The organism is Brevundimonas sp. NPDC055812, assembly GCF_053616535.1.
Genome location: NZ_JBSHDX010000001.1, coordinates 331146 through 507903 on the forward strand (window position 1 = coordinate 331146; position 176758 = coordinate 507903).

At 66.8% G+C, this 176758-nt stretch carries 161 protein-coding genes, 1 tRNA gene and 1 riboswitch (1 of these 163 running past the window's edge); of the genes, 89 read left to right on the plus strand and 73 right to left on the minus strand.

The annotated features are described in order from the left end of the window. The 4 genes from ACWGL1_RS01570 to gltB form a co-directional block, all read left to right on the plus strand. Nucleotides 1-419 carry the 3' end of a sensor histidine kinase gene (locus ACWGL1_RS01570; RefSeq protein ID WP_346485984.1) on the plus strand. It extends 1339 nt beyond the left edge of the window, so the window shows 419 of its 1758 coding nt (coding positions 1340-1758); the start codon falls outside the window, past its left edge; its stop codon occupies nucleotides 417-419. Then, a complete protein-coding gene (locus tag ACWGL1_RS01575; protein WP_452110995.1) occupies nucleotides 416-1750 on the plus strand; it encodes a sigma-54-dependent transcriptional regulator in 1335 nt (444 codons plus the stop codon). Before ACWGL1_RS01570 ends, ACWGL1_RS01575 begins: the two co-directional genes overlap by 4 nt. A 217-nt stretch (nucleotides 1751-1967) precedes the next feature. Further along, complete coding sequence (locus ACWGL1_RS01580; protein ID WP_452110996.1) at nucleotides 1968-3401, plus strand: NAD(P)-dependent oxidoreductase; 1434 nt, start codon at nucleotides 1968-1970, stop codon at nucleotides 3399-3401. Then, nucleotides 3398-7924: a glutamate synthase large subunit gene (gene gltB, locus ACWGL1_RS01585; RefSeq protein WP_452110997.1), complete on the plus strand. Its 4527-nt coding sequence runs from the start codon at nucleotides 3398-3400 to the stop codon at nucleotides 7922-7924. Before ACWGL1_RS01580 ends, gltB begins: the two co-directional genes overlap by 4 nt. Before the next feature lie 18 nt (nucleotides 7925-7942). Here gltB and ACWGL1_RS01590 read toward each other — a convergent pair whose 3' ends face one another. Further along, complete coding sequence (locus ACWGL1_RS01590) at nucleotides 7943-8692, minus strand: SDR family NAD(P)-dependent oxidoreductase (RefSeq protein ID WP_452110998.1); 750 nt, start codon at nucleotides 8690-8692, stop codon at nucleotides 7943-7945. 37 nt (nucleotides 8693-8729) lie between these two features. After that, entirely contained in the window at nucleotides 8730-9488 is a 759-nt protein-coding gene (locus tag ACWGL1_RS01595) for a 3-oxoacyl-ACP reductase (protein ID WP_346520066.1), read from the minus strand. A gap of 117 nt (nucleotides 9489-9605) precedes the next feature. Between ACWGL1_RS01595 and ACWGL1_RS01600 the strand changes: the two genes are divergently transcribed. Genes ACWGL1_RS01600 through ACWGL1_RS01610 form a run of 3 tightly spaced genes read left to right on the plus strand, consistent with a single transcriptional unit; the run spans nucleotide 9606 to nucleotide 11517 of the window. After that, on the plus strand, nucleotides 9606-9890 hold the full coding sequence (locus tag ACWGL1_RS01600) for a metalloregulator ArsR/SmtB family transcription factor (RefSeq protein WP_338576705.1): 285 nt from the start codon (nucleotides 9606-9608) through the stop codon (nucleotides 9888-9890). After that, nucleotides 9887-10558, plus strand: a complete 672-nt coding sequence (locus ACWGL1_RS01605; RefSeq protein ID WP_452110999.1) for an SdpI family protein — start codon at nucleotides 9887-9889, stop codon at nucleotides 10556-10558. Before ACWGL1_RS01600 ends, ACWGL1_RS01605 begins: the two co-directional genes overlap by 4 nt. Before the next feature lie 29 nt (nucleotides 10559-10587). Further along, nucleotides 10588-11517 (plus strand): alpha/beta hydrolase, encoded by a 930-nt coding sequence (locus tag ACWGL1_RS01610; RefSeq protein ID WP_452111000.1) that lies wholly within the window; start codon nucleotides 10588-10590, stop codon nucleotides 11515-11517. 152 nt (nucleotides 11518-11669) lie between these two features. On the opposite strand, the gene ACWGL1_RS01615 is transcribed toward ACWGL1_RS01610, so the two are convergent. The 3 genes from ACWGL1_RS01615 to ACWGL1_RS01625 form a co-directional block, all read right to left on the minus strand. After that, nucleotides 11670-12404 (minus strand): prephenate dehydrogenase, encoded by a 735-nt coding sequence (locus tag ACWGL1_RS01615; protein WP_291777389.1) that lies wholly within the window; start codon nucleotides 12402-12404, stop codon nucleotides 11670-11672. Then, a complete protein-coding gene (locus ACWGL1_RS01620) occupies nucleotides 12401-13738 on the minus strand; it encodes a dihydroorotase (RefSeq protein WP_452111001.1) in 1338 nt (445 codons plus the stop codon). Before ACWGL1_RS01620 ends, ACWGL1_RS01615 begins: the two co-directional genes overlap by 4 nt. A 68-nt stretch (nucleotides 13739-13806) precedes the next feature. Then, complete coding sequence (locus ACWGL1_RS01625) at nucleotides 13807-14763, minus strand: glycosyltransferase family 9 protein (protein ID WP_338576717.1); 957 nt, start codon at nucleotides 14761-14763, stop codon at nucleotides 13807-13809. A 530-nt stretch (nucleotides 14764-15293) separates the two neighbouring features. Between ACWGL1_RS01625 and ACWGL1_RS01630 the strand changes: the two genes are divergently transcribed. Further along, nucleotides 15294-16670, plus strand: a complete 1377-nt coding sequence (locus ACWGL1_RS01630; RefSeq protein ID WP_452111002.1) for a flavin-containing monooxygenase — start codon at nucleotides 15294-15296, stop codon at nucleotides 16668-16670. A 60-nt stretch (nucleotides 16671-16730) separates the two neighbouring features. On the opposite strand, the gene pelA is transcribed toward ACWGL1_RS01630, so the two are convergent. Next, a complete protein-coding gene (pelA, locus tag ACWGL1_RS01635; protein ID WP_452111003.1) occupies nucleotides 16731-17945 on the minus strand; it encodes a pectate lyase in 1215 nt (404 codons plus the stop codon). Between the two features lie 267 nt (nucleotides 17946-18212). On the opposite strand from pelA, the gene ACWGL1_RS01640 reads away from it, so the two are divergent. Further along, nucleotides 18213-18758 carry a hypothetical protein gene (locus ACWGL1_RS01640; protein WP_452111004.1) on the plus strand — a complete coding sequence of 182 codons (546 nt, stop codon included), beginning with the start codon at nucleotides 18213-18215 and terminating at the stop codon, nucleotides 18756-18758. Here the strand turns inward: ACWGL1_RS01640 and ACWGL1_RS01645 are convergent. From ACWGL1_RS01645 to ACWGL1_RS01655, 3 genes are all read right to left on the minus strand, one after another. Next, nucleotides 18743-19324, minus strand: coding sequence for a nucleotidyltransferase family protein (locus ACWGL1_RS01645; protein WP_452111005.1), 582 nt, complete (start codon nucleotides 19322-19324; stop codon nucleotides 18743-18745). The two genes, ACWGL1_RS01640 and ACWGL1_RS01645, sit on opposite strands and share 16 nt — an antisense overlap. Before the next feature lie 41 nt (nucleotides 19325-19365). Next, a complete protein-coding gene (gene thiD / locus ACWGL1_RS01650) occupies nucleotides 19366-20145 on the minus strand; it encodes a bifunctional hydroxymethylpyrimidine kinase/phosphomethylpyrimidine kinase (RefSeq protein ID WP_452111006.1) in 780 nt (259 codons plus the stop codon). 110 nt (nucleotides 20146-20255) lie between these two features. Then, nucleotides 20256-20600: a DMT family transporter gene (locus ACWGL1_RS01655; protein ID WP_291777365.1), complete on the minus strand. Its 345-nt coding sequence runs from the start codon at nucleotides 20598-20600 to the stop codon at nucleotides 20256-20258. A gap of 126 nt (nucleotides 20601-20726) precedes the next feature. Here ACWGL1_RS01655 and ACWGL1_RS01660 point away from each other — a divergent pair, with 126 nt between their 5' ends. Then, nucleotides 20727-21194 carry an SRPBCC domain-containing protein gene (locus ACWGL1_RS01660; protein WP_452111007.1) on the plus strand — a complete coding sequence of 156 codons (468 nt, stop codon included), beginning with the start codon at nucleotides 20727-20729 and terminating at the stop codon, nucleotides 21192-21194. Here the strand turns inward: ACWGL1_RS01660 and folP are convergent. After that, a complete protein-coding gene (folP, locus tag ACWGL1_RS01665; protein WP_452111008.1) occupies nucleotides 21191-22021 on the minus strand; it encodes a dihydropteroate synthase in 831 nt (276 codons plus the stop codon). The genes ACWGL1_RS01660 and folP overlap by 4 nt on opposite strands. A gap of 259 nt (nucleotides 22022-22280) precedes the next feature. Between folP and ACWGL1_RS01670 the strand changes: the two genes are divergently transcribed. Together ACWGL1_RS01670 and rnk are read left to right on the plus strand one after the other, a co-directional pair. Next, nucleotides 22281-22454 carry a hypothetical protein gene (locus ACWGL1_RS01670; protein WP_452111009.1) on the plus strand — a complete coding sequence of 58 codons (174 nt, stop codon included), beginning with the start codon at nucleotides 22281-22283 and terminating at the stop codon, nucleotides 22452-22454. A 30-nt stretch (nucleotides 22455-22484) separates the two neighbouring features. Further along, nucleotides 22485-22892, plus strand: coding sequence for a nucleoside diphosphate kinase regulator (gene rnk, locus ACWGL1_RS01675; RefSeq protein WP_291777357.1), 408 nt, complete (start codon nucleotides 22485-22487; stop codon nucleotides 22890-22892). A gap of 79 nt (nucleotides 22893-22971) precedes the next feature. On the opposite strand, the gene ftsH is transcribed toward rnk, so the two are convergent. The 12 genes from ftsH to ACWGL1_RS01735 form a co-directional block, all read right to left on the minus strand. After that, nucleotides 22972-24924 carry an ATP-dependent zinc metalloprotease FtsH gene (ftsH, locus tag ACWGL1_RS01680; protein ID WP_452111010.1) on the minus strand — a complete coding sequence of 651 codons (1953 nt, stop codon included), beginning with the start codon at nucleotides 24922-24924 and terminating at the stop codon, nucleotides 22972-22974. 42 nt (nucleotides 24925-24966) lie between these two features. After that, entirely contained in the window at nucleotides 24967-26259 is a 1293-nt protein-coding gene (tilS, locus tag ACWGL1_RS01685; RefSeq protein WP_452111011.1) for a tRNA lysidine(34) synthetase TilS, read from the minus strand. Then, nucleotides 26259-27107: a tol-pal system YbgF family protein gene (locus ACWGL1_RS01690; RefSeq protein ID WP_338576740.1), complete on the minus strand. Its 849-nt coding sequence runs from the start codon at nucleotides 27105-27107 to the stop codon at nucleotides 26259-26261. The genes tilS and ACWGL1_RS01690 overlap by 1 nt, the downstream gene beginning before the upstream one ends. Nucleotides 27108-27150: 43 nt before the next feature. Then, nucleotides 27151-28299, minus strand: a complete 1149-nt coding sequence (locus ACWGL1_RS01695; protein WP_452111012.1) for a DUF3667 domain-containing protein — start codon at nucleotides 28297-28299, stop codon at nucleotides 27151-27153. Between the two features lie 106 nt (nucleotides 28300-28405). Then, nucleotides 28406-28960 (minus strand): peptidoglycan-associated lipoprotein Pal, encoded by a 555-nt coding sequence (pal, locus tag ACWGL1_RS01700; protein ID WP_291777342.1) that lies wholly within the window; start codon nucleotides 28958-28960, stop codon nucleotides 28406-28408. Between the two features lie 152 nt (nucleotides 28961-29112). Beyond that, entirely contained in the window at nucleotides 29113-30486 is a 1374-nt protein-coding gene (gene tolB / locus ACWGL1_RS01705) for a Tol-Pal system beta propeller repeat protein TolB (protein ID WP_291777339.1), read from the minus strand. A 297-nt stretch (nucleotides 30487-30783) separates the two neighbouring features. Further along, nucleotides 30784-31605, minus strand: a complete 822-nt coding sequence (locus ACWGL1_RS01710; RefSeq protein ID WP_346520043.1) for a hypothetical protein — start codon at nucleotides 31603-31605, stop codon at nucleotides 30784-30786. 6 nt (nucleotides 31606-31611) lie between these two features. Beyond that, nucleotides 31612-32073, minus strand: coding sequence for an ExbD/TolR family protein (locus tag ACWGL1_RS01715; protein ID WP_291777333.1), 462 nt, complete (start codon nucleotides 32071-32073; stop codon nucleotides 31612-31614). A gap of 3 nt (nucleotides 32074-32076) precedes the next feature. Further along, nucleotides 32077-32829, minus strand: a complete 753-nt coding sequence (tolQ, locus tag ACWGL1_RS01720) for a protein TolQ (protein ID WP_291777331.1) — start codon at nucleotides 32827-32829, stop codon at nucleotides 32077-32079. 124 nt (nucleotides 32830-32953) lie between these two features. Beyond that, entirely contained in the window at nucleotides 32954-33409 is a 456-nt protein-coding gene (gene ybgC / locus ACWGL1_RS01725; protein ID WP_452111013.1) for a tol-pal system-associated acyl-CoA thioesterase, read from the minus strand. A 3-nt stretch (nucleotides 33410-33412) separates the two neighbouring features. Beyond that, the gene (locus ACWGL1_RS01730) at nucleotides 33413-33769 is read right to left on the minus strand and encodes a hypothetical protein (protein ID WP_291777324.1); all 357 of its coding nucleotides are present in this window, start codon (nucleotides 33767-33769) and stop codon (nucleotides 33413-33415) included. A 164-nt stretch (nucleotides 33770-33933) separates the two neighbouring features. Beyond that, nucleotides 33934-34143, minus strand: coding sequence for a hypothetical protein (locus ACWGL1_RS01735; protein ID WP_291777321.1), 210 nt, complete (start codon nucleotides 34141-34143; stop codon nucleotides 33934-33936). 127 nt (nucleotides 34144-34270) lie between these two features. On the opposite strand from ACWGL1_RS01735, the gene ACWGL1_RS01740 reads away from it, so the two are divergent. From ACWGL1_RS01740 to ruvB, 8 genes are all read left to right on the plus strand, one after another. Beyond that, entirely contained in the window at nucleotides 34271-35044 is a 774-nt protein-coding gene (locus tag ACWGL1_RS01740; RefSeq protein WP_291777318.1) for a YebC/PmpR family DNA-binding transcriptional regulator, read from the plus strand. Between the two features lie 123 nt (nucleotides 35045-35167). Beyond that, nucleotides 35168-35686 carry a hemerythrin domain-containing protein gene (locus ACWGL1_RS01745; RefSeq protein WP_452111014.1) on the plus strand — a complete coding sequence of 173 codons (519 nt, stop codon included), beginning with the start codon at nucleotides 35168-35170 and terminating at the stop codon, nucleotides 35684-35686. Next, a complete protein-coding gene (locus ACWGL1_RS01750) occupies nucleotides 35679-36380 on the plus strand; it encodes an MgtC/SapB family protein (protein ID WP_291777311.1) in 702 nt (233 codons plus the stop codon). The genes ACWGL1_RS01745 and ACWGL1_RS01750 overlap by 8 nt, the downstream gene beginning before the upstream one ends. 59 nt (nucleotides 36381-36439) lie before the next feature. Further along, nucleotides 36440-37162, plus strand: a complete 723-nt coding sequence (locus ACWGL1_RS01755; RefSeq protein ID WP_291777307.1) for an MgtC/SapB family protein — start codon at nucleotides 36440-36442, stop codon at nucleotides 37160-37162. 1 nt (nucleotide 37163) lies between these two features. Then, nucleotides 37164-37409: a hypothetical protein gene (locus ACWGL1_RS01760; protein ID WP_291777302.1), complete on the plus strand. Its 246-nt coding sequence runs from the start codon at nucleotides 37164-37166 to the stop codon at nucleotides 37407-37409. A 71-nt stretch (nucleotides 37410-37480) separates the two neighbouring features. Further along, on the plus strand, nucleotides 37481-37993 hold the full coding sequence (gene ruvC / locus ACWGL1_RS01765) for a crossover junction endodeoxyribonuclease RuvC (RefSeq protein ID WP_291777299.1): 513 nt from the start codon (nucleotides 37481-37483) through the stop codon (nucleotides 37991-37993). Further along, entirely contained in the window at nucleotides 37990-38616 is a 627-nt protein-coding gene (ruvA, locus tag ACWGL1_RS01770; protein WP_452111015.1) for a Holliday junction branch migration protein RuvA, read from the plus strand. Before ruvC ends, ruvA begins: the two co-directional genes overlap by 4 nt. Nucleotides 38617-38629: 13 nt before the next feature. Then, the gene (gene ruvB / locus ACWGL1_RS01775) at nucleotides 38630-39661 is read left to right on the plus strand and encodes a Holliday junction branch migration DNA helicase RuvB (RefSeq protein WP_291777293.1); all 1032 of its coding nucleotides are present in this window, start codon (nucleotides 38630-38632) and stop codon (nucleotides 39659-39661) included. A gap of 6 nt (nucleotides 39662-39667) precedes the next feature. On the opposite strand, the gene ACWGL1_RS01780 is transcribed toward ruvB, so the two are convergent. Both ACWGL1_RS01780 and ACWGL1_RS01785 read right to left on the minus strand, forming a co-directional pair. Beyond that, nucleotides 39668-40513 carry a ribokinase gene (locus tag ACWGL1_RS01780; protein ID WP_341023373.1) on the minus strand — a complete coding sequence of 282 codons (846 nt, stop codon included), beginning with the start codon at nucleotides 40511-40513 and terminating at the stop codon, nucleotides 39668-39670. Then, nucleotides 40510-41445, minus strand: coding sequence for a nucleoside hydrolase (locus ACWGL1_RS01785; protein ID WP_452111016.1), 936 nt, complete (start codon nucleotides 41443-41445; stop codon nucleotides 40510-40512). Before ACWGL1_RS01785 ends, ACWGL1_RS01780 begins: the two co-directional genes overlap by 4 nt. 113 nt (nucleotides 41446-41558) lie before the next feature. Here ACWGL1_RS01785 and ACWGL1_RS01790 point away from each other — a divergent pair, with 113 nt between their 5' ends. Then, entirely contained in the window at nucleotides 41559-42230 is a 672-nt protein-coding gene (locus tag ACWGL1_RS01790) for a DsbA family oxidoreductase (RefSeq protein ID WP_452111017.1), read from the plus strand. Nucleotides 42231-42360: 130 nt separating this feature from the next. On the opposite strand, the gene ACWGL1_RS01795 is transcribed toward ACWGL1_RS01790, so the two are convergent. Next, entirely contained in the window at nucleotides 42361-43200 is an 840-nt protein-coding gene (locus tag ACWGL1_RS01795; protein ID WP_452111018.1) for a hypothetical protein, read from the minus strand. Between the two features lie 690 nt (nucleotides 43201-43890). On the opposite strand from ACWGL1_RS01795, the gene ACWGL1_RS01800 reads away from it, so the two are divergent. Further along, a complete protein-coding gene (locus ACWGL1_RS01800; RefSeq protein ID WP_452111019.1) occupies nucleotides 43891-45096 on the plus strand; it encodes a reverse transcriptase domain-containing protein in 1206 nt (401 codons plus the stop codon). Between the two features lie 131 nt (nucleotides 45097-45227). On the opposite strand, the gene thiC is transcribed toward ACWGL1_RS01800, so the two are convergent. Further along, complete coding sequence (gene thiC, locus ACWGL1_RS01805; RefSeq protein WP_452111020.1) at nucleotides 45228-47135, minus strand: phosphomethylpyrimidine synthase ThiC; 1908 nt, start codon at nucleotides 47133-47135, stop codon at nucleotides 45228-45230. A gap of 68 nt (nucleotides 47136-47203) precedes the next feature. Then, nucleotides 47204-47313, minus strand: a riboswitch (TPP riboswitch). 273 nt (nucleotides 47314-47586) lie between these two features. Here thiC and ACWGL1_RS01810 point away from each other — a divergent pair. Then, nucleotides 47587-48249 (plus strand): cysteate racemase, encoded by a 663-nt coding sequence (locus tag ACWGL1_RS01810; RefSeq protein WP_338576780.1) that lies wholly within the window; start codon nucleotides 47587-47589, stop codon nucleotides 48247-48249. A gap of 13 nt (nucleotides 48250-48262) precedes the next feature. Here the strand turns inward: ACWGL1_RS01810 and ACWGL1_RS01815 are convergent, their stop codons facing one another. Further along, nucleotides 48263-48547, minus strand: a complete 285-nt coding sequence (locus ACWGL1_RS01815; protein ID WP_291777266.1) for a hypothetical protein — start codon at nucleotides 48545-48547, stop codon at nucleotides 48263-48265. Between the two features lie 93 nt (nucleotides 48548-48640). Here ACWGL1_RS01815 and ACWGL1_RS01820 point away from each other — a divergent pair, with 93 nt between their 5' ends. Genes ACWGL1_RS01820 through ACWGL1_RS01830 form a run of 3 tightly spaced genes read left to right on the plus strand, consistent with a single transcriptional unit; the run spans nucleotide 48641 to nucleotide 50647 of the window. Continuing rightward, nucleotides 48641-49423, plus strand: coding sequence for a ribonuclease T2 family protein (locus ACWGL1_RS01820; protein ID WP_452111021.1), 783 nt, complete (start codon nucleotides 48641-48643; stop codon nucleotides 49421-49423). A 46-nt stretch (nucleotides 49424-49469) separates the two neighbouring features. After that, nucleotides 49470-49847 (plus strand): hypothetical protein, encoded by a 378-nt coding sequence (locus ACWGL1_RS01825; RefSeq protein ID WP_346486038.1) that lies wholly within the window; start codon nucleotides 49470-49472, stop codon nucleotides 49845-49847. A gap of 17 nt (nucleotides 49848-49864) precedes the next feature. Then, complete coding sequence (locus ACWGL1_RS01830; protein ID WP_452111022.1) at nucleotides 49865-50647, plus strand: hypothetical protein; 783 nt, start codon at nucleotides 49865-49867, stop codon at nucleotides 50645-50647. Between the two features lie 15 nt (nucleotides 50648-50662). Here the strand turns inward: ACWGL1_RS01830 and ACWGL1_RS01835 are convergent, their stop codons facing one another. The 3 genes from ACWGL1_RS01835 to ACWGL1_RS01845 form a co-directional block, all read right to left on the minus strand. After that, nucleotides 50663-51784 carry a hypothetical protein gene (locus ACWGL1_RS01835; RefSeq protein ID WP_452111023.1) on the minus strand — a complete coding sequence of 374 codons (1122 nt, stop codon included), beginning with the start codon at nucleotides 51782-51784 and terminating at the stop codon, nucleotides 50663-50665. A 92-nt stretch (nucleotides 51785-51876) separates the two neighbouring features. Then, on the minus strand, nucleotides 51877-52644 hold the full coding sequence (locus ACWGL1_RS01840) for an ABC transporter permease (protein WP_291777252.1): 768 nt from the start codon (nucleotides 52642-52644) through the stop codon (nucleotides 51877-51879). Further along, the gene (locus tag ACWGL1_RS01845) at nucleotides 52644-53579 is read right to left on the minus strand and encodes an ABC transporter ATP-binding protein (protein ID WP_291777249.1); all 936 of its coding nucleotides are present in this window, start codon (nucleotides 53577-53579) and stop codon (nucleotides 52644-52646) included. The genes ACWGL1_RS01840 and ACWGL1_RS01845 overlap by 1 nt, the downstream gene beginning before the upstream one ends. Before the next feature lie 109 nt (nucleotides 53580-53688). On the opposite strand from ACWGL1_RS01845, the gene ACWGL1_RS01850 reads away from it, so the two are divergent. The 9 genes from ACWGL1_RS01850 to ACWGL1_RS01890 all read left to right on the plus strand — a co-directional run bounded on the left by ACWGL1_RS01850 (nucleotide 53689) and on the right by ACWGL1_RS01890 (nucleotide 66003). Continuing rightward, nucleotides 53689-55020: a PQQ-dependent sugar dehydrogenase gene (locus tag ACWGL1_RS01850; RefSeq protein WP_452111024.1), complete on the plus strand. Its 1332-nt coding sequence runs from the start codon at nucleotides 53689-53691 to the stop codon at nucleotides 55018-55020. Nucleotides 55021-55277: 257 nt separating this feature from the next. Further along, nucleotides 55278-57077 carry a long-chain-acyl-CoA synthetase gene (locus tag ACWGL1_RS01855; protein WP_452111025.1) on the plus strand — a complete coding sequence of 600 codons (1800 nt, stop codon included), beginning with the start codon at nucleotides 55278-55280 and terminating at the stop codon, nucleotides 57075-57077. A 294-nt stretch (nucleotides 57078-57371) separates the two neighbouring features. After that, entirely contained in the window at nucleotides 57372-58241 is an 870-nt protein-coding gene (gene motA / locus ACWGL1_RS01860) for a flagellar motor stator protein MotA (protein ID WP_291777239.1), read from the plus strand. A 91-nt stretch (nucleotides 58242-58332) separates the two neighbouring features. After that, complete coding sequence (locus tag ACWGL1_RS01865) at nucleotides 58333-58659, plus strand: hypothetical protein (protein WP_452111026.1); 327 nt, start codon at nucleotides 58333-58335, stop codon at nucleotides 58657-58659. Between the two features lie 173 nt (nucleotides 58660-58832). After that, on the plus strand, nucleotides 58833-59108 hold the full coding sequence (locus ACWGL1_RS01870) for a hypothetical protein (protein WP_291777233.1): 276 nt from the start codon (nucleotides 58833-58835) through the stop codon (nucleotides 59106-59108). A 136-nt stretch (nucleotides 59109-59244) separates the two neighbouring features. Further along, nucleotides 59245-61116, plus strand: a complete 1872-nt coding sequence (gene mnmD, locus ACWGL1_RS01875; RefSeq protein ID WP_452111027.1) for a tRNA (5-methylaminomethyl-2-thiouridine)(34)-methyltransferase MnmD — start codon at nucleotides 59245-59247, stop codon at nucleotides 61114-61116. Between the two features lie 44 nt (nucleotides 61117-61160). Further along, nucleotides 61161-61574 carry a DUF6491 family protein gene (locus ACWGL1_RS01880; RefSeq protein WP_291777227.1) on the plus strand — a complete coding sequence of 138 codons (414 nt, stop codon included), beginning with the start codon at nucleotides 61161-61163 and terminating at the stop codon, nucleotides 61572-61574. A gap of 169 nt (nucleotides 61575-61743) precedes the next feature. Continuing rightward, entirely contained in the window at nucleotides 61744-62904 is a 1161-nt protein-coding gene (locus ACWGL1_RS01885) for an efflux RND transporter periplasmic adaptor subunit (protein WP_452111028.1), read from the plus strand. 9 nt (nucleotides 62905-62913) lie between these two features. Beyond that, a complete protein-coding gene (locus tag ACWGL1_RS01890) occupies nucleotides 62914-66003 on the plus strand; it encodes an efflux RND transporter permease subunit (protein ID WP_338576813.1) in 3090 nt (1029 codons plus the stop codon). Between the two features lie 81 nt (nucleotides 66004-66084). Here ACWGL1_RS01890 and ACWGL1_RS01895 read toward each other — a convergent pair whose 3' ends face one another. From ACWGL1_RS01895 to nhaA, 3 genes are all read right to left on the minus strand, one after another. Beyond that, nucleotides 66085-66660, minus strand: coding sequence for a hypothetical protein (locus tag ACWGL1_RS01895; protein ID WP_338576816.1), 576 nt, complete (start codon nucleotides 66658-66660; stop codon nucleotides 66085-66087). A gap of 116 nt (nucleotides 66661-66776) precedes the next feature. Next, nucleotides 66777-69371, minus strand: a complete 2595-nt coding sequence (locus tag ACWGL1_RS01900) for a TonB-dependent receptor (protein WP_338576818.1) — start codon at nucleotides 69369-69371, stop codon at nucleotides 66777-66779. 232 nt (nucleotides 69372-69603) lie between these two features. Continuing rightward, entirely contained in the window at nucleotides 69604-70815 is a 1212-nt protein-coding gene (nhaA, locus tag ACWGL1_RS01905) for a Na+/H+ antiporter NhaA (RefSeq protein WP_452111029.1), read from the minus strand. A gap of 222 nt (nucleotides 70816-71037) precedes the next feature. Here nhaA and ACWGL1_RS01910 point away from each other — a divergent pair, with 222 nt between their 5' ends. The 9 genes from ACWGL1_RS01910 to ACWGL1_RS01950 all read left to right on the plus strand — a co-directional run bounded on the left by ACWGL1_RS01910 (nucleotide 71038) and on the right by ACWGL1_RS01950 (nucleotide 81247). Further along, nucleotides 71038-72498: a protein adenylyltransferase SelO family protein gene (locus ACWGL1_RS01910; protein ID WP_452111030.1), complete on the plus strand. Its 1461-nt coding sequence runs from the start codon at nucleotides 71038-71040 to the stop codon at nucleotides 72496-72498. 363 nt (nucleotides 72499-72861) lie between these two features. Beyond that, nucleotides 72862-73275, plus strand: a complete 414-nt coding sequence (locus ACWGL1_RS01915) for a DoxX family protein (RefSeq protein ID WP_291777211.1) — start codon at nucleotides 72862-72864, stop codon at nucleotides 73273-73275. A 179-nt stretch (nucleotides 73276-73454) separates the two neighbouring features. Next, nucleotides 73455-73943 (plus strand): MerR family transcriptional regulator, encoded by a 489-nt coding sequence (locus ACWGL1_RS01920; RefSeq protein ID WP_291777208.1) that lies wholly within the window; start codon nucleotides 73455-73457, stop codon nucleotides 73941-73943. Between the two features lie 4 nt (nucleotides 73944-73947). Continuing rightward, a complete protein-coding gene (locus tag ACWGL1_RS01925) occupies nucleotides 73948-75729 on the plus strand; it encodes an acyl-CoA dehydrogenase C-terminal domain-containing protein (protein WP_452111031.1) in 1782 nt (593 codons plus the stop codon). A gap of 100 nt (nucleotides 75730-75829) precedes the next feature. After that, entirely contained in the window at nucleotides 75830-76993 is a 1164-nt protein-coding gene (locus tag ACWGL1_RS01930) for an acyl-CoA dehydrogenase family protein (protein ID WP_452111032.1), read from the plus strand. A gap of 73 nt (nucleotides 76994-77066) precedes the next feature. Next, nucleotides 77067-77351, plus strand: a complete 285-nt coding sequence (locus ACWGL1_RS01935) for a GIY-YIG nuclease family protein (protein WP_434735066.1) — start codon at nucleotides 77067-77069, stop codon at nucleotides 77349-77351. 43 nt (nucleotides 77352-77394) lie between these two features. Beyond that, nucleotides 77395-78114 carry a 16S rRNA (uracil(1498)-N(3))-methyltransferase gene (locus ACWGL1_RS01940; protein ID WP_343830486.1) on the plus strand — a complete coding sequence of 240 codons (720 nt, stop codon included), beginning with the start codon at nucleotides 77395-77397 and terminating at the stop codon, nucleotides 78112-78114. Nucleotides 78115-78183: 69 nt separating this feature from the next. Further along, nucleotides 78184-79545, plus strand: coding sequence for a glutamate--cysteine ligase (locus ACWGL1_RS01945; RefSeq protein ID WP_452111033.1), 1362 nt, complete (start codon nucleotides 78184-78186; stop codon nucleotides 79543-79545). Between the two features lie 94 nt (nucleotides 79546-79639). Continuing rightward, the gene (locus ACWGL1_RS01950) at nucleotides 79640-81247 is read left to right on the plus strand and encodes an ATP-binding protein (RefSeq protein ID WP_452111034.1); all 1608 of its coding nucleotides are present in this window, start codon (nucleotides 79640-79642) and stop codon (nucleotides 81245-81247) included. A gap of 59 nt (nucleotides 81248-81306) precedes the next feature. On the opposite strand, the gene ACWGL1_RS01955 is transcribed toward ACWGL1_RS01950, so the two are convergent. The 3 genes from ACWGL1_RS01955 to ACWGL1_RS01965 form a co-directional block, all read right to left on the minus strand. Further along, a complete protein-coding gene (locus tag ACWGL1_RS01955) occupies nucleotides 81307-82098 on the minus strand; it encodes a TSUP family transporter (RefSeq protein ID WP_291777195.1) in 792 nt (263 codons plus the stop codon). 159 nt (nucleotides 82099-82257) lie between these two features. Beyond that, complete coding sequence (locus tag ACWGL1_RS01960) at nucleotides 82258-82740, minus strand: hypothetical protein (protein WP_452111035.1); 483 nt, start codon at nucleotides 82738-82740, stop codon at nucleotides 82258-82260. 294 nt (nucleotides 82741-83034) lie between these two features. Then, the gene (locus tag ACWGL1_RS01965) at nucleotides 83035-83442 is read right to left on the minus strand and encodes a hypothetical protein (protein WP_452111036.1); all 408 of its coding nucleotides are present in this window, start codon (nucleotides 83440-83442) and stop codon (nucleotides 83035-83037) included. Between the two features lie 259 nt (nucleotides 83443-83701). Here ACWGL1_RS01965 and ACWGL1_RS01970 point away from each other — a divergent pair, with 259 nt between their 5' ends. From ACWGL1_RS01970 to ACWGL1_RS01990, 5 genes are all read left to right on the plus strand, one after another. After that, the gene (locus ACWGL1_RS01970) at nucleotides 83702-84454 is read left to right on the plus strand and encodes a DUF72 domain-containing protein (protein WP_452111037.1); all 753 of its coding nucleotides are present in this window, start codon (nucleotides 83702-83704) and stop codon (nucleotides 84452-84454) included. Nucleotides 84455-84458: 4 nt separating this feature from the next. Then, nucleotides 84459-85529: an NAD(P)-dependent alcohol dehydrogenase gene (locus ACWGL1_RS01975; RefSeq protein ID WP_338576843.1), complete on the plus strand. Its 1071-nt coding sequence runs from the start codon at nucleotides 84459-84461 to the stop codon at nucleotides 85527-85529. Nucleotides 85530-85629: 100 nt separating this feature from the next. Then, entirely contained in the window at nucleotides 85630-86355 is a 726-nt protein-coding gene (phbB, locus tag ACWGL1_RS01980) for an acetoacetyl-CoA reductase (RefSeq protein ID WP_312218264.1), read from the plus strand. Between the two features lie 48 nt (nucleotides 86356-86403). Further along, entirely contained in the window at nucleotides 86404-87237 is an 834-nt protein-coding gene (locus ACWGL1_RS01985; protein ID WP_452111038.1) for a DUF4908 domain-containing protein, read from the plus strand. A gap of 53 nt (nucleotides 87238-87290) precedes the next feature. Continuing rightward, complete coding sequence (locus ACWGL1_RS01990; RefSeq protein ID WP_338576850.1) at nucleotides 87291-88313, plus strand: isopenicillin N synthase family dioxygenase; 1023 nt, start codon at nucleotides 87291-87293, stop codon at nucleotides 88311-88313. Nucleotides 88314-88388: 75 nt separating this feature from the next. On the opposite strand, the gene ACWGL1_RS01995 is transcribed toward ACWGL1_RS01990, so the two are convergent. From ACWGL1_RS01995 to ACWGL1_RS02005, 3 genes are all read right to left on the minus strand, one after another. Beyond that, nucleotides 88389-90347 carry a ubiquitin-activating E1 FCCH domain-containing protein gene (locus tag ACWGL1_RS01995; protein ID WP_452111039.1) on the minus strand — a complete coding sequence of 653 codons (1959 nt, stop codon included), beginning with the start codon at nucleotides 90345-90347 and terminating at the stop codon, nucleotides 88389-88391. A 65-nt stretch (nucleotides 90348-90412) separates the two neighbouring features. Further along, nucleotides 90413-91120 carry a monofunctional biosynthetic peptidoglycan transglycosylase gene (gene mtgA, locus ACWGL1_RS02000; RefSeq protein WP_452111040.1) on the minus strand — a complete coding sequence of 236 codons (708 nt, stop codon included), beginning with the start codon at nucleotides 91118-91120 and terminating at the stop codon, nucleotides 90413-90415. A 176-nt stretch (nucleotides 91121-91296) separates the two neighbouring features. After that, nucleotides 91297-92262 (minus strand): WD40 repeat domain-containing protein, encoded by a 966-nt coding sequence (locus ACWGL1_RS02005; RefSeq protein WP_452111041.1) that lies wholly within the window; start codon nucleotides 92260-92262, stop codon nucleotides 91297-91299. Nucleotides 92263-92350: 88 nt separating this feature from the next. Here ACWGL1_RS02005 and ACWGL1_RS02010 point away from each other — a divergent pair, with 88 nt between their 5' ends. Then, on the plus strand, nucleotides 92351-93037 hold the full coding sequence (locus tag ACWGL1_RS02010; protein ID WP_452111042.1) for an alpha/beta fold hydrolase: 687 nt from the start codon (nucleotides 92351-92353) through the stop codon (nucleotides 93035-93037). A gap of 193 nt (nucleotides 93038-93230) precedes the next feature. Here ACWGL1_RS02010 and ACWGL1_RS02015 read toward each other — a convergent pair whose 3' ends face one another. From ACWGL1_RS02015 to ACWGL1_RS02030, 4 genes are all read right to left on the minus strand, one after another. Then, a complete protein-coding gene (locus ACWGL1_RS02015) occupies nucleotides 93231-93428 on the minus strand; it encodes a DUF2093 domain-containing protein (protein WP_452111043.1) in 198 nt (65 codons plus the stop codon). Beyond that, nucleotides 93425-94504 (minus strand): CobW family GTP-binding protein, encoded by a 1080-nt coding sequence (locus ACWGL1_RS02020; protein WP_291777167.1) that lies wholly within the window; start codon nucleotides 94502-94504, stop codon nucleotides 93425-93427. The genes ACWGL1_RS02015 and ACWGL1_RS02020 overlap by 4 nt, the downstream gene beginning before the upstream one ends. Before the next feature lie 49 nt (nucleotides 94505-94553). Further along, the gene (locus ACWGL1_RS02025; RefSeq protein WP_452111044.1) at nucleotides 94554-95549 is read right to left on the minus strand and encodes a cation diffusion facilitator family transporter; all 996 of its coding nucleotides are present in this window, start codon (nucleotides 95547-95549) and stop codon (nucleotides 94554-94556) included. An 85-nt stretch (nucleotides 95550-95634) separates the two neighbouring features. After that, complete coding sequence (locus tag ACWGL1_RS02030) at nucleotides 95635-96294, minus strand: hypothetical protein (protein ID WP_291777162.1); 660 nt, start codon at nucleotides 96292-96294, stop codon at nucleotides 95635-95637. A gap of 293 nt (nucleotides 96295-96587) precedes the next feature. On the opposite strand from ACWGL1_RS02030, the gene rplU reads away from it, so the two are divergent. The 11 genes from rplU (at nucleotide 96588) to ACWGL1_RS02085 (ending at nucleotide 104041) form a co-directional block, all read left to right on the plus strand. After that, entirely contained in the window at nucleotides 96588-97082 is a 495-nt protein-coding gene (gene rplU, locus ACWGL1_RS02035) for a 50S ribosomal protein L21 (RefSeq protein ID WP_291777160.1), read from the plus strand. Between the two features lie 97 nt (nucleotides 97083-97179). Then, complete coding sequence (gene rpmA / locus ACWGL1_RS02040; RefSeq protein WP_040344569.1) at nucleotides 97180-97464, plus strand: 50S ribosomal protein L27; 285 nt, start codon at nucleotides 97180-97182, stop codon at nucleotides 97462-97464. Between the two features lie 177 nt (nucleotides 97465-97641). Beyond that, nucleotides 97642-98175: a GNAT family N-acetyltransferase gene (locus tag ACWGL1_RS02045; RefSeq protein ID WP_452111045.1), complete on the plus strand. Its 534-nt coding sequence runs from the start codon at nucleotides 97642-97644 to the stop codon at nucleotides 98173-98175. A 124-nt stretch (nucleotides 98176-98299) separates the two neighbouring features. Next, nucleotides 98300-98386, plus strand: a tRNA-Leu gene (locus tag ACWGL1_RS02050). A 161-nt stretch (nucleotides 98387-98547) separates the two neighbouring features. After that, nucleotides 98548-99162: a ribonuclease D gene (locus tag ACWGL1_RS02055; protein ID WP_291777145.1), complete on the plus strand. Its 615-nt coding sequence runs from the start codon at nucleotides 98548-98550 to the stop codon at nucleotides 99160-99162. A gap of 20 nt (nucleotides 99163-99182) precedes the next feature. Continuing rightward, nucleotides 99183-99845, plus strand: coding sequence for an LPS export ABC transporter periplasmic protein LptC (lptC, locus tag ACWGL1_RS02060; protein WP_291777142.1), 663 nt, complete (start codon nucleotides 99183-99185; stop codon nucleotides 99843-99845). Beyond that, on the plus strand, nucleotides 99842-100342 hold the full coding sequence (locus tag ACWGL1_RS02065) for an LptA/OstA family protein (RefSeq protein ID WP_291777138.1): 501 nt from the start codon (nucleotides 99842-99844) through the stop codon (nucleotides 100340-100342). The genes lptC and ACWGL1_RS02065 overlap by 4 nt, the downstream gene beginning before the upstream one ends. Nucleotides 100343-100348: 6 nt before the next feature. Beyond that, the gene (lptB, locus tag ACWGL1_RS02070) at nucleotides 100349-101146 is read left to right on the plus strand and encodes an LPS export ABC transporter ATP-binding protein (RefSeq protein WP_291777135.1); all 798 of its coding nucleotides are present in this window, start codon (nucleotides 100349-100351) and stop codon (nucleotides 101144-101146) included. 107 nt (nucleotides 101147-101253) lie between these two features. After that, nucleotides 101254-102777 carry an RNA polymerase factor sigma-54 gene (gene rpoN / locus ACWGL1_RS02075; RefSeq protein ID WP_452111046.1) on the plus strand — a complete coding sequence of 508 codons (1524 nt, stop codon included), beginning with the start codon at nucleotides 101254-101256 and terminating at the stop codon, nucleotides 102775-102777. Between the two features lie 71 nt (nucleotides 102778-102848). After that, nucleotides 102849-103499, plus strand: coding sequence for a ribosome hibernation-promoting factor, HPF/YfiA family (gene hpf, locus ACWGL1_RS02080; protein ID WP_291777129.1), 651 nt, complete (start codon nucleotides 102849-102851; stop codon nucleotides 103497-103499). A 77-nt stretch (nucleotides 103500-103576) separates the two neighbouring features. Continuing rightward, nucleotides 103577-104041, plus strand: a complete 465-nt coding sequence (locus tag ACWGL1_RS02085; protein ID WP_291777126.1) for a PTS sugar transporter subunit IIA — start codon at nucleotides 103577-103579, stop codon at nucleotides 104039-104041. Between the two features lie 83 nt (nucleotides 104042-104124). Here ACWGL1_RS02085 and ACWGL1_RS02090 read toward each other — a convergent pair whose 3' ends face one another. Both ACWGL1_RS02090 and ACWGL1_RS02095 read right to left on the minus strand, forming a co-directional pair. After that, the gene (locus tag ACWGL1_RS02090; RefSeq protein WP_452111047.1) at nucleotides 104125-104394 is read right to left on the minus strand and encodes a DUF1150 family protein; all 270 of its coding nucleotides are present in this window, start codon (nucleotides 104392-104394) and stop codon (nucleotides 104125-104127) included. A 60-nt stretch (nucleotides 104395-104454) separates the two neighbouring features. Continuing rightward, on the minus strand, nucleotides 104455-104874 hold the full coding sequence (locus tag ACWGL1_RS02095; RefSeq protein WP_291777120.1) for an Hsp20 family protein: 420 nt from the start codon (nucleotides 104872-104874) through the stop codon (nucleotides 104455-104457). A gap of 194 nt (nucleotides 104875-105068) precedes the next feature. Here ACWGL1_RS02095 and ACWGL1_RS02100 point away from each other — a divergent pair, with 194 nt between their 5' ends. Beyond that, nucleotides 105069-105743: an OmpA family protein gene (locus tag ACWGL1_RS02100; RefSeq protein WP_291777117.1), complete on the plus strand. Its 675-nt coding sequence runs from the start codon at nucleotides 105069-105071 to the stop codon at nucleotides 105741-105743. A 276-nt stretch (nucleotides 105744-106019) separates the two neighbouring features. Here the strand turns inward: ACWGL1_RS02100 and ACWGL1_RS02105 are convergent, their stop codons facing one another. The 3 genes from ACWGL1_RS02105 to ACWGL1_RS02115 form a co-directional block, all read right to left on the minus strand. Next, nucleotides 106020-107336: a UDP-glucose dehydrogenase family protein gene (locus tag ACWGL1_RS02105; protein ID WP_291777114.1), complete on the minus strand. Its 1317-nt coding sequence runs from the start codon at nucleotides 107334-107336 to the stop codon at nucleotides 106020-106022. A gap of 185 nt (nucleotides 107337-107521) precedes the next feature. Next, the gene (locus ACWGL1_RS02110) at nucleotides 107522-108685 is read right to left on the minus strand and encodes an OmpA family protein (RefSeq protein WP_338576884.1); all 1164 of its coding nucleotides are present in this window, start codon (nucleotides 108683-108685) and stop codon (nucleotides 107522-107524) included. Between the two features lie 167 nt (nucleotides 108686-108852). Next, nucleotides 108853-110886, minus strand: a complete 2034-nt coding sequence (locus tag ACWGL1_RS02115; protein ID WP_452111048.1) for a mannose-1-phosphate guanylyltransferase — start codon at nucleotides 110884-110886, stop codon at nucleotides 108853-108855. 116 nt (nucleotides 110887-111002) lie between these two features. Here ACWGL1_RS02115 and argB point away from each other — a divergent pair, with 116 nt between their 5' ends. The 4 genes from argB (at nucleotide 111003) to ACWGL1_RS02135 (ending at nucleotide 114531) form a co-directional block, all read left to right on the plus strand. After that, nucleotides 111003-111932, plus strand: coding sequence for an acetylglutamate kinase (gene argB / locus ACWGL1_RS02120; protein WP_291783229.1), 930 nt, complete (start codon nucleotides 111003-111005; stop codon nucleotides 111930-111932). Then, on the plus strand, nucleotides 111929-112657 hold the full coding sequence (locus tag ACWGL1_RS02125) for a pyrimidine 5'-nucleotidase (protein WP_452111049.1): 729 nt from the start codon (nucleotides 111929-111931) through the stop codon (nucleotides 112655-112657). Before argB ends, ACWGL1_RS02125 begins: the two co-directional genes overlap by 4 nt. Continuing rightward, a complete protein-coding gene (gene dapD, locus ACWGL1_RS02130) occupies nucleotides 112654-113523 on the plus strand; it encodes a 2,3,4,5-tetrahydropyridine-2,6-dicarboxylate N-succinyltransferase (protein ID WP_343829872.1) in 870 nt (289 codons plus the stop codon). The genes ACWGL1_RS02125 and dapD overlap by 4 nt, the downstream gene beginning before the upstream one ends. Before the next feature lie 252 nt (nucleotides 113524-113775). Beyond that, nucleotides 113776-114531, plus strand: coding sequence for a nucleotidyltransferase family protein (locus ACWGL1_RS02135; RefSeq protein ID WP_291783238.1), 756 nt, complete (start codon nucleotides 113776-113778; stop codon nucleotides 114529-114531). A gap of 63 nt (nucleotides 114532-114594) precedes the next feature. On the opposite strand, the gene ACWGL1_RS02140 is transcribed toward ACWGL1_RS02135, so the two are convergent. Together ACWGL1_RS02140 and ACWGL1_RS02145 are read right to left on the minus strand one after the other, a co-directional pair. Continuing rightward, entirely contained in the window at nucleotides 114595-117165 is a 2571-nt protein-coding gene (locus ACWGL1_RS02140; RefSeq protein WP_452111050.1) for a hypothetical protein, read from the minus strand. After that, nucleotides 117162-118235 (minus strand): capsular polysaccharide export protein, LipB/KpsS family, encoded by a 1074-nt coding sequence (locus ACWGL1_RS02145; protein ID WP_338576899.1) that lies wholly within the window; start codon nucleotides 118233-118235, stop codon nucleotides 117162-117164. The genes ACWGL1_RS02140 and ACWGL1_RS02145 overlap by 4 nt, the downstream gene beginning before the upstream one ends. Before the next feature lie 128 nt (nucleotides 118236-118363). On the opposite strand from ACWGL1_RS02145, the gene ACWGL1_RS02150 reads away from it, so the two are divergent. From ACWGL1_RS02150 to ACWGL1_RS02160, 3 genes are read left to right on the plus strand one after another with little or no spacing between them, the layout of a single operon-like run. Beyond that, entirely contained in the window at nucleotides 118364-119983 is a 1620-nt protein-coding gene (locus ACWGL1_RS02150; protein WP_291783248.1) for an AMP-binding protein, read from the plus strand. Beyond that, nucleotides 119980-120228 (plus strand): acyl carrier protein, encoded by a 249-nt coding sequence (locus tag ACWGL1_RS02155; protein ID WP_291783252.1) that lies wholly within the window; start codon nucleotides 119980-119982, stop codon nucleotides 120226-120228. The genes ACWGL1_RS02150 and ACWGL1_RS02155 overlap by 4 nt, the downstream gene beginning before the upstream one ends. Further along, complete coding sequence (locus tag ACWGL1_RS02160) at nucleotides 120225-122465, plus strand: SDR family oxidoreductase (protein WP_291783255.1); 2241 nt, start codon at nucleotides 120225-120227, stop codon at nucleotides 122463-122465. Before ACWGL1_RS02155 ends, ACWGL1_RS02160 begins: the two co-directional genes overlap by 4 nt. A 13-nt stretch (nucleotides 122466-122478) precedes the next feature. On the opposite strand, the gene ACWGL1_RS02165 is transcribed toward ACWGL1_RS02160, so the two are convergent. Genes ACWGL1_RS02165 through ACWGL1_RS02180 form a run of 4 tightly spaced genes read right to left on the minus strand, consistent with a single transcriptional unit; the run spans nucleotide 122479 to nucleotide 127281 of the window. Beyond that, complete coding sequence (locus tag ACWGL1_RS02165; RefSeq protein ID WP_452111051.1) at nucleotides 122479-123594, minus strand: class I SAM-dependent methyltransferase; 1116 nt, start codon at nucleotides 123592-123594, stop codon at nucleotides 122479-122481. A gap of 44 nt (nucleotides 123595-123638) precedes the next feature. Beyond that, complete coding sequence (locus ACWGL1_RS02170; RefSeq protein ID WP_291783261.1) at nucleotides 123639-124553, minus strand: Gfo/Idh/MocA family oxidoreductase; 915 nt, start codon at nucleotides 124551-124553, stop codon at nucleotides 123639-123641. Further along, a complete protein-coding gene (locus ACWGL1_RS02175) occupies nucleotides 124550-125263 on the minus strand; it encodes an acylneuraminate cytidylyltransferase family protein (RefSeq protein WP_291783264.1) in 714 nt (237 codons plus the stop codon). Before ACWGL1_RS02175 ends, ACWGL1_RS02170 begins: the two co-directional genes overlap by 4 nt. A gap of 47 nt (nucleotides 125264-125310) precedes the next feature. Next, nucleotides 125311-127281: a hypothetical protein gene (locus ACWGL1_RS02180; protein WP_452111052.1), complete on the minus strand. Its 1971-nt coding sequence runs from the start codon at nucleotides 127279-127281 to the stop codon at nucleotides 125311-125313. 68 nt (nucleotides 127282-127349) lie between these two features. On the opposite strand from ACWGL1_RS02180, the gene ACWGL1_RS02185 reads away from it, so the two are divergent. The 3 genes from ACWGL1_RS02185 to ACWGL1_RS02195 all read left to right on the plus strand — a co-directional run bounded on the left by ACWGL1_RS02185 (nucleotide 127350) and on the right by ACWGL1_RS02195 (nucleotide 132573). Further along, complete coding sequence (locus ACWGL1_RS02185) at nucleotides 127350-129509, plus strand: hypothetical protein (protein ID WP_452111053.1); 2160 nt, start codon at nucleotides 127350-127352, stop codon at nucleotides 129507-129509. A gap of 212 nt (nucleotides 129510-129721) precedes the next feature. Next, nucleotides 129722-131533: a hypothetical protein gene (locus tag ACWGL1_RS02190; RefSeq protein ID WP_452111054.1), complete on the plus strand. Its 1812-nt coding sequence runs from the start codon at nucleotides 129722-129724 to the stop codon at nucleotides 131531-131533. Beyond that, complete coding sequence (locus ACWGL1_RS02195; RefSeq protein WP_291783275.1) at nucleotides 131530-132573, plus strand: ABC transporter permease; 1044 nt, start codon at nucleotides 131530-131532, stop codon at nucleotides 132571-132573. The genes ACWGL1_RS02190 and ACWGL1_RS02195 overlap by 4 nt, the downstream gene beginning before the upstream one ends. A gap of 5 nt (nucleotides 132574-132578) precedes the next feature. Here the strand turns inward: ACWGL1_RS02195 and ACWGL1_RS02200 are convergent, their stop codons facing one another. Next, a complete protein-coding gene (locus ACWGL1_RS02200; RefSeq protein ID WP_291783278.1) occupies nucleotides 132579-133544 on the minus strand; it encodes a Gfo/Idh/MocA family oxidoreductase in 966 nt (321 codons plus the stop codon). A 161-nt stretch (nucleotides 133545-133705) separates the two neighbouring features. Here ACWGL1_RS02200 and ACWGL1_RS02205 point away from each other — a divergent pair, with 161 nt between their 5' ends. Both ACWGL1_RS02205 and ACWGL1_RS02210 read left to right on the plus strand, forming a co-directional pair. Next, nucleotides 133706-134701 (plus strand): SDR family NAD(P)-dependent oxidoreductase, encoded by a 996-nt coding sequence (locus ACWGL1_RS02205; RefSeq protein WP_338576920.1) that lies wholly within the window; start codon nucleotides 133706-133708, stop codon nucleotides 134699-134701. Between the two features lies 1 nt (nucleotide 134702). Next, entirely contained in the window at nucleotides 134703-135875 is a 1173-nt protein-coding gene (locus ACWGL1_RS02210) for a LegC family aminotransferase (protein ID WP_291783283.1), read from the plus strand. A gap of 96 nt (nucleotides 135876-135971) precedes the next feature. Here ACWGL1_RS02210 and ACWGL1_RS02215 read toward each other — a convergent pair whose 3' ends face one another. From ACWGL1_RS02215 to ACWGL1_RS02225, 3 genes are read right to left on the minus strand one after another with little or no spacing between them, the layout of a single operon-like run. Beyond that, nucleotides 135972-137111 carry a hypothetical protein gene (locus tag ACWGL1_RS02215; RefSeq protein ID WP_452111055.1) on the minus strand — a complete coding sequence of 380 codons (1140 nt, stop codon included), beginning with the start codon at nucleotides 137109-137111 and terminating at the stop codon, nucleotides 135972-135974. Beyond that, nucleotides 137095-137796: a P-loop NTPase family protein gene (locus ACWGL1_RS02220; protein ID WP_291783289.1), complete on the minus strand. Its 702-nt coding sequence runs from the start codon at nucleotides 137794-137796 to the stop codon at nucleotides 137095-137097. The genes ACWGL1_RS02215 and ACWGL1_RS02220 overlap by 17 nt, the downstream gene beginning before the upstream one ends. A gap of 28 nt (nucleotides 137797-137824) precedes the next feature. Continuing rightward, nucleotides 137825-138904, minus strand: a complete 1080-nt coding sequence (locus tag ACWGL1_RS02225) for a polysaccharide biosynthesis/export family protein (RefSeq protein WP_291783291.1) — start codon at nucleotides 138902-138904, stop codon at nucleotides 137825-137827. Nucleotides 138905-139223: 319 nt separating this feature from the next. Between ACWGL1_RS02225 and ACWGL1_RS02230 the strand changes: the two genes are divergently transcribed. Next, nucleotides 139224-140180: a Gfo/Idh/MocA family oxidoreductase gene (locus ACWGL1_RS02230; protein WP_291783295.1), complete on the plus strand. Its 957-nt coding sequence runs from the start codon at nucleotides 139224-139226 to the stop codon at nucleotides 140178-140180. On the opposite strand, the gene neuC is transcribed toward ACWGL1_RS02230, so the two are convergent. Genes neuC through ACWGL1_RS02250 form a run of 4 tightly spaced genes read right to left on the minus strand, consistent with a single transcriptional unit; the run spans nucleotide 140177 to nucleotide 143926 of the window. Beyond that, on the minus strand, nucleotides 140177-141337 hold the full coding sequence (neuC, locus tag ACWGL1_RS02235) for a UDP-N-acetylglucosamine 2-epimerase (protein WP_291783298.1): 1161 nt from the start codon (nucleotides 141335-141337) through the stop codon (nucleotides 140177-140179). The two genes, ACWGL1_RS02230 and neuC, sit on opposite strands and share 4 nt — an antisense overlap. Continuing rightward, nucleotides 141334-141954: an LbetaH domain-containing protein gene (locus ACWGL1_RS02240; protein ID WP_291783302.1), complete on the minus strand. Its 621-nt coding sequence runs from the start codon at nucleotides 141952-141954 to the stop codon at nucleotides 141334-141336. Before ACWGL1_RS02240 ends, neuC begins: the two co-directional genes overlap by 4 nt. After that, nucleotides 141951-143054 (minus strand): N-acetylneuraminate synthase, encoded by a 1104-nt coding sequence (gene neuB / locus ACWGL1_RS02245; RefSeq protein ID WP_291783304.1) that lies wholly within the window; start codon nucleotides 143052-143054, stop codon nucleotides 141951-141953. The genes ACWGL1_RS02240 and neuB overlap by 4 nt, the downstream gene beginning before the upstream one ends. After that, nucleotides 143039-143926: an SDR family oxidoreductase gene (locus tag ACWGL1_RS02250; RefSeq protein WP_291783307.1), complete on the minus strand. Its 888-nt coding sequence runs from the start codon at nucleotides 143924-143926 to the stop codon at nucleotides 143039-143041. The genes neuB and ACWGL1_RS02250 overlap by 16 nt, the downstream gene beginning before the upstream one ends. A 390-nt stretch (nucleotides 143927-144316) precedes the next feature. Between ACWGL1_RS02250 and ACWGL1_RS02255 the strand changes: the two genes are divergently transcribed. Continuing rightward, nucleotides 144317-146332, plus strand: coding sequence for a S8 family peptidase (locus ACWGL1_RS02255; RefSeq protein ID WP_452111056.1), 2016 nt, complete (start codon nucleotides 144317-144319; stop codon nucleotides 146330-146332). A gap of 228 nt (nucleotides 146333-146560) precedes the next feature. On the opposite strand, the gene ACWGL1_RS02260 is transcribed toward ACWGL1_RS02255, so the two are convergent. Further along, the gene (locus ACWGL1_RS02260) at nucleotides 146561-147733 is read right to left on the minus strand and encodes an acetyl-CoA C-acetyltransferase (RefSeq protein ID WP_452111057.1); all 1173 of its coding nucleotides are present in this window, start codon (nucleotides 147731-147733) and stop codon (nucleotides 146561-146563) included. 183 nt (nucleotides 147734-147916) lie between these two features. Between ACWGL1_RS02260 and trhA the strand changes: the two genes are divergently transcribed. The 3 genes from trhA to ACWGL1_RS02275 all read left to right on the plus strand — a co-directional run bounded on the left by trhA (nucleotide 147917) and on the right by ACWGL1_RS02275 (nucleotide 149689). Then, entirely contained in the window at nucleotides 147917-148612 is a 696-nt protein-coding gene (gene trhA, locus ACWGL1_RS02265; protein WP_452111058.1) for a PAQR family membrane homeostasis protein TrhA, read from the plus strand. A gap of 118 nt (nucleotides 148613-148730) precedes the next feature. Beyond that, on the plus strand, nucleotides 148731-149315 hold the full coding sequence (phaR, locus tag ACWGL1_RS02270; RefSeq protein WP_291783382.1) for a polyhydroxyalkanoate synthesis repressor PhaR: 585 nt from the start codon (nucleotides 148731-148733) through the stop codon (nucleotides 149313-149315). Nucleotides 149316-149323: 8 nt separating this feature from the next. Further along, nucleotides 149324-149689: a hypothetical protein gene (locus ACWGL1_RS02275; protein ID WP_452111059.1), complete on the plus strand. Its 366-nt coding sequence runs from the start codon at nucleotides 149324-149326 to the stop codon at nucleotides 149687-149689. A 271-nt stretch (nucleotides 149690-149960) separates the two neighbouring features. Here ACWGL1_RS02275 and ACWGL1_RS02280 read toward each other — a convergent pair whose 3' ends face one another. Continuing rightward, nucleotides 149961-150698 (minus strand): glycosyltransferase family 2 protein, encoded by a 738-nt coding sequence (locus ACWGL1_RS02280; protein WP_452111060.1) that lies wholly within the window; start codon nucleotides 150696-150698, stop codon nucleotides 149961-149963. Between the two features lie 104 nt (nucleotides 150699-150802). On the opposite strand from ACWGL1_RS02280, the gene ACWGL1_RS02285 reads away from it, so the two are divergent. Then, the gene (locus ACWGL1_RS02285; protein ID WP_452111061.1) at nucleotides 150803-152479 is read left to right on the plus strand and encodes a phospholipid carrier-dependent glycosyltransferase; all 1677 of its coding nucleotides are present in this window, start codon (nucleotides 150803-150805) and stop codon (nucleotides 152477-152479) included. Further along, nucleotides 152476-153402: a hydroxymethylglutaryl-CoA lyase gene (locus ACWGL1_RS02290; protein ID WP_452111062.1), complete on the plus strand. Its 927-nt coding sequence runs from the start codon at nucleotides 152476-152478 to the stop codon at nucleotides 153400-153402. Before ACWGL1_RS02285 ends, ACWGL1_RS02290 begins: the two co-directional genes overlap by 4 nt. A 52-nt stretch (nucleotides 153403-153454) precedes the next feature. Here ACWGL1_RS02290 and putA read toward each other — a convergent pair whose 3' ends face one another. Further along, entirely contained in the window at nucleotides 153455-156565 is a 3111-nt protein-coding gene (gene putA / locus ACWGL1_RS02295) for a bifunctional proline dehydrogenase/L-glutamate gamma-semialdehyde dehydrogenase PutA (RefSeq protein ID WP_452111063.1), read from the minus strand. Nucleotides 156566-156829: 264 nt separating this feature from the next. Between putA and ACWGL1_RS02300 the strand changes: the two genes are divergently transcribed. Beyond that, nucleotides 156830-157915 (plus strand): glycosyltransferase family 4 protein, encoded by a 1086-nt coding sequence (locus tag ACWGL1_RS02300; protein ID WP_313417432.1) that lies wholly within the window; start codon nucleotides 156830-156832, stop codon nucleotides 157913-157915. Between the two features lie 66 nt (nucleotides 157916-157981). Here the strand turns inward: ACWGL1_RS02300 and ACWGL1_RS02305 are convergent, their stop codons facing one another. From ACWGL1_RS02305 to phnC, 4 genes are all read right to left on the minus strand, one after another. Further along, nucleotides 157982-159055: a substrate-binding domain-containing protein gene (locus tag ACWGL1_RS02305; protein WP_452111064.1), complete on the minus strand. Its 1074-nt coding sequence runs from the start codon at nucleotides 159053-159055 to the stop codon at nucleotides 157982-157984. A 105-nt stretch (nucleotides 159056-159160) separates the two neighbouring features. Beyond that, the gene (gene phnE / locus ACWGL1_RS02310) at nucleotides 159161-159904 is read right to left on the minus strand and encodes a phosphonate ABC transporter, permease protein PhnE (RefSeq protein WP_291783384.1); all 744 of its coding nucleotides are present in this window, start codon (nucleotides 159902-159904) and stop codon (nucleotides 159161-159163) included. A 71-nt stretch (nucleotides 159905-159975) separates the two neighbouring features. Further along, nucleotides 159976-160980 carry a phosphate/phosphite/phosphonate ABC transporter substrate-binding protein gene (gene phnD / locus ACWGL1_RS02315; RefSeq protein ID WP_452111065.1) on the minus strand — a complete coding sequence of 335 codons (1005 nt, stop codon included), beginning with the start codon at nucleotides 160978-160980 and terminating at the stop codon, nucleotides 159976-159978. Then, the gene (gene phnC / locus ACWGL1_RS02320; RefSeq protein ID WP_291783344.1) at nucleotides 160977-161771 is read right to left on the minus strand and encodes a phosphonate ABC transporter ATP-binding protein; all 795 of its coding nucleotides are present in this window, start codon (nucleotides 161769-161771) and stop codon (nucleotides 160977-160979) included. Before phnC ends, phnD begins: the two co-directional genes overlap by 4 nt. A 274-nt stretch (nucleotides 161772-162045) precedes the next feature. Between phnC and ACWGL1_RS02325 the strand changes: the two genes are divergently transcribed. The 7 genes from ACWGL1_RS02325 (at nucleotide 162046) to ACWGL1_RS02355 (ending at nucleotide 170505) form a co-directional block, all read left to right on the plus strand. Beyond that, entirely contained in the window at nucleotides 162046-163308 is a 1263-nt protein-coding gene (locus tag ACWGL1_RS02325) for a type III PLP-dependent enzyme (protein ID WP_343829851.1), read from the plus strand. Between the two features lie 126 nt (nucleotides 163309-163434). After that, the gene (locus ACWGL1_RS02330; RefSeq protein ID WP_291783350.1) at nucleotides 163435-164487 is read left to right on the plus strand and encodes a 1,9-bis(guanidino)-5-aza-nonane synthase; all 1053 of its coding nucleotides are present in this window, start codon (nucleotides 163435-163437) and stop codon (nucleotides 164485-164487) included. Between the two features lie 134 nt (nucleotides 164488-164621). After that, on the plus strand, nucleotides 164622-164942 hold the full coding sequence (locus tag ACWGL1_RS02335) for a ribonuclease (protein WP_291783352.1): 321 nt from the start codon (nucleotides 164622-164624) through the stop codon (nucleotides 164940-164942). A 70-nt stretch (nucleotides 164943-165012) separates the two neighbouring features. Further along, complete coding sequence (locus ACWGL1_RS02340) at nucleotides 165013-165510, plus strand: hypothetical protein (protein ID WP_338576960.1); 498 nt, start codon at nucleotides 165013-165015, stop codon at nucleotides 165508-165510. Beyond that, on the plus strand, nucleotides 165507-166325 hold the full coding sequence (locus ACWGL1_RS02345) for a phosphatase PAP2 family protein (protein ID WP_452111066.1): 819 nt from the start codon (nucleotides 165507-165509) through the stop codon (nucleotides 166323-166325). The genes ACWGL1_RS02340 and ACWGL1_RS02345 overlap by 4 nt, the downstream gene beginning before the upstream one ends. Next, complete coding sequence (locus tag ACWGL1_RS02350; RefSeq protein ID WP_452111067.1) at nucleotides 166325-167296, plus strand: right-handed parallel beta-helix repeat-containing protein; 972 nt, start codon at nucleotides 166325-166327, stop codon at nucleotides 167294-167296. The genes ACWGL1_RS02345 and ACWGL1_RS02350 overlap by 1 nt, the downstream gene beginning before the upstream one ends. Nucleotides 167297-167511: 215 nt before the next feature. Further along, on the plus strand, nucleotides 167512-170505 hold the full coding sequence (locus ACWGL1_RS02355) for a TonB-dependent receptor domain-containing protein (RefSeq protein WP_452111068.1): 2994 nt from the start codon (nucleotides 167512-167514) through the stop codon (nucleotides 170503-170505). A gap of 88 nt (nucleotides 170506-170593) precedes the next feature. Here ACWGL1_RS02355 and aguB read toward each other — a convergent pair whose 3' ends face one another. From aguB to ACWGL1_RS02375, 4 genes are all read right to left on the minus strand, one after another. Next, the gene (gene aguB, locus ACWGL1_RS02360; protein WP_291783370.1) at nucleotides 170594-171460 is read right to left on the minus strand and encodes an N-carbamoylputrescine amidase; all 867 of its coding nucleotides are present in this window, start codon (nucleotides 171458-171460) and stop codon (nucleotides 170594-170596) included. After that, on the minus strand, nucleotides 171460-172461 hold the full coding sequence (locus ACWGL1_RS02365) for an agmatine deiminase family protein (RefSeq protein WP_338576972.1): 1002 nt from the start codon (nucleotides 172459-172461) through the stop codon (nucleotides 171460-171462). The genes aguB and ACWGL1_RS02365 overlap by 1 nt, the downstream gene beginning before the upstream one ends. A 183-nt stretch (nucleotides 172462-172644) precedes the next feature. Continuing rightward, nucleotides 172645-175095, minus strand: coding sequence for a TonB-dependent receptor (locus tag ACWGL1_RS02370; RefSeq protein ID WP_452111069.1), 2451 nt, complete (start codon nucleotides 175093-175095; stop codon nucleotides 172645-172647). A 176-nt stretch (nucleotides 175096-175271) separates the two neighbouring features. Beyond that, on the minus strand, nucleotides 175272-176435 hold the full coding sequence (locus tag ACWGL1_RS02375; protein ID WP_452111070.1) for a capsular polysaccharide export protein, LipB/KpsS family: 1164 nt from the start codon (nucleotides 176433-176435) through the stop codon (nucleotides 175272-175274). Nucleotides 176436-176758: the final 323 nt, after the last annotated feature.

The following is a 176758-nucleotide window of genomic DNA, read 5'->3' on the forward strand; positions in this document are numbered from 1 at the left end:
TGGACGGCGCCCTGCTGCTGATCGGCGACCGTTTACGCACGGCCGGCGTTCGCCTGGACTGGACCCCGCCTGTGGAGACTCTGCGAGTCTGCGCCGACAAGATGCGGCTGGAGCAGATCTTCATTAACCTGATCCAGAATGCGACCGACGCCTTGCAGGGTCGGCCCGACCCGACCATCGCCGTCGTCATGGAGATCGGCGAAGAGGATGTTTCCATTGTCATCGCCGACAACGGTCCAGGCGTCTCTCCCGAGCTGGCGGGGTCCCTCTTCACGCCTTTCGTCACCAGCAAGCCGACTGGATTGGGCCTCGGCCTCGGCATCGCCCGAGACATCGCCCGTGAGTTCGGCGGCTCCCTTTCCCTGGCGGCCTCGCCCTTGGGCGGCGCTGCGTTTCGTGTTCGATTGAGACGCGCATGACGACTCCGGAAACTCCCCCCTCGGTTCTGTTCATCGAGGATGACGCCGAGTTGCGGCGCGCGATCGTCGACGCGCTGGATCTTGAATCCATCGCCGTTCAGGCCCTGCCTGACGCCGCCCAGGCCCTGGCCGCCCTGACGCCTCAGTTCCGCGGCGTGGTGGTGTCCGACATCCGCATGCCGGGCATGGACGGACTGGAGCTGTTCTCACGCATTCGCGAACTGGATTCGCAGATTCCCGTCATTCTGATCAGCGGGCACGCCGATGTTCCGATGGCGGTTCAGGCGCTGCAGGACGGCGCCTTCGATTTCCTGACCAAACCCTTCGCCATGGATCGGCTGATCAACGCCGTGAATCAGGCGCAGGACTATCGGACCCGCGCCCTGGCGCATCGCGCGCTCCGCGCGGCGACGGAAGCCGCCGCCCACGCCAACGCCCTGCTGATCGGCGAAAGCGCCGCCATGGTCGCCCTGCGCGAGGCCATCGCCCGCATCGCCGCATCGGATCTGGACGTTCTGGTCGAAGGGGAAACCGGCACCGGCAAGGAGCTCGCGGCCCTGACCCTCCACCGCCTCAGCAAGCGACGCGGCAAGAGCTTCATACCGGTCAACTGCGGCGCCATCCCCGATCACTTCGCCGAGGTCGAGCTGTTCGGCCAGACGCTGGACGGCTCCGGCTATCGTCGCACCGCCCAGGTCGGCCGGATCGAGGCGGCGGACAAGGGCACGCTGTTCCTTGACGAGATCGACAGCATGAGCCCCGGCGTCCAGGTCAAGCTGTTGCGCGTCCTCGAGGAACGCACCCTGACGCCGGGCGGCGAGCCCTATCCTGTCGATATCCGGGTCATCGCCGCTTCGAAACGGGATCTGGAAGGCGCGGCTCGAGAGGGCGCTTTCCGATCCGATCTGTTCTATCGCTTGAACGTCGTGCGTTTGCGGATGCCCCCGCTGCGCGAACGACGAGAGGATATCCTTCCGCTGTTCGCGCATTTCCTGGCGGACCGAAAGCAGGGGACGGAGATGGACGCCTACGCCGTATCCGACCCCATTCGCCGACACCTGATGGAGCATAGCTGGCCCGGCAATGTGCGGGAGTTGCGCAATTTCGCCCTCAGCACCCTGGTCAACGCCCCGGACGTCGAACCCGCCGCGACGCCGTCGCCTCAAAGTCTCACGGATCGGGTGGACGCCTTCGAGGCCGCTCTGATCCGCGAAGCCTTGCAGGCCGCCAGGGGCAACGTCTCCGAGGTCATCGCCCGCCTGGCGACGCCCAGGAAGACGCTTTACGGCAAGTTCAAGCGCCTCAACATCGATCCGGCGGACTATCGCTAGCCCGACTTTCGCGACCGCTTCGTGGGATACGCTCCGGCGAGACGCGTTGCGCGCCCTGAGCGACGCTCACAAAACCCACTGCATCGCACACCACAGAAAGGCCCATTGCTGCCAGAAAATAACAAACTAGAGAAAAAATCTTCCGGTCGATTACATTTTTGGCCAGATTGAGAAAAAATATTTTGTCAGCCGCCTCGCCACACCGTTTAATGAGCGGATGCAAAAAGGCGGACGATCCAACCCAGGCGGTTTCCTGATTGAACAGCGGCGGCTTGAGAAACAGCCGGCCGAGCAGCGCGTACGCGCCTTCACGGAGATCACGCTCAAACCGACCGCCGAGCGCGGGACGGTCCAGGCGTCGCGCTGCACCGACTGCGGCGTGCCCTTCTGCCAGAACGCCTGCCCGCTGCAGAACAACATCCCCGACTGGCTGGCCCTGTCCGCCGACGGCGACCTGCGCGAGGCCTGGCGCGTCGCCTCGGCCACCTCGACCATGCCGGAAATCTGCGGCCGCATCTGTCCGCAGGACCGTCTGTGCGAGGGCGCCTGCACCCTGCAGCAGTCCGGCTGGGACGGCGTCACCATCGGTTCGGTCGAGGCCTGGATCGCCGATGCGGCCTTCGACAACGGCTGGGTCGAGCCCATCCGTCCCCTGGCCGAACGCGGCCAGAGCGTCGCCGTCGTCGGCTCCGGCCCGGCCGGTCTGGCCGCCGCCGATCGCCTGCGCAGCGAAGGCTATGCCGTCGTCGTCTATGACCGCCACGACCGCGCCGGCGGCCTGCTGACCTACGGCATCCCCGGCTTCAAGCTGGAGAAGCGCATCGTCCAGCGCCGCGTCGACCGCCTGATCGAAAGCGGGGTCGAGTTCGCGCTGAACACCAATGTCGGCGTCGATGTGACGATGGACGAGCTGCGCGCGCGCCACGACGCCGTCCTTCTGGCCATGGGCGTCTATCAGGCCCGCACCCTGAGCGTTCCAGGTCGCGGTCCGAACGACACCGTCGCCGCGCTCGACTTCCTGATCGCCCAGAACCGCGTCGACTGCGGCGACGCCGCCGATGCCTCTGCGCCCCACGCGGCCGGTCGCGACGTCGTCGTCGTCGGCGGCGGCGATACGGCCATGGACTGCGTCCGCACCGCCGTCCGTCAGGGCGCGAACAGCGTCGTCTGCCTGTATCGCCGCGACCGCGACAACATGCCGGGTTCCGCCCGCGAGGTGCAGAACGCCGAGGAGGAAGGCGTCCGCTTCGAATGGCTGGGCGCGCCCAAGGCCCTGATGTCCAAGGGGGAGGCCGTCGTCGCCGTCCGCGCCCACCGCATGGCCCTGACCGAAGCCGCCCCCAGCGGCCGTCGCGACATCGCCCCCCTGGCCGGCTCCGACTTCGATCTGCCCGCCGATCTGGTGATCGAGGCCCTCGGCTTCGAGCCCGAGGCCTTCGCCGAGCAGCTCGACGCCGGGCTCGGCCTGACCAAATGGAACACCCTGCAGGTGGCGCGCGGCGGTTTCGCCACCACCCTGCCCGGCGTGTTCGCCGCCGGGGACGCCGTGCGCGGCGCCTCCCTCGTCGTCTGGGCCGTGCGCGACGGCCAGGACGCTGCTGCCGAAATCGACCGTTACCTGCGCGCGCGCACCGAGGAAGCCGCCGCATGACCGACGCACAGCAACAAAACTGGCTGGCCCACTACGAAGAAAACCGCGCCCGACTGATCGAAGCCGGCGCCTATGATCCGTCCTCGGAACGCGACGCCTGCGGCGTGGGTCTGGTCTGCGCCATCGACGGCAAGCCGCGCCGCGAGATCGTCGAGATGGCCATCAAGTCGCTGAAGGCCGTGGCCCACCGAGGCGCGGTCGACGCCGACGGCCTGTCCGGCGACGGCGCCGGGGTCATGATCGAACTGCCCCAGGCCTTCTTCGCGGCCCAGGTGCGCGCCGTCGGCCAGACCCTGCGCCCCGGCCCCATCGCCGTCGGCCAGGTCTTCCTGCCGCGCACCGACCTGGGCGCCCAGGACCACGCTCGCGCCATCGTCGAAGCCGAGGCCATCCGCTCGGGCTTCTACATCTACGGCTGGCGTCAGACGCCGATGGACCTGTCGGTCGTGGGCGTCCGCGCCGACGCCACCCGACCCGAGATCGAGCAGATCATGCTGGCCGCGCCGGAAGGCATGGAGATCGAGGAGCTGGAGCGCGAGCTCTTCCTGTGCCGCCGTCGCATCGAAAAGGCGGTCCAGTCGTCGGGCCTGAACGGCTTCTACCTGTGCTCCCTGTCGGCCCGCTCCATCGTCTACAAGGGCATGGTCCGCGCCGAGCTGCTGGGCCAGCTGTATCATGACCTGAACGACCCCACGGTCGAGGCCGGCTACGCCGTCTTCCACCAGCGCTACTCGACCAACACCTTCCCCGAATGGAAGCTGGCCCAGCCCTTCCGCATGCTGGCCCACAACGGCGAGATCAACACCCTCCAGGGCAATCTGAACTGGATGCGCAGCCACGAGATCCGCATGGCGGCCTCGGCCTTCGGCGACCGCGACCAGGAGGTCAAGCCGGTGGTCCAGCCGGGCGGCTCGGACTCGGCGGCCCTGGACAATGTCTTCGAGGTTCTGGTCCGCGCCGGGCGCCCCGCCCCCCTGGCCAAGGCCCTGCTGGTCCCCGAAGCCTGGTCCTCGGACGACGTGGTGATGAAGCCTGAACACCGCGCCCTCTACGCCTATTGCAATGCGGTCATGGAGCCGTGGGACGGCCCCGCCGCCCTGTGCGCCGTCGACGGCCGCTGGGTCGTGGCGGGCAAGGACCGCAACGGCCTGCGCCCCCTGCGCGCCGTCGAGACCGTGGACGGCCTGCTGCTGGCGGGCTCCGAGGCTGGTCTGATTCCCCTGCCCGAGGGCCGCATCAGGCGCCGCCTGCATATCGGCCCCGGCAAGCTGATCGCCGTCGACCTGAAGCACGGCCGCCTCTACGACGAACATGAGGCCGTCGACGCCCTGGCCGCCGCCCAGCCCTATTCGGACTGGCTGGACAATATGGTCGATCTGGAGCCGATCATCGGCCCCGGGCCGGAGCCGCGCGCCGCCACCGGCGAGGCCCTGATCCGTCGCCAGATCGCCGCCGGTTTCAGCCGCGAGGACCTGGACCTGCTGCTGGACGCCCTGGTCCGCGACGGCAAGGAGGCCGTGGGGTCCATGGGCGACGACGCCCCGCCCGCCGTCCTGTCCAGCCTGCCGCGCCCGCTGGCGCACTATTTCCGCCAGAACTTCAGCCAGGTCACCAACCCGCCCATCGACCCCCTGCGCGAAGCCGGGGCCATGAGCCTGAAGACCCGCTTCAAGAACCTGGGCAACATCCTGGCGCAGGACGAGGCCCAGACCGAGGTCTTCGTGCTGGACAGCCCGGTCCTGACCACCGGCATGTACCAGCGCCTGCTGGGCGTCGTCGCCGACGGCTCGACCACGGTGATCGACTGCACCTATCCCGTTCCGGCAGAAGGCGACCGCCCCGGCGCCGGCCTGCGTCAGGCGCTCGACCGCATCCGCGACGAGGCCGAGGCCGCCGCGCGCGCGGGCGCCACCCTGATCGTCCTGACCGACGAGCACGCCTCGGCCGAGCGTCTGGCCGCGCCCATGATCCTGGCCACCGCCGGCACCCACGGCCGCCTGATCGAAGCCGGCCTGCGGACCTATTGCTCGCTGGTGGTGCGCTCCGCCGAGACCCTGGACCCCCACGCCTTCGCCGTTCTGGTCGGGGTCGGGGCCACCGCCGTCAATCCGTGGCTGGCGCAGGAGCTGTTCCAGGAGCGTCTGGATCGCGGCGCCTATCCGGGACTGACGCTCCACGACGCCTGCCTCAACTACAAGCACGGCATAGAGGCCGGTCTGCTGAAGGTGCTGGCGCGCAAGGGCATCAGCATCATCTCCGCCTATCGCGGCGGCTGCGAATTCGAGGTCCTGGGCCTGTCGCGGGCCCTAGCCGCCGAGTTCTTCCCCGGCGCGCCGTCGCGCATCTCCGGCATCGGTCTGGCCGGTCTGGAGCAGGCGGCGCTGAAGCGTCACAGCGCAGCCTTCGGCGCGGCGGTTCCCTCCCCGTCCATGGGCGGTTTCTTCCGCATCCGCGCGGGCGGCGAGGCCCACGCCCACGACGCCAAGACCATCCACCTGTTGCAGGACGCGGTGAACCGCGGCGACTACAAGCGCTTCAAGCAGTATTCCGAGGCCGTTCGCGAGCAGCCGGATCTTTCCTTACGCGACCTGCTGGACTTCAAGGACGGTCTGACCCCGGTCCAGTTGCACGAGGTCGAAAGCGTTTCGGACATCCGCCGCCGCTTCCTGTCCCAGGCCATGTCGCTGGGCGCCCTGTCGCCCGAGGCCCATGAGACCCTGAACATCGCCATGAACCGGATGGGCGCGCGCGCCGTCTCCGGCGAGGGCGGCGAGGACCCGGCGCGCTACGTCCCGCGCCCCAACGGCGACAACGCCAACTCGGCGGTCAAGCAGGTGGCCTCGGGGCGCTTCGGCGTCACCGCCGAATATCTGAACCAGTGCCGCGAGATCGAGATCAAGGTGGCCCAGGGCGCCAAGCCCGGCGAGGGCGGCCAGTTGCCTGGCTTCAAGGTCACCGAGTTCATCGGCCGGATGCGCCACGCCGTGCCCGGCACGACCCTGATCAGTCCGCCGCCGCACCACGACATCTATTCGATCGAGGATCTGGCCCAGCTGATCTACGACCTAAAGGCGATCAATCCCGACGCCAAGGTCACGGTCAAGCTGGTCTCGGCCACCGGCATCGGCGCCATTGCGTCCGGGGTCGCCAAGGCCAAAGCCGACGCGATCCTGATCGCCGGCCACAACGGCGGCACGGGCGCCTCGCCCCAGACCTCGGTCAAGCATGCCGGAATGCCGTGGGAGATCGGTCTGGCCGAAGCCCATCAGGTGCTCAGCCTGAACCACCTGCGCTCCTCCGTCAGCTTGCGCGCCGACGGCGGCATCCGCACCGGCCGCGACGTGGTCCTGGCCGCCCTCCTGGGGGCCGAGGAATACGGCATCGGCACCTCGGGCCTGATCGCCATGGGCTGTCTGATGGTGCGCCAGTGCCACTCCAACACCTGCCCGGTCGGCGTCTGCTCGCAGGATGAGCGGCTGCGCGCCAAGTTCACCGGCACGCCGGAGAAGGTGGTCAACCTGTTCACCTTCATCGCCGAGGAGGTCCGCGAGATCCTGGCCTCCATCGGCGCGCGCACGATCGACGAGATCGTCGGCCGCACCGACCTGCTGCGTCAGACACGGCGCGGCGGTTCGCACCTCGACGACCTGGACCTCAATCCGCTGCTGATGAAGGTCGACGTCGACCGGCCCGGCCGCTGGGCCGACAAGGCGCGCCAGCCCGTCCCCGAGAGCCTAGACGCCCAGGTGCTGAAGGACGCGGGCGCCTTCCTGGAGCGCGGCCAGACGCTGGAGCTGTCCTATCCGCTGAACAACACCCAGCGCACGGCCGGCGCCGGGGTGTCCTCGGCCATCGTCCGCAAGTTCGGCCCGGAGGGCCCGCAAGGCCGTCTGAAGCTGAAGCTGGAAGGCATCGCCGGTCAGAGCTTCGGCGCCTTTGGCGCGCGCGGGCTGATCCTCGACGTCACCGGCGAGGTCAACGACTACGTCGGCAAGGGCCTGTCCGGCGCCGACATCCACGTCCGCCCCCATGAGTGGCGCGAGAACCAGCAGGTCTGCGGCAACACCACCCTGTATGGCGCAACGTCAGGCCGTCTGTTCGTGGCGGGCGCGGCGGGCGAACGCTTCGCCGTCCGTAACTCCGGCGCCGAGGCCGTGGTCGAGGGCCTGGGCGCGCACGGCTGCGAATACATGACCGGCGGCCGGGTGGTGGTGCTCGGCGCGGTCGGCTGGAACATGGCCGCGGGCATGAGCGGCGGCGAACTGTTCGTGCTCGATGTCGACGGTCGCGCCGCCCAGGCCCTGAACGGCGACCTGGCCGGGATCGGCCGCATCGATGCTGAAGCCGAATCCCGGCTGAAGACCCTGATCGAGGCCCACGCCAGCGCCACCGCCTCGCCCCTGGCCCGGCGCATCCTGGCGGACTGGCCGAAGTACGCGCCCCGCTTCGTGCGGATCGCGCCGAAAACCGTCCTCGCCGCCGAAGCCGCTGAGACCGACGTCAGGCTGGCCCAACCCGCCTGACGTCATTCCCCCGTCGCGTCAGGCGCGCGCCACCTGGAAGCCGGCGAAGGACTGGCTGACCGGCATCAGCTCCAGCGCATTGATGTTCAGGTGCGCCGGCAGGGTCGCGACCCAGAACAGGGTCTCGGCGATGTCCTCGCCGGTCATGGGCTGAGCGCCGCCATAGAGGGCGTCGGACGCCGCCTGGTCGCCGCCGGTGCGGACCAGGGTGAACTCCGTCTCGGCCATGCCCGGCTCGATGGAGGTGACGCGCACCCCCGTCCCGTGCAGGTCCGATCGCAGGCCTAGCGAGAACTGGCGCACGAAGGCCTTGGTCCCGCCGTAGGCGTTGCCGCCCTTGTACGGATAGGTCGCGGCCACCGAACTGATGTTCAGGATCGCCCCCTTGCGCGCGATCAGGCGCGGCAGCAGGCGGTGGGTCAGCGTCACCAGACCGGTGATGTTGGTGTCGATCATCTGGCGCCACTGGGCCAGATCAGCCTCCTGCGCCGTCGCCGTGCCCAGCGCCAGACCGGCGTTGTTGATCAGCACGTCGATGTTGTGGAAGCCTTCGGGAAGTGCATCCAGCGCCGCGTCGATGGCGGCTTCGTCCCGCATGTCGAAGGCGGCGGCGTGAACCCGATCCGCGCCCAGTTCGGCGACCAGTTCGTCCAGACGTTCCTGACGGCGGCCGGTGGCGATCACCTTCCAGCCCGCACCGGCGAAACGGCGCGCCGCCGCCCGGCCAATGCCCGAGGTGGCTCCGGTGATCAGAATGACGCCGCTCATGATATCCGTCCTGGCTGAGGCTCTGCTGTGGGGTGACTTAATCCCGCACCAGGCCGCCGTCGACCACCAGATTCTGTCCCGTCACCGCCCGGCTCCACGGCGAGGCGAAGAAGAGGGCGGCGTCGGCGAACTCTTCCGGCGTGGTGACCGAGCGCAACGGCGTCATGCTCGCGATCAGGTCGAACACCGCTTCCGGCGTCGCCGCGCTGGCGTCGGTGGTGCGCAGCAGGCCGCCCGAGATCATGTTGACGGTGATGCCCGACGGCCCCAGGTCGCCCGCCGCCGTCCGCGTCAGGCTGAGCAGGGCGGCCTTGGCGGCGGTATAGTCATGATAGGGCACGACCGGATTCTGGAACAGGTTGGTGCCGATGTTGATGACCCGGCCGAAGCCTTGCGTCCCCATGCCGGGCGCCGTGGCCTGGATGACGTTCAGGGCGCCGCGGATCACGGTCGCGAACTGACGCTCCATGTCCGCCCACGGGATATCGGCCATCTGGGCGCGGGCGTCGCCGTTGAAGCTGTAGTCCAGCGCATTGTTGACCACTGTGCTGACCGGTCCGCCGAAATGCGCCTCGACCCCGGCGACCATGGCGTCAACGCCTGCACGATCCGTCACGTCGGCCTGAACGGCGAGCGCGCGCTCGCCCAGCTCCGTCGCCAGCGCCTCGGCCTGTTCGCCGCTGCTGCGCCAGTTGATCGCCACCCGCGCGCCCTGCCCGGCGAAGGCCCGCGCCGCCGCCGCGCCCACGCCGCGCGCGCCGCCGGTGATGAGAACGATCTGATCGCGGATTTCCATGAGAACAACTCGCAGCTTCTGAACCGACCTCAGCCATAGGCCGCGCCTGCCGTGAACGCCAGCACGCCTCGCCGAACACGGGTTGTATTTAGGATATTTCCTAAGTACGATTTTCTCATGAACAGCCTGTTCAAGGCCCTGTCCCATCCGGTGCGGCGGCGCATCATCGCCATGCTGCGCAAGGGGCCGCTGGCGTCCGGCGACATCGCCGCCGCCTTCGACATGAGTTGGCCGACCATCACCGGCCACCTCAACGCGCTCAAGGAGGCCGGTCTGGTCAGCCCCGAGCGCGAAGGGCAGTCGATCCGTTATCGGCTGGAGATTTCGGCGGTCGAGGAGGCCCTGGCCTTCCTGATGGATCTGAGCGGGACGGGCGCAGCAAAAGGAGGAGGACCGTCATGACTAGAGTGAAACCGGACGCCCTGGATCTGGCCTCGATCGTTCTGATCGTCGCCGTCGCCTCCCTGGCGATCTGGGTCGGAACCGCAGGCCCGACGACGCCGATCCCCATCCATTTCAACCTGGCGGGAGAAGCCGACGGCTGGGCCCCGCGCGGCCAGGTCGCGTGGATGATCGGCGGCCTCGGCGTCGTCGCCGCCGCGACCGTCGGCGGGTGCAGCCTTTACGCGCGGCGAGCACAGGCCGATCCCGCGCGCCGGCGCAGCCTCAAGAGCGCTCAGTTGGTCAGCCTGCTGGCCTTCGCCGGCTGCATCGGCCTGATCGCCTTTCCCTTGTTCAGCGCCATCCCGCCCAGCCAGGGCGCGCACATGGCCCTGACCGCCCTGCTGTTGCTGGCGGTCGGCGCCTTCCTCGGCCGCGTCGGGCCCAACGTCGCCGTCGGGGTGCGCACCCCGTGGAACTACAAGAGCAAGCTGGCGTGGGAACGCTCCAACCGCCTGGCCGGACGGCTGATGTTCGGCCTGGGTCTGGCCGGACTGGTCGCCGCGCCGATCGCGCCCCAGCCTCTGGGGTTCAGCGCCCTGATCATCGGCGTCCTGATCGCCACCGCCTGGTCGGTGTTCGAGAGCTGGCGCGTGTGGCGCGCCGATCCGGACCGACAACCCTTCTGACCCCTGCTCATCTGACGCCGGAGACGACCATGCTGACCCTCGCCGCCGCCCTGCTCCTCTCACCGGTTTCGACGCCGGTCGAGTCGCCGTCCAACCCTGCACCCCTGCACGGAACCCTGCTGACGCCCGAAGGCGAGACGCGCGCCGCCGCCGTCATCATTCCCGGCTCGGGACCGACGGATCGCGACGGGAACAGCCCGCAGTTCGGCATTCAGGCCGCGACCTATCGCCTGCTGGCCGAAGGTCTGGCCGAACGCGGCGTCGCCACTGTCCGCATCGACAAGCGCGGCATCGGCGAGAGCGCCGCCGCCGGTCCCTCCGAAGCCGACCTGCGCTTCTCAACCTATGCCGAGGACGCCCGCACGTGGGCGGCCGAGGCGGCGGCGAAGACGGGCCGCCCCTGCGCCTGGCTGATCGGCCACAGCGAGGGCGCGCTGGTCGCCCTGGCCGCTGTCGCCGCCAAACCCGACGGAGAGGGCGACAAGGTCTGCGGCCTAGTGCTGCTGTCCGGCGCCGGTCGCCCGGCGGGCGTCGTGCTGCGTGAACAGCTGAACGCCCTGCCCGAACCGTTGAAGACTGAAGCCTATGCCGCCGTCGACGAACTGGAAGCGGGCCGCACGGTCGCCGATCCGCCCGCGCCGCTGGCCGCGCTGTTCCGGCCCTCGGTCCAGCCCTACCTCATCTCCTGGCTGAGGCTGGACCCGGCCAAGCTGGCGGCCGCCTATGACGGCCCGATCTTCATCGGTCAGGGGACGACGGACATTCAGGTGACGGTCGCCGACGCCGAGGCGCTGAAGATCGCCCAGCCGCGCGCCGAACTGGCGATCTGGGACGGAGTGAACCATGTCCTGAAGGTCGCGCCCGCCGAGCGCGCCGTCAATATCGCGACCTATATGGACCCCGCCCTGCCGTTGGCGCCCGGCGTGGTCGAGGCGGTGGCGGATTTCATTCTGAAATAAACCCCTTCTCCCCTTGCGGGAGAAGGTGGCCCGTCAGGGCCGGATGAGGAGTTTCACGACAGCAGCCGCAGCCCTTCATCTTACCTTGGAGAGACCCCTCATCCGTCAGGCTCCGCCTGCCACCTTCTCCCGCATGGGGAGAAGGAAAGCGGTCACCCGTCCAGTTCCGCCCGCGCCTGTTCGGCCAGGTCGAAGAAGCGGCGGCGGACCTCGGCGGCGAAGGGGTTGTCGTGTTCGATAGCGCGGAACACCGCCGCGCTGTCGTGGCGAACCATGTCGACGCCCTGCACGACGCGTTCGAAACTGGTCGTGGTCATCCGCGTCGGCAGCGGCTCCATGGCCAGCAGCACCTTGGCGATCAGATGGGTCAGGCCCTGCACCGTCGCCGCCTCGCGGTCGTGATCCTCTGGCGTGACGACGAAGACCTTGAGCCCCAGCGCCTTCCTGCAGAAGGCGGCGACGCGCCACGCCGCCTTGTCGCCGCGCACCGGACAGACGGCGATCCTCAGACCGGCGATGCCGTCCTTGCCGCTCTGAGGACCGAACAGGGGGTGGGTGCCGACGATGGCGACGCCTTCGGGCAGGCCGTCCAGCATCACCTCGGCCGGCTTCACCTTCACCGAGCCGACATCGAGGACCAGCGCGCCCGGCGCCAGATGCGGCGCGATCGCCGCGACCGTCTCGGCCAGGACGCCCACCGGCACGGCCAGCACCACCGTCGGACAGGCGGCCGCCTCCTCCAGCCTCGTCATTCGGGCGAGCCCCTCGCCGTCGCTGACCGCCGGATCATGGGCGAGGATGTCGAACCCCGGCGACAGATGCTTCGCGGTCAGGCGCCCGAAGGCGCCGAAGCCGATCAGGCCGAGCTTTGGCTTGAGGGCGCTCACCCCGCCAGCGTCTCCTGGAACCGCACCGGGCGGCCGTGGGCCTGACCGATCAGTTCGCCGTCCTTCATCACCACGCGGCCGCGCACGACGGTCGCCACCGGCCAGCCGGTGGCCTCGAAGCCGTCGAAGGGGGTCCAGCCGCAGCGGCTGGCCTGCTGGTCATGGGTGATGGTCTTCTTCGCCTTCAGGTCGACGATGGTCAGATCGGCGTCATAGCTGACGGCCATCCGGCCCTTGTCAGCCGTGCCGAACACGCGCTGCGCCCCGCCCGAGGTCAGGTCGATGAAGCGCTCCAGCGACAGGCGGCCGCTCGCGACGTGCGTCAGCATCAGCGGCACCAGGGTCTGCACCCCCGGCATCCCCGACGGCGAGGCCGGATAGGGCTTGGATTTTTCTTCCTTCGTATGCGGCGCGTGGTCCGAGCCCAGCACATCGGCCACGCCCTGCTGCATCCCCCACAGCCACAGGGCGTCGACGTGCTCCTGCGACCGGATCGGCGGGTTCATCTGGGCGTAGGCGCCGAGCCGCTGATAGGCCTCCGGCGCAACCAGCGTCAGGTGCTGGGGCGTGATCTCGACCGTGGCGACGTCCTTGTGGAAGCGCAAATACTCCATCTCGTCGCGGGTCGTGACATGCAGGACGTGGATGCGGGCGCCGGTCTCCTTGGCCAGTCCGACCAGACGGCGGGTGGACATGATGGCGCTTTCGGCGTCGCGGACTTCCGGGTGGCTGGTCCAGTCGCCGGTGCGGGCCAGATTGCGGCGCTCGACCAGGCGGTATTCGTCCTCGGAGTGGAAGGTGGCCCGGCGGCGCACGTTCGACAGAACCTTGCGCACCCCTTCGTCGTCGGCGATCAGCAGGTCGCCGGTCGAGGCGCCCATGAAGACCTTGACCCCGCAGCAGCCCGGCAGGCGCTCCAGCTCAGCCAGATGGTCGGCGTTCTCATGCGTGCCGCCGATGTAGAAAGCGTGGTCGGTCCACATCCGGTCGCGCGCCCGCGCCAGTTTGTCCTCCAGCGTGGTCGGATCGGTCGTATTGGGGTTGGTGTTCGGCATCTCGAACACGGCGACGACGCCGCCCAGGGCCGCCGCGCGGCTGCCGGTCTCCAGGTCTTCCTTCCATTCCAGCCCCGGCTCGCGGAAGTGGACCTGGGTGTCGATGACGCCGGGCAGGACGGTCAGGCCCGTCGCGTCGAACACCTCGCCCGCCGAGGCCTGGCTCAGGTCGCCGATGAAGGCGATGCGGCCGTCGATGACGCCGACGTCGGCCTTGCCCCGCCCGGCGTGGTTGGCCACCTCGCCGCCCCGAACGATCAGGTCATAGGTCTGGGTCATCGCGCGCATCTCCTGAAACTTCGGCGCTTATGCGCGCCGAACAGCCGGGGGCGCAAGCCGAGCGGCGATCAGGCCGCCCGTTCCGCCAGCAGCTTTTTCGTCGCCTTCAGCACCCGCTCATAGGGCAGGTCCATCATGTGCTGAATGTGCTGGTTCAGGCGCGGGTCCAGGTCCTGAAATTCCTGAAGCGTGCGCGGGCCGCGTACGGCGACGCCGGTCCAGGGGCGCTTCAGCGTCTCATCCGAAGGGCCGAAGACCGCCACCGCCGGAACGCCCGCCGCCACGGCCAGCTGGGTCCACAGGGAGTCGCCGCCCAGATAGAGGGTCGCGTGCGACAGGGCGGCCGCCGTCTGCAGCCGCGTCAGCCGTCCCTGCAGTTCGATCACCCGGTCGCGCTTGACCGCCGAGCGGACGGTCTGGGCCGCGTCGCGGTCCGCCTCCTCGCCCACGATCATCAGCCGCCCGCCGGCCAGCGGCCCGCCCTCGCCCAGCAGGGAGATGGCGATCTTGGCGTAGCGATCGGCCGGCCAGCGCTTGCCGATCCAGTCGGCGCCCGGTCCGATCGCCAGGATCGGACCGTCGCCCGGCGGGATCAGGGCGTCGGCGGCCTCCTGCGTATCGCGCCCGATGAACAGGCGGGGAGCGGGAATTTCGTCCAGTTGCAGGGTCCGCGCCGCCTGTTCGACCAGGTGGACGCCCGGCAGGGGCTTGCCCTTCACCGCCCGCCGCTGGCGCCGCAGCTTGCCCGACAGGGTCGAGCCGCGCATGTCGACCACCAGGCCCCAGTTGGTCTCGCGCACCTGGTTCCACAGGGCGATCCAGTCCCAGCGCCCGTCGCGATCAAGCGTGATCAGTCGCTGCAGGCGCGGCAGATCGGCGAACAGCGGTGCGCTGGCCGGCGAGCCGACGACGGTGAAGGTCGCCTGGGGGACAGCCTCGACCAGTTGGGCCAGCGCCCCCGACGACAGGACCGCCTCCTCGGCGTCCGCCTCGGCGATGTAGAGGATCGGAAAACGACCATGCATGAGGTGAGTCTAGCCGGATTCCCTTCGGAATTCAGCGGGAAGATGGCGCGGGCCTTCATCACCTCGCTCCAAGGCCCTGCGCCGCAGCCCGGCCATCGTCCTCCGGCCCGCGCAGCGGGCTGGGGAAGCTCGACGCTCTCGCGACTCGACCGGCGTCGCTCCTTGCACGGAACAGCCTCACCTTCACAGTGATGTGAGGTCAGAAACTTGCCTTATGCCCAGCAAATAGGCATATGTCCCATATTGATATGACAATATGCAGCCTCTGCAGCGACTATCCTTGAGATATCGTTTAGATCGCAGTTTGCTTGATCATTGTCAGTTTTCGACAAAGTGGAACGACCAATCATGACGCCTCGTGCGCATGAACTCTAATGTATTGAAATGATTTTCATCACCATCGCCGACCACCGAATTACAGCTCAATCATTACCCGTTCCGGTGGTTCGGCCCTCCTGCAGTCCCATGGGTTTTTCGGCCGCCGCGCCGCCCTGCGCCCGGGACTTCTCCCCCATCAGACCAAGGTGAATATGCCCAAGCAAAAACGTATCGCCGTCATCGGCGCCGGCCCGTCCGGCCTGGCCCTGTTGCGCGCCTTCCAATCCGCCCAGGACAAGGGCGCGGACATCCCCGAAATCGTCTGCTACGAGAAGCAGAAGGACTGGGGCGGCATGTGGAACTACAGCTGGCGCACCGGCATCGATGAGAACGGCGAGCCCGTTCACGGCAGCATGTACCGTTATCTGTGGTCGAACGGCCCCAAGGAATGCCTTGAGTTCGCCGACTACACCTTCGACGAGCATTTCAAGAAGACGATCTCCTCCTATCCCCCGCGTGAAGTCCTGTGGGACTACATCCAGGGCCGCGTGAAGAAGGCGAACATCCGCAGGTACATCCGCTTCAACACGGCGGTGAAGGACGTGGCCTTCGACCAGGCGTCGGGCCAGTTCACCGTGACGGCCCAGGACTATTCCGCCGGTCGCCGCACCTCGCAGACGTTCGACCATGTGATCGTCGCCACCGGCCACTTCTCGACGCCGAACGCCCCGTCCTATCCGGGCTTCGACCTGTTCCCCGGCCGTATCCTGCACGCCCACGACTTCCGCGACGCGGCCGAGTTCAAGGGCAAGGATGTCCTGCTGATCGGCTCCAGCTATTCGGCCGAGGACATCGGCTCACAGTGCTACAAGTACGGCGCGAAGTCGGTCACCACCAGCTATCGCAGCCAGCCGATGGGCTATGACTGGCCCAAGGGGTGGGAGGAGAAACCCTGCCTGACGCGCGTGGACGGCAAGACCGCCCACTTCAGCGACGGCACGCGCCGCGACGTCGACGCCATCATCCTGTGCACCGGCTACAAGCACCACTTCCCCTTCCTGCCGGATGCGCTGCGGCTGAAGACCAGCAACCGCCTGTGGCCGCTGAACCTGTACGAAGGGGTGGTCTTCACGCCCAATCCCAAGCTGTTCTACCTGGGGATGCAGGACCTCTGGTACAGCTTCAACATGTTCGACGCCCAGGCCTGGCTGACGCGCGACATCATCATGGAGCGCATCCAGTTGCCCTCGCGCGCCGACATGGAGGCCGCCAACGACCTCTGGCGCGAAAAGGAAGTTGAGATCCGCACGGATGAGCAGGCCTTTGAATATCAGGGCGACTACATCAAGCGCCTGATCGCCCAGACCGACTATCCGGATCTTGATGTCGACAACATCAACCGGATCTTCCTGCAGTGGAAGAAGGACAAGAAGGCCGACATCATGGGCTATCGCGACAAATGCTACCGGTCGGTCCTGACCGGCACCCTGGCGGCGCGTCACCATGTGCCGTGGATGAAGGCGTTCGACGACTCGCTCGAGGCCTATCTGCGCCTGCCCTCGACCCGCAGCCAGGCCGCGCGCGCCTGATGCAACATCCCCTCCGAACGACGAGCGTTCGGAGGGGACTATGCTCATGTCCGGCCCGGATCAGGGATTGGCCGCAGCCCAGGCCGCATAGGCGTCCAGCGCCCGCTGAGGCGAACCGATCCACCAGGAATAGCCGTTGCGGCGACCGATCGAGATGCCGTTGACGTCGTCGTGGATCGTCTGATCCTTGTCGCCGAAGATGGGCTGCCCCGTGACCAGGTCATAGTTGCGCGACCAGATCGGTCCCGCGCCGGGCTTGTCGATCAGCTTGCGGCCGTCGTCGGTCATCTCGAACGACTTGTCATAGACGCGCACCGACTCCAGCCAGGCCACGGCCCCGCGGATCGCCGCCTTGACCTCCGGCGACGGGTTCGGCTCGGCCATCAGGAACTCGAGCACGTCGGTCGTCTCGCCGCTGGCGATCGAACGCGGCTCATAGTTGCGGGCGCTGGTGGGCACCAAGCGCATCGGTTCGACCTGCTGCGGCCAGCCCTGAAGCTGATCGCCCTTTCGAACCTGGGCGGCCAGGGTGACGTCGATGGCCTTCTTCACCGCCTCGGCGGCGCGCGCCTCCAGGTCGGCGGGGACGAAGTCGAAGCCTTCCGTGCCCTGGGCCACGTCGCGCAACACCATGGCCGCATTGGCCACGGCGTTGTCGTTGAAGGTGATGGAATCGTGGAAGCCGCCTTCCAGCGGCCAGTTCTGCGGCCAGCCGCCGTTCGGATACTGGGCGTTCAACAGATAGTGGACGCCCCGGATCACGCTGGCGCGCCAGGCGTCGCCCTCGGGGCCGGGTGCCTGGGCCGCGACCTTGGCCAGATAGCGCATCTCGGTCCAGGTGGAGTCATTGTCCAGCGTGCCGACGAAGGTCCAGAAGCGGTCCGCCGGAGCGTCGAAATTGGCCGGATTCTGCTCCATGGTTTCGGCGTCGTTGGAGAAACGCTGCCCCGGCAGTCGGACGATGCTGCGGTCCTGGTTCTTGCTCCAGCCGCCCGCCGGGGTCTGGAAGCTGACGACCGCGTCGGCGACGGCGCGGGCCTCGGCCCCGGCGTACCATTCAGCCGGCCGATCCAGCGGCATGTGAGAGCTGTTGCCGCGGATGGCCAACGGCGGCGGCGGCGGCGTCGCGCCGGCTGGCAGCTCGGCGGCCAGGGCCGCACGGTCCGCCTTCATCTGGGCCTGCGACCGCTCCAGATAGGCCTGCCACGCCGGGCGCTCGTCGTCCGGCAGGGCGCCGATGCGGTCGAAGGTCAGTCCGAGCGCCGGCGTATTCATCCGAAGAACTTCGGCGTGCGCGCCGTCAGCGCCGGGAGCCGCCGCAACGGCCAAGGCTAACAAGGAAAAGGCGAGGGCGTGTTTCACTGAGGCGTTTCCCGACTGCGTTCGTTCCGAACATCATTCCATTATGTAGTCCATCATTTTGCATGGTGACATTCGATGGGCAAGCACCCAGACGGCCGCCGGCGCGGTTTTGTGCGCCGCCCCGGACGCGCGGCGTCGTCCCCTCTCCGCTTCCCGGCCGCGATGCGCTAGACCCCGGCCATGTCCCTGCCCCTTCTTCCCGATCGGACCTGCGGCGGCTGCGTCGAATGCTGCCGCGTGATCCCGCTCGACCTGCCGGAACTGGCCAAGCCGACCGGCGAACTGTGCGCCTACTGCGTCGACGGCGCGGGTTGTTCGGTGCATCAGATCCGCCCCCAGACCTGTCGCATCTGGTTCTGCCTGTGGCGCGCGGTGGAGCTGTCGGACGACTGGCGGCCGGACCGCAGCGGCGTGATCGTGCGGCCCGACGGGGTCGAGGACGGCGTCATCACCCTCTATGTCCTGCGCCGCTCGGACTTCCTGGTCGGGATCGACTTCTTCGCCACCGTGGCGGGCTGGATCGCCGAAGGCATTGAAGTGGCGCTCAGCGTCCCCGGCCCGGTCGGAACCTATCCGGCCCGCGCCGTCGTCACCGACTGGCTGCGGCCCGCCATCGAGGAGGGCGATCCCGACGCCTTCGCCGCACGCGTCCTCGCCTCGCTGGACCGACTGGCGCAACATGACTTCCAGCCGGACGGGATCACGGCGCGCTACGCCGTCGCCTGAGGCTCCACGACCGTGATCTCGGGCCAGCGGCCGCGGGCGTTGGCGATCACGCGCTCCCAGCCCCTGGCCAAGCCGCGCGTGGGATTGGGGCGAATGACCATGTCGAACACGTCCTCCAGCCCGAAGGGCGCGATCACGCTGATCGCGTCGTCAGCCTCCAGCCGCACCCCGACGGCGAAGGCCGGGGCGACGAAGCGGGCCGGAGCGTCGTCGGTGCAGGTCAGGGGCGTGTAGGGTTCGCCGAACTTGCCCTCGAACCATATGTGAACCCGCGCCTGGTTGCGCACCTCGACCTGATCGCGCACCGGCGGCGCGAAGGCGGCGGCGACGCGCTTGATGACGCCGTCCTCGGCGTCCCAGGAGGTGTCGGCGTCAAAATAGCCGATGTCGTAGTCCTTGATTCCATAGCCGATCGGACGGCCCGTCTGGACGTTCCACACCGCCTGATAGACGGCTCCCGAGAACAGCCACCAGTCAGGCAGGTTCAGGTCCCGCATCACGGTCAGCACATGCATCAGGCCCGCGTCGGCGCGGACGATCTCGGTCAGGCGGGTTTCCAGGGTCATGCCGTCCTGTGAGGGCGATTCCGCCGGCTGGCCAAGCGGCCTCAGCCCCGCACCGGCCAGGCGTGATCCAGCGGGCCGTGGCCCTGACCCAGGCCCGGCGCGCGACGGATGGCCTCGGCCACATAGGCCCAGCCTTCCGCGACGGCGACCGGCAGGGGCAGCCCCTTGGCGATCCCCGCCGCACAGGCGCTGGCCAGGGTGCAGCCGGTGCCGTGGGTGTGGCGCGTCTCGACCCGCTCGCTCTCCAGCACCGTCTCGCCGTCAGCGGTCAGCAGCAGGTCCACGACCGTCGCGCCCGGCACATGGCCGCCCTTCATGAGGACGGCGCGCGCGCCCATCTTCAGCAGCGCCTCGCCCGCCCGACGCTGGCCGTCCAGATCAGCGACCGCCAGTCCGGTCAGAGCCTCGGCCTCGGGCGCATTGGGGGTCAGCAGAAAGGCGCGGGGAACCATAAGGCGACGCACCGCCTCCACCGCTGTTTCGGCCAGCAGGGGCGAGCCGCCCTTGGCGATCATCACCGGATCGACCACCGCCGGAACACCCGCCGCATAGTCGATCAGACCCGCCACGGTCTCGACCACCTCGACCGAGCCCAACATGCCGGTCTTCAGGGCGTCGGCGCCGATGTCGTCCAGCACGGCCCTGGCCTGGGCCTCGATGACGTCGAGCGGCAGGGGATGGACGCCGTGGACGCCCAGGGTGTTCTGAACGGTGACGGCGGTGATGGCCGTGGCGGCGAACCCGCCCAGCATGGTCACGGCCTTGATGTCGGCCTGAATCCCCGCCCCGCCCCCGGAGTCGGAGCCGGCCAGGATCAGCACCCGGCCTTTTTTGTTTCCCCTATCGTCTCCGGCGCGACCGGAGAGAGGGGGATTGGCGCCCTTCTTCTCTCCGGCGCGGCCGGAGACGGCTTGAGGGGATTGGGCCCGGCTCATGCCGTCACGCCCGAAAATAGCTTCAGCCCGACGATGCCCGCGACAATCAGCAGGATGCAGACCGCCCGCACCGCCGTCGCCGGCTCGCCATAGACGGCGACCCCGATCACCGCCGCGCCCACGGCGCCGATGCCGGTCCAGACGGCGTAGGCCGTGCCGACCGGCAGGCGCTGCGTCGCCGCCCACAGGCCGATCATGCTGGCGGCCAGCGCCAAGGCCACCCCCAGGGAGATCAGCGGACGCTGCACCCCGACGTATTTCACGCCGGACGCCCAGCCCACTTCGAACAGCCCCGCCACGACGAGAACCAGCCAGGGATTGAGAGACAGAAGCCAAGACATGGCGGCTGAATGGCGGATGGCGCGCCTCCAGACAAGAGCCCTCGCCTGCTGCTCGGCGCCCGTCTCGAGAAACAAATTGGAGACGGCGTGCGTTGCCGCCTCAGTCGCTGAAGAGGTCGGGATCGAATGCGCGCCCCTGAAGTCCGCACCGGAATGCTGATCCGCCGCCCGGTCGATGAGGTCTACCAGGCCTTCACCGAGCCCGCCGTGACCTCGTGGTTCTGGTTCACTCACGGCGACCGGCGTCTGTCGCCGGGCGCCAGGGCGACGTGGACCTGGGGGATGTACGGCGTGTCCACCCGCGTCGTCGTCAAGGACGCCCAGGTCAACAGCCGCATCCTCATCGACTGGAATCTGGACGATCAGCCGACCGAGGTCGAATGGCGTTTCCAGGCGCGCGACCGGACGACCTGGGTCGAGATCTTCAACCGAGGCTTCGCCGCGACGGATGAAGGCGTGGCGGCGGCTCTGGACGCCATGGAGGGGTTCACCCTGGTGCTGGCCGGCGCCAAGCTGTGGCTGGAGCGGGCGATCGAACCGGCCTTCATCGTCGACCGCTTCCCCGATCAGGTGTCGCCGGACTGGAAACGCTAGGGCCGGGCCGCCGCCGCGACCGCCGCCTGAATCTTCAACGCCTGAACCGTCTCGCGCACGTCGTGAACCCGCACCATTCGGGCGCCGCGTCGCGCCCCCTCCAGCGCCAGGGCCAGCGAGCCGCCCAGGCGGTCGGCCGCCTCCGTCGCCGTTTCGTCCACGCCCTGGATGAGGCGCTTGCGGCTGGCGGCGTAGAGCACCGGAAAGCCCTGATCGACCAGCGCGTCCAGACGCGCCGTCAGCGCCAGATTATGCGCCGTCGTCTTGGCGAAGCCGACGCCGGGGTCCAGCCATATCTTCTCGCGCGCGACCCCCGCCGCCACAGCCGCCTCGGCGCGTTCCGCCAGAAACCCGGCGACCTCGGCCACGACGTCGTCATAGTGCGGGTCGTCCTGCATCGTCTTGGGCGCCCCCTTCATATGCATCAGCACCACCTCGCAGCCCAGTTGGGCGGCGGTCGCCAGACTGTCGGGCGCGTGGCGAAGCGCGGTCACGTCGTTCCATATCGTCGCGCCGGCGGCGACGGCGACGCGGGCCACGGCGGGCTTCATGGTGTCGATGCTGATCGCCCCGCCCCACCGCGCGCGAAGGGCGGCGATCAACGGGACGACGCGGGCGATCTCCTCCGCCTCGCCGACCGGGTCCGAGCCCGGACGCGTGCTTTCGCCGCCCACGTCCAGCACGTCGGCGCCCTGATCGATCAGCCTCAGGGCGTGGGCCAGGGCGGCCTCATGGGTGGCGAGCCGCCCCCCGTCGGAAAAGCTGTCCGGCGTGACGTTGACGATCCCCATGACGAGCGGGGGCTTCACGAGGGATTGATGGGTCATGCGACAGAGGCTCCGAAGAGGGCGGTTTGACTTTCACCGCGCCTGGGTCCAGCCTCTAACGGCAATGGAACGCTTCGTCAGCCAGGCTCGACGCCTCACCCACGCGGGACGCCGCGTCGAAGGCCTTTAACCCGTAGCGGTCCCGCCGTGCGCCCTGCGCCGGGCGCCCGCTACGGGACCCAGTTGCTTAAAGTTCTACTTCCACCTCTTCATTCTGCAGGACCGCGCCGGCCTGGGGCCGTTCGCGAAGATTTGCGCCATGACACGCCGCCCAGACACCACGGACGAGAGCCGCACCGGCGAAGCGCCGCGCGGCGCCGATATCATCCCGTTTCGAAGGCCGATCACGCCCGCCGCGCCGCCCGCGTCGCCCGCCGATCACGAAACGACCGATCCAGAACATCCCGACGATGACGGCCCCTCAGCCGCCTGACGTCGCCCGAATTTCCAGAAAGTTTTCTTCATGACCACCCCTCGCAAGGGCGCCCTACCCGCCATCACGCTTCGCAGCGACGACTTCGACGCCCTGGACCGCCTGGTCGGCGACCTGCCCGGCACGGGCCCCGCCGGCCTGCTGCAACAGGAACTCGACCGCGCCAAGGTGTGCGAGCCCAAGGCCATGCCCAAGAACGTCGTCACCCTGAACCGCTGGCTGCACTACTCCGACGACCACAGCCCCGAGGTGCGCCGCGTGCAGCTGGTCCTGCCCAAGGACGCCGACATCGACGCGGGCCGCGTCTCCATCCTGTCCTTTGTCGGCGCCGGCCTGATCGGCCTGAAGGAAGGCCAATCGATCGCCTGGCCGGACACCTCCGGCGCCGTGCGCAAGCTGACCCTGGTCAAGCTCGAGGAGCCCGAAGCGACGAACTGAGCCTCATCGCATCAGGACAAAAAAGAAGGGGCGCGCCCGGCGGGCGCGCCCCTTTTCATATCCGTCGTCCCGATCGCCCTCAGGCGCTCGGCGCGGGCTGGGCGGCGGCCTGAGGCTCCGCCGCCGGTTCGTCTTCCGGCGTGGCCGGAACCGACAGGGACGGGCCGACGACCGTGTCGTTGTCGTCGTCGCGCCTGGGCGGCTGGCCGTTCTCCAGCAGGTCCCTGATCTCGTCGCCCGACAGGGTCTCGTACTCCAGCAGGGCCTGGGACAGCTTCTCGTGGTCGCCCGCCTTCTCCGTCAGGATGCGGCGCGCCTCTTCCCAGCCTTCGGTGACGATGCGGCGGACCTCTTCGTCGATGATGCGGGCCGTCTCTTCCGAGACGTTCTGGCTGCGCGACACCGAGTGGCCCAGGAAGACCTCCTCCTGGTTCTCGCCATAAGCCACCGTGCCCAGCTTCTCGGAGAAGCCCCAGCGCGTGACCATGGCCCGCGCCAGCTTGGTCGCCTGTTCGATGTCCGAGCTGGCGCCCGAGGTGATGCTCTCAGGCCCGAAGATCAGCTCCTCGGCGACGCGGCCGCCCGCCATGATGGCGATGCGGTCGATCATCTGCTGGAACTTCATCGAATAGCGGTCGCCTTCCGGCAGCTGCATCACCATGCCCAGAGCCCGGCCGCGCGGGACGATGGTCGCCTTGTGCACCGGGTCGGCCATCTTGACGTTGATGGCGACGATGGCGTGACCGGCCTCGTGATAGGCGGTCAGGCGGCGCTCTTCCTCGTTCATGGCCATGGACTTCCGTTCGGAGCCCATCATGACCTTGTCCTTGGCGTCCTCGAAGTCGCGATGCGTGACCATGCGACGGTCCTTGCGGGCCGCCATCAGGGCCGCCTCGTTGACCAGGTTGGCCAGGTCCGCGCCCGAGAAGCCCGGCGTGCCGCGCGCCAGGGTCTTGACGTTGACGTCGGCGGCCAGCGGCACGTCCTTCATGTGGACGCGCAGGATGCGCTCGCGGCCCGAGACGTCGGGGTTCGGCACCACGACCTGACGGTCGAAGCGGCCGGGACGCAGCAGGGCCGGGTCCAGCACGTCGGGACGGTTGGTCGCGGCGATCAGGATGATGTTCTCGGACGCCTCAAAGCCGTCCATCTCGACCAGCAGCTGGTTCAGCGTCTGCTCGCGCTCGTCGTTGCCGCCGCCCAGGCCCGCGCCACGGTGACGACCGACGGCGTCGATTTCATCGATGAAGATGATGCACGGCGCATTTTTCTTCGCTTGCTCGAACATGTCGCGGACACGGCTGGCGCCGACGCCGACGAACATCTCGACGAAGTCCGAACCCGAGATCGAGAAGAAGGGCACGCCCGCCTCGCCCGCCACCGCGCGCGCCAGCAGGGTCTTACCCGTACCCGGAGGGCCGACCAGCAGGGCGCCCTTGGGAATCTTGCCGCCCAGACGCTGGAACTTGGCCGGGTCCTTCAGGAAGTCGACGACCTCCTGCAACTCGTCCTTGGCCTCGTCCACGCCGGCGACGTCGTCGAAGGTCTTGCGGCCCTTGTGCTCGGTCAGCAGCTTGGCCTTGGACTTGCCGAAGCCCATGGCGCCCTTCGCCCCGCCCTGCATCCGGTTCATGATGAACAGCCAGAAGCCGATGATCAGCGCCACCGGCAGCAGCAGGCCCAGCAGGCCCGACCACCACGGCTGACGCGTGCTCTTGGTTTCGACCTCGACGCCGGACTTGCGAATCTGCTCGACCAGCTCGGCGTTGGGCACCGGCGTCACGGCGGTGAATTTGCTGTCGTTCTTGAAGACGCCGGTGATCGTCTCGCCGCGCGCGACGATCGACTTGATCTCCTGACGCTCCACGGCGGTCATCAGCTGGGAATAGGTGATGGGCTCGGGACGGCCGGCGGCCGCCGCGCCCTTGGCGCCGGGCATGGCGGGCGCGCCGCCGTTCTGGCTGATCGCGGCGTAGACCGTCACCAGTCCCAGAAGGATGACGCCCCAGATGGCGAAATTGCGCAGGTTCATTCGGTCCTCGGTTCCTCGACGGGGCCGCGCTCGGCCCGTCGATCAGCAGTCTTCGTCTGAAAATAGGTCAGACGGCGGCGTTTCGCCATGAAGGGTTTGAAAGAGTCCGTCTTCCTGCGTCGTTTCGCCCCCGAAACCCGCCAGGGCGAGCGCCAAACGACGCCCGCCCAGCGCCCGGACATCCGCCGCACGCCAGGCCAGGACAGGGCGCCCTTCGCCCTCGATGAGCACAGGCGCGGCGGCCCGCGCGGCGGGCGGAAGCGGCGCCAGAGCCGCGCGGTCCCGCTCCGACAACTGCGCCAGCCGTCCAGCCGCCGCTGCGACACGCAGACCCGGCTGTTCAGTCTTGATCTCGAAACGCCCGTCCCAGACGGCCGGCCACCCCGGCGTCAGGGCCAGAGAGGCAGGCGGACGGCGCTTCCACTCACCCGGTTCGCGCATCGCCTGAACGCGCGCTCCTGACGCCTCGACGCGAGCGCCGCACAGGACGGCGGTGAAATCCGCTCCGGACGCCAGCCGCGCCCGAAGCGCCGTCAGCCGGTCGCCTCTCGGGGGCGTCGCGCCGCCGCCCGCGCACAGTAACACGGCGGCCAGCGTCGATGCCGACAGGTCGCGCGACAGAAGCAGAACCCCGGCCCAAGCCTGATCGCCCGGGTCATACGCCGCGCCCGCATCGGCCGCCGACGCCGAGCGCTCGACAGGGCTTTCACCCTGCGCCAGCGCCGCGCGCGCCCTGCCTCGTCCGAAACGCAGGTCGGCGTTGGCGGGATCTTCCAGCCATATCAGGCCGCGCGCGCGCAGATGGTCCCGCAGCGCCTCGCGCCGCTCCTCCAGCACCGGGCGCAGCAGCATCTGTCCGCGCCCCTCGGGCCAGGCCGGCGACGGCGACCAGTCGCGCACACGGCCCAGAGTGGCGCCGTCCGCCCGCATCCAGTCGCCCTCGGCGACGTCATCGGCGGTGTGGCCGGTCAGGATGACGCGCGCGCCGGCCTCCCTCGCCGCCTCGGCCAGCAGGGCGTGGCGCGCCGCCCGCGCCCGCGCCGGAACGCCCGGCCCGCCGCGCGCGCCCTCCCACACAAGCCCCCGCCAGTCAGCGCCCGCCGCGCGCGCGGCTTCGGCGGCGAAACGGGTCCAGTCCGCGCTGTCAGGGTTGAGATTGTGATCGACCGTCAGGGCCAGCAGGCGCCGCCCCCTCGCCTTGGCCCATTCGGCAGAGAGGTCCAGCAGGGCCAGGGAGTCGCCTCCGCCCGACAGAGCCAGGGCGACCGGCTCAGGTCCGGCATGGTTCAGGCGCGCGTCCAGCCGGGTGAAGACCCGGCCGGCCAGGTCGCTCATCAGTTGCAGCTGGCGCGCGTCCGCAGCTGGGTCGCGCGGGTCTTCTGCGCCGCCGTGGCCGCCTCGGCGTAGCGGCGGCCGAACTCGGTCAGGGCGCCGCAGGCCTGGGTCGCGCGGTCGGTGGCGCGCAGGGCCTCGGCCAGCTTCAGCGTCGTCTCGGGCGCCCACGGCGTGCGCGGCCAGCCGTTCAGGGCGGCGGCGTAGGCCTGGACCGCCGAGGCGTTGTCGCGCGCGGCGACGTGCAGATCGCCCAGACGGCTGTTGGCCTCGCGCGCCTGGGGCGTGTTCGGCCAGGTGACGATGACGGTCTCCAGCGCGCGCCCGCCGCGCGCGGCGTCCTCGCCGGCCAGGCGCATGGCCGCCTGAAGATCCTGCGCCGCATCGCCGGTGGGCGAGTTGGCGACGATCGGCCCGTTCAGTTCGGCGGCTTCCTCGGCGGCCTTTTCGGCGCGCTCGACGCGGCCTTCAAGGTCGCGCAGGCGGCGGCTGAGCTGCGTATTCTCGCGCGTCGCCTCGTCCAGCTGGAAGGTCAGGCGTTCAGTGTCGGCGTTCATGCGCTGGAAGGTCTGCTCCACGTCACCCAGGCGGCGCTCCATGATGGAGACCTGCCCCTGCAGGGCGACGACCTCGGGATCCGGCTCGACCAGAACGGGCTGACCGGCGGCGTTGCGCTGGGTCAGGGCGCGCTCCAGGCGACGAACGTTGCGGTCCAGTTGGTCCAGGCGGCGCTTGTCCCACTGGACCGGCTCCATCGGCTGGACCTGGGCGATGACCGCGCCCCCGATCAGGGTCAGGCCGATCGCCGTCAGGACGGCGGGTTTGGTGAGGCGGAATGGCGTCTTCAGCATGGTCCTGTCGTCCCATCGATTTGCGGCGACGGCAAGGCCCCGATCAATGTCCGAGGCCCAGATAGATGATGGAGACGATGAACAGCGTCGCCGCGATCTCGCAGAAGATCAGCAAGGCGATCGTCCGCCACAGGGTCGAAAAGACCTTCAGGCTGTAGGCGCCCTTCAGCTGGGCGAACATGTGCGCCGGCACGATCATGACCGCGATCGTCCCGGCCGCCGCGCCCGCGCCCTTCAGCGTCGTGGCGACCAGCACCACCGCCATCAGCAACAGCGACATGAAGGTCAGGGAATAGAGGACGAAGACCCCGTGATCGTACAGGGTGAAGCCCCGCTTCCACAGGAACATCAGGGCCACAAACGGGATCGACAGCGGCACCAGCAGGAAGGCGAATTTGTAGATGGTCTGCTGCAGCTTGTAGAGCGCCAGGTCGGGGTTCTTCAGCTTCTTGGCGACCGTCTTCGTCAGGCCGTTGGTCTGGCCGTCCGTGCCGAGGCTGGCGGCGACGTCCGCCACCTGCGCCTGCCAGCTGCCGGACGTCAGGCCGTCCTTGCGGCCCTCGATCGCATCCTTCTGCAGACGCTCCAGCTTGGCCTTCTCACCGATCAGGGCCGCCTCGGCCCCGGCCAGGACGCCGGCCGCGACGCCTGCGCGGGCGCCGCTGTCCACCGGCGGGGGCGAGCCATCGGCAGGGCTGACGGCGGCCTCTGTCGCGGCGACCTCCTGTCTGGCGGCGGCGACCACCTGCTCCGCCTCGGCGATCGCCGTCTTCTGCGCCTCGATCTGCTGCGGCAGGGACGGCAGGGTCACCGCCTGATGCGGCATGAAGCTGAGGGCGAAGAACATGACGAAGAGGGTGAACAGGAACATCGCCAACGGGGAGACGTAGCGGGTCCGCCTGCCCTGCACCCATTCACGCGTCAGCCGCCCCGGATTCGTGATCAGCAGAGGCAGGGTGCGCCACAGCCGTCCATCGAAATGCATGACCCCGTGCAGCAGCTCTTCGCCCAGATGCAACAGGGTGCGGTGGACATGGGCCGCCTGGCCGCAGTTGGAGCAGAAATTGCCCGTGACCTCGGCCCCGCAGTCGGCGCAGGCGCCGTGAGGCTCGCCTGCACGGCCGCCCGGTTTCTCGATCGCCCCGGCGATGACGCCCGCCGTCACCGCTCCGCCTGCCGCTTCCAGATCCATGCCGTCCCTCCCGGATTCGCGGCGGACTTTGACGGCGGCAGGGCGCAAAGAAAAGAGGCGCCGGCTTGCGCCGACGCCTCCATCCGTCGCTTTTTCGCCGTACGGCTTAGCGCGGCGCGCCCGACACGATGGCGGTGTGGGCGTTGCGGTTCTGGGCCCAGGCCGACTCGTTCGAACCTTCCGCGATCGGACGTTCCTTGCCGAAGCTGATGGTGTCGATGCGGGCGGCGGGCACGCCGCGGCTGATCAGATAGGAGCGCACGGCCTCGGCGCGGCGGGCGCCCAGGGCCAGGTTGTATTCGCGCGTGCCGCGTTCGTCGGCGTTGCCTTCGATGCGGACCGTGACCTGCGGATAGCGGGCCAGCCAGGCGGCCTGGGCGTCCAGACGCGGCTGGGCCTCGGTGCGGACCGAATAGGAGTCGAGGTCGAAATAGACGCGGTCGCCGACGTTGACGACGAAGTCCTGCTCCGAGCCAGGCGCGGGAGCGCCGACGTTGCCGCCGCTGACGGGGCCGGTCGGGGCGGTCGGGTACTGCGGGCCGGCAGGCGGCGCCGGCTCGACCGGCACGGCCGGTTCGACCTTGGGCTTGGGAGCGCAGGCGGCCATCGCCGCCACGGCCGCGCCCACGGCGGCGAGCCTGAACATATGGGAGGTCTTCATAAGGTCGTCTCCTTGATTGGGGTCCGAGAACAGCGGCCTGAAGCTTGGCCTTACACGGCCTGCTAGCCCGTCGCGAAGGCCCGCGCCAGCAGCGATAACGCACAGTTTACGCAAACGGCTCCGCTGGTCGATGTCACGAAAACGTAACCGCGTTACGCCGGGCAGGAATCCGGCCCCTGGCCGATGCCCAGATTGACCGGCGGGGCGTCCAGCAGACCCGACCAGGCGGGGTCCGAACCGCGTCCGTCATAGCCCGCCTGAGACACGACGCGGCCCGACAGGTCCACCGTCCACAGCCGCGTGTCGCCGCCGGGGCTCTGACGCGCGAAGGCGATGTAGCGGCCGTTCGGCGCCCAGGACGGGCCTTCCTCGAAATAGGAGGACGACAGGATGCGCTCGCCCGTGCCGTCGGACTTCATCACGCCGATGTGGAAGCGGCCGCCCTGCTGCTTGGTGAAGGCGATCAGGTCGCCGCGCGGGCTCCAGGCCGGAGCGGTGTAGAGGCCGCCGCCGCGGCTGATCGGGCGCTGGCCCGAGCCGTCGGCCCGCATGGTGTAGAGGCGCGCCGAACCCGAACGGTCCGAGGTGAAGACGATCTGATTGCCGTCGGGGCTGAACGAGGGCGAGGTGTCGATGCCGGGGTCGGTCGTCAGACGCGACAACTGACGGCTGCGCAGGTTCATAACATAGACGTCGGTGTTGCCGCCCCGGATGATCGAGAAGGCCATCTTGGACCCGTCGTTCGAGAAACGCGGCGCCAGCACCTGGCCGTCGAACTCGCCCAGGCTTTCGCGGCGGCCGGTCGACAGATTGTAGAGGTATATGCGGCTGTAATCCTTGCCCAGCGCCACATAGGTCACTTCGTCAGGGTTCGAGGCCGAGAAGCGCGGCGACATGATCACCTCGTCGCCCTGGGTCAGGAAGACGGGGTTGTAGCCGTCCTGGTCGACGATGGTCAGGCGCGACAGCTTGTTCAGCTGAGTGCCGCTTTCAGAGACGAACAGCACGCGCGAATCGAAGAAGCCCGCCTCGCCGGTCAGGCGCTGATAGACGACGTCCGAAATCTTGTGGGCGATGCGGCGCCACTGCTCGGAGGTGGCGGTGAACTGGTAGGAGACCAGCTGGCACTGGCGATAGGGATCGTACAGGCGGAAGCCCACGTCGATCCGCCCGTCCGCGCGCGGCGTCACCCCGCCGTAAAGCACCGCCTGGGCGCCGATGGAGGTCCACTGCGGGAAGTTCGGCGCATTGGCCAGGGTCAGGCCGGTCTCGATGAAGCTGGCCGGGTTCAGCGGATCGAAGAAGCCCGAGCGCTTGAGGTTGCCGCTGATGACGCCCGAGATCTGCGACCCGTTCTGACCGGTGAAGGGCACGACCGCGATCTGAAGCGGGCGCAGCACGCCCTGGTCGATCTCGACCTCGACCGGACCCGACTGCTGCGGCGCGGCGGCAGGTTGCGTCTGGGCCGTCGCCGGGCCCGCCATGAGGACCGCGGCGGCCGAGGCGAGGAGAAGGTGCAGACGCATAGGGGGCTCCCTGAAGTTGGACGGCTCGTCGGTCCTTATCGCCAGACCGTATGACAAAAACCAGATTGCGAAAAACAAGCTTGCCCCGGAATGGGGCGACTTTCAGACTTTGGCGACGTCCCGCCCGCCTCATTCCGTCATCCTCCGGCGAGCGGAGCGAGACCGGGGGACCCAGCGGCGCCGAAGGCGATCTTCACAGCGGGCGCCGCGCAGGGCTCTTTCGCCCTGACGGGCGCCGCTGGGTCCCCCGGTCAGCGCCGCTTCGCGGCTTGCCGGAGGATGACGGCGTTCAAAACCCTACCGATTGGCGCAGGCGCGTTCGGTGTTGAAGGTCGGGCGATAGGCGCCGCCGGGGAAGCCCGCCGGAACATCGAAGGGCGCGGTCTGGCGAAGCGCCCGCAAGGCGCCGTCCGCCGCTGCGCGATAGACCGCGCTGGACTGAGGATTCACCAGGGTCGGCCCCCGAGTGATCCGCCCGTCGGCCGACAGGGTGAGATCGACCTGGATGCGGAGCTCGTTCGCACCGGGGATATCACAGGGCAGAATCCAGTTCGGATAGACCTGATTGAAGATCGCCGTGATCTGCGGCCCGGTGGCCTGAGACGCCTGTCCTGTCCCCTGCTGCCCCGTCGCCGGCCGGCCGCGGTTCTGGGTCGGGCGCGGCGGGCCGGCCAGGGCGTCGAGGTCCAGCCCCGGCGCCGGACGGGCGGGCGCCTTCTTTTCAGGCGGGGTCGGCGTCGGCCGGGGCGCCGGCGCCTTTTTCTCGGGCGGCGCAGGCGTGGGACGCGGCGTCGGCGCCTTCTTCTCCGGCGGCGCGGGGGTCGGTCGCGGCGTCGGGCGCGGTTGCGGCTGGGGCGTCGGCGGCGTGGGTTCCGGCTCGGGCGGAGTCGGCTCGGGCGGGGTCTCGACCGGGGCCGTCTCGCCGTCTTCCAGCGAAGGCTCCTCCTGCGGATTGTCGGCCGGAGCGGCGGCGATCTCGACGTCGGAGACGATCGAGACCGGCACCGAATTCACCAGCGGCTTCATCTCGTCCTTCGACGACCACGACACGAAGGCGAGCGCCACCACCCCCGCGTGCAGGGCGATGGAGCCGAGGATGGCGGGACTGGGGCGGCGCAAGGTCCGTCAGCCCTCCGTCGGCTCGTCGGCGGCGGTGTCGGTGATCAGGTTCAGCTTGGTGAAGCCCGAGGCGGACAGGCGCGCCATCACGCGCGCCACGGCCTGATAGGGGGCGCGGCCGTCTGCGCGGATGAAGATGGCCTTGTCGCGCGCGTTCTCGCCGCCCTCTTCGGCCACCCGCAGGGCCAGCTGCTCCCAGCGGACCTCGCTCTCGCCGATGAAGATGGCGCCGTTCTGGTCGATCGAGACCGTGACCGGCTTGTCGGTCGTCTCGACCGCGCTGGCCTCGGTCTTGGGCAGCTCGACCGGCACCCCGACCGTCAGCAGCGGCGCCGAGATCATGAAGATGATCAGCAGCACCAGCATGACGTCCACCAGCGGCGTGACGTTGATCTCGCTCAGCGGCCGCTTGCGCGCGCGGCGACGGCCACGACCGCCGCTGGAGCCTCCTGCACCACCCATGGCCATGGATCAGGCGCCCCGGCGCAGGTTCAGATCGGAAGACGGCGGCGGAGGCGGCGGCGGGGTCGCCGGCGCGCCCAGGCGTCGCGCGATGGCGGCCTGCAGGTCGTCGGCGAAGGCCTCCAGACGCCCAGTGAACTTGCCCGCCGACACCGAGAAAGCGTTGAAGGCGATATAGGCCGGGATGGCGGCCGCCAGACCGATGGCCGTGGCGAACAGGGCTTCGGCGATGGCCGGGGCCACGGTCGTCAGATTGGTGTTGCCCGCCGCCGCGATGCTGTCGAAGGCGTTCATGATGCCCCAGACCGTGCCGAACAGGCCGATGAAGGGCGAGGCGGTGGCGACCACCGACAGCACGCCCAGGCCGTTCTCGATCTTCTGGCTCTCACGGGCGATGACCGAATCCAGCGCCCGGTCGATACGGGCGATCAGCATGGAGCCTTGCGTATCCGTCATCGCGCCGCGCGCGCGGGCCTCGCGCCAGTCCTGCAGGGTCAGGACCAGCATGCGCGGCAAGGGGTCGGCGGGCTGGGGCCCGGCCTGGGCGGCGACCTCCTCCAGGGAGCGGCCGCTCTCGACCTGCTTTTCGAACTCGGTCGCGCGAGCGTTCATGCGCGAGAAGCGCACCGCCTTGTCGATGATGATGGTCCAGGACCAGACCGAGGCCGCGGCCAGGCCGATCATCACCGTCTTGACCACCCAATCGGCGGTCATGAACAGCTCGATGGGATTCAGCAGGGAGGCGTCGACGGGCGGAGTCATGCGTGGTCCTTGGCGAAGAGTCCGTTTATTCCGCCAGTTGCACCGGGCGGTCGTGGCGGTTTCATGGCGGCGGGTCTAACGGGCGTCGCGGCCCGCGTCATCAGCCTTGAGGCTGACAACCTCGTTATTGCGAGACTTCGCCGGACAGCCAAGGCGTCACCAGTTCGACCAGCCGCCTCGTCGGGCGGCGCGGACGCCCGTCCAGATGGATGCAGACGGCGGTGACATCGGCCCGACACAGCACCTCGCCGCCGCGCTCGACCGTCTGGCGGATGATCAGGCGCGGCCCCTTGATCGCCTCATAGCGGGTGCGCACCACCAGGGCGTCGTCGATCCGCGCGGGCTTCAGGTATTTGATCGCCAGGTCCGACACCACGAAGGCCAGCGGCTCATCCTGCTCCAGCAGGTCGACGTGTCCGACGCCGGCCAGACGCAGGAAGTCCGATCGTCCCCGCTCGAAGTAGCGGACATAGTTGGCGTGATAGACGAGGCCGGTGAAGTCCGTGTCCTCATAATAGACCCTCACGGGCAACAGGTGATCGCAGCCGTCGAAGCGGCCGGCGCTGGGTTGGTCGGTCATGGTTCAGCTCTTGCCGGAGACGGCGGCGGGCGCGGGGGCGTCGAAGCCCGGACAATAACGCGATTTGAGCGTCGCGAACTCGCCCTTCAGGGGGTCATGGCTCATCAGGATGCGATTGGGGCGCGAGACGAAGGCCACGGCCTCCCTGCTGCCCTTCAACCCCGCATAGCCGCAGGCCGCGCGGCCGCGTCCCGCCTCGACATGCCGCACCTCAGCCTGGGGCCCCATCTGCTCGCGCACCTGGGTCAGGGCGCGTTCGGCCGCCGTCGCCTGGCGCGGTCCGAAGCGCGCGCCCTGGGTCAGGGCGTAGAGGCTGAACCCGCCCAACACGAGGACCGCCACGCCGAGCACGGCGATCATTCGCTCCATCCTGCGGGGATGCGCCAAGGGCGGCCTCCTTACTCGGACAGGAAGAATGACCGGCTTCGCCGGGCAGGTGAAGCCTTTTTTGCGAAAGAGTCGCGGTTCTCCCTCGCCTCTTCGGTCAGGCGGACGGGGGTTGTTCAGTCCGAACCGATAACGGCCTAGTCCCGATCGTAGAGGCGCAGCACCGCCAGGGCGCCGATGGTGGTCAGCACGCCCAGCGCAAACGCGCCGACCAGCGAACCCGTGGCCGCCGCGGTCGACACCGTGACAGGCCGCTTGGCGTACCACTGGACGATCTCGCCGGCGTGGGCGTGGTCGATGCCCTCGTCATAAGCGTCGTCCAGATAGGTGTCGTCGGCGGCGGCCATCGGCGTCTCCAATTCTTGCCTGCGCATAATCCCCGGCGCGTTCGGGCGGTTCCCCCTCTCGTGACAGAGGAAGCGGCATCCAGTAAAGGGCGCCCTCCAGCATATTTGACTTCGGGCGAGCGACTCCATGGCCGGCCATTCCAAATTCAAGAACATCATGCACCGCAAGGGCCGCGCCGACGCGGTCCGCTCCAAGCTCTTTTCGCGCCTGTCACGGGAAATCACCGTGGCGGCCAAGTCGGGGATGCCCGACCCGGCGATGAACCCGCGCCTGCGTCTGGCGGTGAACAACGCCAAGGCCGAATCGATGCCGAAGGACAACATCGAGCGCGCCATCAAGAAGGCCTCCGGCGGCGAAGTCGATGCGATGGAGGAGATCCGCTATGAGGGCCGCGGCCCCGGCGGCGTCCAGATCATCGTCGAAGTCCTGACCGACAACCGCAACCGCGCCGCCTCGGGCGTGCGCTCGGCCTTCGCCAAGAACGGCGGCGCCCTGGGCGAAAGCGGCTCGGTCACCTTCATGTGGGACCGGGTCGGCAAGATCGACTACCCGGCCGAGGCGGGCACCGAGGACGCCGTCATGGAGGCCGCGATCGAGGCGGGCGCCCAGGACGTCGAGAGCGATCTGGTCAAGCCCGACATCTATGAAGACGCGCCGGGCCACACCATCTGGACCGCCTTCGAGGACCTGAACGAGGTGGCCGAGGCCATGTCCAAGGTGCTGGGCGATCCCAAGTCGACCGCCATCGTGTGGAAGCCGCAGTCGGAGATCGACCTGACCGGCGACCCCGTCGGCGTCCTGTTCAAGCTGCTCGACGCGCTGGACGCCGAGGATGACGTGCAGCAGGTCTATTCCAACGAAAACGTCTCGGACGAGGACGCGGCCAAGTTCGCGGGCTGATCCGCACGCAATGATCCTGACCTCGACGCCCTTCCCCTGCGGGAGCGCGTCGAGGGATCAGGAACCGGACCCGAGTCCGGAGGCTTCTAGCAGCTCAAGCCTTGCTGCAAGGAGCCCGTGCTCATGGACATCACCCAACTGATCCTGGACGACCACGCCGAACAGCGAAGACTCTTCTCCCTGATCGAGGAGATCGACGCGAGCGACGTCGAGGCGCTGGAGGCGGTCTGGGGGCGGCTGTCGGCCTTTCTGGACGCCCACGCGGAAGCCGAGGAACGGCATTTCTATCCCGAACTGCTGAAGCTGGGCGAAGGCGCCAACGACGCCGAGGACGGCACGGTCGAGGGCGAGACCGAGGACGCCATCGAAGACCACAACAAGCTGCGCGACGCGGTCAAGGCGGTGGCGGCGCACAAGGCGGGCGAAAAGGCCTGGTTCGATGCGATCGGCGAGGCCAACGTCATCAACTCCAAGCACATGGGCGAGGAGGAGCGGCAGGGGCTGACCGACTTCCGCCTGAACGCCGATCTGCAGACGCGGCACGACCTGGGCGTGCGCTTCGCCGCCTTTCAGGCCCGCCACATCACCGGGGTGAAGCCGGTCAACAAGGACCCGGAAGGCTACGTCGAGAAACATGGCTGACGCCGCCTGGCTTGAGGGCGTCGTCCTGCCCATCGCCGGGGCGCTGATCGCCGGCGGGATGATCGGCTTCGAGCGCGAGTGGCGCGGACGGCCGGCGGGATTCCGCACCCACATCCTGGTCAGCCTGGCGTCCTGCCTGCTGATGCTGGCGGCCATGACCCAGGCCGACTGGGCCTTCCGCGCCCTGCCGGACGAGAACATCGTCACCGACCCGACCCGCATGGCCCACGGGGTGTTGACGGGGATCGGCTTCCTGTGCGCCGGCGTGATCTTCCGCACCGGCTTCTCCATCCACGGCCTGACGACGGCGGCCTCGCTGTGGATCACCTCGGCCATCGGCCTGCTGTTCGGGGCGGGGCTGTTCGCCCTGGGGACGGCGGGGACGGTGATCACCGGCCTGATCCTGGTCGCGCTGAGACTGGTCAGCGCGCGCCTGCCCGACCGCACCCTGACCGACGTCGAGGTGCGCTGGCGCCGGGACGCTCCCTCGCCCGAGGTCGAGGTCGAAGCCGCCCTGCGCGCCGTCGATCCGGCGCCCGCGCATGATCGTTTCGAACTGATCGACGACGGCGCCGTGGTGCGCCGCAGCTGGCGCGTCCGCGCCGAGGGCGAGGCGGCGCTGAAGACCCTGGCGGCGCGGCTGGCCGCCCTGCCCTCCGTCTGCGGCTACGTGCTGGACCCGCGCGACGACTGACGGCTTGCCGGGCGCCCCGGCGCGGTCCAACCTGAGCGGTCGTTGGGAGCGTTTGGACCATGGCGATCGACTGGGGCGTGACGCATTGGGGCGTCGAGGAGCTGAGCCTGATGGCGCCGGTGGCTTCGGCCATGGTCACGGGCGGGCTGATCGGCATCGAGCGGACCTATCACGGCCATCCGGCGGGATTCCGCACCCACATCCTGGTCTGCATGACCTCCTGCGTCCTGATGCTGGCGGCCATGCATCAGGCCAGCTGGGCCTTCGTCGCCCTGCCCGAGCAGCGGCTGGTGATCGACCCGACGCGGATGGCGCACGGCATACTGACCGGCATCGGCTTCCTGTGCGCCGGAGTGATCTTCCGCGAGCGCTTCTCGGTCCACGGCCTGACCACGGCGGCGTCGCTGTGGACCACCTCGGCCATCGGGGTGATGTTCGGCGTCGGGCTGTGGAAGCTGGGGCTGATCGCGGCGGGCGCGACCCTGCTGGTGCTGGCCATCCTGCGCTTTCTCGACGCACGCCTGCCCCATGTCGGCGTGATGGACGTCACCCTGCGCTGGACGCGCGGCGCGGCGCCGGCCGAGAAGGTCCTGCGCGCCCTTCTGGCCGAGAACGGCCTCAAGCCCACGCGCATCGGCCACGTCGTCAGCCCCGACGGCCAGATCCACGAACACCACGTCAAGGCGCGCGGCCCCATGCCGCTGAAGGTCGACGCCCTGTCCCACGCCCTGGGCGAACAGGCGGGGCTGGCGGGCTTTTCGGTGATGCCCAGAGATGACTGAAATGCACGATAAGGCTCCACCATGGCGCAAGTTCAAGCAGGACGCCCGGGCAGGGCTTTTCCTTCCCATGCTGGGCGGAATCTTCATCGGCAGCGTGAGCGGAATTTTGAATTTCGGTGAAGCAATCCTGACCCGTTCATTTCCTGAAGGCTTCTGGATAGGGACGCTGTTCACCATAATCGCTTTTACGATCAGTGGCCTGATGTGGCTGATACGCCGCGCGATAGCTCGCAATCTCAGATCCTGACTCGATCATTCTATAGACTGACCAAGCACCCGGTCATTGTTCGCTAACCCTCTTTGGGGCAAGAGGAACGGATGGCGAACGAAACGACTCGGATCCTAGGGCTGGACCCCGGCCTGCGCCGCACCGGCTGGGGCGTCATCGAAAGCGAAGGCAGCCGTCTGCGCTGGGTCGCGCACGGCGTCGTCGCGCCCAATGAGAAGGCGCCCTTCTCCGAGCGGCTGCTGCATCTGCTGGAGCAGGTGGGCGAGGTCTGCGCCGCCTATGGTTGCGACGAGGCGGCCATCGAAGAGGTCTTCGTCAACGTCAATCCGGCCTCGACGCTGAAGCTGGGCCATGCGCGGGCGGCCGTCATGCTGGCCCCGGCGCGGGCGGGCCTTTCCGTCGCCGAATACGCCCCGAGCCTGATCAAGAAGGCCGTGGTGGGGGCCGGTCAGGCCGACAAGAGCCAGATCGCCTTCATGGTCAAACGCCTGCTGCCCGCTTCGGGCGATGTGAAGGCCGACGCCGCCGATGCGCTGGCCGTGGCCGTCACCCACGCCCATCATCGCCGATTCAAGGCGGTCGCGGTGCGAGGCGCGGCATGATCGGCCGTCTGCGTGGAATTCTGGCCGAGGTCGGCGAGGCGGAATGCCTGATCGACTGCGGCGGGGTGGGCTATATCGCCACCTGCGGGGCGCGGACGCTGGGCCGTCTGCCCGCGCCGGGCGACGAGACCACCCTGTTCATTCACAGCCAGTGGAGCCAGGATCAGGGGCCGCGCCTCTATGGCTTCCTGACCCGCGACGAGCGCAAGGTCTTCACCCTGCTCCAGACCATTCAGGGGGTGGGACCGAAGGCGGCGCTGGGGGTGCTGGACATCCTGCCGCCTGCCGAACTGGCCGCCGCCGTTGCGCGCGAGGACAAGGCCGCCGTGGGCCGCGCCAACGGCGTGGGGCCCAAGCTGGCCCTGCGCATCGTCACCGAACTGAAGGGCAAGAGCCTGAGCGACGGCGTCTTCGCCCCGACCGCGCCAGGCGTCCACGCCGAAGCCGCCGTCATCGCCCCGCCGCCGCCCAGCGTCACGGGCGAGGCGGTCGCCGCCCTGCTGGGTCTGGGCATCGCCGAGGTCAACGCCCGCCGCGCCGTGGATCATGCGCTGACGAAGCTGGGCGAAGACGCCGAACTGCCGCTGGTCATCCGCACGGCCCTGCAGGAGCTGGGACGATGAGCGAGGTCGCTGCATGACCGACGACCGCATCATCTCGCCTGCGCCCGCGCCCGGCGAGCAGCACGACCGCGCCCTGCGGCCCCAGACCCTGTCCGAGTTCGTCGGCCAGTCGGCGGCCAAGGGCAATCTGAAGGTCTTCATCGACGCCGCCCGCGCGCGGTCCGAGGCGCTGGACCACGTCCTGCTGTTCGGCCCTCCGGGACTGGGCAAGACGACGCTGGCGCAGATCGTGGCGCGGGAACTGGGCGTGGGTTTCCGCGCCACCTCCGGCCCCATCCTGGCCAAGGCGGGCGACCTCGCGGCCATCCTGACCAACCTCGAACCGCGCGACGTCCTGTTCATCGACGAAATCCACCGCATGGCCCCGCAGGTGGAGGAAATCCTCTATCCGGCGATGGAGGATCATGTGCTGGACCTGATCATCGGCGAGGGGCCGTCGGCGCGCAGCGTGCGCATCGACCTGGCGCCCTTCACCCTGGTCGGGGCGACGACGCGGGCGGGCCTGCTGGCCACGCCGCTGCGCGATCGCTTCGGCATTCCCCTGCGGCTGGAGTTCTATACGCCCGAGGAGCTGACGGCGGTGATCCGCGGCGCGGCGCGCAAGATGGGCGCCGCCATCACCGAGGACGGGGCCATGGAGATCGCCCGCCGCGCGCGCGGCACCCCGCGCATCGCCGGGCGCCTGCTGCGGCGGGTGCGGGACTTCGCGGACGCGGAAGGAACCGCCATCGACCGGCTGGCGGCGGCGCGGGCGCTGGCGCGGCTGGAGGTGGACGAGGCCGGGCTGGACAGCCTGGATCGCCGCTTCCTCAAGGCCCTGATCGAGAACTACGGCGGCGGGCCGGTCGGCATGGACACCCTGGCCGCCGCCATCGCCGAGGCGCGCGACGCGGTCGAGGACGTGATCGAGCCCTATCTGCTGCAGCAGGGCTTCATCCAGCGCACGCCGCGCGGCCGCATGGCCTGCGCCCGGGCCTATGAACATCTGGGGCTGGAGACGCCGCAGGCGCCGCCCGCCGCCGCGCCGGACCTGTTCGGGAAGTAGAAGGCCCTACCCCGCCATCAGGGCCTCGACCTCGGCGCGATCGCCCAGCGACGGCTGCGCCCCCGGCCGGGTCGCCGCCAGCGCCCCGGCGGCGCAGGCGAAGTGAAGCGCGGCGTCCGGCTCCATGCCTTCCAGAAGGGCCACGGCGATCGCCCCGACGAAGGCGTCGCCCGCCCCCACCGCGTCCACAGCCGTGATGCGCGGCGGCGTGGCCCAGGCCATCGCCACCCCGCGCCGATACATGACCGCTCCGCGCGCGCCCTTGGTCACGACCACCAGCCCGCCGCCGACGTGCAGGGCGTCGCCGTAGAAGGCGGCCTCCGTCTCATTGACCACCAGCAGGTCGGCGCGGCGCAGCAGGGCCTCCGACACCGGCGCGGCGGGCGCCAGGTTGACGCAGACGAAGTCCGTCGCCCGGCCCACTGCCGCCTCCACCGTCTCGATCGGCAGCTCAAGCTGGGCGATCAGCGGCGTCTCGATCCGGGCGGGCAGTTGCTCCGGCGTGACGAAGTGGTTGGCGCCGGCGGCCACGGTGATCTGGTTCTCGCCGGTCGGATCGACCGTGATCAGGGCCACGCCGGTCGGGGCGGCGAGGTCCGTCTCCACCCCCGACAGGTCGACGCCGTGGGCCAGCATCAGGGCCACCGCCGCGCCCGACATCTCATCATCGCCGACCCGGCCGATCAGGCTGACCTCGGCGCCCAACCGACGCGCGGCCAGCGCCTGATTGGCGCCCTTGCCGCCGGGATGGCGCGACAGGGTCGCCCCCGTCACCGTCTCGCCCGGCGCAGGCAGGGACGGCGCCGCCGCCACCATATCCAGATTGATCGAGCCGACGACGGTGATCCTCATGCGCCTTCTCCCAGCCTCTGCGTGATCAGGGCGAAGATCCCGGCCGCGTCGGCCTTGGTCGCCCAGAAATGGTTCGCCCCGGCCGCATCGACGCGGAACTCGACCGCCGTGTGGCCTCGGGTCAGGTCGCTGTCCGTCTCCACCGCGATGCCGCACGGGGCCAACTCGAACAACTCCGGCTTCAGCAGCCAGGCCACGGTGCAGGGGTCGTGCAGCGGCCCTGCATCCCAGCCGACCACCTGCCGCTCCACCCGCTGGGAGAAGCGCAGCATGGCCGCCGCCGTGCGGGCCGAGGCCGTAGGCAAGGCTTCGATCGCCGCGATCCGTTCCTCGGTTGCCCGCACCTGATGGGTGGCGTCCAGCCCCATGACGATCATGCGGCAGCCTGAAGCGAAGACCTCGGCCGCAGCGTCCGGGTCGGCCCAGATGTTGAACTCGGCCGAGGCGGTGATGTTGCCGCCCTCGGACCGCGCCCCGCCCATGACCACGACCGGCCCCAGATGCGCCGCCAGCGCCGGTTCAGCCCGCATGGCCAGCGCCAGATTGGTCATCGGCCCCATGACGGCCAGCGCCACGGAACCCGCAGGCCGCGCCATCACCAGCCGCACGATGGCCTGCGCCGCCGCGCCCTCAGCCGCAGGCGCGGCGGGCTCGAACGGGATCAAGTCGCCCAGCCCCTCAGGCCCGTGGAACTCGCCCGCCCCGGCCGGGTCGCGGCGCAGGGGGCGGTCGGCGCCCGCAAACACCGGCACGTCCTCGCGCCCGGCGATCTGGCGCAGGATGCGGGCGTTGCGCGCGGTCCTTTCGGCGCTGACATTGCCCCCGACCGTGGTCACGGCCAGCAGGTCCAGGTCAGCAGAGGCGAAGGCGGTCAGCAGCCCCGTGGCGTCGTCCACGCCGGGGTCGCAATCAATGATCAGGCTCTGTTTCACCGATCCGGTGTGCCGGTTGGCAGGCCGTGAATCAATGCCCGGCGCGCCTTGCCTCCTTCCGCCGCGCGCCCATATGCTTCGTCACACACGCTGTTCCAGAAAGCCCCGCCGCCATGACCGACGCCGCCCCGCTCAAGCCGCTGAAGATCGAGTTTGTCTCCGACGTCATGTGCCCGTGGTGCGCCGTGGGGCTGGGCGGGCTCGAACAAGCTTTGGAGCGTCTGGAAGGCGAAGGGATCGCCGCCGACATCGCCTTCCAGCCGTTCGAGTTGAACCCCGACATCGCGCCCGAGGGCGAGAACATGGGCGAGCACCTAGCCCGCAAATACGGCTCCACCCCCGAACAGTCGGCCGCCAACCGCGCCGCCATCACCGCCCGCGCCGCCGAGGTCGGGGTCGAAATGAACTTCCGCGACGACAGCCGCATGTGGAACACCTTCGACGCCCACCGCCTGCTGCACTGGGCCGGTCTGACGGCGCCGGACAAGCAGGCGGCGCTGAAGCACGCCCTGTTCGGCGCCCACTTCACGCAGGGCCGCAACGTCTCGGACGCGGGCGTCCTGACCGAGGCGGCCGAGGCCGCCGGGCTGGACCGCGCCGAGGCCGCCGAGGTGCTGGCGTCCGGCCGCTATATGCAGGAGGTCCGCACCGCGCAGGCCCTGTGGCGCGCGCGGGGCATCACCTCGGTCCCCGCCGTGGTGGTGGAGGACAAATATCTGATCTCCGGCGGCCAGCCGACGCAGGTGTTCGTCGACGCCCTGCGCGAGATCGCGGGCAAGGCGTAGTTTCCTTCTCCCCTTGTGGGAGAAGGTAGACGGCGAAGCCGGACGGATGAGGGGTGTGAGCGCCCCGTTTTCCAATCAGCCCGAGGGAGAGAAGGCGCTTCATGTCGCGCCGACACCCCTCATCCGGCCCTCACGGGCCACCTTCTCCCACAAGGGGAGAAGGATCGGGAAAAACAGAGTCCAATTCGTCTGAATCGTCTGAAATCGCCCCCTCTCCTTCCGGCGGGAGACGGGCGCTGAGGGCGTTGATGCGGGCCTCGACAGCGCGGCGGCCGAGCAGATCGTCGGGGGCCAGACGGGCGGCGTCGCGGGCGACGGCGGCGACCGCCTTCATGTCGGCTTCCAGCGTGTCGAGCGGATCGGGCCGGGGCGCCGGGCTGGGCGCGGGCGGCGGGCTTTCCGGCTCGGCGGCGGCCAGCAGGGCCGGATCGGTCAGCGCCCGCCAGGTGCGCAGCCACGACGCCGCCTCGGCCGCCCGGCCGCGCCGCACCGCCCGGTTCAGCCGCATCAGGGCCTGAGCCGCCATCGCCGCCAGATCGGGGGCGTCCGCCGCCTCATCCTCAACCGGATCGTCCTCGTCGGGCCACAGATCCGGGTCGCCCGCGTCGCAGCGGCGCCAGCCCTCGCGCGCAGCGCGGGACCGCAGCGTCCCCAGCTTCAACCCATAGCGGTCGCAGACCGCCTCGGCCGTATCCCCGGCCAGATAGTCGCGCCGCGCCGCCGCCCAGACCGCCTCGGAGCGGACGCGATAGCCGTCCCGCGGCGCCGGGTCTTCGTAGTAGTGGCCGCGCCCCGCGTCAGCCGTCTCGGCCCGCTCGGCGGTCGAGGGCCGCACATGGTCGGGGATGTAGGTGGTGTCGCCGTACTCGTCCTGCTCCCACCGCCCGGAGGCGATGATGCGCGGCGCCTCCTCATGCCAAGCCTGCTCGGGCCAGTCCTTCTCCCGCCCGCCCGAAGCCTGATCGTCCATCGCGCCGCCTCCTGCCTGAAAGGCGGAGGATGGAGGACGGGTGCGTCAGGATCGGACGGGTGATCGCGGAGAAACAGGCTTGTCAGAGGGCTTGAAGGGTCCTCGACGGAGAAATCGCCATAGTCTTGACACCCACTGTAGCGCTTCCCATTTCAGGACTGGTCCGAAGCGAGTTCCTGCCGAGGCCCCTTGTCACCTTCGATTGCGTCGCTTGTCGCGTGCGAGAGCACTGTGGCGGGAGGCGCGAACGTCGTCACGGATACCTCGTCGCCCCGCGCGTCAGGTTCCGGGTCGATCTGCAACGGAGGATGCGAGATGCTTGGAAGCTTAAATCAGAGCCGAGCCATCTGCTTAGACGACCAGGGCGCGCGAAACGGGTCCGCGATTCGCGCTAGGATTGAATTACGTTCACGATTTGTTCTTAGCGAGCGAGTCGGGGGGTGGTTGAAATCTGCGATGGCAATCCCCATCCTCTTGGGGATCACGGTGACGCTGGGTCTCCAAATCGATTTCCGATTGGACCTCGCGAGCTGTAACATCGGGAAGGCGTCGCTTGTCGCGTGCGAGAGCACTGTGGCGGGAGGCGCGAACGTCGTCACGGATACCTCGTCGCCCCGCGCGTCAGGTTCCGGGTCGATCTGCAACCCAGCGAGCCCCTAAGGTGCTATCTGAGCCTTAGGGGGGAGTGCAATGGGCGGTCGACGGCTACCAAATTCACTGAGTGAGGCTTCACTTAAGGCTGTCTGGAATGACAGTCGGGACAGTCGCGTCTCTAGAGCGGGCGCACCTGGCGTTGATGGTGTCTCGGCCTCAGATTTTTCTAGGCGATTGGCACCAAATCTCCATCAAACAAGAGAGGCTCTGCGAAAGGGGCACTTCTCGTTCAGCCCTCTCCGAGTTTGCACTGTCCCCAAGAAGAACGGGGCAAAGAGGATCATTGCGGTCCCCACGATTCGTGATCGTCTCGTTCAGCGAGCGATCTGCCTTCACCTTGAGAATGACAAACGCTTCCCCAAAACGCCTTCAGTTGCCTATGGGTTCGTAAAAGGTCGATCGCTTGCGGACGCGCATCGCAAGGCTCTAGAATATAGAAGATTATCGCCTTGGGTGCTTCAAACGGACATTGTCAGCTTTTTCGATCAGATTGATCGGGCCGATGTTCTGAACGCAATAAAAAGAAGCGTAAGATCTAAAATAATCGCTGATCTTATTGTCAAAACGGCCAACACTGAACTCGACTACTCTGATCCTTTGACGAGCATTTTGACGAAAAGCGCTGGGATCAAAAAAGGTCGAGGGCTCCGGCAGGGTATGCCCTTATCTCCGGTGCTCTCAAATGTGGTTATGAGGGATGTTGACCAAGGCATTGATAGGGCAAAACTCAAAGCCATAAGGTATGCAGATGACATCGCTGTTTTCTGCGATTCTCAGGAAGAGTGCGAAGCTGCATTGGAACTGATCAAAGGCTTGCTTAAACCTTTGGGCTTGAAAATTCCGCCTCTCGATAACTCAGGAAAAACGACAATCACTCCAGCACGGAAGGCGTGCGAGGTGCTCGGAGTTGAGCTTCGCTTCGTCGGAGAGCGTTATGAGATGTATGCGCCTCGAACTCGACTGAGCGCCATAGAAGCAAATTTCGACGAAATCGCTACCGCTGAATATTGCATTGAGAACAAGCTAAATCTGGCCCGCATGCTTGCGCATTTTGATGCGGTAGCGCGAGGTCACAAACATTCTGTCGAAGGTCTAGGTAATGCTGACGATTTTCGAGCGCGGGTCGATGCTCTGCATCGAAAAGCAGTCGCCAACCTGCTCAAATCACTGGTGGGAGAAAAGGCATTTGCCGAACTCACCGATCAAAAATTGGCAGTCCTAGGTGTAAACGCTTTTCCTTGAACTGCTGAGCACTGGCTTCCGGGTCGATGGAGGACTTCATTGTCAGCGCCCCTACGCGAGCATCGGACGCGAAGTTAGCTTGAAGCCGCCTCGCGTCCATAGTCCTACTTTCGGCGTGACCGGGGCGCTGGCTACACCTTCACCTCAATCTCCCCGCCCCCGGCCCTGAACTTGGCGCTCATCTCGGCCATGCCCGCCTCGGCGTCCGTCAGGCTGGCGCCCGCGTCGTTCTGGGCCTTGGCGGCGTCGCGGATGTCCTGGCTGATCTTCATGCTGCAGAACTTGGGGCCGCACATGGAGCAGAAGTGGGCGGTCTTGTGGGCCTCCTTCGGCAGGGTCTCGTCGTGGAATTTGCGGGCGGTCTCGGGGTCCAGGGAGAGGTTGAACTGGTCCTCCCAGCGGAACTCGAAGCGGGCTCTGGAGAGGGCGTCGTCGTGGGCGCGGGCGCCGGGGTGGCCCTTGGCCAGGTCGGCGGCGTGGGCGGCGATCTTGTAGGTGATGACGCCGTCCTTGACGTCCTGACGGTCGGGCAGGCCCAGATGCTCCTTGGGCGTGACGTAGCAGAGCATGGCCGTGCCGAACCAGCCGATCATGGCCGCGCCGATGGCCGAGGTGATGTGGTCATAGCCGGGGGCGATGTCGGTGGTCAGCGGCCCGAGCGTATAGAAGGGCGCCTCGTGGCAGTGCTTGAGCTGCTCGTCCATGTTGGCCTTGATCTTGTGCATCGGCACGTGGCCGGGGCCTTCGATCATGACCTGGCAGCCCTTGGCCCAGGCGATCCTGGTCAGTTCGCCGAGGGTGCGCAGTTCGGCGAACTGGGCCTCGTCGTTGGCGTCGGCGATCGAGCCGGGGCGCAGGCCGTCGCCGAGCGAGAAGCTGACATCATAGGCGCGCATGATGTCGCAGATGTCCTCGAAATGCTCGTAGAGGAAGCTCTCCTTGTGGTGAGACAGGCACCACTTGGCCATGATGGAGCCGCCGCGCGAGACGATGCCCGTCACCCGCTTGGCCGTCATCGGCACGAAGGGCAGGCGCACGCCTGCGTGGATGGTGAAGTAGTCCACGCCCTGTTCCGCCTGTTCGATCAGGGTGTCGCGGAACACCTCCCAGGTCAGGTCCTCGGCGACGCCGTTCACCTTCTCCAGCGCCTGATAGATGGGCACGGTGCCGATGGGGACGGACGAGTTGCGGATGATCCAGTCGCGGATGTTGTGGATGTTGCGGCCCGTCGACAGGTCCATGACGTTGTCGGCGCCCCAGCGGGTGGCCCAGACCAGCTTGTCGACCTCGTCATCGACGCTGGAGAGGACGGCGGAGTTGCCGATGTTGGCGTTGATCTTCACCAGGAAGTTGCGGCCGATGATCATCGGCTCGACTTCGGGGTGGTTGATGTTGTGCGGGATAATGGCGCGGCCGCGCGCGATTTCCTGACGCACGAACTCGGGCGTGACGAAGTCGGGGATGGCGGCGCCGAAGTCTTCGCCGTCGCGGATGCAGGGGGCGGTCTGTTCGCGGCGCAGGTTCTCGCGGATGGCGACGTATTCCATCTCGGGCGTGATGATCCCGGCCTTGGCGTATTCGTACTGGGTGACGGGGCGACCCTCGACGCCCTTGAACACGCGGTGGTTGGAGACGTCGAAGCGGGGGGCGAGGTGGCGGCCAGCGGCGTGGCCGTTGTCCTCGGGCTTGACCTCGCGCGGGTTCAGGACGGGTGCGATGTCGCCACGATCCAGTTGCCACGACGACTTCACGCGCGGCAGGCCCTTCTTGATGTCGATGGTGACGGACGGGTCGGTGTAGGGGCCGGAGCTGTCATACATCGTCACCGGCGGCTCGTTGGCGCTGGGGTGGACGGCGACCTCGCGGAAGGGGACGCGGATGTCGGGGAAGAGCTCGCCCGCGACATAGACCTTCTGGCTGCCCGCGCGGGGGCCGGTGGGGATGGTGCCGTGCTCGGCAGCGACCTGCTTGCGGGCGTCGGCCAGGGCGACATCGACCTGCGGCTCGTGCGGTTGTTCGTTGGAAACGTGGATATTCATTTGGCGGCCTCCTGCGAGAAGAGGTCCGCCGGCGCGGTTTGAGCGCCCTCTACGCCGGACTTCGGGCGTCGAAAGCGGTGAACTCGTCCCTTCGCCGGCATGACCCGGATCAGGTTCGACGGGTCAGAGGAGAAACCTCAATCTCAGCCGCTCGATTGCGACCCCCCGGAGAACGCGACAAGCCTAGCCCGTTTGCGGGGCGGGTCAAGCGAAGCGATGTGGGGAAGAGAGGGGGCGGCCCGGCTTCTCAGTCGGGGGGGCGTTAAGGCCGGGCCGCCGCAGACTTCGTCGGGGTTGGGGGGGCGTCCGACGTGTCCGATTGCACAATCCCCGGCCGCGCGGTTGGTTCCGCCCGTTTCAGCGTGTTAACGCTCTTTGTCGAACAATAATCATTTTTCCCTCTGCGCCTGTTTTACTTGGGGTCGCAGGGGTTCAGCAGGACAGTAGAAGCATGGCGCGCGTTCTGGGCGTTCTGGGCGGCATGGGGCCGGCGGCGACGACAGCCTTTCTGGCGCGGGTGCAGGCCCTGACCCCGGCGACGGGCGACGAGGACCACATCCGCATCATCGCCGACATCAACCCCCAGGTGCCCAATCGCCATACTCAGCCCGAGGCGGCGGGCCGGACGCTGGGCCAGATGGCGCGGGCGCTGAAGACGGCGGGCGCGCAGGTGCTGGCCATGCCGTGCAACACGGCCCACGCCCATGCCGACGCCATCCGCGCGGCGGGCCTGCCCTTCATCGACATGATCGCCGAGACCGCGAAGGCGGCGGGCGCGACCGGAGCGCGACGGGTCGGGGTGCTGGCCACGCCGGGCGCCTCGCGCCTCTACGCCGAGGCCCTGGCCGCCCAGGGGCTGGAGAGGGTCGCCCCCTCCCCGGCCGAGGGCGAGCGCTTCATGCAGGTGGTGTTCGGGGTCAAGGCCGGCGACGTCGGCGCAGACCAGCGCGCAGCCATGCGCGACCTGGCGAAGGCGCTGATCGCGGCGGGGGCCGAGGCGGTGATCGGCGGCTGCACCGAGGTGCCGCTGCTGCTGGATCAGGGCGATGTCGAGGCGCCGCTGATCGACTCGGCCGAAGTGCTGGCGCAGGCGTGCGTCGCGGCGTGTCGCTGAGAGGATCAGAGACCTAGTCCTCCGCCTTCCTGCCCATCAGGGGCGACAACAGGCTGTTGACCTCGTCCATCTGGCCGTGGCCGACGGCGGCGCGTTTCTCCAGGGCGGCGGCGCGCACCGCCAGGGCGCGAGCCTTCTCGGCGCGGGGATCGTGCTCCGGCGCCGAGGCCAGGGTCGGCAGACGCGCCTGCAACTCCGCCAGAAGGTCGTCGAAGCGCGCCTGGTTCATGGTCTCGCCCTGCTCGAACAGGGCGATGGCTTCCTCGAGGGCGGCTTCGAAGGCGGCTTGATCGGGCATGGACTCATCCTCTTATGCTTACGCTTATCAATGAGCGGGGCCGGGCGCCGGTTCCGCCTTGGCCGTCGATCACGCAGGGTTTACGAGACCGCCATGCGCCCTCTTTTCGTCTCCGCCGCCCTGATGGTCCTGCTGACCGCCTGCACCGCCTCGCAGGAGGCGACGCCGGAGCGGACCGAGGCCGCAGGCGCCGTCTGCGACGTGCCGGACGACCTGCGCCCCGCCCGCCCCTATCGCATCCCGCAGGGCGAGGCAGCGCCGGACGTGCCGGTCGCCTTCAACATGCTGGCGGTCAGCTGGTCGCCTCAGGCGTGCCGCAGCGGCAAGGACTATCCCGACGAACGCTATCAGTGCGCCGGCAACCAGTTCGGCCTGACCCTGCACGGGCTGTGGCCCAACGGCGCCGACAACAGGCACCCGCGCTACTGCGCCGCGCCCGGTCCGGCCATTCCGGTCGAGACGGTGCGGCGGCATTTCTGCATGACGCCCTCGCCCAGCCTGCAGCAGCACGAGTGGGCCGCGCACGGGACCTGCGGCTGGGACAGCCCCGAGGCCTATTTCGCCCAGGCGGCGAGGATGTGGGACGGACTGAACAAGCCGGACCTGGAAGTCATCCCGGCCCAGCGCCTGACCGCCGGCGCGATCCGCGACGCCTTCGTCGCCGCCAATCCCGGCTTCCCGCGCGACGGGGTCTTCATCGCCACCACGGACGGCTGGTTTCGCGAGGCGCGGCTCTGCTATTCCAAGGACTATCGGCCGATGCGCTGCCCGCGCGGCCTGGGCGCGCCGGATCGCGAGCGGCTGAAGCTGGCCCCCAGAGGCGTCCAGACCGGCGCCCAGACCGGCCTCCGGCAAGGCGCGCAAACGGGCGGTTAACCAAAGCAGGGTCAGGCTGCGGCTTGCTGTTTCGCTCGAGGCCGTCATGTCGACCATGCTGACCCAGTCCCGCCGTCGTTCCAGCGACCATTTCCAGCCCGAGGACATGGAGCCGCAGGAGCAGCGCCGCCTGCGCGGCCTGCTGGAGCAGATCGACTACGCCGCCTATGTCGCCAACCGCGAACTGATCGGCCACGCCCTGGCCCAGGTCGACGTCGCCGCCTTTCAGAAACTGGCGGTGCTGACGGCCCAGGCGCGGGCGCGCTGGGGCGCCGAGGCCATCCGCCTGGCCGAATCCGGCGCGCCGGCCACCCCCGATCAGGTCGCCCGCCTGACCGCCGCCCGCACCGCCTATGACGAACTGAGCGAGGCCTTCGACGCCCTGCGCCGGATGGTGGAGCGGGGCTATCTGCCGCTGAAATAGCCAAGAAGGCCGACCCGATGCGCGCGATCATCCTGCTCGCCCTGCCCCTGCTGCTCGCCGGGGCGCCCGCCCAGGCGCAGGCGACGGATGGCTGGGATATGGCCCAGACCGACAAAGGGCCGAGCGCCAGCATCAGCTATGAAGGCGGACAAAGCCTCATCCTGCGCTGCTTCAACAACAGACTGGAGGCCCTGCTGGTCGGCTTTCCTGTCGAAGCCGCTCCCGGCCTGCGGCCCCTGACCTGGACGCAGAACGGCCAGGAGGAGCGTCAGACCTGGATCAACATCCCCGGACAGGCCGTCATGGCCGCCATCCGGCCGGGCCGCGTCGCCCGATTGTTCCACCAAGGCGGCGACCTGATCATTCATCCTTCATCCACGACCCCGGTCGAGCCGGGACGGCCCCGAGAGCGCCTCCGACTGCCTCTGCCTTCCGACAACAGCGCCATTGGCGCGGTCCGGGACGCTTGCGGGACAGACCCGGACTCAGCGCGTGACGGCCTGCTGGAGACCGAGCCTTCGTTCTCTCGTCCAGCCAGTCTGGGGGAGATTTGGGCCTCCGCTCCTGCGCCCGCCTATCCATCCCGAGCCATGCGACTGAGCCATGGGGAAGTCATCTATAGCTGCATCGTCGCCGCGCAGGGCGCTCTGGAAGACTGTTGCATCGAAACGGAAAATCCCGCGAATGCGGGCTTCGGAGCCGAAGCCCTTAAAGCCTTGCATAGAGCGCGCCTGCGGCTGGGACATGGCGTGGAGCCGGGGCGACTGACGGTCAGCCGCCTAGCCTTCTCCTTACGCTAGGGCTTCGTTTGTCGATCAGTCCAGTCGCTGGGGCCGGGTGACGATCGGGGCGTTGGGATCGGTCTGGGCCGGTCGGGCCTGGGTCGGCGGCGGGCCGTCGGCCTGGACCGGGACGTCGGGCTGAGACGCAGCGGGGGGCTGGGGCGCGCCGGGAGGCGTGACCACCACCACCGGCGCGGGCGTCGCGACGGCCGGGGCCTGAGCGGCGGGGGCCGGAGTCGCGGAGGTCGAGGTCGCGGAGGTCGGTGCCGGAACCGGAACCGGTCGGGATGGAGCGGGCGTCGGGCGCGCGGGCGCAGGCGACGCGGCTGCGGTTCGCGGCGAAGGCGCGCGCGCGACGGGCGCGGCGGCGGGCGTCTCGACGACGGTCGGGGCGGGTTGCGGCGTCGGCGCCGACGTTTCGACAGGGATCGCGGGGGTCTCGACCGCAGGTTCCGTCATGGCGGCAGGCGGCGGTGGCGCGGCGTCGTCCGCGCCCGAACGGGCCAGCAGCCACACCGCCACAGGAACCAGGACGGCGGCGGCCGCTGCGCCGGCGTAAAGCGGCCGGCGCGAGCGAGGCCTGGGCGCCAGGGAGGTCGCTGGGGAGGCCGCCATGGCGGCCGGCGGCGCGCCGACGGGCGCGGGCTCGGCCTGGACGAACGACGCCGAAGCGGCTTCCGCCACAGGCGCGGCCGTCGCGGCCGCGACGACAGGCGCGGACTGAGGCGCAGCGTCCGGCAGCGGCCGCGGCGTCAGGTCTGCGGCGGGCGCGGTGGCGGGGGCGGCCTGCGGCGCCGGCGGAGCGGCGGGTTGCGGAGCCGAAGCGGTCGGCGCGGGCTGGCGGCGCGGCACCATGGAGCCGCCGAAGACGCCGGAGGGACGACCCGCGGGCGCGGCCGGGCGAGCGGCGGCAGGCTGAGCCGCCTGCGGGCGCGGCTGCGCAGGCTGGGTCTGGGCGGGCCTGGCCTGCGACGGCTTCGGATGGGGCGGCATGGCGGTCAGGCGGGCCAGACCCTCGTCGCGCGGCAGCGGGCCGACGTGGAAGGCGGCCTGGGGCGGGCGGCCCCAGGTGATCTGGCCCCGGCGGAAGGGTTCGGGCTGCGTTTGCGGCGCCGGATTATCGGTCGTCTGGGGCTTGTCGTCGGCGTCGGACATTCGGTCTCCGGCGCTCAGGCGAGCGCGCATCAGGTCGAAAAGGCGTTAGAGGGCCACGACGGTGAGCGCCGAGTTCGGCGCTTTCGTGGCCTTCAGTTCTTCAGACGATAGCCCGTCTTGAAGATCCAGCCCACCACCGCCAGACAGGCGAAGAAGAAGCCCAGCGTGGCCAGAAGGCTGACCTGAACGCTGACGTCGCCCACGCCGTAGAAGGCCCAGCGGAAGCCCGAGATCAGATAGACCACCGGGTTGAACAGGGCGAGCGTGCGCCAGCCCTCGGGCAGCATCTCGATCGAATAGAAGGCGCCGCCCAGGAAGGTCAGGGGCGTGACGATCAGCATGGGAATGAACTGGAGCTGCTCGAAATTCTGCGCCCAAACCCCGATGATGAAGCCGAACAGGGCGAAGGTGGTCGAGATCAGGATGAGGAAGGCCAGCATCCAGAAGGGATGCAGGATCTCCAGCGGCACGAAGAAGGCCGCCGTGGCCAGGATGATCAGGCCCAGGATCGCCGACTTGGTCGCCGCCGCCCCGACATAGGCCAGGACGATCTCCAGCGGCGAGACGGGGGCGGACAGGATCTCGTAGATCGTCCCGGTGAACTTGGGGAAGTAGATGCCGAAGGAGGCGTTGAAGATCGACTGGGTGAACAGGCTGAGCATGATCAGCCCCGGCACGATGAAGGCGCCGTAGGGGACGCCGTCCACCTCGGTCATGCGGCTGCCGATGGCGCCGCCGAAGACGACGAAGTAGAGTGACGTCGTGATGACCGGCGTCACCAGCGACTGCCACAGCGTGCGCAAGGCCCGCGCCATCTCGAAGCGGTAGATGGCCCAGACGCCATATCCGTTGAAGCTCATCACGCGGCCTCCCGATCCTGATGGACCAGGCCGACGAAGATGTCCTCGAGCGAGCTCTGGCGGGTGCTGAGATCCTTGAAGCCGATGCCGAGGTCCGACAGGCGGCGCATCAGGGACGGGACGCCGGTGCGCTCGGCGTTGGAGTCGAAGACGTATTCGATCTCGCCGCCGTCATTCTTGAGCTCCAGCGGCCACTCGGCCAGTTCGGGCGGCAGGGCGGCCAGCGGCTCCTGCAGGTTCAGTGTCAGGGTCTTGCGGCCCAGCTTCTGCATCAGGTCGGCGGTCTTCTCGACCAGGATCAGCTCGCCCTTGAGGATGACGCCGACGCGGTCGGCCATCTCCTCGGCTTCCTCGATGTAGTGGGTGGTCAGGATGATGGTCACGCCGCGATCGCGCAGGCGGCGCACCAGGGCCCACATGTCGCGGCGCAGTTCGACGTCCACGCCCGCCGTAGGCTCGTCCAGGAAGAGGATTTCCGGTTCGTGGCTCAGGGCCTTGGCGATCATGACGCGGCGCTTCATCCCGCCCGACAGGGTCATGATCTTGGCGTCCTTCTTGTCCCACAAGGAAAGGTCGCGAAGGATCTGTTCGACATAGGCCGGGTTCGGCGCCTTGCCGAACAGGCCCCGGCTGAAGGCGACAGTGGCCCAGACGGTCTCGAAGGCGTCGGTCGTCAGCTCCTGCGGGACCAGGCCGATGCGGGTGCGGGCGGCGCGGTAGTCGGACTGAATGTCGTGACCGTCGGCGATGATGGTTCCGCTGGACGGGGTGACGATGCCGCAGACGATGGAGATCATCGTCGTCTTGCCCGCCCCGTTCGGACCCAGCAGGGCGAAGATCTCGCCCTTCTCGATCTCCAGATCGACGCGCTTCAGGGCCTGATGGCCGGACTTGTAGGTCTTGGTCAGACCTTCGATGGAAATGACGGCTGGCATGGAGCCCCTCCCGGCTTCGGGGATGGCAGATAGGCAGGGCGCCCCGCCCGCTCAAGGGGGAGGCCCCTTCTCGCGCGAAACGGCGTATGATGAAGGGCAATCGTTCAGGATGTCCGTCATGTCTGTTCGCCCCCTCTTCCTCGCCCTGCCCCTCGTCGCCGCACTCGGTCTGGCGGCCTGCGAGACCGAAAGCGTGCTGCCGGAAACGGACGGGTTCGGCGCCGCGCCCAACCTGCCGGCGCCGCAGCCGCAGCGAGTCCCCATGGTGAAGATCGCCCCCGCCGTCGGCTGGCCGGAAGGCCGGACGCCGATCCCAGCGGCGGGGCTGGCGGTGAACGCCTTTGCGACAGGGCTGGACCATCCGCGCTGGCTCTACGTCCTGCCCAACGGCGACGTGCTGGTCGCCGAGTCCCAGGCGCCCGCCAGGCCGAAGGAGAAGAAGGGGGGCCTGCGCGGCTGGATCGAGGGATTGGTGATGGCGCGCGCCGGGTCGGGCGAACGGCCCAGCGCCGACCGCATCAGCCTGCTGCGCGACGCCGACGGCGACGGGACGGCGGAGACGAAGACCGTCTTCCTGGGCGGCCTGACCTCGCCCTTCGGCATGGCCCTGGTCGGCGAGCGGCTGTACGTCGCCAACGCCGACGCCGTGGTCATGGTCCCCTATCAGACAGGCCAGACGCGCATCGACGCGGCGCCGGTCAAGGTCGCGGACCTGCCGGCCGGGCGCAATCACCACTGGACCAAGAGCCTGGTCGCCTCGGCCGACGGGACCAAGCTCTATGTCGGCGTCGGCTCCAACTCCAACATCGGCGAGAACGGGCTGGACGAGGAGGTCGACCGCGCCGCGATCCTGGAGATCGACGCGGCGACGGGCGCGCGGCGCGTCTTCGCCTCGGGGCTGAGAAACCCCGTCGGCCTGGCCTGGAACCCGCAGGACGGCCGCCTGTGGACCTCGGTCAATGAGCGCGACGCCCTGGGGAACGATCTGGTCCCCGACTATATGACCTCGGTCACGCCGGGCGCCTTCTACGGCTGGCCGTGGAGCTATTACGGCCAGAACGTCGACGAGCGGGTGCAGCCCGCCCGGCCCGACATGGTCGCCAGGGCGATCAAGCCCGACTACGCCCTGGGGCCGCACACGGCGTCGCTGGGCCTGACCTTCTATACGGGGGCGCTGCTGCCGCAGTGGCGAAACGGGGCGATCATCGGCCAGCACGGCTCGTGGAACCGCAATCCGCCGTCCGGCTACAAGGTCATCTTCGTGCCCTTCCGCGACGGGCGGCCGGACGGGCCGCCGCAGGACGTGCTGACCGGCTTCCGCAATGACAAGGGCGAGGCCATGGGGCGGCCGGTCGGGGTGGCGGTCGACGGGCGCGGCGCCCTGCTGGTCGCCGACGACGTGGGCGACGCGATCTGGCGCGTGGCGCCCGCCGCGCGCTGAGATGCGGCGGCGGCGTCATCAGTCATGACGACGTTCGTCTGATTTCCTCTGTAGACGACCCAGTGTGAACGCCGCCGTCATCCCAGCATCAGGTTGACGTTGCGTCGGCCTTCGACTTGACCTTACGTCATTGAAAAGCACGCGAAAGCTTGTCTTTTTTCAGAATGACCCAGCCTGCGTCCCCGCCGCCGGTTGACCCGCCGCCCCTCGCCGTCCATCACCGTGGCAAGGGCAAATCGGGAAGAGGCGGCGCACCCATGGGACTGGCGGCAAACATCCGGCGTGACATCAAGTTCGCGAGCGGGCTGTTCCGGCTTCTGAAGCGCATCAAGCCCATCACCCTCGACAGCGACGTGCTGGCCTGTGACGACATCGAGGAGGCGGTCGACAAGTTCGGCCCCAACATCGCCGTCGAGGACGAGACCCGCAAGCTGACCTATCGCGAGTTCGAGGCCCTGGCGAACCGCTACGCCAACTGGGCCAAGAGCCGCAACCTGAAGCGCAGCGACGTCATCGCCCTCGTGATGCACAACCGCGTGGAATACGTCGCGGCCTGGTTCGGCTTCTCCAAGGTCGGGGTGGCCACCGCCCTGATCAACAACAATCTGACCGGCGCGGCCCTGGCCCACTGCCTGACCATTTCGACCGCCTTCAACGTGGTGACGGACGAGGACTGCTGGCAGGCGGTCGAGGACGCGCGCGCCCTGGTCGACCGCAACCTAATGATCTGGGTCCACGGCCTGGGCGAGGAGAATGAGACCAATACGCGCCGCGACCTGGACAACGCCGTGCGCAGCGCCTCCTCGGTTCGGCCCGACCGTTCGCTGCGCCAGGGCATGACCAACCGCGACACGGCCCTCTACATCTACACCTCGGGCACGACGGGCCTGCCGAAGGCGGCGCGGATGCCGCATTCGCGGGTGCGGACCTATATGCGCGCCTTCGCCGGCGCCACGGCCTCGACGCCCAAGGACGTGCTGTTCAACGTCCTGCCGCTGTATCACTCGACCGGCGGTCTGGTCGGGGTCGGCTCGGTGCTGCTGAACGGCGGACGGATGGTGACGCGGCGACGTTTCTCGGCCACCCATTTCTGGCCGGACGTCAAGGCGACGGGCGCGACCCTGTTCGTCTATATCGGCGAGCTGTGCCGCTATCTGGTCAACAGCCCGGAACACCCGGACGAGAAGGGCCACAAGCTGCGGCTGGCCTTCGGCAACGGCCTGCGCCCCGACGTCTGGCCCGAGTTCCAGAGCCGCTTCGGCATCAAGGACATCCTTGAGTTCTACGGCTCGACCGAGGGCAACGTCTCCCTGTTCAACTTTGACGGCAAGGCGGGCGCCATCGGTCGGGTGCCGGGCTATCTGAAGTCGCAGATCAACATCCGTCTGATCGCGCTGGACCCCGAGACGGGCGAGCCCCTGCGCGGATCGAACGGTCTGTGCGTCCCGGTCTCCATCGGCGAGACCGGCGAGGCCATCGGCCAGATCGGCAGCGACATCCGCCACGACTTCTCGGGCTACGCCGACAAGAAGGCGTCGGAGAAGAAGATCCTGACCGACGTGTTCAAGAAGGGCGACCGCTGGTTCCGCACCGGCGACCTGATGCGCCAGGACCGCGAGGGCTACCTCTACTTCATGGACCGGCTGGGCGACACCTTCCGCTGGAAGGGCGAGAACGTCTCGACCGCCGAGGTCGAACAGCGCCTGTCCGAGGCGCCGGGCGTGCAGGAGGTCATCGCCTATGGCGTCGAGGTGCCGGGCCAGGAGGGCAAGGCGGGCATGGTCGGCCTGGTGCTGGACGGCAAGTTCGACGCCGCGAGCTTCGCCGCCTGGGCTGACGAGCAACTGCCGACCTACGCCCGACCGGTGTTCGTGCGGATGCTGAAGTCGGCCGACACCACCGGCACCTTCAAATACCGCAAGGTCGACCTAGTCGCCGACGGCTTCGACCCGGAGAAGGTCGACGGAGCCGTCTATGTGCGCGGCGGCAAGGCCGGCTATCAGAAGCTGACCGCCAAGGCGCGCGAGAACATCCTCAGCGGCGCGACGCGGCTTTAAATTTCTCCCTCCCCTTTATGGGGAGGGTGGCTGAGGCGAAGCCGAAGACGGGTGGGGGCGGCAGGTCTGGACAAGCGCCGAAGGCCGGAAGGACAACCAAGTCTGTGGAACCTTGCGCCCAGGATCACCAAGCCGTCCCCACCCGGTCGCTACGCGACCACCCTCCCCATGAAGGGGAGGGAGAAGGGTCTCTGTTCTTTTTGTCCCGAACCGGGATTCGCGAAACGCGCCCTTAAGCATTAACGGCGATAACGGCCTCCCGACCCTTTCGGCTCCAGGACGCCTGCTCGCCTCATGTTCCAGATCATCGGCATCGTCATGCTGTTCGCCATGGTGTTCGGCAGCTTCCTGCTGCACGGCGGCAAGATGGCGACGATCCTCTATTCGCTGCCCTATGAGCTGATGGCCATCTTCGGGGCGGGGATCGCGGCCTTCCTGATCTCCAACAGCCTGCCGGTCATCAAGGCCACCCTCGGCGGCCTGGGCAAGTGCTTCGCCGGGCCGAAGTGGAAGAAGCAGGACTACAAGGACCTGCTCAGCCTGCTGTTCCAGCTGACCAAGACGATGAAGTCCAAGGGCGTGATCGCCCTGGAGAACCACATCGAGAAGCCCGCCGAGAGCGCCATCTTCCAGAAGTATCCCAAGGTGCTGAAGGACCACTTCGCCACCGACTTCATCTGCGACACCCTGCGGATGATGACCATGAACCTCGAGGATCCGCACCAGATCGAGGACGCCATGGAGAAACAGCTGGAGAAGCACCACCACGAGGCCCTGGCCCCGGCCCACGCGCTGCAGACCCTGGCCGACGGCCTGCCGGCGCTCGGCATCGTCGCCGCCGTGCTGGGCATCATCAAGACCATGGGATCGATCACCGAGCCGCCGGAAATTCTGGGCAGCATGATCGGCGGCGCCCTGGTCGGCACCTTCCTGGGCGTCTTCCTGGCCTATGGGCTGGTGGGGCCGTTCGCCTCGCGCCTGAACGCCATCGTCGAGGAGGAAGGCGCCTACTACAAGATCATCCAGTCGGTGCTGGTGGCCCACCTGCACGGCAATGCGGCCCAGATCTCGGTCGAAATCGGACGCGGCGACATCCCCTCGACCGCCCAGCCGTCCTTCACCGAGATGGAAGAGGCCCTAGCCGCCGCGCCGATGGACGCCTGACGCCTTTCCGGCGTTTTCGGAACACGGAGCGTTCACGACGGTTCTCTCAGGATCACGGCCGCGTGCGCGGCCCTACGCCTGGAGCCGTCCCATGCCTGCGCGTCCCTCACCCCGCCCTTCCCGCCTCGGCCGTTGCGCGGCCACGCTCGGCGGCCTGTCGATTCTGACCCTCGTCGCCGCCTGCAACGAGCGGGCGCCCGAGCCGCCCGCTCCCGTGACGGACGCCGCGCCTGCAGCGGCCGCGCCGCCCGTCAGCCCCGTACCCGCGCCCGATTCGACCGGAACGGCGACCCCGCCGCCGGGAGAGGCCGCGCCGGTCCCCTCGCCGCCGACCCTGCCGCCGGACCCGAACGAAACGACGCCGCCCGATCCCATGGACCCGACCGCGCCGCGCCCGGTCCCGCCCGACGGGGCCTGAGCTCTGGCCTGAACTCTGGCCTGAACTCTGGCCTGAACTGCCGGTCGAAGCCCTGCGGCCTCACCCGCCTTCACGAACGCGTGAGAAATCGCTTGCGCTCCTCCTCACGAAGCCGTTATCACTCCCTCAGCGAGGTTCATGGTCTCGCTTTTACCTTCTGAAGGAAGAAACCTATGCGCATCACCGCTCTGATCGCCGCTTCGGCCGCCGCTCTGGCCCTGGCTGCTTGCCAACCGGCCGCCACCGACAAGGCTGAAGACGCCGCTGCCGACGCCACCGCCGCCGCCGACACCGCTGCCGACGCCGCTGCTACGGCTGACGCCGCCGCCACCGACGCTGCCGCCGCTGCTGGCGAAGCCGCTGGCGAAGCCGCCAAGGCCGCCGACGCTGCTCCGGCCGCTGACGCCGCCGCCGCTCCGGCCGCTGCTCCGGCTGCCCCGGCTGCCTAAGACTTCACAGTCTTAAATCGCGGTCCTGCGGACCGTGATGGAGAAAGGGATCGTCTTCGGACGGTCCCTTTTTTCATGCGCGCCTGCCGGGTCGATGGCGCTTCCGTCCCGCCGCCAGGGTCGATAGACGGCTGTCATGACCCGCTCCCCCGACATCACCGCCCCGCCGATGGACGACGACGCCTCGCCTCAACTGCTGTGGGCGGACGACGGTTCGCCTCGTTCGGGTCGGTTCGGCGATGTGTATTTTTCCAAGGACGACGGCCTGGCGGAGACCCGCGCGGTCTTTCTGCAGGGCTGCGGCCTGCCCGAAGCCTGGGCCGGGCGCTCCGCCTTCACCGTGGCCGAACTGGGCTTCGGCACCGGGCTGAACATCGTCGCCCTGCTGGACCTGTGGCGGCGCGAGCGGCCCGAAGGCGGGCGCCTCAAGGTCTTCTCCGTCGAGGGCTTCCCCCTGACGCGCGAAGAGGCCGCGCGCGCCCTGGCCGCCTGGCCGGAACTGGCCGAGACGGCCGCCGCGGTGCTGGCGGTCTGGCCTGCCGGGACGCCGGGTTTTCACCGACTGGACCTGCCGCAGTGGGGCGCGACGATCGACCTGGCCGTCGGCGACGCCCGATGGGCGCTGGAGCAATGGTCGGGACCGGCCGACGCCTGGTTCCTGGACGGTTTCTCGCCCGCGCTGAACCCCGGCATGTGGTCGCCCGAGATCCTGGCCCTGGTCGCGGCGCGCTCTGGCTCCGGCGCCCGGCTGGCCACCTTCACCGTCGCCGGAGCGGTGCGGCGCGGCCTGGCCGATCACGGCTTCACGGTCGAGAAGAAGCCGGGCCACGGCAGGAAGCGCGAGCGGCTCGAAGCGCGCATGGCGGGCCCCGGTTCTGACCCCAGCCCTGACCCCAGTCCTCTCCACGTCGCCGTCTTCGGCGCCGGAATCGCCGGAGCCGCCGTCACGCGCGCCCTGATCGCCGAGGGCGTCCGCGTCACCGTCATCGAGGCCGAGCGGGCGGGCGCCGGGGCCTCGGGCTTTCCGGCCTCCCTGGTCACGCCGCGCCTGGACGCGGGCGACGCCCTGATCGCGGGCCTCCACGCCCAGGCGCTGGAACGCGCGGGCGCGCTTTATCGCGCCCTGCCCGGCGCCGTCGTCGCCGAAGGGGTGCTGCAGCTGGAACAGGCGCCGCGCGACGCCGCCCGCTTCGACAAGATCGCCGCCCAGACCCTGTGGCCCGACGACGCCATGCAGCGGCTGGACGCAGCCGCCTGTTCCGCGCGCCTGGGCGAGCCTGTCACGCGCGGCGGGCTGATGATGAAGACGGCGCTGACGGTGCGGTCCGACGCCATACTGGAGCCGTGGCTGGCGGGCGCCGAGCGGATCGAGGCCAGGGCTGAGCGGCTGGAGGCTGTGACGGAGGGCTGGCGCGTGCGGGGCGCGGACGACGCCGTCCTGGTCGAGGCGGACGCCGTGGTTTTGGCCGCCGGCTGGGGCTCGGCGCGACTGGCGCCCGAGTCGCCGCTCTCGCCCGTGGCCGGGCAGGCGGACTGGATCGAGGGCGCGACGACGGCGCCGCCCGTCGCCTGGGGCGGTTACGCCGCGCCGACGGGGCGGGGGATGCTGTACGGCGCCACCCACGAGCGGGGGATCGACGCGCCCGAGGCCTCGGATGCGGCCAGCGCCCGCAACCGCGCGACCCTGGCCGCCGCCCTGCCTGAACGCGCTGCAGGCGTGGAGCAAGCGCCCGTCCACGGCCGCCGCGTCGCCGTGCGCGCGACGACGCCGGATCGCCTGCCCTTGTGCGGCGCATGGGAGGACAGGCTTCATGTCCTTACCGGCCTGGGGTCGCGCGGCTTCTGCGTCGCGCCCCTTCTGGGCGAGCATCTGGCGGCCCTGCTGCTGGGGCGGCCCTCGCCCCTGCCGGCCGAGGCGGCCGGGCGGCTGGATCCCCGACGCCATGAAGCGCAACCCGCGACGACGGCGCGCGTTGACAGCCAAGGTTCATCTCCAGACGCTATCTGACGCTGACCGAGCCCCTCGGACTCGCCCAATCATGGAGCAACGCCATGTCCGCCCGCCTCGCCTTTTCCGTCTTCCTGTGCGCCCTAGGCGCCTTGGCGGCCTGCGCCCCCGTCTCGACCTCCGCCGATGGGACGACGGCCACGGCTGCAAACGCACGCAAATGCTTCTTCCAGGACGACGTTCGCAGCTTCCGGGCCTCGGCCGACGGGCGAAACGTCTATGTGCGCGAATTGGACAAGACCATCTATCGGCTTGAGGCGGCGGGCGCCTGCCCGGAGCTGAGCGACGCCCTGGCCATCGGTTTCGCGCCCATGGGCGGGATGAACAGCCTGTGCACCGGCGACTACACCCGACTGGTCGTCGGCGGCTCGCCCTCGTCCATGCCGTGCAGCGTGCGCATGGCCGGCGCCCTGACCGAAGCCGAGGTCGCCGCCCTGCCCGCGCGCGACCGGCCCTGACCGCGCTCGATCCATGCTCGCGCCGGTTGCAGATTACTTCTCTGTAATTGCGAATGAGTCGTTTGAGCGCGGGTCGCTGAACGGGTAAACAGCCTTGCTATGCCCGCGACGCCGGACAGAAGGTTGGCGCGCGCCTGACTGAACGCTCAATCTCCCAGGATATCCGCACGTGGCGACCTCTCGACGCTTTTCGGCCCGACTGACCTCCGCCATGGCCGTGGCTTTCGCCGCGAGCCTGACCCTGGCCGCCTGCGGCGGACACGGCGACGCCCCCAAGGAAAAGGAAGGCGGGGCCTCGCGCCAGACGGTCAGCGCCACGACGGCGATCTCGGTCGCCCTGCCCCGCACCGTGGTCGCCTCGGGCACCGTCTCGGCCTGGGAGGAGGTGCCGGTCGGCGCCGAGACCGGCGGGCTGACGGCGACGACCCTCTATGTCGATGAAGGCTCCTACGTCCGCCAGGGCCAGCCCCTGGTGCAGATGAACGACGTCCTGCTGAAGGCCCAGGTGCGCCAGCAGCAGGCGGCGGTGCAGACGGCCGAGGCCAACGCCGCCCGCGACGACGCCGCCCTGGCCCGCGCGCAGGAACTGAAGGAGCGCGGCTTCCTCAGCCAGGCCTCGTTGGACACGGCCCTGGCCAACCAGCGCGCCTCGGCGGCCAATCTGGCCTCGGCGCTGGCCGCCCTGTCCGAGACCCAGACCCGCCTGTCCCAGGCCACCATCCGCGCGCCGGTCAGCGGCCTGATCATCAGCCGCAGCGTCACCAAGGGCCAGATCATCGCCGCCGGGACCGAGCTGTTCCGCATGGTGCGCGACGGCCGCCTGGAGCTGGACGCCCAGGTGCCCGAGACCGAACTGCCGCTGATCCAGGCCGGTCAGAGCGCGGCCGTCACCTCCAGCCAGGCCGGATCGACCACCGGCACGGTCCGCATCGTCACGCCCGAAGTCGATCCGCAGACTCGCCTCGGCCTGGCCCGCATCAGCCTGGCCCCCGGCAGCGCGCTGAAGCCCGGCATGTTCGCCCGCGCCGCCATCGAGGCCGGCGCCCGCCCGGCCACGGTCGTGCCGACCGATGCGGTCCTGTATCGCAGCAACAGGTCAGGGGTGTTCGTGCTGAACGCCGATTCCTCGGTGCGCTTCACCCCGGTGACGGTGCTGTCGCGGCGCGACGACCAGACCTCGGTGGACGGCGTGGACGCCGGGGCGCGGGTCGTGGTGGCCGGCGCCGGCTTCCTGAACGACGGCGACAAGGTGACGGTGGCCGCGCCTCGCGCCGCCGCGACCGCCGCTCCGGCCGCCGCCCCCGCCGCCCAAGCGCCCGCCAAGAAGTAAGGCCCGGCCATGAACCAGATTTCCGCCTGGGCGATCAAAAACCCCATCCCCATCATCCTGCTGTTCCTGCTGCTGACGCTGGGCGGCGTGACCGGCTTCGCCGGGATGCGGATCAACAACAACCCCGACATCGACTTCCCCCTGGTCGCGGTCACGGCCGCGCGCCCCGGCGCCGCCCCGACCGAGATGGAGGTGCAGGTCACGCGGGTGATCGAGGATTCGATCGCCGGCCTGTCGGGCGTGCGCCACATCTATTCCAACGTCTCGGACGGGGTGTCCTCGACCACCATCGAGTTCGAACTGGGCACCGACACCGAGCGCGCCACCAACGACGTCCGCAACGCCATGAGCGGGGTGCGCGCCAGCCTGCCCCAGGACATGCAGGAGCCGACGGTTCAGCGCATCGACATCACCGGGGACGCCCTGATCACCTATGTCGTGCGCTCGGAGACGATGACGCCCGAGCAGATCAGCTGGTTCATCGACAATGAGATGAGCCGCGCCCTGCTGGCGCTGGGCGGCGTCGGCGAGGTCAACCGCTCCGGCGGTGTGGACCGCGAAATCCGCGTCGAACTCGATCCGCAACGCCTCAGCGCCTACGGCGTGACAGCGGCCCAGGTCAGCCAGGCCCTGACCAACGTCAACAACAACCTGCCGGGCGGGCGCGTCACCATCGCGGGTTCGGAGCGCGCCGTGCGCACCCTGGGCGCCGCCGGCTCGGTCGAACAACTGCGCGAGACCCTGGTGCCCGTCGGCGACGGCAAGAACGTGCGCCTGGGCGATCTGGGCGCGGTGGTCGACAAGTGGAGCGAGCCGCGCCGCCTGGCCCGCTACAACGGCCAGGAGGCCGTGACCTTCAACTTCCTGCGCTCGCGCGAGGCCAGCGAGGTCAAGGTCTCGGAAAAGGTCCGCGCCGAGGTCGAGAAGATCGACGAGGCCCATCCCGAACTGACCATCGAACAGGTCACCTCGAGCGTGAAGTACATCGAGGAATCCTACCTCGCCTCGCTGGAGGCGCTGATCCTGGGCGCGGTCCTGGCGGTCATCGTGGTGTGGATCTTCCTGCGCGACTGGCGGGCGACCCTGATCGCGGCGACGGCCATGCCGATGTCGCTGATCCCGACCTTCGCCATCCTGGGGCCGATGGACCAGTCGCTGAACGTGGTGACCCTGCTGGCTCTGTCGCTGACCATCGGCATCCTAGTCGACGACGCCATCGTCGAGATCGAGAACATCGTCCGCCACATGCGCGACGGCAAGCCGCCCTATGACGCCGCCTTCGAGGCGGCCGACGAGATCGGCCTGGCGGTCGTGGCGACGACCGGCACCATCATCGCCGTGTTCGCGCCCGTGGGCTTCATGCCCGGCATCATCGGCCAGTTCTTCAAGGCCTTCGCCCTGGCCGCCTGCATCAGCGTCTTCTTCTCCCTGGTGGTGGCGCGTCTTCTGACGCCGCTGATGGCGGCCTATCTGCTCAAGCACACCCATCATGAGGACAAGGATCCCTTCTGGATGGGCGGCTATCTGCGCTCGCTGAGATGGTGCCTGAAGCACCGCTGGATCGTCTTCGTCATGGGCGGCGTCTTCCTGTTCGGCTCCATCGGCCTGTCGATCGCGGCCAAGATGTCGTTCGAGTTCATGTCGCCCGCCGACGAGGGCCGCGCCGCCTTCCAGGTCGAGCTGCCGCCGGGCGCCACTCTGCGCCAGACCGACGCCGTGGTGCAGCAGGTGACCCAGAAGCTGAACGCCCGGCCGGAGGTCACCTCGGTCTACGCCGCCATCGGCGGCCAGTCCGTCAACCAGGCCAACGTCTACGCCGACATGGTGCCCAAGGGTAAGCGCGAGCTGAGCCAGCAGGCCTTCGCCCGCGTCATGGTCGATGAGCTGAAGCAGATCCCCGGCGCCCGCATCCGCGCTGGTATCGCCCAGCAGGGCGGCGGCCCCGGCGACGGCACCAGCTACACCTTCTCCATCCTGGGCGACGACCCGGCGACGCTGGAGGCGGCGGCCCGCAAGGTCGAGGACGAGATGCGCGGGGTCCAGGGCCTGGCCAACATCGTCAACACCGCGGCCATCGCCCGACCGGAAATCCTGGTCACGCCGCGACCGGACGAGGCGGCGTTGCTGGGCGTCTCGGCGGGCGCCATCTCCCAGGCCGTGCGCGTCGCCACCATCGGCGACATCGATCAGAACCTGCCCAAATACAATCTGGGCGATCGACAGATCCCGATCCGCCTTCAGCTGACCGAGGAAGCGCGCGAGGACCTGAACGTGCTGGAGACCCTGCGCGTCCCGACCGCCTCGGGCGCCGCCGTGCCTCTGAGCGCCGTGGCCGACATCGAGTTCGGCGCCGGCCCGGCCACGGTCAGCCGTCAGGACCGCTCGCGCATCGCCTCCATCTCGGCCGAGCTCGACGGCCTGACCACCGGCGCGGCGGGCCAGGCGGTCAATCGCCTGCCGGCGGCGAAGAACCTGCCGAACGGCGTGCGTCAGGTGCCTGCCGGGGACGCCGAGTTCATCCAGGAGATGCTGGTGGGCTTCGGCATCGCCTTCCTGTCGGGCATCCTGCTGATGTACGCGGTTCTGACCCTGCTGTTCAAAAGCTTCGCCTATCCGGTCACCATCATGGCGGCCCTGCCCCTGGCCATCGGCGGAGCCTTCATCGCCCTGGTGATCGCGGGCAAGAGCTTCTCCATGTCCGCCCTGATCGGGGTGCTGATGCTGATGGGGATCGCGGCTAAGAACTCCATCCTGCTGGTCGACTACATCATCATGGCCGAGAAGAGCGGCCTGAGCCGTTTCGACGCCATCATGGACGCCGCCCACAAACGGGCCCGGCCGATCCTGATGACCACCTTCGCCATGGGGGCGGGCATGGTGCCCATCGCCATCGGCTGGGGCGCCGACGTGGAGTTCCGCTCGCCCATGGCCGTGGCCGTGGTGGGGGGGCTGATCTCCTCGACCTTCCTGTCCCTGCTCTACATCCCGGCGGTGTTCACCATCGTCGACGACATCGCCGGCTTCGGACGGCGGCTGCTGCACCGGATGTTCGCCGGACAGCGGAGGCTGGCGGGAGAAGACCGCACGCCGGCGGAGTGAGGCGACAGGCTCGCGAATGAATGAGGAAAGCCCCCGGTCCATGCGACCGGGGGCTTTTTCGTGGGGCCGCAGAGGACGTGTTCACAAGCGCGTGGCGGCGATCTCCTCGGCGAGCGCCTGAATCCTCGGGAACTTGTCGTCGATTTCCGAACGCGAGAAATAGGGCTGACTTCGCAAACGATTATAGTCGCTCAGAAAAGCCTCGGCCGTGTTCAGACAGGCCCCCATCCGCGCGAACGCCTCAGCCGCCGCATCAGAGCCCGTGTCCGCCACAAGGTGGGGCTGCAGCATGCTGCGATAGGGTTCGACCTCCCATGCCACGGAATCCGGCGGCCAGGTCGTCGTCTTATGGACGGCGGAACGCAATTTGACGCCCAGATGCGCCACGCCCTCGGCGCAGGCCTTGAGCGCATAGGTTGACTGACGGCGCGCCTTACGCGCCGACGCCCGATCGGCCAATGTGGGCGCCAGCCAGACCCCCGCCGCCGCGACGCCGACCCCCAGCACCGTGCCGAGCGCGGACACCCAGGCCGCCGCCGTCGGCGTTCCCAGATCCAGACGCTCCCACAGGGGGCCGCTCCAGAATAGCGCCAGCCCCACGATCAGGAGGACGGCGTAGGCCGTCACCAGCACAACGTCGCCTAGCGGACGCCGCATGACACCCTCCCGTATGGCGATGAACAAGGCGGCATGGCTAGACCTTGCAAAAAGGGCGGTCCGACCAAGATCGAACCGCCCCAGAAGGATCAGAGCGCCGGCTGGCCGGCGCGAGATCAGTAGCGGACGCGCAGGGTCATGCCGTAGGTGCGCGGCTGGCCCATGAAGGCGTTGTAGGTCTGGGTGTCCAGCGCCGGGTTGTAGAAGGTGCCGTTCGGCTGGACCGTGGTCTGGAAGGCCGAGCCCTGCAGAGGGGCGTTGATCGCCACCTGCATGTATTCCTCGTCCGTCAGATTCTGGCCCCAGATGTCCAGCGCCCAGGTCTCGTCCTCGGCGCCCAGGGTGATGCGGCCGTTCACCAGGGTCATGGCGTCCTGCATCTTGTAGGGCAGCAGGTCGGAGCCGGTGTTGAACTCGGTCGAGTATTTGGCCGACAGGTTCAGGCCCAGCTTCAGCCCCGCGCCGATCGAGCGGTCGAAGGCCATGGAGGCCGTCGCCGACCATTCCGGCGCGAACGAGGCGCGGGCGCCCGGCAGCAGGGACAGCTGCGGGAAGTTGCCGGGGTTGGTCAGGTCGGCGGCGGTGAAGTCGCCGTACTTGGTGTCGGCGTAGGTCACGCCGCCCGAGAAGGACAGCCCCTCGACCGGGGTGAACCAGACGAAGTCGGCGTCGACGCCTTCCGAGGTCAGCTCAGGGATGGATTCGACCACGAAGGCCGTGCCCAGGAAGGTGTTGAGCTGGAAGTCCTCGAACTTCTGATTGAAGTAGGTGATGTTGAACAACACCGAGCGATTGAAGAGCGTATTCTTCAGCCCGATTTCGTAGCTGTCCACGGTCTCCGAGGGGAACAGCAGGGAGCTGTTCGGCGTCACGCCGGTCTGCACCCGGTCCATGTTGTAGCCGAACGACTTGTAGCCGCGCGCATAGGAGGCGTAGGCCATCACGCTGTCATTGAAGCGATAGCTGCCCTTGATGGTGCCGCTCAGCTCTCCGTCGTCGTGGTTCTCGGAGATGCTGCGATTGTCATACAGCGGGTTCGCCCACGGCAGACAGATGGTGCCGACCAGGGTCGAGGCCAGGGCCTGGATTTCCGCCGGCGTCAGCAAGGGGTTGGCCAGGCCGATGGCCCCGCCGATGGCCCCGGCGTTGCCCAAGGCGCCGCCGCAGGCCGCGCCGTTCGTGCCCCGATTGTCCTGAAGGCCCAGCAGACGCTTGTCATCCAAGGTGTAGCGCAGGCCCAGGGTGACGTCGAACTGGTCGGTGACGCGCCAGGTGTTGTTGGTGAAGACGGCGAAGGACTGGGTCTTCTGGCTGTAATGGTCCTGCACGCCATGGCCGAGACCGAAGCCCGGCCCGGTAGGCGTCGTCGCCCCCGTCAGACAGCCGACGATGCCCATCGGCGTCGCCCCCGCCCCGGTCACGCAGTTCACCGCCGTGGGGTTGGTCAGGCCCAGACGCGAACCCAGCAGCAGCGACATATAGGGGGTGTAGCCGGCGCCGTACCAGTAGCTGTCGGCGCGGGCGATGTTCTCCTGGGTCGCGAAGACGCCGACCAGCCAGTCGAGGCGATCGGTGGCGCCCGCCAGGCGGAACTCCTGGGTCAGGTTCTCAAGCTCGAAGCCGTAGCCGCCGTCGTCCTGGCGATAGAGCAGGTCGGCGGTGGTGTAGTCGAGGTCCATGCCGTTGACGCCCGACCAGTTCCGCCACGAGGTCAGCGAGGTGAAGGTGGCGTTCCACGACGGAATGTCGATGTTGGCCTCGGCCGAAAAGCCCATGTCTTCCATGGTCTGGCCCGTGCCGCGGTTGGCGTAGGCCGTGCGCGAGAAGGGCAGAGCGCCGAAGCCCGGCGCCGGGGCCGCCTGCTGGCCGCCGATGGCGGTGATGATGCCGTAGGTCGGGCCGGTGCGGACCTGGGTCGAGACGCAGCAGTATTCGTCGCGCTTGGAGTAGTCGGCGATCAGGCGGATCGAGACGTCGTCCGAGGGCAGGATCAGCAACTGGCCGCGGGCGGTCCAGAAGTCCTGGTTCTGATCGTCGGTCTCCTGGCGCGGGCCGGGGCCGGTGACGACGTCGTAGAAGCCGTCGCGCTGACGCTTGGCCATGTAGAGGCGGCCGGCGACCTTGTCCGTGATCGGGCCGGTGATCGACCCGGCCAGACCCCAGGCGTTGAAGTTGCCGTAGGTGGCCTCGGCGCTGAAGCCCGGCGTGAAGGACGGGGCCTCGGTGATGATGTTGATGACGCCGGCCGAGGTGTTCTTGCCGAACAGGGTGCCCTGCGGCCCCTTCAGCACCTCGATGCGGCTCAGTTCGCCCAGGTCGCCGAAGCCGACGCCGTTGCGGGAACGATAGACGCCGTCGATGACCACGCCGACCGAGCTTTCCAGACCGGGGTTGTCGCCGACGGTGCCGACGCCGCGGATGCGGGCGGTGGTGGCGGTTTCCGACTGGGTCGAGGTGACGGTCATGCCCGGCGTCAGGATCTGCAGATCCTTGATGTCGCGGACCCCGGCGCCGTCCAGCGCCTCCTGCGACAGGGTCGTGACCACGATCGGCACGTCCTGCAGGCTCTGTTCACGCTTCTGGGCGGTGACGATGATGTCGTCGACCGTGGTGGGCCCCTCCTGGGCGGCGGCGGCCCCGGCGAAGCCGAAGGCCGCGACGCCGACGACGGCGACCGAAGCGGTGCAGCGAAGGATGTGGTTCAAACGCATAAGGCGGCTCCCCGACTCTATGGGCCCGGCCGCGTTTCGCGGCCGTGCGCGATTCCTGTCCCTGATGACTCGCGCTCATTGAACGACGCGAGTTCTCACTCAAAAGGGGTAGTCCATGGTCGAGTCACCGACAAGGAAAGGCCGCCTGGAGAACGATAATTTCACCCAAGCCCGCCCCACCTGTGGCGATAAAGAGACAAATATACTGACGTTAGGTCAATGTTATCAGCGATCACTCAGCCGAAGCGACTGATTTTTCATCGCGTCTTTTCTTTCGACCGGCCTCGGCCAGGGCGAGAATCATCGCCGCTGTCAGGGCCGACAGCACCGAACCGCCGATGACGCCCAGCTTGACCTCGATCTGTTCCGGCGAGTCCACGGCGCCGGGGAAGGCCAGGACGCCGATGAACAGGCTCATGGTGAAGCCGATGCCGCAAAGCAGGCTGACGCCGTAGAGCTGCATCCAGCCCGCGCCCGAGGGCTTGTCGCCCAGACCCAGCTTCACCGCCAGCCAGGCCACGCCGAAGACGCCCGCCTGCTTGCCGAGGAAGAGGCCCAGGGCGATGGCGATAACGAGGGGAGCGAAGGCCTGCTCCAGCGACAGGCCGGCGAAGGAGACCCCCGCCTTGGCGAAGGCGAACAGGGGCAGGACCAGATAGGCCACATAGGGGTGCAGGTCGTGCATGGCGTCCTTGAGCGGGCTCTGCGACGTCTCGCGGCGGGGATCGACCGGCACGATCAGGGCGAAGGCCACGGCGGTCAGGGAGGTCGACAGGCCCGACTGCACCGTCAGATACCAGACAGCGGCGAAGCCCAGCACCCAGAAGGCGGCGGCCATGCGACGGCGGCCCAGAACGGCGAAGACGGCGATGACGCCCAGCGCCGCCAGGAGCGGAATCCACTGCACCCCCTGGCTGAACAGGATGGCGATGAGCGCGATGGCGCCCAGGTCGTCGACGATGGCCAGCGTCAGCAGGAAGACGCGCAGGGAGGACGGCAGACTGCGCCCCACCACGGCGAAGACGGCCAGGGCGAAAGCGATGTCGGTGGCCAGGGGAATGGGCCACCCCTGGTGCGGGCCGCCCAGCGCCCCGGCGATCGCCAGATAGACCAGACCCGGAACCGCCATGCCGCCGAGCGCGGCCAGGATGGGCAGGGCCAGCTTCTTGGGATTACTGAGCTCGCCCTTGAGTATCTCGTATTTGATCTCCAGGCCGACGACGAGGAAGAAGACGGCCATCAGGCCTTCCTTGATCCAGTCGGAGATCGTCTCCTCCAGCCGCAGCGGGCCGATCTGAACGGCGTGGACGCTCTTGAGCCACGCGAAATAGTCGGCCGACCAGGGCGAGTTGGCGACGATCAGGGCGGCGACGGCGGCGAGGCCGAGGACGGCGCCGGAACCGGCCTCGGTCTTGAGGAAGGCGAGGGTGAATTTTCTGGCCACGAAGGTCTCCGAAACACTGAGAGGGTCTGTCGTGGCGTCAGGTTATCGACGGACGCCGGACCGGATTCGCGCGCAGGGCGGCGCCGGCCTGGCCTCGGGATCGGATCGCACGAGGCCTGATGTCTGCGGGTGAAAATACGGATCGGCCGCGAAGGTTCAACCCCGATCCGCCCCTTCCGCGCCGCAGTTGCGAAATGCGCGGCGAAGGGGCATCTGCCGCCCATGCCCGTCTCCCCCGCCTATCGCCCCGAACCCCGCTTCTTCGACCTGGGCGCCGACTACGGCGACGCCGTACAGCCCGCGGACTTTCCGCAGACTATCTTGCGCCTGCGCAACAACCGGGCGGCGGCCGAGGTCGGGCTGGAGACGCTGAGCGACGCCGAATGGATCGCCCACTTCGGCCGGTTCGAGCCCCTGCCCGGCCAGCCCGGCCCCGTGGCCATGCGCTACCACGGCCACCAGTTCCGCGTTTACAATCCCGAGATCGGCGACGGGCGCGGCTTTCTGGCGGCGCAGATGCGGGAAGTCCCTCAAGCCGATAAGGACACCGGCCTCCCTCAAGCAGCGAGCGATAGTGCTCTTCCAGGTCGCCTTCTCGACCTGGGAACAAAGGGCTCGGGCCAGACCCCCTGGTCGCGCCATGCGGACGGGCGGCTGACGCTGAAGGGCGGGGTGCGCGAGGCGCTGGCGGCGGCCATGCTGGACAGTCTGGGCGTGCCCACCTGCCGCATCCTGTCGCTGATCGAGACGGGCGAAGACCTTGAGCGGCACGACGAGCCGTCGCCCACGCGGTCGGCGGTCATGGTGCGGCTGTCGCACAGCCACATCCGGTTCGGGACCTTCCAGCGCGCCGCCTACTACGGGCGCAAGGACCAGATCGACGTGCTGATGGAGCACGCGCGCAGCCTGTATCATCCGACGGTCGCGCCGGGCGACGCGGCGGGCTTCCTGGCCGCCGTGGTCGAGGCCTCGGCCCGGCTGACCGCGAAGTGGATCGCGGCGGGCTTCGTCCACGGGGTGCTGAACTCAGACAATCTGAACGTCACGGGCGAGAGTTTCGACTACGGCCCCTGGCGCTTCCTGCCCCACTATGAGCCGGGCTTCACCGCCGCCTATTTCGACCAGAACGGCCTCTACGCCTTCGCGCGCCAGCCCGAGGCGGTGTTCTGGAACCTGACGCAACTGGCAGGCTGTCTGAAGCTGATCGCCGAGCCGGAGCCGCTGGCTGCGGCGCTGAATGCGTTCGGCCCGGCCTATATCCGCCATCTGCGAGCGGCCTTCCTGAACCGGCTGGGCGTGCAGAGCCTGGGCGAGGCGGCGGACCAGCGGCTGCTGGACGCCACGCTGGCGCTGGCGCGCGAGAAGAAGGAGGCCCTGCGCTGGGAGCCGCTCTTCTTCGACTGGTTCGGCGGGTTCAGCTCGGCGGCGCGGGCGCTGGGCGGTCCGCGCGGCAAGACCTATCAGGGCGAGGCCTTCGACGCCTTCCGCTTCGCCCTGATGGAGCATGAGCCGGACCGGCCCGACCGGCTGGAGCATCCGATGTTCGCCGCCCCCGAGCCCGAAGAGATGCTGATCGACGAGGTCGAGGCCCTGTGGAGCGCCATCGACACGGCCGACGACTGGGCGCCGCTGAAGGCCAAACTGACCCGGCTGGAGGCCGCGAAGGCCGCCTGGGACTTGTGAGTCTCCCGCTCATCCCCGCGGAGGCGGGGACCCAGTGAGAACGCCGCGCGCGCCCGACGACCGTACCCCGAGCCCACGCTCAGACCTCGCGCCTCGGGGCCAAAGACCTGGGTCCCCGCCTCCGCGGGGATGAGCGGATATTGCGAGGAGCCGCGCCAAGTCATCAATTGATGTCATCGGTCGTTGACTCGAAATCCGCCCGGGCGTAGAGGCGGATGATCCCGGCTGGGTTACGAGGAATTGTGGTTTCGGCCCTGCTGTCGCCACGTCCCTTCCCGACCGTGATCACAGATTGTTTCCGCCGCTTGCAAACGGGATCACAGGAACTGATCTTGTGACTGTTGCGAATTAACGGTTACGGCCATGACGACGACCACCTTGACCCCTCACCAGGCGCGCGCCCGCGCCGACTATCTGAACATCACGCTTTGGACCTTCCAGGGCTGGATCGCCATGTTCTTCATCGCCGCCGGCTACGCCAAGCTGACCGAGTCGATGGAGAATCTGATCGTCCTGATGCAGTGGCCCGCCATGACCGGCGAGGCCTTCGTGCGCGGCCTGGGCGTCGCCGAGATCGTGCTGGCCGTCATGGTTCTGACGCCGCTGGTCTCGTGGCGGTTCGGCCGCCCCCTGCTGCTGACGGCGGCGGCGGGTCTGCTGGCCCTGGAGACGATCGCCCTGGGCGTCCACGCCTTCGGCCTGGATCTGGGGTTGAGCCTGACCAACGTCTTTCTGATCGCCATCACGGCGCCGGTGCTGTGGCTGCGTCGCCGATGAGCGGCGCGTCTTCCTGACCCGATTTGCAGGCTCGCTTCTCCCCCTCCCCCTGAGGGCCTGCGAATACGAAGGCCGCGACCCGTCCCCGGTCGCGGCCTTTTCTTTTGAGCCGTTCACAACTTCGTAGCCCGGCGCGCGAAAAGCTTCCCTTTACGTCCGCGTCAAGTTATGAAGACGTCATGCCGATTGCTGACGACCACCGCACCTATTCGATCCGGCAGCTGTGCCGGGAGTTCGGCGCCACGGCGCGGGCCCTGCGCTTCTATGAGGACAAGGGCCTGCTGACGCCGTCGCGCAAAGGGCAGACGCGGGTCTACGGCCCGCGCGACCGCGCCCGGCTGAAGCTGATCATGCGCGGACGGCGCATCGGCTTCACCCTAGTCGAGATCCAGGAGATGCTGGATCTGTATGACCAGAAGGACCACAACGTCCATCAGATGGCCATCGCCCTGCCGCGCCACCGCGCCCGCATCCAGGCGCTGAAACAGCAGCTCGAGGACATCGAAGGCGCGATCGAGACAGCCGAGGCCGCCTGCGCCTGGATGGAGTCCAAGCTGTCGGAACACCGTCCCGATCTTCTGCCGGGCGCCGAGGCCTACGCCAGCCTGCTGAGCGAACGCCTCAACGACCCCGACGACCACTTCCAGACCTTCAAAGCGAGAGCGTGATCCCATGGCCTACAAGGCGCCTGTCCGCGACCTGTCCTTCGTCCTGCACGACGTGCTGCAGGTCGAGAATTTCGGCAATCTGCTGCCCGACGCCGACCTGTCGCGCGACCTGATCGACCAGATCGTCGAGGAAGGCGGCAAGTTCGCCGAAGAGGTCATCGCCCCGATCAACCGCACCGGCGATCAGGAAGGCTGTCACATCGAGGGCGACGTGGTGACGACGCCCAAGGGCTGGAAGGAAGCCTATCACCAGATGATCGAGGCGGGCTGGCCCTCGCTGGGCTTCAGCACCGAGTTCGGCGGACAGGGGATGCCTTCGGTGGTGTCGAGCGCTGTGGGCCAATTCACCGCCGGCGCCAGCGCCGCCTTCTCCATGTATCCGGGCCTGACCAGCGGCGCCTTCCACGGCATCGAGGCCAGCGCCTCGGACGAGATCAAGCAGAAGTACCTGCCGAAGATGGCGTCGGGCGAATGGACCGGCACCATGAACCTGACCGAGCCGCAGTGCGGCACCGACCTGGGCATGGTCCGCACCAAGGCTGTGCCCAACGGCGACGGCTCCTATTCGATCACCGGCCAGAAGATCTGGATCTCGGCGGGCGAGCACGACTTCGCCGACAACATCATCCACACGGTGCTGGCCCGCGTCGAAGGCGCGGTTGCGGGCATCAAGGGCCTGTCCCTGTTCGTCGTGCCGAAGTTCCTGGTGAACGAGGACGGTTCGCTGGGCGAGCGCAACGGCGTGGCCTGCGCGGGCCTTGAGCACAAGATGGGCATCCACGGCAACGCCACCGCCGTCATGGCCTATGAGAACGCCAAGGGCTGGCTGATCGGCGAAGAAGGCCGCGGCATGAACAACATGTTCGTGGTCATGAACGAGGCCCGTCTGGGCACCGGCCTGCAGGGCCTGGCCATCGGCGACGCCGCCTATCAGGCCGCCGTCGAGTTCGCCAACGACCGCCTGCAGGGCCGCAGCCTGACCGGACCGAAGAACCCGGACGGCCCGGCCGACCCGATCATGGTCCACCCGGACGTGCGCCGGATGCTGCTGGAATCGAAGGCCTATGTCGAAGGCGGCCGCGCCTTCATCCTGTGGACCGCGCTGCAGGCCGATCTGCAGAAGGCCGCCGACGAAGCCGTCGCCACCAAGGCCAAGGACTACATGGGCCTGATCACGCCGGTGCTGAAGGCCTATCTGACCGACAAGGGCTTCCACGTCGCCTCGCTGGCGATGCAGGTCCACGGCGGTTCGGGCTACACCGAACACTTCCCCGCTTCGCAGTATCTGCGCGATGCGCGGATCACCATGATCTATGAAGGCACCAACGGCATTCAGGCGCTGGATCTGGTCGGCCGCAAGCTGCCCGCCAACGGCGGCCGCGCGATCATGAGCTGGTTCGCCGACATCGACGCCTTCGTCAGCGAGAACGGCGAGGATGAGGCCATCAAGCCCTTCGTCGACGGCCTGGCCGACGCCAAGAAGAAGCTGCAGGAGGCCACCATGTGGCTGATGCAGAACGGCATGGCCAACCCGGACAACGCCGCCGCGGCCTCGACCGACTATCTGCACATCTTCGGCCTGACCGCCTACGCCTTCCTGTGGGCCCAGATGGCCAAGGCGGCACAAGGCCGCATCGCGGGCGGAGACGCCGATCCCTACTACGCCAACAAGCTGATGACCGGCCGCTACTTCGTCGAGCGCATCCTGCCCGACGCCGGGGCGCACCTGAAGAAGCTGAAGTCCGGCGCCGAAGTGCTGATGCAGATGCCCGCCGAGGCGTTCTGATCCGCTTCTGATCCAGGGGCCTCTCTCGCCACGGCGGGAGAGGCCTTTTCTTTATTGCAGAAGGGCGGCGCAGACCGCCCGCGTCAGCAGGAAACACCCCATGAACGTCCTTGGCAGCCCCGAACCCGACTTCATGCAGGAAGAGGAGATCGTCCTCTTCTCCGACTCCGTCGCCAAATGGATCGACGAGCACGCCCCGCAGGAGAAGTTCCAGCAGTGGATCGCCGCCTCCTCGGTGCCGCGCGGGCTGTGGAACGCGGCGGGAGATGCGGGCCTGCTGGGCCTGTCGCTGCCGGAAGAGGACGGCGGCTTCGGCGGCGATTACCGGCACGAAGTCGTGCTGATGCGCCAGCTGGGCTGGAAGGGCGCGGACCACTTCGGCATCTCGCTGCACAACGCCATCGTCATGCCCTACATCTGGCACTACGGCACGGCCGAGCAGAAGGCGCGCTGGCTGCCGCGCCTGCAGTCGGGCGAACTGGTCGGCGCCATCGCCATGACCGAGCCGGGCGCAGGGTCCGACCTGCAAGGGGTCAAGACCACCGCCGTGAAGCAGGGCGACCACTATGTCCTGAACGGCTCCAAGACCTTCATCACCAACGGTCAACTGGCCAACTTCATCATCGTCGTCGCCAAGACCGACCCGGCCGAAGGCGCCAAGGGCACCAGCCTGATCTGCCTTGAGACGGACGGGGCCGAAGGGTTCGAGCGCGGCCGCAATCTGCACAAGATCGGCATGGAGGCGAACGACACCTCCGAGCTGTTCTTCAACGACGTGAAGGTTCCGCTGGAGAACGCCATCGGCGGGACCGAGGGCATGGGCTTCGTCCAACTGATGCAGCAACTGCCGCAGGAGCGTCTGAACATCGCCGTTCAGGGCGTGGCCGCCGCCGAGCGCGGGCTGGAAGCGACCCTGGCCTACGTCAAGGAACGCAAGGCGTTCGGCAAGCGGGTCATCGACTTCCAGAACACCCAGTTCAAACTGGCCGAGATCAAGACCAAGCTGACCGTGGCCAAGGTCTTCGTCGACCACTGCATCGGTCTGCATCTGAAGGGTCAGCTGGACGCCGCCACGGCCTCAATGGCCAAATACTGGGTCACGGACATCCAGGGCGAGACCATCGACGAGATGCTCCAGCTCTTCGGCGGCTACGGCTACATGACCGAATATCCTATCGCCCAGCTGTACAAGGACGCCCGCGTCCAGCGCATCTACGGCGGCACGAACGAGATCATGAAGCTCTTGATCGCGCGGACGCTCTAACTCGAACAAGCTGAGCTATACTGCCCGCTCATCCCCGCGAAAGCGGGGACCCAGAGCTTTTGTGGGGCAGGCTGTGGCCTTCTACACCTACATCGTCGCCAACAAACGAAACGGCACGCTCTACACGGGCTCGACCGACTCGATCATCGATCGCACGTCCCAGCACCGCGAAAAGGTGTTCAGAGGGTTTTCCGCAAAGTATGGGTGCGCTTGTCTGGTCTGGTACGAGCTTCACCCGACCCGGCACGACGCCTTCATTCGCGAACGCCAGATCAAGAAATGGAACCGCGTCTGGAAGCTGGAACTGATCGAGCAGTCCAATCCAGGCTGGCGCGATCTGTTTGACGATCTGTTCTGAAGCTCTCACTGGGTCCCCGCTTCCGCGGGGATGAGCGGGTAAGATGATACGCTTGCATATTCAGGGCGACCTCGCCCCCGGCGGCGCCGTGGCGCCCACGCTCGACCAGTCGCGCTATCTGACGCAGGTGATGCGGTTGAAGGCGGGCGACGAGCTTTTGGTCTTCAACGGCCGCGACGGCGAATGGCGCGTCAGCGTCGCCGAGGTGCTGAAGAAGGGCGTGATCCTGCGCGCCGAGGAGCAGACGCGGCCGCAGGCCTACGGCCCCGATCTGGAGCTGATCGTCGCCGTGGTGAAGAAGGCCCGCGTCGAGACCATCGTCGAGAAGGCCGCCGAACTGGGCGCCAAGCGGGTGCGGCTGGTCCTGACTCACCGCACCAACGCCGACCGCCTGCGTCTCGATCGGCTGGACGCCATCGCCGAGGAGGCGGCCGAGCAGACCGGCCGCCTGGACGTGCCGGCGGTGGATGATCCGGTGAAGCTGGACGCCCTGCTGGACGGCTGGGAGGACGGGCGTCGGCTGATGTTCTGCGACGAGACGGGCGGCGCGCCCGCCGTATCGGCGTTGACCGCCGCAGGCGACGGCAGGTGGGCCATACTGATCGGGCCGGAGGGCGGGTTCTCGCCCGAGGAGGGCGAGCGGCTGCGGTCCCTGCCCTTCACCACCGCCGTCTCGCTGGGGCCGCGCATCCTGCGGGCCGACACCGCCGCCATCGCCGCCATGACGCTGTGGCAGGCGGCGGTCGGCGACTGGGAACGCTAGAAGATTCCGCCCAGCCCCTTGAGCCCGGCCGCCGGCTGGCCCATCTAGCCGCGACAGCAGAGGTTACAGATGTCCGACACGGCGCCCCTTTCCAGAGACCAGCTGATCCACGCCATGTCGAAGGGCGAGAAACCCCGCGACCAGTGGCGTATCGGCGCAGAGCACGAGAAGTTCGGCTTCGACAAGTCGACCTTGCGCCGCCCGGCCTATGACGGTCCCGGCGGCATCAAGGCCATGCTGGACGGGCTGACGCGCTTCGGCTGGACGCCGGTGGAGGAAGCGGGCCACGTCATCGCCCTGGAGCGCAGGAACGCCGAGGGCTTCAACGCCTCGATCAGTCTGGAGCCGGGCGGACAGTTCGAACTGTCGGGCGCTCCGCTGAAGGACATTCACGACATCTGCAACGAGACCGGCCAGCACCTGATGGAGGTCAAGCAGGTCGCGGACCAGCTGAACCTGGGCTTCCTGGGCCTGGGCTTCGACCCGATGTGGCGGCGTGAGGACATCCCCGTCATGCCCAAGGGCCGCTATGACGTCATGCGCGCCTATATGCCCAAGAAGGGCAGGCTGGGCCTGGACATGATGCTGCGCACCTGCACCATCCAGGCGAACCTCGACTTCGACAGCGAAGCCGACATGGTGATGAAATTCCGCACGTCGCTGGCGCTGCAGCCCATCGCCACCGCCCTGTTCGCCAACAGCCCCTTCACCGAAGGCAAACCGAACGGCTTCCTGTCGGCGCGCGCCAACGTCTGGACCGACACCGACCCGGACCGCACCGGGATGCTGGACTTCGTCTTCGAGGACGGCTTCGGCTATGAGCGCTACGCCGACTATGCGCTGGACGCGCCGATGTATTTCGCCAAGCGCGGCGAGACCTATGTCGACCTGTCGGGCCAGTCGTTCCGCGCCTTCATGGACGGAAGGCTGGACGCCCTGCCGGGCGACCGGGCGACGGCGCAGGACTGGGCCGACCACCTGACCACCCTGTTTCCCGAAGTGCGTCTGAAACAGTATCTGGAGATGCGCGGCGCCGACGGCGGGCCGTGGAGCCGCATCTGCGCCCTGCCCGCCCTGTGGGCCGGAATCCTGTACGACGCCCCGTCGCTCGCGGCGGCGTGGGACCTGTGCAAGGACTGGGACATCGCCGACCACGAGCGCCTGCGCCGCGACGTGACGCGGCTGGGCCTGAAGGCCGAGGTCAACGGCCGCAGCGTGCGCGACATCGCCGTCGACATGGTCAACATCGCCAAGCAGGGTCTGAAGAACCGCGCCCGCTTCTCGGGCGGCATGGTGGACGAGCGCGGCTACATCACCGAACTGGAAGACATCGCCGACAGCGGCGTGACCTCGGCCGACCGCCTGCTGGAGCTGTACAACGGCGAATGGGGCGGCGACATCAGCCGCGTCTATCGCGATTGCGCCTACTGAAGCTCTCCTGAGACGCGAGCCGCAAGGCGCCCTTAACCGGCAGGCGCTAGGATAGGGTCCAGCCTGCCTTCAGGACCGCGCCTCAGGACCGCCCATGCCCTTCACTCCGGCCGCCGCCCCTTCATCGACGGGACAGCCGCAGCCGCCTCCTGACGCCGTGGTCGATCTGGCGACCTTCTTCGACGTCTCCCTGGACCTGCTGGTGATCCGCGACCTGGAAGGGCGGATCGTGCGGGTCAGCGCCTCCTGGGCCTCGACCTTGGGCTATCAGCCCCAGGAGCTGGTCGGCCTGGCCATACTGACCCTGGTCCACCCGGACGATCTGCCCGGCACCCTGGACAGCGTGACCGAGGTCGAGACGCGCCGCCCCGGCGATCCGGTGCTGGGCCACGTCAACCGCTATCGCCACAAGGACGGCGGCTACGTCACCCTGGAATGGCGAGCGCAGAAGTTCGGCGACCGCATCTACGCCGTGGCCCGCGACGTGACGGCCAAGGCGGCGGCGGAGCGCGCCCTGATCGAGGCCAAGGCGGCGGCCGAGGCCGCCAGCCGCGCCAAGTCCGATTTCCTGGCCAATATGAGCCATGAGATCCGCACGCCGCTGAACGGGGTCATCGGCGTCATCGACGCCCTGGCGCGCACGCCGTTGTCGCCGCAGCAGGCCGAAATGGTCGAACTGGTCCGCAGTTCCGGCGTGACCCTGGAGCGGCTGGTTACGGACATCCTGGACGTGTCGCGCGTCGAATCCGGGCGAATGACGCTGGAGGTCCGTCCCTTCGACCTGGACGACGCCCTGATCCCGACCATCGCCCCCCTGCGCCGCCTGGCCGAGGAGAAGGGCCTGATCTTCCGCATCGAGCGCGCCGAGAGCGCGTGCGGCGTCTTCAACGGCGACGTGGTGCGGATCCGCCAGATCCTGGGCAATCTGCTGTCCAACGCCGTCAAATTCACCGCACAGGGCCAGGTTTCAGCCCATATCGACCTGCTGGACAGGGGCGACGACGCCGCCCTGCTGACGCTGGAGGTGCGCGACACCGGCATCGGCTTCGGCCCCGACCATGCGGCGCAGCTGTTCCAGCGGTTCAGCCAGGCCGACGCCTCCATCACCCGGCGGTTCGGCGGCGCCGGGCTGGGCCTGTCCATCTGCCACGCCCTGACGGAGATGATGGGCGGACGCATCGAGGCCGAGTCGGCCCTGGGCGAAGGCAGCCGTTTCCGGGTCGAACTGCCGCTGACGCGCATCCCCGTCCCCGCGCCGTTCGAGACGGCCGGCGGCGAAGAGGCGGCGTCAGACCTATCGCCTTCCCGCGCCCGCCCCCGCGTCCTGCTGGCCGAGGATCACCCGATCAACCAGCGGGTGGTGCAGCTGATCCTGGGCGACAGCGTCGAGCTGACCCTGGTCGAAAACGGAGAGCAGGCGGTGGCCGTCTTCGCCGCTGAGAGGTTCGACCTGGTGCTGATGGACATGCAGATGCCGGCGATGGACGGGCTGAGCGCCACGCGCGCCCTGCGCGAGATCGAGGCCGCCGATCCGGCGCGTCCGCGCGCGCCGGTCATCATGCTGAGCGCCAATGCCATGGCCGAGCATCAGGAACAGGCCGCCCAGGCTGGCGCCGACCTTCACCTGGCCAAGCCGGTCACGGCCGAGGCCCTGACCGGCGCCGTCCGCAAGGCCCTGACCCTGGGCGGCCGCACGGCCTAGAGCGAAATCGGTTCACATGCGATCGCATGTGAACCTAGATATTCGCTCAAGTGAATGGTCTAGCCCAGCCAGCCGGCGATCATGGCCCGCAGCGGGTTGGCCGGATCGGACAGCAGCCGCGCCGTCATGGCCAGGGAGATGACCACCAGCAGGGGCCGGATCAGCCGCGGCCCGAAGCGCATGGCCGCGTGGGAGCCCAGGCGGCCGCCGATGAACTGGCCCACCGCCATGATCCCGGCCAGCACCCAGACAATGTGGCCGCCGACCGCCAGGACGACGATGCCGACGACATTGCTCATCAGGTTCAGCGCCTTGGTGTGCGCCGTCGCCCGCGTCAGCCCCATGCCCAGCAGCATGACGAGGCTCAGCGCGAAGAAGGACCCCGTCCCCGGCCCGAAGAAGCCGTCGTAGAAGCCGATCCCGCCCGCCACGACGGCATAGGCCAGAGGCGTCAGCCGGGCGTGGGCGTCCTCGTCGGCCGCCTTGGGGCCGAGCAGGAAATACAGGGCGATGCCGACCAGCAGCACGGGCAGCAGGATCATCAGCCAGCGCGTGTCCACCAGGGTGACGGCGAAGGCCCCCAGCCCCGCCCCGATCGCCGTCAACAGCATCGGCCAGCGGATCAGGCGAAAATCCACCCGCCCCTTGCGCCAGAAATTCCACAGGGCCGAGGCCGTGCCGACGCTGCCCTGAACCTTGTTGGTGGCGATGGCGGCGACCGGGTTCAGCCCCACCGACAGCAGGGCCGGCAAGGAGATCAGCCCCCCGCCCCCGGCGATGGCGTCGATGAAGCCGGCGATCACCGACGCGACGCCCAACAGGGCGATGATCTCAGGCGTCAGTTCAAACACGCGCGCAGCACTCCGGTCAGGCTGGCGCTATAGACCCGCGCGTTGCGGACCGCCACCGCGTCGAGGTGAAGATGGACGCACGAGCTCAAGCCGATGTTTCGCGTTAAGGCGACGGAGACGGCGCCGCATCATCCTCGACTGTGAGCGGCAGTCTATCAATTATGCCAGTTCACAGGGTCCGCGGATGTTCTCAATCGCTTCGCTTATCGAGCTCAGCACCTGAGGGAGCCGTGGCAGATTGCTGGCGTCAAGCTGCACTGAAGACTTATACTGTTCATCCAGCGAGACGATCTGGCACCAGATGAGTGGAATTTCAGGCCCATAGTCCCGGCATTGCGTGAGCTTCCGACCATCTACATAACCATATGGATAGGATTCTGAACTGATCTTCACAGCCCAAAGCGTCGGCGTTCCAATAGTGGGTGGTGTCGGAGTTTTGCGGATTGAGGCGCCCACCGCTGCAGGAGGTCCAACGACCCACGATTCCAAATAGTCTTTGTCGGGATTGGACCAGCCGACAACAGAAACCCAGACCCGTCCGTCCTGCGGGCGCCCATACCAGTCCTCATTGCGACCCGGCACCTCGTAGGGTGAAATTCCTACCGCGTCGCCATCCGCAGCAATGAGAAGAGCGGGATTCAACGGGTCTATCGGATGGAGGGTCGCAGTCGCCCACGGGCGCGACACTCGCTTGCTGTCTAGGCACGTTCCGTCGCGCAACTTGATGGCAGTTGGGCTAAAAGCTTGGGTATTCAACTTTGCCCAAGCCGTGATCTCCGGCCCAATATCATCGGCTGTTCCAGCCGGACGTTCCGAGCACGCCCCTGCCACAAGGAAGAGCGACGCGAATGCACTTTGGGCTAGCCGTGGGAACATGGGCTCACAATGCCCGAGCCAATGTCCGCTAACCACCCTAAGCGGACGCGCAGCCAGCCTTTAATCGCACCGCACGTTGGTAGGCAGCCCCATCGCTTCGATAACGCTCTGCAGCTTTGCACCAAACTCAATCTGTATGTCCCCCACCCCGGTCGGGACCGGCCCGACCATATCAGGCTTCGCCGACACGCCATCACAACAGAAGCAGATGGCGATCTCCCCGACCTGTTGACCGGCCCGGTCGTAATATCGAAGGAAGTGATGGGGAACAAAACACGCCGCCACTGCGTGGGGTGCTCGGTCATAACCGACAACGGTCAGAGCTTCCTCGAACACCTTACGTTGCTGTTCCGATAGCCTGCGTCCAGCTGGTTCGATGAACTCTTTATCAGGATCGTTGAAGTCCCCGACATGGACGAAGAGCCGAGCCGAAGCCGCCTCTGGCGGCGGGACAATGGCGCGGCGCAAGACTTCGCGACGTGGGGCAGTATCTGGGGCTGGCGATTGCGGCGCATACCGCTCCTGCCCTTGTGGAGGCCGCTCGCAGCTTCCCAGTAGCAGCGCCCCCATTATGGCCACCCCGGACCAATGCAGCGTAGGCATTGCGATCCCTGCCGATTTTCGCAGCCTATATTAACTTGCTGGGATGGGAACCTACCGTCCGCTTCCCATAGCGACGGCCGGGGATTTCTGCGATCAAGGCGGCCTGCATTCAGGAGGCGCAGCCATGACAGGGTCCATCCATATCGGCGTCGGCGGCTGGACCTTCGAGCCGTGGCGCGGGGTCTTCTATCCTGAAGGGTTGGTGCAGAAGCGGGAGCTGGAGTTCGCCAGCCGGGCGCTGACCTCCATTGAGATCAACGGCACCTACTATTCGACCTTCAAGCCCGACAGCTGGGCGAAGTGGCGCGACGAGACGCCCGACGGCTTCGTCTTTGCGGTCAAGGCCAGTCGCTACTGCACCAATAGAAAGGTTCTGTCCGACGGCGCCGAGAGTTTCGAGCGGTTCCTGTCGCAGGGGCTGACGGTGCTGGGCGACAAGCTGGGGCCGATCAACTGGCAGTTCATGGGGACGAAGAAGTTCGAGCCCGAGGATTTCGAAGGCTTCCTGAAGCTGTTGCCCAAGGAGAAGGACGGGGTGCGGCTGCGCCACGCGCTGGAAGTGCGCAATCCAACCTTCGCCACCGAACAGTTCTATGATCTGGCGCGCAAATACGGCGCGGCCGTCGTCTATGCGGTCGACGACGAGGAGCCGACCTGGCCCCAGATCGACGAGGCGACGGCGGACTTTACCTATGCGCGGCTGATGTCCAGCCGCGAAGACGAGCCGACGGGCATGACCTCAGGAGAGTTGGACGCCGTGGCGAAACAGGCGCGCGGCTGGGCCGAGCGCGGCGACGTCTTCGCCTACTTCATCTCGGGGGCCAAGATGCGGAACCCGGCGGCGGCCCAGGCGCTGATCGCCAAGCTGAAGGACTGAACCCATGCCCATCGCCACGCGCGCCTTCGCCGCGACCGCCGCCGACCAGCCGCTGAGCCCCTACAGCTTCGAGCGCCGCGATCCCGGCCCGGACGACGTGGCCATCGAGATCAAATACTGCGGCGTCTGCCACTCGGACCTGCATGTGGTGAAGAACGACCTGGGCGGGACGCGCTATCCCATCGTGCCGGGCCATGAGATCGCCGGGGTGGTGACGGCGGTCGGCGCGAACGTCACCCGGTTCAAGGAAGGCGACCGCGTCGGCGTCGGCTGCATGGTCGACAGCTGCCGGACCTGTTCGGCCTGCCGCGAGGGGCTGGAGCAGTATTGCGAGCCGGGCATGACCCAGACCTACGGCTCGCGCGATCCCAAGGGCGCCGGCGTCGGCCAGACCATCACCCAGGGCGGCTATTCCGACCGCATCACGGTGGACCAGGCCTTCGTGCTGAAGATTCCCGACAGCCTGCCGCTGGATGCGGCGGCGCCGCTGCTGTGCGCGGGCGTCACCACCTGGTCGCCGCTGAAGACCTGGGGCGTGGGGCCGGGGTCGAAGGTGGCGGTGATCGGCCTGGGCGGCCTGGGCCATATGGCGGTCAAGCTGGCCGCCGCCCTGGGCGCCGAGGTGACGGTGCTGTCGACCTCGGACCGCAAGAAGGCCGACGCCGAGCGGATGGGCGCCCGGCATTTCCTGATCAACTCGGACGCCGAGGCCATGAAGGCGGCGGCCGAGCAGTTCGACCTGATCATCAACACCGTCTCGGCCACGCATGAGATCGCCAGCCACGTCAATCTGCTGGCGCGCGACGGGACCATGGTCATGCTGGGCCTGACGACCGAGGGGCTGCCGGTCTTCGCCATGCCCCTGCTGTGGCGGCGTCGCCGCATCGCCGGCTCGCTGATTGGCGGCATCCGCGAGACGCAGGAGATGCTCGACTTCTGCGGCGAACACGGGATCGTGTGCGATATTGAGGTGATCGCCCCCGATCAGATCAACGAGGCTTATGAACGGATGGAGCGGTCGGACGTGCGCTACCGCTTCGTCATCGACATGGGCCGCATGACCGCAACGGCGTAACCCCGTCTTCTCGTTCGTCTCCAGCCGCGCTAAGGCTGTCGGCAAGGGAGGCGGACGGCGTCGCGACCACGACGGCCGCCGCACAGGACAGGGAGAGGTCATGACGCGTACCGCATTCGTCACCGGGGGCACCCGGGGCATCGGCAAGGCGATCGTTCAACGACTGAAGGAAGACGGGCTGCAGGTCGCGGCCGGTTATTCCGGCAACACCGAGGCCGCAGAGGCCACCGCCCGCGAACTGGGCGTCATGGTGGTGAAGGGCAACGTCGGCTCTTTCGACGACTGCGCCCGGGCGGTGCAGGAAGTCGAGGCGCAGTTCGGTCCCATCGACGTTCTGGTGAACAATGCGGGCATCACCCGCGACGGCTTCTTCCACAAGATGAGCGCGGACCAGTGGTCCGACGTGATCCGCGTCAACATGGACAGCGTGTTCAACATGACGCGCCAGGTGATCAACGGGATGCGCGACCGGGGCTTCGGCCGCATCGTCAACATCTCCTCGATCAACGGCCAGAAGGGCCAGATCGGCCAGACCAACTATTCCGCCGCCAAGGCCGGGATGATCGGCTTCACCAAGGCGCTGGCGCTGGAGAACGCGCGCAAGGGCGTGACCGTCAACTGCATCGCGCCGGGCTACATCGACACCGAAATGGTCGGCGCCATGGACCAGAAGGTGCTGGACAGCATCGTGGCCCAGATTCCGGTCGGCCGCCTGGGCAAGGGCGAGGAGATCGCCGACATGGTGTCCTGGCTGTCGGGCGAGCGTGCCGGATATGTCACAGGCTGCACCCTGTCGCTTAACGGCGGGCAGTACCTGGTTGGATAAGCCGCGTTCGCCCAAAATCCGCCGTTCGGGCGTATCACCTCTTAAATCATGAGGATTGCGGTCGAAGCCGTGGCGGAGAAGCCGCCTCTCTTCGCCGTCGCCGCGCCCAGCGCTGCGACGGGCGCCGGTCTGCGCCTGCTCTGCATCACGGGACTGGCGATGGCCGTCGCGGGTCTGGCGGGCGCCGTCAGGGCCGAGGCCCAGACCCGCTCCAACGTCCAGGCTGAACAGAGCCGCGTCATCCGCGACCAGTCGGTGACCCGCACCACCCCGCCGCCGGGACGCTATGTCTCCGAGGCGGGGCAGGCCTTCATCCTGGACCGGGCGGGGTCGCTGACCCTGCTGCGGTTCGAGCGCTCGACCGAGACCTGGGCCCTGCGTCCTTCCTCGGCCCCCCGCGGCGACACCATCTATCGCAACGACGCGGGCGATCAGGTGCTGCGCGTCACCGCCGGCGGCGGCGTCACCGTCTATACGACGCGCACGCCCGGCGGCTCGCCGGTCTCCCTGGCCGGGCCGCCGGTCAGCCTGGAGCCGCCCTCGCTCGGCCCGGTGCAGATGTTCAACCTGATGACCCGGCGCAGCAGTCTGGTCTCGGAAGCCATGGGCCGGCTGGTCCGCATCAACGTCTTCGGCGAGGAATCCGAGGCCCTGTGCATCGAGGCGCTGATCGTCACCACCGACGCCGTGGTCCGCATCGCCCGCTCGCCCAGCGCCCGCCCCTTCCTGGACCGGCTGCGCAGCATCACCGTGGTCGAGGGCCAGCGCGCGAGCGTGACCTATTCCAGCGGCGACCTGCGCGTCGTGGTCGATCCCCGGCGCGGCATCGCCGGTCGTCCGTCGTCGGCGCGCGTGATCCGGGCCGTCATCCCGCAGGACTGACGTGGACCAAAGGCCCAGGCCGCCCCATCTGCCCTTTCGCGCCCATTGGGCGTATGAGGGCCGCCATATTCACCATCAGAGAGGCTGATTTCACAGTGACCTCTTCCCTCACCGCCGTTTCCGCCGAGGACAAGGCCAGGACCCGCGCCATCGTCCCCGTGTCGATGAAGGGCTATGACGCCGACTTCCAGGCCTTCGCCGACGCCCTGGGCGCCTCGTTCGCCCGCTACGGCTTCGCCGTCATCGCCGACCACGGCCTGGACCAGGGCCTGATCGACGCCGCCGTGACCGACGCCAAGAGCTTCTTCGCCCTGCCCGAGGACGTGAAGCGTCAGTATCACCAGCCAGGCACCGGCGGCGCGCGCGGCCTGACGCCGTTCGGCGTCGAGGCGGCCAAGGGCGCCAAGGCCGTCGATCTGAAGGAGTTCTGGCACACGGGCCGCGAACTGCCGGAGGGCCATCCCTATCGACGGTACATGCGCGACAACATCTGGCCGACCGAGGTCGCGGGCTTCCGCGAGCACGTCTACGGCCTGTACGACGGTCTGGACACGCTGGGCCGCCGCATCCTGAAGGCCATCGCCCGCTATCTGAAGCTGGACGACGCCTATTTCGAGGACAAGGTCCAGCTGGGCAACAGCGTGCTGCGCCTGCTGCACTATCCGCCGATCCCGGCCGACGCCGAGGGCGTGCGCGCGGGCGCCCATGAGGACATCAACGTCATCACCCTGCTGCTGGGCGCCGAGGAGGCCGGGCTGCAGCTGAAGGACTCGGACGGCGAATGGCTGGACATCGCCCCGCCGCCGGGCGCCCTGGTGGTCAACATCGGCGACATGCTGCAGCGACTGGTCAACCACGTCCTGCCGTCGACGACCCACCGCGTGGTCAACCCGGCGCCCGAGCGTCGCGGCTTCGCCCGCTATTCGACGCCCTTCTTCCTGCACTTCAACCCGGACTTCCCGATCGAGACCCTGCCGTCGACGATCACCCCGGACAACCCGGACCGCTATGCGGGCAAGACCATCCTGGCCGAGGACTTCCTGACCGAGCGGCTGAAGGAGATCCGCCTGATCTGACCGGGCGGGACGACTGAAAGCATGAAGGGCCGACGGAGCGATCCGCCGGCCCTTTTGCTTGCAGCGGAGCCGGCGTCAGCGCGCGATGCGCAGGCGGGTGATGTCGCGGCCGATGGCGCGGAAGGCGTCACGCAGATCCGTGCCGCTGTCGGCCTTGAAGAAATGGGTGTCTTCGTTTGTGGCGCAGGCGCGCATGACGTCCAGGGCGGTATCGACGACGCCGACTCGTCCTGTGGCGTTCCCAAGGTTGAAGCCCACCGTGTAAACGACGATGTTCTGAGCCTTCATCCCTTCGCACAGCTTCACCGACTGCTGGAAGGGGTCCCCGTTGGTGGCCGCGCAATAGATGCGGCTTGTCGAACGCCCGCCCGTATTGGCGGCGACGTCCTCGCAATAGGGCGCATTGAACTCACCGTCCGTCATCAGGACCACGGCCTTGAGAGTCCTGGACGTATCATAGGGAGCCGGCTGGCCGTCGCCCGTGAAGATCGACCCGAAAGTGGGCGACACCAGATACCAACCCCAGGCGATGCCGATCTGTCCGGCGGTGTTGCCCGCAGCCCCGAGCGAATTGATACGGTCTTCGAGATCCCCGCGAACGCTGGTCAACGGCAGGATCGGCTGCGAGTTGCAGTTGGTCGCATAGACCCGCCCCACAGGAGCCAAGCCAGGCGCAGTATCCTTGTAAGCATCCTCGCCGGTCCGCTCGCTCACGCAATTGGTTGCGGGCAGGCTGGACATGGAGCCTGCGGAATTCCTGAAGACGAAGTATTCACAGCCCCGCAGGGTGCAATAGGCCTGACCGTCAGCGGTTTTCACAGGATCGTAGTTCGGGCCGAAACGATCGATGACGAAACGATCTGCGTCGAGAATTTCGATCGGAGCGAAGTTGCCGTTGATGTGCGGCGCGTTGTTGGTGCGTCGTTTCAGGCCGGAAACGCCGTCGATGTGAACATAGTCATTGCCTGCCAGACCGTGCCCTGCGGAGGTCACGACGAGGTTGCAGTCCGCCCTGAGGCATTTCGAAAACGCGCCGCCGGACCCGTTTCTGGAGTATCTGGACGTGTCAGAGCCGTTCAGACTGAAGGTATTCGTATTGATAACGGTGACGCTGAACGCGCTGTCGTTGATGTTGGTGGTGTTGGACACCCCCGAGATCGCCACCCGATCCCCCGTTTTCAGGCCGTGATTCGTCGAGGTCGTCACCCGAGCGGGACTTGCGCGCGAGACTGACGAGACAGCCCCCGCAACGTCATAATAACGTATGTCGGTGATCGCGGTCGGACCGCGCAGGTCGCCGCGAGCCGCCTTGGCCAGCGTCCCCGGCAGGGTGGCGCTGGCGTCCAGCTTCACCGCCCAGTCGTAGGGGGCCACGGCCGCGCGGGAATAGAAGGGCGACTGCTGGTCCTGCACGACGATCTTGACCAATTCCTTGGCCGCTTCGCGCAGGTCGCCGATGCTGCCGCTCATCGATCCCGTGGTGTCCAGCACCATGGCCACCTCGACGTTGCGCGACGCGCGCAGGACTTCGGAGCGGGTGCTGACCGGGAGGTAGTCGTCCAGCAGCTTGCCGTAGGGGGGCAGGACGATGTTGGCGACCAGAACCTTGACGTTGACCCTGGCGTCGCCGGTGACGCGGTTGTTGAGCAGGACGAAGTTGGCCGTGTCGCCCGAGGTCTCGCCGAAATAGCCGGGCATGTTGGCCTTGAGCGCCGCCAGGCCGACTTTGTTGATGTTGACGTCGTCCGTGAAGGTCGAACGGGCGGCGGCCAGGGCGGCGGCATCCAGCGCGTCCTGAAGCTGGGCCTTCACCTTGGAGGCCTGGTGGATGTCGATGGCGCCCAGGGTGATCATCAGCAGCACCGGCAGGGCCAGGGCGAACATCATCGCCACATTGCCCTGGGTCTGGCGCAGAAAGCGCGCGGTCAGTCGCTTCAGCCCGGCGGCGGCGCGGGCGCGTGTCAATCGGTCCATCGTGTCGCCAACCCCGGCTGCCCTGGCGCGGACGCTGGGGTCCGCCGTCGTCCCCAGCATGACGCGGGTCCGTTAAAGCTTGGCCCCAAGCTCACGGTTAACAGCGGGTTGCGAAACCTGCGTCCTCAGCGGCGGTCGACGCAGGCGTCCAGCCCCTGTTGGCGCACCGTGCCCATGGCCGCCTGGATGCGGGCGGCGCGGCGGCGGACATAGGGGCCGGAGTTGGCCGCCTTGTAGCGGCGCGGGCTGGGCAGGATGGCGGCCAGGCGGGCGGCCTCCTGCGCGGTCAGCTTGTCGGCGCTCTTGTCAAACCAGTGGCGCGAGGCGGCCTCGGCGCCATAGACGCCCGGCGCCCATTCGGCGACGTTCAGATACATCTCCATGATCCGCCGCTTGCCCCAGCCGATCTCGATCAGGCCGGTGTAACCGACTTCCAGCCCCTTCCTGACCCAGTCGCGGCCGGGCCACAGGAAGACGTTCTTGGCGGTCTGCTGGCTGATGGTCGAAGCGCCGCGCCTCTTGTCCGAGCCGCGCTGTTCGGCGCGTTCGTTGGCCTCCATCGCCTTCTGGATCGCTTCGACGTCGAAGCCGTGGTGCCGGCAGAAGCGGGCGTCCTCGGCGGCGATCACCGCTTCGACCAGACGCGGCGAGATGCGGTCCAGCGAGCGCCAGCGATAGTCCATGCCATGCCCGGCCGCCGCCTGCTGGACCATCAGGATCGTGGCGAGAGGCGGCAGGAAGCGATGCACCGCCACTCCGGCCAGCGGGAACAGAGCCAGGATCACGAGCAGGGTCAGGATCGGCCGCCGCCTGCGGCCCTTTGCGCGGGTCATGGGGTGAGGATGACTCAGGAAGGTTGAGAAATCACGGCGACGCTTGCCAAACCGCCGTCATTCTCGGGCTTGACCCGAGAATCCAGGAGCGCCGGCACCTGAACGAGGATCGCAGAACCGTCGAGGGGCTGGATCCTCGGGTCAAGCCCGAGGATGACGGCGTGGAGGGATACGGATCAGAGCGCAGCCACGCCCGCCTGGCCGTCCTCGTCGGCCCAGGCGATGCGGGCGGCGCCGGAACTCATGGCCAGGGCGGTGATGGGGGCGCCCTTGTCCGGCTTGACGAACTGAAGGCCGCGCCCGGCCGGATCGGCCCACCAGACGCGCCCGTCTTCCAGCCCCGCCGCCAGACGGCCATGGGCGGGGGCGGCGGCGACCTGGGCGATCAGGGTCGTCTCGTCATAGCCGATCTCGGTCGCCTCGCGGCCCATCGGCCCGTTGGAGCCGACGAAGGGCCACAGCACCACGCCCTGCGCGCCCGAGGTGGCCAGAAGCTGCCCCTTGGCCATGAAGGCGAAGCTCTTGATCTTGGACGGATAGCCGCCCATCCGCATGTTCTTCTGATCCTTCAGGCGCCAGCCGTGCAGTTGGTTGTCCTGCATCGAGGTGACGACAAAGGCGCCGTCGGTCGAGAAGCCGACCGCCAGGTGCGATCCGGCCCAGGCCAGCTTCGTCGGCTGCTGCTGCTCGATGCGGGCGTACCACAGCCAGGCGCCGCCATAGGTCGAGGCGGCGATGCGGCGGCCCTTGGGGTCGAAGGCCACGCCCGAGACGGTGCGCTCGTGCTGGAAGTCGCGGCGGAAGTGCGGGTCCTTGACGTCCAGCACGCTCAGGGTGCGGCCCGAGGAGAAGGCGATCAGCCCCGACTCGGGCGAAGCGGCGACGGCGTCGATCCATTGGCCCTTGGTCTGGGCCAGCAGGACGGCCTCGCCCTCGCGGCTCCAGACCAGTTTGCCGTCGTCGCCGCCGGTGACGATCCCCTCGCCCGAGGGGTGGACGCAGGCGCACAGGACGGCGCCGTCATGGACCTCGCTGCGGGCGCCGCTCTCGAACCGCACCGAGCCGTCGCCCAGGGCGAAGATCGCGCCGGTCTTGTCGAACAGGGCGGCGGTGACCTGGGCGTCGAAGGAGAAGGTCGTCATGTCGGCTCACGCAGGGCGAAAAAGAAGTCGGATGCGCCTCATAACCTCCCCCGTCGCGTCTGTCGCGTGGCGGGTCTATGAGGGGGCCATGACCCTGCTGCTCATTCCCGGCTTCATGGCCGATGCGACCCTGTGGGACGCCCTGAAAGACGATCTGGCCCCGTTCGGGCCGCTGGTCGCCACCGACCTCAGCCGGGGCGAGGATATAGAGAGCATGGCGGCGGCGATCCTGAGCGACGCGCCCGAACGGTTCGTCCCCGTGGGCTTCTCCATGGGCGGCTATGTGGCGCGCGAACTGGCGCGGATCGCGCCGCAGCGGGTGGAAGCCCTGATCCTGATCGCCACCTCGGCGCGGGGAGATACCGACGAACTGATCCGCCAACGGCGCTCGGCCCTGAAGGCGCCGCCGAAGGCCTTCAAGGGGTTGAGCCGACCGGCCATCGTCTCGTCCCTGCACCCCGATCTGGCGGACGACGAGGCGATGATCACGCGGGTGCGCGACATGGGCTTGCGGCTGGGCGGCGAGGTGTTTCACCGTCAGTCGGCGATGGCGCGGGCGGGCGATCTGGAGCGGCTGGGAGAGATCGCTCAGCCAACGCTGATCGTGGCGGCGGATGCGGATCGGCTGCGCAGCGCTGAGGAGGCGGAGGAACTGCACCGCGGGATCGCAGGCTCGACGCTGGAGACGGTGACGCACACCGGCCACATGATCCCGCTGGAACAGCCGAAGGCGCTGGCGCGGGTGATGACGGAATGGCTCGCGTCCCTCTCCTGATGGGAGAGGGCTTGAGGCTCGGAGAGCCAAAGGCGAACCGCAAGCCGAAAAGGTGAGGGTTCGCGGGTGACGTCGGCCAAAGGCCGTGGCGCGACGGCTGACGCCGATTGACGGGACAAGCCCCTCACCCTTTCGCGCAAGAACGATCGCTCCGCTCTCGTGCGCTCAAGCCCTCTCCCGCCGGGAGAGGGTGTTAGCTGTGCGTCTCGACCCAGCGCTTCGTCATCAGTTCGCCGGACGCATAGGCCTCCTGAAGCTCGACGCTCCAGTAGTTGAGGGCCTCCAGCGGGATCGGCGCGCCCGAGACGGCGCAGCGGACGAAGTCGCCGCGCTGCAGGATCTCGAAATCGGGCGTGCCGTAGATCAGTCTGGCTTCCACACGCCCCGTCATGCCGCGCAGGCCTCGAACCCGGCCTTCAGGGCCGCTTCGTCCAGATCACGGCCGATGAAGACGGCGCGGCTCCAGCGGCGCTCCTTTTCGCCCCAGGGCTTCTGGAGGTCGCCTTCGAGGATCATGTGCACGGCCTGGAAGACCAGGCGGCGGTCCTCGCCGGCCACGTCGATGATGCCCTTGGCGCGCAGGATGTTCTGGCCCTGCTCGCCCAGAAGCTTGTCCAGCCACGCCGTGAAGCGGGCGCCGTCCAGCGGGCGATCCAGCGTTAGGGAAATCCCCTTGATGTCATCCTCGTGCGCGTGGCCGCGCGGGCCGTGGTCATGCCCATCGTGATGGTCATGATCGTGCGCGTGGTCATGGTGGTGGTGATCATGGCCGCAATGCTCGTCGTGGACATGGCCCTCGGCGCCGTGGGGCGGGTTCACGAAGTCCGGCTTGACCTCGAGGATGCGGTCCAGGTCGAAGGCGTGCAGGCCCAACACCTGATCCAGCGGCACGTTCGAGCGTTCGGCGCGCACGATGGGGGCCAGCGGGTTCAGCGCGCGCAGGCGGGCCTCGACGGCCGCAAGTTGGGCTTCGTCCACCAGATCGATCTTGTTCAGGATGATGCGGTCGGCGAAGGCGACCTGTTCGCGCGCCTCCTTGGAGTCGTCCAGACGCGCCATGACGTGCTTGGCGTCGACCAGGGCGGTGACGCTGTCCAGCTGGGTCTTGGCCTTGACCTCGTCGTCGACGAAGAAGGTCTGGGCCACCGGGCCGGGGTCGGCCAGGCCGGTCGTCTCGACGATGATGGCGTCGAAGGCGGGCTTGCCGGGGCGCTGGCGCTTCATCAGGCCGTTGACCACGCGGATCAGGTCGCCGCGCACCGTGCAGCAGACGCAGCCGTTGTTCATCTCGAACACGTCCTCGTCGGCGCCGACCACCAGGTCGTTGTCGATGCCGATCTCGCCGAACTCGTTGACGATGACGGCGTAGCGCTTGCCGTGGTCCTCGGTGAGGATGCGGTTCAGCAGGGTGGTCTTGCCGGCGCCGAGGTAGCCGGTGAGGACGGTCACGGGTGTCTTCTGGGTCATGGCTCGCTAGATGGCGGCTGAGGGCCGCCTTGGGAAGAGGCGAAACCGCTCAGCAGGTCGGACAATCCGGCAGGACCGCCGTTTCCAGCTGAAGGGTCGTGTGGCTGATGTCGAATCGACCGCGCGCCAGGCCTTGCGCCTCGGCCAGAAGGGCGTCGCCGTCGGGACCCTGGTGGACGATATGGGCGGTCAGGGCCGCGTCCGTGGTCGACAGGCCCCAGACGTGCAGGTCGTGCACCGCCGTCACCCCCGGCAGGGCCAGGAAGGCGGCGCGAATCTCGCCCACGTCCAACCCGTTCGGCGCGGCGTCCAGCGCCAGGTTCACCGAATCCTTCAGCAGGCCCCAGGTGCCGATCATGATGACGGCGACGATGAGCAGGCTGACGATCCCGTCGATCATCGACCAGCCGGTCAACAGGATGACCGCCCCGGCGACGACCACGCCCAGCGACACGGCGGCGTCGGCCATCATGTGCAGATAGGCGCCGCGCACGTTCAGGTCCTTGTGCTGGTCCTTCATGAACAGCAGGGCGGTGCCCAGGTTGATGACGAAGCCGATCCCCGCCACGGCGATGATGACGCCCGAGGCCACCGGCGCGGGCTCGGCCAGGCGGCGCACCGCCTCGAAGGCGATGGCCCCACAGGCGAAGATCAGCAGAAGGGCGTTGCCCAGGGCCGCCAGGACCGTCGCCTTGCCATAGCCGTAGGTGCGCTTCGGCCCCGCCGCGCGCCGCGCCAGCCAGGCCGCCCCGCCCGCCATGGCCAGGCCCAGCACATCCGACAGATTGTGGCCCGCATCCGCCATCAGGGCGGTGGAATCGGCGATGAATCCGGCCGTGAACTCGGCGGCGACAAAGGCCAGGTTGACGATCAGGCCGACGGCGTAGCGCCAGTCGCCCGTGTCGGTCGGGCCATGATGGTGATGATGCCCGCCCAGACCATGGGAATGGCCATGGGAATGGCCGTGCGAATGCCCGTGAGCATGGCTGTGGGAATGATCGTGATGATCGTGGCCGTCATGGCCGTGTGCGTGATCGTGCGCCATGTCCGTTCAGCTAGATCCTCCCTCGCGGGAAGGTCAAGACCCGCCAGGATAAGTCCTTGAATGTAAATAGATAACCTATCGAAACTCAGTGCTGGTGCGTCAGCACCAGGAAGCCGATCAGGATCAGGGCTCCACCCAGGATGGCCCCCTCGTAGCGCGCCCACCGCTCCAGCCGCAGGATGGAGTAGCCTGCGGTCGCCAGGGCCGCCAGCAGGGTCATGCCCAGCACCGTTCCGGCCGTGAAGGCCAGAGTCAGAAGGGCCAGCGCCCCCACGCCCTCGGTCGCCGAGGACAGGTAGATGGGCAGCAGCACCTCGCCCGGCGTCACGGCCATCATCAGCACCAAGCCCCAGAAGGCGGCGCGATCCGACACCGCCGGCTCGGCCAGTTCGGTCGCGGGCCCGCCTGCGGTCGCCGGGCGCCTCAGCGAGGCCCTGGCCAGGTAGAAGGCGCCGAACAGGAACAAAAGGGCCGCCGACAGGTGGGGCAGCAGCCCCTCCACCCAGCGGTTCAACGCCAGACCGGCCGCCACGATCAGCGAGCCGACCACCGCGGTCGACACGATATGCGCCAGACCGGCCGTGACCACGGCCGTCATCACCCGCGCCACGCTCCAGCGCTGGGCGCGGCCGACGAGGACGAAAGGCAGCCAGTGGGTCGGCAGGGCCGCGTGCAGGAAGGCCGCGACGAAGCCGCCGCCCAGAAGCGACAGCAGCACCGGCTCGGCGAGATCGGGAGAAGACATGGCCGCTCCCTTAGAATGTTATCTTATAACAGTCGAGAAGAATCGGCGAAGAATCTTCATGCGCGGCGTCACGCCGCGCTCTCTATATATGCCCCTATGCGCGCCTATCGGCTTGCGTGGTCCGTGCGATCCGGCCACAGAGTCCGCCAGGAACCGGTTTCATGCGGGTTTTGGCCCGGCAGGCGTCCGTTTCACGTTGACTCTTCCGTGACCATCCGTATATGTCGCCGCTCTTCGCCCGCAGGGTCTCCTGGCGGGCGCATCCATTTTTGCGTTCACGCTGAGGCTTCCTAATGTACGCGGTGATCAAGACCGGCGGAAAGCAGTACCGGGTTCAACCGGGCGATGTGATTGTTGTCGAGAAGATCGACGGCGACGCTGGCGCTGCCGTCAATTTCGGTGAAGTCCTCATGCTGGGCGGCGACAAGGGTGTTACGGTCGGCGCTCCGCTGATCGACGGCGCCGCTGTCGCAGCCACGCTGATCGAGACCCGCAAGGGCGAGAAGATCAAGATCTTCAAGAAGATCCGTCGTCAGGGCTATCGCCGCACGAACGGCCATCGCCAGATGGAATCGGTCCTGCGCATCACCGGCATCGAAGGCGCCGGCGAGAAGGCCAAGTGGGACGGCAAGGTCGAGCTGATCACCAAGGCGGAAATCAACGCCCGCGCCCGTGGCCTGGCCCCGCGCGTCGAGGCTGTCGAAGCCGAGGCTCCGAAGGCCAAGAAGGCTCCGGCCAAGAAGGCCGCCGCCAAGAAGGCTGACGCCGCCGAAGGCGCCGAAGCCTAAGAGTTTCACCGGCGCTGGATCAGCGCCAGTCCAGATCGTGAGGGTGCGCTCAAGCAGGCCGAATGGCCGATAGCGCCCCAAGAAGAGGAGCAGCAAGATGGCTCACAAGAAATCCGGCGGTTCGTCGCGCAACGGTCGCGACTCCGAGTCGAAGCGCCTTGGCGTGAAGAAGTTCGGCGGCGAGCGCGTGCTGGCCGGCAACATCCTCGTGCGTCAGCGCGGCACCAAATTCCACCCGGGCGCCAACGTCGGCCTGGGCCGCGACCACACCCTGTTCGCCACGGCGACCGGCGCGGTGCAGTTCACCACCAAACGTGGCGGCCGTTGTTACGTGTCGATTCTCCCGGCCAACGACGACGCCCAGGCGATGGCCGCCGAGTAACGCGAAGCCAGGACAGTATTTCCCCGGATCGCGTTGCTCTCGACAGCAGCCCGATCCGGACCAAGGGAAAATTTTCCGCGGGGAGTCTGGATCACCAGGCTCCCCGTTTGCGTTTCCCCGCCTCGAAGCCGCCCGAGCCCTCCAAGGAGGCGGCGCCGAAGACATCGAGGCCGAACCATGTGCGTGATCGAAACCTCTCCCGTCGTCGAGACGCGGCGCCTGCTGCTGCGCGCCCCCGGCGCCCAGGACGTGTCGCGGATCGCGACCCTGGCCAATGACCACGACATCGCCCGCATGACCAAGCGGATGCCCCACCCCTTCGGCGTCGACCACGCCGAGGACTTCGTGCTGCAGGTGGCGTCCCAGGATCCGAAGAAGGCCAACACCTTCCTGATCGAGCATGAGGATCACGGCCCTGTGGGCGTCATCGGCATGTTCCACGACGCCGACGCCGTGCCCGAAGCGGGCTATTGGATCGGACGGGAGTTCTGGGGTCGCGGCTATGCGACCGAGGCGCTGCAAGGCGCCCTGGTCTGGGCCTCGACGCGGTGGAAGCGCCGCGCCCTGATGGCCGGCTACTTCGCCGACAACCCCGCCTCGGGCCGAGTGCTGGAGAAGGCGGGCTTCCTCTACACCGGCGAGACCCGTCCGGCCTTCAGCCGCGCCCGGGGCGAAAGCGCCGATACGCGGATGATGGTCTGGCTGGCCTGATAGGGTGCGGAAATCGCGGGGCTTTCGGTCAGCGACGCAGTTTTTTCACGAAAGCGGAAAAAGGCTGTTGACCGCCCCGAGGGTCCCCCCTATTAGTCCGCGCCTCGGCGGGGCGACCCACCGGGCCCAGGTGGCGGAATTGGTAGACGCGCTGGCTTCAGGTGCCAGTGGCTTAACGGTCGTGGAAGTTCGAGTCTTCTCCTGGGCACCATTTCTCAAGCGGCGCTGTATCCGATAGGATGCGGCGCCGTTTGTCATTTCGGCCCCGACCTCCCCTTCCCTGCGCCGCGACAGCAAAGGTCGAGCCTGCGTTCTGGCGATAGCGCGCGGTTCGTCTATGTTACGGCCTGAACGACTGACGAGTTTGCGCGCATGACGGTTTATTTCCACGAGGGCGACCTGCCCGACGGCCTCGACCTGGGTCCCGAGGTCGCGATCGATTCCGAGACGATGGGCCTGCGCTTCCGTCGCGACCCGCTGTGCGTGGTGCAGCTGTCGTCCGGCGACGGGAACGCCCACGTCGTGCGCCTGAACCGCCCCGCCTATGACTGCCCCAACCTCAAGCGGCTGCTGACCGATCCGAAGGTGCTGAAGATCTTCCACTTCGGCCGCTTCGACATCGGCATGTTCGAACTGCACCTGGGCGTCGAGACGCGGCCGGTCTACTGCACCAAGATCGCCTCCAAGCTGGCGCGCACCTATACCGACCGGCACGGCCTGAAGGACGTGGCGCGCGAACTGGCCGGGGTCGACATGTCCAAGGCGCAGCAGAGCTCGGACTGGGGGGCGGCCGAACTGAGCCAGGCGCAGATGGATTACGCCGCCTCGGACGTTCTCTACCTGCACGCCATCAAGGACCGGCTGAACGAGATGCTGGTCCGCGAGGGCCGCATGGAGCTGGCCCAGGCCTGCTTCGACTTCCTGCCCATGCGCTCGCGCCTCGACCTGGCCGGTTGGGACGAGATCGACATCTTCGCCCACGCCTGAAGGACGGACCTGAAACGCCGATGAGCGAACAGCACGCCCAGGACGAGCAGAAGCGCGCCGACGAGGCGCGCGTCGCCCGCGCCGGCGAACGCTGGCGCACGCGCTCGCGGCGGGTGAAGCTGTATCGGCGCGTCCTGCCCATCGTCATCCTGATGCTGGCGGGGGGCGCCCTGACCTGGACCGTGTTCCGCACCGTCATGTCGGGGGTGGAGCGCAAGGCCAGCGAGAGCCGCGAGATCCGCCTGGACAACCCCATGTTCCACGGCCAGGACGCGCAGGGGCGCTCCTTCGTCATCGGCGCCCAGGGCGCGGTGCGCGACCCGGCGACCGGCCATTTCCGCCTGATCGGCCCCCTGCTGCGGTTGAACCTGGGCGCGCGAAAGACGACGGAGCTGAGCGCCGACGGCGGCACCTATATCGAGACGCAGCGCAAGGTCGTCATCGGCCCGAACGTCAAGATCTCCGACGGCGGCACGGGCTGGGAGCTGACCACGCCGGAAGCCGTGGTCGACACGGACACCGGCGTCGTCACCGGCGACAAGGGGGTGCAGGGTCGCGGCCCCCTTGGAAGCATCGATGCTTCGTCTTATGCGATCTATGATCAGGGCCAGCGGGTCGTCTTCAACGGCCAGGGCGAAAACAAGGTGCGCGGGACCATCAATCCCGCCGGAGCCGACAGATGAACATGTCCAAGTCCAAACTGACGCTCGCGGGCGTCGCCCTGCTGACCGCCCTGGCCCTGCCCGCCGTTTCGGGCGCCCAGAACGCATCAGCCAACCGCGCCGACGCCAGCCGCCAGCCGGTCCAGTACGGCGCCGACGCCGGCGAGTACACGCCCGACGGCTTCTCCCTGCGGGGCCGGGCCGAGGTGACGCAGGGGTCGAACCGCCTGCGCGCCGACGCCATCCGCGGCTTCACCGCCAACGGCGACCTGACCCGCATCGAGGCGAGCGGCGGCGTCTACTTCGTCACCCCGGACCAGAGCATGAAGGGCGACCGCGCCGTCTATACGCTGAACGACGGCAACGTCGTGGTGACCGGCGACGTGATCCTGACCCAGGGCAAGAGCGTCCTGACCGGCAACCGCCTCGTCTACAACGTCCGCACCGAGACGGCCCGCATCGAGGGCGGGGGCGCCAACGGCCGCGTCCAGGGCGTCTTCTATCCGCAAGGGAACTGACCCCGCGTGGCGCGCAAGGAACTCTCCGCCCTCAACCGGGACGCCCCCGCCGCCGCAGAGACGACGGCGCTTGAGGAGGCGCGTCCCACCGGGCTGCGCGTCGAGCACATCGCCCGCAGCTTCGGCCAGCGTCAGGTGGTGCGCGACGTCTCCCTGAACGTCCAGCGCGGCGAGGTCTGCGGCCTGCTGGGTCCCAACGGGGCGGGCAAGACGACCTGCTTCTACATGATCACCGGCCTGATCCCCGCCGACAGCGGCTCGATCTGGCTGGACAATGAGGACATCACCCAACAGCCCATGTACCAGCGCGCGCGCATGGGCCTGGGCTATCTGGCGCAGGAAGCCTCCATCTTCCGCGGCATGACGGTCGAGCAGAACGTCAAGGCCGTGGTCGAACTGCGCGAGACGACGGCCGCCGGCGTGCGCGACGAGACCACCCGCCTGCTGGAGGAGCTGCGCATCGACCATCTGCGCCACGCCCCGGCCACCGGCCTGTCCGGCGGCGAGCGCCGGCGCGTCGAGATCGCCCGCGCCTTGGCCGCCCGGCCCAGCTTCATGCTGCTGGACGAACCCTTCGCCGGCATCGATCCGCTGGCGATCGCCGACATCCGCCAGGTGATCCGCTATCTGTCGGGTCAGGGCATCGGCGTGCTGATCACCGACCACAATGTGCGCGAGACCCTGGACATCATCGACCGCGTCTCGATCATCTCGTCCGGCTCCGTCCTGTTCGAGGGCACAGCCGACGAGGCGGTGGCCGACGCCGAGGTGCGCCGCGTCTACCTGGGCGAGATGTACGCCTGACGTCGAAAGGCGCACGACGAAAGCGCCGTTCGCCTGACGTTAACAGCTTCGGATCATGATCCCAGCAAGAAGCGGGCCAACAGCGCCTGCGTGCGGGGTGGAACGACGTGATCGGGCAAAGGCTGCAGGTCAGACAGGGGCAGGGGCTGGTCATCACGCCCCAGCTGCAGCAGGCGATCAAGCTGCTGCAACTGTCGAACCTTGAGCTGGAAGCCTTCGTCGAGGGCGAACTGGAGCGCAATCCCCTGCTGCAACGGGACGAGGGCGAACCCGGCGTCGACACCGCGCCCGAGGCTTCCCAGGACGCCCCAACCGCCGACGGCGGCGACGAGGGCGAACTGCGCTTCGTCGAAGGCTCGGACGCCCACGCCCAGACCCTGGACGCCGGCGCCGACGACCTCTACGGCGACGCCGCCCCCGGCGAACGCGTCGGCGACCGACAGGGCGACCAGGCGACCGACCAGCCCGGCCTGACCGACTGGTCCCGCGCAGGCTCGGGCGGCGGCCTGGCCGACGGCGAGGAGCGCGAGCGGCCCGACCATCGGGACGAGACCCTGTGGGAGCATCTGCAGGCCCAGGCCTCGGCCGCCGGGTTCGGCCCGGCCGACCACGCCATCGCCCTGACCCTGATCGACGCCACGGACGAGGGCGGCTATCTGCGCGCCGACCTCGACGAGATCGCCGAACGGCTGGGCGTCGATGCGGCGCGCATCGAGACGGTGCTGGCCGTCTGCCACGGCTTCGAGCCGACGGGCGTCATGGCCCGCTCCATTCCCGAATGCCTGAAGCTGCAGTTGATCGAGCGCAACCGCTTCGACCCGGCCATGGGCGCCCTGCTGGACAATCTTGAGCTGCTGGCGCGACGCGACCTGACCGCCCTGCGCAAGGTCTGCGGCGTCGACGGCGAGGATCTGGCCGAGATGATCGCCGAGCTGAAGGCCCTGACGCCGCGCCCCGGCGCAGGCTTCGGCGGCGAACCGGCCCAGACGGTCGTGCCCGACGTCCATGTGCGTCCCGATCCGGCCGGCGGCTGGCGGGTCGAGCTGAACACCGACACCCTGCCCCGCCTGCTGGTCGACAAACGCTATCACGCCGTGGTGGCGGCGGGCGCCCGCTCGGACGTCGAGAAGACCTTCGTCGCCGACTGCGCGGCCCAGGCCAGTTGGCTGGTCAAGTCGCTGGACCAGCGCGCCCGCACCATCATGAAGGTCGCATCCGAGATCGTGCGCCAGCAGGACGCCTTCCTGGCCTTCGGCGTCGAGTTCCTGCGCCCCCTGACGCTGAAGACGGTGGCCGAAGCCATCGAGATGCACGAATCGACGGTCAGCCGCGTCACCTCGAACAAATACGTGGCCACCCCGCGCGGGGTGTTCGAGCTGAAGTTCTTCTTCACCGCCGCCATCCAGTCCAGCGACGGCGGCGCGGCCCACTCGGCCGAGGCCGTACGCCAGAGAATCAAGACCATGATCGACGGCGAATCCGGCGACGGCGACGTGCTGAGCGACGACCGCATCGTCGAGATCCTGAACGAGGCGGGAATCGACATCGCCCGGCGCACTGTGGCGAAATATCGCGAAGCCCTGCGCATTCCCTCGTCGATCCAGCGCCGCCGCCTGATGAAGGCCGGCTGACTGCGACCAAGCGTCACCACAAATCGGTGATCGCCATTGACACCAAAGCCGGTCAGTCGCGTTCTAGGGACATGAAGATCCAAGTCAGCGGCAAGCAAGTGGATGTCGGCGAAGCGCTAAGCTCGCGCATCTCCCAGGAACTCGAAGAGGGAGTCGGCAAATATTTCGCCCGCGGCGCTCAAGACGCCGAGGTCGTGGTGTCCAAGGATCGACACGGCTTCCGGGTCGATTGCTGGGTGCGTCTGGCCTCGGGCCAGTCCCTGGTGACGACGGGTTTCGGCGGCGACGCCCAGGCCGCCTTCTCGGACAGCCTGGACAAGCTGGAAAAACGGGTGCGCCGCTACAAGCGCCGCCTGAAGGACCACCATATCGGTCCCAAGGGCCTGTCGCCCGAGAAGACCGAGAACGCGGCGCGTGAAGTCGCCGCCATGACCATCTTCCGCGACCCCGACACGGTCGAGGACGAGGCCTTCGGCGACGCCGGCCTGCCTGGCGAACCGCCGCCTGTCGGCATGGTCATCGCCGAGACCGAGTCGGAGATCCGCACCCTGACCGTAGGACGCGCCGTGGCGGAACTGGACATGACCGGCTATCCGCTGGTGATGTTCCGCAACGCCGCCCACGGCGGTCTGGCCGTGGTCTATCGCCGGCCCGACGGCAACGTCGGCTGGATCGATCCGCAACGCACGACCAAGGGCGCGGCGGCGCAAGCCGTCGGCTGAGGCTTCCTCAGGAAGGGCGAAGAGGCTAAAGAGCACTCGCCCTTCCGCCAATGTCGGGTTCGATTTTCGGGGTAAGCATGGACATCGCTGATTTGCTGTCGTCGGACGGGATCGTCCTGCGGGGCGGCGCGTCATCCAAACGTCAGGCCCTTCACGCCGTGGCCGAAGCCTTCGGCGCCGCCTTCGACATGGACGCCGACAAGGCGTTCGAGGCGCTGCAGGAGCGCGAGGCCCTGGGTTCGACGGGCCTGGGCTCTGGCGTCGCCGTGCCGCACGCCCGCATCCAGGGACTGGACCGCGTCTGCGCCGTCTTCGTGCGGCTGGACACGCCGGTGGCCTATGAGTCGCTGGACGATCGTCCGGTCGACCTGCTGTTCGCCCTGTTCGCGCCGCTGGAGGCCGGGGCCGAACACCTGCGCGCCCTGGCGGCCGTGTCGCGCGCCCTGCGCTCGCCGGAACTGCGCGAACAACTGCGTCAGGCGCGGACGGTCGACGCCATCCGGGCCCTGTTCGTTAAGGACGTGTCAAAGACCGCCGCCTGAGCGGTCTTCCCTTTACAGGAAGGGCGAGCGTCCGCCGCCTGGAGCGAATATCGGAGCTCGGATCGATTCCATCCGAACCGAGCCTAGTGAACCGACATCGGCTCCAGGTCATGGGCGACGGCGGCGGCGAAGGCGGTTTCGCGATCCAGCATGACCGCCAGACGTTCGCCGTCAGCGCCATGCACGGCGTAGAGAATCTGATCGGGATCGATCTCCAGTTCGGACGAGGTCTCGACGCGAGCGTCGGCCAGAACGTCGGAGGCGCGGATGGCGCGCACATAGACCAGGTCCGGGGCGCCGAAATCGGCGAAGTCGGGGATCTTCGTATTGGGCATCTTCATGGTGGGCGTCATAAGACCGCCTCCTTACGCTTGACTGAACGCCTGCAGAGCCAGGCGGTTCGACGGCTGGGCTCAGCCCGTCGTGATGGGAATGCGCCGCACGCTGCGTTCCTGCTCCGGGCGGATCAGGTCCACGTGCAGCAGACCGTGCTCCAGCCGGGCGCCCGCGATCTCCAGTCCATCGGCCAGGACGAAGCTGCGGACAAAGCCCCGCGCCGCGATGCCGCGATGCAGGAAGGCCTGAGGGTCGCGCCCGGCGTCCTCTCGTTTGCCGGTGATGGTCAGCTGCCGTCCCTCGACGGTGACGGACAGCTCGTCCGGCGTGAACCCCGCCACAGCCAGGGTGATGCGCACGGCGGCGTCGCCGAGCTGCTCCACATTATAAGGCGGGTAGGATTCGGCCGCCGCCTTGGCGGCCCGGTCGATCAGGGCTCGGGTATGATCGAAGCCCAACAGGAAGGGGCTGTCGAACAGCAGGGTGCGTGCAGTCATGGGGCCCTCTAACGAAGCGACCTCGGCCGTCCGATCTTCCCCGACGTCGGCAGAAGATCCGGCCTGAAGGATAGATGGGAAGATGGGGCCTTCGGGTCAACGCCGGACCTTCGTTCACCCCGCATACAGGTTGGAACCTTCACCATATGCTTCGCGTTTTTCGCGAAGATCGCGACCATCGAAAGGAATTCCCCATGAGCGCCAAGCTCGCCGTCGTCGGCGTCAGCATCGCCGCCCTGCTGGGCGCCGCCGCCTGCACCACGACCGATCCCTACAGCTCCGCCCCGCGCCGCAACAACACGGGAACCGGCGCCATCGCCGGGGCCGTGGGCGGCGCCCTGCTCGGCTATCTGACCAACACCTCGAGCGGCGAACAGGGCCGCAAGAACGCTCTGATCGGCGCGGGCATCGGCGCCCTGGCCGGCGCCGGCGTCGGTCAGTACATGGACCGTCAGCAGCGCGCCCTGGAAGCCGAACTGTCGGGCACCGGCGTCGGCGTGGCCCGTCAGGGCGACAACCTGGTGCTGCGCATGCCCTCCGACGTGACCTTCGCCACCAACCAGTCGTCGCTGGACGCCCGCTTCCTGCCGGTGCTGGACGACGTGGCCCGCGTGCTGAACGAATACGACCGGTCCATGGTCGATGTGGTCGGCCACACCGACTCCTCGGGCGGCGACGCCATCAACCAGCCGCTGTCCGAACGCCGCGCCTCCTCGGTCGCCTCCTATCTGATCGACCGGGGCGTGATGCGCGAACGCATCTATGTGGCCGGCATGAGCGCCCGCAACCCCATCGCCTCCAACGACACGGTCGAGGGCAAGGCTCAGAACCGTCGCGTCGAGATCCTGATCCGTCCCTTCACGGGCTGATCGGCCGGAACGGCCTGAAACAGGAAGGGGCGGCCCGTTCGGCGCCGCCCCTTTTTCATGTCTGGCCGTCAGTCCGGCGGCCGGGACGAAAGAAACGGCCTAGCTTGACCTCTATCCCCTTGCCTTGGCCGGTTCACTGTCGGCTTGCTGTCCCGGCAGGAGATTCCGATGGACGGCGACGAGCTGGGCAGGACGATAAGGCTGATCGGCATCGCGGCGGCGACCGCCGTCGTGGTCGCCGCCGCGGTCATCGCGATCGGCCGCCTGCTTCTCTAGCTAGGCCGCGTCGAGGGGGCGGCCGATGGAGAAGTAGCGGAAACCGCGCGCCCGCATGTCCTCCGGACGGTAGACGTTGCGCAGATCGACCATGACCGGCTGTTTCAACAGCAGCTTGATCCGGTCCAGGTCCAGGGCGCGGAACTGGTTCCATTCGGTCATGATGACGGCGGCGTCCGCGCCCGCCAGGGCGTCATAGGGACCGTCCGTGAAGACCACGCCGTCCAGAAGTTTGGCCGCCTCCTCCATGCCCTCCGGGTCGAAGGCCTGAACCCGCGCGCCGCGCGCGATCAGGGCCGGGGCCACGTCCAGAGAGGGGGCGTCGCGCATGTCGTCGGTGTTCGGCTTGAACGTCAGGCCCAGCAGGGCGACCGTCTTGCCCTTCAGCTCGCCGCCCAGGGCCTCGGCGACGCGGTCGGCCATGGCCTTCTTGCGCGCGTCGTTGATGGCCACCGTGGTCTCGATCAGCTTCAGCGGCGAACCGGCGTCGGTCGCCGTGCGCACCAGGGCCAGGGTGTCCTTCGGGAAGCAGGAGCCGCCGTAACCCGGCCCCGCGTGGAGGAATTTGGAGCCGATGCGGTTGTCCAGGCCGATGCCGCGCGCGACTTGTTGCACGTCGGCGCCGACCGCCTCGCACAGGTCTGCGACCTCGTTGATGAAGGTGATCTTCATGGCCAGGAAGGCGTTGGCCGCATATTTGATCAACTCGGACGTGCGCCGGCCGGTGAACATGATCGGCGTCTCATTGAGGTTCAGCGGCCGGTAAAGCTCGGCCATGACGGCGCGGGCGCGCTCGTCGTTCGTTCCGACCACCACCCGGTCAGGGCGCTTGAAGTCGCCGATGGCGGCGCCTTCGCGCAGGAACTCCGGGTTGGAGACGACGGCGAAGTCCGCGTCGGGACGGCGCTGGCGAATGATGCGCTCGATCTCGTCGCCGGTGCCGACGGGGACGGTCGACTTGGTCACCACGACGGTGAAGCCGTCCATCAGGTCGGCGATCTCTTCGGCCGCGGCATAGACGTAGGACAGGTCCGCATGACCGTCGCCGCGCCGCGAAGGCGTGCCCACGGCGATGAAGACGGCGTCCGCCGTCCGAATCGCCTCAGCTCCGTCGACGGCGAAGGCCAGCCGCCCGTCGCGGACGTTGCTGGCGACCAGATCATCCAACCCCGGCTCGTAGATGGGCATGATGTTCTGGTGCAGACGCTCGATCTTGGAGGCGTCCTTGTCGACGCAGGTCACCGTGTGGCCGAAGTCGGCGAAACAGGCGCCCGACACCAGGCCGACATAGCCGGTTCCGATCATGGCGACGCGCATGGGTGGCTCCTCTCATCAACCGTCTCTGCCGCAATAGCCCCGGTCGAGGCGCTTCGCCAGCGTCCCGCCGACGCAGGTCGAAGAAAGCCAAAGAAAAAGGACGGCCGACCCGATGGATCGACCGTCCTTGATGTCTTTCAACCTGGAAGCCTTCGGGGGCCGATCGAGACCGGCCCCCTCAGGGCTTAGAAGTTGATGTCGACGGTGGCGCGACGGTTCAGCGGCTCGCGCACGCCGTCGGCGGTCGGCTTGGCCAGCTGGGTCTCGCCCTTGCCGTCCAGCGAGATCACGCCGCCGTTGACGCCTTGAGCGACCAGGGCGTCAGCCACGGTGCGCGCACGGCGGTTCGACAGGCCCATGTTGTAGGCCGCGTTGCCCGAGGTGTCGGTGTGGCCGACCACCAGCACGCGCGTCGGAGCGCCCGACTTGGCGTAGTTGGCGGCTTGCGTCACCACCGAGCGGGCTTCCGCCGTCAGGTCCGAACGGTCGAAGTCGAAGTAGACCACGAACTGACGCGCAGCCGGCTTGGCCGGAGGCGGCGGAGGCGGCGGCGGGGGCGGCGGGGGAGGCGGCGGGGGCGGCGGCGGCGGCGGGGGCGGCGGCGGGGGGGCCACCGGCTCGGCGCCGAACGCATAGCGCAGGCCCAGCGTCACGGTGTGCGACTGGTCGTAGTCGCCCGACAGGGTCCCGACCGGATTGGCGCCCGAACCCGACGTCACGGCGTCGAATTCCATGTCGCCCGTCAGGTAACGGTACGTCAGGTCGATGTTGGCGCGGTCCGACACGGCCCAGGCCAGACCGGCGATCGCCTGAGCGGCGAACTTGGTCGAACTGTCATCGGCGGCGAAGGCGACGCCGCGGTTGCCGCGCACGAAGCCGGTCGTGTCGGTGTTGACGCGGTTCACGCCCACGCCCAGGCCGACGAACGGACGAATGGTCCAGTCCGGCGAACCGAAGTCGTAAAGGACGTTGGCCATCAGGGTCGTCGCCGTGATGTCGCCTTCCGGCGAGTGGCACGGGCCGGCAGCCGGGGTCGCATTGCAAAGGCCGCTCACGTTCCCAGGAGCGCGTACGCGACCGATGTCGCCCGAGCGGTAGCCGCCCTCGAGTTCAACGCGCCAGTTCGGGTTGAAGCGGTAGCCCAGGCGAGCAAACGCCGCCCAGCCGTCGTTGACTTCCCAGTTCCAGTGTTGGCCGGTCGCCGACGCTTCGGTGTTGATGTCGTCGATGATGTGGTAGCCGGCGTCGATCGCGCCGTACCAGCCATCGGGCTCCGCCGATGCAGCGCCGGCGGACAGGGCCAGGGCGGCCGCCGCGCTCGACGCCAGGATCAAACTCTTGACACGCATAGTGATGCGGCCCTCCGAGATCTGTTTCAAATGGACGACGCGGAGCATCGCCTATCGCCTGCATAACAGCGCTGCCTTATCCGGTCGAGCAGGAAACTAAGCTATTGCGTCCTGTTGCAACACCACCGTGGCCCTGAGGCTACACAAGGTAAGATTTTGTTAAGAGCTCACCGAAGCATAGCCCTCATCTCGACTTCGGAATTAAGAATTCCCGATCCTGCCAAATGCTCAAAGGCGCCTAGCAGATTATATAAGGCCAGAGCATTTGCAGAGTCATCGATAAACTCGCCGCCTTCTAGTCGGTTGTCGCGCCACAGGCCTTCAGGCGTCAGATAAAGCCAGACGGCTCGCAAAGCCGCCGCCGCTTCATCCGCGAAGAACTTGCGCGATCGCGGCTCGTCCGCTTCCGCCAGCGCCGTCGCAGCCTTCAATCTCGCGATCTGCGCCTCGAAACGGGCGCGCGGGGGCCGGCCCGGACCGCCCTCGACGGCTCCGTCCAGAATAACGAGACCCAGGGCGTCCTTTTCGGAGACGCCTCTGGAGTAGAGGCCGCGAATCAGAGCCGACTTGGCCGTATCGCAGCCCGAACGGGCGAGAAGGCCCGCCGCTTCCAGCATCATGCCGGGGCACGACGCCCCGGCGCCCCTCCCGCCGTCGAGCGCGGCCTCGACCGAGGCCGCCAAAAGCCGCACCGCTTCACGCCATGCCGGATCGGTCGTCGCTTCCGACCAGTCGAGACAGGCCTTCAACACGTCCAGCCGCCCCCCGATGCGATCGGACAGGGTCGCTTCTCGGATCACATCCTCGCGCAGGGCCGCCGCCCGCTCCTGCATGATCAAAGGCTCCAGCCCCGCCTTCGCCGCAACAGCCCAGGCCGACAGCGCCGCCGCCCCGCCCTCCAGGCGATCCAGCGATCCCGTGACGAGAGCGCGCCACGGCCCTTCCCAGCCCAACCGCCCCGCCAAGGCGAAGGCCGCCGCCTGACAGGCCTGCACCTGCGGATTCAGCAGCGCCGGAATCCGCCGCCCCTCGAGGCTGATCAGTTCACAGAAGGCGCCGTCCTCAGTGCGCCCCACCGTCGCCCAGAGCGGCAGCGCCCGAAGGCGAAGCCAGCCACGCAGGCGCGAAAAGCCGTAACGCAGGTCCTCTTCCGGCGGATGATGAAAGTCCATGTGCCGCGGCGAGGAGAGCCGAATGCGCTCCACGATCTTCTTCACCTCCTGGGTCCGGCTCAGGTCACAGACGAGCACCGCGTCCCGCTCCGCGACGATGGCCAGGTTTCTGACCCCCAGCGCCGCCACGATCATGCCGTCAGGCGCGCGCGCCATACAGCCTTCGGCGTCCTCGAAAATATGGCCGCCAATCTCTCCCTCGCCGCTGGCCGCGATCGCGTCCCATGCCCCCAGGTCGGACCATTTGAAATCGACCGCCAACACCGAGGCGAGATCCGTCCGTTCCATGACCGCATAGTCGATGGAGATTCTCGGCGCATCCCGGAAGGCCGCGCCAAGCAGGATGTCCGCGCCCTCAACCACCGACTGCAGCGCCGTCCGGGCCGCCGCTTCGACCCCCGGAGCGAACCGTTTCAGCTCTGCCGCAAGCACTTCGGCGCGTGCGATGAAATTGCCGCTGTTCCAGAGGAATCCCTGGTCGATGTAGCGCTCGGCCAGGTCGCGACTTGGCTTTTCGATGAACGCCTCGACGGGAGACAATCCGGCCGTCAGGGGCTTGATGTAGCCGTAGGCTTCGGAGGGTTCAGTCGGCCGTACGCCGAGGGTGACGATCCGTCCGGCCTCCGCAGCCTTCACCGCCTTGAGCACGGCCGCGCGGAAAGCGGCATGATCCGGCACGTGATGGTCCGAGGCCAGGAAGACGTTCACCGCCGCCGGCTCCTGCATCAAGGTCCAATGCGCCGCCGCCGCCATCGCCGCAGCCGAGTCCCGGCTTTCAGGCTCCAGCAGCACCGCCGCATCAACGTCGATCTCCAAAAGCTGTTCGAGTATGGTCTGGCGGTGGAGTGCGCCGCCGATGACGACGATCCGCCCGTTCTCGGCCACTAGAGGCGCCACCCGTGTGACGGCCTCCTGGAAGGGCGATCGATTGCCTGCCAGGCGCATGAATTGCTTCGGCCGCGAAAGTCGTGACGCCGGCCAGAGGCGCGTCCCAGAACCACCGCACATGATCACCGGAAAAAGGCGCATCCTTTCTGGATATCGCAGTTATCGATAAAAACCAGCCGCAGGACGCAAATGCTTCATCGCATCGTCCGCCCTTCGGGCGTGACTCCCGCGCCCTTGGCCGCTATCGAGCGCGCACGATGATAGAGACTGATCGGCAATCCGAGGAACGCGGCTGGGAGACGGCGAAGACGCTCGCCGAAGCCCTGCCCTATATCCAAGTTTATGACCGCGAGACCGTGGTCATCAAATACGGCGGCCACGCCATGGGCGAGAGCGCGGTAGCGAAGCAGTTCGCCGCGGACGTCGTGCTGCTGAAGCTGATGGGGGTGAACCCCGTGGTCGTTCACGGCGGCGGCCCGCAGATCAGCGCCATGCTGGACAAGGCGGGGGTGAAGTCGGCCTTCGTCGACGGCCTGCGCGTGACGGACAGGGACACCATGACGGTGGCCGAGATGGTCCTGTCCGGCGCCGTGAACAAAGAGATCGCCCACTGGATCACCGTCGCCGGCAAGGAAGCCGACGTGCGCGGCGTCGGCCTGTCGGGCAAGGATGCGGGCCTGCTGACCGTCGAGAAGACGCGCCGCACCAAGCGCGACCCCGACAGCATGATCGAGCATGAGGTCGATCTGGGCTTCGTCGGCGAACCGACCAAGGTCGATCCCAAACTGATCAAGGGGCTGATCGCCTCGGAGACCGAGGACTGGGTGCCGGTCATCGCTCCCATCGGCGTGGCCGAGGACGGCCAGACCTATAACGTCAACGCCGACACCGTGGCCGGGGCCGTCGCGGGCGCCCTGCACGCCAAGCGGATGCTGCTGCTGACCGACGTGCCGGGGGTCAAGGGCGCCGACGGCGAGATCATCCGCCAGATGACGCTGGACGAGGCGCAAGGCCTGATCGACGCGGGCGTCGCCACCGGCGGCATGATCCCCAAGCTGGAGACGGCCATGGCCGCCGTCCGCGCGGGCGTCGAGGCCGTGGTCATCCTGGACGGGCGCCGGCCGCACGCCATGCTGGTCGAACTGTTCACCGAGCACGGCGCCGGCACCCTGGTCAAAAGGAAGTGACGGGTTCGGCGTCGAAGACGGCGCCCGAAACCGCCCGGCCGGACTCCGCCTCGACGGAGATCGCCGCAGACCTGCGTCATGTCCGGTCCTGGGTCTTCGACCTAGACAACACCCTGTATCCGCCCGAGACGCAGTTCCTGCGTCAGGTGGAGCAGCGCATCAATCAGTACGTCGTGCGGACGTCCGGTCTGGAATCGGCCGAGGCCCTGTCGGTGCAGCGCGGCTATCTGCATGACTACGGCACCTCCCTGGCCGGGCTGATGATGCACTATGAGATCGACCCGCATCACTTCCTGGCCGAGGTCCACGACGTGCCGCTGGACGTGCTGGCGCCCGATCCCGGCCTGCACGCGGCGCTGGCGCGGTTGAACGGCCCGCGTCTGATCTTCACCAACGGCTCGGCCGGTCACGCCAGAAGGGTGATGGAGAAGCTGGAGCTGACGCCCTTCTTCGACGGGGTGTTCGCGCTTGAGGACGCCGAGCTGATCCCCAAGCCGGACCCGCGCACCTTCCACAAGATGCTGACGCGCTTCGGCGTCGATCCGGCGACCGCCTGCTTCTTCGAGGACACGCCCAAGAACCTGGAGCCGGCGCGCGACCTGGGCATGACCACCGTGCTGGTCGGCCCCAAGGCCTTCACCGCCGAGGGCGACCACATCCAACACCGGGCCGCCTCCCTCGGCCCCTTCCTGACCACCGCCATGCTGGACGGAGATCCGCAATGACCGACCTGACCCACCTGGAATCCGTCATCGAGGCCGCCTGGGAAGCCCGCGCCGAGGTCTCGCCCGCCACGCGCGGCGAGGTGCGCGACGCCGTCGACACCGCCCTGGCCCTGCTGGACTCCGGTCAGGCCCGCGTCGCCTCGCGCAGCGAGGACGGCGTGTGGAGCACGCACCAGTGGCTGAAGAAGGCGGTGCTGCTGTCCTTCCGCCTGAACGACAACGTCATCATGCGCGCCGGCCACGCGCCGACCCTGCCGCTTTCGGCCGATCACCCGGCGGGAATCGGCCCCTTCTGGGACAAGGTGCCCAACAAGTTCGGCGACTGGAGCGCCGCCGATTATCAGGCCGCCGGCTTCCGCTCGGTGCCGGGCGCCGTCGTCCGTCGCGGCGCCTATGTCGGCAAGAACGTGGTGCTGATGCCGTCGTTCGTGAACATCGGCGCCTATGTCGATGAAGGCTCGATGGTCGACGCCTGGGCCACGGTCGGTTCGTGCGCCCAAATCGGCAAGAACGTCCACCTGTCGGGCGGCGCCGGCATCGGCGGCGTGCTGGAGCCGCTGCAGGCCAATCCGACCATCATCGAAGACGGCTGCTTCATCGGCGCCCGCGCCGAGGTGGCCGAGGGCGTCATCGTGCGCGAGGGCGCGGTCCTGGCCATGGGCGTCTATCTGTCGGCCTCGACCAAGATCGTCGACCGGGCGACCGGAGAAATCTTCCGCGGCGAGGTTCCGGCCTATTCGGTCGTGGTGCCGGGCGCCCTGCCCGACCCGAACGGCGGCCCCAGCCTGTATTGCGCCGTCATCGTCAAGCGCGTCGACGCCCAAACCCGCGCCAAGACCGGCGTGAATGAACTCTTGCGTGACTAAGGCGTTATCGCCAGAGGTGGGGTGCCGGGTCGGGAGTCTTTTCGGCTGGGAGGCAAATTTGGGTCAGTGTTTCATTGAAGTCACAGCATGTTCGCAATGCTCCTGCATAATGCAGCCTTCCCTAGCTCGAAATCTCTCGAACTAGTCCGCAAGGACAACGACCCACATTCCCCCCTCCTCCCTCAAAGCGCGGACATACTCATGCAGTTCAAGTCCGCATTGAAGCGTAACGTTCACTGAACTGGACCTTTCATGCAGGCAGAGATTTACAATCTGGCTCAGCAAACCTCCCGAGCGCGGCGACGCAATACGACTGTGTTGATGGCCGGAGGTTTCGGCAGCCGACTAGGCGAGCTCACTCGACAAGTTCCCAAGCCGCTCATTCCCGTCGCCGGTCAACCGATGCTGGAACGAATCATCCATCGGATGCGCGGCTTCGGCCTGCACAACTACGTGCTCACAACCCACTACCTGCCTGAAAAGATCCACGCCCATTGCGGCGATGGCTCTGACTGGGGCGTTCATATCCGTTACGCGCATGAAGCAGCGCCGCTGGGAACAGCGGGCGGCCTGTCGCTGATCGGCCCCGTCACCGACGCTCCGGTTCTGGTATGCAACGCGGATATCTTGACGGAAATCGACTTCCCAACCCTCCTTGAGGCCCATGACAGCATGGACGCGGACTTCACGGTCGTGACCGTCCCTCACCATGTGGCAGTGCCCTACGGCGTGATCGAAACCGAACCCTGCGGCGAGATTCGCAGCGTGGAGGAAAAGCCGACCTATTCCTATCGCGTCAGCGCCGGCACCTATGTCATCAACCCGCACTTGTTTTCATTGATCCGCCCCAATGAGCGCATCGACATGCCGCAACTGATGGACCGGGCGAAGGCGACAGGGTTCCGCGTCTGCGCCTATGAATACGATGGCTACTGGATCGATGTAGGCCGCCCTGCAGATCTGAAGAAGGCCTGCGAATATTTGGAGCCAAGCGAACTTACCGGCTGAGCCAGCCGGCGCAGGATTCCGCCCTCTGCCAGCCGGAATCCTGCGCAGCCGGAAGCGGGCGGTTCAAGCGACGTATCGCAAGCCTTCGCCCGTGCTAGAGCCCCTGAGCCAGGACATCTGTTTGTCGATGAGGGCCCGGGTCACCAAGCTTTGGAGCGCCCAACGCAGCGCGGCCCTTCTTGGTCCGCGGGTAAGAGGCGCCACAGCTTCGCACGCAGCGATCTGCGCCATCTGGGCCGCCCATCGTCCATCGAAATCGAGATGGCTGGTCCAGGGAGAATCGCCTTCGTCTCTTGTTCGGCTTCCCAGGCCAGCGATGAAATACTCGTAGCTGGCCGTCACATGCGCCTGTCGACGCAACCCGAGTGTCGTCTTGGTCGGTTCCTGGCCGTCGAGCGCAAAGCGCAGGCGCGCCACGCGCGCGGCAGACGCCCCGACCCCCACGAAAGAAGGAGTGGCTCGCTGACAAACCATCAGTGCCAGAACATCGTCTAGTCTGTCGATTCCGAGGCCGATCAACGGCGACGTCTGAGACGCGGGCGCAGAACGAAGCGCCTGATCGAAAGCCTGAAGATGTTCGCGTAACGACTGAGCGAGCGCGGCGTCTTGCAAAGCGGGAGCGAGCGGTATCCCACAGACATCTGCGGAAGCCTTGATCGAAGCGGCCGCCAGGGCCGCCGCCTTGTAGACGACCGAACCTCGACTTGCCTTGGCTTGACCCCAGCTCAACTCGGTCAAGCTGTGGTCGGCCAGGCCCGGCAGGGCCGCCAGCCAGCGTCCTGTCGATTCATCCGTCACCATGATGTCTGCGGACTTCGACGGAGCTGAATCCGAAACATGCGCACGCGCGAGGCGGAAGAAGACGCCGCCTTTGTAACTGTCCGTGCTGCCAGCCAAGGTGATCCGCTTATTAGAGCGCCCCTTGATCGCCAGAAGCAGAGCCGCCGCGCAGGCCCGATCTCCCTGTTCTGCGCCACGCTCAATCAAAGAAGGGACGAGCTTGGAATCGCCGCATCGTGAGATGATGAGCCCGAGCTTGTCGATCTGGCGATCCACGGATCCTACGACCTTGTTGGCCGCGACGAGATCTTCGAGCGCGAGTTCAGTGGCGATCAGCGTATCATGAAGCGCTGCCGCAGCAGCCATCCAGACGAGATCGGCACGATCAACGACACGCAGTCGACGTAACGTCGGCCCAAGCATCGCATTCGCTTCGGCCGTCCGTCCTGCACGGATAAGCCAGCGCATGTCTCGAGCCAGACCAGCCGGATCATAGATTTCCGGCGGACGCTTGCCGCGGCCAGGCGGGTCCATGAGGAAGGTCGGCCGATCATGGCCGCTGTCCTTGAGGTAACGGCCAGCACCCTGCGCCTTGTCAGCAGCCTGAGGGCTCCAGAAATCGACGATGGCGTCGAACTCTATCGTCTTCTTGGATTGCGACCCCAGGATGACAGGTTGATCCTGATGCTCCAGTAATAGGGTCGCCTGGCGAAGTCGCAGCACCTGCCCCTCTTCGCTGATCAGCCCGTTTCGGTTGATCTGCGCGAGCAGAGTTTCCGTTTCCTCTGCTTCGACAAGATAGGCGTCGCCAAAAGGCAGCGCAGCCAAGGCGGCGCGACGGCCGCGAAGCGCATCAACCTGTTCGCTCCACTCGCTCAGCAGGCCAGCGAAGAAGACCGCTCTCTCGGACTGCAGGTTTTCGTACCGCTCCAACATAGGCGACAGGATGGACAGGGTCTTGTCGGCCTGGGCCTCGGCCGCGGTCAGGATCTTGAGCAAGCCTTCCGTTTGGACTGTGATCGTCATCGCGTCGGCGTCGGCCGAAAGCAGCCGCAACTTCTTAACGGCGAGCTGCATCTGCGTAGCGGGGTTGTTAAGGCCCGCGCTGGTACGTTTGCCGAGGATAGGTTTGCCTGTCGATCCTCCGCCGAATGCGGGTCGATCATGGGCTTCAACCAGCCGCTCGATCTGCCGCAACAAGGCCCTCTGCCCTACATCGTTGAACACGCCCTGGTCGAACAACCGCGTGACCGTCGGCTGTGACAGAAGCAACGCCTCCAACCGGGAGTTGGTTAGAGTCGATCCAGGAACCCGCAGCCGCCGAAGTTGATCGAGATCTGAACGCCACCCTTCCACGAGCGATACGAGGAAGCGCCCACGCTCGGAGTCCATATCCGTGAACCGGCTGCTGAAAGGTTCGACCTTAGCCAGCAGGAGTTCGGTACGGACATTGACCATATCGAGCATGCGCTCCACACGAGCAACCACGGCGTTCGCCGCGAGAGAGGTAGCCGGATCACCTTCATTTTCCAGCAAGATAGCGGCTTCGCCGATCTCGGCGGCCAGCATCGCCACTAGGGACAAGTCTTGGCGGGGTCCGTGCTCCATTCGAAACGCAGCCAACGCTTCGCCCGCTTGAGACAGAGTAGAGATATCCACCACCGGCAGATCGAGAGAGGCCCCCGCCACACTAAGGCGATCCGCTTCAGCCGTGCGTCCGCTGATGCGAAGGGCATGATCCAGAACAGCCCGATGGCCCGCCAGCGTGAGCTCGATCCCAGAGGTCGAGGCGCTGACGGCCTGAGACTGAAGGAAGGCGAGCCATTCCGGCATCGAAAGCTTTTGGGGCGTCACTTTGCCGGCTCCGCATCTACCCCGGATACAGCTGAAACAAGAGAACCCGACCGAAGGAATCTTCCGTAGAGCACCAAAACGCCGGCAGCCAGCGCGCTGAGGCTTAGGGAACGCTGACGTCGCGGAACGGGGCGCCTGTCGTCGGTCAGCCCCCAGCCCGCGTAGAACGGCCCGCCCAGGGTGGTGACGGGCACGCCTCCCAACAAGGCGTGGAAGCCCAGATTGGCGGAGGCGACGTAGACGCGGCTTGCGCGCGTCAAAAGTTCCGGCACGGCTTCGGGCGGCGCCACGGTGCCGAGTTTTTCCAGTTCCTCGCGATGTTTGACCAGTGCCCCGCCCAAGGGGCACACTTGGACGAGCACGATTTCACTGCGAGGGTTCTCGTCCTTGGCCATCTCGACCAACGCCTTAACGTCGGGATGAGTAGCACCGGCGAACAGAGCGGGCGGATCTGATCGATGTTGGCAGACAACCACGACGGGCCCGCTCAGAGCGCTTTTGGGAAATCGGGTGCGGATCAAGGTCGTCGTGGCGGCCAGAAGCTCAGGGTGATCAATGAAGGGAAACCCGTTCAAAATCGTCTCGAGATCGCTTGCCCGACGTGAATTGCAATACAACCCCGTCCAATCCAGCACATAGCCGCTCAGATGTTCCGCCTCATTGATGAGGTCGATCGGCGCACGATCCACATACAGCACCGGATGGTCTTTGATCCCTCGAGATTGAAGTTTGGCGAGTTGCGGCCCAGCCGCGACGCCCCAAGCCAGGATTGCCGTCCCCGGGTGCCGGACCAACTCGTCATACATTCGACCCGTCTTGACCCGCTTGGCGACAAAGAGCTTCCTAAACTCGGGGAAGGCGCGATCAATGGCGTCGTGTTCCTCGCGCGGCGCGCCGAGAACCAGCGCGCGCCATGGAGCTGCGGCGCCGGCGGCGGCGCCAAAGCGCATGCCCCCGTCCATGAAGGAGAGCAGATGCGTCCGCCGCCCAACCGCGCGTAACGTGGGATTACGAGCCAGAAAATCACCAATTGCGACGATCTTCTTCCTTGCCGCCAACAATCGCGTCATACCCGCTCTTTGCTCAGACCAACTCGAAACCACTAGTTATGATGCCCCGCAAAGCGCAAGCTACATTTTCAGAATCTCTGTGCGGTCAAAGATGTATCGCTTGGCCGTTTCGCTGGGCCCGCGCCTAAATGTTTCTGGGACACGTTGAACGTCACGCGCGTGAGCGAGCCGCTCAAGTCGCCTTACGCTGGAGCCAGACAGGAGCTGAACTAACATACAGCGAACTGTGGGCGAGAACGGGCGAACGAGCTCAGCGCCTCGCCACCCTCGGCTTGGAGGGCGCGCCGCTTCTAATCTTCGGCGCGAATAATCCCGATGCGGTAATCAGCTTCATTGCGGCGATGCGCGCCGGATTTGCTCCCTCCTTCATGCCGCTGCCTGCGGCGCGCTTCGACGATCAGGCTTTCTGGAGCGGTCACGCAGCCCTGTTCGCCCACTTGGGCCAAGGCGCAGTGCTTGCCCCCCAAATCGCCGTGGATGCTATTCGCCTAGAATGCCCAACCATTGGCCTGACGCTTATAGCGAGCGAGGAAATCGATGGTTTGGCTGCATCGCCCTTGCCGGCACGTCCTCCAGCCTCGGCTGTCGCACTTCTGCAACACAGCTCAGGCACAACCGGTGTGAAGAAGGGCGTGCCGCTTAGCTACCGCGCCATTGATGTTCAGCTACGGGCTTATGCGGAAGCCGTCGAATTCGACTCCGATAGCATCATAGCCTCCTGGCTGCCTCTCTACCACGACATGGGCCTGATCGCCTGCCTGCTCCTGCCGCTGACCTTCGGCGCAGAGGTCGACTTCATTGATCCGTTTTATTGGACAGCCCACCCACAGTCCCTGTTCGAGGTCGTCGAGCAACGCCGCGCCACCCATGTCTGGCTGCCCAATTTCGCCTTTCGACACCTCGAACGCGCCGTTCGCCGCACTGATCGCATCTGGGCGCTCGGCAGCGTCAAGGCGTGGGTCAACTGCTCCGAACCTTGCAAGCCCGAAACCTTTGCCGCCTTCCTGGCGCGTTATGCCGATCACGGCGTGACCGCGAGTAGCCTGACGTGCTGCTACGCCATGGCGGAAACCGTCTTCGCGGTAACGCAAAGTCCTCCTGGAACACCCGTTACGATCCAGCATGTCGCGGCGATCGGGTTCGGCGAAATCGGTGAAGCCGTCGTGCCGTGCTCGCCCAGCGAAGCCGCCGTCTCCATTCTCGGCTGCGGTCGCACCATCCCCGGCTGCCGGGTTCGCATTCGCGACGCTGGCGGCCAGGATAGAATCTACGGAGAAATTGAAGTCGCGGCCGAGTTCCTGTTCGACGGCTATTTCCAGGCGGCTGAACGAACGGCCATGGCCCTGCAAGACGGCTGGTATCGGACAGGGGACATCGGCTTCATCGATTCCGCCGAACTCTTCGTCTGCGGCCGGCTCGACGACCGGATCATCGTCGGCGGCCGCAATCTGTATGCCCACCAGATCGAGCAACTGATCGCGGGCGTGCCTGGCGTAGCACCGGGGCGGGTCGCCGCCATAGGCGTCTATCATCCCGATTCCGGCAGCGAGCGGCTCATCATCGCAGCCGAGATTTCAGGCGAGTCCGAAGCCATATCAAAGATGATCATCCAGACCCTGAACACCAGCCTGGGTTTGCGTCCCGCCGACGTTCGACTTTTCTCCGATCGTCGAATAATCAAGACCACCAGCGGGAAAGTCGACCGCAAGCGAAACCGCGAACGCTATCTGTCAGGAGGTTTCGCATGACTATGAACGACAGCATTATGGAGCGTTTGGCGGATGTCATCACCGACCATTTCAGCTGCCCCGAAAAAACAATCGGCCGCTCAACAAACGCGAACGACATCGTCGGCTGGGATTCCCTAGCGCACACCATGGTGCTGATGCGGGTCGAAGACGTATTCGCCATCGAACTGCCGATGGAGCACGCTTTCACCGTCCTGAACGTGGGCGAATTGGCCGACTTGGTCCAGGCCCAGTTGTCGGCATGATCGCGGGCGTCGTGGAAGGCAGCGAGCGTCCCATCATTGCGTGCTTGGGAAACTGCCAAAGCGGGGCCATACGCGCCTTCCTGATGACCGTGCCTGAGATCAGCCGCGACCACGATGTCGTCCTAGTCTACCAGCCGACCAAGTCCTTCGAAGCGCTGCGCCCGCGAGTGCGGGCCGTGATCCAGCAGGTCACGCACGGCTGGGACGATTTCCGTCTCACCAAAGACGATCTTCCGCCTGACGCGGTCATGATCCGCTACCCCGCGATGCTGCAGAATTATCTGTGGCCGCAGATTCCCTTCCAGAAGCGGCGTATCGCCGGGGATTCAGCGACGAAGACGAAGCTGTTTCCCTACACGATATGCGACGATCTGGTACTTCGCTTAGTGGGAGATGGCGTTTCCAAGGATCAGTTGCTCGAGAGCTATTTCGCCGTCGACATTCTAAAAAAGTACCCCCTAGATCGCCTCCAAGCGATTAATGCCGCCAAGGCGCGACAGCTCGACGACATGTCGGATTTCCGTCTGTGGGACCAGATGGAGACTGGCGGGCCCACGATGCGCACCGCCAACCACCCCGGAGGGAGGCTGATGGCCCATGTGCTGGAGCAAATCGTCGAGCGCCTGCCTCTGGAAGATCGCGACTACGCCCTGAAGCTGGCGCGGGCGCGGGCCGATGGAATCGGCATCCAGAATCTGGATGCCCCCATTCATCCGGCTATCGCGGCTCACTTCGGACTGGATTGGGCCAAGGACCGGCGCTGGTCCTTCTGGCATGAAGGCGACTTCACCTTCGAGCAGCATCTGCTTCGGCTGTACGACTACAGCCACAACACCACCTACTGGGCGGCACGTGAAGCCCTCAAGCGCAAGGAAGACGCGACGGCCCTTCTGGCGCAGGCGGTTGAAGAACTGCCTGAAAGCGTCGAGGTGCTGAAAGCCTACATCGCAGAACTTTCACGGGCCAAGAGGCCAGCCGAAGTCGCGGAGGCGACGAGGCGGCTTCACAATCTCTCCCCCACCCCAAGCCACGCCGTCAGACTTGCCGGCGCCCTGAGGCGGGTGGGGGAAAACGAGGAAGCCAATCGCCTTCTCAGCGCGCTCGATTCTACCGATCCCAACATCCTCATGGCTCTGGCCCAGGGCCTGGCCGAAGGCGCGCCCCAACGCATCGAGATCGAGCACAAGGCCGCCAAAGCGGACCCGGACAATCTTCAGGTGCTTCTGGCCCAGGCCAAGATCCACGAAGACAAGGGCGAACTGGCGCAGGCCTTGGCCACGCTCGACCGTGCCGCCTACGTCAGCAACTGGGCCGCAAGCGTGAGAAAGCGCCAAGACATCCTAAAGGCGCGCATGACCACGGTCGCCGAGAATGCGCTCTCAACCGCCCCACCAGCAAGACATGAGGCTCCCGCGATGACATCCGCTCCCAGCCCGGCGATGAAGACCGTTCAGCAACTCGGAGATTTGACGGGCCGCGTCTGTGTCGTCACGGGCGGCGCCGGCCATATCGGACGCGCCATCGCCGAAGCCTATCTGGAAAGCGGCGCTGCGGTTGTGTTGCTCGACCGCGCATTGGACGGCGCCGCCGACCTACTGGCCAATAGCGCCTGGGCCGGACGCCTGTCGGTCCAGTCCTGCGACCTGTCTGACGACACCAGCATCCATGCATCGGCACAAGAGATTCTCAAACGACATCCGACCGTCGATGTGCTGGTTCACAATGCAGGTTTTGTCGGCACTTCGGCCTCGGACGGCTGGGTGACGCCCTTCGAGACCCAGTCGCCGGCCCTCTTCCGGGCGGCGACCGAGATCAATCTCGTGGCCCCATTCGTCCTGACGCAGGCATTGCTGCCGGGCCTGCAGCGCTCGGCAGCAGCCTCAGTCATCAATGTGGGTTCGATCTACGGTTTGGTGGGGCCCGACTGGGGGCTCTATGAGGGCACGGCCTCAGGCAATCCGGCCGGCTACGCCGCCTCGAAGGGCGGACTGATGCAACTGACCCGTTGGATGGCGACCAGCCTTGGGCCACGCATTCGGGTCAACGCTCTGTGCCCTGGCGGCGTGGAACGCGGCCAAGACGAACGGTTTCAGTCACGCTATGTCGCCAAGACTCCCTTGGCACGCATGGCCACGCCTGAGGATTTCAAAGGTGTGGCCCTGTTTCTGGGATCAGATTTGTCCGCTTATGTCACCGGCCAGGTGCTCGCCGTGGACGGAGGGTGGACAGCCTGGTGATCGCTGCGTGGGATCAAGCTTTCGGCTTGCGGAAGATGAACTCGCCCTCGGGATTGAACGCCGTACCTTCCGGGATCGGCAGACGCTCGAAATCAGCAAACATTTCATCGACCCAGGAACGAGGAATGGGCGCGAAAACGCGACGCAATCCTGCATCCTTGATCATCACGCCGAGCCGGCGCGGCGACAGGAGTTCGGCCGTCAGCAGGTTGAAATAGACTAGGCCTCCGGGCCTGCAGACGCGGATCATCTCGTTAAAATAGCTGACCAGCTTCATCGGCGGAACAAAGTAGAAAACCCCGCTCGAGAAGACCAGGTCCATGCTCCCGTCGGCGACCCCGGTCAGGGTCTCGCCATCACACGGGAGAGACTTGAGGCCGAGTTCGATCTCCATCTGGCGCGCAAGATCGGGGTCGATCTCAAAATTATAGAACTCTTCCGGCGCGAAACGATCCGTAATCGACAGCGTAGAACCGCCCCATGCGGCCCCGATCTCACAAACCCTCTTGGGCGGACCGTCGATGAAGATCGAATCCGGCAGGACGATATCCATGTGAGTCCGCGCTTCGCGATAGCGAGGCGACTCCGCATCGATCATCGGCTTGCCGGAGCGAACAGCCCGTAGAACATCCGTCTTACCTCTCAAGAAGAAGGTCGCCGTGTTCTTGGTCGGAAGATGGAAGAAGGTGCCCCGGGACATTTCAAATGCAAAGAGGGTCTTGAGAATGGCGAGTTGAACGGACTGCTCCTGCAGATCGACCTTGTCGCCTAGGCTGGCCTGCGTGCTCGCCGGTAGTCGAATGTGGCCTGAGTTATAGAGGCGAAGCAGAGACAGTTCGTCCAGATTTCCGGGAATGCCCAGCTTCTGAAGCGCAGTCACAAAGATTTCCATGACGTCCGGGGAATCGGGCGCGTCCAAAGCCAGAAGCGGGAGTACGTCCCGCCAGCGGTTCCGGCTTTTCAACGTCAGGACATGAGCATCATAAGCCTCGCGATCTGTTTCGCGTAGGGCGATCAGGGCGGTCAGCGTCTCGGAAGACAAGGGGCCCCGGCCGAGGTCGATTACGGAAGCCTCGGCATTTTTGTCAACGGCCGGCCTGGATGGTCCGGCGCTCTCTTCTTCGGTCATGAACAACGCGCCCCCAGGCATTGCGATTGGTAAAAAGATACGGGTTAAGGGCGCACGAGAACTTCTGCTCCCCCGGGCTCGGCCTCAACCCCTGAGATCAGCGTCCTGATTACCAGCAAGGTATCCTCGGGATCGATCATCGGCTTACCCGTTCGTACCAAATCTACGAAGTTGATGATCGTCCGACGGAACGCCGTAAAGTTATCACGTATCTTCACCTCGGCATTACCGATTGTTCCAAATACCTGCAAGGAAAAGGGTGTCGGCGTCGCACCCAAGGCGTCGATTAGCAAAAGACTATGGTCTTCCAACCGAACGGCGACACTGCCGTGTGCGACCGCGTGTCGCTGCACCGCAACAGGCCGCACACCGAGAGCCCCCATGGCGCACTCCAGCATGTGAACCCCATACCGGGGCCAGTCGACAGGAACGGAAGCCCGGATCAGCCGCAGTTCACCAAACTGTTCCGGCGCCTGTCTCCAGCCGTCCGTTTCGCCAGCGTATCTGAGCCCTGAAGTGGACATCAGCTGTCCGGACCGCAGATAGGGCTCAAACAGGTCAAGCTCATCCCGGCGAACACACAGAGGTTTGTCGATGAAGACCGGCAGCCCGGCCTTGAGGAAGGGCTCAGCAAGCAACCAATGACTGTCGGCGTCATCCCGCAGGATCATGACAGCATCGACGGCGCCGATCATTTCCTCGGGCGTTTCGCAAACCGCGTCGATCTGACAGGCCAGAGCCAAGGCTTGAGCCATCTTGAGATCCGGCATCCAGCACCGGGTGACGCGTACGTCGCCGACGCCGAACTCGTCCGCCTTCCGCGCGCGCAGATAGGCGTGAATGCCGTCCCAGCCGACGCGAGCGAAGGCTGCATCGTCATAGCCGTTGACGATCGCACCGAACGAAAAGGGGTGACCATTGCCTTCAGAGAAACCGAGGATACCGAGCCGCAACGTCATCCCAACGGCACCTTGCCCGCAGCGAGCAGGGCATTAGCGACGGCGAAGTCCTGTGCGTCATCGATATCGAAGGAACGTTCACGATCCATCATGACGGCGCCGGTCCGTCCGAACAGAATTGAGGGCGTATGGGATTTCAGCGCATCAATCACGAAGGCGTACACCGCGCCGTTCAACTGATAGGCGCGCGGCAGAGCCTGCCGTGGAAGCCAGGGAATAGCGCCTTCGATAAACGGCGTTGGCGCGCCGTTGCCATCCAGGCGCCAAGCTCGGTGCGGATTTAGATGCGCATCCATGAAGGTTGCGATGGAATCCAGTCCTTCAGCGTGAAGACGCCGGAGGCATTCGGTCACGTCACGCGGCAATCGGAACGGGGCCGTGCACTCGAGCAAGGTCAAGTAACGCGCCGTCTCTCCCTGCGCGCGCAACTCCCCGATCAGGTGACGCAGAACATCGGCGACGATAGCAGTATCAGACGCTAGTTCTTCGGGGCGCCAGGATACTTCCGCCCCGAGCTTCTCCGCCAGATCCGCGATCATCTCGTGGTCAGTGGACACTATCACGCGATCGATCTCCGGGGTAGCGAGCGCTACCTCGATCGGCCATTGCAGCAAGGGCTTGCCGCCTAGGTCATGCAGGTTTTTGAGCTTGACGCTCTTGGACCCCCCGCGCGCGGGGATAACGGCGATGCACCGTTCAGAACCGATCATTTTCTCGATCTCAGATTTCGAGGAGGAAGGAAGAGCCGGCCGTAGACCTACTCGATGATTTCATAATCCAGAGTAGCAGCTAGGGTGTCGTCATATAAATTCCGAGCGCGGACCCATGCGATATTTTCCGGTTCGCCGCCATTACCCCGAACCTTGGGGTTGACAATTGCTCGCCTCACGACCTCTGCCGCACGTTCAGCGGATCTGCCGTCTTGAAGGTAGTACTTCTCGTTATTGCGTGGCTCTACTAGCCCTATGGCCACCTCCCGGGCCAAGGTCTCAGCATCCCGGCATTCGATGGCGACACCCAGCTTGACGAGGTCGTAAGGCAGCGGCTCGGTCAACGGATTGATGGCGAAGACCGGCTTGCCGAGTGCAAACGCCTCCAACCCCGCGGTGCTACAATAGGTTACGACGGCATCCGAAACCTTGAGCAGGGGATAGGTGCTCGAGGACCGATCGATCCGAACGTTCAATACACCCATTTCGTCGATAACGTTCTGGTACAGGTCATAGAAGGCCTGATGTTCACGCGGGTGGGGCTTGATCAGCCACAGCGCGTCCCCTCCCATCACCTTGGCGGCTTGCACCAGCGTGCGAATGATGGGCTCAAGCATCGCCAGTGCGATCGGCTGGGACATGAAGGAGATAATCTTGCGGTGCGCCGGCAAGTCCATCTCCTTGCGCATCCGCTTTTCCGACTTGGCCTTCAACGGCGCGAGATGGTGGTCCAGTCGCGGCGAGCCGACCACATAGGTCTGCTCAGGTGGATAGCCGTGATACCCGTTCAATACCTCGGCGCTGAACTCGTCGATCGCGATCAGATTTTCGGCAGTAGGTGCGAAGAATTTCTTGGTCGGGCTTATGGTGCCTGACTGAAGGTCGAACGTCGGTCGCCCCAACATCTTCAGCGTTTCACAGGCGACCAGTGATTCTAAAATGCGTCCGGGGCAGAAGATACCACCAACAAAAAGATCTCCGTTTTCTTCTATAAAAGCGCTCATCTCGAACGCTGACATGTACGTGAGAATGAAGCTGTTCATCATCATCTCAAGAACTGCTTCTCGAGAGGCCAACTTCAGCGGCGTCATATCCGTGCTAAACAATTCCTCAGTGTATGACATCGTATGCTGATACGCCTGGACCAAAACGTGATCCGGAGGAAGCCGGAACTTTGTTATGCCACGATTAATCTTTCTCCATGCCCAGAAAATCTTGGATTCCGCGTCGTCGATGCCGTAACTCTCGAAGCTCCACCAAGGATCATCGACGTAAATCTGCTGATCGTAGAGGAAAACATTAAAATCTTTCGTGAGCTCGCGCACGACAGGCATGACCGCCGAAACGAACATGTCGTCACGCAGTCTGCTTGAAATAAAGATCGTCTGCTCGCCGATCCAAAGATCCTTATGGGCCTGAATCTGACTGGAAGGATATCGCCCCGCCAGTCGAGGCACGCGCACCAGTGCCTCCATGGCCGCAGTCTCTTCAGTCTCGGCGACCTTGTGATCCTCAAGGTGGCCGGTCACGATCGTGGCCGAAAGGCCTCGCGCCAGAAAGCCCGCACGGATCACCCACGCTCGGCGCGGCGATCGTTCGGCAATAAAGACCTCCTCCACCGCGTCATCGATGAACTGGTTGGAATAGGTCAGGGCTCGACAGGCCGAGTATAGGTGATCGCCGACGTTGATGGCGATCGCCCTTTGCAAATGCGGCCGCCAGACTGAGCGGTCATCTCCAACGAGGTCAGTCATCTTTCTGGCGAAGACGTCCACCATTTGCGCCGCCAGCCGACGCGTCTCTTCGTAGATGGGCGGATCATTGACGGAATCTAGACTGGTGTAATTCGTGACCTCCACATCCGGGTATCGTTCCTTGGCGATGTCCAGAAATTCGCCGCGTTCCAGCGTGTTGACGACGTAGAAGCGCGCCCTGCGCATCTGGTCGTCCGTCAACGAATCGATCAGCCGACGAAAATCAATGTTCGGCCCAACCCAAAAGAACAATGAAACTTTCATTCGGTCCTGCACTGCCATTGAAGACAATCTCTAGACCATTTTGCGGGCGCCATGTAAGTGGCTTTGGCATGGGCGACACTAAGCACAGGCCGGATAAAAAAATGCAGGCCAAGGCTTCGATTTCCTCAGAAAAATCCACAGCCTTGGGGTTGCTCTTCTCTGCCGACGAAGCAGCAGCCAAGGCCTTCCTCGACCGGTGCGAGGCTGAAGGGCTGACTGGAATCCTGGTCAGAGCTAGCTACGAAGTCCGCATGCCCGCGAAACTGGCTGGCGCGACCGTCCGCCAGCCCATGGACTATCTTTCACCAGAGGCTTGCGACGCGCTTCACGAAAAGGTCCTGGCTTGGCAAGAGAAGTTGCCGTCCGTTCGTCTCGGGTCCGGCGTGCGCCTTGCGGATTGGAGCGCCGGTGACAATCATCCCGCGCCTCTTTGGGCATGGATCGCTACTCTGACCCCCTATGTGCAGGTCACGATGAGGGCCGTGCTGCTGTTTGCCGCAATCGCAGATCAGGAAAAGCCGGCAGCGTTTGACTGCCTAGGCGTCTCAGGCGACGCAGCTTGGCTTGCTCCCCTGGCCGTCAAGGTCTTCGAGCAGGCGAACATCGAACCCCGTTTCTGGGGACAGCCGCCCGCCCGTCCGGCCCGCGTACTGCCGTGGCCGCGAATTCGTACGCCCAAGATCGACTATCGCCCCGTTCGCCGCCGTGCTTCCTACCTACGGGTTATCGCGGCGCTGGAGGCCCACGAGCGGCAGGCCCGCAGCCTCGGCCTCGGCGGCTTCAAGGGCCACGCCGTCCTGATCATGCGCGGCGCCAAAGGCGTCGAATGGCTTGTCAGTCCTCAAACGGGACGCCCCGCCTTCCTCGACGAGTATAGCGAAGGCCTGCCCGAGGCTCTGGCCCAAGCGTGTCGAGATCGCCATTGGCGGTTGACGATCATCTACGAGGGGCCCAAGCCAGTCGCGGACGGCTATCGTTCCCTGGCCGAGACTCATCCGTCGTTCATCTCCGAACTAGCGGGACCGACCTTTGGCGGACTGGCCTCTCAACTTCGCGTACCGGCCCGCGAACAATATGAACCGGCAGTCGCCCGGCTGATCGCTGATCGTGCGTTCCGCAAGGCGTTCGTCTTCGACGGCGTCGATATGTTCGATCAGTTCTCGGATTATCTAGCGCGCTCTATCCTGAATCTGTCGGTGCTCATGACGTCGCAGTCGGAGACCTGGGAAAAAACCTTCGAGATCCTCAAGCCGAACCTGGTTCTCGGCGGGCGATTGGAAGCGAAACCCTGGATCAATCTGGCGGCGTCGCGAACAGGGGCTCGAACGGTCTCGATCAAACTGGGTATCGGAGACGAGATGACGCCGTCCATTCTGGCGCGTCGTCCCGATGGGTCACACGAGACGGAATCCCAGCCCGACGCCCTAGCCGTATGGGGTGAGCACCAGGTCGAACATCTTCGCCGGCGAGCACCGACTTATGGCGGCGACATCAAAGCCCTGGGCCGGACCCGATCCGACACCTTCGTGCGAGCGACGAACGCCCTAGATCACGCGCGCATTCGTGAAAAGCTGGGCCTAGCTCCAAGCAGCCCTGTCATCGTCTGGGCGGCGACCTGCAGAACCCGATGGGGCCTGTGGCCCAACCAAACCGCCGGTAGCGCGGTGCTATCGCCGGATTCCTGGGAAACGGCCTTCAAGGCCCTGGTCAAGCTCGCCGTACGCCGAGACGCCCAGATCGTGGTGCGCCCACACCCCGTTGACGACATGGCCTTCATCGCCGATCAGATCAAGCGACACGGGAAAGGCAGAGCTATTTTCTCAGCCGGTCGTCAGGGTACGCCCAACATCGAACTTCTGTCCGTTTCCGACATCCTAGTTTCCGGCGTGTCTTCGATGTTCGCCGAAGCGATCCTGTCGAACTGCGTCGCCGTCAACCTATGGTCGCCTGAAATCAGCCTCATCTACGAAACCTCTCGTTTTGATCACTATTCGGAAATTTCGGAAGCGGTCAGATCCGCCCGCGAGATGGAACAGCGGATCGACGCCTTGCTAGACAGCCCCGAAAACTATGCGGCGGCGCTTGAGCGCGCGCGCGCCAACTTGCCGAGATACTTCGGCGGGATCGAGGGCGACAACGCCTCGAACACAGCTGTCTGGGCCTTGGAAACAACGCCGATCAAGGCGCCCCAGGAAACAGAGCCCGCCGCCGCCGAGGCGCTCGCATGACGCATGCGGAATCTTCCGCCGGCAGTGACGACAAGGCCGACGCCTGCATAAGGCGGATCATAAATTGTCCCGTCGCCTCCACTCTTCGGACACGGCGCCGTCGTCTGACCGATATCTTGTTCGTCCCGCGTCTGCCGTCCGGTTCGCGAAAACTGCGATCAGGCCGCCAAACGGTCGAAACCTTCCTTGCAACCTCAGGCCCTGGCCTTTGCGTGATCGGTCCGAACGTCGATGCTGATGTGGCCGCCTGGTTTCCTGAGGACCGATCGAACGGCCTGCTTGATTTCTCAGGCCTCGGCCTGGGCGCGCCCAGCCAAGATCCGCGCCGCCGATCTCTCAATGAAACCTGGTACACAACCGCCAAGGCCGGAGCTGAACTTGCACTGGACGTCATGCAGACGGCGGCGCCGCCGCCTTGGAATGCCCTGATCCGCACCCACCGCAACGCCCTAATGCTCAGGCTCAAGCCGGAACTCGCCCTGAGACTGCGTCGGCTGGAGATCGCGGATGACGCCGCCCGGACCAGGGATGCACGCGTTGTCCATCTGATCGAGGGCGACGACCCCCTTGACGACCTGGAGGCGCACTTTCATGCCTCCGGGATTGCAGTCACGCACGACCTGGGCCCGACCGACAGACGGGGAGCCGCCCGTTTTGTCGCCAGAAGAGACAGTCCGGCCGATGTTCGCGCCGAGGACGCCTGGGCCGCATTTGCTGCAGTGGTGGAAGAGTGGAAACCTGGACGGCTCGACGTCGGCGACAAAGCTGTGATCGTGGGCGACTTGCGCCGGAAGATTGAATTTCGACACAGTCAGACCGTACGGGCGCTACTGGCCGCTGCTGCCGCCCACGGATCGGTTCTGATCCAACCCTTCACGCGGCGCACCAGCAACGTCGTCCGAGCGACCGGCGTGGCCGCCTCATTGGGTTCCACCACGATCCTTGTCCGGCAACCGCAATCCTCGCGACCCCGCACTCCGCTGGCCGGGATCCGCACCCTGCTGCTGAGGCAGATCGACCAAGCTCTGGAATCCGAGTTTACGACGGGCCAGCGAGCCGCAATTCTTGAGGGGTGCGGAGCATTCGTGGCGTCGAGTCTGGCGCCAAGCTTGGCCTTGACGTCAGAACTCAGCCGTCAATTTGCGCGGCGACCTCCTCGCTTCGTCGCCTCAGCTCCCCTTGGCTCGCCTTTCGGAGGGCTGATCGTATCGGCCGCACGCGCGGCCGAGGTGCCCACTGTCGAGTTACAAACCCTAATGATCGGCACCTCGGACCGCGATCCCGTTCCCGTGGCAGAACGGGTCGGCGTTCTGGACGACTCGCAACGCAATATCTTCCAGACGCGCTTCGGCGTTGCGCCCGAGCAATTCATCCTCGCTGGTCACGTCGATATCGGTCAGCTTCATGGCCGCGCTGTCCGCGCCGCGTCCCCCCGCAGCGTCATATTCGCCTCCCAGCCGTTGGATGACGTCTCGACCGCCGCTCTCGAAATGACGGTCGCCGCCTGCAGCGTTCTTGGGGACATCACCCTATCGGTGTCGCCCCATCCTGATGAAACAGCCTCCGACATTTCAAAGTCTCGCGCCATCCTCGAGCGCTGGCCCCATGTCGCCAGTAAGATTCTACCTGCCGGTGGGACGCATTCGGCATTGATGGATCATGCCGTGCTGTGCACAGTCGTCAGCAACGTCGCCATGCGGGCGGCCCAGCACGGGATGCCGGTCCTGATCATAAATCCGGGGATCGATGTGCCTGTCGATTTTGCCCGCTTGGGCATCGCGCTAACAGCCCGATCAACAGAAGACGCTCAGAGAATTCTTAGCGATTTTTTTGCACAGGGTCCTAGACTGCAGAGACTGAAGGCGACACGAGAGGCCTATTTCCAGCAGAACCCCCAGTTACTGGATCATGGCGCGGCGGATCGGGTCATCGCCGCTATGGCGCCGGAGGACCCCTACTGGCGCGGAAAGGCGCTCAGGCAGTTTGCGCGGAGTGAGACGCTCTGGATGGGGGTATCGGCATGAGTGAATACGACACCGTTCGACGCGCCGTTGAAGCGTCGGGAGCCAGAACCGGCAAGGAACGCGCCGTCGTCTATCAAGGTTTGCGCACGCAGCGACGCACCAGCTTGCGCAAGCTGCCGTCTCGCGTCGCCGCTAGCGCCAAGAACACCGTCCGCAGCCTCAACGACGCGATCCGTTCCTATGAGCTGGACCTGGTAGCGGGCAGGGTCCGCGACTGGTCCGAAGAGCTTCCTGCGGCGCAGATCGACCCCTCGCTTGATACAGTGACAAACGCAGCGCCGCCTGCACCTCCACTGAGTCGACTGCGGACTCTGGCGCCTCTGACGTTGCGGACGCTATTGCTGCTGCGTCGCGCAGGCCCCGCTGCATCCGTCTGGATCGTGATCGAGCCCTTGATGCAGATCGGCATCATCCTGGCTATCTATCTCGCGCTTGGCTACACTAACATCGTCGACATGGACCCCCTGCCATTCGCCGTCGTCGGCACCTCGGCCTGGTTCATGTTCCGCATGACCTACATCCGCTGCGCCGTGGGCCCCGTGGACGAGTCCCTGATCCTGATCCCGCGCATCCGAGCCGTCGATATTCTGGCTTGCCGCGCCCTCGCCTATGGTGTGATCTACACTCTTGCTGGCATTGCGATCCTGACGTTCCTAGGTCTGCTTGGCTTGGGCGCCCCAGTCGAGCGGCCAGTGGATGTGTTCTTCACCTGGTGCGTTATCTTGGTGATGGCGTTCTCGTTCGGGCTTATCCTGCGCACCATGTGCGCCTATGTCCCGGTGCTGCAACGCGGCGTGCCTTGGACAGCCCGCCTTCTGATCTACTCGTCCGGCGTTCTATTCGTTACCGAACAACTGCCGGACTTTATAGCCAAACCTATGTTGCTGAACCCGCTGCTAAACGCCCTGCAGCACCTCCGCTCAGCCTATTTCACGACCTATGAGAGCCACGACGTTTCCCTAGCCTATGCAACCCTCAGCAGCATGGCCATGTTGACGTTGGGCCTAATCCTCTACGCCGCCAATCGCCGTAAGGTCTGAGCTCGTCAGGTGATGGGCAACCTGCCCTGCACCATCAAGCCCGCGCGAGCGAACGCTGGTTCCAGGGCGTCAAACAGGGCGTTATGGGCGATGGCGCTAACCGCCAGATCCGGCAAGCCGCAATCCTGGCCCGCCAACAGTTTTTCGACCACCTCGGCAGTCAATTCGCTCTGATAGACCGGCCGCACCACGTCGATGATCTTTCCGCATTCATCCGACATGACCCCGGTCGCCTCAACAATGGTCAGGGTCGTATCGCCGAACTCCAGCTGAATCTCGGTCTGCTCGGGAGCATCCACCTCCACGATCAGGGTCAGGCTAGAACCGGCTGGCGTCCCGTAAGATGAGACTCCGAAGGCCTCATAATACCCTTCGCGCTTAGCCGGGAACGGGGCGGAAATGTGCGAATCCGTCAGCCGGACCTCCGCCTCGCCCGCCAGCATCTGAAGCAGATCTATGAAGTGAACCCCGTTGCAAGCCAAACCGATATTGCTTCCGCGAACGGTCATCCGCACTGGCGTGCCGGCCAGTCGAATCCGCTCGGCCAGCGCGCGGTAACGTGGCCATAGCCGTCGAGGACAGTTCACCACCCCCTCCACGCCGGCCGTTTCCAGACGAGAAGCCACGTGGGTGAACGATTCTCGCGCGTTGAAGGCGACCTTCTCGATCATCATCGCTCCAACCTTCCGGTCAGATAGGACCGTCTCGATCAAGGCCTCACGTCCGTCCGCCGGCGTAGCCAGAATCACAACCCGCGCGTCGCCGCCCAAGCCAGACAAGCTCTCGGCGAAGCGCCCCTCCGAGTCCGCGTACTCGGCCCATTGGCTCCTTGCCCGTTCCAACGCGGCGTCTGACGAATCCATGCCGTCCAACGCAATCTGCGTCGATAACGGCTCCAATCCCTGCAGGTGCCTGAACCCGATATTGCCCAGCCCGATCAGGAGCGCTGCGGGTTTGAACTCGTTCTGCATTCAAGGCCTACTGGAAAGACAACTCTAAGCAACTAGGTTTTCAATCTCCCGAACGCAACGCAGATTTCAATCTAATGTGGGTATGATTTTGCGCCGCGAATGATAAATGACCTCGAACTATGGGATCGGCGTCACAGCCGGAAAATTTCCTGGAGATCTTAATGGGTAAGAAAATCGCCGTCACCGGTGCTGACGGTTTCATCGGTTCGCATTTGACGGAGGCGCTCGTCCGCGCCGGACACGAAGTGCGCGCCATGACCCTTTACAACTCGTTCAACTCCGACGGCTGGCTGGACAACTGCGCGCCCGACGTGGCCGGCCAGTTCGAGACGATTTCCGGCGACGTGCGTGACCTGTCGACCTGCATGCAGGCGATCCAGGGTTGCGACATGGTCTTCCATTTGGCCGCCTTGATCGCCATTCCCTACTCCTACGCAGCACCGCGCTCCTACGTCGAAACCAACGTTATCGGCACCTTGAATGTGCTTGAAGCCGCCCGCGCCAACGGCTCGCGTATGCTCCACACCTCGACGTCCGAAGTATACGGGACGGCCCAATCCGTTCCGATCCATGAGAGCCATCCGCTGGAGGCCCAGTCGCCGTATGCGGCGTCCAAGGTCGGGGCTGACCAGATGGCGCTCTCCTTTCATCGCTCATTCGACATGGACTTGTTCGTCTGCCGGCCGTTCAACACTTATGGCCCGCGCCAGTCCGCTCGCGCCGTCATCCCCACAATCATCAGCCAAGCGATCGCCAACAACGGCCACATCCAGTTGGGCGCTCTGACGCCAACCCGTGACTTCAACTTCGTGAAGGACACCGTCGCAGGCATGATCGCCTGCATCGAACGCGCGCCGGCCGGATCGACAATCAACCTGGGTTCCGATTACGAAATCTCGATCGGCGAACTGGCGACCGAGATTTGCAAGCTGGTAGGGGTCGAGCCCAATGTTCAACTCGACCCTGCCCGCGTTCGCCCCAGCGGCAGCGAGGTCGAACGTCTGTGGGCTGACAATTCCCGCGCTCGAGAACTGTTGAACTGGACTCCTGGCTATGGCGGCGTCGAAGGCTTGCGCCGCGGCCTGTCGGAAACCATCGAATGGTTCACCAACCCGGAGAACCTCAAGCTGTACAAGACGGGGCGTTACAACGTCTGACATGACCGCTTCTTCGTCCTCCGCCGTCCAGCGCCTCGTCTCCTTTCTACGCGAAGATCTTGGCCAGCAAGGCCGCATCCCTCTCCACGCCCCGACATTCGGGAGACGGGAGAAAGACTATGTCGCCGACTGCATCGACAGCACCTATGTCTCGTCGGTCGGCGACTATGTTGTGAAGTTCGAGAATGAGGTGGCCCGCCGGTCGGGCTGCGCCTTCGGAGTGGCGACGATGAACGGCACAGCCGCGATCCACGCCCTGTTGCATACGCTGGGCGTCGGACGCGGCGATTTGGTGATTTGCCCGGCTCTAACCTTCGTAGCCACCGTGAATGCCGTCCTTTACACGGGCGCACAGCCCGTGTTTCTGGATTCGGACCCGGATACCCTGGGACTATCCCTGTCCGAGGTTGAACGGTTCCTTCAGACCTGTGAGCAACGCGCCGACGGGGTCTGGTACGAAGGACAACGTGTTCGAGCGGCCTTGCCCGTGCACATTTTCGGCCATGTCATCGATGTCGTCCGACTGTCCGAAATCTGCGCGGCGTACGGCGTCGCCGTGGTCGAAGATGCGGCCGAGAGCCTCGGCGCGTCTCGTGACGGACGCCAGGCGGGCTCGCTGTCCGTCGCCGCGGCGCTCAGCTTCAACGGCAACAAGGTGGTCACCACCGGCGGCGGCGGCGCGATCGTCACCAATGATGAGGCGCTGGCCGTCCGGTTGAAGCACCTTACAACGACAGCCCGGGCAAAGCAGGGCTGGACCTTTTTCCACGACGAGATGGGCTTCAATTACCGAATGCCCAATCTGAACGCCGCCCTTGGGTTCGCGCAGATGGAACAGTTGGATGATTTCATCTGCGCCAAGCGCCGGTTGGCCGACCGGTATGAGGCCTTGTTCCAAGGCTGCGCTGACGTCCAGTTCGTCAAGGAGGCCGCCGGCGTTCGTTCTAATTACTGGCTTCAAGCCATCATGCTGCCCGACCTAACCGCCCGGAACGAAGCTCTAGAGAGCCTTCATGCCGAAGGGATCGAAGCGCGTCCCTGCTGGACCCTTATGGTCGACCTGCCCTATCTAAAGGACTCTCGGCGGTTCGGAAATCTGACTGTCGCACGCGACATCGAGAGCCGCTTGGTCAACATCCCCTCCAGCCCCTCCCTGATGACACCGTCGGTCTAAAACCTGACATTGCCTCAGGACTAGAAGCAGCCTCTGATGGACGGAACCAAACTCCGGTTCCGTCCAGACAATTCAGCTGTAGCGAATGGGCCAGCCTTAGCGAATCGGGAAGGCTCGCAGCAGCAGCAGACTGATCGCGCCCAGGAACAACCCGACCAGAGCCCCGACTAGGATAGCGGACGGCGTGCGAGGCCAGCTTCGACGGCTGGGCTCGCTGGGCGAAGCAACCGTCAGAAGATACTTGTGCTGGCGCGCGTAGTTCGCCTTGGCCAAAGAGACTTCTTTGCGCGCCTCTTCGACGCTCTGGACCGCGAACTCGTGCTCAGCGGAAGCCGTCTCGAACGAGGCCAAAGCCCCCGACACGGCGCTGGCGCTGCCGACCAAGCGCGCACGCTGCGCTTCAATCGACCGATCCAATTGGCTAAGCTCGGCGCTCAGCCGCTGCAGGCGGGGGCTGTCAGGGCCACCCAGTTTCTGCATGGCCTCCACCTCGGCCGCGACGCCGACCCTCTGAATCTCCAGTTGCTGGATGACCGATCCGATCATCGTGGCCTCTGCGGCAGGGTCCAGTCGTCCAGTGGCGTTACGCAAGGTCGCCATATTAGTCTGCGCGGCCGCAAGTTTCTGAGCGGCCGTGGCGAGTTCCTGCTCGGCCGTGGTGACGAAGTCCTGCCGGACGCGGGCATTGTATCGGTTGATGAACTCTTCGGAAACTTGCACAACCCCTTGCGCCAGACGCTGGGCCTCGGCCGGGGTCCGTCCGGACGCCTCGATATCCACCACCTGGCGAGTCAGGCTGAAGCGCGCGGATACAACCGAGCGATAGAATTTCAGCCTGGCCTCGTTCGAGGGATTACTGGGCAAGGGATGGGCCGGATCCCGACTGCCGTTAGGGAAGCTCCGGAAAAGGCCGACCCGCTTGTCCAGAGCGGCCATCGCATCTGGCGTGCGCAGATAGTCCTGTACAAGAGTGCCATCCAGCATGCCCAGAGCGTCCGCAGCGCCAGATCCGCGTCGAAGCAGATTGAATCCTGAGCCACTGCCCTGCGATTCCATGGCGCCGCCCCGCACCACAACCGTGGCCTGAGAAGTAAAGAGCGGCAGCGCGAGCATGACCGAATACAGCAGACCGACCAGCGCCCCGGCCGCGCCAGTTCCCAAGAGGACCAACCAGACCCGACCATCCCGGGTCTTCTGAAAACGCGAGGCGAAATCGAAACTAGAGGAGAATGTCATCTTCAGCCTGTTCCTCGCGCCGATTGGGCGCTCCGTCCAAGAGATCGCCGGTCGCAACTGCTGTCGCAGCCGTCAGAGCATCCGCGACTGTCTCATAACACACGACCTCGTCGCCCTTTAATAGAACGACGATATCACACCAGTTATCCCAAGGCTCAAATGGAGGCGCTATAGCGATCATGCCGCGTCCCTCGAGACGAGCGTCAAAACGTTCCGTCCATTCCTGATCGAAAATTGGATCTCCGGTGCCGCCGGCGCCATAGGTCAGGTAGACGTCGAAATCTGGCCACAGAACACAAAGGCGTTCCAACCGCGCCCGCTCTTTGGAGGACCAAAGATTAGTGGTGGTCGCCAGCAGGTCAGAACTGAACCAACGCTCAGCGTCCGCCATACAGGCCGAGATGTCTAGGTTGTAGATAGACGCCAGAAAACGGATGAACTCGCGCCCCGTGATCAAACCACGAACCATGCCGCTCTGGCCGATCGGCCACGACGGGCGCCCATCAAGGATCACCGCCCCGCCGGCCGGACGATGCCCGATGACTAGCCGGAGAAAAGCCGCCGTCAACCTCTCATCCTCGGCGAACACCAAGGCGCGTCGACGGCCCAACTTGAAGGATAGATTCTCGAAGATGGGTTCGCGGGTTTCGCGATCCCAAACCTCGACATTGTCCAGGATCAGCATCGCAATGACCCGCAGTCGCAGCCGGTCATCAGTTGCGAACCAGCCTGTCGACCGTGGCCGCAGACGCCCCGACGCCTATCGTCCCCTGGATGGCCGCCAGAACTTTGGTCCATTGAGCGACTGGCGCCTCGGTTACGTAGATCGTGTCGTTCGGCAGTACGGGAAACGCCGTCGCGATGGCGAAGGCGTCCGCGTCGCCCATATTGAGTTGGTAAACTAGGGGACGCTGATCTACGTCGTCCGGCGCGGCCTTCCGGAACACGAACACCCCACGGGGATTGGCCCGTGCGCCGTCAAGACCGCCTACAGCGCTCAGGGCCTCCAGCAAATTCAAGCCAGCCGTCGTGATGTCATTCGAACCGGGCTGACGCACCGATCCTAGGGCCTGGAAGCGAGCCGGAGTCGCCGCAACGACAATCTCCGTGTCGCCGGTCAGGCGCGTGGAGGGGCCGAACGCGATCTGGGCCAGGCTGGTAGTCGTGGTGCCGCTCGCCGTCCTGACAAGAACGGTCGAGCCATACGGGGTCTCCAGCGGAGCCCCGGCCATAGAAACGGCATCCAGGACCGTAACGACATCCTGACCGACTACCCAGCGACCGGGCGTGCGCACCGCGCCCCCCACCGACACGCTGCCCATGTTGCGGCTGGCCACCATCACGGTCGCGTCGGGTCGAACGGTGAAACGGCGGATATTGCTGATGATAGCCTGCCGAACCTCGTCCGCAGACCGCCCCGCAGCGGGTATAGCCCCGGCATAGGGCAAGCGGATTGCTCCGTCGGGTTCGACGATAACGTCCGTAAATTGGGACCCTCGCTGACCCGATGTGGCGAACACGCCCTCGCCGAGCGCTTCGTAGATACCGATGTTCAGACGGTCCCCGACCTCAATCCGATTGGCCGGTGGTCGAGAACTGACACCGCCTGCGCTGATTTCCGGCCGCGCGAAGGGATGCGTCCATGCCGCTGCCGCCGCCAAGGTCAACGGCTCGATCCGAACCGAGCCCTCGCTAGCCGCCGAGGCTATAGCGCCGGTGGACGGTCCATCGGCGGGAATATTCGCACAGGCCGTTGCAAACAACAGGCTGCCCGAAGAGGCGACCAGCGCCATCTTCGAAAATCTCATCGCGCCATCCCTGCTGCGGTAGACGACGAACTGTCGGCGTTTCCGAGGAAACTGTCCAGCGGTCCGCCACGCTAAAAGAGTCCCTGCCGTGCCATGACTGGCAAGACCGTTCAAGGGGGGCGGTGCATTCTTCGCCTCCGAGCGTCAATGAGCCGGCGGCCTGCACTTCAAAACAGCTCAAACGCTGGTTTCACTGTCTTTTCCGCGTCTCGCTGGCTAGGACGACAGTCCACGCCTTGGCTCCGTCTGGACGCGTGACCTTACATGACGAGTTTTATGTCGAACAGCTGACGGAAGGATGGACATGCAGGAACAGATTTGGCTGGTCGGCGCCGGACGCATGGGTCTGTCCTATGCGAAGGTTCTGACAACCCTGGACACGCCATTTGTCGCCGTCGGTCGTGGTGAAGCCTCCGCTATCGCCTTTCAACAGGAAACCGGCGCCGAATGCCGCCCCGGCGGCGTCGCCGCCGCTCTGGAAGCCGCCGACGCGCCGTCCAGCGCCATCGTCGCCATTGACATTCCCGAACTCGGCGCCGTCGCTGAACAATTGATGCAGGCCGGCTGCCGCCACATTCTTCTGGAAAAACCGGGCGGAGTCGACGAGGCGGCCCTCGCTAGAATATCCGCCATGGCCCGAGAAACCAGCACGGACATCCGGGTGGCCTACAATCGCCGCTTCTACGAATCCGTGCGCCAGGCCCGTGCAGGCCTGCAGGAGGATGGCGGGGCTGTGTCCATGACCTTCAGCTTTACCGAGTCATCCGACGCGATCATCAAGATCGGCTATCCGCAGGAGGTGCTCGACAATTGGCTTCTGGCCAACTCCACCCACGTTATCGACACCGCATTCCACCTCGCTGGCGAGCCTCGCGAATGGACGCCGCGCGTCTACGGTTCGCTTTCCTGGCATCCCAGCGCAGCGCGGTTCCAAGGCGGAGGCCTGACGCGCGACGGTGTCATGTTCTCCTATGCCGCCGATTGGGACGCACCGGGCGGATGGGCAGTTGAAATCGCCAGCAGGAAGCGTCGCTTCATTCTGAAGCCGATGGAGCGCCTAGCGGTCCAGCAGCGCGGCTCTTTCGCCGTCGAGTTCTTGGACAGCGCCGACGCCATAGATGGCCATAAGCCCGGCCTGCTGCGCATGACCCGAGCCTTCCTCACCGGCGAAGATGCGGTCGACCTGCCCGACATTCACGAACATCTATCGCGAACGCGCAGCATCTACGCCCCCATGGCAGGCCTGCCCTCGGCCACCTAGAGATCGCGGAAGCGCTTTCGGCGCAGGCTTTCAAAAGAGACGCCCTCCAGGATCTCAACGATCCGGCGGCCCGCCGCGCCGTCCCCCATGGGATTGATCTGATCCCGGATCAGACAGCGAAATTCTGGGCTGACCCCCCGGCGTATAGCTTGGCCGATGGCGGCGGCCTCGGCAGGAACGTCCAGGACGCTGGCTGCGCGCAAACGTCCCTGCTGACGGTCGCCGATGTTCACCGTCGCCACGCGGTGCGCCGGGGCTTCGATAACGCCGCTGGAGGAATTTCCGACCACTGCGGCTGCGGCGGAAAGAGCCCAAGCGTATCGCCGCCGGCCCAACGATTCGACAGCAAAGACACGGCCAGGCGCCGCGGAGACATGGTCCGCAATGGCGCGACGGATCGCCTTGTTGCCCTCGTCCGCGTTCGGCAAGGTGTACAACACCTTAAAGTCTGGCAAGTCGTCCAACGCCTGTCGCAGGGCCGCCATCTGGTCCTCGGGGGCCTGGGCGCCCAAGGTCTCAGGATGGAAGGTGACCAAAAGGAAGGCCGGCGACAGGTCCAGGCCGATCTCGGCGCCGATCTCGGCGATCGAACGCACCCCTTCGGCCATCAGATTGTCTAGCCCCGTCGACCCGACGGTAAACACCCGCTCGGGATCCTCGCCCATTTGAATGATCCGCTGACGATAGGGTTCGGCCGCCGTGAAATGCAGGGCCGCCAGCTTTGTGATCGCATGACGGACCGCATCGTCCACCGCCCCCTCGGTCACATGCCCGCCCTCAATATGCAGGATCGGCAACTGCAAAGCCGTCGCCGCTGCTGCCGCGCCCAACAGCTCGGTGCGGTCGCCTAACAGCAGGACCGCGTCGAGATTCAGGGTCGAGAACGCCTCAACGCAGCCCTTGAGCGCCGCCGCCATCGCCAGCCCGACAGAGAGGGCGTCATCATCCGACTGTTGGATAGGGATGCGAGCGGCGATGGCTTGTCCGTCGTTTTCGATCTCGGCGACCGTCATGCCGTGATCAGGCGACAGATGGGTCCCGCTGACGATCAGGACCGCCTCCAACCGTTCAGACTGACGCAAGGCTGAGAGAATTGGATACAGCAGGCCGTATTCGGCCCGCGTGGCGGTGAACACGCCGATACGCGCCTTGCTCATCGCCGGCTCACATATCCGCCGTCCGGCACGTCGACCGTGGCGACCGCTCCGGCCGCCACCACGGCGTCCGCTCCGATACGGATTCCCTGCAAAACCGTGGCGCCCGCGCCGATATAGGCGCCGACGCCGATCTCCACCCCGCCGCACAGGACCGCACCCGGCGCGACCATCGCATGACGGTCCACCACCGTGTCATGATCCACGCGAGCGCCCGTATTGACAATCGCATTGGCCGCGACGCGCACATTGGGCTGCAGGATCGCTCCGGCGATTACCTGGGCTCCGTCCTCCAGCACCACGTCCGGCGCCATGATGACTCCTCGCCCGATCACCGGAGGAAAATGGAAACCGCGCTCCACGTATTGATCATAGACCCGCCGACGCAGCGCCGTACCCGACGCGCCCTGACGCGGCGTACCGCCCACGCCCAGAGCGGCTTCCACGCCTTTTGGAAAACGATGAAAGGCCGCCTCGTCGTCGCCGATATAGGACAGGTCGGCCAGATCCGGCGCCTCACGTGCAGTTACGCCCAGGCAAAAACGGCCCATGGCCAGTAAACCGTCGAGCACCACGCGCGCGTGCCCGCCGCCGCCGATCAACAGAACAGAACGATTCATGGCAGGATTACTTCATCAACAGCATAAGCGCGCGCGGCCGTTTGGCCGAGCAGGTCGAACATGGCGATCGGGGCCATGCCCCCGCCAGCGCGTTTTACGGTCAGGTTCGCTTCAGTCAGCACCTCGCCCGCCGCGATGTCGCAGGCAGCAACCAGGCATTTGCGCGCGACGGCGATATTGGGAATTTCGGAGGGCTGCGGGCGCTTGACGCCGTCGCCCATTGCCCGACTGATCCGGTCGACACCCTGGACCAGCGCCTGCAGTTCGGACGGCTCAAGAGAAGCCTTGTGATCTGGCCCCTCCATGTCACGGGACAGAGTGAAGTGTTTCTCGATCGCCACCGCCCCTAGAGCCGCTGCGGCCAGGGAGATGTCTATGCCCGGCGTGTGGTCCGAATAGGCCGGCAATACGCCGAAGGCCCGCGCATAGACGTCCATGACCTTAAGATTCACCTCGTCATAGGGGGCCGGATATTCCGTGGTGCACTGCATGACGGTGACACGGCTGAGGGCGTCGCGCGCTTGGACCGAGGCATAAGCCTCGGCAAAGGCCGCGACTGACGGCCGCGCGCTCGGTTCCGCGATCAAACCGAAAGCGATCACCGACAATGCTTCCTCCACCTCCGCCAGCCGGGCCATGCCGGTCGACAGGATCATGGGCAGGCCCAGCCGCGTCAGGGCCAGCAGCATGGGGGCGTTGGTCAGTTCGCCCGAGCCGACCTTGATCCGCTTGACACCGAGGCTGTTCACCAGAAAGCGCGCGGATTCGATGTCGAACGGGGTCGATAGGAACTCGATGCCACGAGCGTCACAGCGGTCGGACAGGATGCGGTGATCCGCCTCCGACAGCTCCAACGCCTGCAGCATCTTCAGCTGAGTGTCGCCCGCGTCAAAGTTGCGCTTCTGATAGGCGGCGGTCGGCGCCTGACGCGTCACCAACTTGGTGGCGTCGAAAGTCTGAAACTTCACGACATCGGCGCCAGCGTCCGCCGCCGCATCGACCAGGGCGATCGCGAGATCCAGATCACCGTTGTGATTGACCCCCGCCTCGGCGATGATCGAGCAGTGTTTCGCGTTCACTTCCGTCACCAGGCGGCCCACCCGCCGTCAACGCAGATGTTCTGGCCCGTCATATAGCTGGAGGCGTCCGAGCACAGCAGGGCGGCGGCACCTTTGATCTCATGCGGCGTGCCTATCCGGTTCAGCGGATTCTTGGCAGCTAGGCGGCCGATGAATTCCGGCGCGGCGGCGATGGTCGAGGGATAGGGGAAGGGGCCTGGGCTAAGACAGTTAGCGCGGATGCCGTCTGGCGACAGGAAACTTGCCAGATAGCGCGTGAATTGCAGCACTCCGGCCTTGGCCGCGCCATAGCTGGGCGGATTGGCGTAAGTCTTGCCGTCATAAAGGCGATAGTCCGGAGCCACATGACCATACATCGAGGCGATGTTGAGGATGACGCCCTTGGTCTCCCTCAGCGCAGGAATGGACGCCTTGACGACCCTGAACACGCCGTTCAACGACATGTCGATGTCGTAGACCCAGTCCGCCTCGTCGATGGTCTCCAGACTATTCTTGGCGCCCGACCAAGCACAGTTCACCAGAATGTTCATCGGCCCTTGGTCAGTAAAAGACTGAATGCAGGCGTTCACCGAGTCGGCGTCCAACATGTCGATCTGCAGCGCACCATGATCCCCTGGATAGCGCGCCTTCAAGTCGTCGATGAAGGCCTGGCACTTCTGCGCGTCGCGGCTGGCCACAACGACAGTCGCGCCCATTTCCGCCAGGACTTCACTGATTTGAGACCCTAGAAGCCCCGCTCCTCCGACAACCAGGGCCCGGCGCCCCTTGAGCGATAGCAGATCCGACAGGGCGGGAGATTGAGAATTCATCTGGTTTCCAATTGACGCTGGGGAAGACGAAGGTGCGAGTTTGCTAAGCCATTCCGGCCCCTTGGCACAAGCTGATGCGGCCACTGAACCGCTTCAACGCCCTCTTCTCTTCCGCCACCCCAGCCAAACTCGGATCATTTTCCGAAACAAGCTCGCAAAAGGGCAAAAGCATGTTCAAATAGCAGCCAATGTCGGGAGGTCGGCTTGGACACCACGCGCTTGCGTAATCTTGTGCTTTCTGCGGTCATGCTCAGCCTGTTCGGGATGCCGCTGAGCGCCTGTGGCGGCGGCGGGGGCGGGGGCGCTGTGACACCTCTTCCTCCACCTCCACCTCCACCGCCGCCGCCGCCGCCGCCGCCGCCGCCCGGACCTCCGGCGATCCCCAGCGCGACGTCATCGGAGTATCTGCGCAACTGGGGCGTCGGAGACACTGGGGCCATCAGCGCCTGGCGACAGGGCGCGACCGGACGCGGCATGACCGTCGCCGTAGTCGACAGCGGCATCAAGCTGAACCACCAGGACCTGGGCATGAACATCTCGCCCCTGTCCACCGACATCGTGCCCGGCCGCAACCGACCCGAGGGTGCGGACGACCACGGAACCAGCGTCGCCAGCATCATCGCCGCGCCGTTCAACAACTACGGCACGGTCGGCGTGGCCTTCAACGCCACCATCATGTCGATCCGCGCCGACGTCAGCGACTGCACCGATCCCGACGACAAGATCTGCTTCCGTTCGTCCGACCTGACGCGCTCCCTGGACTACGCCGTGCAGAACGGCGCCCGGATCATCAACCTGTCCCTGGGCGGCGAAGGGCGGCTGGGCTCGCAGTTCGAGGCGGCCCTGCAGCGGGCGGTCAACGCAGGAGTCGTCTTCGCCGTCGCCGCCGGCAATGAGGCCGGCGTCAATCCCGAATGGCCCGGCCGCTACGCCAGCGATCCGCGCTTCGCCGGCTCGATCATCGTCGTCGGCGCCCATGATCGCGCGCGCCAGCTCGGCGACTTCTCCAACAGGGCCGGCGTGTCCCAGAGCGCCTATCTGACCGCGCCGGGCGTCGAGGTCGTCTTCAATTGCGAAGGCGACCAGTGCTGGAAGGGCGGAGGCACCTCCTTCGCCTCGCCCGCCGTGGCGGGCGCCCTGGCCCTTTTGCTGGAGGCCTTTCCCAATCTGACCGGTCGTGAAGCGGTGGACATCCTGCTGCGTACCGGAGCGGACCTGGGCGATGCGGGGACGGACATCATCTTCGGACGCGGCGCCCTGGACATAGCCCGCGCCTTCCAGCCGGTGGGCGCAACCGCCTCGCCCATGGCGGCGGGCCAGTCCGTGAATATCGCGGTCGAACCGGGCGTCCATGTCGGCGGCCCGTTCGGCGACGCTCTGAGCCGCACAGGAGCGCTCGGCACCATCGCCTATGACGAGTATGAACGGCTGTTTCGGGTGGACCTCGGCGCCGCCTACGGCCCCGCGCCGCGCCGCAGCTACCAGCCCAGCAACCCAACCCCCATGCAGCAGTCGCAGGTGACGCTCGACACGCCGGGCGGAACGCGGCTGTCGTTGGCCGCCGCCACGCCCGTGGCCACCCCCGAGCCCGTGGCGGCGCGCTACAGCCCTTATGACGCGCCGTGGCTGGGCGACGAGACGCGCGGCGAGGCCCTGTTCGACGTTCAAGCCGGGCGGCTGTCGTTCGCGGCGTGGCAGGGCCAGGGCGGGGCGCGCTCGCCGTTCCGCAGCGGCTCCGGCGACGGCTTCGTGGCCTTGAGCCAGGCGGATCACGCCCTGCGCGGGGCCCTGAATTTCGGCGCCCTGACCTTCAGCGCCGAGAGCGGGTCCGGCGACCGGCGCGCTCCCTTACGTCCGGTCGAGCGAGACGCCTCGACCTACGCCCGCGCCGGGATGGACTGGCGCGCCGAGAACGGCGGCCTTTCGTTCAGTCTAGGCGCGCTGGATGAGCGGATGGGACCGCTGGGGGCCTATCTGCCGACGCAGTCGGACTTCGCCCTGCCGTCGCGCACCCGCTTTGCGGCGGTCGGGGCGGATGTGGACCTGGGGCGCGGCTTCACCCTGTCGGGCGAGGCGGGTTTCGGCCGCACCGAACTGGAGGGGCGGTTCCTGCACCTGTCGGCCCCGGCGCTCAGCTCGACCTGGCGGGCGTCGTTGCAATCGGCCTGTCCGACGTGGTCCTTCGCCAAGGCGTTAGGCTGCCGCAGCCTGACGTGGGAAGTCTCCCAGCCGCTGCGGATCGAGGACGGGACGTTCAGCGCCTATCTGGCCGACGCGCCGCTGGACTATTTCGATCCGGTGACCTTCTCGGAGCGGCGCTTCTCGGCCGCGCCGTCAGGGCGGCAGATCGACTTCAGCGTCCGCAGCCTGCACGCCCTGCCGGGCGGCTCCTGGCTGCAGCTCGAGGCCGTGGCCAGCCGCGAGGAGCAGCATCGCGCGGGCGCCCCGACCGGCTACGCCCTGCTGGGCAGCTGGCGGCGGGGGTTCTGAAGCCAGGCCCCGCCTTCACTTCCCGCCCATCCCGGCGGACGCCGGGATCCAGTGAGAACAACGCGCATCAGTCTTCAAGGTTCTTCGAGCCGCCAAGCTCAAAACGAAGCCCTTAAGGCCAAAGTACTGGATCCCGGCGTCCGCCGGGATGAGCGGGGGTTATAGGGCGCAAGCAAAAAGGCCGGCGATCGCTCGCCGGCCTTTGTCGTTTCAGCGGCGGCTTCGCGCTTAGCGCTCGACGCACATCGCCACGCCCATGCCGCCGCCGATGCACAGGGTCGCCAGACCCTTCTTGGCGCCCGAGCGCTTCATCTCGTGCAGCAGAGTGGTCAGGATGCGCGCGCCCGAAGCGCCGACCGGGTGGCCGATGGCGATGGCGCCGCCGTTGACGTTGACCTTGGCCGGGTCGAGGCCCAGCTCCTTGACCACGCACAGCGACTGGGCGGCGAAGGCCTCGTTGGATTCGATCAGGTCCAGATCGGCGACGGTCCAGCCCGCCTTCTCCAGCGCCTTCCTGGACGCCGGGATCGGGCCGGTGCCCATGATGGCCGGATCGACGCCCGCGGTGGCCCAGGAGGCGATGCGGGCCAACGGCTCAAGCCCGCGCGCCTTGGCTTCATCGGCCGACATCAGCACCAGGGCGGCGGCGCCGTCGTTGATGCCCGAGGCGTTGGCCGCCGTCACGGTGCCGTCCTTGACGAAGGCGGGCTTCAGCTTCTCCATCGCCTCGAGGGTCGCGCCGTGGCGGATGTATTCGTCCTGATCCACGACCACGTCGCCCTTGCGGGTCGAGATGGTGACGGGAACGATTTCGTCGGCGAACTTGCCCGCCTTCCGGGCGGCCTCGGCCTTGTTCTGCGAGGCGACGGCGAAGGCGTCCTGCGAGGCGCGGTCGATCGACCATTTGGCGGCGATGTTCTCGGCCGTCTGGCCCATGTGATAGCCGTGGAAGGCGTCGATCAGGCCGTCCTGCAGCATGCTGTCCTTGAAGGCCAGTTCGCCCATCTTCTGGCCATTGCGCAGCTGAGCCGTATGCGGCGACTGGCTCATGCTTTCCTGACCGCCGGCGACGACGATCTTCGCATCGCCCTGAACGATCTGCTGATAGGCCAGGGCCACGGCGCGCAGGCCTGATCCGCACAGCTGGTTCAGGCTCCAGGCCGGGGTTTCATTGGCCAGACCGGCGCCGATGGCGGCCTGACGCGCCGGGCCCTGGCCCGCGCCCGCCTGCAGCACCTGGCCCAGGATCACCTCGTCCACATCAGCGGCGGCCACGCCCGCGCGTTCCAGCGCCGCCTTGATGGCGACCTCGCCCAGCTTGGAGGCCGGCAGGGTCGACAGGGCGCCGAGGAAGGAGCCGACCGGCGTGCGGGCGGCGGAGACGATGACGACGTCGGTCATTTTTATTCACTCCCTGGAGAAATTCTTTGCGCGAGGTTGTGCCGCATTCGCAGGCGCTCGTCACCTGTTGCGATGCAGCAATCAGCAAAACGTCATCGCCGCGTCGCAGCATCCGCCGGGAACGATGCCCGCAGCCGCGCTTTCAGAAAGGGAAGGAGACGTGATCTTGCCGAAAGCCCCATCATGCTGAAAGCTCTCGCCCGCCGCATCTGCACCCCCGACGATCTGGACATGATCGAACACTATCAGACGCGGGCCGAGCGGCTGGCCGATCTGTGGGTGCACGCCGTGGGTCTGGCCCTGGCGGCCGCGGGGGGCGTGGTGCTGGCGGTGCTGGCCGGCGTCTATGCGGGGGTGGGCGCGGCGGTCTCGACGGCCATCTACGCCCTGTGTCTGGTGGCCATGCTGACGGCCTCGACCATCTACAACCTGACCCATCCGTGTGCGGCGCGGCCGGTGCTGCGGCGGCTGGACGAGGCGGCCATCTTCCTGATGATCGCGGGCAGCTACACGCCCTTTACGACCGTGCGCTTCGAAGGGGCATGGTCCGTGGGCTTCACCCTGGCGGTGTGGACCATGGCCATCGTCGGGGCGGGGGTGAAGATGCTGGCCCCGCGCCTATCGGACGCCTTCTGGAGCGTGATCTACGTTCTGTTCGGCTGGGTGGCGGTGTTCGCGTTGAAGCCGATGATCGAGACGGTGCATCCGCTGGCGCTGGGCCTGCTGGTGGCGGGCGGGCTGATCTATACGGCCGGGGTCTTCGTCTTCATCAGCCAGAAGGTGAAGTTCCGCCGGGCCATCTGGCACGGGTTCGTCGTCACGGGGGCCGGGGTGCACTGGGCCGCCGTGCTGATCGGCGTGGTGCTGGTGAACGTCTGAGCCGCATCAAAGACGGGACTCGCCTTCGCGCGCGCAATGCGGGATGCTTGGGCGTTGCAACATCGCGAGAACAAGCGTGACCGACAAGAAATCCGAGGGCGGAAAAACCCGTGACGGCATGGTCGTCATCAAGAAGTATGCGAACCGGCGGCTCTACAACACCGCCACCAGCGCCTATGTGACGCTGGATGATCTGGCCCGCATGGTGCGCGAGGGCGTGGAGTTCACCGTCTACGACGCCAAGACCAATGACGATCTGACGCGCCAGATCCTGACCCAGATCATCTTCGAGGAGGAGAGCCGGGGCGAGGCCCTGCTGCCGGTGCAGTTCCTGCGTCAGCTGATCGGCTTCTACGGCAACTCCATGCAGGGTGTGCTGCCGTCGTATCTGGAGATGTCGCTGGACAGCTTCACCCGCCAGCAGGAGCAGTTGCGCGGCCAGTTCACGCGCGCCTTCGCCTCGGCGCCCGGCGGCAATCTGATGGAAGAGGCCGTGCGCCAGAACATGGCCATGTTCGAGCGCGCCATGCGGATGTTCCCCGGCTTCGCCTACGGTCGCCCCGAAGGCGAAGCGGCCGAGACGCCTGCAGCCGCCGAGGCCAAGGCCGAACCGGCGAAGGACGGGGCGGCCCTGGACGAGATGCGTCGCCAGATGGACGAGATGCGGGCCCAGATCGACCGCCTCGCCCAGTCCAAGGGCTGAGGCCGCCCGTGACGGACGAGATCCGTCCCATCGGCGCGGCGGGGCCGCTGAACGATCCCGTCGTGGACGACCGCCGCGAGGGCGACCGTCGCCGTCGCGAGCGGCGGCGCGCCCGCGCCCTGGTCCCGACCGAGGCCGAGACGTCGGACGAGGCGGCCGATCCTGCCGTCTCCCCGGCAAAGCCTGCCGTCACCCCGCCCCCGCCGCCCGCGGCCTTCGCCGCCCAGGTGCTGGGCCAGTCGGGGCAGAAGCGCGGGTTGAAGGGCGGCGCCCCGGTGCTGGATGCGGCGCGCACCACCTATCTGGGCCGGGAATATTCGGGGCGGCACGATCGGCGCCCCTCGCCCGGACGGTCGCGCAAGACCGAGATCTGAGGGCGACTGGCGCGCGACTTGCGTAGACGAAGGCTCAACCGTCTTCGGATCGCGCCATGCCCGCCGCTTTCAGCCTTGCCTCCCGCCTGTTCGACGTGACCGTGGTGGCCGTGATCTTTCTGGCGTTCAGCTAGGGCGTACCTGCCATACCCCGCTCATCCCGGCGGACGCCGGGATCCAGTAAGAGCCCCAAACTCGGCGGCAGATGTCGGCGCGTGTAGCCAAAAGCACTGGTTCCCGGCGTCCGCCGGGATGAGCGGAATTTTAGACCTCAGAACTCCGTCACCGCGCCCGGACGCCGCGAGCGGGACTTCAACCACATCACGCCCAGCAGGTCCGAGAAGGACGCCCGCAGTCGTCCCCAGTTGGTGTATTTCGACCGGCCCGTCTCGCGGTGGCGGTGATCGACGTCGAGGTAGCGGTTCTCATACCCCTCGCGGATCACCAGGGCGGGCAGATAGCGGTGGATGTGATCGAAGTAGGGCAGCCGCAGGAAGACGTCGCGGCGAAACGCCTTCAGCCCGCAGCCGGTGTCGTCGGCGTCGTCGCCCAGCAGTTTCCTGCGGATGCGGTTGGCCCATAGCGACGCCTGACGCTTGGCGGTGCTGTCCTGGCGCTTGGCGCGCACCCCGCCGACCAGGGCGACGCTGGGCGGGGCCGCCAGGAGCGCGTCGACCAGGCGCGGCGCGTCGGCGGGCGGGTTCTGGCCGTCGCCGTCCAGGGTCACCACGATCGGCGCCCGCGCGGCCAGGACGCCGGTGCGCACCGCCCGGCTCTGCCCCGCATTGGTTCCGTGCGACAGCACCCGCAGGGCGGGCAGTTCCGCCATCGCCGCCTGCAGCTCGTCCAGGGTCGAATCCCGGCTGGCGTCGTTGACGAAGATCATCTCATAGGACCGGCCGGCGAAGGCCTCGGCGATCTCGCGCGCCAGGGGCACGGCGGCGCCGGATTCGTCATGCACGGGCACGACGACGGAAATGTCGGGCGAGGAAGCGGAGCGGTCGATCATCGACGCTCTTTAGCGCAGGCCGCGCCTGGGCGAAACGGCGCGTCCACAAGCGATGAGGAAGGTGAAGCTTCCGGGGGCCGCACCCGGCGTGATACGACAGCGGCATGAACCGCCCGAACCTGGATCGCTACATCGCCGGCTGGCGCGGCCCTGTCCTTGCGGCCCTGCTGGCCCTGATCGCCGGCCTGCCCGGCCTGCTGCTGCTGCCGCCGCTGGATCGGGACGAGAGCCGTTTCGCCCAGGCCACCGCTCAGATGCTGGAGGGCGGCGACTATGTCGACATCCGCTTCCAGGACGATCCGCGCTGGAAGAAGCCCATCGGCATCTACTGGATGCAGGCGGCGGCCGTGGCCGCGACCTCGGACGTCGAGGACCGCAACATCCAGCCCTATCGCCTGCCGTCGCTGCTGGGCGCCATGCTGGCGGCCTGGGCCGTGGCCTGGGCGGGCGCCGCCCTGTTCGGCCAGAGGGCGGGCTTCCTGGCCGGCGTCATGCTGGGCGCGACCTTCCTGTTGTCGACCGAGGCGGGCATCGCCAAGACCGACGCCATGCTGGCCGGCCTGACCACCCTATCGATGGCGGCGCTGGCGCGCATCTATATGGCGACGCGGGCGGGGGAAAAGGCGGACCGGCTGCACAAGCTGCTGTTCTGGGTCGGGATCGGCCTGTCCATCCTGATCAAGGGGCCGATCGGCCTGCTGGTCGTGGCCCTGACCATCATCGCCCTGTCGCTGTGGGACCGGAACATCCGGTGGCTGGGGCAGCTCGGCTGGGGCTGGGGTCTGCCGCTGGTGGCCCTGCTGGTCGGGCCGTGGGCCATCGCCATCACCATCGCCACCGACGGCGGATTCTGGCGCGAGGCCATCGGCGGGGATCTGGCGCCCAAGATCGCAGGCGCCCATGAAAGTCACGGCGGCTTCCCCGGCATGTATGTGCTGCTGTCGCCGCTGCTGCTGTTCCCCATCACCCTGATGCTGCCCGCCGCCCTGTCGACGGGCTGGCATCGCCGGGCCGAGCCCGCGATCCGCTTCGCCGTCTGCTGGCTGGTCCCAGCCTGGCTGATGTTCGAACTGGCGCCGACCAAGCTGTGGCACTACACCCTGCCGACCTTCGGGGCGATCGCCCTCCTGGCCGCCGCCGCCCTGACCCAGCCGATCGGCAAGATCTCGCGCGTGACCGGCGCCTTGCTGGGCCTGTTCGCCGCCGTGGTCATCTGCCTGATCACCGTCTACGGCCTGACCGAGTTCGGCCGCTCGACCGCCCAGACCTGGGCGACCGTCACCATCGTCTTCGCCGTCATGGCCGCCGCCGTGGGAGGCTTCCTACTGGTCAACCGCGCGGCGATTACCGGGGTGCTGATCGCCGTCGTCTTCGGCGTTCTGGCCCACACGGGCCTGGCCGGGACCATCCGGCAGTTGCGTCCCCTGTCGATCGCGCCGCGCCTGGTGCAGACGCTGGACTCGGCCGAGCTGAACCCCGCCCAGGGCCGTTATCCGGGGCCGGTGGCCATCACCACCTTCCATGAGCCCAGCTTCGTCTTCCTGACCGGCAAGGACACCCAGCTGACCGACGGCGCCGGCGCCGCCCGCGCCCTGGCCGAAGGCCGCCCCGCCATCGTCGAGGCCCGAGACGACGAAGCCTTCCGCCGCGCCCTGGCCGACCTGGGCGCCGCCGGGCGGGCCGTCGGCGTGGTCAGCGGCCACAACTACTCCTCGGGCGACGACGTGCGCCTGACCGTCTACGCCCCGGCCGGTCCCGGCCAAAGGAGCATCGCCCGATGAGCCGCTTCATCCAGATCGTCGAGGTCGGCCCGCGCGACGGCCTGCAGAACGAGAAGACGGTGCTGGAGCCGGCCGTCCGCGCCGACTTCGTCCAGCGGCTGGAGGCGGCGGGAGCCAGACGCATCGAGGCCGTCAGCTTCGTCCATCCCAAATACGTGCCCCAGATGGCGGGCGCCGAAGAGGTCATGACCGCCCTGCCCCGCACTGAGGGCCGCAGCCGCATCGGCCTTGTTTTGAACGGCAAGGGCTACGACCGCGCGCTGGGCACGGCGGTGGACGAGGTCAACGTCGCCATGTCCGCCACCGACGGCTTCGGCCTGAAGAACCAGGGCCTCAGCGTCGACCAGCAGGTGCAGATGCTGTCCGAGATCGTGGCGGGCCGCGCCAATGCCCCAAGCAGCATAGAGGGCGCGCCGGGCGCGACGCCCAGACTGTCGGCCACCCTGTCCTGCGTCTGGGGCTGCCCCTTCGACGGCGAGGTTTCGGTGCAGCAGGTCAGCGACCTGGTCGCCCGCATCGCGGCGCTTGGCGTCGAGGAGATCGCCCTGGCCGACACCATCGGCGTCGGCGATCCGTGGAGCGTGACGAAGAAGGTCGAGGCCGCCCGTCAGGCCGCGCCTGACGCCACGTTGCGCCTGCATTTCCACGACACCCGCAACACGGGCCTCGCCAACGCCTATGCGGGCGTCGAGGCGGGCGTGGACGTGCTGGACGCCTCGGTCGGCGGCATCGGCGGCTGCCCCTTCGCCCCCGGCGCCACCGGCAACATCGCCACCGAGGATCTGGTCTACATGCTGGAGCGCGCGGGTTATTCGACCGGCTACGACCTGGACGCCCTTATCGCTACGGCGCGCTGGATCGGCGGCCATATCGGCAAGCCCAACCCCAGCGCCCTCAGCCGCGCGGGCAGGTGGCCCAAATAGAAACGCCGCCGTCTCGGGAGACGGCGGCGTTTTTTCCAAACTCTCCCCGACCTTACAGGTTCAGCAGCGCCGGGTCGCCGCCCTGGGCGGCGATGTTGATGCTGATGGCCTTTTCGGCGGCGTAGCGGATCAGGCTGTTGGGGCCGCCGGCCTTGGGGCCGGTGCCGCTGAGGCCTTCGCCGCCGAAGGGCTGGACGCCGACCACCGCGCCGATGATCGAGCGGTTGACGTAGACGTTGCCCGCCGGAACCAGCTCCATCACTTCCTTGGCGAAGGCGTCGATGCGGCTATGGACGCCCAGCGTCAGGCCGAAGCCGCGCGCCGCCAGCTTGCCGGCGACCTTTTCCAGGTCCTTCGGCTCATAGCGGTAGACGTGAAGGATCGGGCCGAAGACTTCGCGTTCGAGGAAGTCCGGGGTCGGGATTTCGGCGATGACCGGGGCGAACAGGTCGCCCTTGTCGGCGCCGGCCGGCAGTTCGGCGCGGGCGATGATCTTGGCGTCCCTGGACAGACGTTCGACGTGGGCTTCCAGGTTGGCGCGGCTTTCGGCATCGATCACCGGGCCGATGTCGGTCTTGGCGTCGGTCGGGTCGCCCAGCACCTGGGCGGCCAGGGCGCCCTTCAGGCCTTCGATCAGGGCGTCGGCCGAATCCTTGGGCGCATAGAGGACGCGCAGGGCCGAGCAACGCTGCCCCGCCGAGCCGAAGGCCGACAGGATGACGTCGTCGATGATCTGTTCCTTCAGCGCCGTGGTGTCGACGAACATGCCGTTCAGGCCGCCCGTTTCAGCGATGAAGGGGATGATGGCGCCCGGACGCGCGGCCAGGCCGCGGTTGATAGCCGAAGCGGTGTCGGTGCCGCCGGTGAAGGCCACGCCGTCGACGCCCGGATGATTGGTCAGGGCCACGCCGACCGTCTCGCCGCGACCGGGGACCAGGGCCAGCAGGTCGGGGTTCAGGCCAGCCTTGTAATAGAGGCGCACGGCTTCGGCGGCGATCAGCGGCGTCTGCTCGGCGGGCTTGGCCACAACGGCGTTGCCGGCGGCGAGGGCGGCGGCGATCTGGCCGGTGAAGATAGCCAGGGGGAAGTTCCACGGGCTGATGCAGGCGAAGACGCCGCGGCCGTGCAGGACCAGTTCATTGGTCTCGCCGGTCGGGCCCTTCAGGGTCTGGCGGCCGCCGAAGTCGCGCTCGGCCAGCAGGGCGTAGTAGCGGCAGAAGTCGGCGGCCTCGCGCACCTCGGCCACGCCGTCGTTCAGCGTCTTGCCCGCTTCACGCGACAGCAGGGCGACCAGACGGTCCAGATCGGCCTCCAGCGCGTCGGCCATGGCGCGCAGGACGGGGGCGCGGCCCGCGCCGCCCAGACGGTCCCAGGCGACCTGGGCTTCGGCGGCGGCGCCCACGGCGGCGTCGACGTCCTCGGCCGAGGCTTCCGAAACATGACCCAGCACGCGGCTGCGGTCGTAGGGGTTGGTGACGTCCTGGGCGTTCACGCCGGCGCGCAGCTTGCCGCCGATGATCGGGCCGGCGGTCAGCTTCTCGCTGTCGACGCGCTCCAGAGCGGCCGCATGGCGCTCGCGGTCGGTCGCCTGCGAATAGTCGCGGCCGAGGGAGTTCTGGCGGTCACCGTAGATGTTCATGGGCACAGGGATCTTCGGATGGCGGTCGGGCAGGGCCTCGACCGAGGTGATGGGATCGGCGGCCACGTCGGCCGCAGGAACGCGCTCGTCCAGCAGGGCGTGGACGAAGGAGGAGTTGGCGCCGTTCTCAAGCAGGCGGCGCACCAGGTAGGGCAGCAGTTCTTCGTGGCCGCCGACGGGGGCGTAGGCGCGCACGACGACATCGCCCCACTCGACCTTGGCGCCGTCATACAGGGCCTCGCCCATGCCGTGCAGGCGCTGGAACTCGATGGTCACGCCGCGATCGGCGGCCATGCGGTGCACGGCGGCCAGGGTGTGGGCGTTGTGGGTGGCGAACTGCGAGAAGATGTAGGGCGAGGCCTCGATCAGCGCCTTGGCGCAGACCAGATAGTTCAGGTCGGTCGCGGGCTTGGTCGTGAAGACCGGATAGTCGGTGCGGCCGTTGACCTGGGCCAGCTTGATCTCGGTGTCCCAATAGGCGCCCTTGACCAGGCGCACCATCAGGCGACGGCCCGAGGACTTGGCCAGTTCGGCCAGCTTGGCCACCGTCTCGGTCGTGCGCTTCTGATAGGCCTGAACGGCCAGGCCGAGGCCCTGCCAGTCGCCCAGCGCCGGTTCGCGCGCCAGCCGCTCCAGCAGCTTCAGCGACAGGGCCAGACGGTCGGCCTCTTCGGCGTCGATGGTGTAGTTGATGTCGTATTTGGCGGCGATCAGCGCCAGACGCAGGATGCGGGGATAAAGCTCCTCCCACACCCGGTCTTCCTGCACCGCCTGATAGCGCGGCGACAGGGCCGACAGCTTGACCGAGACGCCGTGGCCGCGCTCGGGGCCTTCGCCCTTGGCGGTCTTGCCCACGGCCTCGATGGCGTCGGCGTAGATTTTTTCATAGCGTTCGGCGTCGGCGGCGGTGCGGGCGCCCTCGCCCAGCATGTCGAAGCTGCACAACCAGTTTTCGCGATCCGAGCGCTTCAGGGCCGCGTCGATGGTGCGGCCGACGACGAACTGCTCGCCCATGATCTTCACGGCGGTGGCGACGGCCTGGCGGATGACCGGCTCGCCCAGACGCCCGACCAGACGCTTGAGGAAGTTCGGCAGGTCGCTGCGCGCCTCATCGTCGACGTCGACCAGCTTGCCGGTCAGCATCAGGCCCCAGGTCGAGGCGTTGACGAACAGGCTGTCGGACTGGCCCATATGGCTGGCCCAGTCGGCCGAGCCGATCTTCTCGGCGATCAGGCGGTCGCGGGTGTCGGCGTCGGGCGTGCGCAGCAGGGCCTCGGCCAGGCACATCAGGGCCAGACCTTCGCGGGTGCCCAGGCTGAATTCCTGCAGGAAGCTTTCGACCACGCCCTGGCGCTTCTGACTCTTGCGGGCGCTTTCGACCAGGCCGATGGCGTCGTTCAGGACCGCCGCGCGACCGTCAGGCGTCAGGGGTTCAGCGGCCAGCAGTTCGGCCACCACCTCACGTTCGTCCCGGTACTTGTTCCGGTCCAGCTCATCCCAATGGCGAAGATCGGTCGGCGTCATGAAATCCATCCTGTGAATTTCCGCATATATGGCGACTACGCCCGAATGTGCATCGCATCATCGCGCCCTCAGCCGCATAGAATTCGGGAAAGCGCAAAATCTTCTGGGGAAAGCCTCATTCGAAGATGAGGTCCGGCTAAACGTGGCCGTTCGCGAAGAGGTGAACCCTGTTCGAACCCTGCTCTATCATGCCATCTCGCCTTCGTCATGAGGAGCGTCTAGAAGTTTCGCCTTCGCGAAACGGCTCAAGGCCCTATCGACTTCATGCGCATTGTTCTGGTCACCGACGCTTGGGAGCCTCAGGTCAACGGCGTCGTCCGCACCCTGACCCGCACCGTGGCTGAATGCCGCGCCATGGGCCATGAGGTGGAGGTCATCGAGCCCAGCCAGTTCAAGACCATCCCCTGCCCCACCTACCCCGAAATTCGCCTGGCCTTGGGCGCCGAGGAAGAGATTCGCGAGCGCCTGCGCGCCTTCGAGCCCGAAGCCGTCCACATCGCCACCGAAGGCCCGCTGGGCATCGCCACGCGGCGCATCTGCGTGGAGTGGAAGCTGCCGTTCACCACCAGCTATCACACCAAATTCCCGGAATACGTCTCGGCCCGTTTCCCGATCCCGGTGCAGGTCGGCTACGCCTACATGAAGTGGTTCCACAAGCCGTCGGGGCGGCTGATGGTGGCCACGCCGACCCTGCGTGACGAGCTGGTCGAGCACGGCTTCAAGAACGTCTCGCCTTGGACGCGCGGGGTGGACACCGAACTGTTCCGCCCCGACCTCGAGCCGATCTACAAGGAGATGGGCGGCGAGAACTGGCCCCGCCCCTTCTTCCTCAATGTCGGCCGGGTGGCGGTCGAGAAGAACATCGAGACCTTCCTCGAGCTGGACCTGCCGGGCACCAAGATCATCGTGGGCGACGGCCCGGCCCGCGCCGAGCTGGAAGAGAAATACCCCGAGGCGAAATTCCTCGGCGCCCGCTTCGGCGAGGATTTGGCCCGCTGTTTCGCCGACGCCGACGTCTTCGTCTTCCCCAGCTGGACCGACACCTTCGGCCTGGTGATCCTGGAGGCCATGGGCACGGGCACCCCGGTCGCCGCCTATCCGGCCCACGGCCCGATCGACATCATCCCCGGTTCTGGCGCGGGCTTCATCGACGAGGACCTGAAGACCGCCTGCCTGAAATGCCTGGAGCTCGACCGCAAGGACGTCCGCGCCTATGCGGAGAAGTTCAGCTGGCGGGCCTCAGCCGAGCAGTTCATCGAGAACCTGCAGCCTTATCCCGAGCCCGCGCGCGGCCGCTTCTGGCGCCGACTGCGCCGGGTGGCGCGGCTGAGACGCCGCGCGGCGGCCTGACCACGGGCCTCGCGAGAAAGCAAAAACGCCCCGGACGATGCCCGGGGCGTTTCGCATTCAGCCGCCTCAGTTCGGACGGGCCATCGAGGTCATGGCCGAGGCCTTGGCGCGTTCCGCCGTCAGCTCCTCGGCGACCAGCGGCACCAGGCCCCGGTCCTGCAGATAACCGCCGCGGCCGGCGGCGCCTTCGGACATGAACTCCTGGACGAACTGCTCCAGGCCCGGCGTCACGCCGATGTGGGCCTTCTTGACGTAGATGTAGAGGCTGCGGGCCAGGGGATAGGAGCCGTCGGCGATGGTGGCGACCGAAGGGGCCACGCCGTCGATGGTCTCGGCCTTCACCGTGTCCATGTTCTGCTCGAGGAAGGAGAAACCGAACACGCCCAGCGAACCCGGCGTGCGGGTCAGGGTCTGGACGATGGCGTTGTCGTTCTCGCCCGAGTCGATCCAGGCGCCGTCTTCGCGCAGGGTGTGGGCCACGGTCTCGAAGCGGGTCTTGTCCTGCGCCTCGATGGCGGCGACCGCTGGGATCAGCTTGGCGCCCGGCGCCATGCCCAGTTCGAGGAAGGCGTCGCGCGTGCCCGAGGTCGGCGGCGGGCCGTAGACCTGGATGCGGGTCGCCGGCAGGGCCTTGTTGACGTCGTTCCAGGTCTTGGCCGCGTTGGCGCCCAACTGGCCGTCGGCGCCCGGCGTTTCCTTGGCCAGGGCCTCGTAGAGGTCGTTCAGCTCGAGGTTGAAGCTCTGACCCGTGCGGGCGGTGGCGACGACGATGCCGTCATAACCGATCTTGATCTCGACAATGTCGGTGACGCCGTTCTCGACGCAGCGGTCGAACTCGCTCTGCTTCATCGGGCGCGAGGCGTTGGCGATATCCGGGGTCGAGGGACCGATGCCGGCGCAGAAGGCCTGGATGCCGCCGCCGGTGCCCAGGGATTCGACGCGGGGGGCCGAACCGCCGCCGCCGTTGCGGGCGAAGGTCTCAGCCACGCGGGTGGCGAAGGGGAAGACGGTCGAGGAGCCGGCGGCCCAGATGCCCGTCCGGGCCTTCTGCGAGCCGGGGGCGCCGCCCTCGTTGTCGCCGCAGGCCGCCAGGGCCAGCAGGGCGGCCGCGCAGGCCGTGAACTTCAGTGTACGGATCATGGCCGGACCTTCTCCAGTCGTCAGTGTGCGACGCTTAAAGCAGGAGAATGTGACGGTCCGGCCAGACCTTTGTGACAGTCAGGGCAAACCTGACTCGATGCGTCGTCAGAGCAGGCGTTTGCGCATGATCTGCGACAGGGTGTCGATCAGGGTCACGGCGATGACCACGATGATGACGATGGCGGACACGGCCTTGAAGTTGAAGGCGTTCATGCTGTCGAACAGCACCTGGCCGATGCCGCCCGCGCCGATCAGGCCCAGCACGGTGGCCGAGCGGCTGTTCGATTCGAAACGATAGAGGGCGAAGGAGGTCCACAGCGGGGCCACCTGGGGAATCACGCCCCAGACGATCTCGTGCAGCTTGGAGGCGCCGGTGGCGCGCACGCCCTCGACCGGCCCCTTGTCGATCGACTCGACCGCTTCGGAGAACAGCTTGGCCAGAACGCCGGCCGTATTCAGGGTGATGGCCAGGACGCCGGCCAGAGGCCCCAGGCCCACGGCGGTGACGAACAGCAGACCGATCACCAGGTCCGGCACCGAGCGCAGCAGGTTCATGATCCAGCGCACCGGGGTCACGACCCATTGGGGCGCCATGTTGCGGGCCGCCGCCAGGCCCAGCGGAATGCCGAACAGCACGGCCAGGAAGGTGCCCCACAGGGCGATCTGGATCGTCTCCCACATCTTGGCGACGAACATCCTCCAGTCGGAGAAGTCCGGCCGCAGCAGGTCGTGGACGAACATCTTCATGCTGTCGTTGCCCGAGAACAGGCGCGAGATGTTGCCCAGATCGACGGCGTTGACGCTGTACAGCAGGACGGCGATCACGCCGCCCCAGACCAGGACGTCCATCGCCCAGGAGACGGCGGACTTCTGCGGCGCGGCCGGAACCGGCGACGCCGAGGTCGGAAGGGGGGCCTCGGTCAAGGTTGGACCTCGCGCAGGCTGCGCAGGCGCTGAATTTCCGCCTCGGCGGCGGCGACGCCGGCCTTGTCGCCCTTGGCTTCGGCTTCGCCGCGCTTCTGGTCGGCGATCATCTCGCGGATCGGGTTGAGATAGGAATCGTCAGCCGGGGCGAACCGGGAATACTCCAGCCCCGCCAGCACCTTGCGCTGACGCTCGGCTTCAGGACCCTCGCCCTGGCCATAGGTCAGAAAGAAACCGCGGATCTTCTCCTTCAGGGCCGGGTCCAAATCCTGACGCACGACGATGCCGCTCTCGGGCACCGGCGGCGAGGTCCAGATCTCCTCGATCTGGTCGGCCAGCTGGGCGTTCTCTCGGCGCATGAAGACCAGGTTGACGCTGTTGGAGGTCGCCACGTCGATCACGCCGGTGGCCACGCCGAAGGCGTTGGCCTGGTGGTTGGCCGAACGCACCGTCTTGAAGCACTGGGCCGGGACGACGCCGCGCTCGTTGAACAGGAAGGTCATGGGCGCCAGGGTGCCCGAGGTCGACTGGGCGTCGCCGATGCCGAAGTTGTAGACCTTGCCGCAGGCCAGCACCTTGTCCAGCGTGATGCCCGAGCCCTTCTTGACGATCAGGGTCGACTGATAGGAGTCCAGCCCCTCACGGTTGACCGTGCGGGCGATGACCTCGGCGTTGGCGCGGTCGATGGCCTCGACTTCGGGCTTGGCGGAGAACCAGCCGACCTGGGTGTGGTTGCCGCGCATGGCCTCGACCAGCACGGTGTAGTTCGAGCCGAAATAGGGCTTCACCGGCACGCCGATCGCCTTGGACATGTCGTCCAGCAGCGGCTGCCAGAGCGGGCCGGCCGAGGCCTGGCCTTCCGCCGACAGGATGGAGAAGGTGATTTCGCTGGGGGCGGCGCCGGACTTGGCCTGTTCGCCCTGGCCGCAGCCGACGAGGCCCAGGGTGACGGCGATGGCGGCGGCGCCCAGCAGGCGGCGGGTGATGGCGGTGCGGGTCATGCCTTGGCTTCCCAGAACGCGTCCTCGTATTCGGGACCGTAGATTTCGATCAGGCGCTTGGTGTCCAGGCCCGTCGACGGACCATCATAGACCACCTTGCCCTTCTGCAGGGCGATGACGCGGTTGCAGTAGCGGATGGCGTAGTCGACCTGGTGCAGGGTGACGATCACGCCCATGCCGTCGCGCTTGTTCAGCTCGACCAGCAGCTCCATCACCTTGCGGGCCGACACGGGGTCGAGCGAGGCGACCGGCTCATCGGCCAGAATGGCCTTGGCGCCCTGGACGATGGCGCGGGCGATGGCGCCGCGCTGCTGCTGGCCGCCCGACAGGGTGTTGGCGCGCTGGGCGGCGTAGTCGGACACGCCGACGCGGTGCAGGGCCGCCATGGCCTTGGCCTTGTCCGCGCCCGGCCAGACGCCGAACAGGCCGCGCCACGACGGCAGACGCCCCAGGGCGCCCAGCATGACGTTGGAGAACAGGCTCAGCCGCCCCACCAGGTTGAACTGCTGGAAGATCATGCCCAGGCGGCTGCGTGCGCGGCGCACGGCGCCCGTGACGCGGCCGTTCTGCTGAACGACATCGCCGAAGACGGTGATGGTTCCGCCGGGATCGATGGGGTGAAGACCCGTGATCGAGCGCAGCAGGGTGGACTTGCCCGAACCGGACGGACCGATCAGGGCGACCATTTCACCGGCGCCGACCTCGACGGACACGCCGTCGAGCGCCTTTCTGGCCCCGTAGGTCTTCGAGACGTCGCGAACGGACGCGACGGCGGCTGTTGAAGAACTCATGAACCTATGGATGAGGTTGCGACAAAGGGGGCGCCGCATGACGCGAGATGGGCGCAAGGGCAAGTCTTAATGGCATGTCTGCGTCGATTTCGTCCAGTGCGGCGCAGATTCTGCGGAACGGCCCAGCGCCGTCCCCATGCAACCCCGCCATGAAATTTCCGCTTTACATGACAGCCCAATATCCCCATATCGCGCGTTCCGGCGGACCCCGTAGGTCCTAACTTGCGCCGCTAACGCCGGGTCTGGGTTAACAATCATCAGGGGGTTACGTGAGTTGCACACGTACCAGCTTCCCCTGGACCTGGTCCGTCAGCGGTCCCCGGAGCGTCCGGTCGCACTCGTGCGTCCCCGCTCCGTTGCCGTAGCGGCGCAGTGGTTCCAGGATAATCTGAAAGCCGACGTCTTCTATGCGGTGAAGGCGAACCCTTCGCGCTGGGTCATCGAGACCCTGGTCGAGAACGGCGTCAACGCCTTCGACGTCGCGTCCCTGGCCGAGATCGAACTGGTTCGGTCGGTCAGCCCGAACGCGCGTCTGGCCTTCATGCACCCAGTCAAGAGCCGCGGCGCGATCCGTGCGGCCTACGCCGACCACGGCGTACGCACCTTCGTGCTCGACAGCCATGACGAACTGAACAAGATCCTCGAGGCCACCGGCCACGCCGAGGATCTGAACCTGATCGTGCGCATGGGCGTGTCGGCCGACGGCGCCGCCTATTCCCTGTCGGGCAAGTTCGGCGTCACCCCGGATCAGGCCCCCGCCCTGCTGCTGGCCGCGCGCCATGCGGTCAAGGACGGCCTGATGGGCGTGTCGTTCCACGTCGGTTCGCAGTGCATGCGCCCCTCGGCCTATGAGGCGGCGATGACCCAGGTCGGCCGCGCCATCAAGAAGGCGGGCGTCTTCGTCGACATCGTCGATGTCGGCGGCGGCTTCCCGTCGGTCTATCCGGGCATGGTCCCGCCGGACCTGAGCGAATACGCCGACGCCATCCATCGCGGCTTCAACGAGATGCCGGTGTCGGAAACGACCGAGCTGTGGTGCGAGCCCGGCCGGGCGCTGGTGGCGGAATCGTCGTCGGTGCTGTGCCGCGTGGACCTGCGCAAGGGCGACGCCCTGTATCTGAACGACGGGTCGTACGGCTCGCTGTTCGACGCCACCCACTCGCGCTGGCCCTTCCCGACCAAGCTGGTCCGGGACGGCGACGCTGCGTCGGAGCTGAAGCCCTTCCGCTTCTATGGCCCGACCTGCGACAGCATCGACCACATGCCCGGTCCGTTCTGGCTGCCCGCCGATGTCCAGGAAGGCGATTTCATCGAGATTGGCATGCTGGGCGCCTATGGCGTGGCCATGACCACGGGCTTCAACGGCTATGGCGAGCATGAGATCGCCGTGGTCGAGGACGCCCCCATGGGTTCGATGTACGGCCTGGCGCCGCGCTCCATCCCGACCGTGCGCACCACGGCCGAGGAGAACGCCCGCAAGGTCGTCCGCCTGTCGCGCCCCAAGGGCAAGGCCGGCCAGCGCAAGCGCAAGCGCTGATCCACCGCATCACGCCTTGAACTGAAAAATGTCTTAAGGCTTTGATACAAGCAGCGGCCCGTCGCTCCGTCCGGGCCGCTGTTCCTTATTGACGACGGGCGCTCAAACCAAAGGGAAACCCGAGAGATGAACGCACCGGTTCGTTCCAACGCCAAGGCAGAGCTGTTGGCCACCACTGTCGAGCACATCGACATCACCAGCTTCGACGCGCGCCCGATCATCGATTCCATGCGCAAGATGTCCTTCAGCTCGCGCGACACCGCCCGCGCGGCCGACATCTTCAACATGGCCCTGGAAGACGAGGCCTGCTCGCCGTGGCTGATCCTGGCCGGTTCGACCTCGGCCGGCGGCTGCATGGACGTCTACCGCGACATGGTGAAGTTCGGCATGGTCGACGCCGTGGTCGCCACCGGCGCCTCCATCGTCGACATGGATTTCTTCGAGGCCCTTGGCTACAAGCACTATCAGGCCGCCGGCGAGGTGGACGACAACATCCTGCGCTCGCACTACATCGACCGCATCTACGACACCTACATCGACGAAGAAGAACTGCAGGCCTGCGACCACGCGATCTATGAGATCGCCAGCCGCCTGGAGCCGCGCGGCTATTCCTCGCGCGAGTTCATCTGGGAGATGGGCAAGTGGCTGTCGGAAGGCAACGCCAAGAAGCCCGGCTCGCTGATCCAGACCGCCTATGAAGAAGGCGCGCCGATCTTCTGCCCGGCCTTCGTCGACTCCTCGGCCGGTTTCGGCCTGGTCAAGCACCAGAAGGAGCGCATGGCCGAGGGCAAGCCCTATATGATGATCGACGCGGTCGCGGACTTCCGCGAACTGACCGACATCAAGATCGCGGCGGGCGTCACCGGCCTGTTCATGGTCGGCGGCGGCGTGCCGAAGAACTTCGCCCAGGACACCGTCGTCTGCGCCGAGATCCTCGGCGTCGACGCCGACATGCACCGCTACGCCGTGCAGATCACGGTCGCCGACGTGCGCGACGGCGCCTGCTCGTCCTCGACGCTTCAGGAAGCCGCCTCGTGGGGCAAGGTCCAGACCACCTACGAACAGATGGTCTACGCCGAAGCCACAACCGTCGTGCCGCTGATCGGGTCGGACGCCTATCACCGCGGCGCCTGGAAGAAGCGTCAGCCGCGCCGCTGGAACAAGCTGTTCGTCAAGTAAGACGATCGGTAAGGAAGACCAAGGGGGCCGGCGGAGAGATCCGCCGGCCCTTTTCCTTTGGCGCGCGCGGCCTGCGCGATTGGGAACCTCCGGACGGCCGGTCCGCTTGTCTTGCACGAGCAAGGAGACCATCCATGACCGATCCCGCCGCCGAGAACGAAGACGCCCGTGAGGCCGCCGCCATGGGCGAGAAACCCGACCTGGGCCATGTCGAAGACGCCTTGAAGAAGGCCCTGCAAGGCACCGATTCCGGCTCGGACACCCGCGCCGGCTCGCTGCGGGGCGGATCGGCGTCCGGCTCGGAGATCGACCCGGATCAGGACGCCATCAACGCCGACATCGCGCGTCAGGGGCGTGAGATGTCCGACCCGCCCGCCCGCCCGGCCGGCGGACCGGAGCAGGCGCGCAAGTCCACGGGCCAGCCCGGCGATGATGTGGACGCCCCTACCGGTTGAACCGCCTTGCTGCCGCCGCACGGATAGGCCACGGTGCAGATAGTCGCATAGGATTAAGGACGTAGGCTGAATGAAGCGTAGCGTGGCAACCGTCGTCTTGGCGCTCAGCGTCGGCCTGGCGGCGTGCGATGACCGCAGTCAGGCCGCGCCCGAAGGCGAATCGCCGTCGATCGCCGCCGCCGAGCCGGCCGAAACCGCCGCGCCTGCGGCAGCTCCGACGCCGTCGACGCCTGAGGCGCCGGGCGCCGCCATCGACGGCGCGCCGACCTTCGCCGCCCTCTATCCCGGCGCCCAGACCGACGGGGCGCCCCTCATGGCGTCGGGCCCCGAAGGTCCGGGCGGCATCATCACCTTCACCACCGACGCCACGCCCGATGCGGTGATCGACTTCTATCGTCAGCGCGCCGAGAAGGCGGGCCTGTCTCCGATCATGGCCATGAACCAGGGCGAGGCCCGCGCCTACGGCGCCTCCGCCCGCGCCGAGAAGGGCGCCAGCCTTCAGGTCGTGGCCGCGCCGGGCGAAGGCGGCCTGACCTCGGTGCAACTGAGCTGGAACAGCGGCGCGTGATCCGCCGCCCGGCGTTGGCGACGACTGCGGCGGCGGCGCTTCTGCTGTGCGCCTGCGCCGGCACCCCGGCGGCTCTGCGTCCCGAAGCGGCGCGGGTCGCCGCCGCGCCGCCGGGCTACCTCGACGCTGCAGAGGTGGAGGCGCTGGCCGCCGCCGCGCCCCCGCCGCCCGCGCCCAGCTCCGCCGTCGATCAGTCCGACAAGGATCGTTCGACGCGCATGGCGACGCTGGAGAACACCGACCGCTGGCTGCTGGCCACGGCCCATGCCGAACTGCGCCCGCCCCTGGCGCTGCAGCATTTCAACTGCGTCCTGGGCGTGCGGCTGGAGCCGCAGCAGACGCCTGAGCTGACCCGTCTCATGCAGCGGCTGTTTCACGACGCCGATGCGGCGGCGGAAACGGTCAAAGCGCGCGCCTTCCGCGCCCGACCGGTGGGCGACGATCCGTCCCGTCAGGCCTGCCAGCGCCTGACCGAGGCCGGTCGGCGCAGCGCCTCCTATCCGTCCGGCAGCTCGACGGTCGCCGTCGTCTATGGCGAAGCCTTCGCCGCCCTGGCCCCCGACCGCGCGGCCGAGATTCGCCGCATAGCCCATGAGATCGGCCAGAGCCGGCTGGTGTGCGGCATGCACTATCCCAGCGACGTCGCCGCCGGCGAGGATCTGGGGCGCGTCGTCTACGCCCGCGCCGCTGATCAGCCGGAATTCGCAACCGACCTGGCCGCCGCCCGCGCCGAACTGGCGGCTCTGCGGGCGCAAGGCGCCGGGGCGCCCGGCTGCGCGTCCGAGGCCCTGGCGCTGGCCACGCCCCTGCCCTGATGGCGATGCTGCTGGCGGGAATGATCCTGGCCGGCGGCCTCCAGACCTGGTCCCTGCCTGCCGCCCGTCCCTGCTCCGCCTCGGAACTGGGCGAGCTGACGGCCGAGACCACGGCGCCTTATCGCCTGACCTGTCGCGCGGTTCTGACGTCAGGACAGACGGTCGTGCGCCCCGTGTTGATCGAAGGCGCCGAAGCCTCGGGCGCAGGGCTGGACTGCGCGGGGGGCGCCGTCGGCCGCCCCGGCGCCGCCGTCACCACCCGCTCGCCGACCATCGCCGTCTGGTCGCGCCGCCTCGCCGCCGACCGTTGGAGCCGCCCGACCGACGTGCGGCTGTCGCACTGCCTGATCCGCGGTTCGGTGCGAATCTGGGGCATGGGGGCGGACGGGAGCTATGACGACCTGCGCGCCTCGTCCCGCACGGCCGAACATACGACCGCCGCCCAAGCCGCCGCGCCCAGCCACATCATCCTCGAACAGGTGACCGTTCGCGGCACGGGCTCCATCCCCCTCTATGTCGGTCCCGGCGTCACGCGGGTGAGCCTGACCCGCTCGACCCTGGAGGGGCGCAGCGTCGCCACCGCCCTCTATCTGGACGCTGAAAGCGCCGACAATCGGATTGAGGACAACCTCTTTCGCACGCGCACCGGGCGGGAGATGATCGCCGTCGACGGCTCGGCGCGAAACCGGATCACGGGCAACCGCTTCGAACTGGGCGGGCGTCCCGGCGTCCTTCTCTATCGCAACTGCGGCGAGCGCGGCGTCATCCGCCACCAGACGCCTTCCCACAATGTCATCACCGACAATGTCTTCACGGGCGCCGCCCGCCTGCGCCCGCGCCTGGTGGTCGAGAACGCCCGACAGGGCCGCCGTCCCTACTGCGGCGCCGACAGGGGCTACCCCTGGGGCAGCAGCGCCGATGATCGGGACGGCGCATCAGAGAACGTCGTTAGTCTTAATTTCGGAAAATGAGCGTAATTTTTGCCTACTTTTCCGAATATACTTCAAATAATGGTAATTTTTTCCGATCTGTGCCATTATTGACGCAATTCTGACTTGTCTGTGGCAACCCTCGCCGTAATGTCTCCGCCGCAGGCCACACGGTCCTGCACGTGCCGCGAGCCGTCGGTTCAGCCCTCGCCGTAAGAGGGCGGGCCACGGCTTGTTTTGTTCAGGAGAGGGTCTCTTTGAAAAAGAGAATTATCCGCGAGTCCTTGCTCGCCTCGACCATCATCGGGGGCGCCGCCCTCAGCTTCATGGCCGCCACGCCGGCTTTCGCCCAATCGGCCGAAGAAGAAGTTTCCGAAGTCAGCTCTATCGTCGTCACCGGCTCGCGCATCCGCCAGCCGGGTTATGAGGCCGCCAGCCCCATCGCCTCGGTAAGCTCGGAAGACATCGCCCTGTCGCAGCCGGTCGCCATCGAGGAATTGGTCAAGGACCTGCCCGCCGCTGTGCCGGCCGTCGGTTCGGCCACCAACAACGGCTCGGGGGGCGGCGCGACGATCAACCTGCGCGGCCTGGGCACCAACCGCACTCTGGTGCTGATCAACGGCCGCCGCGTGGTGCCGTTCAACCTGTCCGGCGTGGTCGACACCAACACCATCCCGGTCGCTCTGGTCGAACGTATCGACACCGTCACCGGCGGCGCCTCGGCGGTTTACGGCGCTGACGCCGTGGCCGGCGTGGTCAACTTCATCCTGAAGAACAATTTCGAAGGCGTGGAGTTCTCCTCCTCCTACGGCTTCTCGGGCGAAGACGACGCGGTTCGCCGCAAGTTCGACCTGACTGTCGGCGGCAACTTCGCCGAGGATCGCGGCAACGCCGTCGTCAGTTTCGGCTACACCAAGACCGATCCGCTCTATCAGGACCGTCGCCCATGGGGCACCGTCGCGCGCTCCTCGACGACCGGCGCGCCGCTGGGTTCGGGCACCTCGGTCCCCGGTCGTTTCGGTGTGACGCCATTCCAGGTGAAGGATGCTGACGGCAACGTCATTCCCGAACTGAGCGGCACGCCGCTGCCGTCTGGAGCTGAACTGGACCCGACGACGGGCGCTCTGATCGGTTCGAACCACCCGAACTACAATTCGGCCGGCTACAACTACAACCCGTACAACCTGTATCAGACGCCGCTGAGCCGCTATCAGATCAACGCTCTGGGCAGCTTCAAGATCAACCCAGCGGCTGAAGTCTATAGCCACCTGAGCTATGTCCAGAGCGACGTCTCGCTGGACAACGCCTCCAGCGGCACCTTCGGCAACGTCTACAGCGTGCCGATCGGCAACCCCTTCATTCCCGACGCCATGCGCCAGCAGCTGTGCGACGCCTTGATGATCGGCGCCAACAAGTGCGTGTCGGGTCCGGGCGGCGACACCATGATGGACCTGACCATCAATCGTCGCTTCACCGAAATGGGCACCCGTCCGGTGGACATCGAGAACAAGACGGTCCAACTGCTGGCCGGTGTTCGGGGCGACTTCAACCCGGACTGGAACTACGATGCCTATATCTCGCACGGCGAAACCCAGCAGCTGACGACCCGTCGCAACTGGGGCTCCCTGTCCAAGCTGAAGAACGCCCTGAACACGGTTTCGGCTGATCAGTGCCTGGTCCCCGGCGCCGATCCGGCGACGGGCGGCATCGCGGGCTGCGTGCCGATCAACGTCTTCGGCCCCGAAGGCTCGATCACCCAGGAGATGATCGACTACATCAACCTGTCGTCGATGAGCAAAGTCACGATCAAGCAGGACGTGGCCTCGGGCTCGATCTCCGGCGTTCTGCCCGAACGCCTGAGCAGCCCCTGGAGCGAACGTCCGATCGCCATCGCCTTCGGCGCGGAATGGCGCCGGTCCAGCGCCGCCACGCGCGGCGACGAGGCCGCCCAGACCAACGGCGAAGTTCTGGGCACCGGCGCGCCGGTTCCGGATCGCGAAGGTCAGTTCGAAATGCGCGAAGCCTTCGCCGAACTGGCGATCCCGCTGATCGAGAACCTGCCGTTCATCCACAGCCTGAACCTGGAAGCCGGCTACCGCCAGACTGAGTTCAAGGCCGCCGGCGTCACCTCACACTACGGCAGCTACAAGCTGGGCGGCGACTGGTCGCCGATCGAGGATGTCCGCATCCGCGCCATGTATCAGCGCGCCACCCGCGCTCCGAACATCGGCGAACTGTTCAATCCCCAGGTTACTGGCCTGAACAACCGCGCCGAGGACCCCTGTCAGCAAGGCCTCATCAACCCGGCCGACGCCAATAAGGCCGGCACCCTGAGCAATCTGTGCCGCCTGACCGGCGTGCCGGACGGCAACATCGGGAATGTGGCTCCGCCGAACTCCGGCCAGGTCAACGTCCTGACCGGCGGCAACCCCAACCTGGGACCGGAAGAGGCCGACACCTGGACCATCGGCGCCGTCTGGCAACCGGCCTTCGTGCCGAGCCTGCGCCTGAGCGTGGACTACTATGACATCAAGGTCGACAAGACCGTCGGCAGCCCCAGCGTCGACGATATCCTGAACGGCTGCTACAGCACCACGCTGAACCCGAACCTCGAGTTCAACGACTTCTGTAAGCTGATCGGCCGGAACACCAAGAACGGTTCGCTGAATGGGGTGGAATCGAAGGGCGTGACCCTTCTGTCGTCCAACCTGGGCAACGATCGCGTCTCGGGCTTCGACCTGGCCGGCAACTATCGTGTCGAACTGGCCGACTTCGGCTGGGGCGACATCGGTCGCGTCGATCTGAGCGTCAACGGCAACATCGTCACCCGCTTTGAAAGCCAGGCGGATCCGAACTCGGTCCTGCGCGACTGCGTGGGCTACTATTCGGTGTCGTGCGGCGAGCCCAAGGTCAAGCAACGCTGGAGCTCTCGCGCCACCTGGTCGATGGGCGATTACAGCGCCTCGCTGCAATGGCGTCACCTGTCGGGCGTCGAAGTCGAGCCGAGCAACACCAAGTGGTTCCCGGACTACGCCCAGATCGATAGCTACGACTACTTCGACCTGAGCGGCCGCTGGGACATCACCCAGACGGTTCGTCTGACGGCGACGATCAACAACCTGTTCGACAAGGCTCCGCCGATGGTCGGTTCGCAGATCGGCAGCACGTCAGCGAACAACGGGAACACCTTCCCGCAGACCTACGACGCGATCGGCCGCTACTTCACCTTCGGCGCCACGCTGAAGTTCTGATAGCGTTCAACGCATGAAATGAGAGAGGCGGAAGACCCCGGTCTTCCGCCTCTTTTCTTTTTGGATCCAGTTTTCCGTTAGAGCCGGGTCAGGCCGGGCGGCCTGTCGCCAGGGCGCCGTACAGATCCGTCCGACGATCGCGGAAGAAGCCCCAGGCCGCGCGGTGACGGTCCAGGAAGTCCAGGTCGAAGGTGTGGACCAGCACCCCTTCCTCCCGGTCCAGACTCTCGACCAGGTCGCCGCGATGATCGGCGATGAAGGAGTGGCCGTAGTAGGTCTGGCCCGCCTCGGTCACCTGCTCGTGGCCGATGCGGTTGGCGCCGACGACCGGCACGACGTTCGATACGGCATGGCCCTGCATGGCGCGCCGCCACGGGGCGGCGGTGTCCAGGGTATCGTCATGCGGCTCGGTACCGATGGCGGTCGGGTACAGCAGCACCTCGGCCCCCTGCAGCATCATCGCCCGCGCCGTTTCGGGGTACCACTGGTCCCAGCAGATGCCGACGCCGATACGGCCGAAGCGCGTGTCCCAGACCTTGAAGCCGGTGTCGCCGGGGCGGAAGTAGTACTTCTCCTGATAGCCGGGGCCATCGGGGATGTGGCTCTTGCGATAGACGCCCATCAGCTCGCCGTCGGCGTCGATCATCACCAGGCTGTTGAAGTAGTGCGGCCCCTCGCGCTCGAAAATCGAGACGGGCAGGACCACGCCCAGTTCCCTGGCCACCGGCTGGAGCTGGGTGACGGCCGGATGCTCGCGCCAGGGATAGGCGGCGCCGAACCATTTCTCTTCCTGCGAGACGCAGAAATACGGCCCCTGGAACAGCTCCGGCGCCAGGATGACCTGGGCGCCCTTGGCAGCCGCCTCCCGGATGAAGCCGATGGTCTTGTCGATGTTCGCCTGCATGTCCTCGCCGTAGGCGGTCTGGATGGCGGCGACGGTGATCTGACGGGTCATCAGGCGGGCTCCTGCTGGCTGATGCAGTGGAACGAGCCGCCACCCGACAGGATGGCGGTCGACGGCAGGGGGATGATCTCGCGATCGGTGAAGACGGTCGCCAGGGCCTCGCAGGCCAGGCGGGCGGCCATGTCGTTGCCATAGGTCGGCACGACGACGGCGCCGTCTGCAATCAGGAAGTTCATATGGCTGGCCGGAACCGGCCGCTCGTCCTCGTCCAGCACCAGACCCGGCGAAGGGATGCGCAGCACCTGGATCGGGCGGCCGGCGGCGTCGGTCATGACGGACAGGACCTGGGCCGTCTCATCATAGACGTCGGCGTTGGGGTCCTTGGGGCCGAAGCCGATCGGACAGGCGACCACGCCCGGCGCGACGAAGCGGGCCAGGTTGTCGACGTGGCCGTCGGTGTGGTCGTTCAGCAGGCCGTCGCCCAGCCACAGCACCTTCGTGGCGCCCAGAGCCTGCGCAAAGGCGGCTTCGGCCGCCTCTTGCGTCCAGCCGGTGTTGCGGTTGCGGTTCAGCACGCACTGGCGCGTGGTCAACACCGTGCCCTCGCCGTCATGATCGACGGCGCCGCCTTCCAGGATGAAGTCGTGACGGGTCAGGGCGACACCCGTCTGTTCGCCGATCTGGTCGGCGACCTCGTCGTCATGCGGCAGGTCGTACTTGCCGCCCCAGCCGTTGAAGACGAAGGCCTGGGCCGAGGCCGAGCCGGCGCCGAAGATCGGCCCGGTGTCGCGCAGCCAGATATCGCCGAAGCGTCCGGCCACAACCGTCACCCCCGCCACGTCGGCGAAGCGCGCCTGGGCGTCGGCCAGGGCTTCGTCATTGCCGACCATCAGCTTGACCTGCTCCCGGCCGGGGCCAGCGAGGGCGCGCACCAGGGCCTCGACCTCGGCCTGCGCCGGTTCGAGGTTGTCCTCCCACAGATCGGCGTGACTGGGCCAACCGACCCACATCGCGCGATGCGGCGTCCATTCGGCAGGAATAGGCAGGGTCATGGGCGAAGTCATGGGGCGAAAACGTCCACATAAAGGGATGAAGCACGAAGGGGGCGAGATAGGCCCTGACGCCCCTGGGTTCAATGGCGGCAAGGAGGAGTTCGCCCTAAGCCAAAAGAAGAAAGGGCGGCCCGTCGCCGGACCGCCCTTCCCTTTCTTTATGCTGGTGATCCCAGCTACGTCTTAGAAGGCGTAGGTCAGGGTCGCCTGCATGGTGCGCGGCGCGCCGCGGTAGGCGTAGGTGCTGCGCGACGCGTTGTAGGCGCCCGAGATCGAGCCGAAGTAGTTCTCGTCGAACAGGTTGACGATGCGCAGGGCCAGGCTGGAGTTCTTGTAGCCGAAGTAGCCCAGGTCGAACTTGGCGTCGGCGTTCACGACCGTATAGGCCTCGGTGTACAGGTCGTTCTCGTCGGTCACCCAACGCTCGCCCGTGTACTTGACCTGAGCCCCGACTTGCAGCGGACCGGTTTCGTACTGAATGCGACCACCGAAGGTCCAATCCGGGGTTTCCGTCAGCGACTTGCCGCCCGTCTTGATGACCGTCGTGCCATCCAGATAGTCGTTGGCGATTTCAGAGTCCGTGTACGAAGCCGTGGCGTACAGCGACAGACCTTCAATCGGCGACCAGCCGATTTGCGAGTCGAAGCCGTACAGGTCGACGTCACCCACGTTCGAGTCGAACGACACGCCCAGATCCTGGTCGTAACGCGAAACGATGCGGTTATCGAACTTGGTGTACCACACGTTGGCCGAGGCCATCAGGACGCCCGTCTGGTAGCGATAGCCGAAGTCGTAGGTCGTGGTCTTTTCCGGTTCGGTGATCGGCGAAGTGATGTCGCCGTTCGCGTCGAAGAAGACGGTGTACAGGTTGTCGGTGCGCGGCAGGGTCAGCGACTGGGCGAACGAGCCGTAGACCCACTGGTTGCCGCTGAAGTTCCAGCTGACGTTGATGTTCGGCAGGATGTCGTCGAACTTCACTTCACGCGAATAGGGCGCGATGTAGCTCTGCGTGCGAGTGCCGAGCTTGTAGGTGCCGTCGGCTTGCTTGACGGCATTCTCGGTCGAGCAGACCACCGAGCTGCTCTTGGACTGCGAATAGCAGTTCTGGTTCATCTCGCGCTTGAAGAACGGCGCACGGACGCCGACGTTGACGCGCAGGGTGTCGTCCAGGAAGCGGCCGGCGTACTCGACGGCGAACTGGTTCAGGATGGCGTAGGACAGGCGGTCACGCGTCCGCAGCTCGTAGCCGTCCTGGTTGACGATGCGGTGATCCTTGTCGTGCAGGCCCGCGAAGGGATCGAAGAAGTGCGGGTTGGTCGGATCCGAGAAGTCGACCCGGCCGTAGAGACCGGTCTGACGGTGACGTGCGTCGTCCAGGGTATAGGCGGCGCGCAGGGTCTGCGTGTCCGACATCCGCCAGATCAGCGACGAGCTGATGCCGTAGCGCTGAGTGTGGGTGTTGTTGGTGGCGTGGACGCGCACGCTATCCAGGGTATCGCCGTCGCCGTTCAGGTCGACGCCGCCCGTGCCCGATGAGCCGAGAAGCGCACGATCGGTTTCCGACAGGACGAACTGGCCCGAACCGCCGGTCGCCAGGGTGTACTGGAAGGACGGATCGAAGGTGAAGATCAGGCCTTCACGCAGGGTGAAGCGCGACTGAGCGCGGATGTTGCCGGTGTCCGACGGGTTCTGGCGCAGCGCCCAGTAACGGTTGGAGTTGCCGTCGATATCGGCCTCGCCGTTACGATAGGTCGGCGCCGTGTAATCGGTGTCGAAATCGCTGTCCCAGGTCACGCCGTCGGCCAGGCTGGCCGAACCGTCAGCGTTGCGCTTCAGCTGCAGGTCCGCATAGTTGTTGTTGCGGTTGCGGTTCCAGTGACCCGCCAGAGAGACAAAGTCGCCGTTGTCGCGGATCGGCTGGTAGACCTTGAAGTTGTACTGGGTCTTGTTCAGGTCGCCCAGTCCCTTGAACTTGTCGTACGACTGGTCCGAATAGGCCAGCCAGGCGCGCGTGCCCCACGGGCCGATTTCACCGGTGTTCACCAGGGCGAAAACGCGACGGAAGTCGTCATCGCCCAGCGATCCCTTGATCTGACCGCCGAATTCCGTCGTCGGCGCGATCGAGCTGAGGTTGATGGTGCCGCCCGAGGCCGAGGCCGTCGGGGAGTCGACGTCAGTCGTGCCGGTGTTGACCGAAGCCGTGCCGATCAGTTCCGAGTCCAACTGCTGGTTGGTGTACAGCGAGTAGTTGCCCGAGTCGTTCATCGGCATGCCGTCGAAGGTCTGCGAAATGCGCGGGCCGTCGAAGCCGTGCAGACGGATATTGCCGCCCGACGAGCCATAGGCGTCGTTGTTGGTGAAGCTCATGCCCGGAACCAGGTTCAGAACTTCGTTGATGGTCTGACCGGCGGCTTGGGTCTCGATGAACTCCTGAGTGATGCTCGAGCGCGACTTGCCGACGGTTTCAGCCACCATGGCGCCGTCGATGGTGCGCGGACCGCGACGGCCCGTGACCACGACCTGCTCGACTTCAACGGCGGCCGTGCCGGTCGATTGAGCCGAAGCGGTCTCTGCCATGAAGAAGCTGCTCATCAGGGCGGTGCTTGCCCAGAACAGCTGTTTGCGGATGGTCATCTGTCTGTATCCCCAGAGATGGAGGCGGAATGCCATGCAAGCCGGCCCATATGCGGCCGCTCGATGTCGGGGGCTTAAGCGCGCTCTGGGAAGCTCGGGCGACAACTGGATGACAGAATGATGACAGCGCCAAAGGGTGGCTTGAGAGCCACACCCGGAAACAGCCGTTCGGCGACCTAGGCCAGCCGAGTCTCCAAGGCGTCGGCCACGCGCTCGGCGGTGTCGATCATGGCGCGCGGCTCATGATAGTTGCCGTTGATCTGGGTGCGATTGATCACATAGGCGCGGAATGCCGCGAAAAGCTTGAGATCCGCCGGCTTCGGGGCCCGCCAGAAACCGTCCAGCGACTGTTGATCCGCCAGCCCTTCGAAATCGAAGAAGGCCTGCCCCAGCACCTTGACCGGCGTGCCGAAGCCCAGAGCCGACAGGGCGGCGCTGGAATTGTTGACCACCATACCCCGCGAAGCGCGGCAGAGCTGAGCCAGATTGCCGCCGTCGATGAAGTCGACGCGGTCCTGCAGACCGCGCGCCTCGGCCATCCGACGCGTCTCGCGCGCGAGGTTGATGATGCCCGGATCAAGCGGATGATTCTTGACCACGAGGCGGCTGCCTGCCGGCGCGCTGGCGGCGAAGCTGTCCATCACCTGCGCCAGGAAGGACAGATTGTCGTGAATGTCGGAATAGCGCAGCAGTTGGGCGTCGCCGTCGCGCTGCAGGCAGGCGATGAAGAAGGGCCCCTTGGCCTTCAGACGCCCGGCGTCGCTGGCGCCTCGGGGGCGCAGGCCCAGCTCAAGGTAGCGGCGCACGTGACCCAGGCACTGACGCCAGGGCGAGGCCGAATAGTGATGGCGGTACTGGGGAAACAGCAGCCGCCCCAGCGGCTGAACCGCATGATAGAGACTGATGTTGATGACGTGATGCGGCAGGATTCTGCCGACAGGTCGGGACACCGGCAATTCCGGCGGCGGCGGCGGATAACCTGCAGCCGAGCGCGGCAGGGCGCTGGAACCGTTGACGCCGTTGCGCTCCAAGGTGATCCAGTCCGGCCGGAAATACCCATTCTCGAGCACCCAGACACGCGCTTTCAAGCGATCCGCCTGGCTGAGCACGCCCTGATTGTAGGGGCCGCCTTCTCCGAACACGATAATGTCGGTGAAATCGGCGGCGAGGGCGGACAGCTGTTCAGGCCAGAGCTCCGCCTTCTCGCGGAACGCGAGACCGCCGGAACGCCCCCAGTTCAACACGTCGCCCGCATTGAACAACATGCGTCGCACCTTGCCGCCGCGCATCTCAATGGCGCGCGCCAGCACGCGTCCGAAACGGCCGAAGGGCGCGGACACGATAAGAAAGCGACGGCCCGTCAGATCCACTGAGATCTTAAGACTTAGCTCGGACTGGTCGGGGTCAAAGGGCGCGAGCAAACGCTGATATCTCTCGAAAGCAGGCCCTATTAATAGCCAGGTCGCCGTCTTGGCAAGGCGAAACGGGGACCACCTTTGGGCCTAAGCTATTGAATCAAGGCCGCCGAACCCGACGGAGCTCGGCGGCCTTGACCCTTCATCAACACAGCCTTCGGGGGCCGATCGAGACCGGCCCCCTCAGGGCTTAGAAGTTGATGTCGACGGTGGCGCGACGGTTCAGCGGCTCGCGCACGCCGTCGGCG

What these genes read in the sequence shown, in the direction of transcription:
- ACWGL1_RS01575 (WP_452110995.1), top strand. Translation starts at nt 416, where the DNA reads ATGACGACTCCGGAAACTCCCCCCTCGGTTCTGTTCATCGAGGATGAC.
- ACWGL1_RS01580 (WP_452110996.1), top strand. Translation starts at nt 1,968, where the DNA reads ATGCAAAAAGGCGGACGATCCAACCCAGGCGGTTTCCTGATTGAACAG.
- gltB (WP_452110997.1), top strand. Translation starts at nt 3,398, where the DNA reads ATGACCGACGCACAGCAACAAAACTGGCTGGCCCACTACGAAGAAAAC.
- ACWGL1_RS01590 (WP_452110998.1), bottom strand. Translation starts at nt 8,692, where the DNA reads ATGAGCGGCGTCATTCTGATCACCGGAGCCACCTCGGGCATTGGCCGG.
- ACWGL1_RS01595 (WP_346520066.1), bottom strand. Translation starts at nt 9,488, where the DNA reads ATGGAAATCCGCGATCAGATCGTTCTCATCACCGGCGGCGCGCGCGGC.
- ACWGL1_RS01600 (WP_338576705.1), top strand. Translation starts at nt 9,606, where the DNA reads ATGAACAGCCTGTTCAAGGCCCTGTCCCATCCGGTGCGGCGGCGCATC.
- ACWGL1_RS01605 (WP_452110999.1), top strand. Translation starts at nt 9,887, where the DNA reads ATGACTAGAGTGAAACCGGACGCCCTGGATCTGGCCTCGATCGTTCTG.
- ACWGL1_RS01610 (WP_452111000.1), top strand. Translation starts at nt 10,588, where the DNA reads ATGCTGACCCTCGCCGCCGCCCTGCTCCTCTCACCGGTTTCGACGCCG.
- ACWGL1_RS01620 (WP_452111001.1), bottom strand. Translation starts at nt 13,738, where the DNA reads ATGACCCAGACCTATGACCTGATCGTTCGGGGCGGCGAGGTGGCCAAC.
- ACWGL1_RS01625 (WP_338576717.1), bottom strand. Translation starts at nt 14,763, where the DNA reads ATGCATGGTCGTTTTCCGATCCTCTACATCGCCGAGGCGGACGCCGAG.
- ACWGL1_RS01630 (WP_452111002.1), top strand. Translation starts at nt 15,294, where the DNA reads ATGCCCAAGCAAAAACGTATCGCCGTCATCGGCGCCGGCCCGTCCGGC.
- pelA (WP_452111003.1), bottom strand. Translation starts at nt 17,945, where the DNA reads ATGAATACGCCGGCGCTCGGACTGACCTTCGACCGCATCGGCGCCCTG.
- ACWGL1_RS01640 (WP_452111004.1), top strand. Translation starts at nt 18,213, where the DNA reads ATGTCCCTGCCCCTTCTTCCCGATCGGACCTGCGGCGGCTGCGTCGAA.
- ACWGL1_RS01645 (WP_452111005.1), bottom strand. Translation starts at nt 19,324, where the DNA reads ATGACCCTGGAAACCCGCCTGACCGAGATCGTCCGCGCCGACGCGGGC.
- ACWGL1_RS01655 (WP_291777365.1), bottom strand. Translation starts at nt 20,600, where the DNA reads ATGTCTTGGCTTCTGTCTCTCAATCCCTGGCTGGTTCTCGTCGTGGCG.
- ACWGL1_RS01660 (WP_452111007.1), top strand. Translation starts at nt 20,727, where the DNA reads ATGCGCGCCCCTGAAGTCCGCACCGGAATGCTGATCCGCCGCCCGGTC.
- folP (WP_452111008.1), bottom strand. Translation starts at nt 22,021, where the DNA reads ATGACCCATCAATCCCTCGTGAAGCCCCCGCTCGTCATGGGGATCGTC.
- ACWGL1_RS01670 (WP_452111009.1), top strand. Translation starts at nt 22,281, where the DNA reads ATGACACGCCGCCCAGACACCACGGACGAGAGCCGCACCGGCGAAGCG.
- rnk (WP_291777357.1), top strand. Translation starts at nt 22,485, where the DNA reads ATGACCACCCCTCGCAAGGGCGCCCTACCCGCCATCACGCTTCGCAGC.
- ftsH (WP_452111010.1), bottom strand. Translation starts at nt 24,924, where the DNA reads ATGAACCTGCGCAATTTCGCCATCTGGGGCGTCATCCTTCTGGGACTG.
- tilS (WP_452111011.1), bottom strand. Translation starts at nt 26,259, where the DNA reads ATGAGCGACCTGGCCGGCCGGGTCTTCACCCGGCTGGACGCGCGCCTG.
- ACWGL1_RS01690 (WP_338576740.1), bottom strand. Translation starts at nt 27,107, where the DNA reads ATGCTGAAGACGCCATTCCGCCTCACCAAACCCGCCGTCCTGACGGCG.
- ACWGL1_RS01695 (WP_452111012.1), bottom strand. Translation starts at nt 28,299, where the DNA reads ATGGATCTGGAAGCGGCAGGCGGAGCGGTGACGGCGGGCGTCATCGCC.
- pal (WP_291777342.1), bottom strand. Translation starts at nt 28,960, where the DNA reads ATGAAGACCTCCCATATGTTCAGGCTCGCCGCCGTGGGCGCGGCCGTG.
- tolB (WP_291777339.1), bottom strand. Translation starts at nt 30,486, where the DNA reads ATGCGTCTGCACCTTCTCCTCGCCTCGGCCGCCGCGGTCCTCATGGCG.
- ACWGL1_RS01715 (WP_291777333.1), bottom strand. Translation starts at nt 32,073, where the DNA reads ATGGCCATGGGTGGTGCAGGAGGCTCCAGCGGCGGTCGTGGCCGTCGC.
- tolQ (WP_291777331.1), bottom strand. Translation starts at nt 32,829, where the DNA reads ATGACTCCGCCCGTCGACGCCTCCCTGCTGAATCCCATCGAGCTGTTC.
- ybgC (WP_452111013.1), bottom strand. Translation starts at nt 33,409, where the DNA reads ATGACCGACCAACCCAGCGCCGGCCGCTTCGACGGCTGCGATCACCTG.
- ACWGL1_RS01730 (WP_291777324.1), bottom strand. Translation starts at nt 33,769, where the DNA reads ATGATCGCCGTGCTCGGCGTGGCGGTCCTCGTGTTGGGCGGGTTCAGC.
- ACWGL1_RS01735 (WP_291777321.1), bottom strand. Translation starts at nt 34,143, where the DNA reads ATGGCCGCCGCCGACGACACCTATCTGGACGACGCTTATGACGAGGGC.
- ACWGL1_RS01740 (WP_291777318.1), top strand. Translation starts at nt 34,271, where the DNA reads ATGGCCGGCCATTCCAAATTCAAGAACATCATGCACCGCAAGGGCCGC.
- ACWGL1_RS01745 (WP_452111014.1), top strand. Translation starts at nt 35,168, where the DNA reads ATGGACATCACCCAACTGATCCTGGACGACCACGCCGAACAGCGAAGA.
- ACWGL1_RS01750 (WP_291777311.1), top strand. Translation starts at nt 35,679, where the DNA reads ATGGCTGACGCCGCCTGGCTTGAGGGCGTCGTCCTGCCCATCGCCGGG.
- ACWGL1_RS01755 (WP_291777307.1), top strand. Translation starts at nt 36,440, where the DNA reads ATGGCGATCGACTGGGGCGTGACGCATTGGGGCGTCGAGGAGCTGAGC.
- ACWGL1_RS01760 (WP_291777302.1), top strand. Translation starts at nt 37,164, where the DNA reads ATGCACGATAAGGCTCCACCATGGCGCAAGTTCAAGCAGGACGCCCGG.
- ruvC (WP_291777299.1), top strand. Translation starts at nt 37,481, where the DNA reads ATGGCGAACGAAACGACTCGGATCCTAGGGCTGGACCCCGGCCTGCGC.
- ruvA (WP_452111015.1), top strand. Translation starts at nt 37,990, where the DNA reads ATGATCGGCCGTCTGCGTGGAATTCTGGCCGAGGTCGGCGAGGCGGAA.
- ruvB (WP_291777293.1), top strand. Translation starts at nt 38,630, where the DNA reads ATGACCGACGACCGCATCATCTCGCCTGCGCCCGCGCCCGGCGAGCAG.
- ACWGL1_RS01780 (WP_341023373.1), bottom strand. Translation starts at nt 40,513, where the DNA reads ATGAGGATCACCGTCGTCGGCTCGATCAATCTGGATATGGTGGCGGCG.
- ACWGL1_RS01790 (WP_452111017.1), top strand. Translation starts at nt 41,559, where the DNA reads ATGACCGACGCCGCCCCGCTCAAGCCGCTGAAGATCGAGTTTGTCTCC.
- ACWGL1_RS01795 (WP_452111018.1), bottom strand. Translation starts at nt 43,200, where the DNA reads ATGGACGATCAGGCTTCGGGCGGGCGGGAGAAGGACTGGCCCGAGCAG.
- ACWGL1_RS01800 (WP_452111019.1), top strand. Translation starts at nt 43,891, where the DNA reads ATGGGCGGTCGACGGCTACCAAATTCACTGAGTGAGGCTTCACTTAAG.
- thiC (WP_452111020.1), bottom strand. Translation starts at nt 47,135, where the DNA reads ATGAATATCCACGTTTCCAACGAACAACCGCACGAGCCGCAGGTCGAT.
- ACWGL1_RS01810 (WP_338576780.1), top strand. Translation starts at nt 47,587, where the DNA reads ATGGCGCGCGTTCTGGGCGTTCTGGGCGGCATGGGGCCGGCGGCGACG.
- ACWGL1_RS01815 (WP_291777266.1), bottom strand. Translation starts at nt 48,547, where the DNA reads ATGCCCGATCAAGCCGCCTTCGAAGCCGCCCTCGAGGAAGCCATCGCC.
- ACWGL1_RS01820 (WP_452111021.1), top strand. Translation starts at nt 48,641, where the DNA reads ATGCGCCCTCTTTTCGTCTCCGCCGCCCTGATGGTCCTGCTGACCGCC.
- ACWGL1_RS01825 (WP_346486038.1), top strand. Translation starts at nt 49,470, where the DNA reads ATGTCGACCATGCTGACCCAGTCCCGCCGTCGTTCCAGCGACCATTTC.
- ACWGL1_RS01830 (WP_452111022.1), top strand. Translation starts at nt 49,865, where the DNA reads ATGCGCGCGATCATCCTGCTCGCCCTGCCCCTGCTGCTCGCCGGGGCG.
- ACWGL1_RS01835 (WP_452111023.1), bottom strand. Translation starts at nt 51,784, where the DNA reads ATGTCCGACGCCGACGACAAGCCCCAGACGACCGATAATCCGGCGCCG.
- ACWGL1_RS01840 (WP_291777252.1), bottom strand. Translation starts at nt 52,644, where the DNA reads ATGAGCTTCAACGGATATGGCGTCTGGGCCATCTACCGCTTCGAGATG.
- ACWGL1_RS01845 (WP_291777249.1), bottom strand. Translation starts at nt 53,579, where the DNA reads ATGCCAGCCGTCATTTCCATCGAAGGTCTGACCAAGACCTACAAGTCC.
- ACWGL1_RS01850 (WP_452111024.1), top strand. Translation starts at nt 53,689, where the DNA reads ATGTCCGTCATGTCTGTTCGCCCCCTCTTCCTCGCCCTGCCCCTCGTC.
- ACWGL1_RS01855 (WP_452111025.1), top strand. Translation starts at nt 55,278, where the DNA reads ATGGGACTGGCGGCAAACATCCGGCGTGACATCAAGTTCGCGAGCGGG.
- motA (WP_291777239.1), top strand. Translation starts at nt 57,372, where the DNA reads ATGTTCCAGATCATCGGCATCGTCATGCTGTTCGCCATGGTGTTCGGC.
- ACWGL1_RS01865 (WP_452111026.1), top strand. Translation starts at nt 58,333, where the DNA reads ATGCCTGCGCGTCCCTCACCCCGCCCTTCCCGCCTCGGCCGTTGCGCG.
- ACWGL1_RS01870 (WP_291777233.1), top strand. Translation starts at nt 58,833, where the DNA reads ATGCGCATCACCGCTCTGATCGCCGCTTCGGCCGCCGCTCTGGCCCTG.
- mnmD (WP_452111027.1), top strand. Translation starts at nt 59,245, where the DNA reads ATGACCCGCTCCCCCGACATCACCGCCCCGCCGATGGACGACGACGCC.
- ACWGL1_RS01880 (WP_291777227.1), top strand. Translation starts at nt 61,161, where the DNA reads ATGTCCGCCCGCCTCGCCTTTTCCGTCTTCCTGTGCGCCCTAGGCGCC.
- ACWGL1_RS01890 (WP_338576813.1), top strand. Translation starts at nt 62,914, where the DNA reads ATGAACCAGATTTCCGCCTGGGCGATCAAAAACCCCATCCCCATCATC.
- ACWGL1_RS01895 (WP_338576816.1), bottom strand. Translation starts at nt 66,660, where the DNA reads ATGCGGCGTCCGCTAGGCGACGTTGTGCTGGTGACGGCCTACGCCGTC.
- ACWGL1_RS01900 (WP_338576818.1), bottom strand. Translation starts at nt 69,371, where the DNA reads ATGCGTTTGAACCACATCCTTCGCTGCACCGCTTCGGTCGCCGTCGTC.
- ACWGL1_RS01910 (WP_452111030.1), top strand. Translation starts at nt 71,038, where the DNA reads ATGCCCGTCTCCCCCGCCTATCGCCCCGAACCCCGCTTCTTCGACCTG.
- ACWGL1_RS01915 (WP_291777211.1), top strand. Translation starts at nt 72,862, where the DNA reads ATGACGACGACCACCTTGACCCCTCACCAGGCGCGCGCCCGCGCCGAC.
- ACWGL1_RS01920 (WP_291777208.1), top strand. Translation starts at nt 73,455, where the DNA reads ATGCCGATTGCTGACGACCACCGCACCTATTCGATCCGGCAGCTGTGC.
- ACWGL1_RS01925 (WP_452111031.1), top strand. Translation starts at nt 73,948, where the DNA reads ATGGCCTACAAGGCGCCTGTCCGCGACCTGTCCTTCGTCCTGCACGAC.
- ACWGL1_RS01930 (WP_452111032.1), top strand. Translation starts at nt 75,830, where the DNA reads ATGAACGTCCTTGGCAGCCCCGAACCCGACTTCATGCAGGAAGAGGAG.
- ACWGL1_RS01940 (WP_343830486.1), top strand. Translation starts at nt 77,395, where the DNA reads ATGATACGCTTGCATATTCAGGGCGACCTCGCCCCCGGCGGCGCCGTG.
- ACWGL1_RS01945 (WP_452111033.1), top strand. Translation starts at nt 78,184, where the DNA reads ATGTCCGACACGGCGCCCCTTTCCAGAGACCAGCTGATCCACGCCATG.
- ACWGL1_RS01950 (WP_452111034.1), top strand. Translation starts at nt 79,640, where the DNA reads ATGCCCTTCACTCCGGCCGCCGCCCCTTCATCGACGGGACAGCCGCAG.
- ACWGL1_RS01970 (WP_452111037.1), top strand. Translation starts at nt 83,702, where the DNA reads ATGACAGGGTCCATCCATATCGGCGTCGGCGGCTGGACCTTCGAGCCG.
- ACWGL1_RS01975 (WP_338576843.1), top strand. Translation starts at nt 84,459, where the DNA reads ATGCCCATCGCCACGCGCGCCTTCGCCGCGACCGCCGCCGACCAGCCG.
- phbB (WP_312218264.1), top strand. Translation starts at nt 85,630, where the DNA reads ATGACGCGTACCGCATTCGTCACCGGGGGCACCCGGGGCATCGGCAAG.
- ACWGL1_RS01985 (WP_452111038.1), top strand. Translation starts at nt 86,404, where the DNA reads ATGAGGATTGCGGTCGAAGCCGTGGCGGAGAAGCCGCCTCTCTTCGCC.
- ACWGL1_RS01990 (WP_338576850.1), top strand. Translation starts at nt 87,291, where the DNA reads ATGAGGGCCGCCATATTCACCATCAGAGAGGCTGATTTCACAGTGACC.
- ACWGL1_RS01995 (WP_452111039.1), bottom strand. Translation starts at nt 90,347, where the DNA reads ATGCTGGGGACGACGGCGGACCCCAGCGTCCGCGCCAGGGCAGCCGGG.
- mtgA (WP_452111040.1), bottom strand. Translation starts at nt 91,120, where the DNA reads ATGACCCGCGCAAAGGGCCGCAGGCGGCGGCCGATCCTGACCCTGCTC.
- ACWGL1_RS02005 (WP_452111041.1), bottom strand. Translation starts at nt 92,262, where the DNA reads ATGACGACCTTCTCCTTCGACGCCCAGGTCACCGCCGCCCTGTTCGAC.
- ACWGL1_RS02010 (WP_452111042.1), top strand. Translation starts at nt 92,351, where the DNA reads ATGACCCTGCTGCTCATTCCCGGCTTCATGGCCGATGCGACCCTGTGG.
- ACWGL1_RS02015 (WP_452111043.1), bottom strand. Translation starts at nt 93,428, where the DNA reads ATGACGGGGCGTGTGGAAGCCAGACTGATCTACGGCACGCCCGATTTC.
- ACWGL1_RS02020 (WP_291777167.1), bottom strand. Translation starts at nt 94,504, where the DNA reads ATGACCCAGAAGACACCCGTGACCGTCCTCACCGGCTACCTCGGCGCC.
- ACWGL1_RS02025 (WP_452111044.1), bottom strand. Translation starts at nt 95,549, where the DNA reads ATGGCGCACGATCACGCACACGGCCATGACGGCCACGATCATCACGAT.
- ACWGL1_RS02030 (WP_291777162.1), bottom strand. Translation starts at nt 96,294, where the DNA reads ATGTCTTCTCCCGATCTCGCCGAGCCGGTGCTGCTGTCGCTTCTGGGC.
- rplU (WP_291777160.1), top strand. Translation starts at nt 96,588, where the DNA reads ATGTACGCGGTGATCAAGACCGGCGGAAAGCAGTACCGGGTTCAACCG.
- rpmA (WP_040344569.1), top strand. Translation starts at nt 97,180, where the DNA reads ATGGCTCACAAGAAATCCGGCGGTTCGTCGCGCAACGGTCGCGACTCC.
- ACWGL1_RS02045 (WP_452111045.1), top strand. Translation starts at nt 97,642, where the DNA reads ATGTGCGTGATCGAAACCTCTCCCGTCGTCGAGACGCGGCGCCTGCTG.
- ACWGL1_RS02055 (WP_291777145.1), top strand. Translation starts at nt 98,548, where the DNA reads ATGACGGTTTATTTCCACGAGGGCGACCTGCCCGACGGCCTCGACCTG.
- lptC (WP_291777142.1), top strand. Translation starts at nt 99,183, where the DNA reads ATGAGCGAACAGCACGCCCAGGACGAGCAGAAGCGCGCCGACGAGGCG.
- ACWGL1_RS02065 (WP_291777138.1), top strand. Translation starts at nt 99,842, where the DNA reads ATGAACATGTCCAAGTCCAAACTGACGCTCGCGGGCGTCGCCCTGCTG.
- hpf (WP_291777129.1), top strand. Translation starts at nt 102,849, where the DNA reads ATGAAGATCCAAGTCAGCGGCAAGCAAGTGGATGTCGGCGAAGCGCTA.
- ACWGL1_RS02085 (WP_291777126.1), top strand. Translation starts at nt 103,577, where the DNA reads ATGGACATCGCTGATTTGCTGTCGTCGGACGGGATCGTCCTGCGGGGC.
- ACWGL1_RS02090 (WP_452111047.1), bottom strand. Translation starts at nt 104,394, where the DNA reads ATGACGCCCACCATGAAGATGCCCAATACGAAGATCCCCGACTTCGCC.
- ACWGL1_RS02095 (WP_291777120.1), bottom strand. Translation starts at nt 104,874, where the DNA reads ATGACTGCACGCACCCTGCTGTTCGACAGCCCCTTCCTGTTGGGCTTC.
- ACWGL1_RS02100 (WP_291777117.1), top strand. Translation starts at nt 105,069, where the DNA reads ATGAGCGCCAAGCTCGCCGTCGTCGGCGTCAGCATCGCCGCCCTGCTG.
- ACWGL1_RS02105 (WP_291777114.1), bottom strand. Translation starts at nt 107,336, where the DNA reads ATGCGCGTCGCCATGATCGGAACCGGCTATGTCGGCCTGGTGTCGGGC.
- ACWGL1_RS02110 (WP_338576884.1), bottom strand. Translation starts at nt 108,685, where the DNA reads ATGCGTGTCAAGAGTTTGATCCTGGCGTCGAGCGCGGCGGCCGCCCTG.
- ACWGL1_RS02115 (WP_452111048.1), bottom strand. Translation starts at nt 110,886, where the DNA reads ATGCGCCTTTTTCCGGTGATCATGTGCGGTGGTTCTGGGACGCGCCTC.
- argB (WP_291783229.1), top strand. Translation starts at nt 111,003, where the DNA reads ATGATAGAGACTGATCGGCAATCCGAGGAACGCGGCTGGGAGACGGCG.
- dapD (WP_343829872.1), top strand. Translation starts at nt 112,654, where the DNA reads ATGACCGACCTGACCCACCTGGAATCCGTCATCGAGGCCGCCTGGGAA.
- ACWGL1_RS02135 (WP_291783238.1), top strand. Translation starts at nt 113,776, where the DNA reads ATGCAGGCAGAGATTTACAATCTGGCTCAGCAAACCTCCCGAGCGCGG.
- ACWGL1_RS02145 (WP_338576899.1), bottom strand. Translation starts at nt 118,235, where the DNA reads ATGACGCGATTGTTGGCGGCAAGGAAGAAGATCGTCGCAATTGGTGAT.
- ACWGL1_RS02150 (WP_291783248.1), top strand. Translation starts at nt 118,364, where the DNA reads ATGTTTCTGGGACACGTTGAACGTCACGCGCGTGAGCGAGCCGCTCAA.
- ACWGL1_RS02155 (WP_291783252.1), top strand. Translation starts at nt 119,980, where the DNA reads ATGACTATGAACGACAGCATTATGGAGCGTTTGGCGGATGTCATCACC.
- ACWGL1_RS02160 (WP_291783255.1), top strand. Translation starts at nt 120,225, where the DNA reads ATGATCGCGGGCGTCGTGGAAGGCAGCGAGCGTCCCATCATTGCGTGC.
- ACWGL1_RS02165 (WP_452111051.1), bottom strand. Translation starts at nt 123,594, where the DNA reads ATGACCGAAGAAGAGAGCGCCGGACCATCCAGGCCGGCCGTTGACAAA.
- ACWGL1_RS02170 (WP_291783261.1), bottom strand. Translation starts at nt 124,553, where the DNA reads ATGACGTTGCGGCTCGGTATCCTCGGTTTCTCTGAAGGCAATGGTCAC.
- ACWGL1_RS02175 (WP_291783264.1), bottom strand. Translation starts at nt 125,263, where the DNA reads ATGATCGGTTCTGAACGGTGCATCGCCGTTATCCCCGCGCGCGGGGGG.
- ACWGL1_RS02180 (WP_452111052.1), bottom strand. Translation starts at nt 127,281, where the DNA reads ATGAAAGTTTCATTGTTCTTTTGGGTTGGGCCGAACATTGATTTTCGT.
- ACWGL1_RS02185 (WP_452111053.1), top strand. Translation starts at nt 127,350, where the DNA reads ATGGGCGACACTAAGCACAGGCCGGATAAAAAAATGCAGGCCAAGGCT.
- ACWGL1_RS02195 (WP_291783275.1), top strand. Translation starts at nt 131,530, where the DNA reads ATGAGTGAATACGACACCGTTCGACGCGCCGTTGAAGCGTCGGGAGCC.
- ACWGL1_RS02200 (WP_291783278.1), bottom strand. Translation starts at nt 133,544, where the DNA reads ATGCAGAACGAGTTCAAACCCGCAGCGCTCCTGATCGGGCTGGGCAAT.
- ACWGL1_RS02205 (WP_338576920.1), top strand. Translation starts at nt 133,706, where the DNA reads ATGGGTAAGAAAATCGCCGTCACCGGTGCTGACGGTTTCATCGGTTCG.
- ACWGL1_RS02210 (WP_291783283.1), top strand. Translation starts at nt 134,703, where the DNA reads ATGACCGCTTCTTCGTCCTCCGCCGTCCAGCGCCTCGTCTCCTTTCTA.
- ACWGL1_RS02215 (WP_452111055.1), bottom strand. Translation starts at nt 137,111, where the DNA reads ATGACATTCTCCTCTAGTTTCGATTTCGCCTCGCGTTTTCAGAAGACC.
- ACWGL1_RS02220 (WP_291783289.1), bottom strand. Translation starts at nt 137,796, where the DNA reads ATGCTGATCCTGGACAATGTCGAGGTTTGGGATCGCGAAACCCGCGAA.
- ACWGL1_RS02225 (WP_291783291.1), bottom strand. Translation starts at nt 138,904, where the DNA reads ATGGCGCTGGTCGCCTCTTCGGGCAGCCTGTTGTTTGCAACGGCCTGT.
- ACWGL1_RS02230 (WP_291783295.1), top strand. Translation starts at nt 139,224, where the DNA reads ATGCAGGAACAGATTTGGCTGGTCGGCGCCGGACGCATGGGTCTGTCC.
- neuC (WP_291783298.1), bottom strand. Translation starts at nt 141,337, where the DNA reads ATGAGCAAGGCGCGTATCGGCGTGTTCACCGCCACGCGGGCCGAATAC.
- ACWGL1_RS02240 (WP_291783302.1), bottom strand. Translation starts at nt 141,954, where the DNA reads ATGAATCGTTCTGTTCTGTTGATCGGCGGCGGCGGGCACGCGCGCGTG.
- ACWGL1_RS02255 (WP_452111056.1), top strand. Translation starts at nt 144,317, where the DNA reads ATGACCGTCGCCGTAGTCGACAGCGGCATCAAGCTGAACCACCAGGAC.
- ACWGL1_RS02260 (WP_452111057.1), bottom strand. Translation starts at nt 147,733, where the DNA reads ATGACCGACGTCGTCATCGTCTCCGCCGCCCGCACGCCGGTCGGCTCC.
- trhA (WP_452111058.1), top strand. Translation starts at nt 147,917, where the DNA reads ATGCTGAAAGCTCTCGCCCGCCGCATCTGCACCCCCGACGATCTGGAC.
- phaR (WP_291783382.1), top strand. Translation starts at nt 148,731, where the DNA reads ATGGTCGTCATCAAGAAGTATGCGAACCGGCGGCTCTACAACACCGCC.
- ACWGL1_RS02280 (WP_452111060.1), bottom strand. Translation starts at nt 150,698, where the DNA reads ATGATCGACCGCTCCGCTTCCTCGCCCGACATTTCCGTCGTCGTGCCC.
- ACWGL1_RS02285 (WP_452111061.1), top strand. Translation starts at nt 150,803, where the DNA reads ATGAACCGCCCGAACCTGGATCGCTACATCGCCGGCTGGCGCGGCCCT.
- ACWGL1_RS02290 (WP_452111062.1), top strand. Translation starts at nt 152,476, where the DNA reads ATGAGCCGCTTCATCCAGATCGTCGAGGTCGGCCCGCGCGACGGCCTG.
- putA (WP_452111063.1), bottom strand. Translation starts at nt 156,565, where the DNA reads ATGACGCCGACCGATCTTCGCCATTGGGATGAGCTGGACCGGAACAAG.
- ACWGL1_RS02300 (WP_313417432.1), top strand. Translation starts at nt 156,830, where the DNA reads ATGCGCATTGTTCTGGTCACCGACGCTTGGGAGCCTCAGGTCAACGGC.
- ACWGL1_RS02305 (WP_452111064.1), bottom strand. Translation starts at nt 159,055, where the DNA reads ATGATCCGTACACTGAAGTTCACGGCCTGCGCGGCCGCCCTGCTGGCC.
- phnE (WP_291783384.1), bottom strand. Translation starts at nt 159,904, where the DNA reads ATGGACGTCCTGGTCTGGGGCGGCGTGATCGCCGTCCTGCTGTACAGC.
- phnD (WP_452111065.1), bottom strand. Translation starts at nt 160,980, where the DNA reads ATGACCCGCACCGCCATCACCCGCCGCCTGCTGGGCGCCGCCGCCATC.
- phnC (WP_291783344.1), bottom strand. Translation starts at nt 161,771, where the DNA reads ATGAGTTCTTCAACAGCCGCCGTCGCGTCCGTTCGCGACGTCTCGAAG.
- ACWGL1_RS02330 (WP_291783350.1), top strand. Translation starts at nt 163,435, where the DNA reads ATGAACGCACCGGTTCGTTCCAACGCCAAGGCAGAGCTGTTGGCCACC.
- ACWGL1_RS02335 (WP_291783352.1), top strand. Translation starts at nt 164,622, where the DNA reads ATGACCGATCCCGCCGCCGAGAACGAAGACGCCCGTGAGGCCGCCGCC.
- ACWGL1_RS02340 (WP_338576960.1), top strand. Translation starts at nt 165,013, where the DNA reads ATGAAGCGTAGCGTGGCAACCGTCGTCTTGGCGCTCAGCGTCGGCCTG.
- ACWGL1_RS02350 (WP_452111067.1), top strand. Translation starts at nt 166,325, where the DNA reads ATGGCGATGCTGCTGGCGGGAATGATCCTGGCCGGCGGCCTCCAGACC.
- aguB (WP_291783370.1), bottom strand. Translation starts at nt 171,460, where the DNA reads ATGACCCGTCAGATCACCGTCGCCGCCATCCAGACCGCCTACGGCGAG.
- ACWGL1_RS02365 (WP_338576972.1), bottom strand. Translation starts at nt 172,461, where the DNA reads ATGACCCTGCCTATTCCTGCCGAATGGACGCCGCATCGCGCGATGTGG.
- ACWGL1_RS02370 (WP_452111069.1), bottom strand. Translation starts at nt 175,095, where the DNA reads ATGACCATCCGCAAACAGCTGTTCTGGGCAAGCACCGCCCTGATGAGC.